The sequence below is a fragment of the Streptomyces sp. NBC_01716 genome, from assembly GCF_036248275.1.
In the GTDB taxonomy this organism is placed as follows: domain Bacteria; phylum Actinomycetota; class Actinomycetes; order Streptomycetales; family Streptomycetaceae; genus Streptomyces.
In genome coordinates, this window is record NZ_CP109181.1 from 3,103,084 (window position 1) to 3,331,265 (window position 228,182).

The following is a 228,182-nucleotide window of genomic DNA, read 5'->3' on the forward strand; positions in this document are numbered from 1 at the left end:
CCGGACTCCCCCCGGAGCCCTCGCTCTGCCCACCCGTCCCGCCCGTCCCCACGAGGGCACCGTCGGCACCACTCGGCTGCGGCTCTGGTCTCGCGCCCGATGCCCCCGTCGTCGCCATGCCCGTCCCCCTACCCGGTGAGTACGCCCAGTCCGACAAAACCGTGCCGTACAAGTACGCGCCCGCAGCCGCTGCTGGACGTGGTCATCCGACCGCGCTGCTGATCACCAACCGATCGACTGCCTGTCCGGCTCCACGTGGAGCGTCAATCGCCCTCCGGCCGGTTGGCCGGCATGTCGCCAACGGGTGACCAACTCCGCCACCGCGTCCCACAGTCGTACCGAACCCGGCCCGCCCTGCCGGACCACCCACCGCCCGTCCTTCTCGGACAGCACCGCCCATGTACCAGCTTCGACGTCGATGAGCACACGCTTGTCCCGGCCGTCGCGCGACAGCGTGAACCACTGCGCGCGCGGGGCCGCGAACTGTGCGACGAAGCGCGCTGTCCAGTCGTCCAGCGCATCACCACCGACATCGGTGACCTCCGCCTCCGCCGTATCGAAATCGGGCAACAACCCGAGTGGGGGAGGCTGTTGGGGCCGCGCGAGCATGAAGGAGACGTGCCCGCCAAGTACGGGGCCGCTCGCTGTGCCGTCCTCGGCCACGGTCAGCCGCACCAGTTCGGAGGCATTCATCCAGCCGCCGACGGTCGCCAGGATTTCCCCGCTGGGCCGGGTCTGCGCGATCCACTCGTACGGCACGGTGTGAACCCCACAGGTGGCGACGACCCTGTCGTACGGCGCACGGGCGCGATACCCGTCCAGCCCGTCGCCCACCACAAGGTGGGGCCGGTACCCGAGTCCCGCGAGCGCCGTCCCGGCCCGAGCCGAGACATCGGCGTCCACCTCGACGGATGTCACGCTGTCATCGCCGAGCGCGTGCGCGAGGAGGGCCGTGGAGTAGCCCGTGCCGGTACCGATCTCAAGCACCCGCATGCGGTCGGCCACCCGCAGTTCCTCCAGCATGCGGACGACGAGCCCGGGCATCGTGGACGAGGAGGAGGGCCGATGCGAGATACGCCCCTCGACCTGACGCGGGACGACGGACTCGGCGACCTGCGTAACGAGGGTGTCGTCCTCGTACACCCGCCCGAGCCGCTCCGGACTCCCGCCGAGAAAAACGGGCCGGTACCAGCCGCCGTCGTCGTACTCGAACCACCCGTCGGACAGGAACCGCTCGCGGGGCACGGCGGTCAGCGCGTCCCGCCACCGGGGGCTGAGCAGCGCCCCGCTCTCCGCGAGACGCCGCACCAGATCAGCACGCAGTTCTCGCGACGAGGCTCCGCTGTCAGCCACTTGTACGCTCTCCGATCTCCAGAAGGTCCGCGATCGCCGATGCGAGGGGGAGGCCGGACGCCTCTTCGAGCCAGGCCCATTGCCCGTTGGGATTGCATTCGAGGAACCACCATTCGTCGTCGGACGACACGGCGAAATCGAAGGCTCCGAAGTTGAGCCCGAATCCGGCGAGGAAACGAAGAAGCGGGAGCCGGATGGCGTCGGGGCAGTCGACCGCCTCGTACCTCAGATTCCGGTACTCGGCACGCCAGTCCACCACGCCTCGCGGAGCCGTGATCCGGCAACAGAACACTTCCTGGCCCACGACGACGGCACGCACGTCGGACGTCTTCGGAACCTGGACTTGGAAGAGATGCGCGCACCTGTTCACGGCGGTGTCGATGTCATTGCCCTCGACAAGGGCCGCCCAGATGCCGGCGGGCTCACCGTCGACGTGGTACGCACCGGCGTGCAACGGCTTGTAGACGGTGCGATGTTCCAGCGCGAAAGCGCGGGCCTCCGCGGGGTCGTTCGTAATCAGAGTGATCGGGACGTTGAATCCTTCCCGGATTGCTGCCCCCAGTTGAGCAGGCTTGTACTCGGCTCGGGCAATGGCCTGTGGATGGCTCAGATAGAGACATGGGGAGAGGGCGGCGAGCACTCCCCCGAGCCCACGCCGGTTCTCCCGCGCGATGAAGTCCGCTGTCTCGTCGTGGCCATTGGGCGCATAGGCGCTGGGGCGTCGATGGTAGAGAGCGCGGACATCTGCGAGGTCTGCCGTTCGTTCCCCAACGGTGAGACGTCCGCCCCAACCGGCCGCTCCCGTACGAGAAGCGAGGACGGCGGATTCCGGGAAGTCCCGACCGGGGTCGAACCGGAGCACGGGGAGCCGGCGCCGGTTCAGTTCCGCGACGACCATGTCAGCTGTCGCGTCCTCGTACTCGGTCGCGACCAGCACCGGGCGTCCCTTCACGCCGTCGCCCCTAATCCTGCGTCGCGTCATGGCCGCTGTCGGAGTCCATCTTGCCGTCTTTCCCGACTTGAGTCGGCGGGTACGTGTTCACGGAAGTGCCGTGCTTTCCCAGTTCGGCGGGCATCCCCACGCCGTCGTCGCCCACCCAACGACCGGTCTGGGTGCGGGGATCGAGACCCGCGTACCGCCAACGGGAGGGCTCGCCGTTTCGCAGCGGAACCAGGCGTCGCATTCCCCACGGCGTGACCGGGTCCGCTGCGGGGGAGCTGGTGAAGTTCGTCATTCTTCCTCCTCGTTCAGTTCGATCGATCCTTGTGCCTTGCGCCTGAGCCCGGCCTCCACCTCCCGCAGGACCGCGGGGCTCAGGGTGGTGTATCCGTCGCGTGGCACCCACTCGGGCACCAGACGCCAGAAGGCACCTGCCTCGGCGAGGGCTTCGACTTCGGCGGCAGTTCCGTCGTGTGGAACTCCCCCACGTGTACGCCGCGTCAAAGTCGCCGGAGCGATGAAGCGGAGCTGTGCGGGGTCTTCGGCGGTCCACTCTCCAGGGCCCTGTACGGGCCTCAGGACGTAGGCGCCCCTCCGTACATCGGTGATGACCGCCAGCCGGCCCGACACGTCGTCGCGTACGTGGTCGCCCACCCAGGGCTTCGCCTCGGTCACCGGTCGACCTCGCTGTCGATCTCGCTTCTGAGGTCACCCCAGACCCGTTTCCCCAAGGGGAGGCAGTCCGTGCCCCACCGCCAGGTCAGAGCCTCGATGATCGCGAGCCCTCGCCCGGCCTCGTCATGGCCGTCGGCCGACACGCGAAGTATCGGGACGGCCTTCGAGCTGTCCGCCACAGCGACGCGCACGAATGTCTCGCTCGGCCGGGAGACGGTCACACGGATCGAGTAAGTACGCGTGTGCGTGACGGAGTTGGACACCAGCTCCGTCACGACCAGAGCCCCGGTATCAGCGAGGTGTTCCAGGCCCCACGCCTCAAGCGCGGTACGGACGAGCGATCGGGCCAGGACAGCACTCCGTGCCGTGCACGGCATGGTCCGGGTGTAGCCGGGGTGTCGGGTGGGCGTGGGGCGAGCAGTGGTGGTCACAGTCATCAGGGCCTCGGGTCGGAGAGCGTGCGAGTACGGGCGGCCGTGTTTCAGTCAACGACCCTCGATCGCGAGGCGTGAGGAAAAGCCAGCACAGCGTGAACCGCTCGGAACCGGAAACTTTCGGGGCCGTCGGTTCTCCGGGAGTGAGTCGCATGGCTACGTTGATGGTGTGGAGGACAACCAGAGCCTCAAGCACCGCATGGCGGAGGCGGGGTTCACCCAGGCCGAGTTGGCCGAAGTGGTGAACGCGGATCTGCGGGCGGCAGGATATGAGGGCTCCGTCAGTGACCGCACGGTCCGCAACTGGCTGACCGGAAAAACCCGGTGGCCACATCGTCGGCAGCGGGCTGCGTTGGAGGCAGTATTCCAGTGCCCTGCCGTAGAGCTGGGTTTCGTCCCCCGGCGTACGGCGGCACACCCGATGTCACCGGAGGGCACCGTGATTCGACGCCAATTCATGAGCGCATCCCTCGCCACGGCCGTGGGCGCCGTCGGCACCAACGAGCCGGTACGGTTCCACGCCGCTCGAGCCAGGGTTGGGAGTGGTGACGTCCAGCGCCTGCTGAACAAGTTCGCCGCCCTGGTCTCGAACGACGTGCGGTACGGCGGCAAGCTCGCCGTCGAGACCCAGGCGTCCGCTCTCGCCGGGCAGGCCTTGGCCCTCCAGGCCCACGGCAGTGCCAGTCAGCGAGTGCGTGATGCCCTGTATGGCTGCGCCGCGTCGTTCACATCCAGCGCGATGTGGGCCGCCATCGACTGCCGTCGCTTCGACACCGCGCAGCGCCATTTCGACCGGGCGTCGAGCTTGGCCGCCATGTCCGGGGATCCGGCCATCCAGTTCCGTATCTGGTCCCACGCCGGGAGTCTCTACCGTCACATCGGACGACCGTCGGACGCCCTGGCGGCGAACGACGTAGCCCGCAACCTTCCTGTCGCACGCCGCGATCCGATGTTCGCGTCACTCGGACATGCCCGTCACGCCGCCATCTACGGCCTCGTCGGCGACTCACGAGCCGCGCGCCAAGCCCTGGGCCACGCCCGCGACGCGTACGAGCGGGCCGATCGCGACGTCCCTCGCCCCCTGTGGATGACCGCGGTGTGCGACCAAGCAGAACTCGAAGAACTCGCCCTTTCGACCCACCTCAGCCTCCGCCATTACGCGGACGCCGAGGCGCACGCCCACAAAAGCCTGGCCTTCCTCCGTCCGTACATGCGGCGCGATCGCGCGATCGTCACTGCCCGCCTCGCCCACGCGCAGCTCGGCCAGGGCGATGCGGAGGCCGCTGTGGCAACGGCACTGTCTGTTCCCGCCGACCTGACCACCCGGCATCCGCGCGTCAGCGACGTGCTGCTGGATTTCGGCAGAGCGCTACGAGCCACCGCTCCGACCAGTCCGTCCACTCGTACCTGGAACGAGCGCACTGATAGCTCCTGGCGCTCCGCAAGGTGACGACGGACCTCGTCTCTCATCGCATCCCAGTGCGGCAAGTGACCGACCAGGCACGGTTCCGAACCCGGCTGGGAAGCCCTCATCGGATTCGACGGGACGACTCCCGTGGGCTACGCCTACGTGAACACGCTTGCGGTGAACGACCGTTGGTGGCAGCCGATGACCACACCACTCCCCGAGAAACGCGCAAGCACCCCCACGGTCGCGCTGAAAGAGATCATGCTCCGCGTGCCGTGGCGCGGCACCGGCGCCTCCGTGCGTATCCACGACGAACTCCTCGCCGACCGGGAGGAAGAACAGGTCTCCCTCCTGGTGAACCCACTGGCGGGGAACGGGAAAGTCAAAGCTCTTTACGAGTCTTGGGGATACGTTCAGGTCAGCGAACAGCAACCGTCCCCGGACGGTCCGGTCCTCGCCGCGATGGTGCGGGCGGTACGGCCACCCGCGGAGAGCGGGACGTGAATCGGTTCTCCGGGTCCAGGACGTCAGCCACACACGAGGCGGAATCCCGCACAGGATACTGAGGTACATGCCGAACCCAGAGCTGGCCGCGGAGATCGAGCACTTCTACTCGCAGGTCATCGACGAGGGTGCCCGGCTGAGCGTGTCAGCGGACGGACGGCTCGAACTGCTACGAACGCGGGAACTCCTGCGGCGCTTCCTCCCCCCGGCGCCCGCCCGCGTGCTGGATGTAGGAGGTGGCACGGGCGTCCATGCCCGGTGGTTGGTCGATGACGGGTATCACGTCGACCTGATCGATCCGGTCGCCCGGCATGTCGAGCAAGCGGCCCAAGTCTGCCCCTCGTCGCTGGGGGACGCCCGCGCGCTGGAGGCCATGGATGCCAGCTACGACGTGGTGCAGATGCTGGGGCCCCTCTACCACCTTCCCGTCCGGGCAGACCGGCGGAAGGCACTCTCCGAAGCGCGGCGTGTGGTGCGGCCCGGCGGGCTCGTGGCTGCCGGGGCGATCAACAGGTATTCCTCGCTCTTCGAGCACACCGCCTACGCGCACCTGCATACCGAGCGGATGCAGAGGTCGATCTCCGCGATCCTCCGCACGGCTGTTCACGACGGCAGGCGCGGCTTCACCCTCGCCTACTTCCACCGCGCCGAGGAACTCGCCGAGGAATTGCGCGATGTCGGCCTCGTGGACGTGGCGGTGTTCGGGATCGAGGGACCGGCGTGGTCCATCCTCAAGGCTGTGGAGCAGCACGCGGGTCCAGACCCAAGTGAAGCTCTCTTCGAGTCCGTTCTGACGGCGGCGCGGATGGCCGAGCCCTACCCCGAACTCCTCGCGGCCAGCTCCCACTTGCTGGCCGTTGGGAGGGCGCCCGCGTAACCCGCGTCGCGTAGCGACTACCGCGTGCCGGGGAGGCGGACCGTCGCCGTCAGGCCGCCCGTCGGGCGGGGGGTGAGGGTGAGCGTGGCCGTGTGGGCGCGGGCGATGCTGTGGACTATCGCCAGGCCGAGGCCCACTCCCGCGTGCTCGTCCGTGCGGGCGCGTTCCGTGGCGCGTTGGAAGGGTTCCGTGAGGGTCGGGACCAGTTCCGGGGGGAGACGCGGGCCCGTGTTCTCGACCCGTACCACGCTCGCGCCGGGGTGATCCTCGGTGTGGACCGTCACCGTGCCTCCCGCGGGGAGGTTGTGGACGATGGCGTTCTGGACGAGGTTCGTCATCATCCGCAGCAGGAGCTCCGCGGAGCCGCTGGTCCGGGTCGGCGTGCCGGTGACGTCGAGGGTGATTCCGCGCCGTTCGGCGAGGGGGAGCAGCGTTTCGGCGGCCTCCTCGGCGACGAGGGAGAGGTCGACGCTCTCGCGGGTGAAGTTCCCGCGGTCGCTGCGGCTGAGCAGCAGCAGGGCCTCGGTGAGGCCGATCGCGCGGGTATTGACCACCCGCAGCCGTTCGAGGAGTTCGGCCCGGTCGCGCGTGGGGTCCCTGCGGGCGACATCGAGCAGTGTCTGTGAGATGGCCAGCGGAGTGCGCAGTTCGTGGGAGGCGTTCGCGGCGAACCGCCGCTGTTCGGCGACGTGCGACTCAAGTTGTTCGAGCATGGTGTCGAACGCGTCGGCGGATTCCCGGAATTCGTCCTGGCGGCCTTCCATGCGGATCCGGTGGGACAGCGATCCGGTCCCGGCCAGTCGTGCCGCCGCCGTGATCCGGGTGAGCGGTGCGAGCATCCGGCCGGCGATGAGCCATCCCCCGACGAGGCCGAACACGAGCAGGAAGGCCATCGCCACGGCCGCGGCGGGGGCGAAGGTGCGCACGAGGAGGTAGCGGTTGGGCGAGATCCCGAGGAGGCCCTGGGCGTTGTCGGGGACGTAGCGCAGCAGGAACATCCACACGACGGCCAGCAGGAGAGCGCCGGCGACGGCGAGGAACCCGGCATAGCTGAGGGTGAGTTTCAGTCGGACGCTGAGTCCTGGGCGTCTACGCACGCGTGCTTCCGATGCGGTAGCCGACACCCGGCACCGTGGTGATGATCCATGGTTCGCCGAGCCGTTTGCGCAAGGCGGAGACGGTGATGCGGACGGCGTTGGTGAAGGGGTCGGCGTTCTCGTCCCAGGCCCGTTCCAGCAGGTCTTCGGTGCTGACGACACCGCCTTCGGCGGCGACGAGGACTTCCAGTACGGCGAACTGCTTACGGGTGAGCGCGACGTAACGTCCGTCACGGAAGACCTCCCGGCGGAAGGGGTCGAGGCGCAGCCCCGCGATCTCGCGGACCGGGGGCCGGGCGTACGCGCGCCTGCGGTCGAGGGCGCGCAGCCGCATGACGAGCTCCCGCAACTCGAAGGGCTTGGTGAGGTAGTCGTCGGCGCCGAGCTCGAACCCGGACGCCTTGTCGTCGATCCGGTCGGCGGCGGTGAGCATGAGGATCGGGATGCCGCTGCCGGAGGCGACGATGTGCCGGGCGACCTCGTCGCCGGAGGGGCCGGGGATGTCACGGTCGAGGACCGCGAGGTCGTAGGAGTTGGCGCTGAGCAGTTCCAGGGCGGTGTCGCCGTCGCCCGCGATGTCGGCGGCTATCGCCTCCAGCCGGAGCCCGTCCCGGACGGCCTCCGCCAGGTAGGGCTCGTCCTCCACGATCAGTACGCGCATGTCTGAAGCCTAGGGTCTGTCGTTTGGATCAGGCCGGATCAGGGAGCGCCCGCCGCGGCAGCGGCTGATGTCCCGTTGGTGCGTGCGATCGCAAGGCGGAGGAGGGAGCCGGCGCGGAGGGGGCACCTCCCGTGCCCGAAGGGCTACGGGGGAGTCGGCGACTACGACAACGCGGCGAGCGTGCGTGCCAGGGACCGCGAGCCCGGCAAGATCCGAAAGACACCCCCTAGGCAGCGGAGACGCGGAGCGGGTCCGAGGACGTTTGCGCCGGGGTGTGCCACCAGGGGCGCGCCACCAGCGCGGCCAGTGCGGCGCCGGTGGCGTTGACCAGTACGTCGTCCACGGAGGACACCCGGTCCAGCCGCAGGACGTACTGCGCGGTCTCGACCAGGATCGAGCAGCCCGCACCCAGCGCCAGGATCCGCGGGACGGACGCCAGCGCCGCGAACCGTATCGGGGCGAAGGCCCCCAGCGCCGCGAAGATCAGCAGGTTGCCGATGATTCCGAGCGTCCCCATCGTGACCAGGTCCCGCAGGGGCACCAGGCTCACCCGGGCGGGGGCGGTCCCGGGCTCGGAGCCCGGCATCAGGGTCAGCCATACCAGCGGCACCGTCCCGTGGACCATGCCCACCTCCGCCAGCGACCTCCGCCACGCCCAGGAGGCACCGGCGGCCCGCCGACGGTGCGCCAGGGCCCACACCAGCAGCGCGGACAACGGCAGCGTGACCACCATGACGAGCGCCACACCGTTGAACGTACCGAAGCAGCGGTCCCACCGCCCGGCCATGCACATCGGGGCGGACATCATGAGCGGCCCCCGCAGAGCGAACAAGGCACTCGCCAGGCCGAGGATCAGCAGACCGAGGAGCACGGTCCGGCCCGTGCGGCGGGGCGGTGCGGACAGGGATGCGTGGTGGCTCATGCCTCCATTGGATTCGGCGGGCCGTTGCCGTGGCGTATGCGATTTTCGATACGCCCGCGATACGCGCGATACGCCACGCCGGCCCCGGAGTTCAGCGAATCTGCGCGGTCACGGCGCGGTGCAGTTCGTGGCCCGGCAGGGAGAGCCGCATCCGGCACTCGTCCTCCGCCTCGACCGTGACCGGGATGCCCCAGTGCGCGCTCAGCATGTGGCCGACGGCGACCAGGCGTTGGCGTTCCTGCGGCGTGTGGGCCGGGAAGCGGGTCCAGTTGTGGTCGGCGATGGCGTTGCCGAGTTCGGTGAACAGCGTTGCCCGCGTGCGGCGTTCCTCGTCCGGGGTCAGCGGAGTGCGGCCCGGCTCCGGTGCGAGCGGGCGGACGTTGTACAGGTCTCGAATCACAGCCGTGAGCGTAGCGGTCGCCCGCTCGCGCCGAGACCCCCGGAGCCGTGAGGGATGGGCTCCGGGGGCCGGTTTCGGAGGGTGGTCAGGGGCGCCCCGCCGACGGGGCGCGCGGGGATCAGGACAGGCGGTTCACCAGCGCGTGGTACTCGTCCCACAGCTCCGGCGGCGTGTGCGTGCCGAAGGTGTTCAGGTGGTCAGGGACCAGGGATGCCTCGTCGCGCCAGACCTCCTTGTCGACCGTGAGCAGGAAGTCCAGGTCCGCGTCCGAGAGGCCCAGGCCCTCGGTGTCCAGGGCTCCCTTCGCCGGGAGGACGCCGATCGGGGACTCGACGCCCTCGCCCTTGCCCTCCAGGCGCTCCACGATCCATTTCAGTACGCGGCTGTTCTCGCCGAAGCCGGGCCAGACGAACTTCCCCGCCTCGTTCTTGCGGAACCAGTTGACGTAGTAGATCTTCGGGAGCTTGGACTCGTCGCCCTTCTCCGTGGCCGTGGCGCCGATCTTGATCCAGTGGGCCATGTAGTCGCCCATGTTGTAGCCGCAGAACGGCAGCATCGCGAACGGGTCGCGGCGCAGCTCGCCCACCTTGCCCTCGGCGGCGGCGGTCTTCTCGGAGGCGACGTTCGCGCCGAGGAAGACGCCGTGCTGCCAGTTGAACGACTCCGTCACCAGCGGTACGGCGGAGGCGCGCCGCCCGCCGAAGAGGATCGCCGAGATCGGGACGCCCTTGGGGTCCTCCCACTCGGGCGCGATGATCGGGCACTGGCCGGCGGGCACGGTGAAGCGGGCGTTGGGGTGGGCGGCGGGGGTCCCGGACTCCGGGGTCCAGTCGTTGCCCTTCCAGTCCGTGAGATGCGCGGGCGGCTCCTCGGTCATGCCCTCCCACCACACGTCGCCGTCGTCGGTGAGCGCGACGTTCGTGAAGACGGAGTTGCCCCACATCGTCTTCATGGCATTGGCGTTGGTGTGTTCACCGGTGCCGGGCGCGACACCGAAGAAGCCGGCCTCCGGGTTGATCGCGTAGAGCCGGCCGTCCTCGCCGAACCGCATCCACGCGATGTCGTCGCCGATCGTCTCGACGGTCCAGCCGGAGATGGTGGGCTCCAGCATCGCGAGGTTGGTCTTGCCACAGGCCGAAGGAAAGGCGGCGGCAACGTACTTGGACTGCCCGCGCGGCGGCGTGAGCTTCAGGATCAGCATGTGCTCGGCGAGCCAGCCCTCGTCACGTGCCATGACGGAGGCGATGCGCAGCGCGTAACACTTCTTGCCCAGCAGCGCGTTGCCGCCGTATCCGGAGCCGTACGACCAGATCTCGCGGTCCTCGGGGAAGTGCGAGATGTACTTGGTGGTGTTGCAGGGCCACGGCACGTCGGCCTGGCCATCGGCGAGCGGCGCGCCGAGGCTGTGGACGGCCTTCACGAAGAAGCCGTCGTCGCCGAGTTCGTCGAGGACGGGCCGCCCCATGCGCGTCATGGTGCGCATGGAGACCGCGACATAGGCGGAGTCGGTGATCTCGACGCCGATCGCGGAGAGCGGTGAGCCGACCGGGCCCATGCAGAACGGGACGACGTACATGGTCCGGCCGCGCATCGAGCCGCGGAAGACGCCCTGCTCGCCGGTGAAGATGGAGCGCATCTCCGCCGGGGCCTTCCACTTGTTCGTGGGGCCCGCGTCCTCCTCGCGCTCCGAGCAGATGAAGGTGCGGTCCTCGACGCGCGCCACGTCGGTGGGGTCGGAGGCCGCGTAGTACGAGTTGGGGCGTTTGACCGGGTCGAGCTTCGTGAACGTGCCCTTCGCCACGAGCTCGTCGCAGAGGCGTTCGTACTCGGCTTCCGAGCCGTCGCACCAGACCACCTGGTCCGGCTGGGTCAGGGCCGCGATCTCGTCGACCCAGGAGATCAGCTCCTGGTGACGGGTCCGGCCGGCCGGCGGACCGGCCTGAGTCCCGGGATTGAGAGGGTCTCCGCTGGAAAGCTCTGCGTCGCGCGCCACGGTTGCTCCTTGATGAGGGTTTACAGGTATATGCCCCGTGGGGGCTGCGACCCGGACGCTTCGTTACCGCTCATCCGGTGCCGACCGCACTCATTTGATCATCCGACTCCCGCGCCCATCTGTCCAGAGGGCCGCACACGTGAGCATCACCACTCCGTTCACCCCTCCATCCACCCCTCTTGGTACGGCGTTACGGCCGGTACGGGGGGTGGGTAAGCGGCCATCCCCATCTGCTACCTACGGTTCCGTAGGTAGCATGAACACATGACTTCTCCCGCGTCCGACTCGCTCGCGAACCCCCCGCAACCCGAAGGGGGACCGACCGAGATCCAGCTGCCGACTCCGGTCAAGCCGATGATGCGCGGCTGGCTGCACATGGGAATGTTCCCGGCCGTACTGATCGCGGGAATCGCGCTGATCGCCATGGCCGACACCACAAGGGCCCGGTTCGCCTGCGCGATCTTCGCCGCCACGGCCTGCCTGCTGTTCGGCGTCAGCGGCGTCTACCACCGCGGCAATTGGGGCCCGCGGGGCGAGGCCATCCTCAGACGGCTGGATCACGCCAATATCTTTCTGATCATCGCGGGCACCTACACCCCGCTGACCATGCTGCTGCTGCCCGAATCGACCGGCCGCACGCTGCTCTGGGCGGTCTGGGTCGCCGCCGCGGGCGGCATCGCCTTCCGGGTCTTCTGGGTCGGCGCCCCGCGCTGGCTCTACACCCCCTGCTACATCGCCATGGGCTGGGCGGCCGTCTTCTTCCTGCCCGACTTCCTGCGTACCGGGGGGATCGTCGTCCTTATCCTGATCGTCACCGGCGGACTGCTCTACAGCGCGGGCGGCGTGATCTACGGGCTCAAGCGCCCCAACCCCTCCCCGCGCTGGTTCGGCTTCCACGAGGTCTTCCACTCGCTCACGCTCGCCGCGTTCGTCGTGCACTACGTCGGGATCTCGCTGGTGGCGTCCCAGCACTCCTGACGCGGGCACCCTTTTGAGAGTTACTGCCATTTAACGGAAACGTTCACGAGGGCGCATGGCACGACGCCGGTGGCCGCGATGCCCGACAATGATCCGCATGTCCGCCTCCGCGTCTCCCCCACCCGACGAGCAGCGGCCCCGACTGGGCCTGCGCGAACGCAAGAAGCTGAAGACCCGCGCCGCGATCCGCGAAGCGACGTACCGGCTCGTCGCCGAGCAGGGCTACGAGGCGACCACCGTCGAGCAGATCGCGGCGGCGGCCGAGGTCTCCCCCTCCACGGTCTTCCGCTACTTCCCGACGAAGGAAGACATCGTCCTCACCGACGAGTTCGACCCGGTCATGGAGGCGGCGATCCGCGCCCGGCCGGCCGGCGAGCCACCGCTGGAGTCACTGCGGGCCGTGCTGAAGCAGGCCGTCGAGACGATCCTCGCCGAGCAGCCCGACGAGATGCGCCGGCGCGGCAAGGTGATGCTGGAGATCCCCGCCGTACGGGCCAGGATGACCGAGACGATGGCGGAGACCTCGCTCCTGCTGAGCCGCGCGGTCGCGGACCGTACGGGGCGCGAGACCGGCGATCTGGAGGTGCGGATCTTCACCGCGTCCGTGATGGCGGTACTGCGCGAGGTGACGATCTACTGGGCCGAGCACGGCCAGAAGGACGATCTGGCCGCGCTCATCGACCGGGCACTCGACTCGCTCAAAGGCGGGCTCGCGCTGTAGGTCCGCTACACCCGTACGGTCAACTGCTCCTTCAGCACGTCGACTTCCGTCGTCGGGGCGGAGCACACGAAACCCCGGCAGACGTACGCCGCGGCCCGGCCGGCCACCAGCGGCCTGTCCGCCAGCAGCGGGAACTCCGCCTCTCCGTCCGCCTGTTGGTCGCCGGCCGGCTCCCCCACCGCGACGACCGCTCCCGGCGCCGTACCCAGCAGCGCCGTACGGTGCAGCTCGGCCCTCGCCGCGTCGCCGCGCGGACCCACCACCGCGACCTCGTGCGGCCCGTCGAGCAGCGCCTCGGCGACGGCCAGACCCCACCCGATGAAGCGCGGCGCACGCGGTCCGAGCGCCTTGACGACCCCGAGAGCCCCCTCGGCGGCCGTGCGGTGGGCCTCGGAGCCCGTGTGCGCGGCGTACGAGAGGAGGGCGCCGGCGGCCGAGGTCCAGCCGGACGGCGTGGCGTTGTCCGTCGGGTCCTGGGGCCTGCGGATCAGCGGCTCGGCGTCGTGCGCCGTGTCGTACAACGCCCCGTCCTCACCGACGAATTGGTCCAGGACGGTGTCGAGCAGGAACCCGGCGAAGTCCAGCCACACACCCTCGCCGGTCACCCCGGCCAGCGCCAGGAAGCCCTCGGCGACATCGCCGTAGTCCTCCAGCACCCCGGCGTTGGCACCGGCCTGACCGTCCTTGGAGGTACGGGAAAGGCGCCGCGTCTCGTCCATGTGCAGCCGCACGAGCAGATCGGCGGCCTCGGTGGCCCGTTCGACGAGATCCGGCCGCTCGAAGTACGCGCCGGTCTCGGCGAGCGCGGCGATCGCCAGCCCGTTCCAGGCGGCCACGACCTTGTCGTCCCGCTCCGGCCGGGGCCTGGTGTCCCGCGCCCCGACGAGCCGCCGCCGCACGGACTCGAACCGCGCCGCGTCCACCACCCCCTCACCCTGCGGGAGTTGGAGCACCGAGGCCCCTTCCTCGAAGGTTCCCGCCTCGGTCACACCGAAGTACCGCGCCGCGAACTCCGCGTCGGCCTCGCCGAGTACGTCCCTGAGCTGCGCGGGAGTCCACACGTAGTACGCGCCCTCGACATGCTTCCCCGTACCGTCGTCGCTGTCCGCGTCGAGCGCGGACGCGAACCCGCCCTCGGCGGTGCGCAGTTCACGCACCATGAAGTCGGCGGTCTCCACCGCCACCCGCCGCGCCAGATCGGACCCGGTGGCACGCCACAGCCGGGCGTAGGTGCGGCACAGGAGCGCGTTGTCGTAGAGCATCTTCTCGAAGTGCGGGACCACCCACTCGCGGTCCACCGAGTAGCGGGCGAACCCGCCGCCGAGCTGGTCGTAGATCCCGCCGCGCGCCATCGCCTCGCACGTGTCGGCCGCCATCTGGAGCGCGCCCTCGGCCCCCGTACGGGCGTGGTGGCGGAGCAGGAACTCCACGACCATGCTCGCCGGGAACTTGGGCGCGCCGCCGAACCCGCCGTGCTTCTCGTCGTAGTCCCGCGTCAGCGCGAGCAGCGCCCGGGCCGACTCCTCCTCGCCGGGAGTGCCCCCGCCGCCGTGGGCGAGGGAGCGCCCCGCGAGCTCTCCCACGATCCGTCCCGCGACCTCGCCGACCTCCTCACGCCGGTCGGTCCAGGCGGAGTTGACGCCTTCGAGCACCTGCCGGAAGGACGGCATGCCGTGCCGGGGCACGGGCGGGAAGTACGTACCGAAGTAGAAGGGCTGCCCCTCCGCGTCGAGGAAGACGGACATCGGCCACCCGCCCTGGCCGGTCGCCGCCTGCACCGCCTCCATGTAGACGGCGTCCACGTCGGGGCGCTCCTCGCGGTCCACCTTGATGTTGACGAAGTGCTCGTTCATGTACGCCGCCGTCGCCTCGTTCTCGAAGCTCTCGTGGGCGAGCACATGGCACCAGTGACAGGCGCTGTAGCCCACGCTCAGGAAGACGGGCACATCGCGCCGGCGGGCCTCCTCGAAGGCCCCGGGCTCCCAGGGCCACCAGTCGACGGGGTTGTCCGCGTGCTGGAGAAGGTACGGAGACGTGGCATGCGCGAGTCGGTTGGGCATGCCTCCATCCTTACCTACGCCGCAGGGCGTTCACTCAACGCCGCCGGGCGTCCGTGTCGGGCAGGTGGTCGGCCGGCTCGCCCGGCGCGTCCCCCGCCACCCGGGCACGGCACCAGAACAGCAGCGCGATGCCCAGCGCGCCGGCGACGAGGTCGAGCCCTTCGCGGAGGTTGTCACCGAAATCGCCGTCGCCGGAGAGCTGGTCGAGGGTGGTGAGGGCCGGGTGGGCGGTGCGGGCAGCCTGGGCGAAGGCGGTCAGGACGGACCGGGCGTCGGTGGTCATCGGGTCGACTCCGTCGCGGGAAAGGCAGAGGTGGGGGCGAGGGCGTGCCAGTCGTCGCGCAGCGCGGTGAGGGTGAGGAAGAAGCCGCTCATGTCCAGGGCCGGGACGAAGGTGCCGACGATGCGCCCGGCCACGTCCAGTCCTCGCCGCTCCAGCAGACCCGTCACCCGGGAGTGGATCGCGTGCAGCTCCAACTGGGTCGTCGCGCCGAGGCCGTTGACCAACAGCAGTACGGAGCCGGTGGCTCCCGGCAGAGCGCCATTCCCTCATCTGTCTCCTGCTGCCTACGGCCGGCGGCGGTGCAGCTCGGCGAGCATCAGGGTCGGATCGTTTCCGGCCAGATTGGCGCCGTTGGTCACATACACCCGATTTCCTCGAACGGTGACGGCCGTGGTCCCCTGCATGCCGTCCTCGGCGTCCAGCAGGGTCTCTTGGGCGCCGTCCGCGCCGACCCGCACGAGTTTGCTGCTCTGGTTGATCGCGGCGAGGATCTCGGTACCCCGACCGGTGAAGTCGAAGTCGTCGATTCCCTCCAGCCCCGTGGCCCGGATCTCGGCGCGGCCGGAGCTGCCGTCCTTGGTCACCGGGATTCGGATGATGGTGCCGTGGTCGGAGTTGCTCGCCCATACGGCGCCGTCGTGGATCTTCATGCCGTTGGCGCCGAAGAAGCCATTGGGCGCCAGGGCCGGGTCCGCCGACCACACGGAGGCTTCGCCGCCGCGCAGTGGGGCCTGCCAGATGCGTCCGCCGGTGGAGTCGGTGACCAGGAAGCGGTCCCGCTTGCCGTCGACGACCAGTCCGTTCGGGAAGGTGTCGGCAGGCAGCGGCACGACGAGCCGGGGCTCACCGGAAGGACGGAGCTGCCAGATTCCGGTCAGTCCGCCCTGCCCGGAGGAGTAGAGGAAGTACGCGGCGCCGCTGTCCGACCGGGCAACCCCGGTGACCACGGGGCTCCCGACGACGGGGGTGGTGCCGCCGCCGCCCGGCGGTAGCGGCATGGTGGCGAGTACCTGGACGGCCCCGTCCAACGCCACCCGCACCACCTGGCGGGCGGGGATCATGCCGATGATCACGCTGCCGCCGGGCTCCAGGGCGATGCTCTCGGCGACCTGGCCCGCAGCCCGGTCGAAGTGGGCGAGGACGCGCACGTCGCCCAGGCGGGTGCCGGCAGCGTGGTCGCGGTACGTCGGGGTGGTGGCCAGGACCGCGGTCGGGGCCGGGGCTGCGGGGGCCGCGGCGGCTGCGGCTGCGGCTGCGGCTGCGGCTGCGGCGAGCAGGGTGGCCAGGCCGAGCGTGGCGGCGCGCCGACGCAGCCTGGTGGGTCGGTGAGGGGACATGGTCTTCCTTTCGGTCGTGCGATGGAGAGGGTCCCGGGCAGGACGGGTCGCCCGGCGGCCCGCGCGGGGGCGTCGAGGGCGTCGGGGGCGTGCCGATTGGTGCCGGGCTAGCCCGGGGCTACCGGTCCGTCCGCGCTTCGCTGCGCGGGTCGGTCCCGGACGGGGTGGAACGTTCCTGGCCGAGCACGGTCGGCAGCTCAAGCTGCGAGACCGTGGCGCTGCCCGGCGTGGGTGAGTACACCGGCATGCCGGGCCGCCCGTTGTCGGTGCCCGCCGGCCGGGTGGCGAACTGGAAGGACGCGCTCTGCCCCGCCGGCTCGGCGAGGAGGTGCTCGGCCATCCAGTAACGGGCGTAGCCGAGGCGCTCGGCGTGCTGCGCGAGCGCGATCGTGTCGGCGAGCGCCGACTCGGCGGTGCGGCCGATGACCGTGGTGTCCAGCACGGAGAGCTGGACGGGTGGGATGACGGACACGATTCTCCTTCCACCTTGCCGGCGCGCGGACTGTATCGCTTAGTACAGAAGGTCTGCGGCAGACTGTATCAGCAAGTACAGAAACTCTGTACTGTGAGATACAGAAAACGGAGGAGGCTTCATGGGGCACATGCCGACCACCGCGCGGGGCCGCGCGACTCGAGCGCGCATCCTTGATTCGGCAGCAGACCTCGTCCGGCGTCGCGGCGTCGCGGCGGTGACGCTGGACGATGTCGAACGCGCCGCGGGGGTCGGCCGCAGCCAGCTCTACCACTACTTCGACGACCGGGACGACCTCATCCGCTCCGTGGTTCACTCCACCGTGGACACGGTGTTGGCCGCCCAGGAACCGCTGCTCCTGAAGGTCGACTCACTGGCCGGCATCGACCGCTGGTTCGACGCGATCGTGGCCAACGGGACTCGGCAGGACGCCGTGGGCGGCTGCGCGATCGGCTCGTTGGCCAGCCAACTCGGCGGCCGGGACGACCTCACCCGACAGGCATTCGTGGACGCCTTCGCACGCTGGGAGGCCCCTCTCATCGCGGGCCTGCACCGGATGCAGGAGTCCGGCGAACTGCGCCCGGACACGGACGTGACGGAGCTGGCCGACATCACCATGGCCGCAATCCAGGGCGGCCTCCTGCTGGCCCAAGTCCGCCGCACACCGGACCAGCTCCGTCTCGCCCTGCGCGGCGCGCGGGCAGCGCTGGAGGACGCGCTCACCCCCCTGCCCTGAACGCGGTCCACCTGCCCCTCGGCACGGGCGACCCACTACGACGTGGGACTCGGCCCGCAGGCTGCCTTCCCAGGTGTCGATCTGCGAGCCGTCGGTGCCCGCGGTCGACCCGTCGCCCCACATCGCGGCGACATCCAGCTTCGCGAAGGCGTCGACCACGTCCGCCGACGCCTTGTAGATCTTGTCCGGGGTGGCGTGCTTGTTCCCGGCCGTGCAGATCTCGTGGGCGCTGACCCCGCGCAGGTGCCGGGCGACCTCGGTCGGCCCGAACGCGGCGCGCACGACGGGGACGACACGGGCGACGCGGGCGACGCGGTCGGCCTGCGGATGCTCGATCTGCCGGCCCGCTACGCCGGACGCGTCATCTGGAACCAGTGGCCCACCGGGGTCACCGTCAGCGACGCCCAGCAGCACGGCGGCCCCTGGCCCGCGTCGACCGCGCCCACCACCACCTCGGTCGGCACGGCCGCGATCCGCCGCTTCCGCCGGCCCGTGGCCTTCCAGAACGTCCCGGGCGCCGCGCTGCCGCCGGAGCCGCGGGACGAGTGGAGCCGCCGTAGTGCTCCGGGGCAGGCGATCAGCGCATGCCCGTTTCCCCGTCCCGGGGGAACATCGTCATGGGGCAGCCGACGATCAGGAAGGCGGCCGGATGTTCGAGATCGAGAGCCTCGAAGAGGCCGCCGTCGGTGCTGCCCTGGTCACCGGCCCCCGGCATCGGCTGATGCAGCACAACCGGTCCTTCCGAGAGCTGTTCGATTTCTGGCGACCCGGTCAGGAGGCCGGCGTGGCCCTGAGCGGACCGGGGCTGCGCCCCGTGCTCCGCGCGCTGGATCTGGCCGGCTCCGACCCGTCGGCGGTCCTCATCGACGGCCCCGGGCCCGACGAGCCGTCCGCGCGGCGCTCCTGGGTAGTGAGCTGCCTGCCCGTGGACTCCCGGCACGGGGCATCCGTCCTGCTGCTCGCGACAAGGGTTCCGGACGGACCCGCGGATGCCACCACCGTCCGCCGGCACGACCCGGCGGACGGCGGCGGGGACCTCGCGCGCTACGAAGCCCTGCTCTCCGCCGTCCCGCAGGTCGTCTGGCTCATGACCCCGGACGGCGGGATCTCCGCCCTCGTCGGCCGCCTCGGCGACACCGGCGGCGGTCTGTGGCACCCCGGGGGGACGGACGTCTCGTGGCTGGACGCCGTCCATCCGAAAGACCGTGTCTGGTTCGGCGAGCGGTGGGAGGCCACAGCCCGCGGGGAGGCCCTTCTCGACGCCGTCGTACGGGTACGGCAGGAAGGGGACCCCGTACGCTACCGGCACATCAAGATCGTCGCCGTCCCCGTCCTGCGCGAGGGGAAGGTCCGCGAATGGATCGGCACCGCGACCGACGCCGAGGACCAGTGGCGCGTGCGGACCCGGGACCGGCTGCTGGAGCGCGCGTCGGCCGTGACCTCCGCGCACGACCTCTCCGAGGCCTTCGCCGCCACCGCCTCGGCCGTGGTGCCCGATCTCGCCGACGCCTTCGTCGTCTTCCAGCTGCGGCAGACCGACCCCACCCGATCGGCCCCCGGAGCCGGAACCGCGCACGCCACCAGGGCACGGAGCGTGCTCGCCCCCGGCCTCCCGCCACTTCCCGCGGCGACGGACGACTTCGTGCTCGGGACCGCGGCGAGGAAGGTGATCGGCAGCGGCCGGACGAAGCTGCTCACCTTCCCTCCGGGCGACCCGCCGCGGGACCTGATCTCCGGCAGGTCGGCCGAATGGCTGGCCCAGGCGGAGGCCACCAGCCTGGCGATCGTGCCCGTCGTCGTCGACGGCCGGACCGTGGCCCTGGCCTCGGCCGCCACCTGCCGCGGCAACCCGCCGCCCGGCGACGCGGAACTCGGTCTGCTCGAAGAAGTCCTCCACCGTGTCCAGGACCCGCTGCGGCGCACCCTGGAACTCCAGAGCGTCCGCGACACCGCACTGGTCCTTCAGCGGTCCTTCCTGATCACGCCGCCACGCGTGGACGGCGCCGAGCTGGCCGCCGTCTACCAGCCCGCCAGCACGACGGCGGAGATCGGAGGCGACTGGTACGACGCGATCGTCATGCCCGACGGCACCGTCACCCTCTCCATCGGCGATGTCGCCGGCCACGACCTCGACGCGGCCACGGAGATGACGAAAGCCAGCAGCATGCTGCGGGCGTTCGCCTACACCGACGGTCCGGGCAGCCCCGCGCGAACGCTCAGCCGGCTGGACCATGTGGCCCTCGGCGTCAGCACCGCCGCGCTCATCACCGCCCTGCACGCCGTGCTCCGGCCGGCCGGCGACCACCGCTGGAACGTCACCCTGTCCAACGCGGGCCACCCGCCGCCCCTGCTGATCCCCGCCGCCGGACCGGCCCACTACCTGAACGAGGCCGTATCCCCCGACCCGCCCCTGTGTGTGGCACCGGAGGTGCGGCGCCACGACCGGCAGCACACCCTCACGGACGGCGACACCCTGCTGTTCTACACGGACGGCCTGGTGGAGGCACCCGGCACCGACATCTCCGACGGCATGCGGCACCTCGCCGACCGCGCCACCGGCCTGCGCCACCCCGGCCTGTCCCTCACGGACATCGTCACCGCACTGCTCCCCCCGTCCGGCAGGGCCGACGACGACATCGCCGTCCTGGCGTTCCGCGTCGCGCCGGCCAGGCACTGACGGAATCCGCAGGACACGCCCTCACCCCCGTGTGCGAGGGTGCGCCCTGCGAGTTTCCGGTCAGCGAGTGGGCCCGGTCTGCGAGTTTCCGGTCAGCGAGTGGGGCCGGTCAGCAGCCGCCGCAGTTGTGGTAGGTCACGTCCCAGTGGTTGACCTCGTTGTAGTAGACGTTCCCGGAGGCCGACTGCCACTTGCTGCCGCCGATGGAGGTGAACGTGCCGGTGATGTAGTTGGTGAGGCAGCTCGACATGGCGAAGTCGAGCTTGTAGCCGTTCCAGTGGCTGTAGGTGCCCGACGCGTGGCCGGTCTCCGTGCCGCCGGTGACGGTCATGGCGCAGCCGGTGGCGCCCTTGAGGGTGATCGCGCCCTGGATGGTCGCGGAGTTGACCTGGTCGAGGGAGGTACAGGTCGGGTTGTTACGGTCCGAACAGCCGCCGCTGGACCGGATGCCGATGCCGGCGTTGCCGAGCTGCGCGGCGGCGGTGGCGTGGCTGAGCTTGGCGAGCGCGCCGGCGGGAGCCTTGGTGTCGGCGGGCGCGGCCTGCGCGAGTGCGGGGGACGAAAAGAAGGCCAGGGCGAGGGCGGAGGCGCCGATCGCGGTGCTTCTGAGGACCTTGTTCACTGTAATTTCCTCTTCGGTGGGGGGCGGGGAGGTCAACTACGCGCGTAGCATGGCCGGCCGCACCGTCCGGCGCGAACACCCAACTCGCCCTGATACGGCGTCAGTTGAGCCTCGCGCGTACGGCGCGGCCGGTCATGCAGACAAGATGGCACATCTACGCGCGATGCGTAAGGCGCCGCAGCGACAAGGCGCGGCAGCATGTTGCAGGCCCGCGCCGGGCTCCTCCCCCGGCCACGCGGCGGACCACCGGCCGGGCTCTTTCCGCCGCGCGCGTAAAGAGGCGGTGCGCGGGCAAGACGTACGGACACACATACGCAGGAGTTACGCGCGTTGGCACCCGGCGCGGAGCGACGGCACCGGCCGCCGCGGGCACGGCCCGCCGCCTCGCGCTCGCGCGCCCCGCGCAGGACACTGGGCCGGGGCACGCCGAAGTACCGGGATGCTCTCGGAGGGGGAGACATATGCGGGACAGCCATCGCGCCGAGGCCGAGAGGTTGTTGGTTCGCGCCGTCGAGGAGGAGGTGCGGCGCTCCGGCGGTCGGATCGACGGCAATGTTCTTCTGGCGCGCGGGCGGGGCGCGCTGGACTCGATCGCGGAGGCCGCGGCCGACGAATACGCGCTGTACGAGGCGGCGCTCGGCCGGGCCGACGCCGAACGGCGGACCATGTCCGACCGGCTGGGCGGGGGCGCGCTGCGAACGCCCCTGCTGGTGGCGGGCGTTGCCGCCGCCTCCGCCGCCGTCGCCGATGTCGGGCTCGGCACCGGTACCGGGACGGCGGTCGGGACGGGCGTGATCGTCGCGGTCGTCGGTACGGCCACCGCCGTCGCCAACGTGGCCTCCGCCGGCCGCTCTTCGGGCCGCGCCGGGGCCGCCGAACAGGCGGGGAACGTCGAGCAGTTGAGGCTTCAGTGGCTGACGGCGCTGGAGGTACGGGGCATCCGCCCGTATCTGGACCAGCAGCGGGTCCTGACCCAGGCGACCCGGCGGACCACCAAGAAACCCACCGTCGTACCGCAGTTGCGCGGCTCCGACCGCAGTGCCGCCGCCCGCCGGCGCAGCGTCCTGGAGCAGTCCTTCGGTCATCTCCCGGCGCCCGACGGCCCGTTCGCGGGCCGGCGCGAGGAGATCGGCCAGATCGCGCGCTGGGTGCACGCGGCCCGCGCGTCGACGGAGACCAGGCCGACCGTCGTCGTGCTGTACGGCGCGCCGGGCTCGGGCCGCACCACGCTCGCCGTGCGGGCGGCGCACCAGCTCAGGGACCAGTTCCGCGGTGCGTGCGTGGTGGACCTGCGGGGCGGCGGCGCGGGCCAGGCGCCGCTGTCGACCAGGGACGCGCTGCTGCATCTGCTGAACCGGCTCGGCGCGCCGCGTGAGCAACTGCTGTTCCGTGAGCGGTCGTCGCCCGAGCAGCAGGTACGGCGGCTGAGCGAGCTGTACCACCAGCATCTGACCGGGCTGCCGGTGACGATCGTGCTGGACGACGCCTCGGACGCGGAACAGATCCGCACGCTGCTGCCCGAACGGTCCGACAGTCTCCTGCTGGTGACGTCCCGTCAGCCGGTGGAGCTGCCGGCGGACACCCCGGCGTGGGTGCACCAGCTGCCGCTGGAGGCGCTGGACGGCGCGGGCTGCGAGGAGTTGCTGCGTGCCGTCGGCGAAGAGCCCCAGGGCGGCCCGTACGACGCGCAGAGCATCGACAGCGTCGGCGAGCTGTGCGGCGGGCTGCCGCTGGCGCTGCGTATCGCGGGCTCGTCGCTCGGCTCGCGTACGTCGCAGCAACTGGCCACGGATCTGGAGGCGTACGGCCCGGTCGACCCGGCCGAGCGCGCGATGTGGCTGCGCTACAGCGACCAGAGCGACCAGGCGCGCAGGCTGCTGCGGCGTCTCGCGCTGGCCGGGCGCGCCTCGCTCGGCGCGGCGGCCGCCGCCGCGCTGCTCGCCACGGACGAGCAGGAGGCGGAGCGGCTGCTGACCGTGCTGTCCCGCGCGGGCCTGATCGACCATGTGCGGGCCAGCCGCTACCGGCTCCACGACGTCGTACGGAACTTCGCGCTGGCCCGGCTGCTGGACGAGGAGGAGGCGGCCGACCGCACTGCCGCGCAGGAGCGCCTCATCCAGAACTACTCGGAGCTCGCCGACTCCGTGATCCGGCTGGTCGACGGCAAGACGTCGACGCGCGCCGACCAGTTCGGCGGCCACGGCTTCTCCTCGCTCGACGCCGCCCTGCGCTGGCTGGACGACGAGTCGAGCTTCATCACCGCGGCGCTGCGGCACGCGGAGGGTGTCGACCAGGCGGCCGTGCTGAGCCTGCTGGGCGCGCTCTGCGACTACTGCCTGCTGCGCGGTGACCTCTACCGGCTCGGTGAGATCAGCGAGTTGGCGCAGGCGGTCGACCAGGGGCTGCTGATCCGGTCGGTGCAGTGGCGTACGGGCATCGCGGCCCGCCAGCTCGGGGAGCTGGACAAGGCCCAGACGACCCTGACGTCGGTGGTCGACCTCTACCGCGAGGCGCACCACGACGCGGGCGCCGCCCGCGCGCTCTGCTCGCTGGGCATCACGCTGCATCATCAGGGCAATCTCACCGGTGCGTCGGCGAAGCTGCGCGAGGCGCTGGAACTCCAGGCCCCGGCGGAGCTCGGCGCCGACCGCGCCTGGACGCTGCACGCGCTGGCGGCCGTCGAGCGCGACCGGGCGAATCTCACGGAGGCGATCGCACTGCTGTCGACGGCGCTGGTCCTGCACCGCGAGGGCGAGTCGCTGCACGGCGAGGCGTGGACGCACTTCCAGCTCGGGCAGGTCTGTCTGCGGTTGGGCGATGTGCCGCGCGCCGAGCGGGAGTTGGGCCAGGCGATGGATCTGTACGGCCGCACCCGCGACGGCCGCGGCGAGGCCTGGGCGCTGACGCAGCTGGCCAGGGCGCGGCTGGTGGACGGTGAACCGGAGTCGGCGGCGGACCAGTTCCGCCAGGCGCTCTCGCGGCACCGGGACAACGAGGACGCGCGCGGCGAGGCGTGGACGCTGTACTACCTGGGCCAGGCGCTGGAGGAGTGCGGCGAGGCCGCGCAGGCGGTACGCGAACTGGAGCGAGCGCGCTCGATGTTCTCCCGGATGCGCGACGTGTACGGGCTGGCGTGCGCCCGCCACCACTCGGGCCGGGCGACCCGCGACCAGCGGGCCGCGCAGACCGGCAATCTCCGCAACTCCGGCTTCGCCAGGCAGCTCCTCGTCGACGCCCGCGCGGACTTCCGCCGGATCGGCGTCGCGCACGGCGAGGCGTGGACCTGTCTGGAACTGGCGATCATCGACGCGGGCAACAGCAAGGCGGCCCAGGCGCTGGCGCTGTGCGACGAGGCGGCGGCGCTGTTCACCTCGTACGGCGACGACCGCGGCGCCGACTGGGCCCGCTTCCTGCGCTGCACGCTGCTGCCGTACGGCTCGGCGGGCGGCGTCGAGGTCGGGTCCGTGGTGGCGGAGCAGGAGCTGACCGAGCTGGTGGCCGCGCGGCACCCCTCGCGCGACGGCAAGCTGGACGACTGCCTGGAGACGTTCACGGTGATGCTGGAGCGCGGCGTAGCGCTGGAGGACGGCTGGCAGGCCTGGCGGCTTGGCATGGTCCCGAGCCGCCACGCCCGCGAGGTCATGGGCGTCCCGGTGGAACCGGCCCAGGCCTGAGCCCGCGCCGGGCGGGCGCGACTGACAGGAGCCCGCCCGGGTGCGCCGCCCTCGCGACACGCACCGGGCCTCGGCTCACGCCTGGACGGGCCTGCCGCGAACACGCGGGCCCCAGGCGTGCTCCCGGCCTCGGTGACACGTCCCTCGTGGGCTCGTGCCCGACAACTCGTGTCCGGCGGCTCGTGCCGCAGTGTCCCGCGCACGCCGCGACGGCGCACGCGCACGCCTTACGTCGTCTGCCGGCTTCCCCCGGCCGCCGCCGACGCGGTCGGCTCCTCCGCGCCCGCCCCGTCCGCCGGCTTCTCCTCGAAGTCGACCTTGCCCATGTGGCGGTTCATCGACTTCATCAGGAGCCATACCCCGCCCGCCATCACGGCGAAGACGACGAAGCCGAGGACGCCGGGCGTCACCTTGTTCTCGTCCAGCTCCTTCGCGAGCGGAACGAGCTGAGTCACTGCCTGGGTCGCATACATATCAGGCATTGTCGCGGATGCCCGCGAAGAGGTCGCTCTCGGGGAGGGAGGTGTCGACGAGCGACTTCACGAGCTCGTACTCCTCGGTCGGCCAGATCTCCCGCTGGATGTCCATCGGGACGCGGAACCAGCCGCCGTCGGGGTCGATCTGCGTGGCGTGCGCGACCAGCGCCTTGTCCCGGATCTCGTAGAAGTCGTCGCACGGCACATGCGTGGTCAGCGTGCGCTCCGCGCGCCCGAACTCCGCCCAGCGCTCCAGCCACTCCGCGTACGGGGACTCCAGACCGCGCGCCAGCAACGCCTCGTGCAGCGCGACCGTACGGGGACGGTTGAAGCCCTGGTTGAAGTAGATCTTCTGCGGCTGCCACACCGGGCCGAACTCGGCCTCCGGGTACTTCTCGGCGTCCGCCGCCGACTCGAAGGCCACCATCGAGATCTTGTGGGTCATGATGTGGTCGGGGTGCGGATACCCGCCGTTCTCGTCGTACGTCGTGATCACCTGCGGCCGCTGCTCGCGGATCATCCGCACGAGCCGGCCGGCCGCCTCGTCGACGTCCTCCAGGGCGAAGCAGCCCTCGGGGAGCGGCGGCAGCGGGTCACCCTCGGGCAGACCCGAGTCCACGTAACCGAGCCACTGCTGTCTGATGCCGAGGATCTCGCGGGCCTCGTCCATCTCCTTCTTGCGGACCTCGTGGATGTGCTCCTCGATATAGGCGTCCCCCTGGAGCTTGGGGTTGAGGATGGAGCCGCGCTCGCCTCCGGTGCAGGTCACGACCAGCACGTCCACCCCCTCGGATACGTACTTGGCCATGGTTGCCGCGCCCTTGCTCGACTCGTCGTCGGGGTGGGCGTGCACGGCCATCAATCGCAGCTGGTCAGTCAAGACTCGGTCCTCAGTGATATGTCGCATCGGGCGGCTTCTATAGTGACGGAAACCAGGGACGGAAAATTCCGGAGAGGAACGTCCATGACCGCGGAACGCCCACCGGTTCTTCCCGATGACCGCTACGGCCGCTCGTCCGACGAGCGTGCGGACCGGGGGCTCAGGATCGTCGGCTCGGTGCTCGGCGTCGGCCTTCTCGCGCTCGTCGGCTGGTTCGGTTACGACTATGTGGCAGGCCAGAGTGTCTCGGGCGAGCTCATCAAATTCAAGCGGGTATCGGCCTCCGCGGTCGAGGTGCATCTGGAGGTCCGCAAGGACAAGGACGCGGCCGGCACGTGCACGCTGCGTTCGCGCGCGGAGGACGGCGCCGAGGTGGGCCGCAAGGACGTCCGCTTCGACGGTCCCGAGACGCGGATAGACCGGGTCGTCACCGTCCGTACGACCGGCAGCGCGACGAGCGCGGAGCTCGTCGGCTGTACGTCCGACGACAGCTGACAAGCGTGGTCCAGGTCACCGGGCGCCCGATTCTGTTCTGAACCTTCCCGGCGCCCCTCCAGGTTCACCCCGCTGACCTGCGGTGATGTGATTCTGATGCCTTTCGTCCTGCCCTTGCGCCGCGGAATTGTTAGGCTCGTGGTTTCGCCCACCCGAGAAGGCACAATCCTTCTGGGTAGGGCGTTGCTTTGTATTCCCAGCACCTACGAGGAGCACCTGTGACCCAGACCAGCGAGAACGTCACCTGGCTCACCCAGGCGGCGTACAACCAGCTCAAGGCCGAGCTGGATCACCTGTCTGGTCCCGCGCGCGTCGAGATCGCCCAGAAGATCGAGGCCGCCCGCGAGGAGGGGGACCTGAAGGAGAACGGCGGGTACCACGCGGCCAAGGAGGAGCAGGGCAAGCAGGAGCTGCGGGTACGCCAGCTGACCCAGCTCCTGCAGAACGCCAAGGTGGGCGAGGCACCGGCCGACGACGGGATCGTCGAGCCCGGCATGGTCGTCACGATCGCCTTCGACGGCGACGAGGACGACACGCTGACGTTCCTCATGGCCTCGCGCGAGTACGCGAGCTCCGACATCGAGACGTACTCACCGCAGTCGCCGCTCGGCACGGGTGTGAACGGCAAGAAGGTCGGCGACGAGGCGGAGTACGAGCTGCCGAACGGCAAGAAGGCCTCGGTGAAGATCCTGGCCGCGAAGCCGTACCAGGGCTAGGGGGTGTCTTGTCGATCAGGCCGGATCAGTGAGCGGGGTCTGGTGCGTGCGGTCGCAAGGCGGAGGAGGGAGACATGGCGGAGCCATGGCGACCGACGACAACGCGGCGAGCGTGCGTGCCAGGACCGCGAGCCCGGCAAGATCGGCAAGACACCCCCTAAACACCGATCCACCGGCCCCCCGGGGGCCGGTGGATCAGGACAGAGATGCCGAGCGTCAGGCGGTGGCCGAGCGGTAGCGCCGGACCGCCAGGGTGCGGAAGACCACGATGATCAGGACGGACCAGATCAGCGAGGCCCAGATCGGGTGCTCCATCGGCCAGGCGCCGGTCACCGAGGCCTCCCGGCCGGGGATCGTGTTGCCGAAGAGCTCGCGCGCCGCCTGCACGGTCGCGCTGAACGGATTCCACTCCGCGACATGCTGGAGGAACGCGGGCATGCCGTTGACCGGCACGAACGCGTTGGAGATGAACGTGAGCGGGAAGAGCCAGATCAGCCCGCCGGACGTGGCGGCCTCGGGCGTACGGACGATGAGCCCGATCAGCGCGCCGATCCACGAGAACGCGTAGCCGAGGAAGAGCAGCAGCGCGAAGCCGGCGAGCACACTCCCGATGTTCTCGTGGGTGCGCCAGCCGATGATCAGGGCGACGGCCGCGAGGACGACGAGCGTGAGGGCGGTCTGTACGAGGTCGGCGAGCGTACGTCCGGTGAGGACCGCGCCGCGGGCCATGGGCAGTGAGCGGAACCGGTCGATGAGCCCCTTGTGCATGTCGTCGGCGATGCCGGCGCCGGCGCCCGCCGTGGCGAAGGTCACGGTCTGCGCGAAGATGCCCGCCATCAGGAACTCGCGGTAGGCCTGGGCGCTGCCGGGAGCGGCGCCGGGGATGTTGATGGAGCCGCCGAAGACGTAGGTGAAGAGCACCACGAACATGATGGGCTGGATCAGCCCGAAGATGATCATCTCCGGGATGCGCACCATCCGGATCAGATTGCGCTTGGCCACGACCAGCGAGTCGCGGATCGACTGGACGATGCCGCCGCGCGGGGGCGGGGCGAGGGCCTTGGGCGAGGCCTCGGTTACGGCGCTCACTTGGCGCTCTCCTTCGGGTCCGTGACGGTGTCGTCCGTGATCGGGCCGGTGACGGTGTCGTCGGCGGGGTCGGGGGTGGGGCCGGGTGCCGTGGCGGTGGCCGAACCGGCGGGCCTGTCCGGGGACTTGCCCGATGCCGGGCCGCCGCCTTCGCCGTTCTCCCGGCCCTCCTCGGCGGCGTGGCCGGTGAGCGAGATGAAGACGTCGTCGAGGGTGGGGCGGCGCAGCCCGATGTCGTCGATCTCCACGCCCCGCGCGTCGAGTTCCCTGATGATCTCGGCGAGCAGTTTCGCGCCGCCGGTGACCGGGACGGTGAGCTTGCGGGTGTGCTCGGCGACCATCACCTCGCCCTTGCCGAAACCGGCCAGCACATCGCGGGTCGGGGTGATCTGGTCGCGCTCGTGGACGACGACCTCGACGCGCTCGCCGCCCGTGCGGGCCTTGAGTTCGTCGGCGGTGCCGCGCGCGATGACCTGGCCGTGGTCGATGACGCAGATGTCATGGGCCAGGTGGTCGGCCTCTTCCAGATACTGGGTGGTGAGCAGCAACGTCGTGCCGCCCGCGACCAGTTCCTCGATGATGCCCCACAACTGCTGGCGGTTGCGCGGGTCGAGGCCGGTCGTCGGCTCGTCCATGAACATCACCGGCGGGGAAACGACGAGCGCCGCGGCGAGGTCGAGTCGCCTGCGCATACCGCCGGAGTAGGTCTTGGTGGTGCGGTCGGCCGCGTCGCTGAGGTTGAAGCGGTCGAGGAGTTCGACGGCCCTGGCCTTCGCGGCGCGGGCGCTCTGCTGGTAGAGCTGGCCGACCATCTGGAGGTTCTCGCGGCCGGTCAGATACTCGTCGACGGCGGCGAACTGGCCGGAGAGGCCGATGTTCCTGCGGACCTCGTTGGGGTGCTTGAGCACGTCGATGCCCGCGACGACGGCCTTGCCGCTGTCGGGCTGGAGCAGGGTCGTCAGCACACGGACCGCGGTGGTCTTTCCCGCGCCGTTGGGGCCGAGCAGACCGAGGACCGTGCCTTCGGGGACATCGAGATCGACGCCGTCCAGTGCTCTTACGTCGCCGAACGTCTTGACCAGGCCTTCGGCATAGATGGCGCCTGGCATAGGGGTACTCCCGGAGTTGTGTCAGATGCGGTGAAATGGTGCAATCCGTGCTAACGGAGAGCTTAAGCCGACAGAGCAGGGGCTGACGCTAACGCGATACATCGCGACCTGCAAGCTATTTACGTAAGCTCCATGTAAAGGCGACTGGGAGGCGCGCCGGAGACCACCGGGAGACGGTTCAGGAACGCGCGGGAGTCACCCGGGAGTCGCCCGGGAGGCTTTCGGGAGGTGGGCCGGGGTCCTTCGGTCTGTCGTTCGGGATCAGGCCTCAGCCCAGGATCGTGTAGCCCGCCTCGCGCAGCGCCGACGCCACGTCCGCGCAGTGCTCGGGGCCCTTCGTCTCCAGATGCAGTTCCACATCCGCCTCGGTCAGCCCGAGCCGCGGATCTGTCCGTACGTGGCTCACGTCCAGTACGTTCGCGTCGGCCACCGACAGCACTCCCAGCAGTGTCGCGAGCGCCCCGGGCCGGTCCGTGATGCGCAGCCGCAGCCCCAGGTAGCGCCCGGACACCGCCATCCCGTGGCGCAGGATCCGCTGCATCAGCAGGGGGTCCACATTGCCGCCCGACAGCACGGCGACCACCGGCCCGGAGAACGCCCCCGGCGTGCTCAGCAGCGCCGCGACCGGGCTCGCCCCGGCCGGCTCCACGACCAGCTTCGCCCGCTCCAGACAGAGCAGGAGCGCGGCGGACAGCTCGTCCTCGGAGACCGTACGCACCTCGTCGACCAGGTCCCTGACCAGCGGGAACGTGATCTCGCCCGGTCGGCCCACCTTGATGCCGTCCGCCATCGTCTGCTGCTCGTCGATCGACATCGGCCGCCCGGCCCGCAGCGAGGGCGGGAACGCCGCCGCGCCCGCCGCCTGCACACCGATCACCTTGACGTCCGGCCGTACTCCCTTCACCGCGAGGGCGATACCCGCGGCCAGTCCGCCGCCGCCGAGACCGACGAGGATCGTCCGAACCTCGGGGCACTGCTCCAGGATCTCCAGGCCCACCGTGCCCTGTCCGGCGATGATGTCCGGGTGGTCGAAGGGGTGGATGAAGACCGCGCCGGTCTCGCGCGCGTACTCCTGCGCGGCGGCCAGGGTCTCGTCGACGACCTGGCCGTGCAGCCGCACCTCGGCGCCGTACTCACGGGTCGCCGCGACCTTGGGCAGCGGCGCCGCGAGCGGCATGAACACGGTGGAGCACACCCCGAGCAGCGTCGAGGCGAGCGCGACGCCCTGCGCGTGGTTGCCCGCGCTGGCGGCGACGACACCGGCCGCGCGCTCCTCGGGCGAGAGACCGGCGATCCGCACGTAAGCGCCGCGCAGCTTGAACGACCCCGTCCGCTGAAGGTTCTCGCACTTGAGGTGGACCGGGGAGCCGACCAGGCGCGTCAGATGCCGGCTGCCCTCCATCGCGGTCATCCTGGCCACACCGTTCAGCATCTTCTGCGCGCCGCGGATGTCGTCGAGGATCAGCGCCGGCGCGGAGGCGCGCGGTGCGGCGGAGCTGAACGATCCGGAGGGACGCGACGTACCGAAGGTCATGATGGCCAGTCTCGCAGCTCATCACCCGGCCGGCCGCCCGAAACCGGGGGGCGTCCACCGGTTTACCCGCAGCTGGTACGGGCGGCGGCGGGGCCGCGTACTCTGTCCCCCACCAACCGACCACCGCACGAGAGAGCCCCAGCCATGCCCCCTACTCAGGACATGACTTCCGCTGTGTCGGCCTCCCCGGGCTCCGGCTCCGAACCCGCAGGTTCCGACCCCTCCGGCTCCGCACCTTTAGAGACCGCACCGGCACCTACCGCCGGTACCGAACCCGTCGCCGTACCGGACGACGCCCCACTTCTCGACGCGCTCCAGCACCAGGTGGCCGTCTTCGCCCGACGGGCGGAACAGACCCGCCTCGGCGGCGTCGGCCAGGTGCGCAACTCCATGGACCGCGCCGCCTATCTGCTGCTCAACCGGCTTGATCTGGAAGGCCCGATGGGCGTCAAGGCGCTGGCCGCGGGGATGGGGATCGACTCCTCCACCGTCACCCGCCAGGTCGCGCCGCTCGTCGACACCGGCCTGGTCAAGCGCACGTCACACCCGGAGGACGGCCGCGCCGTCGTCCTCGAACTCTCGGCCCGCGGGCTGAGCCGCCTCGAAGAGGTCCGCTCCTCACGCCGCGAACTGATGTCGCAGGTCACGGACGGCTGGACGGAGGAGGAACGGGAATCGTTCTGCGCGCTCCTCACCCGGTTCAACTCCGCCCTGTCCGCACGGCAGTCGGGCCCCGCGTCGGCCGAACCGGTCGCGCACCGGGTCCCGGTGGACGAACCCGGCGGTACGGAGCCACCGCCGGCCTCTTGATTTCGGCCCGGGTCTGTCCTCATATGAGGTGTGCGAGAGCGATGGCAGCCGGCTGTGGACCGCCGTCGCGCCCAGGAGTTCGAGGCGTTCGCCGCGGGCGCGGCAGGCCGACTGCTGCATGCCGCCACGCTGTTGACGGGTGAGCCCGCCGACGCCAAACCCCGTGCGGAACGCCTGCTGACGGCCGCCCTGGCCCGTACATACGCGGACTGGGACCGGCTGCGCGCCGAGGATCCGTACGACCGCGCACGTCAGGAGATCGCCGTCCGGTACGCGCGGGGTGCCTGGCGGCAGCCGCGGACCGGTGCGGGTCTGCTCGGCCGGCTCACACCGCAGGAGCGGCTCATTCTGGTGCTGCGGCTGTACGAGGGGGTCGCCGAGGAGCAGACGGCGGCGCTGATCGGACTGCCGGTCGAGCGGGTGCGGGCGATCTGCGCGCGGGCGGTCAACGCGATGCGGCAGCCCGCGCCGCCGCCCCGCCCGGCCCCGCACTGGCCGCTGTCGCTGCTCTCCCGGCAGGCGGCGCGATGAGCGGCCACAGCCGTAAGGAGGACGAGGTCCGCCGGATGCTCGATCTGCCGCATCCGGCGGTCCCCGTCGATCTGACGGCCCGCGCGACCGCGCTCGGCACGCGTCTCCTGAACCGCAGACGCACCGCGCGCCTGGTGTTCTGGCTGCTGGTCACGGTGGCCGTGATCGTGTTCACGGTGTGGGCTTCGGTCGTGGAGCCGTGGTCGGTCCCGCCGTCCGAGAAGACCCCGCCGCTGGAGGGCTGGTGACAGCCGGGTCCCCAACTCCCGTCAGGCGAGCGCCTGTCGAAGGTCGGTCAGCAGATCGTCGGCGGACTCGATGCCGACCGACAGCCTGACCAGATCGTCCGGCACCTCCAGCGCGGAGCCGGCCACCGAGGCGTGCGTCATCCGGCCCGGGTGCTCGATCAGCGACTCGACACCGCCGAGGGACTCCCCCAGCGTGAAGACCTTCGCCCGGCCGCAGACCTCGATCGCCGCCTGCTCGCCGCCGGCGACCTGGAAGGACACCATGCCGCCGAAGGACTTCATCTGCTTGGCCGCGACCTCGTGGCCGGGGTGGTCGGGCAGGCCCGGGTAGTAGACCTTCGAGACCTTCGGGTGCCGGGCGAGCATCTCGGCGACGCGCGTCGCGTTCTCGCTGTGCCGGTCCATCCGGACGGCGAGCGTCTTCACGCCACGCAGCACGAGCCAGGCGTCGAAGGGGCCGGAGATCGCGCCCATCGCGTTCTGGTGGAAGGCGAGTTCGTCGCCGAGCGTGTCGTCGGCGGTGACCAGCGCGCCGCCCACGACGTCCGAGTGACCGCCCATGTACTTGGTGGTCGAGTGCACGACGACGTCCGCGCCGAGGGCGAGCGGCTGCTGGAGGTAGGGGCTCGCGAAGGTGTTGTCCACGACGAGCTTCGCGCCCGCGGTGCGGGCGACCTCGGCCAGAGCCACGATGTCGCTGATGCCGAGGAGCGGGTTGGACGGGGTCTCGACCCAGATCGCCTTCGTACGGGGGCGCAGCGCGGCCCGTACCGCCACGGGGTCCGAGGTGTCGGCCACCGACCACTCCACGCCCCAGCGTGAGACGACCTTCGCGAAGAGCCGGAAGGTGCCGCCGTACGCGTCGTCGGGGATCACCACATGGTCACCGGGCGACAGCAGCGTACGGAGCAGGCAGTCCTCGGCGGCCAGGCCGGACGCGAAGGCGAGCCCGCGACGGCCGCCCTCCAGTGCCGCCAGGTTCTCCTCCAGCGCGGAGCGCGTGGGGTTGGCGCTGCGGCTGTACTCGTAGCCGCCGCGCAGTCCGCCCACTCCGTCCTGCTTGTACGTGGACACCTGATAGATGGGGGGTACGACCGCGCCGGTGAGGGAATCAGGCGTGTTCCCCGCGTGGATGGCGATGGTCTCGAAGCTGTGCTCGTGGCTCATGAGCCCCGAGGGTAGCGGTCCGGGGCCTGTCTTTTGGATCAGGCCGGATCAGGGAGCGGGGTCTGGTGCGTACGGTCGCAAGGCGGAGGAGGGAGACAACGCGGCGGGCGTGCGTGCCAGGGGCCGCGAGCCCGGCAAGATCCGAACGACAGGCCCGAGGGCCGACGGAGAGCGCGCCCGGCGTCCGGGACAATGGGGTGCATGGAGATTCTCTGGTTCCTGATCGCGGTGGGCATGGTCGCGGCCGTCGTGGCGCCGGTCATGCGTCGCCGGGGCGGTGGCATCCGCCAGGTCGAGCCCGGTTCGCCCGACGCCGCCGACCCGGCCGACTACGAATTCGTCCGTCAGGAGGAGCTCGACGTCCGGCTCCCCGGGCCGGACCAGGACCTTCTGGAGGTGCTGGACATCGTGCAGCGCACCCAGGACTGGCGGGCGGCGGCGCAGCTGCTCGCCGGGACCGCCAAGGAGGGCGAGGTGCGCTGGCAGCGCGTGCAGGCCTTCGCGGGCGCCGCGTCGCTGGAGCTCCAGCGGAAGCCGGGCGTCGGCGGGGCGTGGCTACGGGCCTGGCGCGCGGAGTCGCCGAAGGACGCGGGCGGCGCGCAGGTGCACGCGGAGTTCCTGGTGCAGCAGGCGTGGCGTTCGTCGGCGGTGGGGACGGACGACTTCCGGATCATCCTGGAGGAGGCCCGCTCGGTCTGCGGCGACGCGGCGCTGCTGTCGCCCGGCGACCCCGTGCCGTACATAGTGGAGCTGGCCGTGGCCCGTGGGCTCGGCTATCCGCACGAGGTGTTCGACCAGCTGTGGGCGAAGGTCATCGACCGCGCGCCCGACCACATGGGCGCGCATCTCGCGGCCCTGCACTACTGGTGCGAGAAGTGGCACGGCTCACGCGAGGACGCCGACCGGTTCGCGACGGCGTCGGCGGCGCGGGCCCCGCAGGGCTCGCTGCTGGCCGCGCTGCCGCTGTTCGCGGTGTACGAGCATCTGCCGGAGGTCGCGCTGGTGCGGGACTTCTACCGCAGCGCGGTGGTGTCGACGGCGATGGAGGGTGCCCTGTTCGCGGTGCACGCGGCGCGCCCCGACGACCCAATGCTCGCGCACGTACGGCACCTGCTGATCGTTTTCCTGGTGCGGGCGGAGCGGTGGTCCGAGGCGATGAACCAGTTCGTCCAGGTGGACGGCCACGTCGGCGCGATGCCGTGGACCCACAGCGAGGACCCGGCGGGGATGTACACGCTGTACCGGGCGCTGGCGGTGGCGGGCTACGAGGCCAACGGCGGCAACCCGGCGACGCTGCCGCGGTGAGGGCCTCCGGGGCTGCCTGCCCCAGGCCCTGGGTTCGAGGCGCCATTGCCGCGCTGACCTGCGGTGGTGCATACTCCGCAGATCCCCCACATCATCTCTTCACCTGTTCTCCGTAACTCTGGGGGCCATCCGATGGCACGCGTCCTGCCCTTCGTCCTCTTCGCGTTCGGCGTCTGGTTCTGGCTGAAGGCCCGCCGGAGCGTGTCCTCTCTCGTCGGTACGGAAGCGGAGCTGGGGCTGCTGCCCAGGGACCGGCAGAACACCGAACTGGCGGGACCCGACGCCGCCCTGGAGCACGCCCTGACCGAGGCGCGGGCGGGGCGGTGGGAGGCGGTGGCCGGGCTGTTGGGCGACACGGGCAAGGACCGGGACTGGGAGCGGCGGGCGTTGTACGTCCGGGTGCTGGGTGAGGCGGCGGCGCGCGACGACTCGTGGCTGCGGGCCTGGCGCGCCGCGCGCTCCGACGGCTCCCCCGACGTGGACGCGGAGCTGGTTCAGGCGTCGGCGACAGTCTCGCGCGCGTGGCTGCTGCGGGGCTCGCCGTACGCCAGGCACACCACGCCCGAGCAGGCGGACGCCTTCCACGAACTGCTGCCGGACGCCCGCGCGGACACCACCCGCGCGGCGGCGCTGGGCCCGGAGGACCCGACGCCGTACATCATCGAGATCCGTACGGCGCTGGGCGTCGGCTACGGCCCCGAGCAGATGCGCGAGCTGTGGGCGGAGATCACGGCCCGCACCCCGCACCCCACGTCGGCGCCGCTGTACGGGGCGCACGAGGCGGCGATCCAGTACTGGAGCGAGCGGTGGCACGGCTCGGCGGAGCTGGCCGGGGAGTTCGCGGCCCAGGCGACGGCTGACGCGCCGCCGGGCGCGCTGATGACGGCCTTTCCGCTGATCGCCTGGTACGACCACCACGACGCGACGGCGACGCCCCGCGACTACGTGTCGCCGCGGCTGACGGCCCTGGTCGACGCGGCCCTGGCGGACGCGGCGGCGGCGCCCCCGGACCACCCCCGGCTCCCTGAGGTGCGGCACCTGCTGGCGTACTTCCTGACCCGGCAGTCCAGGCACGAGGAGGCCCTGGAGGCCTTCCGGCAGGTCGACGGCCAGGTGAACGCCCTTCCGTGGCACACCCGTCGGGACCCGGCCGCGTTCTTCACGACGACCCGCACGACGGCCCTGCGCGGCACGGAGGCACGCACCCGTATCAGCAAGGGCGTCTGACCGGTGCCCGCTGGTTCGTCTCCGTCCAGCGGGGCCTGGCATCGTGGGGGTATGGACGAGACTCCTCTGCCCGGTGGGTTCATCAATCAGGTCGTACGTGTCGGTGACACACAACATGCCGCGTACACACGTGAGTTGCTCGGGTTCTTCGAGCAGCGGGGCTGGGGCGGCGCGCCGCGGTTCCGGGGGCTGGACGAGCAGGGGCGCAAGGTGTTCGAGCACATCGAGGGGCAGGTGGATCTGCCCGTCTCCGACGCGCGGCTGGCGCGGGTCTCCGAGCTCGTGCGGGAGTTCCACGATCTGACGGCCGGATCGCCGCTCGCCGGCGGACGCGAGGTCGTGTGCCACAACGACCTGTCGCCCAGCAACACCGTCTACGCGGCCGCGGCGGAGGGCGCCGAGCCGCTGCCGGTGGCCCTCCTCCACTGGGACCTCGCCGCCCCCGGCGAACGTATCCACGACGTCGCCCAGCTCTGCTGGCGGTATCTCGACCTCGGCCCGCGCGTGCCGGACGTCGGCGACGCCGCGCGCCGGATCACCCTGGTCTGCGACGCGTACGGCCTGGACGACCGGGACGGCATCGTCCGCACGATCCTCTGGTGGCAGGACCTCGCCTGGCGCGGCATCGACGAGGCCGCGGACCGCGGCGATCCGGCGATGACGGCGCTGCGCGAGAGGGGCGTGGTGGACGACGTGCGGGCGGCGTACACGTGGGTGTCGGCGCACGCCTTCGAGCTGGCCGCGAAGCTCTAGGGCCTGTCGTTTGGATCAGGCCCTAGGTCCTCGTCCAGAAAAATCGGGGGGCGCCCTCCCACACCCTTCGGTACGGTGGCCCGCATGGGTTCGTACTCGTACTACTACTTCCGCTGATTCCGGGCGCGGACGTCCCGGCGTAGATCCTCCGGATCCGCCGGCGTCCCCAGCTGCCCGTACGACATCACCCCAGCCCCGTAGAGGGCATGTCACTTTCAGGGAAGAAGCATGCGCGAACGCGCCCAGTTGTCGATGAAGGACGTCTCCAAGTCGTACGGCGACCGGACCGTCCTCGATCAGGTGTCGCTCTCCGTACGGCCCGGCGAGAAGGCCGGTGTCATCGGGGAGAACGGCTCCGGGAAGTCCACCCTCCTCCGGCTGCTGGCCGGGGCCGAGGCGGTGGACGGCGGGGAGGTCACCGTCCTCTTCCCCGGCGGGGTCGGGTATCTCGCCCAGACCCTCGGGCTCGATCCCCGCAGTACCGTCCAGGCCGCCGTGGACGCCGCTCTCGCCGACCTGCGGGAGCTCGAACGCCGTATCCGCGCGGCGGAGACCGCGCTCGCCGCCGCGACGGAAGCCGAACTGACCGCGTACGGCGATCTGTTGACCACCTACGAGGAGCGCGGCGGCTACGAGGCCGACGCCCGCGTCGACGCCACCCTGCACGGACTCGGGCTCGCCCACATCGGCCGGGAGCGCCCGCTCGGGTCGCTCTCCGGCGGTGAGCAGTCCCGGGTGGCGCTGGCCTGCGTCCTCGCGGCGACCCCCGAACTGCTGCTGCTGGACGAGCCGACCAACCATCTCGATCTCCGGGCCACCACCTATCTGGAAGAGCGACTGCGGGCGCACCGCGGCACGGTGGTCGCCGTCACCCACGACCGCGCGTTCCTGGAGAGCATCGCGACGACGATCCTGGAGGTCGACCGGGACACCCGTGCCGTGACCCGGTACGGCGACGGCTGGACCGGCTACCGCACGGCCAAGGCCGCCGCCCGCCGCCGCTGGGAGCAGGACCATCAGGAGTGGCTGGAGGAGCTGGCCCGTACAAAGGAACTGGTCAGCGCCGCCGGACAGCGGCTCGCGTCGACCGGGAAGGACCCCAGGCAGGGCTTCGGCAAGCACCGCCGCTCGCACGAGGCGAAGCTGTCGGGGCAGGTCAGGGCGGCGCGGGTACGCCTTGAGCGGCTGGAGCGTGAGCCAGTGCCCGCCCCGCCGGAGCCGCTCACCTTCGCGGCCACCCCGGTCACCACCGGGGCCGGGGCGGCGTGTCTGGTGGAGCTGACCGGCATCGTGGTCGGGGACCGGCTGCGGCTGGACTCGCTCCAGGTGAAGGCGGGGGCCCGGCTGTTGGTCGACGGGCCCAACGGCGCGGGCAAGACCACGCTGCTGCGGGTGCTGGCCGGGGATCTCACGCCGGACGCGGGCACGGTGCGCCGTACGGCCGAAGTCGGCTATCTGGCACAGGAGTTGGCACCCGCCACCACGGGGTCGCGGCTCTCGCTGCTGGGGGCGTTCGCGGCGGGCAGGAGGGGCCTGCCCGAGGAGCACAGGGACGGGCTGCTGGCCCTCGGGCTCTTCCGCGAGGAGGACTTGTCCGTCCCCGTGGCCGGGCTCTCCGTGGGCCAGCGGCGCCGGCTCGAACTGGCGAGGCTGCTGACCCGGCCGGCCGACCTGCTGATCCTGGACGAGCCGACGAACCATGTGGCGCTGAGCCTCGTGGAGGAGCTGGAACAGGCGCTCGTCAGCTACGAGGGCGCGGTGGTCGTGGTCTCGCACGACCGCCGCTTCCGCGACGAATTCGCGGGCACACGCCTGAAGTTGGCAGCCGGGCAGGTGGTGCCCTAGCCAGGCCACGGGCCTAGGGCGTGTTTGAGAAGTCCCGTCTGGCCCACGACGCCCGGCACGCGCGCTCGCTGCGTTGTCGGAGTCATCCAAGTACGTCCAGTACGAGGCTGATCCTCCGCCTTGCGATCGCACGCACCAGACGCCGCAGGCCCCGCCCGATGGGCGGACGACGCTACTTCTAAAACACGCTTTAGAGCTTGGCCTGGAAGATCGCGGCCGGCCGCTCGCGCCGGTAACCGAGCGCCGCGTTCACCGCCAGCATCGGACCGTTGTCGTCGGCGACGGTGGTGCTGATCTCCCGTACGCCCGGGTGGCGTTCGGCGAGCGTGCCCAGCAGACGGCGTTTGACCGCCCGGCCCAGTCCGCGCCCGCGGTGCTCCGGGACGACCACCGTGTCGTACTGGAGCGCCCGGGTGTGCGACGGGTCGCGCAGGACGAGTCCGGAGTACGCGGCGACCCGGTCCACGCCGTCGCCCGCGCCGTCCGCCTCCGCGAGCACCACCGAGGTGAGGATGATGCCGCCCCGGTCGTCCACGAGCCGCGCGGCGCCCCGTACGCGCTCCACGTCCCATCGCGGCCGCTGCTCGTCCACGCCGCCGCCGGGCGCGCCCCGCATCACGTCGTGCGCCCGCGCGAACTCGTCGGCGAGCGCGTCCGGGACGATGCCGTCCCAGTCCTCGAAGCGGTAGCCGTCGGGGAGTTGGGCCTGCGGCAGCCGGGCGTCCGCCTCCCGGACCCGCTGCACGTACCAGGCCAGCGGCAGCGCCTTGCCGAAGCCGAGGCCGTCGACGAACGCCTCGCCGGCGCCGCCCAGTTCGAGCATGGTGGAGACCGAACTGCGCCTGTCGGCGGCCAGTTCGGCCCTTATGGCGCTCCACAGCTGTGCGCCGACACCCCGCCGCCGGGCCCGGGGACGGACCACCAGGGCGTCAAGGAAGGCCGTGTGCCGCTTGCTCTCCTCGGTGTAGAGGAGCAGCGCGGCCACGCCGTCGTAGGAACCGTCGGGAGCGGCCCACACCAGATGGAGCATGCGGGCGTTCGGCGGCCGCACACGCAGCCTTCCGGCGGTCTCGGTGCGGCTGGGCTCCGGTACGGACGCGGGCACGTCCTGGAGATGGGCAGCCGAGATCACGTCATGCCAGGCGTCTGTCTCCGCCTCCGAAGGCGGGGTCCCCAGAGTCATCAGCATGATCCGAACTTACGCGCACAACCCGGCCTGCGCCCCCGAGTTGTACGTGCTTTCCGGACAGTGAGACCCGTTTTCCGCGCCGTTGGTTGCCTCTGGGGTGCCACCAGTTCCCGTGAGCCCCGACAACGCGCCACGGCGGCGGCACCCGGTCGGGGTGCCGCCGCCGTGGCGACAGGTGACGAAGGGTCAGGCGGCGGCGCCGGCCTGCCAGTCCGCCCAGTTCAGGTTCCAGCCGTTGAGGCCGTTGTCGGGCTGGATGGTCTTGTCCGGGGAGTTCTTGACGACGACCACGTCACCGACGATCGAGTTGTCGTAGAACCAGGCAGCCGGCTGGTTGGGGTCGTTCGCGCCCTTGGCGTCGTTCAGACCGACACAGCCGTGGCTGGTGTTGGACGAGCCGAAGATCGAGTCGTCGCCCCAGTAGTTGCCGTGGATGAAGGTGCCCGATGTGGACAGCCGCATCGCGTGCGGCACGTCCTTGATGTCGTACTCGCCCTTGCCGTCGTCGTCGGTGAAGCCGACCGTCGCGCCGTTCATCCGGGTCTCCTTGAACTTCTCGGAGATCACCATCTGACCGTTGTACGTCGGGTTGTCCGGGGAGCCGGCGGAGATCGGGATCGTCTTGATCGTCTTGCCGTCCTGCTGAATGGTCATCGTCTTGGCCTTGGTGTCGACCGTGGAGACCTGGTTACGGCCGATCTTGAAGGTGACCGTCTTCTGCTGGACTCCGAAGACCCCGTCCGCGCCCTCGACGCCGTCGAGCGCCAGCTTCAGCGTGACAGTCGAGCCGCCCTGCCAGTACTGCTCGGGGCGGAAGTCCAGGCGCTGCGAGTTGAACCAGTGGCCGACGACCTCCTGGCCGCTGCTCGACGTGACGGTGATCCCGCCCTGGACGGCGGCCTTGTCGGTGATCCCCTTGTCGAAGTTGATCGAGACCGGCATGCCGACGCCGACGGTCGAGCCGTCTTCGGGCGTGAAGTTGCCGATGAAGCTGTTGTCCGGCGAAACAGTGGTGAAGGACGAGTTCTCGTGGGCCTCGCGGCCCTCGGAGTCCTTGGCCGTGGCGGTGATCTTGTACGAGGTGGAGCGCTCCAGCTGGCCGTCGGGCTTCCAGCTCTTCGCGTCGGCGGCCAGCGTGCCCTTCACGGCGGTCCCGTCGGCGGTGGTCATCTCGACCGTCGTGAGCGTGCCCTTGGTGACCGTGACCTTCGCGGCGTTGTTGATGCTCGCGTTGTCGGCACCGTTCTTGGGCGAGATGGCTATCTGGGCCTTGGACGTGTCCTTCGCCGCGGCCTCGTCCACCTGCGCCTGCGAATCCTTCGAACGCTCGGCTCCGGAGTCGTCCCCACCGTCGCCACCGCCGCAGGCCGAGAGCACCAGCACCCCGCCGAGCAGTGCGGACGCGGCCGCGAGGCCCTTGCGCCGCTTGCCGATCGTCATCACACGCTTCTCCATCGTCGCCGCTTCCCTGCCCTATGACCGTTAAGAACACCCATACCGGTTCGTCCGGTTCCACCGCGGACGAAGTTGTGTGCAACGCCACTCGGATTCCGGGATGTACACACGCGTCGCACTTGTAAGCCCCGGTCCGCGTGCGACGGCGTCCCGGGGCCAAGGGTGTCACGCGCGTGGGCTACAACCCGCCCGGGCGCCCGGTATTCCCGGTGTCCACGACCTCATTATCGCCTTCCGTGAGGTCCTCCTCGTCCATGTCCCATTCCACGGTCCCGGGGTCGTGGTCGATCTGCTCACTGCTCCACGAACCCTGGACCAGCTCCAGTCCGGGCACCTCGCCGACCAGTTCCGAGGGCTCCACCAGGTACGCGAGCGCCTCCGCCTCGTCTTCCCGCACCGCCAGGCGGGCATGCGTACGTTCTTCGTCCGGCATCGAATCGTCGGTCGCGATCCGGGTCAGTGCCGCTTCCGTCAGCTCCTGGGGATCAGTGATCTCCAGCACCAGTTCCACGTGCAGTCGGACATAACGGGATGTCTCAGGAGTGCTCATAACCGGAGAGTAGGCCTCGGGACCCGGGCGACTTTCCTGCGACCCGCTGCTTTCACTAGCATCGGCGCACCCGGTCAATTCGGCGTTTTCCCAAGGGAGATCGATTACGTGTACGTGTCTGTCGTACGCCGGCCGCTGCTGACGGCCATAGCCGCCGGAATCCTGCTCTGCGCCCTGTGGTTCGTCCCCTCGGCCAACGCCACGGACGAGCGGAATCCCCAGCAGCGATCAGCCCCCACCGCCCACGAGCACGCCGCGCTCTGACGCGACGGGAGGGGGCCGCCCGGCTGCCGGGCGGCCCCCTCCGTATCTCTGCCTAGGGCGTGTTTGAGAAGTAGCGTCGTCCGCCCATCGGGCGGGGCCCACGGCGTCTGGTGCGTGCGATCGCAAGGCGAAGGATCATCCTCGTACTGGACGTACTTGGATGACTCCGACAACGCAGCGAGCGCGCGTGCCAGGCGTCGTGGGCCAGACGGGACTTCTCAAACACGCCCTAGGCGAGCGGACCGGTCACCGGCTCAACCGCGGCCACCAGCCGGCCGTCCCGCAGGAACATGTCGGCCAGCGCGAGATCCGGCGACAGGAACCGGTCCGGCCCAGGACCCTCGATCCCCGCCGCCCGCACCGCCTCGACCGCGGCCTGCGACGCGGGCGCGGGCACCAGGCCCGTACGCAGCTCGATCGCGCGGGTCGCCGCGTACATCTCGACGGCGAGGATCCGCGTCAGATGATCGACGGCCGTGCGGAGCTTGCGGGCCGCCGACCAGCCCATCGACACATGGTCCTCCTGCATCGCCGACGACGGGATGGAGTCCACGGACGCCGGGACGGCCAGCCGCTTCATCTCGCTGACCAGCGCGGCCTGCGTGTACTGGGCGATCATCAGGCCCGAGTCGACACCGGGGTCGTCCGCGAGGAAGGCGGGCAGTCCGTGCGAACGGTTCTTGTCCAGCAGCCGGTCCGTGCGGCGCTCGGCGATGGAACCGAGATCGGCGGCGACGATCGCGAGGAAATCCAGGACGTACGCGACGGGGGCGCCGTGGAAGTTGCCGTTGGACTCGACGCGTCCGTCGGGCAGCACCACCGGGTTGTCGACGGCGGACGCCAGCTCACGTTCGGCCACGATCCGGGCGTACGCGAGGGTGTCCCGGCCCGCGCCGGCGACCTGCGGGGCGCAGCGCACCGAGTACGCGTCCTGCACCCGGGGCGCGGCGTCCTGCTGGAAGTGCCCGGTCAGCCCGGACCCGGCGAGCACCCGCAGCATGTTGTCGGCGCTGACGCCCTGGCCGGGGTGCGGGCGGATGGCGTGCAGCTCGGGGGCGAGGACCTTGTCCGTACCGAGCAGGGCCTCCAGGGTCAGCGCGGCGGTGATGTCGGCGGAGGTGTAGAGCCGCTGGAGGTCGGCGATGGCCATGACCAGCATCCCGAGCATGCCGTCGGTGCCGTTGAGGAGCGCGAGGCCCTCCTTCTCCCGCAGCTCAACGGGCACGATGCCGTGCTCGGCGAGCAACTCGGCGGCGGGCCGCACCACACCGTCCGGGCCCTCGGCGTCACCCTCGCCCATCAGCGTCAGCGCACAGTGGGAGAGAGGCGCGAGGTCGCCGGAGCAGCCGAGGGAGCCGTACTCGTGCACGACGGGGGTGATCCCCGCGTTCAGCACGTCCGCGATGGTCCGCGCGACCTCGGGGCGTACGCCGGTACGACCGGACGCGAGGGTCTTGAGCCGCAGGAACATCAGCGCCCGCACGACCTCCCGCTCGACCCGCGGGCCCATACCGGCGGCGTGCGACCGCACGATGTTCCGCTGCAACCGCCCGCGGAGCTCCGGGCCGATGTGCCGGGTGGCGAGGGCCCCGAACCCGGTGGAGACGCCGTACACGGGCTCGGGCTTCGCGGCGAGCGAGTCGACGATCTCGCGGGCGGCGGCGAGCGCGGCGATGGCGTCGGCGGAGAGCTCGACGGGGGCGTTGCCGCGGGCGACGGCGACGACGTCTTCGGCGGTGGTGCCGGAGGTCCCCACGACGACTGTGCGCATATTCATATTCAGGAGCGTACGTACTGAAACTCAACGTGTCACTAGCGGAGCGCGCTTCGCGGGAGCAGCAGCGGTAGCTGGGTTGCGGTCGGTGTCCGGGTGCCGCTCCGGGGTCATGCCCGGAGGCCCCGACCCCCGCCCGTCAGCCGACAACCGCAACCCCGTTCACCCACCCCCTCCGGGAGGAACCCGCGTCCCCCGGAACCTCCGGCGCTCCCCCACCACCGGAGGCCCCGGCGGCGGCTCGTCCGCCAGTCGCACCACTCCCCCGTCCCGCCCCGCCACCACCGGCCCCACCGACCGCGCCGCCTTCGCGCGGTACTGCGCCGCGTCCGCCAGCCGGAACAGCCGCCGCGCCGACCTCAGCGGCCCGATCGGATCCCCCGTCGACGCGATCCCGCACGCCACCCCCTCCCCCAGCGCCAACTCCGCGGCCCGGTGGCAGAGTTCATCGGCGACCTCGACCACGTCGTCCGCCGCCGGCCCCACCGTCAGCAGACAGAACTCGTCGCCCCCCAGCCGCGCCACCAGCGCTCCCGGCAGCCGCGCCCCGCAGAGGGAGAGCAGCGATCCGAACCGTTCCAGCAGCCGGTCACCGACCGCGTGCCCATGGGTGTCGTTGACCCGCTTGAGCCCGTTGAGGTCGCAGACGACCAGGCTGACGACCGACCCGTCCTCCCGGTGCAGCGCGACCGCCTCGTCCAGGCGCATGTCCACCGCGCGGCGGTTCGCGAGCCCGGTCAGCGGGTCCGTGAAGGCCAGCCGCCGGGCCTCTTCGAGCCGTTCCGTCTGCGCGATCCCCGACGCCACGACGGAGGCGATGACGGTCGCGAAGGCCGCGTCGGCGCGCTCGAAGACCGGCGCCCCGAGCGGCCTCGCCACGTACAGCTCGCCCCACGCCCGCCCGTGCAGCACGATCGGCGCGACGACGCAGCACCCCCGGCCGCGTCTACGGAGCGCGGCGACCCGTTGGTGGCAGTAGCCCGGCTCACCGCCGGCGACGGTGGCGGCCGGTCCTTCGACCGTCTCGACCCACGCGTTGGGCTCACCCCCGCCCGCCCAGCGCTCGTGCAGGAACTCCGCGATCTCGGGGAACCGGTGCACGGGATACGACTCGTCGTCGGGGAACTCCTCCTCCCCCTCGGCCAGGTCCCCCGCGTTCACGAGGACCTTGAGCTGCCCGAGGTCCCGCTCCCACACGGACAGCGCCGCGAAGCTGCCGGCCAGCGCGTCACGCGCGCCGAGCGCCGCGGCCCGCCAGGACTCGTGGGGGGTCTGCGCCGAAGCCATGGCCTGTGCGAGCTCCACCACGGCGCGAAGCCGTACGTCCTCTCCCATCACCCCACCTTAGGGCGCTTTGTGGTGATTTGATCACTCGGAGCGAGGCGTCGTCACTCTCCGTCCACAACCCGTCCACAGGGTCCACAAGGTCCGGGGAGCCAGGCAAGATCGACAAGACACCGCCTACTCGCCGGGCCACTCCGGCTTCCGCTTCTCGTTGAACGCGGCCACACCCTCCGTACGGTCCCCGGAGAAGGCCACCGACCGCCACGCCGCGTCCTCGACCTCCAGACCCGCCCGCAGGTCGAGCCCGTGCCCGAGCCGCAGGGCCCGCTTCGCCGCCCGGAGCCCGACCGGCGAGTTCGCGGCGATACGGGAGGCCAGCGCAAGCGCCTCGTCGCGGTCGGCCGCCTCCCCCGCCAGCTGGTCGACCAGGCCGAGCGCGTGCGCCTCCGGGGCCTCCAACCGCCGTGCGGTGAAGATCAGTTCGGCCGCGCGGGCGGCTCCCACGCGGCGCGGCAGCAGTTGCGTACCACCGCCGCCGGGGATGACGCCCACCGACACCTCGGGCAGCCCGACGACCGCCGTCGGGTCGGCGACGATCAGGTCGCAGGAGAGCGCCAGCTCGAACCCGCCGCCGAGGGCGAAGCCGTGGACGGCTGCGATGGCGGGCATCGGGAGTTCCAGGACGCCGGTGTACGCGGCGCGGGCGGTCGGCCGCTGCCGTACCAGCTCGGCGTCGCTCAGCGAGTTCCGTTCCTTGAGGTCCGCTCCGACGCAGAAGGCGCGTGGGTGGGTGGAGGTGAGGACGGTGACGCGTACGTCCCGGTCGGCGCCGAGCGCCGCGCAGGCCGCGCCGATGGAACGCGCCATCTCGGTGGAGACCGCGTTCATGGCCTTGGGCCGGTCGAGCACCAGCTCGGCCACATGACCGTGCCGGCGTACGGCGACGAACTCCCCGTACCGCCGCTCGTCCTCTGTGCCCACCGCGCCCACCCGCTTCCCGGTCAACGATCGTTGACCGGGATCATAGGCCGCGGCCCGTACGCCGGGGGGGGCAGGCCCAGGGTCTGTCTTTCGGATCAGGCCGGATCAGGGAGCGCCCGCTGCGGCAGCGGCTGATGTCCCGTTGGTGCGTGCGATCGCAAGGCGGAGGAGGGAGACGACGCGGAGCGTTGGCGACCGACGACAACGCGGCGAGCGTGCGTGCCAGGGACCGCGAGCCCGGCAAGATCCGAAAGACAGACCCTAGGGCTTGGGCCGCCGGGTCAGGAGCCACGGCTCCACGACGCCCAGGCCCCGCACCGGCCGCTGCCACATCGGCTGTATGGCGAAGCGGTACGAGGGCGGCTCCTCGCCCGCCTTCTCGGCCTCGGCGGCGTGCTCCGCCGCCTCGGCCTCGGACGCGGGGGTGTCGCCCGTCCGGATCAGCTCCTCCGCGAGCGCGCCGTCGACCAGGACGGCGTCCTTGGGAGCTATCGAGGTGAGCCGGCTCGCGAGGTTGACCGTATTGCCGAAGACGTCACCCATCCGGGTGGTGACGGTGCCGAACGCGATGCCCACGCGCAGCGCCGGCATCGAGTCGTCGTGCGTCATGGTCTCTATGAGCCGCAGCGCGATCTCCGTGGCCGTGCCCGCGTCGTCGGCGGCGTACAGGACCTCGTCGCCGAGCGTCTTGATGAGCCGGCCGCCGTGCGCGGCCACCAGGTCGGCGCAGGTCGTCTCGAACGCCTCGACCAGCTCGCCCAGCTCCTCCTCCTCAAGACGGCGGGTCAGCCGGGTGAACCCCACGAGGTCCGCGAAGCCGACGGCGAGACGGCGGTCGACCATCTCCTCGTCGTCGGCGGCCTGGACGACACGTCCGGTGGCGGCGGCGAGCTGACGCCGCCACACGTACACCAGGAACTCCTCCAGCTCCGGGAGCAACAGCTCGACCAGGGGGTACGTGACCTCGGTCCGGGTCATTCCGGGCTCGGGCGGTTCCGTGAGCCCCGCGAGGAAGGAGTCGATCTGCCACTCCGCCAGGCGGGCGGTGGTCTGCCCGGTCGACCGGGCGACCTGGATCGCCATCGGCTCGCTCAGCAGCCCGGCCTCGACCAGACCGGCGAGGCGGCGCAGCGCGAGGACGTCGGCCTCGGTGAGGGCCCGTGCCTGCCCGATGTCCGCGAAGCCCATGGCCCGCCAGAAGCGGGAGGCGAGGTCCATCGAGACACCGGCGGTGCGGGCGGCCTGGAAGGGGGTGTAGCGGCGCTCGGCGCCGATGATGAGCTGTTCGAGCCGGATGGCGAGGGGGTCGTCGGTGGGCTCGGCCGTGTGGTCGACGGCGTGGTGCGGGGTGGGGTGTGCGGAGGAGTCCGACGGCGGCTTTTCGTCCCCACCACCGGAGGTCGTGTCGTCGACCGTCACCAGCCGCCTCCTGCCCGTTCCCTGCGCACTGCCCTGCCGATCTGTCGTGGGTCGCCTCAACGATACGGCAGGTCGGGGCTGTCGGGGTCGCCGTTGCGGGTAGTCGTGACAGCCGGGCAGGCCGGCCCCGGAGCGCCTCCGTCCGCCACCGCGATCCCGGCGGCTACGAGGCGCGCAGATGCACCACGTCCCCGGCGCCCACGGTCTCCCGGCCGCCGCCCTCCGTCGCGATCACCAGCCGCCCGTCACCGTCGATCGCGACCGCGTCGCCCACCACCTGCCGCTCGCCCGGCAGCTCCGCCCGCACCGGCCGCCCGAGCGTCGCGCAGCCCGTCACGTACGCCTCCTGGAGACCCGATGCCGCCGGGTCCCCGCCGGCGTCCCGCCACTCGCCGTACCACCGCTCCAGGCCCCGCAGCACCGCCCGCAGCAGCGGATCGCGGTCGACCGAGACCGCGTTGGCGAGCGCGAGCGAACCGGCGCCGGGGACGGGCAGCTCCGACTCGGTGAGGGTGACGTTCAGGCCGACGCCGACGATCACGGCGTCGGCCCCCGCGCGCTCCGCGAGGATCCCGCCCGCCTTCCGCTCCTCCTTGGCACTCTCGTCGCCCTCCTTTCCGCCGACCGTCACCAGCAGGTCGTTGGGCCACTTCAGCGCCGTGTCCACGCCCGCCGTCCGCGCGACGGCCGTCGCGACCGCGACGCCGGTGAGCAGCGGCAGCCACCCCCAGCGCTCGACGGGTACGTCCGGTCCCGGCCGCAGTAGTACGGAGAGGAACAGTCCGGAGCGGGCGGGCGCCGACCAGCCGCGGTCCAGCCGCCCGCGCCCCCGGGTCTGTTCCTCGGCGACGAGCACCGCGCCTTCGGGGAGGCTGTCCGCGCGGGCGGCGAGGTCGGAGTTGGTGGATCCGATCGTGGTGACGACGTCGAGCGAGCTCCACAGACGGCCCGGCACGATCAGCCCCCGGCGCAGGGCGGTGGTGTTGAGGGGCGGGCGTTCGAGGTCGCTCCAGCGGCTGCCCGCGGCATTGTGCTCGGTCATGCGCGTCAGCCTAGGTCTTGTCCGGTGGGTCTTCGCGGGCCCGGCGCGGGGGCAACCGGGTGTGGCCAACGACGCACTGCCGAACGTCGGGGCCGCCGATACGCTACGGATCAGTAGCCACACCCCGAGCCGCAGGGAGCCGCATCCCCATGTCCGAGCCGGAAACCGCCCGCGGAACAGAGAACAGCCACACCACAGCGGGGAAGATCGCGGATCTCCAGCGCCGTATCGAGGAGGCCACGAACGCGGGCTCCGCGCGGGCGGTGGAGAAGCAGCACGCCAAGGGCAAGCTCACGGCCCGCGAACGGATCGACCTCCTTATGGATGAGGGGTCGTTCGTCGAGCTGGACGAGTTCGCCCGGCACCGCTCCACCAACTTCGGCATCGAGAAGAACCGTCCGTACGGAGACGGTGTCGTGACCGGTTACGGCACGGTCGACGGCCGCCCGGTCTGCGTCTACTCGCAGGACTTCACGATCTTCGGCGGTTCACTCGGCGAGGTCTACGGCGAGAAGATCGTCAAGGTCATGGACTTCGCGCTGAAGACCGGCTGCCCGATCATCGGCATCAACGACGGCGGCGGCGCCCGTATCCAGGAGGGCGTGGTCGCGCTCGGCCTGTTCGCCGAGATCTTCCGCCGCAACGTGCACGCGTCGGGCGTCGTCCCGCAGATCAGCCTCATCGTCGGGCCGTGCGCGGGCGGCGCCGTCTACTCCCCCGCGATCACCGACTTCACCGTGATGGTCGACCAGACCTCGCACATGTTCATCACAGGACCGGATGTGATCAAGACGGTCACCGGCGAGGACGTCGGCTTCGAGGAGCTGGGCGGAGCGCGTACGCACAACACGACGTCCGGCGTCGCGCACCATATGGCGGGTGACGAGAAGGACGCCGTCGAGTACGTGAAGTCACTCCTGTCGTACCTGCCGTCGAACAACCTCTCCGAGCCGCCCGCCTTCCCGGAGGTGGCCGAAGTGGCGCCCACCGCCGAGGATCTGGAGCTGGACGCGCTGATCCCGGACTCGGCGAACCAGCCGTACGACATGCACTCCGCCATCGAGCATGTGCTGGACGACTCCGAATTCCTGGAGACCCAGGCGCTGTTCGCGCCGAACATCATCACCGGGTACGGACGGGTCGAGGGCTATCCGGTCGGCATCGTCGCCAACCAGCCGATGCAGTTCGCGGGTTGTCTGGACATCAACGCCTCGGAGAAGGCGGCGCGGTTCGTGCGCACCTGCGACGCGTTCAACATCCCGGTCATCACGTTCGTGGATGTGCCGGGCTTCCTGCCGGGTGTCGACCAGGAGTACGGCGGCATCATCCGGCGCGGCGCCAAGCTGATCTACGCGTACGCCGAGGCGACCGTCCCGCTGATCACGGTGATCACCCGGAAGGCGTTCGGCGGCGCGTACGACGTCATGGGCTCCAAGCATCTGGGCGCCGACCTCAATCTGGCCTGGCCGACGGCGCAGATCGCGGTGATGGGGGCGCAGGGCGCGGTCAACATCCTGCACCGGCGTACGATCGCCGCCGCCGAGGACCAGGAGGCGACGCGGGCCGGTCTGATCGCGGAGTACGAGGACGCGCTGCTGAATCCGTACGTCGCGGCCGAGCGCGGCTATGTCGACGCGATCATCCTGCCGCACGAGACGCGGGCCCATCTGGTGAAGGGCCTGCGGCAGTTGCGTACGAAGCGGGAGAGCCTGCCCCCGAAGAAGCACGGCAACATCCCTCTGTAGGAGGCCGGAATGATCAAGGTCGTACGAGGCAACCCGACCCCCGAGGAACTGGCCGCCGCACTCGCGGTGGTCCGGGCACGCGCGGCGGCCGCGGAGGGGTCCGGGCCGGCCGGCCCGCCGCCCCCGCCGGGCTGGTCGGACCCGGCCCGCGTCGCACGCCGCGAGAGCCGCCGCCCGGGGCCCCGGGCGTGGGCACGCACGTACTGGCCGGGCTAGGCCTAGGGTCTGTCGTTTGGATCAGGCCGGATGAGGGAGCGGGGTCTGGTGCGGGCGGTCGCAAGGCGGAGGAGGGAGTCAACGCGGAGGGGGCACCTCCCGTGCCCCCTTGGGGGCTACGGGGGAGTTGGCGACCGACGACAACGCGGCGGGCGTGCGTGCCAGGGACCGCGAGCCCGGCAAGATCCAAACGACAGACCCTAGCCGCGGGCGGGGCCGCTTGAGTACGGGTACTCAGGCGTTCCCGCCGCCGCGCGCGCAGGATCGGGTGCATGCTCTGGTCGGACCCCGAGGACGAACCTCCCAAGGAAATGCGGGACATGCAGGCGATGATGCGCCGCGCCGGTGTCGTCCTCGCGCTGGCCATGGTCCTGGCGATGATCGTCTCCGGCGTCCGCTGACGCCCCGGGTGCGCCGGGACGGCCCCGGCCCCTTCCAGGAGACGGCCCCCGGGTGACTACCCTGCTGGTCATGACCGATCAGCGCCGCCGCCTCGTCCTCGCCTCCGCGTCTCCCGCCCGCCTCAGCCTGCTGAAGCAGGCCGGCCTCGCGCCCGACGTCATCGTCAGCGGGGTCGACGAGGACGCCCTGTCCGCGGCCACACCCGCCGCCCTGGCGCGGGTACTTGCCGAGGCCAAAGCCGCCGCCGTCGCCGCGCTGCCGGAGGCCGCGGGCGCACTGGTCGTCGGCTGCGACTCGGTGCTGGAGCTGGACGGCGAGGCGCACGGCAAGCCCGCCGACGCCGAGGAGGCCACGGCCCGTTGGAAGGCGATGCGCGGCCGGTCGGGCGTGCTGCGGACCGGGCACTGCGTCATCGACACGGTCACCGGTCGCAGCGTCTCGGAGACCGGCTCGACCACGGTGCGCTTCGGGGAGCCGACGGACGCGGAGATCGCGGCGTACGTCGCGTCGGGTGAACCCCTGTACGTGGCGGGGGCGTTCACGCTGGACGGCCGCTCGGCGCCGTTCGTCGACTCGATCGACGGCAACCACGGGAACGTGCTCGGGCTCTCGATGCCGCTGCTGCGCGCGCTGCTGGCCGAGCACGGCGTCACGATCACCGATCTCTGGGCGTGACCGCGCCGCCCGCGCCCGGTCCCGGGAGCGTTCAGACGGCCGACGGGCCGGGCTCGACCGGGGCGGCGTCGGCAGGCCCGGCAGGCCCGGCGGTTTTGGCGGCCGGTTCCTGCTGCTCGCCGTACGCGACGAGCGTCAGCACTATCAGCCCCAGCACGACCATCATGAACACGAACGCCGTCCAGCCCACCAGGCCCACCGCCAGCGCGCCGAGCGCCCCGTGCAGGACCGCGCAGCTGATCAGGACCGGCTTCGCGACCCGGCCGAAGCCCGTGTCCGTTATCGCCGCGTGCACCAGCAGGACCGCGCACCCGAGCAGATAGAGTCCGAGCGCGCCGCCCGCCGACCAGGCGCCGGTGGACATGGCGTCCGGGTCGAGTCCGGCGAGTGACATCTGCTGGTTGTCGACAACGGTGGCCATCAGACCGTTGACGAAAACGAAGCCGACAGCTTCCACGAGCAGCACGATCGCGGCCACCCAGGCCACCGGTCTGCGCACCATGGCGTCCACCTTTTCCCCTGTTACCCGAAGTACGTACGGCATCGGGAAGGCTACTCACCGGTAAACCTTCGGACAAGGGCCTGGGCAGAGGCAAAGAATCCGGTAGGCGTTAGTGGAAACTCCACAAAGAATAATGAGACGCGCCGGGGCGCTCTGACAGAGACCTTGGCCACTTACGGCGATTACTGTTCGGTTGAAAGTCCCGGCGTACCCTTGCGTCACAAGGGATTTCGCGACTTGAGCGGGCCTCGGATCACACTGCGTGTGGGCAAGCTCACCACTGGGGACGGGTCGATGAGTCGTGTCGGCAGTCCCTAAACTCAGCTTGTTTCCAGGAGGGAGCCATCGTGCGCAAGGTGCTCATCGCCAATCGTGGCGAAATCGCTGTCCGTGTTGCTCGTGCGTGCCGGGATGCCGGGATCGGCTCGGTGGCTGTGTATGCGGACCCGGACCGGGATGCGTCGCATGTGCGGGCGGCCGATGAGGCGTTCGCGCTGGGTGGGGACACCCCGGCGGCGAGTTATCTGGATGTGGGGAAGGTTCTTCAGGCGGCGAAGGACTCGGGTGCGGACGCGGTGCATCCTGGGTACGGGTTCCTGTCGGAGAACGCGGAGTTCGCGCAGGCGGTGCTGGACGCGGGGCTGACCTGGATCGGCCCGCCGCCGCAGGCGATCCGCGACCTGGGCGACAAGGTCGCCGCCCGGCACATCGCGCAGCGCGCCGGCGCCCCGCTGGTCGCGGGCACCCCCGACCCGGTGGCGGGTGCGGATGAGGTGGTGGCGTTCGCCAAGGAGCACGGGCTGCCGATCGCGATCAAGGCGGCGTTCGGCGGCGGCGGGCGCGGCCTGAAGGTCGCCCGCACCCTGGAGGAAGTACCGGAGCTGTACGACTCGGCGGTGCGCGAGGCGGTCGCGGCGTTCGGGCGCGGCGAGTGCTTCGTCGAGCGCTACCTCGACAAACCCCGGCACGTGGAAACGCAGTGCCTGGCCGACGCGCACGGCAACGTCGTCGTGGTCTCCACCCGCGACTGCTCGCTGCAGCGCCGCCACCAGAAGCTCGTCGAGGAGGCCCCCGCCCCGTTCCTGTCGAAGGAGCAGAACGAGCAGCTGTACACGGCGTCGAAGGCGATCCTGAAGGAAGCCGGCTACATCGGCGCGGGCACGGTGGAGTTCCTCGTCGGGACCGACGGCACGATCTCCTTCCTGGAGGTCAACACCCGTCTCCAGGTGGAACACCCGGTCACCGAAGAGGTCACCGGCATCGACCTCGTACGCGAGATGTTCCGCATCGCCGACGGCGAGAAGCTCGGCTACGACGACCCGCCGGTCCGCGGCCACTCGATCGAGTTCCGTATCAACGGCGAGGACCCGGGCCGCGGCTTCCTGCCCGCGCCCGGCACCGTCACCCTCTTCCGCCCCCCGACCGGCCCCGGCGTACGCCTGGACGCCGGAGTGGAGACGGGGAGCGTCATCGGCCCCGCCTGGGACTCCCTCCTCGCGAAGCTGGTCATCACCGGCGCCACCCGGGAGCAGGCCCTCCAGCGCGCCGCGCGTGCGCTGGGTGAGTTCCAGGTCGAGGGCATGGCCACCGCGATCCCCTTCCACCGCGCGGTCGTGGTCGACCCGGCGTTCACCGCCGACCCGTTCACGGTCCACACCCGCTGGATCGAGACCGAGTTCGTCAACACCATCCCCGCCTTCACCACCCCCGCCGACACCGACACCGACGACGAACCCGGCCGCGAGACGGTCGTCGTGGAGGTCGGGGGCAAGCGCCTGGAGGTCTCGCTGCCCTCCAGCCTCGGCATGAGCCTGGCCCGGACGGGCCTCGCCGCCGGCGCCCGCCCCAAGCGCCGCGCCACGAAGAAGGCCGGCTCCGCGGCGTCCGGCGACACCCTCGCCTCACCCATGCAGGGCACGATCGTCAAGGTCGCGGTCGAAGAGGGCCAGCAGGTCGAGGAGGGCGACCTCGTCGTCGTACTCGAAGCCATGAAGATGGAACAGCCCCTCAACGCCCACCGCTCCGGCACCATCAAGGGCCTCACCGCCGAGATCGGCGCCTCCCTCACCTCCGGCGCCACCATCTGCGAGATCAAGGACTGACCCTCGCTCGTCCCAACGGCCCCGCCGGGCACAACCGGCGGGGCCGTTGTGCGCCGCCCCGGGGAGTGACGGCTGAACCGGCGTTCAGCCCGAGAGACCCGGTCCGCAGTGGCATCCTGGAGACCACACAGACCGCAGGGAGCGCACAGGCCCCGGCGACCGCACGGGCCTCTCACCTCACACGGCCGCCCCGTGCCCCGTAGCGACAGGAAGGACCGCGATGGCGAGCACCAGTGACGCGCCGCCCCGGCCCATGCGCGCCGACGCGCGGCGGAATTACGAGCGGGTGCTCGGCGAGGCGCGTTCCGCGTTCGCCGAACACGGCACCGATGCCTCGCTGGAGGATGTCGCCCGCCGCGCCGGGGTCGGCATCGGCACGCTGTACCGGCACTTCCCGACCCGCCACGCCCTGATGAACGCGGTCTTCCAGGAAGCGCTCGCCGATCTGCTCGACCGCTCGCGCGAACTCGCCGACTCCGACCGGCCCTGCCATGCGCTGGTGGCCTGGCTGCGCGCGCTGATCACGCACGCGGGTGAGTACCGCGGCCTCTCCCGCGCGCTCATGTCGGCCTCGCACGACAGGAGTTCAGCCCTGACGCAGTGCAGCGCGGGGCTCCGTACGGCGGGCGAGCAGCTGCTCGTACGGGCGCAGGTGACCGGGGCCGTGCGGACGGACACGTCCATCGACGACCTGATGCAGCTGACGAACGCGATCGCGCTCGCCGCCGAACAGGCGCCGGACGACCCGGAGTTGGCCGACCGGCTGCTGACGCTGACGCTGACCGGCCTGAAGGGGCCCCACGAGAACGGCGCCGCCGGACACACCGCGTAAGCGGCCCCTCCGGCCCGCCGTCCCCTTCAGCGGCGGCGCAGGTCCGCCACTCGCGCCCGCGCTCCCGGCTGCTCCGCGAGCGCCCCCGCCGACGCCGCCCTGCGCGGCACCTGCGGTCCCGGCCCGGCGCCTCCGTGCGTACGGCGCTGGCCCGGCAGGGGGGTGTCCCGCCGGGGCTGGCGCCCCGGCGGGACCGCTTCGCCGTTCCCCGGACCGCCCGACCCCGATCCGGTGGCACCCGCCACCGTGATCTGTACGCCCTGGTCGGCGAGGGCCTGGAGTTCGGTCGCCGCGCGGTCGTCGTGCGCGGGCGGATCGTCGGTGACCAGCCGGGTGATCACGTCGCTGGGCACCGTCTGGAACATCGTGTCGGTGCCCAGCTTGGTGTGGTCGGCGAGCACCACGACCTCGGCCGCCGCCTGCACCAGCGCGCGATCGACGCTGGCCGACAGCATGTTGGAGGTCGACAGACCACGCTCGGCGGTGAGCCCGCTCCCGGACAGGAACGCCCGGGAGACCCGCAGCCCTTGGAGCGACTGTTCGGCACCGCTGCCGACCAGCGCGTAGTTGGAACCGCGCAACGTGCCGCCGGTCATGACGACTTCGACCCTGTTGGCATGGGCCAGCGCCTGTGCGACCAGCAGGGAGTTGGTGACGACGGTCAGTCCCGGGATCCGCGCGAGCCGGCGGGCCAGCTCCTGCGTGGTCGTACCGGCGCCGACCACCACGGCTTCGCCTTCTTCGACGAGGCTCGCGGCGAGATCGGCGATGGCCGTCTTCTCCGCCGTGGCGAGATGGGATTTTTGCGGAAAGCCGGATTCTCGCGTGAATCCACCCGGCAGTACCGCACCGCCGTGCCGGCGGTCGAGGAGTCCTTCGGCCTCCAGCGCCCGCACGTCCCGCCGTACGGTCACTTCGGAGGTCTGGACGACGCGGGCGAGCTCACGGAGCGACACGGCTCCGTTGGCGCGCACCATTTCAAGGATTAACTGGCGACGTTCTGCAGCGAACACGAAACTGACAGTAACCCCAACAACCGTCTGTATTCAGCGGTTCGCGCCGAAATACGGAAGGTCAACCTACGAGGCAGTGCCAAGTGGTATGGGAGCGCCGCCCCGATCGCCGGTGTACGCCCCTGACCTGGGTCAACCCTCGTCGTCCTGCTTGCGGCTGTGCAACTGGCGTGCGACTTCCGCGATCGAACCCGACAGAGAGGGGTACACAGTGAATGCGTTTGCGATCTGTTCGACGGTCATATTGTTGTCGACCGCGATCGAGATCGGGTGAATCAGCTCACTGGCGCGCGGCGCCACGACCACACCGCCGACGACGATCCCGGTGCCCGGCCGGCAGAAGATCTTGACGAATCCGTCCCTGATGCCCTGCATCTTGGCGCGCGGGTTGCGCAGCAGCGGCAGCTTCACGACCCGCGCGTCGATCCTCCCGCTGTCCACGTCCGCCTGGCTGTAGCCGACCGTCGCGATCTCCGGGTCGGTGAAGACGTTGGAGGAGACGGTCTTGAGGTCTAGCGGGGCGACCGCGTCGCCGAGGAAGTGGTACATCGCGATACGGCCCTGCATGGCGGCGACCGAGGCGAGCGCGAAGATGCCGGTGACGTCGCCCGCCGCGTAGACGCCGGGAGCGGTCGTGCGCGACACCCGGTCGGTCCAGATGTGGCCCGAGTCCTTGACCCGGACCCCGGCCTCCTCCAGGCCCATGCCCTCGGCGTTCGGGATCGCGCCGACCGCCATCAGGCAGTGCGTGCCGGAGATGACGCGGCCGTCGGCGAGCGTCACCTCTACGCGTTCGCCGACGCGCTTGGCGGAGGAGGCCCGGGAGCGCGACATCACGTTCATGCCGCGGCGCCGGAAGACGTCTTCCAGTACGGCGGCGGCGTCCGGGTCCTCGCCGGGCAGCACGCGGTCGCGGGAGGACACGAGCGTGACGCGCGAGCCGAGCGCCTGGTAGGCGCCGGCGAACTCGGCGCCGGTGACACCGGATCCGACCACGATCAGCTCTTCGGGGAGCTCCGTGAGGTCGTACACCTGCGTCCAGTTGAGGATGCGCTTGCCGTCGGGGAGCGCGTCGGGGATCTCGCGCGGGTGCGCGCCGGTCGCGATCAGCACGGCGTCGGCGGTCAGCGACTCCTCCGAGCCGTCGGCCGAGGTCACGATCACCTGGCGGGAGCCGTCGGTGGCCTGCCGTCCGTCGAGCCGGCCCCGGCCGCGCAGCACGCGGGCCCCGGCGCGGGTGACGGAGGCGGTGATGTCGTGCGACTGGGCGAGCGCGAGGCGCTTGACCCGTCGGTTGACCTTGCCGAGGTCCACGCCGACGACGCGGGCGGCCTGTTCGAGGGGCGGGGTGTCGTCGGCGACGATGATGCCCAGCTCCTCGTAGGAGGAGTCGAAGGTTGTCATCACCTCGGCCGTCGCGATGAGGGTCTTGGACGGTACGCAGTCGGTGAGCACCGAGGCTCCTCCGAGGCCGTCGCAGTCCACGACGCTCACCTCGGCGCCGAGCTGCGCGGCCACCAGGGCCGCCTCGTATCCGCCGGGTCCGCCGCCGATGATCACGATCCGGGTCACGAAAAAATCCGCCTCGCGTTGTCGACCCGACCCGTCTGCCGTCCCGGCCGGGAGTCCGGGGGGTCCCCGGAGGATGCAGTACGTATGCCATTGTCCCGCACTCTTCAAGTCGCTTCGCCCCGGGTCCCTCCCCGTGCGCCGTGAACGAGCCGCGCGCGCCCGGGCGAACCGCGAACGGTCACGCCCACGGGGTTCACCGGGCACGCGTGTCCCTCCCGTACCCTCGTCCCCATGTCGCTCTACGCCGCGTACGCCGGCAACCTCGACGCGCGGCTGATGTCCCGCCGCGCCCCGCACTCCCCGCTGCGCGGCACCGGCTGGCTCAACGGCTGGCGGCTCACCTTCGGCGGGGAGCAGATGGGCTGGGAGGGCGCGCTGGTCACTCTCGTGGAGGCGCCGCGTTCCCAGGTCTTCGTGGCGCTCTACGACATCGCGCCGATGGACGAGGACTCGATGGACCGCTGGGAGGGTGTCGGTCTCGACATATACCGGCGGATGCGGGTGGCCGTGGACACGCTGGACGGCAAGGAGCCGGCGTGGTTGTACGTCCTGAACGGGTACGAGGGCGGGCTGCCCTCCGCGCGCTATCTCGGCGAGCTGGCCGAGGCGGCGGAGTCGGCCGGGGCGCCGCACGACTATGTGATGGAACTGCGAAAGCGGGCGTGCTGAACCGGCACCCCACCCGCACGGAGGCGTCCCGCACCGCCGTGGCAGGCCGCTGACCCGCATGTTCGCGGGAAACGACAGCACAACGATCCGAGGACCGTACGCTCGATCATCTACGCGCGTAGGGCCGGAGCGGTTACGCTCTTCGGCGTGAACGCATCTGTTATCCCGGCCACGGCCGACGGATCCGCCGACCCGCACGCCGCCGCCTCCGCCGCCGCGGTGCGCCTGCGCGAACTCACCGGCGCCGAGACCCATGACGTCGCCCTGGTGATGGGCTCCGGCTGGGCACCCGCCGTCGCCGCCCTGGGAGCACCCGAGGCCGAGTTCCCGGTGACCGAGCTGCCGGGCTTCCCCCCGCCTGCCGTCGCCGGCCACGGCGGGTCGATCCGCTCCTACGTGATCGCCGAGAAGCGCGCGCTGGTCTTCCTGGGCCGTACGCACTACTACGAGGGCCGCGGCGTCGCGGCCGTCGCGCACGGCGTCCGTACGGCGGTCGCCGCCGGCTGCAAGACCGTCGTCCTGACGAACGGCTGCGGCGGGCTGCGCGAGGGGATGCGCCCCGGACAGCCGGTGCTGATCAGTGATCACATCAATCTGACGGCGGCGTCCCCGATCGTCGGCGCGAACTTCGTGGACCTCACGGACCTCTACTCGCCGCGGCTGCGCGCCCTGTGCAAGGAGGTGGACCCCGATCTCGAAGAGGGCGTGTACGTCCAGTTCCCCGGCCCGCACTACGAGACGCCCGCCGAGATCAACATGGTCCGGGTGATGGGCGGTGACCTGGTCGGCATGTCCACCGTGCTGGAGGCCATCGCCGCGCGCGAGGCCGGTGCGGAGGTGCTGGGCATCTCGCTGGTGACGAATCTGGCCGCGGGCCTGTCGGGTGAACCTCTGAACCACGAGGAAGTCCTCCAGGCGGGCCGGGATTCGGCCACGCAGATGGGTGCCCTGCTCGCGCGGGTGCTTGAACGCATCTGAGGCGGGGCAGGCGAGCCGGGCACCGGGGCCGGCTCCGGCTCCGGGTGTCGCGCGCCGACGTCGCGCCGTCCCCGGGCCCAGGGGGTGTCTTGTGGATCTTCAGGAAGGGATACGCACAGTGCAGCAGGACCTCATCGCGCGCGCCGAGACGTGGCTGGCCGAGGACCCGGACAGCGACACGCGGGACGAGCTGCGGGCGCTCCTCGACTCCGGTGATTCGGCCGCGCTGGCCGAACGGTTCGCCGGCACGCTCCAGTTCGGTACGGCCGGGCTCCGCGGCGAGCTGGGCGCCGGGCCGACGCGGATGAACCGGTCGGTGGTCATCCGCGCCGCCGCCGGGCTCGCGGCGTATCTCAAGGCCACCGGGCAGGGTGGCGGCCTCGTCGTCATCGGTTACGACGCCCGCCACAAGTCGGCCGACTTCGCGCGCGACACCGCCGCCGTGATGACCGGCGCGGGGCTGCGCGCCGCCGTGCTGCCGCGTCCGCTGCCGACCCCGCTGCTGGCCTTCGCCATACGGCATCTGGGCGCCGTGGCAGGCGTGGAGGTCACCGCCAGCCACAACCCGCCGCGCGACAACGGCTACAAGGTCTACCTCGGCGACGGCTCCCAGATCGTGCCTCCCATGGACGGCGAGATCGCGGCCGAGATCGCGGCCGTCGGACCGCTGAGCTCCGTGGCGCGCCCGGAGGACGGCTGGCAGATCCTCGGGGACGAGGTGCTGACGGCGTATCTGGAACGTACGGACGCCGTCCTGAGCCCCGGTTCGCCCCGTACCGCGCGCGTGGTCCACACGGCGCTGCACGGCGTCGGTACGGAGACGCTGAACGCCGCCTTCGCGCGGGCCGGCTTCCCCGCGCCCGTCCCGGTGGCCGAACAGGCCGAGCCCGACCCGGACTTCCCCACCGTCGCCTTCCCGAACCCGGAGGAGCCGGGCGCGATGGACCTGGCCTTCGCCACGGCCCGCCGCGCTGCCCCCGACATCGTCATCGCCAACGACCCGGACGCCGACCGCTGCGCGGTGGCCGTCCCGGACGCGGAAGCCGGCGGCGGCTGGCGGATGCTGCGCGGCGACGAGGTGGGCGCGCTGCTGGCCGCGCATCTGGTGAACAAGGGCGCGCGAGGGGTCTTCGCCGAGTCGATCGTGTCGTCGTCGCTGCTCGGCCGGATCGCGGAGGCGGCGGGCGTCGGTTACGAGGAGACGCTCACCGGCTTCAAGTGGATCGCCCGGGTCGACGGCCTGCGGTACGGCTACGAGGAAGCCCTCGGCTACTGCGCCGATCCCGACGGCGTACGCGACAAGGACGGCATCACGGCGGCGCTGCTGGTCGCCGAGCTGGCGTCCGAACTGAAGGAGCGCGGCAGGACCCTCTCCGACCTGCTGGACGATCTGGCGCTCGCGCACGGCCTGCACGCCACGGACCAGCTCTCGGCGCGGGTGGAGGACCTGTCCCTGATCGCGACGGCCATGGAGCGGCTGCGCGACCACCCGCCGACGACGCTGGCGGGCCTGACGGTCACCTCGGCCGAGGACCTCTCGACGGGCACGGCGGGGCTCCCCCCGACGGACGGCCTGCGCTACCACCTGGAGGGCGCGTACCGGGCCCGGGTGATCGTCCGCCCGAGCGGCACGGAACCGAAGCTCAAGTGCTACCTGGAGGTGGTGGTCCCGGTCGATGACACGCCGTCCCTGCCCTCGGCCCGCGCGACGGCCAGGGACGTACTGGCCTCCCTGAAGCGGGACATGGCGGCGGCCGCCGGAATCTGACCGCAGGAGTACGGGACGGCTCCCCGGAGCCGTCCCGTCGCTGATCCGGGCGCCCGCTCCGGGGCAGCGCGGCGGACGCATCGGAGGACGCAGGAGGGCTATGTGTCGAGCAGGAAGTCGAACTCGCCGTCCTTGGCCGCCAAGATGAACGCCCGCATCTCTTCGTCGGTGTAGCGCAGCGCGGGACGATGGGGGCTCTTGGAGTCATCGAGGGCGGCGAGATCCCCCTCGGTATCGATGTCACCCCGCCCACCACCCCGGACGACGCGGAACCCGAACCCGGAGCGACCGCGTACCGATGGGCGACGCTCGGGGAGACGGACATCCTCTGCCCCGGACCGGAACGCGACCGCGTCCACTCCGCCCACGAGGCATGGGCCACCGGGCGGACCGCCTACCTCATCTGCGGCGAACGCTTCACCGCGCGGCCGGCCTGAACGTTGCGTTCGCTGGACGCCATCCACCTGGCCACCGCGACGGTCCTGGGTCCGGACCTGACCGGTCTGGCCACGTACGACGACCGACTGGCCGACGCCGGCAACGACGCCGGATTCGAGATCGTCAGCCCGCGCGGACAACCGGCCCACCCGGACATGCTCGCCGTCCGCGCGGTCGCCGGGCCGACGCTCGTCGCCGACGAGCACCTCAGCCTGTAGCGAGCAGGACCACCAGTACCAGCAGGCCCGCCAGGGCCGGGGCCAGGATCTCGTACGCCCAGCGGGCCTGTGGGGGGCCCTGGGCCTCGGGGCGGGACGCGCAGCGCTCGGCCTGTTCGCGCAGGCCCGCGACCGTGTGGTCCGCGTCGGCCGTCCGCGCGCGTGAGTCCGTGACGTCCGCGCTCACCGACGTCCTGCTGTGCGGGTCGTCGTGGGCGCTCTGCGACTGCCGTCGCGCCGCGCGCTTGCGCTTGCGGAGCGAGACCGGCACCGCCCACAGCTGGTACTTCGCGCCCGCCTCCGTGAACACCTCGCTCGAATACCCGGCCCGCACATCGGCCACGGACGCCCACGGCACGACGATCGTGCGGAACGGGTTCCTGATCCGCAGCCGGTCGTCGTTGGCGAACACCGCCGGCCGGATCGTGAAGGCCACCACGAGCGGCACGGCGAGCAGCAGGCCCGCGAGCGCGAGCCACGGCGTCCTGCCGTGGCCACGGACCACCGCGTCGATCCCGATCCACGCGCCGAGCGCGAGCAGCAGCACACCGCCCGCGATGGCGGCGGGCGACCGGAAGACGCGCTCTGCGTAGGCCGGCTCGGAGGGCTCCTCGGGACTCGTCATGCTTTCGATTCTGCCGTACGCGGCCGACAGTCCCGGCACGCCTCCCGGCGCGCACCCCCACATACCCGCCGGGCAGTCCCGTGCCCCACCCCCTGTACATGCTGCTACGCGCGTAGATATGCTCAGGTGGTGACCATGCCCACGACCGCACCCTCGCCCACAGGCACCGCCGTGGGCGGTGCCCCCCTCGCTGACGTGACCTCGTCCGACAGCTCGCTGCGCCGGTTCCTCCACGGGCTGCCCGGCGTCGATGCCGTCGGCCTGGAGGCGCGCGCCGCCTCGCTCGGCACGCGCTCGATCAAGACGACGGCCAAGGCGTACGCCATCGACCTGGCCATCTCGATGATCGACCTGACGACCCTCGAAGGCTCCGACACGCCGGGCAAGGTCCGGTCGCTCGCCGCCAAGGCCCTGCATCCGGACCCGACCGACCGCACCGTCCCGACGACGGCCGCGCTCTGCGTCTATCCGGACATGGTGGCCACGGCCGTCGCCGCGCTCGCCGGGAGCGACGTGAAGGTCGCCTCCGTCGCCACCGCCTTCCCGGCCGGCCGCACCGCCCTGGCCGTGAAGCTCGCCGACGTACGGGACGCGGTCGCCGCCGGCGCCGACGAGGTCGACATGGTGATCGACCGCGGCGCGTTCCTCGCGGGCCACTATCTGAAGGTCTACGAGGAGATCGTGGCCGTGAAGGCGGAGTGCGGCGCGGCCCGTCTCAAGGTCATCTTCGAGACCGGTGAGCTGTCCACGTACGACAACATCCGCCGCGCCTCCTGGCTCGGCATGGCCGCCGGCGCGGACTTCATCAAGACGTCGACCGGCAAGGTGGCCGTCAACGCCACCCCCGCCAACACGCTGCTGATGCTGGAGGCCGTACGCGACTTCCGCGCCCAGACCGGCGTCCAGGTCGGGGTGAAGCCCGCCGGCGGGATCAGGACCAGCAAGGACGCGATCAAGTTCCTCGTACTGGTCAACGAGACCGTCGGCGAGGACTGGCTGGACAGCCACTGGTTCCGGTTCGGCGCCTCCAGTCTCCTCAACGACCTGCTGATGCAGCGCCAGAAGCTCTCCACCGGCCGCTACTCCGGCCCCGACTACGTCACAGTGGACTGATACACGATGGCTTTCGAATACGCACCGGCCCCCGAGTCACGCTCGGTCGTCGACATCGCGCCGAGCTACGGCCTGTTCATCGACGGCGAGTTCACCGACGCCGCCGACGGCAAGGTCTTCAAGACGGTCTCCCCGGCCACCGAGGAGGTGCTGTCCGAGGTCGCCCGCGCGGGCACCGAAGACGTCGACCGGGCCGTGAAGGCGGCCCGCAAGGCGTTCGCGAAGTGGTCTGCGCTGCCGGGCGCCGAGCGCGCCAAGTACCTCTTCCGGATCGCCCGGATCATCCAGGAGCGCTCACGCGAACTGGCCGTCCTGGAGACCCTCGACAACGGCAAGCCGATCCGCGAGACCCGCGACGCGGACCTCCCGTTGGTCGCCGCGCACTTCTTCTACTACGCGGGCTGGGCCGACAAGCTCGACCACGCCGGGTTCGGCCGGAGGACGACAGAAGGACACAGCGGAACGAACCCGCGCCCGCTCGGCGTCGCCGGCCAGGTCATCCCGTGGAACTTCCCGCTGCTGATGCTCGCGTGGAAGATCGCCCCGGCGCTCGCCACGGGCAACACAGTCGTACTGAAGCCCGCCGAGACCACCCCGCTGAGTGCTCTGTTCTTCGCGGACATCTGCCGCCAGGCGGGCCTGCCGCGCGGCGTCGTCAACATCCTTCCCGGGTACGGCGACACGGGTGCCGCCCTCGTCGGGCACGAGGACATCGACAAGATCGCCTTCACCGGTTCGACCGCCGTCGGCAAGGCCATCGCCCGGCAGATCGCGGGCACCGAGAAGAAGGTCACCCTCGAACTCGGCGGCAAGGGCGCCAACATCGTCTTCGACGACGCCCCGGTCGACCAGGCCGTCGAGGGCATCGTCACGGGCATCTTCTTCAACCAGGGCCAGGTCTGCTGCGCCGGATCGCGGCTGCTGGTCCAGGAGTCGGTCCACGAGGAGCTGCTGGACTCACTGAAGCGCCGGCTCACGACGCTGCGGGTCGGCGACCCGCTGGACAAGAACACGGACCTCGGCGCGATCAACTCCGCCGAACAGCTGGCCCGTATCAGGACGCTGGCCGACGCGGGCGAGGCGGAGGGCGCCGAGCGCTGGTCGCCGGAGTGCGAACTCCCCTCCTCCGGCTACTGGTTCGCGCCGACCCTCTTCACCAATGTCACGCAGGCGCACACCGTCGCGCGCGACGAGATCTTCGGCCCGGTGCTCTCCGTCCTGACGTTCCGCACGCCCGACGAGGCGGTCGCCAAGGCCAACAACACGCAGTACGGCCTCTCCGCCGGCATCTGGACGGAGAAGGGCTCCCGCATCCTCGCCGTCGCCAACAGGCTCCGCGCGGGCGTGGTGTGGGCCAACACGTTCAACAAGTTCGACCCGACCTCGCCCTTCGGCGGCTACAAGGAGTCGGGCTACGGCCGCGAGGGCGGTCGCCACGGCCTGGAGGCGTATCTCGATGTCTGAGTCCGAGCGACTGTCCGTCTTCAAGACCTACAAGCTGTACGTCGGGGGCAAGTTCCCCCGCTCCGAGAGCGGCCGGGTGTACGAGGTGACCGACTCAAAGGGCAGATGGCTCGCCAACGCGCCGCGGTCCTCCCGCAAGGACGCCCGTGACGCCGTCTCCGCAGCCCGCAAGGCGTTCGGCGGCTGGTCGGGCGCCACCGCGTACAACAGGGGCCAGGTGCTCTACCGCGTCGCCGAGATGCTGGAGGGCCGCCGCGACCAGTTCACGGCCGAGGTGGCCGCCGCCGACGGCATCTCCAAGTCCAAGGCCGCCGCGGTCGTGGACGCGACCGTCGACCGCTGGGTCTGGTACGCGGGCTGGACGGACAAGATCGGCCAGGTGACGGGCGGCGCGAACCCCGTGGCCGGCCCGTTCTTCAACCTGTCCACGCCCGAGCCCACGGGCGTCGTGACGGTCCTCGCCCCGCAGGACTCGTCGTTCCTCGGTCTGGTCTCGGTGCTCGCCCCGGTGATCGCCACCGGCAACACGGCGGTGGTCGTGGCGAGCGAGCGCTCCCCGCTGCCCGCCCTGTCGCTGGGCGAGGTGCTGGCAACCTCCGACGTGCCGGGCGGCGTCGTCAACGTCCTCTCGGGCCGTACGGCGGAGCTGGCCACGCCCCTCGCGTCGCACCAGGACGTCAACGGCATCGATCTGTACGGCGCCGACGAGGCGCTGGCCAAGGAGCTGGAGATCGCGGCGGCGGACAACCTGAAGCGGGTGGTGCGCCCGCACCCGGTGGACTTCACCGCCGACCCAGGCACCGGCAGGCTGACGGCCTTCCTGGAGACGAAGACCGTCTGGCACCCCACGGGCAGCCTGGGCGCGTCGGGCTCCGGCTACTGAGCCGCCCCCGCGTACGCCTACGTAAGGAGGCCCGGCCGTCGTCGTGACGGCCGGGCCTCCTTACGTAGGTACGACGCGCGGAGCGCCGACGCTCAGCCGGGCAGCAGCCCCGTCACCGGGCCGACGAGCGGCAGATCCTTGAGGCCGCCGCCCTTGGTGACGGAGTCCGTCAGCATGGCCGTGGACAGCGGCTTGAAGTCGGCGATCTGCGTGCCGACCGCGTTGTCCAGCGGGTCGACGCCCGTCTTGGCCAGCGGGTTGAGCTGGAGGTTCTTGACCGGGCCGAGGCCCCCGGCCAGGGAGTGCCCGAGGGCGCCCGCCAGGCCGTCGGTGGCGGCAGCCCCGGCCGCCGCGAGCTCGCTGTCGGGCCCCGACGCGGGCACGGGCGCGGCCGGCGCCGCCTGGGCCGCGGCGCCGCCGAGCCCGATCGCCGCGCCGGCCGCGGTGATCGTCAGCCCGGCGCGCAGCAGCGCGCGGCGCCGGGAGGTGGGAGCTGAATGACGTGCCATGGGATTCCTGACTGCGCGAAAGTGACGGGTAAGGGGAATGACACGCACAGTAGTTGAGAGGTGACGCTCGATACCACCGCCGTAGCCAGGGATCCCCTGTGCGGGTGTATGCCTCAGACTGGTGTCCCGTGAGTACCCAACGAACCGCCTCCGCGCGTGTCGTCCTGCTCGCGGGCCCCTCCGGCTCCGGCAAGTCGTCGCTCGCCGCCCGCGCGGGCCTGCCCGTGCTCCGTCTCGACGACTTCTACAAGGAGGGCGACGATCCGACGCTGCCACTGGTCTCCGGCAGCGCGGACATCGACTGGGACTCGGCGCTGTCCTGGGACGCGGACGCGGCGGTCGCCGCGATCCAGGAGCTGTGCCGTACGGGCCGTACGACCGTCCCGGTGTACTCGATCGCCACCAGCTCCCGCGTCGACACCGAGGAACTGGACACCGGCGGTGCGGGGCTGTTCGTCGCCGAGGGCATCTTCGCGGCCGATGTGGTGGCGCGCTGCCGGGAGTTGGGCGTCCTGGCCGACGCGCTGTGTCTGCGCGGGCGTCCCTCGACGACGTTCCGCCGCCGGCTGCTGCGGGATCTGCGCGAGGGCCGGAAGTCGGTGGCGTTCCTGCTGCGGCGGGGCTGGCGGCTGATGCGCGCGGAGCGCGGCATCGTCGCGCGCCAGACGGCGCTGGGGGCGTATCCCTGCGCGAAGGCGGAGGCGCTGACCCGGATCGCGGGCGCGGCGGCGGGCGGTGTCCGTCCCCGTACACCGAGGGACCACCCACCCACGCCCGCGCGCCCCGCGAACACCCGCCACTGGCCGTCCCGGCGCCGCGCACCTCCGCGCGGGCGGGTCCGAAGAACCCCTGAACACGGGAAGACCGCACAGGCCCCTGTCTGCCCGGCCGTGCTCGATCACCCCGTGCCCGCGCCTCGCCGCGCACACCCCGGCGCGGGCGCCGCAAAAAGCCCCCGGACGCGCGAAGACCGGACAGGCCCCCCAGCCCGTCCGGTCCTGCTCGGTGCACCCCCGTGCCCCCGTGCCCTGCACCCGCCGTCTCCCCCGAGACGGCAGTCCCTCCCCCGGTCCCCCGTTCCCCCCGGTCCCGCTCCCCCGGTGTTACATCCCCCGCCGCCTTCAGGCCACCAGCTCGCCGAAGGACTCTTCCTCGTCACGTCCGAAGCTGAGGACCTCGTCCTCGCGCAGCCGGCGGAGCGACCGCCAGATGCTCGACTTCACCGTGCCGACACTGATGTCGAGGATCTCCGCGATCTCGGGATCGGTGCGGCCCTCGTAGTAGCGCAGCACCAGCATCGTGCGCTGCGTCTCGGGAAGGCGCGAGAGCGCCTGCCAGAGCACCGTGCGCAGCTCCGTGCCGCGCATCGCGTCGGTGTCGCCGACCGTCTCCGGCAGCTCCTCCGTCGGGTACTCGTTGAGCTTGCGCCTGCGCCACGCGCTGATGTGCAGGTTGGTCATCGTCCGGCGGAGATAGCCGCCGACGGCCGCCTTGTCGCTGATCCGGTCCCAGGCGCGGTAGGTGGAGAAGAGCGCGCTCTGGAGCAGGTCCTCGGCCTCGAAGCGGTCGCCGGTCAGGTGGTAGGCGGTCGCGTACAGAGAGGCCCGGCGCTCCTGGACGTAGGCGGTGAACGCCGTCTCGGCGTCCATGGCCTCCGTTCCCGCGGTGCGCTCCCCCGTGGCCTCTCCGTACGCTTGGCCCTCGTTCCCCCGTCCCTCGGCGTCGTCCGCCGTGGACTTGTGCGCCGCGTCGACCACCGCGATGTACGGCGGCCGGTGCTGGCGCCCGGCGCCGCGAACGCACCCCCGCCCGTTCACGGCGCCGGACTTCTCGGTGCTCCGTGCGACGTCGTGGAGACGCGTGATAACTGCGCTTGAGGCCGTGCTGTGCAGTGAGTTCATCTCGCGCCCCCCGTCGGCTGGAGTCTGTTGCTTTCCGTCTGCCCAAGAGATTGCCGGGCCAGTTTCATGGGCCTGTCCGCCGACTGTCACAGGCCTGTCACAGGGGTTCTGGATCTTGGCGGGAGATGTGGCGGAACTGTGGGAGCGCTCCGACTGTCGAACTGTGGTCCCCCCATGGGCCAGAATGACCCCTGTGCCTTTCCTGTTGCTGATCGAGGACGACGACGCCATCCGCACGGCCCTCGAACTCTCGTTGTCACGCCAGGGCCACCGAGTGGCCACTGCGGCGACGGGAGAGGACGGCCTGAATCTGCTGCGAGAACAGCGGCCAGACCTGATCGTTCTGGATGTGATGCTGCCCGGTATCGACGGTTTCGAGGTGTGCCGTCGGATCAGGCGGACCGACCAGTTGCCGATCATCCTGCTGACAGCGCGCAGCGACGACATCGATGTGGTCGTCGGGCTCGAATCCGGCGCGGACGACTATGTGGTCAAGCCCGTGCAGGGCCGGGTGCTCGACGCCCGTATCCGTGCCGTACTGCGGCGCGGGGAACGGGAGTCGACCGATTCGGCGACCTTCGGGAGCCTGGTCATCGACCGTTCCGCGATGACCGTCACGAAGAACGGTGACGATCTCCAGCTCACGCCGACCGAGCTGCGGCTGCTTCTGGAGCTGAGCCGGCGACCCGGCCAGGCGCTGTCCCGGCAGCAGTTGCTGCGACTGGTGTGGGAGCACGACTATCTCGGCGACTCACGGCTGGTCGACGCCTGTGTGCAGCGGCTTCGCGCGAAGGTCGAGGACATCCCCTCGTCGCCGACGCTGATCCGTACGGTACGAGGCGTGGGCTACCGGCTGGACGCGCCTTCGTGAGCAGCCAGGAACCCACACCGGCCAGATCCACGAACAGCCCCGACGGACCGGACAGTCCAGACATAGCGGACGGATCCCAGGAGGATGCCGGGGACGCGGCGGCCGGGCGGCGTACGCGCAAGAGGGCGTTTCTCGCCGGGCTGCGCTGGACGAGTCTGCGGCTGAGGCTGGTCGTCGTCTTCGGGGCGGTCGCGCTGACCGCCGCCGTCTCGGCGTCCGGGATCGCGTACTGGCTCAACCGCGAGTCGGTGCTCTCCCGTACGCAGACGTCCGCGCTCAAGGACTTCAAGCAGGAGATGCGGGACAAGGCGGCGCAGCTGCCGCTGCGGCCGACCCAGCCCGAACTGGAATACACGGCGCAGCAGATGGCCAGGGGCAGCGCCGGGTTCAGTGTGCTGCTGATCGGTGAGCGCGCCGAGGGCAAGCCGGTCGTCGGGGTCTCCGACCAGGACGCGTTCACGCTGGACGACGTGCCGAAGTCGTTGCAGACCGCGGTCAACGACCGGCAGAAGGTGACATCGGGCAACACGTCGCCGTACCACATCTTCTGGCAGCGCACCCAGCGCGGACAGACGCCGTATCTGGTCGGCGGCACCCGGATCGTCGGGGGCGGGCCGACCGGTTACGTCTTCCTCTCCCTCGAACAGGAGCGGGAGGATCTCAACGCGCTTGCGTGGTCGCTGGCGATCGCGACGGGCCTGGCTCTCGTCGGGTCCGCGCTGCTCGCGCAGGCGGCGGCCACCACCGTACTGAAGCCGGTGCAGCGGCTCGGTCACGCCGCGCGGCAGCTCGGCGAGGGCAAGTTCGACACCCGGCTGCGGGTGTCGGGGACGGACGAACTGGCCGATCTGTCACGGACGTTCAACAACGCCGCCGCCTCCCTCCAGAAGAAGATCGACGACATGAGCGCGCGCGAGGAGTCGAGCCGGCGCTTCGTCGCCGACATGTCGCACGAGCTGCGCACCCCGCTGACCGCGCTGACGGCGGTGACCGAGGTGCTGGAGGACGAGGCGGACACGCTCGACCCGATGATCGCGCCCGCTGTGACGCTGGTGGTGAGCGAGACCCGCAGGCTCAACGACCTCGTGGAGAACCTGATGGAGGTGACCCGCTTCGACGCGGGCACCGCCCGGCTCGTCCTCGACGACGTCGACGTCGCCGACCAGGTCACCGCCTGTATCGACGCGCGGGCCTGGCTGGACGCGGTGGAGCTGGACGCCGAGCGCGGGATGATGGCCCGCCTCGATCCGCGCCGGCTCGATGTGATCCTGGCGAATCTGATCGGCAACGCGCTCAAGCACGGCGGTTCGCCGGTGCGGGTCTCGGTGCGCGCGGTCGGCCGGGAGCTGGTCATCGAGGTACGGGACAACGGCCCCGGCATTCCGGAGGACGTACTGCCGCACGTCTTCGACCGCTTCTACAAGGCGAGCGCGTCCCGGCCGAGGTCCGAGGGCAGCGGTCTGGGGCTGTCCATCGCGATGGAGAACGCGCACATCCACGGAGGCGACATCACCGCGGCCAACGCGCCCGACGGCGGGGCGGTGTTCGTCCTGCGGCTGCCGCTCGACGACTCGGAGGACGCCGGCGACGAGGACGAGCGCGGGCACGGGCACGGGAGCGCGCGGGGAGAGGGGGGCGAGGAGCAGTGAGGTCGAGAACACCGGCCGGCCGGCCGGTCGCCGTACTCGCGGGAGCGCTCGCGCTGGCGGGCGCCGTGGGCGGCTGCGGCATCAGGACGACCACGGTGCCGGTGGACGCGGGCGCCGCGCCCTCACGGGTGCCCTGCGAGGTCTCCGAGGGCAATCTGACCACCCAGGCGCAGCCGGGCGCCGCGGTCAGGGTCTATCTGGTGTGCGGGTCGGAGCTGGTGCCGGTGGAGCGCGCCGCGGCGATCCCGGCCGACAAGTCGCGCAGTGACCGTTTGCAGGTGGCCCAGGCGCTGGTGGACGAGTTGGAGGAGCGGCCGTCGTCCACGGAGCAGGAGGCGGGCTTCACGACGTACGTACGCGGGCCGCTGGCCGTCTCCGAGGCCCGCGCGGGCGATCCGCTCGGCACGCTGCGCCTCAGCCGTCAGCCGGAGGACCTGCCGACGGCCGCGCTGGCGCAGCTCGTGTGCACGCTCATCGAGGGCACGGCGACGGACGGCTCGGTGGTGCTGGGCGGGCCGGGGGCGTACGAGGCGCGCGGGTACCGGTGCGACGACGACACCAAGCGGCGGCCCGACGTGACCGTGCCGACGACGGGGCCGCTTCCGTCCGCTTCCTGAGGAGGCGGGCGCGGCGGGGGGTGCGGCTCCGGGCAGAGGGAGCAGGGCGGGGCCTTCCGGGTGACACCCGTCTCACGTGGCCCTCCTTTTGGAACTCGCCGGAACCGATTCCGGCGGTGGCCGCGTCTTGTGGTTCGTGCAGCGCCAAGGTCAGAGCGGCAGTGCCGCTTTCCGCTTCCGCGTGGCGGGGGTCATCCTCCTCCTCGCGCATCTGCTGCTCGTCGCGTGGCTGACGTTGCGCCCACTGGACGTGGTGTGGGTGACCGCGGCGAACCTGGAGCCGCTCGCGGGCATCAAAGCCGATCTCGCGCTCGGGGCGCCGCAGGCGGTCCGGCGGATCGGCGAGGGGCTTCTGCTGCTGGCCCCTCTCGGGGTTCTCCTCCCCATGGTGGACGGGAAGCTGTCCGTCTCGCCGCTGGCGTCGCTGGCCCGCACGGTGGCCGCCGGGGCGTTCGTCTCGCTGGGGATCGAACTGCTCCAGACCGGCATCCCCGGGCAGGTCGTCGACGTGGACTCGCTGCTGCTCAACACGGTCGGGGTGGGGCTCGCGCATCTGCTGGTCGTCCCCGCCGGACGGGCGAGGCTGCGGCGCGTACGGGGCCGTGGGCGCCGGCCGGCACCGGCCAGGGCTCCGAAGGAGGCGGCCCTACTACCCGAGGGTGACCCGGTGGATGGGGCTCCTCAGGGGACGCCCCCGACGATTACCAGGGTCGGCATCGCCCCGTAGAGCGACGCTTCGTCCGGTGCTCCCCGGCGACCATTGAGTCAGCGGGAGCACATCTGGAGGCTCCCCCACGGACTCGCGAAGGAGCCCATCATGTCTGCGATTGCCCGCCCCCGTGAGGGTCGCATGATCGGTGGAGTGTGCGCGGCGCTGGCACGGCGCTTCGGCACCTCCGCGAACACCATGCGTGTGATCTTCCTGGCCTCGTGTCTGCTGCCCGGCCCGCAGTTCCTGCTCTACCTGGCGCTGTGGGCGTTCCTGCCGAGCCAGAAGACCGCGGCGGACACCGCCTGGTAGATCCTTGGTTACGGATGTGAGGCGGGGCCCCACCCGGTGATCCGGGTGGGGCCCCGCACTCTCCGCGTACGGCCGGCTGTCCTAGCTGAGGGGCAGCGTGCCGAGCGGGAGACCGCCCAGCAGGCCCGTGAGGGGGTTGGCGGTGAGGGCGGAGAGCGCCATGGGGGCGGCCTGCTGGACCGTACCGAGGCCGCTGCCGACCCCGCTGCGGGCGGCTGTCAGGCCCTCGGTGGTGCCGTCGGGGAGACCGCTGGTGAGGGATTCCGTCGGCAGGTTCTTGGTGACGCTGTCCAGGGCGGACCCGGTGTCCGGGGCGGCGGGCGCGGCGGCGGATGCGTTACCGGCGGCGGTGGCGGCGAAGGCGGCACCGAGAGCGGCGACGCCGAGTGTCTTGGCAGCGGACTGCTTCATAGGAGATGTCGTCCCTTGGGGAATGGGGAATGTGAGCGGCTCCGCAAGTTAGCCATCGCCGCGCACCGCCCGCAAACACCTCGAAGCGGGCCGGACTCCGTGTCCCGGCCCGCTTCTTCACGGCTCTTTTCTCCCCGCTCAGCCGAGAGAATCGCTGGTCGTGGCGGTTTGCGTGAACAGCCATTCAGATTTCAACTCGGCGTATCCGGGCTTGATCACGTCGTTGATCATGGCCAGTCTTTCATCGAAAGGAATGAATGCTGATTTCATCGCATTGACCGAGAACCACTGCATGTCGTCGAGCGTGTAGTCGAACGCCTCGACCAGCAGCTCGAATTCACGGCTCATGCTCGTGCCGCTCATGAGGCGGTTGTCGGTGTTCACGGTCGCCCGGAAATGCAGTTCGCGCAGCAGGCCGATGGGGTGCTCCGCGATCGAAGCGGCGGCGCCGGTCTGGAGGTTGGAGCTCGGGCAGAGCTCCAGCGGGATGCGCTTGTCGCGTACGTAGGAGGCGAGCCGCCCGAGCGTCACCGAGCCGTCGTCGGCGACCTCGATGTCGTCGATGATGCGCACGCCGTGGCCGAGCCTGTCGGCGCCGCACCATTGCAGGGCCTGCCAGATCGACGGGAGGCCGAACGCCTCGCCCGCGTGGATGGTGAAGTGGTTGTTCTCGCGCTTCAGGAACTCGAACGCGTCGAGGTGACGGGTGGGCGGGAAGCCCGCCTCCGCGCCCGCGATGTCGAAGCCGACGACGCCCGAGTCCCGGTAGCGGTTGGCCAGTTCGGCGATCTCCAGGGCGCGGGCCGCGTGCCGCATCGCGGTCAGCAGGGCGCCGACGCGGATACGGCGGCCGGCCTGGCGGGCCCGGCGCTCGCCTTCCTTGAAGCCCTCGTTGACGGCCTCCACGACCTCTTCGAGGCTGAGGCCGCCCTCCAGGTGCTGCTCGGGGGCGTACCGCACCTCCGCGTAGACGACGCCGTCCGACGCCAGGTCCTCGGCGCACTCGGCGGCGACCCGGACGAGGGCGTCGCGGGTCTGCATGACGGCGCAGGTGTGCGCGAACGTCTCCAGATACCGCTCCAGCGAGCCGGAGTCGGCCGCTTCCCGGAACCAGAGACCGAGCTTGTCGGGCTCCGTCTCGGGAAGGCCCTCGTAGCCCGCCTCACGGGCGAGTTCGACGATCGTGCCCGGACGCAGACCCCCGTCGAGATGGTCGTGGAGGAGCACCTTGGGGGCGCGGCGGATCTGGTCGGCCGTAAGCGGTCGGTAGGTCTGGCTCGTCATCTTCGCAGCCTATCTCCTACGCGCGTAGAAGACCGGTTGCCGATACCCAACAGTGACCGTGCGTAGGGGCGACGTACACCTCACCTTCTGAGACTGTTCTGCTATGGGACAGCACGAGGTTCCCGGCCCCGGCGGGCGCGCGCCGGGCCGCGGCGCGCGGATGCGCGGGCGTCGTACGGAGTCACAGGCCCGGCTGGGGCGGGCGGTCTCCGCGCCGGCCTCGCCACGGGAGGTCGGCGGGGTGGTTCTCGTACTGCCGCCGGGCGAACTCATATCCGCACGTGGGCCGTCCGCCGTCGCCTACGCGTCGATGCTGCCGCTGGCGCGGAGGCTGGCCCGCGCGGGCGCGCGCGAGGGCCTGCGGGTGCACATGGTCCGCTACCGCTCGCGCGGCTGGAACGGCGCCGACGCGCAGCTCTCGGCGGACGCCGGGTGGGCCGCGGAGGAGGTCGTACGGCGCTACGGCGACGTACCGGTCTGTCTCGCCGGGCACGGCATGGGCGGCCGGGCCGCGCTGCGGGCCGCCGGGCACCCGGCCGTCAGCTCGGTGCTCGCGATGGCGCCCTGGCTGCCGGACGCGACGGCGGGCGACGAGCCGGAGCCGGTGACCCAACTCGCGGGCAGGCAGGTGCTGATCGTGCACGGCACCGACGACGAGCGCAGCGACCCCGAGCTGTCCTTCCGGCTGGCGGAGCGGGCCAGGAAGGCCAACCGGCACACCTGCCGCTTCGAGGTCCACTCGGACGGCCACGCGCTTCGCCAGCATCACGGTGAAGTCCTGGCGCTGGCGGCGGACTTCGTCGTGGGGGCGCTGCTCACGCGGACGTACTCGCGGCCGGTCGCGGACGCGCTGGCCGCGCCGCCGCCGCTGGGGCTGCGGATGCCGCTCGCGGCGGGCTTCGGGCGGTCGCTGCGTCCGTAAGGGCGTAAGGGCGTAAGGACCGTACTGGCCGAACTGGCGTCAGTCGGGGAGCAGATGGCCCCGGCGGGAGAGCAGGAAGCGCTTGAAGGCCGCCACCGGCGGGGTGTCGGGGTGGCCGTCGAGCCAGGCGACGCCGACCTCGCGTACGGCGCGGGGCGCGGTGACGGTCAGCTCCACGACGCCGGGGCGCGCCACCGCCGGGGGCGGCAGCAGCGCGACGCCGAGGCCCGCCGCGACCAGTCCGCGCAGGGTCTCGGCCTCCTCGCCCTCGAAGGCGACGCGGGGGCGGAACCCGGCCGCCTCGCAGAGGTCGTCGGTGATGCGGCGCAGCCCGTAACCCGGTTCGAGGGTCACGAACGTCTCGTCGGACGCCTCGGCGAGACGGATGCGTCTGCGGCCGGCCAGCCGGTGGTCGTCGGGGACGACGAGGCGCAGCCGCTGTTCGTCCAGGCGGCGGGCCACCAGGTCGGGGGCCTCGGGGATCGGGGAGGTGAGGCAGAGGTCCAGCTCGCCCGCGCGGAGGCGTTCGATCATCGCCTCGCCGTAGTTCTGGACGAGCTGGAAGCGGACGCGCGGATGGTCCGCGCGGAAGGCGCGGATCAGCTCGGGGACGGTTTCGGAGCCCATGGTGTGCAGAAAGCCGAAGGCGACCTTGCCCGACGCGGGGTCGGCGTCGGCGCGTACGGATTCGGCCGCCCGTTCCACCTCGGCGAGCGCGCCTTCTACGGAGGTGAGGAAGGCGCGGCCGGCGGGGGTGAGTGAGACGGTACGGCCCTTGCGGGCGAACAGGGCGACTCCCAGGTCCTGTTCGAGCCTGACCATCGCGCGCGAGAGCGTGGACTGCGGGACGTTCATCTCGTGCGCGGCGCGGGTGACGTGCTCGTGGCGTGCGACGCCCGCGAACTGGGCGAGCCGGGGCGCGAGCAGCGCGGACCAGGACTCGGGGTCGAGTTCGGCGGTGGGCGGGGCGGCCGGGTTCGACGGGGTGATGTCTTGCGCGTAACTGCTCGATGACAGCCGGGGTCCGGACCTGCGTTGATGCACCATGGGAACGATTATGGCGATTCCATGCATTGGACGCATCAGATCGGGGTCCGTACGTTCGTCGTATGCCCCACCTCAGTACAGAGGCGCCCGTCGCGACGGGCGCCCTCGCCTCCGAGTCCGTCACACCTTCGACCGCCGGTCCCCTGAGCCGCGATCCCCTGACTCCCGGCCGCCCCGGCTACCGCCGGATGAGCTTCGGCCTCTTCGCCGCCGGGGTCGCGGCCTTCGCGCTGCTCTACTCCACGCAGGCGCTGCTGCCCGCCATCTCCGCCGACCTCGGGGTGAGCGCGGGCCGGGCCAGTTGGACGGTGTCGGCCGCCACGGGCGCGCTCGCCCTCTTCGTACTGCCGCTCAGCGCGCTGTCCGAACGCTTCGGCCGGCGCACCCTGATGACCGTGTCGCTGACGGTCGCGGTGGCCGTCGGACTGCTCGTGCCGTTCGCGCCGAGCCTGGAGTGGCTGATCGCGCTGCGCGCGGTCCAGGGCGCGGCGCTGGCCGGGCTGCCCGCGTCCGCGATGGCGTATCTCGCCGAGGAGGTACGGCCCAGGGCACTGGTCGGCGCGATCGGGCTGTTCGTCGCGGGCAACAGCATCGGCGGCATGAGCGGCCGGATCGTGGCCGGCTGGATCAGCCAGGCGTGGGGCTGGCGCGCCGCGCTCGCGGTGGTCGGGCTGATCGCGCTGGTGTGCGTGGTGGTCTTCCGCGTACTGCTCCCCAGGGCCCGCAACTTCACGCCGGCGACGCTGAACCCGCTCGAACTGACGAGGACCGTCGGCCGTCATCTCGCCGATCCGCTGCTGCGCAGGCTGTACGCGATCGGCGCGCTGTTCATGACCGTGTTCGGCGCCGTCTACACGGCGATCGGATTCCGGCTCGTGGCCGAGCCGTTCAACCTCCCGCAGGGCGTGATCGGTTCGATCTTCCTCGTCTATCTCGTCGGTACGGTCTCGTCGGCCGCCGCCGGGAAGCTGGTGGGCCGGCTCGGCCGGCGCGGCGCCCTGTATCTGGCGGTCGGCACGACCGCGGCGGGTCTGCTGTTGTCGCTCGCCGACTCGCTCGGCGCCGTACTGCTCGGCCTGGTCCTGATCACGGCGGGCTTCTTCGCGGGCCACGCGGTCGCCTCGTCGGCCGTGAGCCGGACGGCGAAGACAGGCCGCGCGCAGGCGTCGGCGCTCTACCAGAGCGCGTACTACGTGGGCAGCAGCGCGGGCGGCACGCTGGGCGCCGTGGCGTTCCACGCGGGCGGCTGGGGGGCGACGGTGGCGCTCGGGCTGGCCGCGGTGCTCGGTGTGGTCTCGGTGACGCTGTACGGGACGCACGCGGCCCGTCAGGAGCGGCGGGCCCTCGCGGTGGCGCCGGGGCGCCGGTGACCTGAGGCGCCCGCGCCGGACCAGGCGGTTCTCGCCGTGGCGGGGCGATTGTCAGTGGGCTGCGGTAGCTTCCGGGGACTGGTTCCAAATGGGGCGACTGGGGTGACCCGATGAGTGATCTGGCAACACATGAGGATCTTGACGCACGGCTGGAGAAGCACCGGAGCGAGCTGACCGGGTACTGCTACCGGATGCTGGGCTCCGCCTTCGAGGCCGAGGACGCCGTGCAGGACACGATGGTGCGCGCCTGGCGCAGCTTCGAGAAGTTCGAGGGCCGGTCGTCGCTGCGCTCGTGGCTCTACCGCATCGCGACGAACGTGTGCCTGGACATGCTGAACGCGGGCAATCGACGAGCCAGGCCGATGGATCTCACGGAGGCGACCCCGGTGTCCCAGGCGAAGCTGAACTCACGTCCGGAGGTCACCTGGCTGGAGCCGGTCCCCGACGGCCGGGTGCTGCCCTCCGTGATCGACCCCGCCGAGACGGCGGTGGAGCGGGAGACGATCCGGCTCGCCTTCGTCGCCGCGCTCCAGCATCTGCCCCCGAAGCAGCGGGCCGTGCTGATCCTGCGCGAGGTGCTGGCGTGGAAGGCGAGCGAGGTCGCCGAGCTGCTGGAGACGACGGTCGCCTCGGTCAACAGCGCGCTCCAGCGGGCCCGCGCGACGATCGCCGAGTCGCAGCCGGCGTCGACCGACGCGTCGGACCCGCTGGACGAGGAGCAGAAGGCGCTCCTGGAGCGCTATGTGGCCGCGTTCGAGGGCTATGACATGAAGGCGCTGACCGCGCTCCTCCATGAGGACGCGACGCTCTCCATGCCCCCGTACGACCTGTGGCTGCGCGGGCACGAGAACATCGTGGGCTGGATGCTCGGTGTCGGCGAGGTCTGCCGCGGTTCCAAGCTGGTGCCCACCGTCGCCAACGGCACGCCCGCCTTCGCGCACTACCACCCGAGCGCGGACGGCGACGGGTACACACCGTGGGCGCTCATGGTCATCGAGATCAGGGACGGCAAGGTCACGGGGATCAACTCGTTCCTGGACACCGAGCGTTGGTTCCCGCTGTTCGACCTGCCGTCACGGCTGGAGAAGGACCACAACCAGCGCCTGTGAGGGGGGATCCGGGCCCGTCTCCACCGGGCCGCGGCGTGGCTCGCCGGGCCGGAGGACGTCCGTCAGGCCGACGAGTTCCAGCAGCAGGAGCAGCTCGGGCCCCGCGCCCCGCAGTCGGATGCGGCAGCCGTGGCCGCGGGCGACCAGTTGCAGCCGGGCGAGGGCGTTCACGGTGGCCACGGTCGGCCTGCCGAGCGCGCCGACGTCGCAGACCGCGTCGGTGGCGTCGCTGTCCTTGAGCCGCGCGGCCAACTGGTCGCAGAGCCCCGGGACATCGGCCGCGGTGATCGGTCCGCGCAGGGCGAGGAGGATCGTGCTGGTGGCTTCCACACCCGTTGAGACCGGCGCGGGGGCCCGAACTCATCGCATCGGCCCGGACACGGCCCGTGCGGATGCCGTCCCCTGGACGCGCGGCCCCTCAGGCGATCCGGTCCAGCACGATCGGGGGCGCGGTGAACGCGGTTCCCGCCGGGGCGATGTCGTACGCCGCCGTCAGCGCTTCGAGCGCGTAGTCGAACTTTTCCGCGGTGTCGGTGTGCAGCGTGAGCAGCGGCTGCCCCGCCGTCACCGGGTCACCCGGCTTGGCGTGCAGCTCCACGCCCGCCCCCGCCTGGACCGCGTCCTCCTTGCGGGCGCGGCCCGCGCCCAGGCGCCAGGCGGCGACGCCGACGTCGTACGCGTCGAGCCGGGTCAGCACACCGGAGGACGGTGCGGTGACCACCTGGTGCTCGCGCGCCACCGGGAGGGCCGCGTCCGGGTCACCGCCCTGGGCCGCGATCATCCGGCGCCAGACGTCCATGGCCGAGCCGTCGGCCAGCGCCTTGGCCGGGTCGGTGTCCGGCAGCCCGGCGGCGTCGAGCATCTCGCGCGCCAGGGCCAGCGTCAGCTCGACCACATCGGCCGGGCCGCCGCCCGCGAGGACCTCCACCGACTCGCGTACCTCCAGGGCGTTGCCCGCGGTCAGGCCGAGCGGGGTCGCCATGTCGGTGAGCAGCGCCACGGTCCGTACGCCGTGGTCGGTGCCGAGGCCGACCATCGTCGCGGCCAGCTCGCGCGCGTCCTCGACCGTCTTCATGAAGGCGCCGGAGCCGACCTTGACGTCCAGGACGAGTGAGCCGGTGCCCTCGGCGATCTTCTTCGACATGATCGAGGAGGCGATGAGCGGGATCGCCTCGACGGTGCCGGTGACATCGCGCAGCGCGTACAGCTTCTTGTCGGCGGGGGCCAGACCGTCACCGGCGGCGCAGATCACGGCGCCGACCGAGTCCAGCACCTTGAGCATCTCCGCGTTGGAGACGCCGGCGCGCCAGCCGGGGATGGACTCCAGCTTGTCGAGGGTGCCGCCGGTGTGGCCGAGGCCGCGTCCGCTCAGCTGCGGAACGGCCGCGCCGCAGGCGGCCACCAGCGGGGCGAGCGGCAGAGTGATCTTGTCGCCGACGCCGCCCGTGGAGTGCTTGTCGGCGGTGGGGCGGGAGAGCGAGGAGAAGTCCATGCGCTCGCCGGAGGCGATCATGGCGGCGGTCCAGTGGGCGATCTCCGTGCGGTTCATGCCGTTCAGCAGGATCGCCATCGCGAGGGCCGACATCTGCTCGTCGGCGACAGCGCCGCGCGTGTAGGCGTCGATGACCCAGTCGATCTGCTCGGGGCTCAGCTCGCCGCGGTCCCGCTTGGTGCGGATGACGGAGATGACGTCCATGGTTTTCCTCAGGGCGGGGGCGAGTGGGGGTTATCCGAGGTGCTGCCGGCCGAAGGCCTGGGGCAGCATCTCGGAGAGCGGGAGGATCCCGGCGGGGGTCTCCAGCAGCAGGCCGGGGCCGCCGGATTCGGAGAGCAGCTGACGGCAGCGGCCGCATGGCACGAGCACATCGCCCGCGCCGTCCACGCAGGTGAAGTGCGTGAGCCGGCCGCCGCCCGTCGCGTGGAGCTGGGAAACCAGCCCGCACTCGGCGCAGAGCCCGACGCCGTACGAGGCGTTCTCGACGTTGCAGCCGGTGACGGTCCTGCCGTCGTCCACGAGGGCGGCGGCGCCGACGGGATAGCCCGAATACGGCGCGTAGGCACGGGACATGGCGTCCCGGGCCGCCGCGCGCAGGGTCTCCCAGTCCATGCCCCCGCCGGCGTGGTCGTTCGTCATGTGCCTTGGCCTCTTCGATAGGTCATGCCGTTCGCCTTGGGCATCCGCAGCCGTTGCGCGGACAGGGCGAGGACGAGCAGCGTCGTGACATAGGGTGCGGCGTCGACGAACTGGCTCGGCACCTGGTCCGTCAGGGCGTACCAGACGAACAGCAGCGCCGCGACGGCCGCCGAGATCACGGCCGAGACGTAACGGCGCTTGTAGAGCTGCCAGCCCACGACGAGCACCAGCAGGATCGCCAGCAGGAGCAGCATCGCGTGTACGTTCTCGGCGCCGCCGCGCAGTTTGAGGCTGTCGGTGAAACCGAACAGTCCGGCGCCCAGCGCCATGCCGCCCGGCATCCAGTTGCCGAAGATCATCGCGGCGAGACCGATGTAACCGCGGCCGCCGGTCTGGTTCTCCTGGTAGATGCCGGTGGCGACGATCGCCAGGAACGCGCCGCCGAGGCCCGCGAGGCCGCCGGAGACGGTGACGGCGATGTACTTGTACTTGTAGACGTTCACGCCGAGCGTCTCGGCGGCTATCGGGTTCTCGCCGCAGGAGCGCAGCCGCAGCCCGAAGGACGTACGCCACAGGATCCACCAGGTGCCGGGGATCAGCAGCAGGGCGACGATCGTCAGCAGGGACAGGCCCGTCACCAGACCGCCGAGCACTCCGGCCAGGTCCGAGATCAGGAACCAGTGTTTCTGCTGGAGATCCACCAGCCCGTCGGAGAGTCCCGGAATGGTGATCTCGGTGATCGAGTCGATGCGCGGGGACTGCTTGGAGGAGCCGCCCGGCTCGTTGGCGAAGGTGAAGTTGGAGAGGTAGCGGGTCACGCCGACGGCGAGGATGTTGATGGCCACACCGGAGACGATGTGGTTCACGCCGAAGGTGACGGTGACGATCGCGTGCAGCAGACCGCCGAGCGCCCCGCCGAGGATGCCGAACAGCACACCGACCCAGGGGCCCCACTGGAAGCCGGCCCAGGCGCCGAACCAGGTGCCGAGGACCAGCATCCCTTCGAGGCCGATGTTGATGACGCCCGCGCGCTCGGCCCACAGGCCGCCGAGTCCGGCGAGGCCGATGGGTACGGCGAGTTCGAGCGCGCCGGCGACCTGTCCTACGGAGGTGATGTCCTCGGCGCCGCTGATGAGCCGGACCAGGGAGATCAGGGCAAGTCCGCCGGCGATGATCAGCAGGATCACGGGCAGGGTGAGCCTGCGCCGGCCGCCGCCCTTCTTGGGAGCCGCGCTCGCCGCGGTCACCGTGCTGGTGCTGGTGCTCACAGGACAGCCCCCTTGTCGTTCTTGTCATCGGAATCGGCGCCCGGCCCGGACCCAAGCCCGGACCCAAGCCCGGAGCCGGAGCCCGGCCCGGATCCGGCATCATCCGGCCCGGCACCCGGTCCCGGATCGGCCTCGGTCCGGATCGCGCCACCCGCCGCCAGTTCCTCGCCGACCTTCTGCTGCTGGCGGCGGAGCCCGTACCTGCGGACCAGTTCGTAGCTGACCACGACCGAGATCACGATCAGGCCCTGCATGATCGTCGCGATCTCCTTCTCGTACCCGAACTGGTCGAGAGAGGCGGACGACTTGTCGAGGAACGCGACCAGCAGCGCGCTGAACGCGATCCCCAGCGGGTGGTTACGGCCCAGCAGCGCGATGGTGATGCCGGTGAAGCCGATACCGGTGGGGAAGTCGAGGCTGTACGTGTGGGTGTCGCCGAGCAGCGTCGGCATACCGACCAGACCGGCGATCCCGCCGGAGATCAGCATCGACGTGAGGACCATCTTCTTGGCGTCGACGCCGGATGCCTGCGCGGCGCTCTCGCTGGCGCCGGTGGCGCGCAGGTCGAAGCCGAAGCGGGTGCGGCCGAGGACGAACCAGTAGATGACTCCGCAGAGCGCGGCGACGAAGGTGAAGCCGTAGATCTCGCCGGCCTCGGCGCCCATGGACAGTCCGGGGAACCAGCCGGACTCCGGGATCTCACCGGTGGTCAGGTTGTTGGAGCCGGGCGGCTGCTCGCCGAAGTTCTTCGGCAGGATCAGCCAGGCGACGAGGCTGGTCGCGATCGAGTTGAGCATGATCGTCGAGACGACCTCGCTCACCCCCCGCGTGGTCTTGAGGATGCCCGCGATCCCGGACCAGAAGGCGCCGACGAGCATCGCCGTGACGACGATGAGGGCGATCTGGAGCGGTCCCGGCAGGCTCACGCTGGCACCGACGAGCGCGGCCATCATCGCGGCGAGCCGGTACTGGCCGTCGACCCCGATGTTGAAGAGGTTCATCCGGAAGCCGACGGCGACGGCGAGCGCGGCGAGGTAGTACGTACCGGCCTGGTTGACGATCAGGACCTGTACGTCGACGTAGCTCGCCGACTCGAACATGATGCGGTACGGCTCCCACGGGTTGGTGCCCGAGACGAGCAGCACCACCGTGGTGAGGGCGATGGCGACGACCAGCGCGAGCACCGGGCCTGCCAGGCCCAGGATCAGCCGGTCCTTGTCGAACTTCTTCATCGGGCCTCGTCCTCCGGGGCTGCCTTCAGATGACCGCCGGCCGCGCCGGTCATGGCGGTGCCCAGCTCCTCCGGGGTGATGGTCGCGGGGTCCGCGTCGGCGACGAGCCTGCCGCGGTACATCACGCGCAGGGTGTCGGAGAGCCCGATCAGCTCGTCCAGGTCCGCGGAGATCAGCAGCACCGCGAGTCCGTCGCGGCGCGCGGCCTTGATCTGGTCCCAGATCTGGGCCTGCGCGCCGACGTCGACACCTCGCGTCGGATGGGCGGCGATCAGCAGCTTCGGGCTGTGGCTCATCTCGCGGCCGACGATCAGCTTCTGCTGGTTGCCGCCGGACAGGGACGCGGCCGTGACGTCGATGCCGGGGGTGCGGACGTCGTACTCGACCACGATGCGCCGGGTGTCGGTCCTGGCGGCCTTGGGGTCGAGGAGTCCGCGCCGGCTGTTGGGGCGCTCGGTGACATGGCCGAGGATGCGGTTCTCCCACAGGGGCGCCTCCAGCAGCAGCCCGTGCCGGTGCCGGTCCTCCGGGATGTAGCCGATGCCGCTCTCGCGGCGCTCGCGGGTGGGCGCGTGCGAGATGTCGGCGGTGCCGAGGGTGATCACACCGCCGTCGGGGTCGCGCAGGCCCATCAGCGTCTCGATCAGCTCGGTCTGCCCGTTGCCCTCGACGCCCGCGATGCCCAGGACCTCGCCGCGGTGGATGGTGAAGCCGATCTCGGCGAGCACCTCGCGTACGACCCCGTCGGAGTCGGTGGCGGTGAGCCGCAGGTCCGCGACGTCGAGCACCGGTATGCCGGTGACCGTCGACTCGCGGGTCTCGGGCGAGGGGAGTTCGGTGCCGACCATCAGCTCGGCGAGCTGCTTGGTGGTGGTGTTCGCGGGGTCGGCCGTGCCGACGGTCGTACCACGCCGGATGACGGTGATGTCGTCGGCGACGGAGAGCACCTCGCCCAGCTTGTGCGAGATGAAGATGACGGTGAGGCCCTCGGCCTTGAGCTCACGCAGGTTGTCGAAGAGCGCGTCGACCTCCTGCGGGACGAGCACCGCGGTGGGCTCGTCCAGGATGAGTATGCGGGCGCCCCGGTAGAGGACCTTGAGGATCTCCACGCGCTGGCGGTCGGCGACGCCGAGTTCCTCGACGAGGGCGTCGGGACGGACGCCGAGACCGTACGCGCCGGAGATCTCGTCGATCTTGTCCCGCGCCCCCTGGCCGATGCCGTGCAGCTTCTCGGCCCCCAGTACGACGTTCTCCAGGACCGTGAGGTTGTCGGCCAGCATGAAGTGCTGGTGCACCATGCCGATGCCGCGCGCGATGGCGTCGGCCGGGCTGTTGAAGGTGACCTGCGTGCCGTCGACGGTGATGGTCCCCTCGTCCGGCTTCTGCATGCCGTAGAGGATCTTCATCAGGGTCGACTTGCCGGCGCCGTTCTCACCGACGAGGGCGTGCACGGTGCCCTTGTCGACGGCGATGCCGATGTCGTGGTTGGCGACGACGCCGGGGAACCGCTTGGTGATGCCGTGCAGTTCTACGGCGGGGGGACTGCTGGACGCGTTGATGACGCACTCTCCTTGGCCGGAAAGGAGCTGGGGCTGGGCGGAGGGCAGGGCGGGGGTGAAGCTATCGCGCCGGAGGGGCGTCTACACGCGTAGCGCTGCCGAATCGTGAGGGTAGATCTTGCGGAGGAACCACTCCCGCTGTCGTGACCGGGGCCCGGAGCGGCGGCAGATACCGCCGTCGCTCCGGGCCCCGTGCACCACACTGGTTACGGAGCGGTCTTGACGGTGATCTTGCCGTCGATGATCTCCTGCTTGGCCTTGTCCACGGCGGCGGTCACCTCGGTCAGCTTGACGTAGGCCGGGTTGGTGTCGGTGAGGCCGACGCCGTCCTTGGCGAGGCCGTAGCGGATCTCACCGTTCTCCGGCTTGCCGTCCGCGACCGACTTGATCAGGTTGTAGACCGCGTCGGAGACGTCCTTGGTGGCGGAGGTCAGGATGCTGTCCTTGTACTGGGCGAGACCGGCCTGCTGGTACTGGTCGGAGTCGACGCCGATGCTCCACTTGCCCGCGGCCGAGACCGCCTCGATCGAGCCGGAGCCGGCCAGACCGGCCGCCGCGTAGATCACGTCGGCCTTCTTGTCGAGCTGGCCCTGGGCCGCGGCCTTGCCGAGGTCGGGCTTGGAGAAGCCGTCGAAGTTCGGCGGCTGGGTCAGGTACTGCGAGAGCACCTTCACCGAGGGGTCGGTGTCCTTGACACCCTGCGCGTAGCCCGCCTCGAACTTCTTTATCAGCGGGGTCTCGACACCGCCGATGAAGCCGACCGTCTTGGACTTGGTGGCCTTGGCCGCCGCGACACCGGCGAGGTAGGAACCCTGCTCCTCGTTGAAGACCATGTTGGCGATGTTGTCGCCGGTCACCGACGAGTCGTCGATTATGCCGAAGGTCGTCTTCGGGAACTTCGGGGCGACCTTCTTGATCGCCGGCGCGTACGCGAAACCAACACCGATCACCGGGTTGTTGCCGGAACGGGCCAGCTCGGTCAGACGCTGAATCTTGTCCGCGTCGGCCTCGCCGTCGGAGGGCTCGGCGTCGTTGCCCTTGACCTTGAGCTCCTTCTCGGCTTTCGCCAGACCCGCGTACGCGGCGTCGTTGAAGGACTGGTCACCTCGGCCACCGATGTCGTACGCGATGGCGACGCTTTTCTCCTTCGAGTCGGACGCGGCGTCCGACGAGGAGGTGTTGCCACACGCGGTGGCGGTGAGCGCGAGCGCCGCGGACGCGACGCCCACGGTTGCGATCCTGGTGATCCGGCGCAAGGGAGGCTCCTTCAAAGCGACCTAAGCGCCTCTTCACGGCGCTGGTTTCGCCGCGATCGTAACGCGCGTAGATGTCAGATAAAGCCCCGTACGGAAGCCGTTATCGGATCGTCGCGAACAGGAGGTGAGACGTCCGATTACGGGAAGGCGCACCCCCGGTTACGAACGGTCGCCATCGATCAGCGCGGCGGCGGTGAAAAGCTCCACGCCGACCTGAATCGCCCTTTCGTCCGCGTCGAAATCCCCCCGGTGCAGATCGCGCCGGGCGGTGTCGCCCGGTGTCCGTACGCCGAGGCGTGCCATCGCGCCGGGGACCTGCTCCAGATACCAGGAGAAGTCCTCGCCGCCGAGGCTCTGCTCGGTGTCCTCGATCGACTGCGCGCCGCGGCGCGCGGTCTGGGCGTCGCGCAGCAGCTCCGCCATCATCAGGTCGTTGACGACCGGCGGCACCCCGCGCACATAGTTGATCTGCGACTTGGCGTGGTAGAGCGCGGAGATCTCGTCGATCGCGGCGTGCACCAGGTCCGGCGCCTCGCGCCAGGACTTCAGGTCCAGGCAGCGGACCGTGCCGGAGAGTTCGGCGTGCTGCGGGATGACGTTGCAGGCGTGGCCGGCGGCGATACGGCCCCAGGTGAGCGCGAGCCCGGAGCGGGCGTCGACGCGGCGGGCCAGCAGCGCGGGCACCTCGGTCGCGACCTTCGCGGCGGCGGTGACCAGGTCGGTGGTCAGATGCGGGCGGGCGGTGTGGCCGCCGGGGCCGTCGAGGGCGACCTCAAGCCGGTCGCAGGCGGAGGTGATCGGGCCGGTGCGCAGGCCGATGGTGCCGACGTCCACGCGCGGGTCGCAGTGCACCGCGATGATCCTGCCGACGCCCTCCAGGACGCCGGACTCGATGGCGTCGAGCGCGCCGCCGGGCAGGACCTCCTCGGCGGGCTGGAAGATCAGCCGCACCGGCTGGGGCAGCAGGCCCTCTCGGTCGAGTTCGGCCAGGACCAGACCGGCGCCGAGGACGGCGGTGGTGTGGACGTCGTGGCCGCAGGCGTGCGCGCGGTCGGGCACGGTGGAGCGGTAGGCCACACCCGCCTTGGTGTCCGGGATGGGCAAGGCATCAATATCCGCGCGCAGGGCGAGCATGGGGCGTACGCCGGTGGCGCCTTCGCGGGTGCCGATGTCACAGAAGAGTCCGGTGCCGGTGGTCAGTACCCGCGGCGTGAGGCCGGCCCGCTCCAGGCGGTGCTTCAGCGCGGCGGTGGTACGGAACTCCTGGTTGCCGAGCTCCGGGTGCATGTGCATGTCGCGGCGGAAGGCGATCAGCTCGGTACGCAGGTTTTCGGACAGCGTGCCGGGCAGCGCGACGGCGCTGGGCTCACCGGAAAGGTCGGCTTGGGACTCACGGGACATCAACTGGTTCACCTGTTGAAGGGTAGGCCCCTTCGGGGGGCAACTGCCCGACGATCAACAAAACTTCAGCCCGAAAGGCGTAAGAAAAACGGGCGGCGAACGAATAGCCGCCTGTCCCGGTGGGTAAGCTCGGCCCTCCGTCGCGGAGCGATGACGGAAAGTAACGACCGTCGATTACCGGACGGCGAGATTCCGGGTACCCGGTCCGGATGCCGCGGCCACGACCTGGCTGCGGCTGCCCGCCACCTCACGCGGAGGCGGGCAGCCTCGGCAGCCTGTGTACGTCCCTCGCCGTGCCCGTGACACCGGACAGGAAGCCGTGCGCGCGCGGCGACGCGCTGTCCTTCAGCCACTCCGGTGCGATGTCCCACACGGCCACCCGCACGCCCGTACCGGCGAGCGCGAGCGGCAGCGTGTGCACGACCGTCGAGGGGAAGCTCAGCACGGTCGACCCGATCGGGCCGCGCCGTGCGATCAGCTCCAGCGGCAGATCGGGCCTGACGATCTCCAGACCCGTCTCCGTGGCGAGGCGGTGCAGCTTCTCCACGCTCTCCCTGCGGTGCGCGAAGTACCGCGTCGCGCCGTGCGTGCGGGCGAGCGAGCCGACCGCCGTCACGTAACTCTCCAGGTCGACCACGCCCGTCTCGACGAGCGAGGTGCCGACCATGTCGGCGCCCTTCGCGATCCGCGGCGGCCCGAAAGTCGCCTTGGTCCACTCGAAGGTGTTGGCCGTCACCGTGATGCCCGGCGGTGCCTCCACGGGCATCGAGGTGAAGACCTCGACGTTGCGGGTGCGCGACGGCGTGAGCCGGCGCCGCGCCACGGCGGAGACCGGCGCGAGCGCCAGCTCGCGCGGCCCGCGCCTGCCGCCCCGCCGGTGCCAGCGCACCAGCGGTTCGCCGTGGACGAGCTGCGCGATGAACTCCATCGTCGCCGTCCCGTCGTCCACGACGGTCAGCTCCTTGCTGCTGACGAGGGTCAGCATGAGCTGTACGTACCGGGAGAACGGGTCCCCGATGACGATCCGCTCCGCCTTGCGCAGCAGCGGAGCCAGCTCCCGTATCGTCCGCAGCGGCGCGCTCGCGCCGCCGCGGGCCTCCTGCCAGCGCACCGTGAAGCCCGCGTCACGGGCCAGCTCGGCCATCCGCCTGAGCTGGCCGCGCGACATGGGGTCGGTGGGCGACAGAACGATCACGGTGAGTTCCGCACCGATCGCGCTCGCGCGCGCCCACTCCAGCACGTTCAGGAGCTGGACCGGGCTCTCCACGAATGCGATGGCGCGAGGCGACGGGGCGCGCCCGGAGGGACGGCTCATGGCCCTCAGACCGCCACGGGCTTCGCGCCGTCCGCGGACTCGGCGATGACACCGGCGACCCGGCGGAGCTTCTTCATCGGGCCGAGCTCCGACTCGTAGACCTTCTTGACACCGTCACCGAGGGACGCCTCGATGGTGCGGATGTCGCGGACGAGGCGGGTGAGGCCCTGCGGCTCGACGGACGCGGCCTGGTCGGAGCCCCACATGGCGCGGTCCAGGGTGATGTGACGCTCGACGAACGCGGCACCGAGGGCGACGGCGGCGAGGGTCGTCTGGAGACCGGTCTCGTGGCCGCTGTAGCCGATCGGCACGTTCGGGAACTCGGACTGGAGGGTGTTGATGACCCGCAGGTTCAGCTCCTCGGCCTTGGCCGGGTACGTCGAAGTGGCGTGGCAGAGAAGGATGTTCTCGCTGCCGAGCACCTCGACCGCGTGCCGGATCTGCTTCGGTGTCGACATGCCCGTGGAGAGGATGACGGTACGGCCGGTGGCGCGCAGGGCGCGCAGCAGCTCGTCGTCGGTGAGCGACGCGGAGGCGACCTTGTGCGCCGGCACGTCGAACTTCTCCAGGAAGGCGACAGCCTCGGTGTCCCACGGCGAGGCGAACCAGTCGATGCCGCGCTTCTTGCAGTGCGCGTCGATCGTCGCGTACTCGTCCTCGCCGAACTCGACGCGGTGCCGGTAGTCGATGTACGTCATCCGGCCCCAGGGGGTGTCCCGCTCGATGTCCCACTGGTCGCGCGGGGTGCAGATCTCCGGGGTGCGCTTCTGGAACTTGACGGCGTCACAGCCGGCCTCGGCGGCGACGTCGATCAGCGCGAGCGCGTTGTCGATGTCACCGTTGTGGTTGATGCCGATCTCACCGGTCACGTAGACGGGGCGGCCGGGACCCGCGGTACGGGTTCCGAGGGTACGCAGGCGGGAGTTGGTGCTCATCGATGAGTTCCTTAACTGGTCGAGATGTCGGCGGTGGTGCCATGGGGGGCGGTGGGGGTGTTGACGTCCAGACCGGGTCCGAGGAGCCAGGTGGCGATCTCACGGATCGCGCCGGCGCCGCCGGGGGTCGTGGTGACGGCACGCGCCGCCGCGCGTACGGCGTCGTGTGCGCTCGCGACGGCCACCGGCCAGCCGGCGAGCGCGAAGCACGGAAGGTCGTTGACGTCGTTGCCGACGTACAGCACCCGCTCGGGTGTGACTCCGTGCTCGTCGCACCACTGCTTCAGTGCGAGGTCCTTGCGGTCGATGCCGTGGAGCACCGGCACGCGCAGCTTGCGGGCACGTGCGGCGACGACCGGGTTCTGCTCGGTGGAGAGGATGAGCAGTTCCAGGCCGGCGCGACGGAGGGCGGCGATGCCGAGGCCGTCACCGCGGTGTACGGCGACGGTCTCGCGGCCCTCCGAATCGACGAGCACCCGGTCGTCCGTCTGGGTGCCGTCGAAGTCCAGGACGACCGCGTCGATGTCGGCGCGGCCGGGGAGCGCGGGGGTGTCCAGGAGCGGCGACAGGGCGCGGGCGCGCTCCAGGTCGTGCGGGTCGTCGATCTCCAGCACCCGTTCGGGGTCGGTGCTCACCAGCTCGGTGCGCCCGAAGAAGCGGTGGCCTGCCTCGCGGAAACCCTCCGCGCGCATCGCGTAGGCGGCGCCCGTCTCCAGGAACTCCTGGGGGCGGTCCTGCCTGCGGGGACGGTTCGACTTGTCGTGGTTGACGCCGAAGCCGTCGCTCTCGGAGCGCCAGATGAAGCCATGGGTCGGGGCGACGGTCAGCGCGCTGTCCGCGCCCCTCTCCGTCACGGCGGACACGACGCCGTCGAGGTCGCCCGGCGTGATGAAGGGGCTGGTGCACTGCACGAGCAGGACCACCTCGGCCTGGTGCGCGGCGCCGCGCATCGCGCCGTACGCGTCCATGGCGTGCAGGACGGCGGCCTCGCTGGTGGCGGTGTCGCCCGCGATGGCGGCGGGCCGCAGCACGACCTCGGCCCCGGCGGCACGGGCGGCGTCGGCGATGGCCGCGTCGTCCGTGGAGACGACGACGTCGGTCACCAGACGGGCGGCGCGGCAGGCGCGCACGGCCCGTACGACGAGTGGTACGCCGCCGACCTGGGCGAGGTTCTTGGCGGGGACGCCCTTGGATCCACCGCGGGCGGGGATCACGGCGAGGACGGACATGGACGGTTCTCCTTGGTTCACTGCGTCCTGCTGGTTCTCCGCGTCGGTCCGGCCCGACGGGCGCTCCCCCGACGCGGCGTTCGGGGTCTCGGTGGTCCAGCCGGACCAGCCGTAACCGGCGAGTACGTCGGCCGGCAGAGGGCGTCGGCGTACGCGGGGCACGGGGACGCCGCGGGGGCCCGGCTGGTCCGCGCTCACAGCTCGCCCATCCGGCGGATCACCGGGGCCACGCGCTGGACCCCGTGGCGGTAGGCGCCGCGGGCGGCGGCGCGCACGGTGTCACGGACGACGCGGCGCACGCCGGTGGCACCGGCCGCCGCCGTACGGTTGGACGCCGACAGCGGGTTGCCGTCGGGCGCCAGGTGGTAGCGGGCGAGGAGGCCGGGCAGATAGCCGGGCGCGGTGGTCGCCGTGTAGTACGGGGTGATCGGCGGCAAATCGCTGTCGGCCAGCAGCTTCGCGACGCGCTCACGGGCCAGGTCGAACGCGGAGGCGTACGAACCGTCGGCGGCGACGCCCTGCCGGTCCGCCCAGACGGGGTCTGCCTTGGGCCGCTGCCCGCCGTCGAGCTGGTCCCAGGAGGCGAGGCAGCCGGAGCCGATGAAGTGGTGGTTGCCGAGCGGTTCGCGGATGCCGAGGTCGGTGAGGATCGCGGTGGGGATCCGGCGGTGCAGGGACTCCAGCGCCGCCGTGGAGGAGACGGTGACCAGCAGGTCGGTGCCGTCCAGGACCTCGCCCATGTTCCCGTACACCAGGCGGAAGTTGGGCGGCAGACCGCCGGGCAGCTTCTCGGCGAGGCGCTGGTACGGGTACTCCTCGACGTGCGTGGTCTGCTCCCCCACGCGGCTGCGCAGTTTGAGCAGGACCTCACGGCGCGGGTGGAGTCTCGCGTGCTCGACCAGGCGCCGCAGCAGATACATACGGTCGGACCGGGTCAGCGGGACGGACGGCTGGGCCGCGAAGACGACCGTGTCCCGGCCCTCTTCGGGGGTGTACCGGGCGCCGCCGAGGAAGGGCAGCGCGGCCTCGGTCACCGAGTCGGACCCGGCGCCCACGCCCTCGTAGACGGCGCGGAAACGCTGCGCGTCGTGGCGGGAGTTGGCGAGGACGATGTCCGCGCCGTGGCGCAGCAGGAGCCCGTCGGAAAGCTTCTCGTAGACGACGCCCACGTAGCCGGTGACCAGCGCCGGCCGCTGGGGCAGGCCGAGGGCGGATATCCCGTGCAGCATCGCCTGTACGGCACCGCCGACGAGGGCGAGGACGACGACGTCGTACGACTCCGCGCGCAGCAGGTCCAGGAAGTCCGTGCCGGTCATCTCGCGCAGCGCGTCGGCTTCGGCCCCCACCTCCTCCAGCTGGCGGGCGGTGGGGGTCGCTCGTCCGCGCAGCAGGAACCCGCTGAGCTCGATGTCGCGGCCTTCGGGCGTGATGCGGCGCGCGGTCAGCGCGCCCCACTTCCACCGTGTGTCGGAGTCGGCGAGCACAGCGACCCGGACCGCGTTGCTGGTACGTGATGGCACGTGTTGGACGTTAGGAAGGCATTCCGTTTGGCGGCCCAACGGAACAGCAATAAAGGGTTAACAGAGGGTCGACAGCGAGCGAAATGGCTCGGGAACGGCGCAGGTTAACCATCCCGCCATCCTTCGTTCACCCGGCGTACCCGCGGATGTCGGAACGAAAGACGTGCCGCCGCCTACCGTCACCCGGGTGGTCAAGCTCTCTGTCGTCGTGCCGTTCTACAACGTGCAGACATACGCCCCAGAAACCCTTCGAAGCCTCTCGGCGAACAAACGGGAAGATTTCGAGTTCCTCCTCGTCGACGACTGCTCGACCGACGGGACCCCTGAACTTCTGCGGCGGGCGGAGCGAGATCTCCCCGGCGCCGTCCTGCTGAGACACGAGAAGAACGGCGGACTGGCCACCGCGCGCAACACCGGTCTCGAAGCGGCGCGCGGGGAGTACATCACCTACCTCGACGGCGACGACTGGGTGGCGCCGGGCTACTTCGAGCGGCTGCTGGCCGCCATCGAGGACTTGGGCTGCGACTTCGTGCGCACCGACCATGTCCAGTTCACCGGCCGGGTCCGCACCGTGCACCGGGTGCCGGTCGGCCCCCGCGGCGAGGTCCTGAAGCCGCGCGAGACGATCCTGCCCGCCGACAAGACGACGTCCGTGGACTACGCGTACGCCTGGGCCGGCGTGTACCACCGCCGCCTCGCCGACCGGGGGCTGCTGCACTTCACCGACGGGCTGCGGACCGCCGAGGACCGGCCGTGGATCTGGCGGCTGCACCGGGAGGCCGATTCCTTCGCCGCCGTGGGGCTGCTGGGGCTCTTCTACCGGCGCGGCGTGGCCTCGTCGCTCACCCAGATCGGCGACGTACGGCAGCTGGACTTCATCCGCGCCTTCGACCAGGTCATCGAGGAGACGGCGGCCGATCCGGAGGGCGAGCGGTTCCTGCTGAAGGCCGTACGGACCTATCTGGCCATCATTTCCCACCACTTGGCGGCGAAGGACCGGTTCGAACCGGCCGTGGCACGGAAGTTGCGCACGATGAGCGCCGCCGCCATGAAACGGCTGCCGCAGGACGTACTGAAAGAAGCGCTGAACTCGATGGACCTGGACCGCTCGACCCAGTTGCGCAGGCTGCGCAGGCGCCAGGGCGCGAACGGGAAGGCCGCGGCCTGATGATGAGCTCCTTCTCCCGCACGACGCGGGTCTTCTACGCCTCCACCCTCTACGGCGCCGCCACGCTCACCGCCGCCATCGACGCCGGGCTCTTCCCGGCCGCCGACCGGACCGTCCTGGTCGTGAGCAACAACGCCGGTACGCCCGAACTGACCCCGGCGGTCCATGAGATGCCCGGTTTCGCGCGCCTGCGCCACCGCTTCGACGACATCCTGTCGTGGAACGAGACCATCGCGCCGTTCCACCCCGGCGGCTGGGTCCCCCGCGAGGACGACCTGCCGATCTGGGAGCGCCATCTGCGGCTCGCCTGGGGCCTTGGCGACGACACGGTGGAGCTGGTCCTCGAATCGATCCAGGTCAGCCCCGCGCTGACGCTCGCCGAGATCTTCACGGCCGCCCGGATCGAGGTGTACGCGGACGGGCTGATGAGCTACGGCCCCACCCGTAACCGGCTCGACCTCCAGGTCGGCGCGCGGATCCGCAGGCTGCTCCATCTCGATCTGGTGCCCGGCCTCAAACCGCTGCTGCTCACCGAGTTCGGCGTTCCCGCCGAGACGGTGCCCACGTCGGACTTCCTGCGGGTGCTGGACCAACTGGCGGATGCCGCACGGGACTTCGAGACTCCGGCCATGGCCCCCGCGCTGCTGCTCGGGCAGTACCTCTCCACGCTGGGCATCATCACCGAGCGCGAGGAGGAGGAACTGCATCTGGGGATGGTGCGGGGCGTCGTCGAACTCGGCCACAAGAACGTGGTGTTCAAGCCGCACCCCACCGCGCCGGCGATCTGGTCCCGGCGGCTGGAGGAGGAGGCGACGAGGCTCGGCGCCGAACTGACCGTGCTGGACAGCCCCGTGCTCGCCGAGGTGCTGTACCAGCGGCTCAAGCCGGCGCTGGTCGTGGGCTGTTTCTCCACGGCGCTGTTCACGGCGTCGGCGTTCTACGGCCTCCCGGTGGCCCGCACGGGCACGGACATGCTGCTCGACCGGCTCTCGCCGTACCAGAACAGCAACCGGGTGCCGGTGACGCTCGTGGACGCGCTCGTCCCGCCGCTGGACGACGACGGTACCTACAGCCCGGAGCCGGAGCCCGCCGAGCTGGTCGCGGCCGTCGGCTTCGTGATGCAGCCGCAGATGCACCCCGAACTGCGCCCGGCGGCCGAGAAGTTCCTGGCCGGCCGGCTGGACCCGCACACGCTGCGGTACTTCAAGCGGCGACGGCTCACCACGCTCGGCCTGCCGGGGGCGGTCGGCCCGCAGCTCGTGCGGATCCCGCAGAACGCGGCGGCGCAGCGGGTGGTGCGCCGGGCGAGGCGGCTGCGCAGGGCGGTCCTGAGACTGCGCGCCTGACGGGCGTTCCGGGCGGCTTCTGCCGTGCGTTCATCCGTTAACCGTTAATCTGCCATCCATTCGGACGATAGTGACGTTTTTGATCCATCTGGCGGTAATTGAAGGAAAGTCGCTTTCCTCACCGCCGTAGCGGCGTTGATAGCCACGTGGAACCACGTGAACTCTGGGATCGGAACAGCGTCCTCGCCGAGGCCTTCTGCGCCAGCGACGAACAGGTGAAGCAGGCCCAGGCCGTGCTGGACGAGGCACAGGCCGAGCGGAGCCGTACGCTCGCCGCGTTCGCCGTCACCGTCGGCAACGACGGGGCGGTCGCGGATCTGATGGGGCTGAACGAGCGCGAGGTACGGCTGGCGCGGCGCACGGTCGGCAAGACCAACGCGCGCAGCGTCGCCGAGGAGCTGCTCGACCGCTTCCCGCAGGCCAGCACACAGCCGATCCCGCAGGCGCAGGTCGCCCCCGCGGCGGCGCCGGCCCCCCAGCCGGCGCCCCAGCCGCCACCGCCCGCGCAGCCCGTGGAGGAACCTTTCACCACGCAGACACCACAGGTCTCCCCGCCGGCCCAGCCACCTCAGGCGACCGAGACATCACACGCATATCACCAGCACCAGGCGCCCCTGGGCGGTCCCGCGGAGGTCCACCTGCCGCATCCGCGCACCGAGACCTCGCCGCTCCACGAGATGCCTCACCACCAGGACGCCGACTCCTCCCTGTTCCATATGTCCGAGGCCGAGAGCAACCCGGTGGTCTGGTCGTCGAGCATGGACTCGGTGCTGCTCTGGAGCTGGCAGTCCGGGCTCGACCTCCAGACGGTGGCCGGTGAACTGGGCCTGGACGTACGGGCGTTGCTGATGCGCGTACAGGCCCTGGCCGACAACGGCATGCTGACCCCGGCGTCCCCCCAGACCGTCGACGCGAACCGGTCGGGCCGGCACCGCAGACACTACGAAGAGGGCTACGCGTCGCTCTTCACCCCCACGGCCACGTTCCCCACGCAGGTCCACTACTGACGGCGGGACGACAACGCGAAGGGGGCGGGCCGCCGAAAGCGGCCCGCCCCCTTCGCGTTGTGTACGTCCCCGAGGATCAGGCTCCCAGGATCGCCCGCAGGTCCCCCGCGTTCGACTGCGTCACCTTCCACAGCTCCTGCTGCCGGCCGTGCACATCGGCGACCGACGCGGCGTGGTCGCTCAGCAGCCCCAGCGCCCGCTCGGTCAGCACCGCGCCGAGGTTCTTGTCATGGACCGAGACGCCCCACTCCGGGCGGTCGATGTCGCTGAGGAAGTACGCCATCTTCGGGTGCGAGATCAGCGAGATGATCGGGGTGCCGCAGCCGAACGGGATCATCCCCGCGTGGCCGCGCATACCGATGACCAGCTTCGTACGGGCGTAGGTGTCCCTGATCGCGTCGTTGTCGAAGTCGTACATCGGGATGACCGGCAGCGACACGTCGTGCTCGCGCCGCAGGTCGAAGGCGATCTTCTCGTCGTCCAGCGAGTGCGCCACGCACTGGACCTCGGCATGCTTGTCCAGCGCCCGTACCGCCTTCGCCATCTCGGCGAGGAAGTGCGCGTAGTCGTGGCCGAAGCGCAGCCCCGCCCGGTCGTACGCGGCGTTGATCATGACGGTGTTCTCGCGCTGCCCGGGGGCCGGGTCCGACCAGCCGTCGACCAGCTGCCGGGTGACCGTGGTCGGGCACGGCTGGAAGCGCACCTTGTCCTGGAGCGAGGCCGGCAGCAGCGCGCGGACCTTCTCGATCGAGCCGTGGTTGCGGAGCGCGAAGAAGGCGCTGCGCTCGACCAGTTGGCGCAGCGAGGAGTTGAAGCGTCCGGCGCGGTAGGACTGGCCGTCGAAGGCGTTGAAGCCGACCGCGTACACCACGATCGGTACGTCGATGCCGTTCAGGTTCTCGTCGGGGACGTTCCACTGCCAGGCGCTGTTGCCGTTGGGCGCCGTGTCCGGGATGAAGAGTCCGCCGCCGCCGATGACCAGACCGCGACGGGCGTTGACGCGCTCCAGCGCCGCCTTGTCGAAGAGCCGGTGGGCATGGATCGAGTGCCAGCGGCGCGGGCCGGTCTCGGTGTCGGCGCCGCCGTTCGCACCGGTGCTGGTGCCGACCGCGAGCCGTACGGACTCCGGCAGGAGCTTGTCGCCCGCGTTGCCCTGCTGCGGCATGTAGAAGGCCACATGGGCGAGTTGGTCGTCGGGCATGCCCTCGCGCGGGGCCGGCAGATCGTGGCCCTGGGTGCGCAGCCGCATCAGCCGGTTGGGCCGGTGCGTGGGGTCGACGGCCAGACCCCGCATGGCGTACGCGTGCGCCGCCGAGTCGTCGCCGTGGATCCAGGCGATCTGCGCGAGCCGCCCGAAGGAGGTGGCGGCGCGGACGGGCGAGCCCGCCGCGAGGTGCAGCTGGACCTCGGCCTCCTCGTAGCGGGAGACGCTCATCAGGGCATGGCCAAGCACCTCGTGCGGCCAGGTGTCGTCGACCGGGATGTGCACGCTGCCGAGGATGTCGGCGGCTTCCTGGAACCCGCCGGCGTTGATGTGCGCGTGCGCGACCTTGCGGGCGCTCTCGACGTCACCGGTGCGCGCGACGTGCTCGGTGCCGTACTTGACGACCAGATCGTGGTGCATGGTGCCGGAGAGGGCCATGTACGCGGCGTAGAACTCCGCGTTCGTCAGCTCGGACTCCCGCCAGCGGTCCTCGGCCTGCGTGTAACCGGACTCGCCGCCCTGCCACGGCTTGTGGCGCCCGGTGAAGTGCAGGATCGCGGTGTCGTCGGGGACGGGCTTGTCGCCGGAGAGCCGCCGCTTGACGAAGTTGTAGCGCGAGTCGAGATGGACGAAGTCGCCGTCGAGCACCGAGTTGAGGATGCCCTGGTCGTGCTTGTCGAGCTCGTAGTCGCCGCTGCGTCCGGTGGCGTCGATCCGCGCGCAGAACTCGTCGCTCAGATACTCGCGCTGGATGACCAGCAGTCCGCTGTTGAGCTTGTGCTGCCCGTAGAAGAACTGCGGTACGGCGGCGAGACCCTCGCGCAGCTGGAGCAGTTCGGACAGATCGCCGAGGACCACCATGTCGGTGTCGAGGGTGATGATCGTGTCGTAGTCGCGGAGCCGGAAGACGTCGAGGATGAAGTACGCCTTGCGGACCAGGTAGTTGTCCTGGTCGCCCTTCTCGTAGCTGTCGTAGCGCGCGGCGTCGACACGGTGGAACCGGACCCGGGGGTGCAGTGCCCGGATCGAGGCGACCGACTGGGGCCGCAGATCGTCGTGGAGGACGATGAAGTCCTCGCACACACCGGGGTTGGACAGCGCGAGGCTGCGCAGCAGCGCCAGGAAACCGGGCAGATAGTTCTCGTCGACGAAGGACGCGAACGCCAGACGTCGTTTGCCGGTCAGGGCGTTGGCGGACAGCGGCGCGGCAGCGGCCGATGCCGCCCCGGCCGGGGCATGGGGGGTGGCGGTCATCGCAGGGAGATCCTCGTGTCGGTCACGCTCTGGGCGCGTTCCATGACCCACGCCTTTTCGCTGGTGTACTCGTGCACGGACGTGATGGGCATGCGCATCGCTTCCTTGATGCGGTACGCGCCGCTCTCGTAGAAGTCGAAGCCGAACAGGTCCAGCTTCGGGCTGGCGTCCAGGAAGTCCAGCAGCCAGAGCATGTTGAAGCCGCTGGTCGGGATCGCGGGCCACTCGTCGTTGCCGACGCGGCCGATGTTCCGCAGCGGCCAGCGCAGCGACTCGTCGTTGACGTAGTCCTGCGCGCCGGGGACGAGCCGGTTGCGCAGCGAGTTCTTCCAGTCGCCGCTGAGACCGCCGAAGATCAGCCGGGTGGTGACCTTCTTCTCCCAGTTGAAGCCGTGCTTGTGGATCGAGGCGTGGATGTCGGTGCGCCTGCCGGTGGCCGCCGCGTCGATCTTGTACGAGTTGAAGCGGACCACCAGGTCGTACGAGTCGATCTCGGCGCCGAGCGAACTGCGGCCGACGCTCTGCGAGTTGGCGATCAGGCAGATGGACTTGCCCGCGACCTGGTTGCGGAACTCGCCCAGGGTGAGCCACTGGACGTCGCCGAAGGTCGGGTCGGGGACCGGGCCGCGCTGGCGGTTGCGGCGCATCTCGCCGTAGAGCTCGGCCAGTTGGCGTACGTCGCCGTCGGTGGTGAGGGCGTCGGCACGGCTCAGGCGCAGGTCGAGGTACTGCCCGATGGACACCTGAAGGTCCGTCACCGGGCTGCCCTCGCCGCGCATCGCGAGCAGCGCGCCGATCAGCCGCGCCTCGGCGCCGGCGAGGTCGCCCGCGTCGTGCAGCGCGACACCGTCGGCCCAGACGTCGGTGGCGGGGCCGTCCGCGTACACCGAGGCTCCCGGGCAGCCGCGTTCGAGCAGCCGCAGGATGTCGTCCTGCTGCTCGCCGGCGGTGTGCAGGCCGGCGATCCGGGGGGCGACACCGAAGCCGTCCTCCTCGGTCAGGTCGAGATAGCGCTGGTACGCGGCGATGGTCGCGGGCTCGTCGCCCATGGCCTCCAGCGTGCGGGCGCGCAGACGCCAGCCGGCCCGCGAGTTCTTGCGCTGGGTCAGCACGGCGTCGGTGATGAGCAGCGCGAGCTTCAGCTCGTCGTCGTACCCGGTCTCCAGCGACTTGTTGCCGACGGCCAGCAGCGCGTCCAGCAGCTCACCGCTGAGCGAGCCGGTCGGCCCGGCGACGACCTTCTTGGCCGCCCGCCGGATCAGCGGCGTACCGGCGGGCGCGGCCTGGGCGCTCTCGCCGGAACCGGTGGCGTGGGCCGCGAGCACGAGGCGCAGCTTCTCGGCGAGCTCACCGCGCTTGCGGTCGAGGCTGCCGACCATCTTCCCGCTGTGCGCGGCGCAGGCCCGCAGGCACACGTCCAGCTCCGTCGGTGTGATCCGGTCCCCCCGGCCCGGGGCCTGCCCGGCCCCGTCGGGCGGCCCGGCCGGGCTGTCCCCGTCGCGCGGCCTGAGCCATCGGTTGCGGACCTTCGTCATGGTGCTCCCAGCGTCTGTCTGCCCGCCGTCAGGTTGCGGGTCGGCGACAGGCTAGGAAACCCGCGCGACGGGAAGGTGAACTCACTGCGAAGCCAGGAGGAACGAGTGGAGCCCGATCCATGGTCGCCGGGGGGATTACGGACCGGTGGAGAGGAGTGCGGCGGGCGGCTCCTCACCCGATCCCGGGCGTGGGGCGTGGCACGAGTCGCGCCTCCAGCACCAACGCACTCCAGGAGACACCCGCACGTCCCAACTGGTCAGGCTGCTCGCGCGCCATGAGCAGGTCGAGCCCGGCCTGCCGCCCCAGCCAGATCACTTCGGCGGCCGGAACGTCGAACATCCGCCGCGACGAAGGCGCCGGACCATGCCGAAGGGTGATGACGACACGCCCCTTGGGAACGAGAAGTGACCGGACACGGTCCATGGCTGTTCGTCGCTCCTTCTGTTCCAGATGCATCCAAACTCCAATGATCAGAATGAGGTCGAACGGCCCCCGTACTCCGCCAAGTTCGGGCAACGCGCTGTCGACCCACCGGACGGGTACGTCCGCGTGCAGGCGCTGGCCGATCTCGCGGAGCTCCGCTGTCGGTTCGACCGCCACCACGTCGTAGCCCAGGGCTGCCAGCGCGGCGGCGTCCCTGCCCGACCCCGCGCCCAGATCAGCGACTCTGCCGGGTGGCGGAGGGAACAGGGAGAGCGTCTCTCCATGAACTTCCCGAAAGGAGACACTTTCGTACTGACGTGCAAGATCTTCCGCGGCGGCCCCATATCCCGCCGTCCCTGCTACGAGAGGCATACGATTCTCCGCTTCGGGCTTCCCGGCCGAGCCTGAGCAGCCATTCCCGACGATGACTCCATGCCAAGCATCAGCGTCCATTCAGGCTTCCGCCTCTGCATTTTCGGCCAAGTTGGCTTCCAAGAGGCCCATCCGCTTGCATGGCTGCACAGATCTTTTTTAAACTGCGCTTGAAATTTATCCGCACCGGCACCCTTGATCATTCACTTGATAAGAGGTGGACCATGCACCATGGCCTCCAGTGCGCCGAATCCGACTTCTGTGACGAAATTACCGGCGCACCGGACACCACGTTCTCCCTGGTCTACGAAGGCGATCCGCCGAGCCGCGTGCTGCTGGAGACACCTCGGTTTCGCCTCATTGTCGACATGTCTCCACTGTGTGTCGGTCACCTTCTCCTGCTTCCGGTTGACCACTACCTCAGCTTCGCGGAACTCATCGGCGAGCACAGTGAGGAACTGACGGCGATACTCACTGAAATAAGTTCGCTTTATCGACACACGTTCGAGCAACTCACCGTACTTGAGCACGGTTCATCCGCCACCATGGGATCCAGCGCTTGCATTTCTCACGCGCACTTACATATGCTCCCCGTCGACGGACACGAAGTAAATTCACTTATCATGGCCGATAAAATTCCATCGACAGCTCTGAGCGAAATCGGCGAATTGACATCCTTCAGAGGGGAGCCTTATTTCCTCTGCGGCCACGAGGGCAAGTATCGAATTTTCGACGGTACGCGTCCAATACGAAGCCAGTATCTGCGTTCCATCGTTGGCCGCCTGCTCGGGATACCCGATCCGCTGTGGGACTACGCCCTGGTGGTCCGCAAGGACCTGCTTCGCGAAACCATGGCGCGCACCAGCAGCTGGAGGGCCACCTCGACTGATGACAAATAGGCAATTCACAGCACGTTCGGAGGGCGGCACGTGCCGCACATCACTATCTCCATCGACGGTCCCACCGCCAGCGGCAAGACCACGCTGGCAACAAGCCTGGCCAAGTACCTGGGACTGACTTTCCTCGATACCGGACTCACCTTCCGGAGCCTGGCTTACGCGATCGCCCATGAGCCCACCAAGGCCCGGCGTATTCAGTTGGGCGCCAATTTGAAACATCTCCCCGCCGTGTACGACGCGTCGGGAATGCTGACCCAGAGCCACGCCATCTTCCTCGACGAGAAGGAGATCACGGAGGACATCTGGGATCCCTCATTGGACGAAGATCTCAAAAGGATCTCCAAGGAACCAGCCTTGCGCCAAGAAATTCTGCGCATGCATCACAGCATCGTCGAAGAGTGCGGGAATGTGGTGGTCGTCGGCAGGGATGTGGGCGTGACACTCCTCCCCACAGCCAGTCTACAGATCTATCTGACAGCCAGCCTGGCGGTGCGCAGAGAACGCAGACGTGCACAATATCGCGAGAGAAGTGACCGCTCCACGGCGGTGGGTCCCCCAACGGAACGCGATGAGGAAAACCGCGTGGCCGTATGGGCGCTCCGCAACTCAATTGAAATTCAGTCGACCTATCTACCCGCCTCCGCGGTTTTCGCCTGCGCTCTGAACAGGCTGAATCAACATTCCGCACACATCACTGGAAGGCACGACGAGACGTGACTCTCCACGAACCGGTCTACTCGGATGAGCCGACACGGGTACAGCAACTCGTAAGTCAATTCTTCGACAACCAGTCCGGGGCCGACGTGGCACCGGACGGTCTGGACGTACTCCTGAGCGTGGGGGCCGACGCGAGGGACGACTGCGCGGTATATGACATCGGTTCACCGGTGACCCTTGTCGTGGGGTCGGACTACATCCGGGGTCCGAAATTCATCCTGCACGAGCTGGGCCTTCTGTCGGACTTCGACATCGGCTACTACCTGGCTGCGGCGAACATCAGTGACATAGCGGCCATGGGTGCCACTCCCATCGGTCTGCTCAGCGTCATCCGCTATCCGCACGAGATGGACGATGCGGGGTTCCGGCAAGTAGTGGCCGGCGTTCATCAGGCCTGCACGGATTTCGGGACACTCAATGTGGGCGGGGACATCGGGAATGCCGAACGTCTGATTCTCTCCGGAACGGCTCTGGGCGTCTGTCGGCCCGGAAAAGTGTTGAAGCGATCCGGTGCCTCGCCGGGGGATCTTCTCTGCGTCACCGGTACATGCGGTCTCCTCGGCGCGGCGGTCGCGTACTTCCCGCAGCGGGATACGTTCGTGCGAGCGCTGCCGGTGGAAATGGAACAGAAACTGCTGGACAGTTGGAAAAAGCCCCGCGCCCGGGTGGCCGAGGGACGCGTTCTGGCCCAGAAACCTTACGCCACGGCCTGCCAGGACACCTCGGACGGACTCAAAGCGACGATCGAGCAGCTGATGCGGGCCAGCGGGGTGGGGTTCCGTGTCAATGGGCTGGACGTTCCCGTGGACCCGTCGGTCCGCGAGGTCGCGGAACTCATGAAGGTCGACCCGCTGGCTTTGACGATGAGCGCGTCGTCCGACTTCCAGTTGGCCTTCACCATCGCCGCGGACGACGTACCGGCCTGCCGCACTGAATTCAGGGCCGTGGGGCTAGATTTCGTCGTGATTGGTGAGGCGACGGCGAACAGGGAGGCTGTAGTGATGGATAACAACGGTATCCGGCCCCTACCCGGTGTGGCTTGGAAGCATCAGAAGTCCGACGTCAGTCTGCTGGCTTCTGGCACACCGGACGCGTAAGCCAGCGAAAGACGCAGGCCGTCTCGGCGTCATGGGCATGGTGGGGCGTCGCACTTCCGGAATAAAATGGTCGGATGAAGACGATCACCGCCAAGATCGCCGACCGGTCAATCCTCCTTGGAGCGACCCTGGGCCTGGCGGCGCGTCAATACGACGTGCCCAACAAGCCGTTCTGGTCCGAGACGGCACAGGAGCGTCCCTACATTCTCCTCGCGCTCATATGCACGGTCGGACTTTTCGGCGCCTTCACTCCTTTCCAGGAGCACGCGAACAGGCAGAGAGCGGAGCGCCGGTCCGTTGTGCGCCAGCAAGTGCTGCAACACTTCGGAAAATTGCTTGTGATCGCGGGAACTGCCCGTCCGCCTGTAGAGACCGCTGATCTCGGCCTCCATATATGGTTGATTCGCCGGTCTCTTCGTCATCCCTGGCGCGGGTACCTCCGGCGCGTCGCTACGTACCGCTTGGGAAGCACTCCAACTACCAGATCCTTCGCACCCATTAGGGGAGTTGGCGTTGTCGGCCTCTGCTGGAAACGTAACGGGGAAGTCTCCTACGACGTACAGAAGATGGCTGGCCAGTTGACGAACCAACAGGAATTCGAAACCCGCCGGGATACAGCGGGCCCCGACGCCGTCATGGGTTTCTCCTGGGCAGGATTTCAGCGCGTTTCACATCGTGGAGCCGTCTTCGCAAGCCCGATCAGAAATCGAAACGGCGACTTCATAGGGTGCATCAGTGTCGATGCCCGGCACGGTCATGACGCCATGAACGTGGACGGCTTCTGGCACGAGGTGAACTCGCTCTGCTCCCGTCTCGACCACGAGGACTTCGAAGTCATTTGATGCTCTTCAAAGGTCAGCGGCGGCTGGACCGGACGTCGGTAAGTTCTCGCAGTCCGACCTCGCCGTCGCCGCTCTTCGTCCAGACGTCCGGGTCACAGTTGGGGACCGCGCGCCTGATTCCGCCGCGGGGATCTTCTACATCACCGAAGTGCCGGGGAATCAAGTGGATATGGAGGTGATCGACAGTCCTTCCGGCAGCCCGCCCCTCGTTGACCCCAATGGTGAATCCATCCGGGCGGGATTCCTCGGTGATTGCCTCCTGAGCGGCCAGGATGAGAGCGTAGGCATCCCTCAACTCGCCGGCCGTCAGGTCAAAGAAGGACTCCACGTGTCGTTTAGGAACCACTTCGACATGACCAGGAGTGGCGGGGAAATTGTCATAGCGAACGTAAAAAGTCTCATTTTCCTGCATAATCCGGTTCAGATCAGGCCGGTGCAGATTACAGAAGATGCATGAGGAATCGTCCGTGACCACCGATTGTTGATGACTCACCGTTCGCTCCGCTCTCGTTCCGTGGCTGTACCCGCTTCACTCGCATACAGGGCGGCGGTCGAAGTGTCGACGAGGTGGACCAGACCGATGATTAACATCCCAGAACCGTAGCGAAATCGCCCTGATTTCGCTACTTGGTCGTTGTCTCTCAAGGATGAAATTCCGGTCCGCGGTTCGATAAGCAATCATCCTTTCGCACATGATCATTTTGCTCGCGCAGCGGGCTGACCTGCTCCTATGAGCCGAGCGGGTCTTGGCAGCACACGGCTTCGATCAGGGCCAGATCGTACGCCGCCCGGCAGTTGCTCACCAGGGCCGCATCGTCCGTCCCGTGCCCACGCCCGCCCTGGCACCGGCCTAACTCACGGAGATCCTCGGGGGCGTGGAGTGTGGAGTGGGAAGGGGAGGGCCCCGGGAATAAACCCTGGCCCGGGGGCAGTTGGAGTTACATGAGATTCATCGATGTGCCGACCAGGGACGGGACCGTACTGCGCGGGATTCACCACCCTGCCGCCGAATCCGGTCCGGTGGTGCTCGTCATGACGCCGTACGGGGCCGATCGGTATCACCGGGACGGGCGGTTCTTCGCCGGGCGGGGCTTTCACTTCGTCAGCCTCGACTCGCGGGGGCGCGGGGACCCCGACGGGGTCTTCAAGCCCTTCCTCGACGACGGGGCCGACGGTCACGACGCGGTGGCCTGGCTCGCCGGCCGGCAGTGGAGCACCGGGGACGTCGTCACCTACGGCGGGTCGTACAGCGGATTCGCGCAGTGGGCCGTCGCCGCCACCCGGCCGCCCGCCCTGCGCGCCGTCGCGCCCGTGGCGTCGGTGTATCCGGGCGTCGACTTCCCCATGGTCGGTGACGTCCCGACCGCGTACGCCGTGCAGTGGCTCGCCTTCAACCGGGGGCGGCGGATGAACACCGGGCCGTGGAGCGACGACCGGTACTGGCGGGACATCCACCGCGATCTCGGTGACCGCCCCTTCCGGGATCTGGACGTCGCGTCCGTCGGAGAACGGCTGCCCGCGTTCCAGGAGTGGCTCGACCACCCCACGTACGACGCGTACTGGGCGTCGTACGTCCCGTCCGAGCCCGTCGGCGTCCCGGTGCTGGCGATCACCGGCCAGTACGACGACGACCAACTCGGCGCGCTCACCTACGAAGAGCGGCACCCGGCCACCCACCTGGTCATGGGCCCCTGGGACCACGCCGGTACGCGGTCGGCGGCGCGTACCTTCGGCGGGCTGACCTTCGCCGAGGACAGCGCGATCGATCTCCGTGCCCTGCACGCCGACTGGTACGACTGGGTCCTCGGCCGGGGCCCGTCCCCCGCCTTCCTCGCCGACCGGGTCGCGTACTTCCACATCGGCGAGGGATGGCGGCACGCCTCCTCGCTCCCCCAGGCCCCGTCGACCCCGTTGCGCCTCCCGGAGACCACGCTGACCCTGGACCCCGCGCTGGTCGGCGACGAACCTGACGGTTTCCGCGAGAAGTTGGACGAGGACGCGTATCTGCTCATCGCCCCGGCACACGACGTCTCGGGCCGCCCCCGCGCCGCCCTCACGCTCACGTCGGACCTGCCGGACTTCGACCTGCTGGTGGGCCTCTACCTGCTACGGGACGACGCGACGCTCCTGGGCGAGACGGTGTTCCGCGCCCACCACCGCGACCTGTCACGCCCCGTCGAGCTGACCTTCCCGTTCATCTCCCGCACGACGGACCCGGGCGACCGCTTCGCGCTCCGCGTCCGGGCCCCGCACAGGCGCTACGCCACCAACCACGAGGCACGCGGCGAGGTCCGGCTGGGGCGGGAGTCGTACCTCGCGATTCCGGGACTGCCGACGGTCTGACGCTCCCGCTCAGACAAGGGCGGAAGGGCCTCGTCAGCGCCGAGCGATGCCCGTGTCCGAGGAGCGGAGCGTCTCATCGAGGAGGCTCGCACCGGGGCCGGCCAGCCAGCCGTCGAAGCGCAGCAGGAAGGGGAACTCCGCGCGCAGCGCGTCGAGGTTCGCGTTTCCCGCCAGTCTGCCGTCGTCCACGAGTGCTGCCAGCTTGGCGAGGACCTCGTCCTGTGTCGGCAGGCGGCTGTAGCTGATCGGCCGGCAGGCGGCCCGGGTCAGATCCTCGGCCAGGGCCTCGCCGGTGAGAGCGTCACCGGCGATCTCCATCGTGCGGCCGGCGTAGCGATCGGGTGAGCCGAAGACCGCGGCGACGATGCGGCCGATGTCGCGTACCGCGATGAACTGCATGGCCCGGTCGGGGCGCATCAGGAAGGACAGGTGCCCCCTGTCGAGGCCCATTTCGGGGGTCACCAGGAGCTCCATGAACGTGGCCGGCCGAACGATGGTGCAGGGGATGTCCAGCTTCCGGACATGGGCCTCGATACGGCTCTTGGTGTCGAGATGGTCCACGCCCGTTGTCGAGCCCGCGGTGACCGCCGAGCTGTATACGAGGTGGGCGACGCCGCAGCGCTCGGCGATCTCGGCCACCGCCGCGCCGAAGCGGACCTCGTCCTCGTTGGTCACCTCGGCCCCGGCCTGGCCGGAGTTCGGCTGGACACTGAAGACTCCGTGGGCGCCGGAGAAAGCCGCGCGGAGCGACTCCGGATCGCCGAGGTCACCGCGGACGGTTTCGACGCCGACGGCGGCGAGGGCACGGGCCCGCTGGCCGGACGGGTCCCGCACAACCGCACGCACCCCCCAGCCATCCGCCCGCAGCGCCGCGGCGACCGCTCCTCCCTGCTGCCCCGTGGCGCCCAGGACGACGACGGTTTTGTTGACGCTGGTTGAGAGGTGCGTCGGAAACGTGCTGGTCATGGGCGTGCTCCAGAGTCCGGACGGGATGGTTCGAACGGGTCTCCGCTACGCTAAAACCTGACGCCGACGTCAGGTGCAAGCGGGACATGGAGCCGAGCCAGGAGGTCGGGATGCGGATCGGAGAGGTCGCCGCGAAGGCGGGCGTCAGCGTCAGGGCGCTGCGCTACTACGAGCAGCAGGACTTGCTGCACTCCTCCCGGAATCCGGGTGGCCAGCGCCAGTATCCGCCCGCTGCCGTCGAACGGGTCAGGCTGATCCAGCAGCTCTACTCCGTGGGCCTGCCCAGCAGAACCATTCGCGAGGTGCTGCCGTTCGCCGACTCCGGTGGGGCGTCACCGGAACTGCTGGAGCTGCTTGCGGCCGAACGCGACCGCCTCGACCGGCAGATGACGGACCTGCGGGCCGTGCGCAGCCGGCTGCACGACTGCATCACCGAGGCGCGCCATCAGGACGGAACGGGAAGTTCATCCTGAAGCAGGGACTCAGGCAAGGGCTCCCGTCTTGACGGCGGAGACGAACGAGGACCAGTCGGCAGCCGGGAAGACGAGAGCAGGACCCTGCGGGAACTTGGAGTCGCGGACGGGGACAACAGGGTGGCCGTCGGCGACCTCCAGGCACTCGCCGTTGCCGCCGCCGCTGTAGCTTGACTTACGCCACCCCGTGAAGCACTCACTGCTGATCATGTTCGTGTTCCTCCGCTGCGGCCCGGACCAGGGCCAGTGATTCTCCCTGCGACAACGCGTCGCCCAACGCCAGATCGTAGGCCGTTCGGCAGTTGCTCACCAGGGCGGGATCATCCATCAGGTTCCCGGTGTACAGACCCTCTACGTACGCGACCGGCGCAGCGTCGTTGAAGCTCATCAGGGTGAGCAAGCTTTCCATCAAGGAGTGCTCCCCGGCTCCGAACGGCAGCACATGCAGCCGCAAGCGTCCCGTCTCGGCCATGCTCGTGATCTTCCGCAGTTGCGTAGCCATGGCGAGCGCTCCCCCAACTCGGCGTCGGAGCACGGCTTCGTCCAGCAGCGTCCACAGTACGGGGCCTGACAGGCCCTCAAGGATCTGAGCCCGGTCCATACGGTTGACGACGCGCCGGTCAACATCGTCGGTGCGGTAGTTCGGGTTGTACGAGCGGAACAACGCCCGTGCGTACGCCTCGGTCTGGAGCAGGCCGGGCACGAGCGTGAGCCCGTACTGACGGATCTCGGTCGCCTGCTTCTCCAGCTCCGCAGCGGCGGCGAAGTGATCGGCGAACTTGGAGTCCAGGTCCTCCAACCACCGCTCAAAGAACCCGTCCGTCCCCAGCGCCTGGTCGATCCGCTTCGCGTCCGCCGGGCTCGGCAGCCGCCGCCCCGCCTCGAAGTGGCTGATCAGCGTCGGTGAGCACACCACCTGCTGCGCCAACGCCTCCTGCGTCATGCCCGCCGCGATACGTCGCAGCTTCAGCTCCTCCCCGTACTTCTCCCGAGGACTGCGCGGCACCCGTTGCTCCATCACGCGATCAACTCCTGGCCTTGAACTGTGCGTTGTCAAGATCGAACCCCTTCCACGGTAGCCCCCGGCACCCCACTCTGTAAGTGAAATGTCACAGAGTGCAACCTAGGAGGTGGCTTCCCCATGCTGATGAACCCCGGCCAAGGGGATTCGGTGGTGCTGCGTTGGAGCCGACACCCACGCTGTGTAGGGCTCGCGCGGTGGGAGTTGCGGAAGGCCCTCGCCGGGTGGGGGCTCGCTCCGCTCGAAGAGGCCGCCGTGCTCGTGCTGTCCGAGCTGCTGACCAACGCCGGGCGGCATGCCCGCGTTTCGCCGGGGCGGGAGATCGAGACCTGGTACCTGCGGTTGTCCGACACGCTCCGCATCGAGGTGCACGACGCGTCGTCCGACTGGCCCGAGGTCCGCGAACCGGACCTGGAGGCGCCCGGCGGCAGAGGGCTCACGCTCGTCGCCGCGCTCGCTGACAGCTGGGGGGTCAAGGACCGTAACGGGCCCGGAAAATCCGTCTGGGCCGAGCTCTCGCTTCCCGAACTCCGGTGACTTCGCTACACCCCGGTCAGCGACAGCTTCGCCGCGAAGCCCAGGAACAACGCGCCATGGAGCTTGATAGGCAAGTAACAACTTGCCTATGCTGTGGGCGTGGCCGACGACCTCTTCAAAGCGCTGGCCGACCCGACCCGCCGCATCATCCTTGACGAGCTCACGGACAAGTCCGGACAGACGCTCTTCGAGATCTGCTCGCGACTGAGCATGAAGCACCGCCTCGGCATGTCGCGCCAGGCGGTCTCCCAGCACCTCGCCGTACTGGAAGCCGCCGGGCTCGTCGAGACCAGGCGGGAAGGCCGCTACAAATTCCATGACCTGAACACGGCCCCGCTGCGGCAGATCGCCGAGCGATGGCCCGCGCCCAGCGCATCCACACCCCCCGCATCCGCACCGGAGGAGAACACCCCATGAAGATCCATCTGACCAGCGTCTTCGTAGACGACCAGGCCAAGGCCCTGCGCTTCTACACCGAGATCCTCGGCTTCGTGAAGAAGCACGACGTCCCCGTGGGCGAGACGGACCGCTGGCTGACCGTCGTCTCGCCGGACGAGCCCGGCGGCACCGAACTCCTCCTGGAGCCCTCCGGCCACCCGGCCGTCAAGCCGTACCGCGACTCGCTCATCTCGGACGGCATCCCGCTCGCCCAGTTCGCGGTGGACGACGTGACGGCGGAGTACGAGCGGCTGACGGGCCTCGGTGTGCGCTTCACCCAGGAGCCCCTGGAGATGGGACCCGTCACCACCGCGGTCTTCGACGACACCTGCGGCAATCTGATCCAGATCGCGTCGGTGCCCGCGTAGGAAGCCGGCCCCACGCGTCAGAGCGTCTCCGGCGGGACGTACGCGCCCCACACCTCCCGCAGCGCGTCGCACACCTCCCCCACCGTCGCCCGCGCCTTCAGCGCGCGCTTCATCGGGGGGAGCACATTGTCCGTACTCCCCTCCGCCGCCCGCCTCAGACCAGTCAGCGCCGCGGACACCTCGCCGCCGTCGCGCTCCGCGCGCAACGTGGCCAGGCGCGCCGCCTGTTGGGCCTCGATCGCCGGGTCGACGCGCAGCGGTTCGTACGGGTCCTCCTCGTCCAGCCGGTAGCGGTTGACCCCGACCACAACGCGTTCACCGCTGTCCTGCTCGCGCGCGACGGCGTACGCGCTCCGCTCGATCTCGCCCTTCTGGAAGCCGCGTTCAATGGCCTCGACCGCGCCGCCGAGGTCCTCGACGCGGGCCATCAGCGCCAGTGCCGCCTCCTCCAGGTCGTCCGTCATCCTCTCGACGGCGTACGAACCGGCGAACGGGTCGACGGTCGCGGTGACATCCGTCTCGTACGCGAGCACCTGCTGCGTACGCAGCGCGAGCCGCGCCGACTTGTCCGTCGGGAGCGCGATCGCCTCGTCGAAGGAGTTCGTGTGCAGGGACTGCGTACCGCCGAGGACGGCGGCCAGTCCCTGCACCGCCACCCGTACGAGGTTGACCTCGGGCTGCTGCGCGGTGAGTTGCACACCCGCCGTCTGGGTGTGGAAGCGGAGCATCAGGGACCTGGGATTGCGCGCACCGAATTCCTCGCGCATCACCCGCGCCCAAATACGCCGCGCGGCACGGAATTTGGCCACTTCTTCGAGAATCGTCGTACGCGCGACGAAGAAGAAGGAGAGCCGGGGCGCGAAGTCGTCCACGTCCATTCCGGCGGCCACGGCCGTACGCACGTATTCGATACCGTCCGCCAGCGTGAACGCGATCTCCTGCGCGGGCGTCGCCCCCGCCTCCGCCATGTGATAGCCGGAGATCGAGATCGTGTTCCAGCGGGGAATCTCCGTCCGGCAGTACTGGAAAATGTCCGCGATCAGCCGCAGTGAGGGTTTCGGCGGGAAGATGTACGTGCCGCGGGCGATGTACTCCTTGAGTACGTCGTTCTGCACGGTGCCCGTGAGCGCGGCGGCCGGTACGCCCTGCTCCTCCGCGACCAGCTGGTAGAGGAGGAGCAGAAGCGCGGCGGGCGCGTTGATCGTCATCGACGTGGAGACCCGGTCCAGCGGAATGCCGTCGAAGAGGATTCGCATGTCGTCGATGGAGTCGATCGCGACCCCGACCTTGCCGACCTCACCGCTCGCGATCGGCGCGTCGCTGTCGTGGCCCATCTGGGTGGGCAGGTCGAAGGCGACGGAGAGGCCGGTCGTGCCGTGTTCGATCAGCTGCCGGTAGCGGGCGTTGGACTCGACGGCGGTGCCGAAGCCCGCGTACTGGCGCATCGTCCACGGCCGGCCGGTGTACATCGACGGGTAGACACCCCGGGTGTACGGGTACGAGCCCGGCTCGCCGAGCCGCTCGGCCGGGTCCCAGCCGGCCAGTGCGCCGGGGCCGTAGACCGGCTCGACCGGCACACCGCTCTCCGTCCGCCGGATCGCGCCCTCGTCACCGCCGCTGCCGCCGTCGCTGCCGCCGTCGCCGGGCTCGGGTGCCATCGCTCCGCCTCCATCGCTCGCTCGCGCGCGGGGTGTCCGCCCCCGTACATCACATCTTGCGCGCGACCGACTCCCGCCGCCGTGCACGCGAGCGCATCACCGCGCGTGTCACCAGCGGCGGCAGGAGGTCGATGGCGACGCGGCGCGCCCGCGCCCGCGGCGACCGCCGGGCAGGCCGGGGGTCGGGCTCGGGCGCCGGAGGCTCCTCGTAGTACTTCGAGCGGGGGAACGGCGCCGCCTCCATGCCGCGCGACTTCAGCCGTACGAGCCGGTGGCCCGCGGCGTCCTGGACGCTGACGTCGCAGTCGGTGCGGCTGTCGGCCAGGGCGATCATGGCCTTGCGCAGCGGCTCGGGGTCGCCCCAGGTGGCGTACAGCTTCTGGGTGGTCAGACAGATCGGGCGCAGATCGCCGTCGAGCACCGCCTCCCAGGTGGCGAGGGCGACGCCCGGGGTGTGCTCGGAGCGGAAGTCGTCCAGGACGACGATGCCGCCGGGCAGCAGGATCTCGCGGGCCGCGACGATGTCGCCTCGGACGTGCTCGTACAGATGCGAGGCGTCGATGTGGACGAACCGGCACGAGCGCGGCTCGACCTCGCCGGGGACGATGGAACTGGGCCCGTGGAGCACGCGCGGGAGTGTGTCGTGGAAGGAGAGGTAGTTCCGTTCGAAGGCCTCGCGCGTCAGCGTCCGGTAGGACCGGGACGTCTCGGCGTTGTTCGCGGCGTCCGGGGCGTCGGACTCGAAGAGATCACAGACGGTGAAGCGGTCGCCGTCGCGCAGATGATGCCCGAGGAAGATCGCGCTCTTGCCCATGAAGACACCGAGTTCGAGCAGATCACCCGGCTCTCCGTGTTCCTCCTGGCGGTCGAGCAGTGTGCCGAAAATCAGCTGGTCGAGATTGGGGAACCAGCCTCGTACGTCGGCGAGTTCACCCGGACGCGGCTTGTCGTCGTGAACGGTCGTCATGGCGATATGAACCTTCGGTGGTCGGGGCGCGCTTCTCCTGGACTCCGGTTGGTCATTTCCGGTTTCGCATGGTTGCGCGCGACCGCGTCGGTCAGGAAGGCTCATCGGTCGAGACATGCTTTTCTTTCGCGGACCGGCAATGTGAAATTCACCTGCCGGTAAGTTTTCCGCGAGAGCGGGGTCATCAGGGCAACCGGAACGGGCTCTGAGTTGTCTCAGTAGATGCATGCCGGCACAGCCGGCTCGGAGATACTCGCCATCGGACAGCTCAGTGGCAGACAGGGGGACCACACGTGCCCAGACCATCAACGCGGCCCGGGACTCCGGCGCGGACAGGCCCGCGCCGGCCGCGCACGGCCGCGCTGCGCGCCGTGCTCGCCACCGGTGCCGTGCTCGCTGTCACCGTCGGCTGCTCGGCCCAGGCGGTGACCGATCCGGCTGGTGCCGCCGACGACAAGCCGGGCAGCGGCAGCGGCGTCACGATCGAGCCCGCGGGGCCAGCGTCGAGCAGTCCCTCGGCGAAGCCGGCCGCCGCGTCGAAACCGCCGGTCACCCCGTCCGCCGAGCCGTCGAAGAGCGCGAGCGAGAAGCCCGCGCCGCCGAAGCCCGAGCCGGCGAAGCCGAAGATCGTTCTGGCGAGCGGCGCCGAGGGCGACCAGGTACGTGAACTCCAGGCCAGGCTCCGGCAGATCGCCCACTTCAACCGCGCCCCCACCGGCTATTACGGCTCGGTCACCGCGTCCGCCGTGACGTCGTTCCAGGCCAAGCGCGGGCTGCCGCTCACCGGCACGACCGACACCGTCACCTGGGAGCGGCTGCTCGGGATGACGAGGAAGCCGACGGCGGCCGAGCTGCGCCCGCCGGCCGTGGAGAAGCCGGCACCCAAGCCGGACCCGAGGTGTATGACGGGCCGGGTGATGTGCATCAGCAAGACGAGCCGGTCGCTGTCCTGGATGATCGACGGCAAGGTGATGTCGACGATGGACGTCCGGTTCGGCTCGCAGTACACGCCGACCCGCGAGGGCACGTTCAAGGTGGGCTGGAAGTCCCGGCACCATGTCTCGACGATCTACGACACCCCGATGCCGTACGCGATGTTCTTCAGCGGCGGCCAGGCGGTGCACTACTCGGCGGACTTCGCGGCCAGGGGCTACAGCGGGGCCTCGCACGGATGCGTCAACGTACGGGACGAGAAGAAGCTCGCGTCACTCTTCGACCAGGTCCGGACCGGCGACAAGGTCGTCGTCTACTGGTGAGGGTGACGGCGGAGCTGAGGGATTGAGAGGCGCGGGCGGGACCGGGGGAACGTATCCCGCCCGCGCCAATTGTGCGTCGAGCCGAAGGTACGGGGGGAACCCCGGCTCAGACGCGGCCGATGACCAGTCGGCTCACTCTTTACTGCGCCACGGGGCAGAAAAACGTCACACCGGTGTCTCGGGGGCCGATCCTGGCCGAAAATCGAGGAAAGCGCGGGCGGTTCGGGTGGATGCGGGCGCGATGACCGGAATGGGTTTCGCGAGCGGATGACGGGAACCGGCCATGTGTAGGGGGCCTCCGGGCGTGCCTACGGGGTCGCTTGGTCCGTACCGGAGTTCGCGCCGTCGTCCGGCGTCACCGGGGGCTGGGACGGTGCGACGGTCTCGCCGGAGTCTCCGGAGTCGCCGCCGGGCCAGTCGGTCGGCGGCGGTCCGGAACCACCGTCGGTACCACCGCCATCGGTGCCACCACCGTCCGTACCACCGCTGTCCGTACCACCATCACTGCCGCCGCCGATACCGCCATCGGTACCGCCGCCGTCGGCGGGGCCGCCGTGCTGCGGCCCGTCACCACCACCGCCGCTGCCACCACCACCGTCGTCGTCACCGTCGTCGCCACCGGTGCCGCCGCCGTCGTCACCGCCATCGCCGTGACCGGGAGCGCCCCCGTAATGACCGTCGCCGCCCGAGCCGCCGCTCAGCAGCCCGTCACAGAAGCGCTTGACACCCGCCGGCCCTTTGGCCGCTTCCTCCAGCTGCTTCTTCTTTCCCACGGCGATCGTGCCGTTGCGGTACTCCTGGCAGGCCTGGACGAGCTGGGCGTACCACTTCTCGCCGTCTCCGCTCTTCCAGCCGTCGCCGGACGTCCGCCCCTTGCCGCTCTCGTCACTGTTCTTGTCCTGGCCGCCCTTCGGACCGCCGCCCGCACCCGCCGTCGAGTGGGAGCCCGTGGCTCCGGGCACGACCGAGCCCGCGTCGCTCTGCGACGACTCGCCCGGAAGGGGCGGCGGCCGGCTGACACCGGGGCTCGGGGATTCGGAGACCAGGGGTTCCGGAGTCACGGCTCCCGAGGCGGAGTTCGACGGCCGGGGGGAACTCTCACCGGCGGACGGCGCGTACAGGTATCCGGCTCCTGCGGCCACCCCGCTGAGCGCGCATCCGGCCATGGCCGCGGCCACACCCAGCCGGATCGGGCGTCCGAAGCTCGGCAGCCGTACCCGCCGCGGCTCGGGCCCGAGGCGTACGGTCCCGATCCCGTCGGCATCGGCGGTAGAGGCGGCGACGCCCTTGCTTCGCGAAACGGTACGTCCCGCCGTCCCGACGGCCTGCCGGAACGCGGCCAGCGCGGCGGCCTCACCGGGCAGTTCGCCCGAGCCCGCGGCTGCGCCCCCGTCCACGGCTTCCGCCAGCACCCCGGCCAGCCGGTCGGCCTGCGCCTGGGCGTGTTCGTCGGCGGTCTCGACCGGCCGCCCGCGCAGCAGAAGCTCCGCGACGCCGTGGTTGAGCCACGTCTCACGCTCGTGCGCCATCACATGTCCTTCTGCGTCCCCGGGGGCGAATGCGTCACACCGGCGGGCTCGGGAGCGTCCTGATGACGGCCGCGCTGCGGCGGTACGGATCCGAGCTCCAGACCGGTGACCTTACCGCCGTGCGGGGTGGCACGGTCGGGGCCGTCGGGGACCTCGGGGTCCTCCAGCGGTTCCGGGCTGTCGGCGCCCAGCAATTCGGCGAGCCGCTTGAGCCCGCGGTGCGCCGCCGTCCGTACGGCGCCGGGCCGCTTGCCGAGCGTCCGGGCGGCGCTCTTCGCGTCGAGCCCGACCACGACCCGCAGCACGACGGCTTCCGCCTGGTCCTGCGGCAGTTGGGCGATCAGCGCCATGGTCGTGCCGGTGGAGAGGGCCTCCATCGCCTCGTCGGCGGTGTCCGAATCGGCGGGCTTGCCGGTCAGCTCCGTCTCGTCACTGCCGGCCGCCGGGCGCCTGCCGCGCATCCGTATGTGGTCGAGGGCGCGGTTACGGGCTATGCGCGCGGTCCAGCCACGGAAGCGGTCGGCGTCGCCGCTGAAGCGTTCGAGGTCGCGGGCTATCTGGAGCCAGGCCTCAGAAGCCACGTCCTCGGCATCGAGCTCGCCGACGAGCGTCCGTATATACGCCAACAACCGCGGGTGCACCGCGCGGTACACAGTCCGGAACGCAGTCTCGTCCCCGTCCTGTGCCGCGAGCACCGCGGCGGTGAGCTCCGCGTCGTCCCCCAGCACTCCACACAACCTGTCTTGAATCGCGGCTGGTCACTGCCGCGCGCCCCCACGCGCTCCTGCACGCTACGGCCTCTCGGATGCCCAAGTCCATATTTTGTACAACCGGCAACGACTACCTGACAGACCCCGGTGTGACAGAAAACGCTCTCCCGACGCTGACATGAGTACGGGGCCGCAGAGCGTCCCCGCCGGAAGACGACCGGGGCCTCTCCTGTGGGGGGTGGCGGCCCCGGTCGTCCTCTCCAACCCTGGCGCTCTGATCAGGTAAGACGTGAGGTGCGGACGGTCTTCGTGGCCAACCGCGTGGCCAACGCGTTCTGGCGCTCATCCGATCCTCCCCAGGCCGATGCGCTGCGCCGTGCCCGACGCGAGTTTGCGTGCACCCTGCACGCGGCGCTTACCGTACTGGGCCATCGTGTAACCCGGCGAGTGGTGCCGCACGTTGGCGGAGACCTCGACGGGGTTCTCCCCGGCGTCCAGGTCGTTGGTGACCTTGCTGTGCCGCCAGTCGTGGAGGCGGAACCGCGGGGGAAGGTCCAACTTCTTTCTGGTGGTCCGCCACCGCGCGCTGACCTGGCCGGCGTCCTGCGGCCCGCCGGGTGTGATCCCGTCGTCGCGGAGCAGGTATCCGTCCCGCGCGAAAACGAGACCGTGCTCGACCCAGCGCGAGCCGAGCCGCTCCTTCCACAGCTCCTGGTGCTCCCGCTGCACCTTGAGCACGTTCATCACCGCGGGGTCGACGTAGATGATCGCGTTGTCGTCCCCGTCCTTGGTCAGACGCCGCAGGACGCTCTTGTTCCCGATCTCGACGACGACCCATTCCAGTTCGATGGCGCACTCGTCCCAGTGGGCGAGGTCCCACATCATCCCCAGAGCCTCGCTGCGCCGGACGGCCGTGGCGGTGTAGGTCGTCCACAGCGGTGCGTCACGGGTGCAGAAGTGCAGCGGGCCGCAGTCACGCTGCCCGCACGGTGTCCAGATGTCTTCAAGGAAGGCGGCCGAGTCGGCGTTGTCGAGCGTCACGAACTTGCGCTGCTGCGACTTGATCTGCCGGGTCGTCGGCGGGCTGGCCGTGGCCGCCGGATTCTTCGGGATCAGATTCTTCGTGACCGCAGCCTCCAGCGCCCCCGACAGGATGTTGTGGACGTGGCGAACCGACTTGGCGCCAAGGGGCTTCCCCCTGTTCGACGGGCACGGAACCGTCTCCACCATCCGGTACAGGGCGTCCAGGCCCGGGACGTGACCAAGGTCGACGCCCAGCCGGGCGGATACGAGGTCACCGGCGGACACGGAGGAGTGGTCGCCGACCTGGGCGGCTACGGACCTCCGCAGCTCACCTACCTCCCCGTCCGCAGGCACACCCATCGCTCGGAGCTGCGCCTCACCGTGCTCCCCGAGCGGGTGGTCGGCGTGACCGGGCGCCTGGGCTCCGGCGTGTCCCCGGTCGACGTCGGGACGAGGGACGCCGGCGGTCTCGTACCCGCCGCCATGCCGCACGTCTCGATCACCAAGTACAGCCGGTACGCCGCGACGGGAACCGGCACCGACAACCCGCCCGTCGCCGAGGAGGAGGTCGAGATCCTCGCCCGGATCGATGCCAACCTCGCCCACGCGCCCCTGTCCGGTTTCGTGTGCGAAGGCATGTCGCCGTTCGGAATGGCCGACCCGACGAGGAACGCGGCGCTGAGCGTCGCCCTCTTCACCGGCATGCCGGTGGTCCGCACGGGCCGCGGCAACACCGGGGGCATGGCATACCGCACCGACCCGACGTTCATCTCGGGCAACAACCTCACGGCCACCAAGGCGCGCATGCTCCTCATGGCCGCACTGCTCAAGTTCGGCGCCCTGCCCCCGACTGCGGATCCCTTCAACCCGACCCCCGACGAGCGTGCGGCCACCGAGAAGGCGGTCGCCCGTTACCAGGCCGTGTTCGACACCCACTGACCCCCGACACGACGACCCGCGACACGACGACCCGGCGGCGAGGACGGCACGACCCCCGCCCAAGCGTCCGCCGGACGATTCCCCGACAACCTCTTTCCAGAACGGATCCCATGGGCACTTACGAGTACGTGGTGGCCGATGTCTTCACCGACGTCCCGCTGGAAGGAAACCCGACCGCGGTCTTCCCGGACGCCTCCGACCTCTCCGCCGAACGCATGCAGCAGATCGCGCAGGAGACGCACTTGTCCGAGACCGTCTTCGTCCTCCCCGCGCAGGACGACGGCGATGTGCGGGTCCGCATCTTCACCCCGATCAACGAACTGCCCTTCGCCGGACATCCCACACTGGGCACGGCCGTGGTGCTCGGCGAGTCGCACGAGGCCAAGGAGCTCCGGATGGAGACCGCCAAGGGCACCGTGACGTTCGAACTGGAGCGTGACAACGACGGCCGGACCGTCGCGGCCGGCATGTGGCAACCCCTCCCCACGTGGGAACTCTACGACCGCGCGGACGAACTGCTCACCGGTCTCGACCTGGTGACCACCGGCAGCACTCTGCCGGTCGAGGTCTACGACAACGGGCCGCGGCATGTGTTCGTCGGTCTGGACAGTGTGGCTGCGCTCTCCGCCCCAGTTGGCGGGGTCCGCCGTGGTCGTCGCCCGGGGCACGCTGTACGCGTAGCCGCCGAAAACGTATGAGTGACCTGTCCACAGAGGAAGGGCCGCACGTGCCCAGCAGAGCATCATCCTTCGCCGAGAACGACGGGCTGTTCGCGTTATCGACGCCGGACCGCACTCCGCCCGCCGAGCCCCTGGGAGCCGACGCGCCGCTGGCAGCACGGATGCGGCCGCGCACGCTCGCCGAGGTCGTCGGCCAGGCGCACCTGCTGAGCCCCGGCGCGCCACTACGGCGGTTGGCGGAGGGCGGGGAGGTGGCGTCGGTGCTGCTCTACGGTCCGCCCGGCACCGGGAAGACGACCCTTGCGCGGCTGCTCGCCGATGTCGCCACCCGGCACTTCGTCGCCCTCTCGGCGCTGTCCAGCGGGGTCAAGGAACTGCGCGACGTGATGAACGACGCGCGCCGTCGCCGCGACCGCCAGACCGTGCTGTTCATCGACGAGGTGCACCGCTTCTCGAAGACCCAGCAGGACGCGCTCCTGGGCGCCGTCGAGGACAGGGTCGTGCTGCTCGTCGCCGCTACCACCGAGAACCCGTCGTTCTCGGTGGTGTCCCCGCTGCTCTCACGCCTGCTGGTGCTGCAACTCCAGTCCCTGACCGAGGACGAGGTCCGCGAGCTGCTGCGCCGGGCCGTGAAGGACGAGCGTGGCCTCAGCGGTGCGGTCACCCTGTCCTCCGAGGCCGAGGACGCCCTCGTGCGCCTCGCCGCCGGCGACGCCCGGAGCGCGCTGACCGCTCTGGAGGCGAGCGCCGACGGGGTGACCTACACCGGCGGCACGGTGGTCGACGTACCCGCGGTGGAGCGGGCCGTCGCCGAGACGGCCGTCCGTTACGACCGGCAGGGCGACCAGCACCACGACGTCGTCAGCGCGTTCATCAAGTCGATCCGCGGCTCGGACCCCGACGCCGCGCTGCACTACCTGGCACGCATGCTCGTGGCCGGTGAGGACCCGCGGTTCATCGCCCGGCGGCTGGTGGTGCACGCCAGCGAGGACGTCGGACTGGCCGACCACACGGCACTGCAGGCCGCCGTCGCCGCGGCGCAGACGGTCCAGCTCATCGGCATGCCCGAGGCACGCCTCGCCCTGGCCCAGGCCACCGTGCACCTGGCCATGGCGCCGAAGTCGAACACGGTGATCGTCGGGATCGACGAGGCCATGGCTGACGTCCGGGCGGGCGCCGTCGGAGAGATCCCCGCCCACCTGCGCAAAGGCCGCTACAAGGGCGCCAGGGAACTGGGCAACGCGATCGGCTACCAGTACCCCCACAGGACCTCCGAGGGAGTCCTGGAGCAGCAGTACCCGCCGGACGGCCTGGTGGGGAAGGACTATTACCGCCCCACGCAGCACGGCGGGGAGCGCGTCCTGCACGAGCGCCTCTCCAAGCTCCGCCGTGCCGTCCGCGGCGAGGAGCGGTAGCGTCGGCGCGCCTGGCCCACGGCCTGCACGCCGAAGCGCCGACATCACAGGTGTGAGGTCGGCGCTTACACGCGTCGAGCGGCGGGCGGTCGTCCGCCTGCCGCAGTCGTCGCAGGCGGGAACCGTCGTCGAAGCCCGAGGTGTGAAGGTCACCACCATGAGCCTCGGAGATGGCCACCTGCCCGCGGCTCGTGCCGGTTCGACGGCACGAGCAGCGGAGGAAACGGTCACATCACGCGACGGCGGTGCCCTCGAGCTCGACCATCTGGCCGGGGATCGCCAGACGCGTCACGCCGAGCATGGTGGTAGTCGGTGCGACCCTGGCGGCGCCCAGACGGCCCGCCAGCACACCGTAGTACTGGAAGAGCAGGTCGACGTCGGTCGTGTAGACGTTCAGCCGGACGAGGTTCGAAAGAGACATGCCGGCCTCGGCGAGCACCGCCTCGATGTTGTCGATGCTCAGCGCCAGCTGCGCCGCCATGTCACCGTCGTGCTCGGGCTTGCCTTCCTTGCTCATCGCCGTCTGTCCCGAGGTGTACAGGGTGCGAGAGTGCCCGGAGACGACCTCACCCTGGTTGAAGCCCATCTCGACCGACCACGACACCGGGTTGACCGCATTACGTTCCATTGCCGTATCTGCTCCATTCGGTTCACTGACACCACATACGTTCATCGACTCGGCAGCCGCCGAGCTTTGACGTCGCGTGAAGGAGCCTTCCAGCAATACATGACACTCTTAGTCATGTATTTCGCTAAGATTTTCACATGCGCGCCGACCGGTTGGTTTCCTTGGTGCTCCTGCTGCGTCAGCGCGGCCGGATGACCGCGGAAACACTGGCCCGTGAGCTGGAGGTATCCACCCGGACGGTGCTACGCGACATAGAGGCGCTGTCCGCGGCCAGCGTCCCTGTCTACGCCGAACGCGGCCGACACGGCGGCTTCGCGTTGTTGCCCGATTTCCAGACAGCGCTCACCGGACTGAATCACGACGAGGCACTCGCCCTGGTGGTCGCCGGATCACGGCGCGGCGCACAAATGTTCGGCCTTGGTTCGGCGCTCGCCTCGGCCATACTCAAAGTGGTCGACGCACTGCCCGAGGGCCTTCGGGGCACCGCGGCCGGAGCGGCGCAGCGATTACTCATCGACCCGGAGACCGACCTCCTCTCGCGCCGCGTGGCCGCCGAGGAAGTATCCGATGCCATCGTGGCCGAGGTCCGGCGCGCGGTGTTCGCCGGACACAAATTGCGCATCCATTACGCGGCGGTGGACCAGACCCCGAAGTGGCGCACGGTGGACCCGATCGGCCTGGTCACCGTACGCGAACAGGGCTACCTGCTGGCCAAGAGAGCCGGCGAGGACCGCACCTACCGGCTGTCCCGGGTGCTGGCCGCCGAGGAACGCGACGAACCCGCGCAACGGCCGGACACCGTCGACCTGGACCGGGCCTGGCAGGAACGCAACGCGCAGTTCCGGACCGGTGGCGACAAGGTCGCCGTGCTGGTACGGGTGGACCCGGTACGGCGGGAGCACTTGGTGAGCACCGTCCTGGCCGTCTGCGCCGAAGAGGCCGACACGGACGGCTGGCTGCGGCTGAACGTGATCTTCCAGGATTCACGACACGCCGAATGGGCACTGTGGCAGCACGCCATGTACGCGGAAGTCCTGGCCCCGCAGTGGATGCGTACCTCCCTGCACAACCGCGCCGCCGCGATCGCTGCCCGCTATGGTCCGACATCCTGAGTGGCCCGATGTCCGGTTCCGGATTGACCACGCTGTTCCACCAGTCGGTCACACGGCCGTTGTCGACGGTGACGACCGCGAGGGAGACGATGCGGTCCCCCTGCGCGGGGCTGAGCGCGGTGGTCTCCACATCCACGACAGCAAGTCGGTGATCCGCGAAAAGCTGGTGCGGGTACCGGCGGCTCAGGCGAGGACGCGGCGGGGGTCGGGGAAGCGGGACCGGACGACCTTCCGGAGGTCAGGATCTGCCCGAGACACTGGTGCCGCAGCCCGGCATCACCGCTCGCCCAGGCCGTGAACTCCACAGGCACTTCGCCCTGCAGTGTGTGGACGAACACTGGCGGGCCGCCATCGGCCATGGTGACCTGGCGTATGTCCTGCAGAGGGATGGCTGTCACCGGACCGGAGCCGCACAGGAATCGGCGCAGGCCCCCCGGTACATGATCGGATCCTTGTGACGGGCCCCGGAAACTGGACGGGCCTGCCCCGGGACCTGGCCGACACCCGGCGCCCCAGCCTGTGGATCTTCCAGCCGCTGATCGAAACGACCGCCGGGAGCAACGACGCCTACTGGGGCCCCACCGATCCCACGACCGTCGTCGGCGGCTCAACCCTCCCGGTCCGCACCAAGCTGTTCGTGGCCGGGCGACGGATGCAGACCGCCATCCCCAACGGCCACCTCACTCTCACCCTGCCCGCCGGCCAACTCGCCGCGGCCGGTCTCACAGCACGTCAACTCGCCGCCACCGCGCACTTCACCCTCGACACCAGTACCACCGCGCTCCCATGGACCGTCGAGGCCGACGGCTCACTCAGCGTCCACTGCCCCGGCTTCGGCCTCCCCGCCCCCAGCAACAGCAACCTCGACTCCATCTGGCGGGGCATCTTCGACCTGGCCGCCGCGCTGGACGTGACCCCCGGTACCCTCGTCGGCAACCTACGGCTGGACGACTCCGCTGGGCGGCTGTTCACCACCAGACAGGTGGCGATCCGATTCGCCGAGCCCGCCCCTCACCCTCGGCGGCAAGCCCGACCTGTTCGCCCGCGACAGCTACGGCGCCCTCTGGCTCTACCCCAGCACCAGTCACAGCGCCCGCCCCTGCACCGCACGGATCAAGATCGGCACCGGGTGGAGCACCTACAGCACCATCCTCTGATGGCGTCGGCCGCATCCCAGTGGCGTCCAGCCGACCGGACGGCCCCTCGCAGCCGACGGCGACGTGACATTGTGAAACGTCGGCCTGCCCGCGCCCAAAGTGGGTGTGTCAAACGAACGGCTCTGTCCCGTAATCGGTGGTAGCGCCGTGTAGTGATCACTGGAGGAGGATGCGGTGGCGGAGCAGGGGGAACCCGGCTCGGCCGTGCATCTGTCTCATGATCCGTTTGGTTCAGGTGTTGACGCCCTCGGTGCGGCCGTTGTGGTAGGGGCGGGTGAGGCCGGCGTCGACGGCGGCGCGGTCGAGTTCGAGGCCGTTCGCGAAGGAGTGCAGGTGGGGCAGGTCGACGGCGCGAACCGTGGTGATCCAGTCGGTGAGTTTGGCGTCGTTGCCCTTCGCTGGGGTCAGTAGCTGAGCGAACTCGCCGGTGAGGCGGGTGAGTTCGCTCAGTTCGGGGCAGACCTTGACGAGTTCCCGCAGTAGTGCGGTGTCCTTGTCGCGCAGGTTCTCGGGGCGGGTGAGCAGGAGGCGGGCGAAACGCTGCGGGGTGGTGACTGGCTTGTCGCCCTCGGCGCGGCCTTGGGTGATGTAACGGACCAGGAGGTTGGCGCTGCCGGTGTAGCCCAGCTCCTTGATCTCGCGCAGGAGGTGAGTGACGGGCACAGCGGGGTCTTCGTTTCGGCGTCGGCGCAGGTGGTCGCGGTAGGGATCGACGAGTGTGGGCTTGTAGCGGGGTGCGCGGCGGTCGCCTGTGGGCTCCTTCATGCGGGCGTACCGCTTGACGGTGTTCAGGGCGACATCGAGGCGGCGGGCGCATTCGAGGAGGCCGAGGCCATGGTCGAGCAGATGGTGGACCCGCTGCCAGCGCTCGCGGGTGGTCTGCTCGCGCACGCCCCCAGGTCGGGTGGGGTTCACAGTGGTGGCCCAGCAGGCGGCGTGGGAGCGGACTTCGGCCAGGACCTTGCCGCACAGGTTGGACCAGAGGTGCCACCTGTCGCTGACCTGTACCGCTTCGGGGAGGGCTTGGCGGATCGCTTCGGCGTAGGTGGCGGAGCCGTCGCGGCAGACATACTGGGCCCCGGGGTGCTCGCGCAGCCACGTGGTCAGGGTCTGGGCGGTGCGGTCGGGCAGGACGTCGATCCGCTCGCCGGTCTCGGCGTCGATGATCACGGTGGCGTAGCGGTGCCGGCGTTTGAGTGCGAAGTCGTCGACGCCGAGCACGCGCGGGACGCGCAGCGGCGTCACCACCTGGCGTATGAGCATGCGCAGGGCGGTCGAGCGGGAGATCGCGCAGGCCAGAACGCGGCAGAGACGGGCGCCCGGCCGGCCCGCTAACTCCTTTACCACGGAGTTCAGTTGGTTGGTCAGGCGGTTGGTGCGTCGCTGGTAGCGCTCCACGACGCCGGGAACCTGCTCGCGGAACGTCTGCCGCGGGCAGTCGAGAACCGGGCACACCAGGCGGCGGACCCGCACCGATACAACGATCCGCCGGCCGTCCACCGGCACGTCCGCGAGCACCCGCCCATGAAACCCGTGCACCCGCGCTGTTCGCGTCCCGCACGCGGGGCACGGCGCCGGATCGTCCCGGGTCCGCGCCGACACCCGGATGAGCTCACCCTCGCCCGTCACCCCCTCGATGACCAGGGCCGACAATCCTGAAAACACCACCGCCACAAGCTCATTGACATCGCGCACACCATGCCAACGACAACCGTCACCCTTCGTTACCACCGATTACGGGACAGAGCCGTTCGTTTGACACACCCCTGTTCACGGCACGGCTGGCGCCAGGCGTTTGACCTCGCGCAGGGTGGGGGTCGTTTCGAGGTTCTGAATGCCGGACAGCGGGCCGATGTGCTGGTCGATGTAGTCGTACAGGTCGGCGGGAGTACGGAAGACGCCGCTGGCGACGAGATTGGAGCTGCCGGTCGTGGCGGCCGCGAAGGCGATGGCGGGGTGGGTCGCCAGTGTCTCCCCGACGGCGCGCAGATGGGCGGGGGCCACCTGGAGCCAGAGCCGGGTGGTCATGTGGTAGCCGAGGCGTTGCGGGTCGAAGTCGACCGACAGGTCCAGGGCGCCCTCCGTACGGAGGCGTTCGAGGTGGCGCTGGACGCTGGAGGGTGAGCGGCCTGTGGCCCGGCTCAGCTCGGGCAGGGTGGCGCGCCCGTCGCGGGCGAGTTCGGTGAACAGCGTTCGGTCGGTGGCGTCCAGGGGCAGCGGGGCGGGGTCGGCCGCTCTGCCGGAGTCCACCGCGACGGCGCGGGCGGGGGTCCGGAAACGGGTGGCGTGCCAGGTGCTGGTGTCGCCGATGAAGATCCGCATCATGCAGTGCGCGCTGATGGAGAGCACCTGCGGGGTACGGGGCAGCTTCTGCAGGAACAAGGCGTTGCGTTCGTCGGCCGTGCGCGTGTCCAGCGCGCAGTACAGCTCTGTGCCGTCGGAGGCGAGGGTGACCCAACTGGTGTCGGGGCGGCGGGCCAGTGCGTCGGCGACGATGCCCGCGGCGTCCGGGGTACAGGTGAGGCGTAGCAGCCAGCGCACCATCCCCAGGCGCGCGGCGACGGGCTGGCCGACGATACGCAGGCCGAGACCCCGCAGCCGCCGGTAGCGGCGGGCGACCGTGCGTTCGGAGACGTTCAACTGGCGTGCCAGATCGCTGAAATGGGCGCGGCCGTCGAGCTGGAGGCCCTGAAGCAGGCGCTGGTCGAGCTCGTCCGGCGAGTCGGAATCCACCGCAGTACCTCAATCTTGTGCCGGAACCTGCCGCGAACGAGGATATGGCTTGGGGCCAGGGTGTCGTGGCCCGGAAGGTGGGCGGACCAACACGCACCCGAGGAGCCACGTTGCCCACGAATCCCGAGAACCGGCGTCCGATTACTGTCCTGGACGGATACGTTCCCGTTATCGACCTGTCCGCGTCGGACACCGGGCGCGGTCGGGCGGCGATTGCCCGCGCGATCGGCCAGGCGTGCGAGAATTCCGGGTTCTTCACCGTTGTCGGGCACGGGGTGGCGCAGGATCTCATCGACCGCATGTACGCGGTCACGAAGGAATTCTTCGAACTCCCGCGAGAGAAGAAGGAGAAGGCCGTCGGCGGGCCGAGCACGGGCGGGCTTCGTTATTCCGCCGGCAGTGCGGCCAAAAGCATGGGGCTGGACGCACCTCCCGACCTGTGCGAGATTTTCACCTCCAACGTGCTGGGTGACCACAGCGCGGAGCACCGCGCGAAGTTCGGTGACGACTCCGCGCCCTGGACGCGGGCCAATGTCTGGCCCGAGGAGCCGGCGGGGTTCAGGGAGACATGGCTCGCCTACACGCGGGAGATGGCGGGTCTGGCGCACGAATTGATGCGACTCTTCGCTCTCGCCCTCGGTCTGGCCGAGGACTTCTTCGACGACAAGGTCGACCGTGACATCTCGACCATTGTCGCCAATTTCTATTACCCGCAGGTCGTGCCGCCGTTGCCGGGGCAGATGCGTAAGGGGCCGCACAGCGACTGGGGGAACCTGACCATTCTCTATCAGGACGGTGTCGGCGGACTCCAAGTCCGGCAGAAGGACGGCGACTGGCGTGATGTTCCGTTCGTGCCCGGCAGTTTCGTCATCAATATCGGCGACATGATGGCGTTCTGGACGGGCGGTCGCTGGGTATCGACCGTGCACCGGGTGCTGAATCCGGTGGAAGGGCACGCCGATTCACGGCTGTCCCTCCCGTTCTTCCATCTGCCCAATCACGACGCGCTGATCGAACCGCTGCCCCAGTTCGGCGGCACCGGTACGCCGGAGGAATTCACCGGCGCGACGACACCGGGGCGCTGGTACCAGGAGAAGATGGCCGCCACCTACTCCTGAACTCCGGCCCCCGCTGTCGGACCCGACTGTCGGACTCCGCTGTTGGGGTCCGGCCATGACGGCAAGAGGCTGTGGACAGCCCGCAGACGTACTCACCGGCCGTTCTCGTCTGGAGCAGATCCATGCGTAGTCTCAGCTAAGACGTCGTTTCATTTGGTGAGTCAGCGGTGGCAGATCAGTGTGGCTGCTATGCCGACGAAGGCGAGGAAGTGCTCGGGCTTGCGTTCTTAGCGGCGGTGGAGGCGACGGCAGCCAGCCACGAGACAGTTCGTTCGACGACCCATCGGTGGCGGCCCAGTCGTTGCGAGGATTCGACGCCCTTGCGGGCGATACGGTGGGTGATACCGCGCTGGCGGAGTCATCGGCGCAGGTGGTCGTAGTCATAGCCCTTGTCGCCGTGCAGCTTGGCCGGCCGCCGTCGGCGGGGGCCACGGCGGGAGCGGATGGGCGCGATACCGCGCATGAGCGGCTCCAGGCCCTGGCTGTCGTGCATGTTGGCGCCGGAGATGCCCAATGACAGCGGCAGTCCGTTCCTGTCGGTGATCAGGTGGATTTTCGATCCCAACTTGCCGCGGTCGGTCGGATTCGGTCCCGTCAGTCCCCCCCCTTTTGCCGCCCGCACGCTGACGGAGTCGATCGCGCACCGCGACCAGTCCAGCTCGCCCCGAGCGCCGAGTTCGTCGAGGACGACGCGGTGGAGCCGGGCCCACACCCGGGCCCGGCTCCATTGCGCGAACCGCCGGTAGACCGTGGGCCAGGCCGGCCCGAACACCGGCGGCAACTGCCGCCACGTGCAGCCCGAAGTCGCCACGAACAAGATCGCCGCCAACACCTCACGATCACCCGCCCGAGCCCGGCCACCACCCTGCGGACGTATCACCTCCGTCCGCGGCACCACCCGACGGAACAACACCCACAACTCATCCGGCACCAACCGCTCAACAAGACTCGTCATACACGGCACAACGACCCACCGAGCCAAACGAAACGACCTCTAAGCATGAGTGCGAGGTGGCCGTGCCCGTTTCGCGGATCGCGAACGACAACGGCCTCTCGCGCGCCGCTCGCTGCCTCAGCGCTTCTCGGCCGCCGCGATCCCGTCCAGCACGTACCCCAGGCCCGTCACGAACGTGCCGTCCCAGTCGTCCTCCAGCATGTACTCGTTCGCGCTGAGCGTCGGGTACGCGTCGCTCCGGTCCCGCAGCCGCTGCTGAGCCGTCTCGCGGTCCTCCGCGGACATCTGGAAGCTGGCCCGCGCGACCGTCGCGCCCATCAGGTAGTCGTAGAGCGTCCACGTCGCGGCGTGCAGGTGCGTGCCGGTGAAGCCGGGCCGTACGAGGGTGGCCTGGAGGAACTCCATCCGGGAGAGCAGGTTCGGGCCCAGGGTCGGGCGCTGGAGCAGTGCCGCCGACCACGGGTGGCGGAGCATCGTCGTACGCCAGTCGACCAGCAGCGCGACGATGGCGGCGCGCCACTCGGTGCCACCGGTATCACCCGGGCGCGCGGGCGGCAGTTCGCCGAGGATCGCGTCGAGCGCGAGGTCCACGACGTCGTCCTTGGTGTCGACGTGCCAGTACAGCGTGGTGACGCCCGAGCCGATCCGCTCGGCCAGCCGGCGCATGGTCAGACCGTCGATGCCCTCCTCGTCCAGCAGGGCCACCGCCTCCTCCACGATGCGCGTCCGGGTCAGTGGGGGCTGCTCGCGCGCGGCCCGCGACTCCCGCAGCCAGACACTTTTCGCGCCGCCCGCACGGCCCGTGACCTGGCGTTTCTGGCCGCTCTGCTTGCCCTTGATGGCCCGTACCTCCGCTTCACCGGTGTCGCCGTGAGCCTAGTATGGCGTTCGACCGGAACGACGTACCGGTACTAGAACAACGTACTAGAGGGGTGGCGGACGCATGCGTCAGCAAGATCAGAAACAGGGGCTCGTGGGAGAGACGGCGGGAGCTACGGCGGGTGAGCCGCCGGATCAGAAGCGCTGGTTGACGCTCATGGTGATCGCCCTCGCCCAGCTCATGATCGTTCTGGACGGCACGATCGTGAACATCGCGCTGCCCTCGATGCAGGGCGACCTGGGCATCTCCGACGGTGACCGGCAGTGGGCGGTCATCGCCTACGTGCTGCCGTTCGGCGGCCTGCTCCTGCTCGGCGGCCGGATCAGCGGGCTCGTCGGCCACCGCCGTACGTTCCTGATCAGTCTGATCGGCTTCGCCGCCGCGTCCGCGCTCGGCGGCGCCGCGAACGGCACCGGCGTGCTGTTCGGCGCCCGCGCGCTGCAAGGCGTCTTCGCCGCGGCCATGGCCCCGGCGGCGCTGTCGCTGCTGACGCTGACGTTCACCGATCCGAAGGAGCGGGGGAAGGCGTTCGGGGTGTACGGCGCGATGGGCGCGGCCGGTTCGGGGGTCGGGCTGCTGGCCGGCGGGGTGCTCACGGAGTTTCTGGACTGGCGGTGGTGCCTGTGGGTCAACGTGCCCATCGCGGCGATCGCGCTGCTCGGCCTGCCGTACGTACGCCGTGACGAGGGAACCGGAAGCCGTACGGGGTCCGGCACCGGGTTCGACATCCCCGGACTCGACATCCCCGGGGTACTGCTCAGCGTGAGCGGCCTCACCGCACTCGTCTACGGCCTGAGCCAGGCCGAATCACGCGGCTGGACCGACCCGTTGGTACTCGTCCTGCTCTTCGCGAGCGTGGTGCTCCTCGTCGCGTTCGTCGCGGTCGAGGCGCGCGTACGCCAACCCCTGCTTCCCCTGCGGGTGTTGCGGCACCGGGAGCGCGGCGCCGCGTTCCTCGTCTCCGCGCTGATGCTCGCCGCGCTCTTCGGCTGCTTCCTGTTCCTGAGCTACTACGCCCAGACGGTCCTCGGCTACTCACCCGTCGAGGCCGGTCTCACCATCATGATCCTGGTCGTCGGATCCCTGATCGGCTCGATGCTGATCGCGGGCCGCCTGCTGTCCCGCGTGAGCATCCGGACCCTCATGATCCCCGGTCTGCTCGCCATGGCCGCCGGGCTGCTGATCCTCTCCTTCCTTGCGGCGGACAGCGAGAACGTGCTCGCCCTGTATCTGGTGCCGGCGCAGCTCCTGATCGGCCTGGGCCTCGGAGTCGTACTCACGGCGGCGACGAGTCTGGCGACGGCGGAGGTGAGCTACGAGGACATGGGGACGGCGTCCGCCGCGTTCAACGCCGGCCAGCAGGTGGGCGGCGCGGTCGGTACGGCGCTGTTCAACACGGTCGCGACGACCGCCACGGCGGCGTATCTGCGCACGCACGAGGCCGGTTCGGACGCCGAACTGGCGGGCACGGTCGACGGGTTCGGCGTCGGGCTGCTGGTGGCGATGGGCATCATGCTCCTCGCCGCCGTGGTGGCGACGGTGCTGCTGCGCCCGCGCCGCACGACGGAGGTGGCGGCGGCCGGCTGACCATCCGGTCGTACGGCCGTACGGAGCGAGCGAGCGGGTGGCCGGCTCGCTCGCTCCGTACGGCCCGTACGCGGGTGCTGCGGGGCCCTCAGCCCTGGATCCGGCCCTACGGCTTGACCGCCACGAACCCCCACTGGACGCAGTCGGCGGCCCCGTCCGGGAAGGAGGCCGGACTCGTGCGCTCGCGCACGAGTCCGGCCTCCTTCAGGCGGGCGAGTGCCAGATCGAGAAGACGGTCTGCGCGACCATCGTGGGTGAGGCGCTCCGCGGAAGTCGGCCAGCACGCTGTGGTGGAAGCCTGGATCGTCCAGTTCCATGGCCAGGGCGTACTTGAAATCGATGCGGCAGCGGACCGCCTCGGCCGCCTGACGGTCCGACAGACCGAGCAGGAACTGCAGCACACACACGGTGGCCAACTGGGCGGGCGAAATGCCGGGCGCCCGTCGCGCGGGTACCAGCCGGCGAAGTCCTCGTCGCACCACAGCCCGTCGAGGCGGTCTCTCACCCACATCGCCGTCGTACCGCCCGGGTTGCTCGCCCGCGCGATCTGCGCGGTCAGAGACGGGACTTGCTCACCGGAACGGGGACGAAGGGACAACAGACACCTCGACGGCTGCATCGGTCAACGGAACGACCCGAGCTTGCCCCTGATCACGCTGTCACGCCGGGAAACTCCAAGATCCCCGACAGAGTCAGCCCTTAGGCGTCAAGCATGTCCGTGAAGTAGGTGTCGTGTCGCACCTGGAAGGCCTTGGCTTCTTCGCGGCCGCGTTCCGCGTACTCTGCGGCCTTCTCGAAGTACTCCTCGCGCGGCGCACCCGGCGAGAAGATCATCATCATGGACAGCGGCTCATCGGAGTCGTTCTGGAAGGCATGCAGGCCACCGGCGGGCACGTAGAGGAAGTCTCCCTCCCCGCCCATGATCCAGCGTTCGCCGTTGTAGAACTGGACCTCGCCGGAGAGCACGTAGAACGACTCCGAGATCGCCCGGTGGAAGTGCTCTTTGGCGCCAATGGTCTTCGGTCCCATGTCGACCTTGTACAGGCCGTACTCGCCCCCGGTCGTCTCCTCGGTGGCCACGTAGCTGATGTTGGTGGCGCCGATGAAGCCGGTGTCGGGCTCCTCGGCGGAGGGTTGGTACTTCGCGCTGATCTCGCCCTTGTCTTTGAGGTAGCGAGGGTCGGGGTACGACACGATGGTTCCTTTCGTGAGGGTGGCTTGACGCCGCGACGGGATTCTTCAGACAAAGCGGCTGAGTAAGAGCGGTGACACGCCTATCTGCGGCGTTGTCGCACGTGGGGGGGGCTGGGCCGAATGGGCGTGGTGACTCGCCCGGTCCGTGGTGCGGCCGGTCACTCAGCTGAGGATGAGCATGGTTGCCAGGGCCGGGCCGAGGGCTCCGCCCATGAGGTAGGCGAGTTGGAACAGGCCGATGGCGGTGGGACGCTGGCGTTCGGGGACGGCGGAGGCGGCGGCCATGGACTGGGTGGCGTTGGCGCCGGTCGCGGTGAAGACGGCCAGGCCGATCGCGAGGAATAGGACGATCGCGCTGTGGGCGAAGACGGCCGCCGCGGCGGCGAGCGCTCCGACCGTGAGCAGGAGTGCTCGTACCGTGCTCTGGCCCAGGCGCGCGGAGACGGCGGCGAAGGCGAGGGTGAGCACGGACCCGGCGATCATGGCGGTCATCTGGCCGACCGCGACCGATCCGGTCGACCAGTCGGCCCGGTCGGTGATCAGCTGGGGGATCCCGAACAGCAACGTGAAGTAGAGAACGGACAGGGCGACGGCGATCAGCACCGAGCCGCGGAAGAGCCGGGACCGCAGTGCGGCCTGGGGGACGTAGCCGTGCGGGCGGCGCCGTATGTGCAGGGCCAGGAGGGCGGCGGTGACGGCCGCCACGGCCAGGGCGGGCAGCGGGTTCGACGGCAGCAGGACGATGCCGCTGGACAGGATCGCGAGCAACACGGCGCCGCGGGCATCGAAGTGGCCCTCGGTCGTGGGGGGCGCCTTGGTGGTGTGTCGGCTGACGGCGGGGACGGCCAGGAGGGTGATGATCAGGATGGACAGGGCCGCCCGCCAGGAGACCGCGTCGGTGAGGCGTTCGCCGAGCAGCGGGCCGACGCCTCCGAGGATCCCGGAGCCGGCGCTTATGACGCCCATGCGGCGGGCGGTGCCGGCGAGATTCATGGCAATGGCCATCATGCCCGCGCCGCCCGCGGCCTGTCCGGCCCGGCCGACGAGGGTGAGCGGCAGCCACGGCGAGACGGCCACGAGCGCGGTGCCGGCGACGACGAAGGCCGCGCTGGTCCACAGCGCCGCGCGTGTGCCACGCCGGCGCACCAAAGTCGCGATCAGCGGGGTCGCGACGGCCAGCGTCAGCGCGAATACGGTGACCAGCCACGACGCGGTGGCCTTGGTGATGCCGAGGGAGCGGCTCATGTCGCCGAGGATCAGGACGGCGGCGTTGTTGGCGGCGGCGACCGGAGTGGCGAGCAACGCCAGCCAGAGGACGGGGACGCGGCGGGTGGGTTCGTTCACGGAGGCGGGGGTGCGCGCGGTGGCCGGTCCGGTCGTGATGGACATGACTCTTCCTGTGCCGGTGGACAGTGGGATGGAAGGGAGGAGGGATGGGGCGGGACTACCCGGTCTGTCCGGTGGTGACGGCCTGGAGTTCCAGAGGGAGCGTGAGGCGAACGGCCGGCAGGGCGCGTAGGGCCGTGGCCGGCCTGTTCACCTCGTAGGCGGTCAGCTCGCGGTCACGTCGTCCAGCATCCGAGGCGCGTCGCCGTCGAAGTCGATCCACGGGTTGGTGCCCAGCGCGTCTGCGCCCTCGGCGCTCGGGGCCTCGTAGCGCATGACGAACTTCTCGGGGCCGTGGGCGTACGCCACGATCAGGCCGTGCTCGGCGTCCAGGAACGCGCCGTGGGGACGCTTGCCGGGGTAGCTGATGCGCCAGGCCAAGTCGCCGGTCTCCACGGCGGGCACGGAGAGCTTGACGACAACGCCGTCGGGGAGCCGGTAGAACCACGTCATCGGACCGCCGGACACCACGGTCATGACCTCGTCGATGCCGACGCCGCCGTCGGTGGTGTTGACGTGGAGGCGGCCGAAGCGCGCCTGCACAAAGTGCTTGGCGTCGTCGTCCATGGCCTGCATGTCGTAGACCTTCGGGTACGGAGCGACCCCGTGCTCGGACGTGTTCAGATGACCGCCGTCAGGGGCCTCGGGCGTGCGGCCGGCGAGCTGGATGTGCGCCAGCAGGTCGCTGCGGTGCTGGCTGAACATCGAGATCAGCTCGGCCTGCTCGTCCTCCGAAAGCGCCCGGGTCTTGGACACCTCCAGGATCGGGAGAGCCCGATCGGGAACGGGAGTCTGGCCGGCGTGGACGCCCACGGTGCGCAGCACCTCGTTGACGGCCTCGATGCCGATCGTGGACGGCCGTCCGTCGATGTAGGAGAGCGTGAGATCTGCCTTGGTCATATCCAGTCCTGAGGTGAGTAGCGGTTGAACGGCCGCGGGAACCGCCGCCCTGCCCTCTTACGGTCAGGAGCGACTGGAACCCGCCGTCATCGACGCCTCTCCTGAGAGGTCAGCGCCACGACACTTCGACCATCCGCCATCAGACTCGTTTATGGAAATACTTCCTGTGCATCTCTAATATTCGCACCATGGATGAACTGCAGCGGATCGACCTCAACCAGCTCCTGACGCTGCACGCCCTGCTGACCGAGAAACACGTCACCCGCGCGGCAGTGCGGCTGCACAAGAGCCAGCCGGCCGTCAGCCACACCCTGGGGCAGCTGCGGACACACTTCGGCGACCCCCTGCTCGTGCGGCACGGCAGCCGCATGACCCTCACGGCACGCGCCCAGGCGCTGGCACAGCCACTCGAAGACGCCCTGACCAGCTTGAACGACCTACTCAGCGCCCCCGACTTCGAACCGGCGCGCACCCGCAGGCGCTTCAGGATCTCGATGTCGGACTACGCGGCACACATCCTGCTGCCCCCGCTGGTGCGCCATGTCCGCCACCAGGCACCCGGCCTCGACCTTGCGATCAGCCAGGCCAGCCGGGAAGCGATGCTCGCACAACTCCAGGACGGCGAACTCGATCTCGCGCTGGGAATCTTTCCCCACCTGCCCGACGACATCGAGATCCAGGACCTCTTCCAGGAGGAATTCGTATGCCTGGCGGACAAGGCGGTCCTCCCCGCAAAAGGAGGGCTGCCGTTCGAGGAGTGGCTGGAGCGTCCGCACATCTCGCTAACCCTGCGACCCGATGCGAACGATGAGATCGAGAAAGCGCTGGCGGCACGCGGACTACGGCGGCACCTGGCCGTGACACTGCCCCACTGGAGCGCGGCAGCCGACCTGCTTCCAGGCACCGACCTCCTGCTGACCATTGCCAGCCGGGCGGTGGGGCCAATGCGCCTGTACAAGACACTGCGGAAGTTCACTCCGCCCCTGGAACTTCCCCGGCCCGCCTACCAGCAGGCATGGCACATCCGGCGGGCAGGCGATCCGGCGCACCGCTGGCTGCGCCGGGCCGTGATGACGTGCAGCCAACCCAGCGGCCCGAACGCCGCCACCACGGAAGATGTGCCGGCCGCCGGGGTGGTGGTGTCCGGGTTCTCCTCTGCGAGGTGACCCCGGCCCGTGCTCGCGGAGTTCGCCGATCAGCGGCACCCCTATGACGCGACAAGGAGCGCCTCCGCGCCGACTGGCCGGAATCCGGCGGCCTGGAAGGCGCGTACGCTGCGCGCGTTGCCCGCAGCCTGCTGTGACCAGACCGGCTCCCCGGCGGGCACGAGATGCCGCGCAGCCGTCGCCAGTGCCCGGTCCAGGCCCCGGTGGCGTACCTCCTCGTCCACCTCGATCGCCGTCTCCCAGCGGCCCGCCACGCCCCGGCCGAGAATGACCACCCCGCTGCCGGCCGCCCAGACGCGCACGTCCGCTCCACCATCCGTCACGCCTGCGCGCGTCTTCGTCATGTCTACGGCCCGGACCGCACCATGGAAGGACACACCGATGACCCCGCCCATTAGGGAACTGCGCTCCCGGGCCCGGCTCGTGTTCGAGCCGCACAGGCTCACCCGGCCCACGTCAGCACCCTTTCGGGTCAGGGCAGTTCACCCGTATCCGGACGGTTATGCGGGGCGACCGGCGGAGAGTCCGATCGTCTGCCCCGGGTTCCCGATTCCTTTCGGCTTCCGGCATTGGCTTCTTGGGCCGTCCTGTTCCCGCTGGGGAGTTGAGCCTTCCTTACGGTCGGCTGACCGAGCCAAAGCGGTCCGGACCCCAACGGGGTTTCCACGTTCCACACGAATGAGATACGACCGGGGTGGGTGCTCACTTTACCCCGAGGCGGCGGTGTCCACCTGACCGGAGTGACCTCTACCGGCCAGCGCCTGCCGCTTCTCAACGGCTAGCCATACACCCCACTAACGCATTCCATCGGCGGGGCTTGGGATCACGAGGCATCATCGGGAGTTCATGTACTTCACCCGTCCTGTCTTCCCCTTTCCGGTAACTCCCAGATGGAACGGGAGTCCTTGGGCTTTCCCCTGAGCTTCGCACCACGCCGTTACCGGCATCGCACGTCAAGGGCGGGGACGGGTCATACGGACACAGACCCGTGACTGCACCTACCGCTTCATCAACTGCCTCTCCAATCGGTCAGTCCACTCAAATTCGTGCAACTTCGTGTCGCACGGTCCCCCTCCCAGTGGCCGGGGACGGCCCGGTCGAGGACATCCACGGGGCGCTCGCTGATGAGGACCATGTCCCGGATAGCGCGTGGCCGGCGCCTGTAGGAGTCGCGGCGAGGGCGGCGGTAGACCCGGCCTGTGCGCAACGAACGAGCGAGTTCACGGTGCAAGTCGCCGCGGCCTTGGTTGTAGAGCGCCTGGTAGATCGTCTCGTGGGTCACGTGCATCTCAGGTCGGCCGGGGAACTGCCTGCGCAGCGCATGACTGATCTGCTCAGGGCTCCATCGCAGACTCAGGTGGGTCTGTATGAAGTCACGCAGTTCAGAACTCTCGCCGATCTTCCCGGCCTTGGGGCGGGGCCGCCGATGCTCGGCGCGGCGTTGCGCGGCGTGCGGCCGGTAGGCCCAGCGAGACCGGTGCCCGCGCAGAGCTATGCCGTTGCGGCGCACCTCGCGGCGGATCGTGGACGGGCTGCGGCCGAGCTCGCGGGCGATCTCCCGCAACGATGTCTTCTCCCGCAGCCGGTCGGCTATGTGGATGCGGTCGGCCTCGGAAAGGTACCGAGACGGGCCGGAAGGCGCCTCCACCGTGCCGAGCGGTAGAAGCGCCTTCCTCTGCTTACCGGAGGGCTTGCGGCCGTAGAGCTATTTTCTGCCCGTGCGGGCAGAAACTCCCACAATTGCGCATGCTTCCTGGTTACTCAGACCTTGATCCACAAGTCGGGAGTATGCCTCCCTCTCGCGGACCAATTTCCTGGGCCCCTGGGGGGTCCGAACCTTCCGGATCTCGAAGTCCGTTGCATCCCCTGAGCTGGGGTGTTGCAACGACCACTAGAACCGAAGAAAGGGTCAGGCCCCTAATGCCCTTCAAGTGTCCTAAATCGGCGATGTGGCGACACTGCGTCCGCAAGCATTTGGACCGGAACTCCAACACACGCCCTTGCCCGGCGACGTACCCAGCCGCCTCACCAGCGAGATGCTCGCTCCTGGCGCGACAGCACCCACGGCCGTACCGAGGCTGGTCGTGTGGCCAACGCGTGACCAACAGCGGTCAGGAACAGGCAGAAACACCCTGATGGAGTCCGGTCCAGACGGAAGGCGAGAACCTCCGCGCAGGCCACAAAGTGCCTGGTCAGAGGCCCTTGGTGCATCAGTCAGGCCAGGGGTGGCGGCCCCGGTCGTCCTCTCCACCTCTCGCGCGCTCCGAACAGGCAAGAACGCAAAGCCCCTGGCGGAGACCGGGTGATCTTGGTCGAGAACCCGTCCACCAGGAGCTTTCTTGTTCCGTACACCCCTACTCGTCAACACTGCTCGCTGTTGCCAGGTTGAAAGAAGCTCGCAACTTGCACGTGCTGGGATGAGGCCCAAGGAGCCTGGCCGTTCGCTCATCTTTCGCAGCAGCCACTAGAGGGGTTCCAGAAGCCCTCTCGACTCGACGGCACGCTGCCCCGCGTAGGTGATCTGCGCGGTCTCGTCTTTCACATGGACAAGTGCTTTTATGTCGAGTGTGCGCACGGTGCGCCTGAGGTTCGAGCGCATGCTGTTCGGCATCCACTGGAGCAACTCGGAGTAGCGAGCCCCCTGCGCTCCCCGGCGGTACAGCAGGACGAGCACCCGGTCACTCGCCCCGCCGGGCTGCATAAAGCTGGGAGGACGGAATTTTTCCCTCGATCTTGCGCGCCTGCAAGCCGCTGAATAAGCCATTCGTTGAGGTACGCCGGCCGACGCCGGAGGATGTTACCGAAGGCGCATGGGCCGGGATGCGTTTGCAGCCGTGCGCGAGCGCAGCCCTGTCGCGGACGACGGCGCGTTGCAGAATCGTCACCGAACGGGTGGCCAGGCAAACGCACAGCCGGGTAATCGCAGCGCTGGGCACGGGATATTACATCGTCAGTGAACCTCTTCCTCGTGTCTGGCAGGAGTGAAAGAGGTTCAGTCGGTCCCGATCGTGGCTTCTCGTGCGGCGCGGGACCAGATGGACTGCTGGCGGAGGGTGAAGCCCATCCGGTTCCAGTGGAAGATGACGTGGCGTGCGAGGATGGCGCGCTTGCCGAGGCTGAGTTTTCCGTCCGCTGCAACGTCGTCCAGGGATCGTCCGCCGCGTTCCAGGCCCTCGATCCAGGGCCAGAGGGGCGCCAGGGCCTGCGAGTCGAGAAGGGGTTGGGCGTCGCTCAGGAGGAGGCGCCTCATGGTTTCGGTCATGGTGCTGACTTGCTCGGGGGAAACGTCGTCGGTAAGCGGACGGTGTTCCTCGATCCGTCCCCATACATCGCCTTGCTCGCCGTATTCCAGGTGTGCGGCTCGCATCAGCAGCGTCATGGCCAGGAGAGAGGTTACCTTGGCGTCCAGCCCGCCCGGGTGGCTGTTCGCTGGGGTGTGAAGGTAGTTGAGCACGCCGACGCTGTCGGTGTGGAACAGCTCGTGTGCGAGCGACATCCCGATCGGGCCGCCGAAGGCGGTGCTCTCCGGTTCGTAGGGAGCGGACTTCCAGTCGGTGGTCACGCCCCGGGAGACGGACTTGTCGAGGGCTTCGGTGACATGGCGGAAGGCTTCGCCGGGTGTGGAGTTCGGGGCGGGGTGGAAGCGCAGGCGCCAGTTGGGGTGTTTGCGTACGAACCACCAGGTGCCGACCGGCCCGGTACGCAGGGCGGGAACGAGGTAGGCGCGAAAGGCTCGTGCTGCGGTGAGGTAGTCCGTGAACTGGATGTTGACCTGATACCAGCCGGAGGGCTGGGCGTCTAGTGCGGCTCGGCCGGCGGCCCGGTATCTCTCGATCGCTTCGGATAGGTGGGCGATTGGGGTGCTAGCCGCGCGGGCGGCCTCTTCGACAGGTGAACCGCCGAGGACGGCCAGGACGGCGTCCTCGATGGTCTCGATGCGGCTCGCGTCGTGCACTGCGGGTGTTCCTCTCTCATGTCAGCAGGAGGCAGGTGTCCCACTGCCCCTGAGGTGCCGCGCCCGGCTCAGCGTCCTGGAAGGCCAGGGAGGCGCCTGACTTTCCGACGAGGAACCCTGTTTCCTCCGGAACTTCCGCGGTGAGGAACCGGCCAGCGATGAGGCCGAGTCGGTTGGTGAATACCTTCGGTGTCTCCGCGTCTTCGGCGACGCGCTGCACGGTCCGCAGGAGGCCACCGAATCCGTGGCACAGGCCTCGGTCGGCGACCGTGTCGAGTTGGTTGGGGTCGCTGAGGCAGTGCAGCAGAGCGCGCTCTGCCAAGCGTTTGCGGTCACCGTCTTCGAGGACGATGCCGGCGAGTTGCTGGGCGCGGGCCAGGCCGGGGGTGCCGTAGCACCACGAGAGGGTGGCTGGTTGTGCGGGCGCGGGACCGCGGTGGCTGACCCAGCGCGGCCAGTGGGTTCCGCGGTAGTCGTCCTGTCGTATCTGGTCGAGCCAGCGGCAGATGCGGAGCATGGCCTCCCGGTGCCCGTCGACGCTGATGTCCGCGCGCAGTGCGAGGGCGAGGAGCGCGAGGGAGCCGGTGATGCCGTGTGCCATGCCCGCGTTCGCGTGGCCCCCGGGGGTGGCCGTCTTGTCGCTGGCCGGTGCGTGTCCGACCCACCAGCCGGGAAGCGCCTGGCCCGAAGTGTCGGTGAGAGGTTGGGTCAGGCGCACCAGGTATTCCAGGACGCCCTTGAGCTCGGGGCCGTGAGGCTGACGGCGCAGCAGCAACGCGCCAATCCCGGTCAGTCCGCAGAACAGGTCGTACTCGGCGAAAGCGGTGCGTCGGCCGGAGTCGATCCTGGCGTGTGCGGCGGTCAGGCGATTCCTGGTGTGCTCGGCGACGATGCCGTCGAGGGTGTGCAGTGCGTCGGCATAGTGGTCGGTGCCGTCGGCGGCCTGGTGCAGGACGAAGGTCATCGCAGGAGCGCCGAGGAAGAGGTTGGCGTCCGGGCCGTCGATCAGCGGGCCAATCCCTGCAAGTTCACGGTGTACGGCACGGAAGTCGCCGGTCCCGCGTCGGGCCCGTTCGATGTGAAGCATGGCGGTGCCGAGCGGCCCGTGCGCGAGGGACTGGCGGGTCGCTGGCTGAGCGGTGGTCACGCGTCTCCTTCAGGGATGAGTGTCCGGGACAGGGCGGCGGCACGGGCTATACGGCGGCAGGTCGCCTCGGCAGTGCGGTCAATGCCCGCCACGCGGTTGTGGTGCATGTGCAGAAGGGAGAGCAACACGGCATCCGCGTCGTCGGTCAGTACCCGGCGATAGCTGTTGAGCGTGCGCTTGCGCGCGTGCCAGGCTTCGGCCACGGCGTCGCCACCGGGAAAGCCGGTCAGGGCGTTGTGGATCTCCGGTTCCGAGAGGCGAAGCGCGAGCGCCTGCACGTTGCGGGGGACGGGGGCGCCGTCTCCGCGTGGGAGGTGCTGGGTCAGCCAGGTGCAGGCGGCCTTGCGGGAGCCGAGGAACCCGGTGGCGATGTCGACGAAGGAGGCGGCGGTGACGGCGGGGCGGAGCTCAGGCGTCATGGTCAGGCTCAACTGTCTGAGTGCGGCCGTGGAGTCGGCCACGAAGTACTCCTCGGCAGCCTCCAGCGCATCGCCGGTACCGTAGCGGCCGGTCTCCGGGTGATCGGTGTCCCACTGCACCCGCTGGATCAGGCCCTCGTGCCGCAGTTCTGACGCCCACCGGGCAACGGCTTGTGCGAGGGAGCCGAACGCGCCCGGCCCGGGGAGGCGCAGGCGCAGCCGGAGATGGGCGTCGGGGTCGGCGTACCGGATGAACCAGGCGGGAAGAGTGCCCCAGTCCTGGCGCAGGAGGCGAGGCAACGCGGTCAGCACCTCGGGAACACGTGCGGCGCTGCCGTACAGCTTTACGTACATCCAGGGCGAGGCCCCCGGCAGCCTGCCCGAGTCCCTGCGGGCGGAGGCCCGGACCGCCGGAGCCAGGGCGGGCTTCTGGTCGGAGGCGAACGTCATGGCTACCTCATGGGCGCGGTTGATCCAGCCGTAGGCGCTCTCCTCGGGGGCCTCGTGGAGGACGGCCGCGCTGTGCCGCCGCAACTCGGCGCGAAGCAGCTCCTGGTGGACCGGCACATCGAGGTCGAGGCGAAGACGCTGATCAGTGGCTCCGAGGTAGACGGTGCGCGGGACGGTGTACTTGCTGCGCCAGGTGCTGAACCGCTCCGGCCAGTCGTCTCCGTCGCCGAGGTCGCGCATGCGCCACAGGGCCGGGGAGAGCACGGTGCGGCCGACACGGACCTCGGGGAGGAACGGCAGCCGGCTTGCGGCGCCCCAGAAGAAGGGCAGCAGGACGGCGGTGTGGGAGCGGTGGAGTTCGCACACGAAACGGATCAGCGGGTGGGTGCTGCTCGACAGCTCAACGGCGTTCATGACCTTCGGCTCGATGATCCGGCCGGTGGACAGCGACACGAGGTAGAAGCGGGCTGCGTCCGCGAGGACGCCGAGGTCGTCCAGGTCCAGGGTGGCGTCGGGGTTGTGTTCGCCGACGGACAGCAGTTCGGGGGCGACCAGCGGGGAGCGGCTGACGTTGGTGATCGGTATTTTCAGCGGCGGACCGGAGACCTGCGCGCGAATCGCGCTCTCGGTGAGGGTGGGCAGGGCGGTGTGGACGGTGGTGACCTGGTCGAGGTCTGCCGGTTCGAGGGTGGGCAGGAAGCGTCCGGTCGTTATGCCGGCTGCCAGCGACAGTCCAACGGTGGAGAGGGTGAAGTGGCCTTCGTCCAAGGCGCGCTGGGACTGCGCGAGCACGGTGAAGGTGAAGTCGATGTGCGCCGGTACCTGAGTGGGCGTGCCCGTAGAGAGGGCGTTGATTTCGTCTTCGGTGAGCACGATCTCGCGCCGGCCGGTCAGGGCGGCTTCCTGGGTGAGCGCGAGGAGGTGCTCGTCGCGCGGTGTTGTCGCCAGGACGGGCCGGGGGAACACGGTGTTGCGGTAGCCGACGGGGAAGCCGAGGCCGGTGTCCGGATCGGTGAGTTCTCGCACCGGTACGACGGTGCCCATGCTGTAGCGCTCCAGGAATCGGGTGAGGTAGTCGCGCCAGGCTGGGGAGCCGTTCGGGTACGGCGTGATGCGCGCGATCACCTCCAGCGCTTGGCTCGCCTCGTCGGCGACCTCTTGAGGCAGGACGATGCTGCAGTCCGGGCGCAGGTTCACCGCGAGGCTGCGGTCGGCGGTCTGGGTGAGGCGGTTCATCGCGGCCGTAGCCTGTGCCCGGAGGGCTCGCTGCTCGTCCGGGAGGGCGCGGTCGTGCTGGTGCAGGAGCTGCTGAACATGGCGTAGCTTCTCCGCCTTCGCCTGCACCGCTGAACCCGGGGCTCCGGTGCGGAGCGTCCGGTCGAGCTGACCGACCAGGTGACCAAGGGCGTCGTCGCAGGTCATCGGAGCATGAAGGTTGGTGAGCAGTACGCGGTGGGCCACCAGGGTGCGCACCATGTCCTCGATCGTCTGGACCGGGGTATCGGGGTAGTCGCCCTGGAGCTTGACCGTGAGATCGCTGACGGTGGTGGGCGACTGCGCTAGGGACAGGGCCAACTCCGAAGCGCGGGTGCGGCGGAGGGTCGTCTCGGTGGGGCCAGTGGCACCAGGCTGATGGGCGACCGTGATCCGTGCGCTGCGGACGGTGCACGTGCGGTCAGCGACAACGCGTAGATGGCGCAAAACGTCAGGGTCCTGCTCCAGGGCAGTGATGATGTCGTGCAGCCACGAGGCGTCGGCCCTGGCGAATGCCGTGTGCCGCGTCCCGAAGTACACGCTGCTGCTTGGGCCGAGGTGCACCGGGGCCGGCCCGGCGAACGTCCCGAAGGGGGTCGCGCGGAACTGCATGCGCAGGAGGTACCGGGTCAGGGAGAGCGCGATCCGCCGCATGCGGGAGCGGCGCCCCTCGCCGATGAGGGCTTTGCGGATACTGGCGGCCAGAACCGGAGCGGCGAGTTCGATGGCGCCGGCGCGGGCCTCGTCGCTCCAGACCTGCCCGATCCACCGAAGGCAGCTCTCCGCGTCGGCAGTCCGGTCGGACACGGGAGCGGGGCAGGAAGGCAGCGTGGCTGTCAGCGGAAACACCGACGCCCTGATCATGGCCGCATCAACTGCCTGGTACATGGCTGTGCCTCCTTCGCTGCTGCGGTGCCCAGGGTGGGCAGACCGGTCTCCCGGCCCGCCCACCCCGGAGGGGGATTCCTGGTCAGCCGCAGGTGCTGTTCGAGCAGGCGGAGGCGCAGGTGGACGTGCAGCCGTCGCCCGTGTCGTTGAGTAGGGCTCCGACCACGGGCAGAGCCGAGACCGTCTCGATGTTCAGGTCGAAGTCCGACCCGGCGTCGCCGGTGAACGTCGTTCCCGTCTGCGGGGTGGTGCTGATCTGCGGTGCCATCGCGTATCTCCTCGGTGAGGGATCAGTGGACTGTGCGGATCGTGCTGGTGGTGCCACCTGCCTGCGACGCCGGAGACGTCACGGCCAGGAGATGATGACCCGCGTGTGCGGCCGGTCGATGACCCGGCCCGCGGGAAGCCGGTCGTCGGGCGTACCCGCCGGGTAGACGTGAATGTGCGCGCGGTCGCTGCGGTGGCCGTCGTTCCACGCCTGGATCTCCTCGACCAGGCGCTCGGCGACCTTCCGACCCTCTGGACCGTGACCGATCGCGCCAAGCTCGTAGCGGTCCTCCTCTCCGGTGGGCCGGGAACGGCGGTAGGCGAAGCTGTCACCGTCCACGAGAGCCGGGATGCCGATCGGGGACGCCGCCGCCACGACACCGCGCTGCCGAGCGGCGGGCTTGGCCGCCAGGAGGGGGAGGTTGTCCAGCGCGGTCGTCAGCCACAGGTCCAGGTGCTCCATGGACTCCTCCCCGCCGATGGCCACCCCGGACCACGCCTCCGTGCGCGGAGAGCGCAAAGCGGCCCGCAGTGCTTCGGTGCCCGGCTCGGAATGCCCGTCCAGGCGGAGAGCAACCTCGGCGCCTTCCTCGTCGTGGAGGACTGCCAGGCGCATCCGGTTCTCGCCGACGCCGCGAATCGGCACGAAGCCGCACTGCTCGAACCCGTCACTGACCAGCCGGTCCCCGTCGCGGACGAACGCCACGGTCCGGGTCATGCTGCGCATCCGCAGCGGCACGACCAGCCGTCCGCCGTCCCTGAGCTGCTGGACCCAGGCGAGCGGAATGTCCACGACCTGCACGGTGACGACGATGCGGTCGTACGGCGCGTGCGCGGGGACGCCGTGTTCGGCGTCGCCCGTCACCACGGTGATGTTCCGGTAGCCGGTGGCTTCCACGAACCGCTCGGCCCGAGCGGTGACATCCGGGTCGATGTCCACGGTGACGACCCGGCCCTCTTCGCCGACCATCTCCGCGAGGTACGCAGCGTTCGGGCCACCGGAGCCGACTTCCAGGACAGTCATCCCGGGCTTGATGTTGGCCTGCTCGATCTGCATGGCCTGAACTCGGGGGGCCGACACGGAGCTGATGTCCACGCCGTTCTCGTCGGTCTTGGTGATGGTGGCGGTCTCGACTCGGTAGGTCTTGGCCGACTCCACCTCGGGGGTGGCCAGGTGCCGGGGCACAGCACGGAAGGCGGCCACGACGCGGGGATCGCTGGCGGCCCCGACCTTGATGAGCTTCTGCACCATGGTGTCACGCAACTGCCGCTCGCCAGCGGGGTCTTGATCGGTGTTGGCCGTCATGCCGGGGACGTTATTCACGCGGGTCTCCTCCTCGGCGAGTTCGCGCCGAGCCTGGTAGTGCGGATGTACGGACCGGCACGGGGCCCCGAGTGCACGCGCGACAGGAACGAGGCGGTAGCCCAGCGCCGGGGTGGTTAACCGCCGACGGCTCAGCCCGTCACATCCGGGCCGACGGCGGTCGTCTACGCGGGGGGCACGAGATCCTCGATCCTGCACCAGGTCCTGCGCCCCGCATCGCTCACGCCGTAGGTGCCGCCGAGCTTGGTGACAAGGCCTTGCACAAGGAGCAGCCCTCTGCCGCTTTCGGCGTCCGGCTCGGTCTCCTGCATGCAGGGCAGATCGGTCGAGCCGTCCCAGACCTCGATGAGAAGCTGGCTGTGCCCGCCAAGGCGCAGCCGGCTCATCCGAACCGCGAAGTACCCCTCGTCGTACCGGATGGCATTGGTGAGCAGCTCAAGCAGCACCACGCTCACGTCGTCCACCAGTCGGAGCGCCCCGTTCGCAGTTTTCTGTGAGCTACCGCGGCAAACACGGCAAGCGCTGTCGCGTCGTGAGAACTCCCTCGCGGGCTCGTGGTGGAAGCCCGTATCGTTCCCACGCCCCCGACGTGGGGCCCCACCTGAGGAAAGAGAGCGTTGCCCTCGCGGGGTGGGTCACAGCCGAAGCCAATGATCATCATGGTCTCCTTTGTGATCGTGGGCTAGGGCCAGCCACATGAGCTACGGAGCTCAAAGCCAACCGCGTACGGAGTGAAGCTGAGTAGCTACCTAACGCCATCCTCAAGCGGACTGGTTAGGGCGATCCGCCACGGTCACCAACGCACCGCCTAGGGGGATTTGACCATCCCTTTACTTCGCTTGGAGGGCGTCCTTCTACGGTGGTGTGGTGTCGAGTACACCGAACGAAGCCCTCATCACCTGGATGCGTGAGCATGAGATGAGCTCCAACGCGCTTGCGGAAGCGGTCAATCAGGTGATGGGCGAGCTGACCGGCAAGGTGGGCGGGTTGGAGGGTTCCCAGGTCCGTAACTGGAAATCCGGTCGTGTGAAGTGGCCCAAGTCCGCAAGTCGCACCGCCTTGGAGATGATCACGGGGTTGTCAGCGACGGACCTAGGGTTCGTACCCCGGGGCAAGTCCCCGGCGCTGAAAGCGCGACCGTCGGAGGACCCCGTGCATCGCCGTGCGTTCATTGCCGCAACCACCGGTACAGCCTTGTCCGCAGCCCCTTCCGCCCGCCTGACCGTCGGCCGTGCCGACGTGCAGCGGCTCAGCGCCCGACTGGACGAATTGTGGCTGCTTGACGATCAGAACGGCGGCGGCCCCGAACTTGAAGAACGGGCCGTGGCGCTCAGCTCATACGCCACAGAGCTTCAACGAACCGGTACCGCCACCGGTCGCGTTCGAAGCCGCATCCACGCCCTGGCGGCAACGTTCACGGCAACCGCGATGTGGGCGGCTACCGACTCGCGCCACCTCGACAGGGCACAGCAGCACATGGAAAAGGCAATCACCCTCGCCGGCCTCTCCCATGACGGTCAAGTGCAGCACCAAATCTGGCGTTACGCTTCCACGCTCGCCGGTCAACGGGGGCACTGGGCGGACGCAACTGCCGCAGCCGAAGCCGCCATGGATACCTCCGCGCACCGCACGGATCCGCTGTACGCCTCCCTCACCCACGCTCGTCTGGCTCTTGCCCTACCCGCTTTGAATGAGCCCACCCGCGCCCGACGCGCCATAGCTGACGCGAACGAGGCTTTCGCCCGTGCCGATCCTGACGCTGCGCGACCGACATCGATGGATTTCTATACCCGAGGCGAACTCGATGGTCTGGTCGGCGTGACATTTTTGCGGCTCGGCGACTCGGCGCGAGCCGAGTTCCATTTCCACCGTTGCCTGGCGGCCCTGCGGCCGGACCAGCACCGCAACCGGGCCTACTACCTTCTGCACGTCGCTTTCGCACAACTCGGCCAAAAAGATCTCGACCAGGCATGCTCAACCGCCGCCAAGGTGATCCCGCCGCCCGGCTACACCCCCACCGGCCGAATCCCTCACCTACTCAATACATTCACCCACCACCTGAACAAAGCAGCTCCCGACGCGAGCGCCACCCGCGCCTGGAACGAACGCAATCACACCAACCAAGGAGACCTCCATGACCGCAGCGCCCGACGCCCTCACCCTGCGTCGGTACGGCAGGGATGATCTCGATAACGTACGGCCGACGCTGACCGACCTCTACGCCGAGGTCTATGCCGACCGGCTGTCCGATCCCTTCTTCTCCGTGGAACGCTTCCAGGAACGTCTTGACGGTCACGTATCACGCCCCGGATGGGAAGCCGTCGTCGGTTGGGATGGTGACCAAGCTGTCGGATACGCATACGGCTCCCCCCTGCCGGAGCGCGCGCGATGGTGGGCCGGAATGCTCACGCCGCTGCCAGAGGAATTGACCCACGAGACAGGACAACGCACCCTCGCTCTGTTCGAACTGCTGGTACGAGCACCATGGCGCAAGACCGGAAGTGCTCACCGAATCCACGAGGAACTGCTCACCAGCCGCCCCGAGGAACGGGTGACGCTACTGGTAGAACCGACCCACCCAAAAGTGAAGGCACTGTACGAGCGCTGGGGCTACGACAACGTCGGTGATCAGCAACCATTCCCTGACGCTCCGGTCTACACCACAATGCTCCGTCAACTGGGATAGACGCCACCCGGATCGATCCTGCCAGACATGTCCAACATGGCGATGTATCACCCGACTTCGCCTACCAGCTCGCCAGGGGGCCGATGCTGTCGCCCGCCCTCGGGTCCACTCTCACCCTGACACTGCCAGTGATCGCCGACGCGTCGATCCGGAGGACGTATGGGAGACCCACGAGCTGGCCATCAACGGCGACAGCCTCGCTGGCCGCCTGCTCAACACCGGCACCCCCACGAAGGAGTGGCTCGGTGCGGCCCCGACCGGCAGGTCGATCGAGATTGTCGAGTACGGCATCTACCGCGTCCGCGACGGCAAGTTCCTCCACATGTCGGCGCTCCACGACACGGAAGCCCTCCAGAAGCAACTCGCAGGCTGACCCCGCCTACCGGCGTCAGCCCTGCGCCCTCGCCCGGCGTGAGACGACCGCCCTCAGCACCCGCTGGCCCTCGGTGGAAAGGTCGAGCGCCTGGCGCAAGCCCGCCGCGCCGGCTGTTTCGGACAGGATCTCCAGGATCTGGATCTGCCGGCGCAGTTCGCCGGTGACCAGTGGCCCGGCGGTGAACGGACCGATGCCGGGCGTGCCTTCGCCGCCTTCGGCCACTCCCGTACGGCAGTGCTCGACCCAGTCGCTGTACGCGCCGTCCGCGGCGGTGCCGGGCGCACCGATGACCCGGTCGCCCACCACGTCGAACTGCTGGTGGATCTCCAGGGCCACCACCGAGCAGCTGTCGGACCAGGCGCGCAGCGGTTCGGCCGCCCACTCGGAGGGCGCGGCGGCGAGCATCTTCCGTACGAGGAGGGCCGTTTCGTCGTTGATGACGGCCGACTCCATGGCTTCCCTGGCCGCCGCGAGGCGCGGGGCCCAGGTATCGGCGCCGTCGGCGATGCCCGCCCAGAGCGGGCGCAGTACCTCGCCTTCGTCGGCGAGCAGCGGCAGGCAGCGGTCGAGGCAGGCGACCCCGCTCGCGGCGAGCCCTCGCTCATCCGCCTGAACGATCAGTTCCACCAGGCTCATTCACGTCTCCCGTCGCGGGCAGAATACTGCTCATTAAAGCGCCCGGCGGCTGAAAAACGTCACTGATGGCTCAGAAAAATAGGTTCGGTTCGTGAGGAAGACCCGCCCAGCGACCGCTACGTCCTCAATCGGGCTACTCGGTCACCTTGTTCGCCAGCGCCCTGAACTGGGGCCAGGTGAGCGACGGTTCGACCGGGTTCCACACCTTCTGCGACATCGCCGCCAGTGGCAGCCGGATCCCGGCCGCCACCTGGTCCTGGGTCTGCGCGCTCGCGATGTCGCCCCAGACCGCGAACCGCGCGCCGAGGATCTGCTTCGAGTACTTCCGGGGCACCGGGGTCGTGCCGCGCAGGACGAACGGGGTCCACTGCTCGTAGATCCGCTGCCCGGTCGGGTACACGAAGTTGTTCGGCTGGCCGAGCACGTAGTAGAGGAACTCGTCGTTGAGGTTCACCACCGGCCGGCCCTCGCGCAGATAGTCCAGCGGGGGCCGCGCACCGATCTCCCTGCCCGTCCAGTAGTTGACCTGGAGGTCCTGGTCGGCCTTGACGACACCGCCGGCGAAGAAGCCGTCGTTCCAGGCCTGGACGTCCCGCTTCTTCGGCCGGACCACGGCCGCGCGGTCGTTCATCCAACCGGTCGCCAGGTCCTGCACCGTGGCGTCGGCGCCGTACTTCTTCCGTGCGGCGGCGGCCAGTTGGGGGAAGGACGCCTCGGGGTTCCGGACCACGAGCGCCTGGTATTCGTCGGCGCCGATGTGCCAGAACGGCCCGGGGAACAACGTGTCGTACTCACGCAGGAGTTCGTCCACGATCTTCGCCGCGGCGGGCTTCGAGATGTCGATGGCACCGCGGGTGATCTGCCCGTTCGCGTTCCGGAGCTGGAGCTCGGGATGGGGTGCCATGACGGCGCCCAGATGCCCCGGTGAGTCGATCTCCGGGATGATGGTGATGTGCAGCCGGCTCGCGAGGGCGATGATCCCGCGGACCTGGGCCTTGGTGAGGTGCTGCGCCGAGACGATCTCGGGGTGGGTGTCCGAGGCGATACGGAAGCCCTGGTCGTCGGAGAAGTGCAGGCCCAGCTGGTTGAGTTTGAGGTCGGCCATCTCGCGCAGCCGGTCCTCGATCCAGCCGGGTGTGTAGTACTTGCGCGCGATGTCCAGGTTGAGTCCGCGCTGCGGGCGGTCGGGCCGGTCCCGTACGACGCCCTCCGGTATCGCGCCGTCCGCGAGTACGGACTGCTTGAGCGTGCGCGTCCCGTAGAAGACCCCGGCCTCGTCGGGTCCGGCGATCCGGACGCGTCCGTCGCGTGCGGTGAGGGTGTACGACTCGGGGCCCGCCTGCTTGCCCGACTCCAGGGCCAGTTCGACGTCACCGGCCTTGGCCGCGACCGCGCCCCGGTAGTCGATCTTCAGCTCCGACGCGAGGAGCTTGCCCTCGTCGGCCAGCTTCCCGCTGTTCTTCGCGATGACGACGCCGCTGTCACCGCCGGGCCGCCAGCCGGGGCCGCGGGCCGCTTCGTGCTCCCGTACGGAGGGCACGGTGCGCGGCGCCTTCGAGAGCGCGAAGCTGCCCGAGGGGGTGGGTGCGGCCGGGCGGGTGTCGGACCGGGCCGACGACGCGTCGGCGGCGGTACCCGTCGGCGCGCCGCGGTCGGAGGGGGTGGTGTCGGGCCAGGCCACCACCGTGAGGGTGACGGCGGCCGCCACGACAGCGGCGCCGCCCACCAGAGTCCCCGGGGAGTTCCACCTCATGCCTGACCGTCCCTGGTAGGAGAAATAGGAAGGAAGTAGGGCGAACGTCCCATGTCCCCGCCCATCGCGCGAGCCGAAGACGTCACGTCCGGGTGAAATTCGCGCATCTGTCGGGCGCCCGCCACCGGCCCTCGATAGCGTGACGAAACATTCGTCTCGCCCTTATCTGCCTTCACTTCCGTCACCACGCCTGTCACCTCCTGTCACCCGTTCGGCCGCCCGTCCGGAGTCGCCGGCTGAGCCTCCGGTCCTGGGCCGCCCGAGCCGTGACGCCGCGTCCGAGGAGCCCCACGCTGTCCAGCGATTCCCACGCCGGTCTGGCACGCTTCAACGCCGCCCCGGCAGACACCGTCGAGAACGCGCTGCTGGCCTGCTGCGGAAACCGCCGCTGGGCCCGCCGGCTCGCCGACCACCGTCCGTACCCGACCGTCGACGCGCTCCTCGCCGCCGCCGACGAGGCGAGCTACGACCTGTCCAGGGCCGACCTCGCCGGCGCCCTGGCCCACGAGACGTCCGCCGGCCCGCACCACGGGGCGCCGCTCGCGGCCCGCACCGCGCTGCGGGCGGCACACGCGGCGTACGAGAGCGGTTTCGGCCACGCGTTCGTCATCAGTCTCGACCACTACCGCCCCGAGGAACGTCTGAACCAGATGCTGACCAGGATCCGCGAGAGGCTGGCCCACGACCCCGACGAGGAACGCGCCGTCGCCGCCGACGAACTGCGCCGGCTCGCGCGATCAAGGGTCGCACGCCTGGTGAATAACGCCGGACACGAGCCCGGCGGCCACCCCGGCCTCCCCCCGGCGCCCCGCAGAGCGGAGGCGCCCGCTCCCCGCGTTTCGCAGGAATCGAACGACTACGGCCGTCCGGATAGCCCGTCCGTGGCTGTTTGACCACCTGTTTGATCACACGAGCGGGCCCCCGGGCAATCGAGCCGACAAAGCGTCGCTACGATGGCCAGGGCCGGTGGACCGTACCCGGCCGGGCGCGACCGACACCACTGTGCTTCATCGAGTAGAAGATGGCGGCCGGCCCCGATCCCCGCTCCCGGAGGGCTTTTCCGTGCCGGCTGGAACGCTGTACCGCGGCCGGGAAGGAATGTGGTCATGGGTGGCTCATCGAGTCACCGGCGTCGCCATCTTCTTCTTCCTGTTCGTCCATGTGCTGGACACCGCACTCGTCCGCGTCTCCCCCGAGGCCTACGACGATGTCGTAGCGACCTACAAGACGCCCATCGTCGGCGTACTGGAATACGGCCTCGTGGCCGCCGTCCTCTTCCACGCGCTCAACGGCCTGCGCGTCATCGCCGTGGACTTCTGGTCCCAGGGCGCGCGCTACCAGAAGCAGATGCTCTGGAGCGTCCTGGGTGTCTGGCTCGTCCTCATGCTGGGCGCCATCTACCCCGTACTCGGCCATGCCGCACGCGAACTCTGGGGGAGCTGACCCGATGTCCGCAGACACCAACGCGACCGGCTCCACGGCCGCGATCAGTCCCGTCGAGAGCGTGAACGTCTTCGACGCCGACCACCCGGCTCCGCTCATCGAGCCGCCGCGCAAACGCACCGCGAAGACCCCCAAGGCGACGCGCGGCAACTTCGAGATGGCCGCCTGGCTGTTCATGCGCCTGTCCGGCGTCGTCCTCGTCGTCCTGGTCGTCGGCCATCTCCTCATCCAACTGGTGCTGGACGGCGGCGTGGCCAAGATCGGCTTCGCCTTCGTGGCCGGCCGCTGGGCGTCCCCGTGGTGGCAGACCTGGGATCTGCTGATGCTGTGGCTGGCGATGCTGCACGGCGGCAACGGCATGCGCACGATCATCAACGACTACGCGGAGCGTGCCAACACCCGCCTGTGGCTCAAGGGCCTGCTGTACACCGCGACGGTGTTCACCATCCTTCTGGGCACGCTGGTGATTTTCACCTTCGACCCGAACATCCGCTAAGGCCCGGGGCTGACGAGAGCAATGAAGATCCATAAGTACGACACCGTCATCGTCGGCGCCGGCGGCGCCGGAATGCGCGCGGCCATCGAGTCGACCAAGCGCAGCCGTACCGCCGTGCTGACGAAGCTGTATCCCACCAGGTCCCACACGGGCGCCGCGCAGGGCGGCATGGCCGCCGCGCTCGCCAACGTGGAGGAGGACAACTGGGAGTGGCACACCTTCGACACGATCAAGGGCGGCGACTACCTGGTCGACCAGGACGCCGCCGAGATCCTGGCGAAGGAGGCCATCGACGCGGTCCTGGACCTGGAGAAGATGGGTCTGCCGTTCAACAGGACGCCGGACGGCACCATCGACCAGCGCCGCTTCGGCGGCCACTCCCGTAACCACGGCGAGGCCCCGGTCCGCAGGTCCTGCTACGCGGCGGACCGCACCGGCCACATGATCCTCCAGACGCTCTACCAGAACTGCGTCAAGGAAGGCGTGGAGTTCTTCAACGAGTTCTACGTCCTCGACCAGTTGCTCGTGGAGATCGGCGGCGTCAAGACGTCGGCGGGCGTGGTCGCGTACGAGCTGGCCACCGGCGAGATCCATGTCTTCCAGGCGAAGTCGGTCATCTACGCGTCCGGCGGCACCGGCAAGTTCTTCAAGGTGACCTCCAACGCGCACACGCTCACCGGTGACGGCCAGGCGGCCTGCTACCGGCGCGGACTGCCGCTGGAGGACATGGAGTTCTTCCAGTTCCACCCCACGGGCATCTGGCGCATGGGCATCCTCCTTACGGAGGGCGCCCGCGGTGAGGGCGGCATCCTCCGCAACAAGGACGGCGAGCGCTTCATGGAGAAGTACGCGCCCGTCATGAAGGACCTCGCCTCGCGTGACGTGGTTTCGCGGTCGATCTACACCGAGATCCGCGAGGGCCGCGGCTGCGGTCCCGAGGGCGACCATGTCTACCTCGACCTGACGCACCTGCCGCCGGAGCAGCTGGACGCCAAGCTCCCCGACATCACCGAGTTCGCGCGTACGTACCTGGGCATCGAGCCGTACACGGACCCGATCCCGATCCAGCCCACCGCGCACTACGCGATGGGCGGCATCCCGACCAACGTCCAGGGCGAGGTCCTGCGCGACAACACGACGGTCGTGCCCGGTCTGTACGCGGCCGGCGAGGTCGCGTGCGTGTCGGTGCACGGCGCCAACCGCCTGGGCACCAACTCGCTGCTCGACATCAACGTCTTCGGCAGGCGCTCGGGAATCGCCGCCGCCGAGTACGCGGCCAAGCACGACCACGTCGAACTCCCCGAGAACCCGGCCGAGCTGGTCGAGGCGCAGGTCGAGCGGCTGCGCGAATCGACGGGCACCGAGCGGGTGGCGGACATCCGCCGCGAGCTCCAGGAGACGATGGACGCGAACGTCATGGTCTTCCGCACCGAGCAGACGATCAAGACGGCCGTCGAGAAGATCGGCGAGCTGCGCGACCGCTATCTGCGCGTGTCCATCCAGGACAAGGGCCGGCGCTTCAACACGGATCTGCTGGAGGCCGTCGAGCTGGGCAACCTGCTCGATCTGGCCGAGGTGATGGCCGTGTCGGCGCTCGCCCGCCAGGAGTCGCGCGGCGGTCACTACCGCGAGGACTTCCCCAACCGGGACGACGTGAACTTCATGCGCCACACCATGGCGTACCGCGAGGTCGGCGACGACGGCACGGAGTCCATCCGTCTCGACTACAAGCCGGTCGTCCAGACCCGCTACCAGCCGATGGAGCGTAAGTACTGATGGCAACACCCCTGCTGGACAAGGTCGAGGACGACACCGAGGCCTCGCCGTACATCACGGTCACACTGCGGATCCGCCGCTTCAACCCCGAGATCTCCGACGAGTCCCGCTGGGAGGACTTCTCGATAGAGATCGACCCCAAGGAGCGTGTGCTCGACGCGCTCCACAAGATCAAGTGGGACGTCGACGGTTCGCTGACCTTCCGGCGCTCCTGCGCGCACGGGATCTGCGGCTCGGACGCGATGCGGATCAACGGCAGGAACCGGCTCGCGTGCAAGACGCTGATCAAGGACATCACGTCGTTCGACAAGAAGACCGGGGCCACGAAGCCGATCACGGTCGAGGCCATAAAGGGCCTCACGGTCCTCAAGGACCTGGTCGTGGACATGGAGCCGTTCTTCCAGGCGTACCGCGACGTGATGCCGTTCCTGGTCACCACCGGGAACGAGCCGACGCGCGAGCGGCTCCAGTCGGCGGAGGACCGCGAGCGGTTCGACGACACCACGAAGTGCATCCTCTGCGCGGCGTGCACGTCGTCGTGTCCGGTGTTCTGGAACGACGGGCAGTACTTCGGCCCGGCGGCCATCGTGAACGCGCACCGGTTCATCTTCGACTCGCGTGACGAGGCGGGCGAGCAGCGTCTTGAGATCCTCAACGACAAGGACGGTGTGTGGCGTTGCCGCACGACGTTCAACTGCACCGACGCCTGCCCGCGCGGTATCGAGGTCACCAAGGCGATCCAGGAAGTGAAGCGCGCGCTGATCACACGGCGCTTCTGAGCGCTCGGCATCGGCGGCGGGCGCCCGACGCCAACGCCCGGCGCCCGCCCGCGCGGTGAGGGCCCGTTTCCGTACAAAGCCGTAACGGCCCGTACGGTACGGGCCCTTTCTGTGCCAGGATTCAGCCAGGGATGCCCCGAACGGGGGCCCTGGACCAAGCAGCAGCAGGGGAAGCGGGGAGACATGAGCCAGCCGAATCCGAACCCGAATCCGGACGGGGACGGGGCCTATGGATGGGGCCCCACCCAGCCCGGCTACGGCTATCCCAACCCGGCGCCGGGGTACGGCTATCCCGGTCAGGGCAGCCCGGCGTACGACCCGACGCTGGCCGGCGGACAGCTCGTTCCCGCGTCCGGGGGCGGCCAGCCGCTGGTGTCGATCGGGGACATCACCGTCATGAACGACGGCATCGTCACGCCGTCCGGCACGCTGCCGCTGCGCGGCGCGGTGTGGAACGCGACCGACATGTCGCGGACGGAGGAGAAGATCCCGACGCACGCCATCATCCTGGCGGTCATCTTCTTCCTCTTCTGTCTGCTCGGTCTGCTCTTCCTCCTGATGAAGGAGAAGAAGACCACCGGGTTCATCCAGGTCACGGTGACCAGCGGCGGCAAGCACCACTCGACGATGCTGCCCGCGACCGGTCCGGACAGCTTCCAGATCGTCATGGGGCAGATCAGCTACGCCCGTTCGCTCAGCACGATGTGACGGTGGAGGGCGCGGCGCCGCCGGGTGCCGTGCCTTCGGGGGCCGTGCCTTCCGGCCAGACCGTGACCGCGCGCCGGCGGTAGCCGTCCCGCTCCGACTCCTCCACGGAGAAGGTGACGGCCTGACCCACCGCCGGCTCGGCGTAGTCCTCACCGGCGACGGCGGAGAAGTGCGCCCACACGTCCTCGCGGAGGTTGGCGGCGTCCAGCACGCCCCACCCCTCCGCCTCGTGCCACGCACGCACCCGCCCGGCCAGCGGTACGCCGAAGCGGTGGTGCAGGGCCAGGACGTCACGTTCGTCGTCCTCTCCGATCGCGTACCCGGTGTGCGAGACGATCTGGTACTCCGCCGTGCCGCAGCCGACCCGGCGGCCCCGGACCCGGCCGCTGCCCGTCAGCGAGCCCACCGGAAAGGGCAGCCCGCCTGCCCCGTGCACCAGTGCGCCGTGCTCGTCCTTCCGGGTGGCGCCCAGGTCCACCGCGCGGACGTCGACCGTTCGGCCGGTGTCGTCCACCAGCACCTGGCTGTACGGCCCGTCCTCGCGCAGCAGTCTGAAGCCGTGGTCGCGCATGGTCCGTTCGTGGTGGGCCAGGCTCTCCGCGCGTACGACGACGTCCAGGTCCTCGTGGGGACGGGTCTGCTCGCACAGGAGGGCGTCGACGCCCCAGCCGCCGTCGAGCCAGACCTCGACGCCGGCCCGGTCGAGCAGATCCAGGACGGCCAGCACATCCTCCGCGCGCATCATGGGCCCGACTCTTCCCGAAGAGACGGCGGACGGCATCATGTTCCGACGGGTGGTGCGGCGTGGCTCCACCGTTCAGGCCCGCCCGGCGCGAGGGCGGCGAAGGGCCCCGACGGACCGAAGGACAGAGACGACATCAAGGCCTCCCGGAGCGAGCAGACCCGCACACTCATCCTCGAAACCGCGCTGCGCCTCTTCGAGGAGAAGGGCTACGACCGGACGACCATGCGGTCCATCGCCCAGGAGGCCGGCGTCTCCGTCGGGAACGCGTACTACTACTTCTCCTCCAAAGAACATCTCGTCCAGGGCTTCTACGACCGAATAGCCGCCGAGCACGAGGCAGCCGTCAGGCCGGTGCTCGCGGACGAGACGGATCTGGCCGTCCGCCTGACGCGCGTCCTGCTGACCTGGCTGGACATCGCGGAGCCGTACCACCGCTTCGCCGCGCAGTTCTTCAAGAACGCCGCCGACCCCGACAGCCCGCTCAGCCCCTTCTCGCCGGATTCGGCCCCGGCCCGTGAGGCCGCCGTGGCCATCCACGAGCGGGTGCTCGCCGGCTCGTCGGCCCGGATCGACCCCCAGTTGGCGGAGCAGCTGCCGCATCTGCTGTGGCTGACGCAGATGGGTCTGGTCCTGTACTGGGTGTACGACCGTACGGAGGGCACCGGGCGCAGCCGCCGTCTGGTCGTGCGTGCCACGCCGGTCGTCGCCCGCGTGATAGCGCTCTCCCGGTACCGGCTGCTGCGTCCCGTCGTACGTCAACTCCACGAACTGCTGTTGGAGTTCATGCCGGGTGCGATGGTGACGCGGCCGGCGAAGGACTGAGCGTCAGATCGTGGATCAGCGGCTCGCCGCCGACCAGGATGTGCCGGGTCCACGGTTCGTGCAGGTCGGAGGTCACGGCGAGCAGGTACGAGCCGCCGGCCGGGACGCTGAGGATGTACCCGCCGTCGGCGAGGGTCGCCACGCGGTCGAGCTGCCTGCCCGCGGGCGAGAGAAGGGTCAGTACGGCGTCGGCGACGGGCATGCCCTCGTCGTCGAGGACGAAGCCGTGTACGACGGTGGTGCCGCCGGAGACCATTGTCTTCTCCGTGCCGATGCCGGGGTCCTCGGCCGTCGTCCGCCGGGCCGCCTCGGGGGCTTCCGGGGCCTCCACCGCCAGGTGCGGCAACCGCTCCTCCAGCCAGCCCGGCAGCCACCAGTTGGCCTTTCCGAGCAGGTGCATCGACGCCGGGACCAGCGCCGTACGCAGGACGAACGCGTCCAGCGCGACGGCGGCGGCCAGCCCGACCCCGGCCACGGCCCCCTCGGTGTCGCCGCTCAGCACGAACGCGCCGAAGACGCAGATCATGATGAGCGCGGCCGAGATGATGACACTGCTGGTCTCGGCGAGCCCGACCCGCACCGCGCGGGCGTTGTCCTTCGTGTGCACCCACTCCTCGTGCATACGGCTGACGAGGAAGACCTGGTAGTCCATCGAGAGCCCGAAGAGCATCGACAGCATGATCACCGGCAGGAACGCGGTGATCGGGCCCTCCCTGCCGAAGCCGAGCAGCTCGGCCCCCCAGCCCCACTGGAAGATCGCGACCAGCACCCCGAAGGACGCGGCGGCGGCGACCAGGTTCATGACGGCGGCCGTCAGCGGCACCACCACGGAGCGGAAGGCGAGGAGCAGCAGGAGAAAGCCGAGGCCGATGATCGTGGCGATGAACAGGGGCATCCGGTCGGCGGTGACCGAGGAGAAGTCCTTGAACACGGCGGTCACTCCCCCGACATGGACCTCCATGCCGGAGCCGGGGATGACGTCGTCGCGCAGCCGGTCGATCAACTGGTCCGTCCGCACGTCCTGCGGCGAGGTGGTGGGGACGACCTGGACGACCGTCACGGGGACCTCGGAGCCGGCCGGGAGAGGCATGGCGGCGGCCATCGCCACGCCGTCGTCGGCGCCGACCCGTTCGACCAGCGCGTCCACGGCGGCTTTCACGTCCGGGTCACCGGGGGCGCCGAGTGCGCCTGTCTCCGCGACGAGTTGGAGCGGTCCGTTGAAGCCGGGGCCGAAGCCGTCGGCGAGCAGGTCGTACGCCTGCCGGGTGGTGCGGTCCTCGGGATGGTTGCCCTGGTCGGTCGCGCCGAGCCGCAGGGACAGGACCGGGATCGCCAGCGCGGCCATCAGGACGACCGCGACCGCCGCGACGGCCCTGGGGCGTTCCTGTACGGCGGCCGACCAGCGGGCCGCCGCGCCCTTCGCCTCGGCGGGCGCCGGTCCCTCGTCGGCGAGCCTGCGCCGCTGACGGGGGCTCAGCACCCGCTCGCCCAGGAGTGAGAGGAGCGCGGGCAGCAGGGTGATCGCGGCCAGCACGCTGAGGACGACGGTCAACGACGTGGCGATGACGACGCCTTCGAGGAAGCTCATCCGCGTCACGAGCATGCCGGCGAGTGCGACGCAGACGGTGCCGCCCGCGAAAAGCACCGCGCGGCCCGCCGTGTTGAGCGCCTGGACGGCCGATTCCTCGGGTGTTCTGCCGCCGAGCAGGGCTCTGCGGTGCCGGGTGACGATGAACAGCGCGTAGTCGATGCCGACCCCGAGGCCGATCAACGAACCGAGCAGCGAGGCGACTTCGGGCACGTCGACGGCATGGCTCAGCAGCAGCGTCGACATGAGGCCGGTACCGACGCCGAAGATCGCGACGGTGATCGGCAGCAGCATCGAGAAGAGCGAGCCGAAGGCCAGGAAGAGGACGACGCCCGCGGCGAGGATGCCGACCACCTCGGCGATACCGGTGGGCGGTGCGGAGATACGGGTGATGGCCTGCCCGCCGAGTTCGACCTGGAGCCCGGCGCGCTCGGCGCCCCGCGCGGTGTCCACGACGTCCTGGACGAGCTCTTGCGGTACGGCGTCGGCCTGTTGGGCGAAGGTCACCTGCGCGTACGCGGTCCGACCGTCCTCGCTGATCCGCGCGGCGCCGCCGGGGCCGGGACCGTACGGCCCCGCGACGTCGCCGACGCCGGGCAGGGAGGCGATGCGGTCGAGTGCGGGTTCGAGCCGGTCCTGTACGGAACTGTCGCCGACGGCCCCCGAGTCGACGCGCCACACGACGTTGACCGTGTCACCCGCGCTCTCCGGGAAGACCTCGGCCATCCGGTCGTACGCGCGGGACGAGTCGGTGCCGGGGATGCCGAACATGTTGGCGTAGTCGCCGCCCGCGGCGGTCCCGGCCACGCCGAGACCGGCCAGGGCCGACACCCACAGCGCCAGGACCAGCAGCTTGCGCCGGTAGCACCACCGTGCCCATGCCTCCACGATCTGTTCCTTCCGCTCATGGCCGGCCGCTTCGGACAGCTCCAGAATCGGGGGGCGGCACGGGCGGGGGCCGGGTCGGCGGCCCGACTCTCAAGGAACTCCAAGACGGCGCCCGGCGATCGGAACGGGCGGCGTACGGATACTGGTGCCATGACGGATCCAGCCCAGACGGATGCCGGCGCGGCGGACGGTGGCACAAGAGACGGCGGCTCGCCGGACGGCGGCTCGCCGGACCCGGCGGCCACCGTGCTGCTCGTCGAGGACGAGCCGAGCATCGCCGACGTCCTGACCATCGCGCTGCGCTACCACCGGTTCGAGGTGGTGGTGGCGGGCTCGGTACGGGAGGCGGCCGAGGCCGTACGTCGCACGCGCCCCGACGTGGCGCTGCTCGACGTGATGCTCCCGGACGGCGACGGCCGCGACATCGCCCGCCAACTGCGGCTCTCCCGCCCGGAGATGGCGGTCGTCTTCCTCACGGCGCGGGACGCGCCCGCGGAGATCGTCGGCGGGCTGTCGCTCGGCGACGACTACATCACCAAGCCGTTCAACGTGGACGAGGTGGTCGCCCGGGTCCGCGCGGTGCTGCGCAGGACCCTGCCCGGCGACCGGATCGCGGTACGGCCGCCGCTGCGGTACGGCGATCTGGAGCTGGACGAGGCGACGTACACGGTGCGCAGGGCGGGGCGCGCGGTGGATCTGACCCCGACCGAGTACGCGCTGCTGAGGTTCCTGGTGCGCAACGCGGGTGCGGTGGTGACCAAGGAGCAGTTGCTGCGGCATGTGTGGCGGTACGAGCACGCGGCGGAGTCCACGGTGGTGGAGACCTACATCAGCTATCTGCGGCGCAAACTCGACCGGTACGGGCCGCCGTTGATCATGACGAGACGCGGGGTGGGCTACGGTCTCGCGAGCCCGGGTGCGTCGTGACGGGGCTTGGGGGGACTGCCCGGACCGGCCGTACGCATTCGCTGCGTACGAAGCTGACGCTGATCAATGTGGTGCTGCTCGCTCTGGGGATCACGATAGCGACGGCGGTCAGCCTCTTCGGTCTGCGGCACTATCTGCTCCAGGCCATCGACTCCGAACTGACCATGTCCCGCGACGGGCTGGAGCGTACGGAGTTGACGGTCAGTCAGATCGAGTCGCTGAGCTCGCTCGCGACGATAGTGGAGAACATATCCCCGCGCCGGTCGGGCACGGGCATGCTGCCGGCCCCCGACTCGCTCTTCGTCCTCATCGACGCGGAGCGCCGGCCGATCAACTTCGCCGGGATCGAGGTGACCGAGCGGCAGCGCCAACTGGCGTGGGCGGTCACCGATCCGACGGCACTGAGCCGGGAGGCCGGCGTCCGCGACGTGATGGTGGACGGCGAGCCGTACCGGGTGGTGGGGGCCCATCTCAGCGACGGTTCGACCGTACTGATGTCGACGTCCACGAAGGCGGTGCGGGAGAGCCTCTTTCTGGCGCTGAAGTTCGACACCGCGATCGGCGGTCTGCTGCTGGTGCTGCTCGCCCTGATCACGTTGATGGGCGCGAACCGTACGCTGCGGCCGCTCGGGGACATGGTCGAGACGGCGACGGCCATCGCCGAGGGCGACCTGACCCGCCGGGTCCCGGGCCGGCGCGACCCGGTCACCGAGATCGAGCAGCTGCGGCTCGCCCTCAACTCCATGCTCCAGCAGGTCGAGTCGGCGTACGTGACGCGCGAGCGCAGCGAGACGCAGCTGCGGCGGTTCGTCGCGGACGCGTCGCACGAGCTGCGTACGCCGCTGTCCGCGATCCGCGGCTACCTCCAGCTGTACGAGAAGGGCATGCTCGCCGAACCGGCGGAACGCACCCGCGCGCTCGCCAGGATGACCGGCGAGGCGGACCGGATGGGCCGGCTCGTCGACGAACTGCTCACCCTGGCAAGGCTGGACCAGCGGCCGGTGCTGCGGCTGCGCCCGGTGGACCTGAGCCGGCTGGTCCGCGACGCGGCGGACGACCTGCGTGCGCAGCAGCCCGACCGGCCGCTCGACGTGGCGGCGGCGGGCTCGGTGCTGGTCCAGGCGGACGAGTCAGGGCTGCGGCAGGTCATCGGCAACCTGCTGGCGAACATCCGCACCCACACACCGCCCGAAGCCCCCGTCCGGGTGGAACTGGGCCGCTCGGACGAGGGCGTGGTCCGGCTGTGCGTCTCCGACGACGGCCCGGGGATGGCCCACGAGGACGCGGACCGGATATTCGACCGCTTCTTCCGGGCGGGCGGTGGCGGCGCGGGCAGCGGCCTCGGCATGTCGATCGTCCACGCGGTGGTGCGCTCCCACGGCGGCGAGGTCTCGATCCGAACGTCCCCGGGAACGGGCCTGGCGGTGACGGTGACACTGCCGAGATGACGTGCGGGGCCCGCCGCCCTTCCCCGTACGCCGTCCCGGTCTCCGTGTCCCGCCGGCTGTTCAGGCCTGGCGGGAGGCGAGTTGGACGACCGTGACGTCCGAGGGGGCGCCGACCCGTACCGGCGGGCCCCACGCGCCCGCCCCGCGTGTCACGTAGAGCGACGTGTCGCCGTACTGCTCAAGGCCCGCCAGGGTCGGGTTGGCGGCCTGGGCGATGTAGGTCGCCGGCCACATCTGGCCGCCGTGCGTGTGACCCGACAGTTGCAGGTCGACGCCGTGCTTCACCGCGTCGTGGATGACGACGGGCTGGTGCGCGAGCAGCACCGACGCGCGCGCCGGGTCGCGTCCGCCGAGCGCCTTCTTGAAGTCCGGGCCCTCGCCCTCCTCCTCGCCCGCGATGTCGTTGACGCCCGCCAGATCGAATCCGGCGATCTCCACGCGGGCGTTCTCCAGCGGGTGCACGCCCAACTCGCGTACGTGGTCGACCCATTCGCCCGCGTCACCGAAGTACTCGTGGTTACCGGTGACGAAGTACGACCCGTGCCGCGCCGTCAGCTGGGCCAGCGGCTCGGCCGCCGAGCCCAGGTCGGCGACGGTCCCGTCGACCAGGTCGCCGACGATCGTGATGAGGTCGGGGTTGGTGGAGTTGATGGTGTCCACGACACGCTGCGCGTGGGCCCGGCCCAGCAGCGGGCTGAGGTGGATGTCGCTGACGACGGCGATCCGGTAGCCGTGCGCGGCGCGCGGCAGCTTCGCGAGCGGGACCGTGACGCGCTTGACGGTGGGGCCGCGCAGTACGTTCGCCGTGCCATACCCGACGGTGGCGAGCGCGGCGGCGGCAGCGGCGCCGCCGACGACGCGGGAGACGAAGAGCCGCCGGGAGGGATCGGCGGCCTGGGCGGCCGGAGCGGTGTCGGTACCCGGGCCGGCCGGGGTGCCCGCCCCGGCGCCCGCGCCCACGGTCACCGGCTCCTCGGCGGGCGCGGGCTCGGTGGCCGTCGCCGTACCCCCCGCGGCTGCGGCCCGACGGTCGAGCACCCGGCTCAGCAGCGGCCGTACGGCTTCGCCCACCAGCAGCGCCAGCAGCAGATACATCAGCATCGCCAGCCACATGTACGCGGGCCAGCCGAGGATCTGCTTCAGGGAGAACGGCAACGCCTCGCCCCGGCCCAACCCCACACCGGCGACGGTCAGGACCGGCAGCAGGACCAGCACGGCGGTGCCGACCTTGCGGGCCGTACCCCCCGCGGCCGTCGTGTCGCGGACCAGGCGCCGCCATATGTAGTAATGCGCGCCCGCCACCAATGTGACAGCGACAAGCGCCATCAGGACTACCACCACGATCACGAGCCGATTCCCCTTTTTATCCCTGTCGCTGTCTCTGTACTACGTGCTCGTCACCGCGTTCGTTCCTCAACTCGCCGCGCCAGGCGCGGACTCCACGGAACCCCACCGCCCCCACCCCCGTCCCCAGAAGAAAGGACGTGATGGCGAGCAGCAGATGCACCCAGAAGTAACCCGTGGGGTCACCGGCGTCGTCGAAGGCGAGTCCGCTGCCGTCCTGCCACAGATTTTTGACGAAAGTGATCCAGATGAACCAGCTCCACACCCCGAAGGCGAGCAGGAACCAGGACACGGGGCGGCTGAGCTTCATGAATCCAGTATCGCCGGAGCCCTCCCCACCGCTTCGCCGGGGGCGGCCCGGCCGGGAGGGCGGCGAGGCCGCCGGAACGGTGCCACGCGGGTGGCCGGAAAGTGCTCTGTCCCAGCGGTGGAGGCGGCCGGTCCGCCCGCCGGTGTTCGGATCACCCGTCAGGCCATGTACGTTTTCGACCGTGTCCGCACTGAGAAAGACCGCCTTGACGGTCCTTGCCGCCGCGTTGCTGCCCGTTCTGACCGCCGCGCCCGTTCTGGCGGACGACGCGAACGACGCGAACACGGAGAAGTCCGAGGACAAGCAGCCGAAGCCGCCGGCGGCGATGTCGACGGTCGGCGGCACTCTCCTCGGCAAACCCGGCACCCAGGTGAATCTCGCCCCCGGCGTGCCCGTGCTGCCGAAGAAGCTGACCGGCAGGTCCTGGATCGTCGCGGACGCCGAGAGCGGCGATGTCCTCGCCTCGCACAACGCGCACTGGCGGCTGCCGCCCGCTTCGACGCTCAAGATGCTGTTCGCGGACACGGTCCTGCCCGTGCTGCCGAAGACCGAGTCCCACAAAGTGACGCCCGAGGACCTGGCCGGCATCGGCGAGGGCAGCAGTCTGGTCGGCGTGAAGGAGAACAGCACGTACACCGTCCACGACCTGTGGATGGGTGTCTTCCTGCGCTCGGGCAACGACGCGGTGCATGTGCTGTCCCAGATGAACGGCGGCGTCGGCAAGACGGTCGCCGACATGAACAAGCACGCGGCCGAACTGAAGGCGCTCGACACGAATGTCGTCTCGCCGGACGGTTACGACGAGAAGGGGCAGGTCTCCAGCGCGTACGACCTCACCCTGATCGCCCGCTCCGGGCTGCAGAAGAAGGACTTCCGGGAGTACTCGTCGACGGTCCGGGTGCAGTTCCCCGGCGAGGAGAAGAAGCCGAAGAAGGGCAAGAAGGCCCCGAAGCGGGAGACGTTCGAGATCCAGAACACCAACCGGCTGCTGACCGGGGACTCCGGCCTCGACCCGTACAAAGGGATCGCCGGGGTCAAGAACGGCAACACCACCAACGCGGGGTCGACCTTCACCGGTGTCGCCGAGCGCGACGGCAGGGTCCTGCTGGTGACGGTCATGAACCCGTCCGAGGAGGAGGGTCTTGCGGTCTACCAGGAGACGGCCAGGCTGCTGGACTGGGGCTTCACCGCCGCCGGAAAGGTCGAACCGATCGGCGAGCTGGTGAAGCCCGGAACGGCCGACGGCGGCTCCGACAAGGAGGCTGTCGGGGACGACTCGGGCGACAAGAGCGAGGCCGGGGGCAGCGGCGGTACGGACCAGGCCGGGCTCGGCGACAAGGCTTCCGCGTCGGGGTCCAGCGGCATGGGAATCGCGGTGGCCATCGCGGGCGGCGCGCTGCTGCTGCTGGCGGCGGCCGTGTTCCTGGTCAACCGCCGCTGGCCACTGCCGGACCTGGTCAAGCGCCTGCCGGGCCGCTAGGGCGTATACGCGTCGCGCCGGGCGGCGGGAAGCCTCCCGCACTCGGCGCGTCCGCCGCTCCGTCCGGCGGTCCCGTCGGCTGCTCGTCCCCGCTCGGGTGGCTCGGTGTCGCCGTCCAGGCCGCGCAGAACAGCGTCAGCTTCGCCGTGAAGTTGATCCACAGCAGCAGCGCGACGGGCACCCCGAACGCGCCGTACATGCTCTTGCCCGCGACGTCCCGCACATAGCCGCCCAGCAGCAGCTTGAGCGCTTCGAAGCCGAGCGCGCCGATGACGGCCGCGACGATCAGCCGGCGCCGCGGCGGCCGTACGCCGGGCATCAGCGTCAGTACGTACAGCAGGATCAGGAAGGCCGCCGCGGCGGCGAGCGCGATCGCCGCGATCTGGAGGAGGACATCGCCCACGCCGTCCTCCTTGATACCGAGCTGACGGGCGGTCCAGCTGACGGCCGTGGAGCCGAGGGCCGACGCGCCGATCGAGACGAGACCGGTGACGCCCAGGCCGACGAGGATGATCGTGTCCTTGCCCTTCTGCAGGAAGGGGTTGCCCTCGTTCACGTCGTCCAGCTCCCAGACGGCGCGCAGACACCCCCGCACCTGGCCGACCCAGCTGACGCCGGTGAACAGCAGCAGGGCACCGGCCACCAGCCCCACCGTTCCCGCGTTCTGGACCAGTGAGTTGATGTCCAGCTGGTCGGAGATACCGGGTACCTGCTCGGTGATGTTGTGCTTGAGACGGTCGAGCTCGTCCGTGCTCAGCAGCGCGGCCCCGATCGCCGCGCCGACGGTGATCAGCGGGAAGAGCGCCAGGAAGCTGATGAAGGTGATCGCCGCCGCGAGCCTGGTCCAGTGGGTGCGTTCGAGGGTCTCGAAGGAACGCCAGGCGTGGGTCAGCATCAGCCCGGCCACGAGGGGGCCGACGACGGGGAGTTTTTTCAGCCAGTCCATGACGGAGACCTGCCCTCGGATCGGAGAACCAACGGTCAGGTACCCCGAAAGCCGGTCCTCACGTCATCGTTCACCGACACCCACCCAACCACCCATTCATACGAGTACAGCGGCAAATACGGCTTACAACGCAAAGAATGACGTTTAGGGCGATACCGTCTCGACCATGCCTGCCGAGATCGCCGACCCTGTCACCGGCTGGGGCCGCACCGCCCCCACGGCCGCCGCCCGTCTCGTACGGCCGCGTTCTTATGAGGAGGCGGCCCGCGCCGTACGCGACTGCGGTACGCGCGGCGGCATCCCGCGCGGTCTCGGCCGCGCGTACGGCGACGCGGCGCAGAACGCGGGCGGCTCCCTCATCGACATGACCGCCCTGGACCGCGTCCTGTCCGTCGACGCCGAGGCCGGGATCGTCGAGTGCGAGGCGGGGATCAGCCTGCACCGGCTGATGGAAGTGCTGCTGCCGCTGGGCTGGTTCGTGCCGGTGACGCCCGGGACCCGTCATGTCACGGTCGGCGGGGCGATCGGCTCCGACGTCCACGGCAGGAACCACCAGGTGTCGGGCGCGTTCTCCCGCCACGTGCTCTCCCTGGACCTGCTCACCGCCGACGGCGACGTGACGACGGTCGTCCCCGGCACGCCCCTGTTCGACGCGACGGCGGGCGGCATGGGGCTGACGGGAGTGATCCTCAGCGCGACGTTCCGGCTGCACCCCGTCGAGACCTCCCTGATGTCCGTCGACACCGAACGCGCCACGGACCTCGACGATCTGATGGACCGTCTCACCACGTCCGGCCGGCACCACCGCTACTCGGTCGCCTGGATCGATCTGCTCGCCGGCGGCTCCTCCTTGGGACGCTCGGTCCTCACGCACGGCGAACACACGACACTTGACGCGCTGTCCGCGCATGCCGCGCGGGGACGCGGCGGCCTGGGCGGCTGGGGCGAGTGGGGCAGCCGCGGGGCGGCGGCCCGCGCCCGCAGACAGCCGCTCGCCTTCCGGCCCGGACAGCTGCCCGGCGCGCCCTCCTACGTAGCCCAGGGGCTGCTGGGGCGGACGGCGGCCGGGCTCTTCAACGAGCTCTGGTACCGCGGGGCGGGGCGCGCACGGACCGGTGAACTCCAGCGCATCTCGGCCTTCTTCCACCCGCTGGACGGAGTGCCGCACTGGAACCGTCTGTACGGACGCGGCGGCTTCGTCCGGTACCAGTTCGTCGTCGGACACGGCCAGGAGGAGGCGCTGATCCGGATCGTGCGGCGCATCGTCCGGCGCGGCTGTCCCGCCCCGCTCGCCGTACTCAAGCGGTTCGGCGCGGGCGATCCCGGCTGGCTCTCCTTCCCCATGGCCGGCTGGACCCTCTCCCTGGACGTCCCCGCCGACCGGACCGGTCTTGGGCCCTTCCTCGACGAGCTGGACGAGGACGTCGCCGCCGCCGGGGGCCGGGTCTGTCTCGCGAAGGACTCGCGGCTGCGGCCCGAACTGCTGGCCGCGATGTATCCGCGGCTGGACGAGTTCCGGGCGCTGCGGGCCGAACTCGACCCGCGCGCGGTCTTCGTCTCCGATCTCTCCCGCCGGCTCTCGATCTGACGCCCCGGGCCCCCGAATCCAGCCGGCCCTCCGACCCCACTGATCCGTCCGTGGCCCTCGCCCCGCACCCTCGCTGCAAGGAGCACCGCACCATGAAGGACGCCTTCGGCATTCCGCAGTCCCTGCTCGTCCTCGGCGGGACGTCCGAGATCGCGCTGGCCACGGCACGTCGGCTGATCGCGCGCCGTACGCGTACGGTCTGGCTGGCCGGCCGCGCCTCGGCCGCGCTCGACGCCGCCGCCGACCATCTCCGCGCCCAGGGCGCTGACGTCCGCACGGTCGACTTCGACGCGCTCGACCCGGCCTCGCACGCCGAGGTGCTGGGCAAGGTCTTCGCGGAGGGCGACATCGACATGACGCTGCTCGCCTTCGGCGTACTCGGCGACCAGGCGCACGACGAGGCGGATCCGGCCTCCGCCGTCAGGGTCGCGCAGACCAACTACACGGGGGCGGTCTCGGCCGGTCTGGTGTGCGCGGCGGCGATGCAGACGCAGGGGCACGGATCGCTGGTGGTGCTGTCGTCGGTGGCCGGTGAGCGGGCGCGGCGCGCCAATTTCATCTACGGGTCGAGCAAGGCGGGCCTGGACGCGTTCGCGCAGGGGCTCGGGGACGCGATGTACGGCACCGGGGTGCATGTGATGGTCGTGCGGCCCGGCTTCGTACGGACGAGGACGACGGCGGGGCGGGAGGAGACACCGCTGGCCACGACCCCGGAGGCGGTCGCTGTGGCCGTGGAGCTGGGGCTGCGGCGGCGCTCGGAGACGGTGTGGGTGCCGGGGGCGCTGCGGGTGGCGATGTCGCTGGTGAGGCATCTGCCGAGGTCGCTCTTCCGGCGGCTGCCGGTCTGACGGCCTTCTTCAGGAGGGCGCCGGCTACTGCCGCAGGGACGAGGTCGCGGGCAGATCGACGGGGGTGCTCTGCGAGGGCACTCCCGAGATCTCCGTACCGCCCCCGAAGGCGTACTCGTGCAGCATCCGCCACACGCCGTCGGCGCCCTGCTCGTAGAGCCCGAAGGACGCGCAGCTCCAGCGGGCGGTGTAATCGCCCAGCTCCTCGTACGCCCGGTCCATCGCCTCCTCGGAGATGCCGTGCGCCACGGTCACATGGGGGTGGTACGGGAACTGGAGCTCCCGCACCAGCGGCCCCGACGCGTCCCTGACCCGCTTCTGGAGCCAGGTGCACGCCGCGGCACCCTCGACGACCTGGACGAATACCACCGGCGACAGCGGGCGGAAGGTGCCCGTGCCGTAGAGCCGCATCGGGAAGGGGCGGCCCGCCGTGGCGACCGAGGCGAGGTGGGCCTCGATGGTGGGCAGCGTCGCGGCGTCGACCTCGGTCGGCGGCAGGAGCGTGACGTGGGTGGGAATGCCGTGCGCGGCGGGATCGCCGAAGCCCGCGCGGCGCTCCTGGAGCAGGCTGCCGTACGGCTCCGGGACCGCGATCGAAACGCCGAGCGTTACGGTCCCCACGTCGTTCTCCTCAGTCCTTGTGTGTGCGAGTGGTGCGTGCTGCGTGTGTCCTGCCCGGTGAGGCGGTGCCGCGTGGCCGATTCCGTCCCTGCGTCAGTGTGACGCTCGTACCGCCCGGCTGGCCAGGGTCCTTGGTCAGCAGTACGCGGGCGGCCCGGATGCGGTAAGGGGCCGGGCGTCCGACCGGGGCGGGCGGACCGGTCCCGGCCCGCCCGCCCCGGAGGGGTTCAGTGCTTGGCGGGCAGGAAGCCGATCCGGTCGTACGCCTGGGCGAGGGTCTCCGCGGCGACCGCGCGGGCCTTCTCCGCGCCGGCGGCCAGGATCGAGTCCAGCGTCTCGGGATCGTCCAGATATTCCTGGGTACGGCTCCGGAACGGTGTGACGAAGTCGACCATGACGTCGGCCAGGTCCACCTTCAGGGCGCCGTATCCCTTGCCCTCGTACCGCTGCTCAAGATCCGCGATGCCCGCGCCCGTGAGGGTGGAGTAGATCGTGAGGAGGTTGCTGATGCCCGGCTTGGCCTGCGCGTCGAAACGGATCTCGGTGCCCGTGTCGGTGACGGCGCTCTTGATCTTCTTCGCCGTGGCCTTGGGGTCGTCGAGCAGGTTGACCAGGCCCTTCGGCGTGGACGCGGACTTGCTCATCTTGATCGACGGGTCCTGGAGGTCGTAGATCTTCGCGACCTCCTTGACGATGTGCGGCTTCGGGATCGTGAACGTACTCCCGAAGCGGGTGTTGAACCGCTCGGCGAGGTCACGTGTCAGCTCGACGTGCTGGCGCTGGTCCTCGCCGACGGGGACCGAGTCCGCCTGGTAGAGCAGGATGTCGGCGACCTGGAGGATCGGATAGGTGAAGAGTCCGACGGTCGCGCGGTCGGCGCCCTGCTTCGCCGACTTGTCCTTGAACTGCGTCATCCGGGAGGCCTCGCCGAAGCCCGTCAGACAGTTCATCACCCAGCCGAGCTGGGCGTGTTCGGGTACATGACTCTGGATGAACAGAGTGCAGCGCTGGGGGTCGAGGCCGGCGGCGAGGAGCTGCGCGGCGGCGAGCCTGGTGTTGGCGCGCAGGTCGGCGGGTTCCTGCGGCATGGTGATCGCGTGCAGGTCCACGACCATGTAGAACGCGTCGTGGGTTTCTTGCAGCGCCACATACTGCCTGATCGCACCGAGGTAGTTCCCGAGATGGAACGAGCCTGCGGTGGGCTGGATACCGGAGAGCGCGCGAGGACGAGTGGCCATGCTGAACATTCTCTCAGGTGACGCCCTCAGGTCGGGAACGGATCTCCGGTGAGCGGTGTGTCAAAGGCGTGATCACACGGGAGGTGGCGTGGCCGCCGGACGCGTGATCCGACCGGCCCCGCTCCTGGGGTTGTCTCCCAGGCCACGCCGGGGGCAAGGTTTCTTCGTCCACACTGGCGAGTGACCATAGAAACAGGGGCATCACCCCGCCCCGACCGGATGGCTTGTCCCGACCGAACGGAGAACCCGTGGCGACAACGGAGAGTGCCATCGCCTCTGCGGAGGCGCACAGCGCGCACAACTACCACCCGCTGCCCGTCGTCGTCGCCTCGGCGGACGGCGCATGGATGACCGACGTCGAGGGACGCCGCTTCCTCGACATGCTCGCCGGCTACTCGGCGCTCAACTTCGGCCATGGCAACCGACGCCTGATCGACGCCGCCAAGGCCCAGCTGGAGCGGGTGACGCTCACCTCACGGGCGTTCCACCACGACCGGTTCGCCGACTTCTGCACTCAGCTCGCCGAGCTGTGCGGCATGGAGATGGTGCTGCCGATGAACACGGGCGCGGAGGCGGTGGAGACCGCCGTGAAGACGGCCCGCAAGTGGGGCTACCGGAGGAAGGGGGTGCCCGGCGGAACGGCCAAGATCATCGTCGCGGCGGACAACTTCCACGGGCGTACGACCACGATCATCAGCTTCTCCACCGACGAGGAGGCCCGCGCGGACTACGGGCCCTACACGCCGGGCTTCGAGATCGTTCCCTACGGGGATCTCGCCGCGCTCGACGCCGCCATGACGGACAACACCGTCGCCGTCCTGCTGGAGCCGATCCAGGGCGAGGCGGGGGTGCTGGTGCCGCCGCCGGGCTATCTCGCGGGTGTACGTGAGCTGACCCGGGCACGGAATGTGCTGTTCATCGCCGACGAGATCCAGTCCGGTCTGGGCCGGACCGGAAAGACCTTCGCCTCCGAGCACGAGGGCGTGGTGCCCGACATGTATGTGCTGGGCAAGGCGCTCGGCGGCGGGGTCGTGCCGGTGTCGGCCGTGGTGTCGTCGGCCGAGATCCTCGGGGTGTTCCGGCCCGGGGAGCACGGCTCGACGTTCGGCGGGAATCCGCTGGCGTGTGCGGTGGCCCTTGAGGTGATCGCGATGCTCCGCTCCGGTGAGTACCAGCAGCGGGCGGCGGAGCTTGGTGATCATCTCCACCATGAGCTGGGGCTGATGACGACCGGCGGCGCGGTGGAGCAGGTGCGCGGCCGGGGGCTCTGGGCGGGCGTGGACATCGCTCCGTCGTACGGCACGGGCCGGGAGATCTCCGAGAAGCTGATGGACCGGGGGGTGCTGGTGAAGGACACCCACGGGTCGACGATCCGGATCGCCCCGCCGCTGGTGATCAGCAAGGAGGACCTGGACTGGGGCCTGGACCAGCTGCGGGCGGTCCTGACCCGTTAGGGCATGTTTGAGAAGTCCCGTCCGGGCGATCTTCGCAGGGCTCGGAGAGAGATCGCCCGGACACGCCTCAGAGGATGACGTGCGGGAGGAAGCGGGCGTACTCGTCCGTGATCAGGCCCGACGATTCGCGGATCCCCAGGCCCGCCGCCTCGTTCTCGACGACCCAGGCGCCGAGTACGACGCGGTTGCCGTCGAAGTCGGGCAGTGGCGCCAACGCCTGGTAGCAGCAGGCCTCTTGGCGTACGACCGGGGCGTGGCCCGGCTCGTGGACGGTGACTCCGGCACCCTCGCGGCCGAGCAGGGGCTTGGAGACATAGCCCCCGTCGAGGGCGAGTTCACGCGGTCCGTCGAGGTAGGCGGGCAGCAGGTTCGGGTGGTCCGGGTAGAGCTCCCAGAGGATCGCCAGCAGCGCCTTGTTGGAGAGGAGCATCTTCCAGGCGGGCTCTATCCAGCAGGTGCTGCCGGTGCCGCCGCCGTTGTCGAGCGTGTCGATGACCTGGGGGCCGAAACGGTCCGTGGTCAGCCACTCCCACGGATACAGCTTGAAGCAGCTGCGGATGAAACGCAGCCGCTCGTCGACGAAACGGCCGGTCAGCTTGTCCCAGCCGATCTGTTCGACGGACAGCGCCTCGGTGTCGAGGCCTGCCTGCTGGGCCGTCTCGCGGAGATAGGCGACGGTCATCAGGTCCTCGCCCAGCTCGTCGCCGTCGGAGTGGGCGAAGTGCAGGGGGCCAGGGGGAAGGAGATGGGCCTGGCGGCGCCAGGCCTCGACGAGCCGTTCGTGGAGGGAGTTCCACTGGTCGGCGCCGGGGAAGCGTTCCTCCATCCAGAACCACTGGGGGCTGGCGGCCTCGACCAGGGAAGTGGGGGTGTCGGCGTTGTACTCCAGCATCTTGGCCGGGCCGGTGCCGTCGTAGCGGAGGTCGAACCGGCCGTAGATGGAGGGCAGTTCGTCCCTGCGGTGCCAGGACTCGGCGACCAGCGCGGCCACTCGGGGGTCGGTGATCCCGAGATCGGCGAAGCGGTGGTGTTCGACGATGTGCCCGGCGGCGGCGAGGCACATCGCGTGCAACTCCTCGACCACGACTTCGAGGGCCTCGACCTCGGGGAGGGAGAAGACGTAGTAGGCGCTCTCGTCCCAGTACGGACGCAGGGAGTCGTCCGGGTAGCGGGTGAGCGGATAGACGAGACCCTGCTCCTCGACGGTCTGCTGCCAGCCGGGGCGCGGCTCCATGGTCCGGCGTTCCATCATGGCGCGGCCGACGCCCGCTCAGCCGCCGCCGGTGCCCGAGCAGCCGAAGCCGCCCCGGTCGACCGCCGACTTGTCGAAACTGCCGTCGTGGACACGGCCCTTGGTGCTCTTGCCGCCGTAGTAGTACGCGCCGGTGCCGGTGCTGTCGCAGTCGGACTTGGACAGTTCCTCATAGGTGTTCCGGTCGGCGCAGCGCCGGTCCGGTTCCGAACCACAGGAAGTTATCGTCAGTGCGAGTATCCCCATGCCGCCGAGCACCACCGTGCTCGACCGCAGCCTGCGTTGTTTAGTTGCCGCCATGGCGCGCTGTCCTCCCCCGTCTGCGGGCCGATCCTTCGACCCGTCAGTCCCGTGCTCGCCGCACACCTTAGATGGCTGGCATCCGCACGGAACAGGGCGGTCCCTGAACTCTCCTCAACTACATTCCTTTCATGCCATCCGCACCCGGCCGCCCCGCCGATCCGACCGTGCTCCACCCGATGCCCGGACAGTCGCGGGTGGTGCTGCTGAAACCGCTGATCACCTCCGAGTTGATCGAGGTCGGGGACTTCTCGTACTACGACGACCCGGACGAGCCGACGGCGTTCGAGACGCGGAACGTGCTGTACCACTACGGGCCGGAGAAGCTGGTCATCGGGAAGTACTGCGCGCTGGGCGAGGGGGTGCGGTTCATCATGAACGGCGCCAACCACCGTATGGACGGCCCGTCGACGTTCCCCTTCCCGATCATGGGCGGTTCGTGGAGCGAGCACTTCGATCTCATCACCGGACTGCCCGGCCGGGGTGACACGGTGGTGGGCAACGACGTCTGGTTCGGCTACCGCGGCATGGTGATGCCGGGTGTCCGGATCGGCCATGGAGCGGTGATCGCCTCGGGCGCGGTCGTCGTGGACGACGTACCGGACTACGGCATCGTCGGCGGCAATCCGGCCAGGCTCATCCGCCGCCGTTACGACGACGCGGACGTCCACCGGCTGCTGACGATCGCCTGGTGGGACTGGCCTCTCGACCACATCACCGCCCACCTGCGCACGATCATGTCGGGCAGCGTGGACGCGCTTGAGGCAGCCGCCCCGTAAGCCGGTCCGTAAGTCGGTCCGGCGCGTCCGGCAGCGGCCCATATCCCCCATTTCGGGCGGGCCGCACAAGAGAGCGCTCTCCAACTTCGATCACCACCAACTCCCTTTGGTTTGGCGCTACTTGACCGGCCCTGCCGCATCTATTGACACCCCTGCGGCCCGCTCTTACCTTCACGGCCAGAGAGCGCTCTCTGACACATCCAAGGAACTCCCCAATTCCTCCGATTGGAGTGCCGTGCTCCACAGACCCTCCCGCATCTCCTCCCGCGTCTCCTCCCCCACCCGTACCGGACGGCTGGCGTCCTGGCGCCGACGCGTCGTCGCCCTGGCCCTCGTCGCGCTCACCGCGTCGTTGCTCCAGGCCAACATGAGCAGCGCGAGCACCGGGTCCGACACCAAGGGCGCCGCCGTCGTCCGGGTGTCGGAATTCCTCGCCGAGTGCCCGTACAGCCACCGCCTCCCGGACGACCCGATCGTGTTCCCCGGGCTGCCCGGCGCCTCGCACATGCACAGCTTCTTCGGCAACGACACGACCAACGGCCGTTCCGACGTCAACAGTCTGGCGAACGGGCGCACCACCTGCTCGCCGCAGGAGGACCTCTCGTCGTACTGGGTACCGACCCTGTACGACGGCACGAAGGAGGTGGAGCCGACCGGCACCACCTTCTACTACCTGGGTGAAGGCGTACGCGACGACATCATCGCCCAGACGCAGCCGCTGCCGTACGGACTGCGGATCGTGGCGGGCAACGCCAAGGCGACCGGCCCCAACGACGACACGCGGGCGCGCTGGTCGTGTCTGCACCACGGCGAGGTCAACCCGTCGACCGACTTCGTCAACTGCCCCGCCGGCGCGATGCTGGAGTCGTATCTGGACTTCCCGCAGTGCTGGAACGGCCGTGACCTCGATTCGGCGGACCACAAGAGCCATATGTCGTACCCGGTGGCGGGCGCCTGCCCGTCGACCCACCCGGTGCCGGTGCCGAAGCTGCGGCAGGTGCTCAGGTATCCGGTCAACGGCGATCCGGCCCGCTTCTCGCTCGCGTCGGGCCGCGGCTACACGATGCACGGCGACTTCTTCAACGTCTGGCCCGTGGCGGAGATGGAGCGGCGCGTACGTGACTGCATCCGCCCGATCATCAAGTGCGGCGCCAACGGTCAGCCTTCCTGACCGGACAGACCTGAACGGACAGACCGGACCGATCAGTTCGGTGTCCGGCCGGGGCCGCACCGCGCCCCGGCCGGACACCGGCGCCCCTCTCCCCCACCCGAGGACTCTCCATGAAGGCGGTACGCGGTACGGCGGCGGCACTCCTCGCCCTTCTCGCGGTGACGGGCTGCTCGTCGTCCACCCCCACAGCGGCCCGGCAGGACCCGCCACCGGCCCCAACTCCCGTCGGCACACGCTCCGGTGCCACCGACGCCGCGTGGGTCCAGCTCATGACCCCCATGAACGAGGGCGCGGTCGAGCTTCTGACGATGGCCGCCGACCGCTCCACCGACCCCCGTCTGCGGAGCTGGGCGAAGGACCTGGCCGCCGCGCACCGCGCCGAACTCGGCCGTATGCGACCGCTGTTGAAGCAGCTGGGCCTCCCGGCCACGAACGTCCACGAGGGCCATGAGATGCCCGGCATGGTGACGCCCGGCGATCTCGCGCAGGCGCGGGCCGCCGAAGGCGCGGCCTTCGAGAAGGTTTTCGTGCTCCAGATCCGCGAACATCTGGAGCACTCCGCGCTCGTGTCCCGTTCCGAGGTCGACGCGGGCAGCGAAGCCGCGGCGAAGAAGCTCGCCGCCGCGCTCGTGGAGGCGAGGGAGGGCGAACTCGACGGTCTGAACCGCATCGCCGCGTAGTACGCCGCGCGGTACGGAATCCGGCCACCGAGGGCCCGCTCCGGGCGTCGAGTACCAACCGGTATAAAGACTGCATGACTGCCGACGCCTCCCCGCCCGCGCGCCCGACCCTGGAGGACGTGGCCGCCGTCGCAGGCGTCTCACGTGCCACGGTGTCCCGCGTGATCAACGGAGCGACGACGGTGGATCCCGCGCTGCGCACCGTGGTCGAGGAGGCCATCGCCACGACGCACTACGTCCCGAACCGCGCCGCGCGGTCGCTGGTGACCCGACGCACCGACTCGATCGCGCTGGTGGTCTCCGAGCAGGAACGGCGGCCGGTGGCCGAGCCGTTCGTGGGCCGGATGTTCTCGGACCCGTACTTCGGCCGGGTCGTGGGCGGGCTGCTGGACGTGCTGCGGCCGGCCGGTGTGCAGATGGTGCTGATGCTGGCGGACGACGCGGCCTCGCGCGACCAGTTGCTCTCGTATCTGCGCCAGGGCCATGTGGACGGCATCGTCCTGATCTCCTCGCACGCCGGTGATCCGCTGCCCCGGCTGGTCCACGAGACCCGGCTGCCCGCCGTCCTGGCGGGCCGGCCCGGACAGCCGTCACCGCTCACCTACGTCGAGGCCGACCAGGCGGCGGGCGCGCGGCTGGCCGCCGGGCATCTGGCGGGGCTCGGGCGGCGCAGGATCGGTACGGTCGCGGGGCCGCAGGACATGCCAGCGGGGCAGGAGCGGCTCGAAGGGTTCCGGGCGGCGATGGCCACGTACGGGATCGAGGACGTCGCGGTCGCGGAGGGCGACTTCACACACACGGGCGGCGCGGCGGCGATGCGGCGCCTGCTGGCCGAACACCCGGACCTGGACGGGGTGTTCATCGCCTCCGACCTGATGGCGCTGGGCGCGCTGCCGGTACTGCTCAGGGCGGGCAGACAGGTGCCCGACGAGGTGGCCGTGGTGGGCTTCGACGACAGCAACGCGGCGCTGACCTGCGATCCGGCGCTGACGACGGTACGTCAGCCGGTCGAGGAGATGTCCTCGGAGATGGCCAGGCTGCTGCTGAAGCAGATCGCCGCACCGGGCGGCCCGCTGCCGTCGATGATCTTCACGCCGACGCTGGTGGTGCGGGAGTCGGCGTAACGCTCCCCGCTCAGACGGTACGGCCCCGGCCCTCTTCGTCCTCCAGTGCGGCGGCCTCCTGCGACAGCCGTACGGCCTGAAGGAGGCTGAGCCCCGGCTGCGCGTCGCGCAGGGCCTTCACCGCCTTGACCGAGTCGGGGCGCCCCTCCACACCTGCGTCGGCTATCTGCCGGCGCGCCCAACTCCCGCGTATCTCACTGTCGGTGACCTCCTTGGCCGCGGCGAGCAGTGCGGCGGCCCGCTCCAGCCCCGGCCGCTCCTCCGGGTCCGCGGTCTTCAGCGCCCGGTCCACGGCTTCGGCGACCTCGTCGGCGTCGCGGACGACGAGTACGGAGAACTCCTGCTGCTTCTGTCCGAATAGCGTCATTCCCGGATACTCGCCGTCTCCGGCCGCCCGCCTCAAGGGAGTTGAGCCACTTCTGAGGTACGCGAGCACAGCCGGACGGCCCGGAGCCGGTGAGGGCTCCGGGCCGTCCGGAAGCGGCACGGGCAGGGGTTACTTCTTCGGGAGCCAGGCCTCCCACGTCGACTTGTTCTCCTTGACCCACTTCTCGGCCGCGTCCGGGCCGCTCAGCTTGTCCTTCGCGATCGCCTTGGCGACCTCGTTCTGCGCCTCGGTGCTCCACTTGAAGTTCTTGATGAACTCGGCGGCGTCACCGCCGTCCTTCGCGAAGTCCGCGTTGAGGTACTTCTGGAGCGGGGTGTTGGCGTACGCGCAGTCCGTCGCCGTCTCGGGGACGTTGCAGCCCTCCTCGTACGCGGGCAGCTTCACCTCGACCAGGTCGATGTCCGCGTTGAGCCACTGCGGGTCCCACCAGTAGGTGATGAAGGGCTCCTTGTCGCGGTACTTCTGCTGGATCTCCTTGATCTGGGCGGCCTCGTTGCCGGTCTCCTTGATCTTGAGGTTCAGCTTCAGGTTCTTGACCAGGTGCTCGTCGTACGTCGTGTACGAGGGCGCCGCGCCCAGGAACTCGCCCAGGTCGCCGCTGTTCGCGGACTTGAAGTCCTTGGCGAACTTGTTGAGGTTCTTGGCGTCCGTGACCTCGGGGTTCGCGTCCGCGTAGTACTTCGGGACGAACCAGCCGATGTGGCCGACGACGCCGAGGTCGCCGCCCTTGACGATGGTCTTCTTGTCCTCGATGTAGAGCTTCTCCTTCTTCGGCGAGCCGCCCCAGTCCTCCAGGATCGCGTCGGCCTTGCCGTTGTTGAGCGCGTCGAAGGCGACCGGCTCGTCGAGCTGCTGGAGCTCGACCTTGACGTCCAGCTCCTGCTCCATGATCACCTTGGCGACCTCGGCGTTGGCACGCGCGCCGACCCAGGAGGGCACGGTCAGGGTGACCTCGTCGGACGCGGAGGCCGAATCGGTCTCGGCCGCGCACGCGCTGAGCGCGAGCATGCCGAGCGCGCCGGCTCCGGCGACCAGGGTGGTGCGTATCCGCTTGGTGTGGGTCACGTCGTGTTTCTTTCTGTCGCGGTTTCGGTTGTCTTCGGTTGTGTTGAGCTCACACCAGGGCGCGTTCCTTCGCCGCCGCGCTCGGCTGCGAGATCCGGTCCAGCAGCAGGCCCAGGCACACGATCGCGATGCCGGCCGTCATACCGAGCCCCAGATCGCCCTTGGCCAGGCCCTTCACGACATCGACGCCGAGCGCGCCGCCGCCGATCATGCCGCCGATGACGACGATGGCCAGGACCAGCACCACGCCCTGGTTGACGGCGAGTTGGAGGGCGGGCCGGGCCAACGGCAGCTGGACCTGGCGCAGTTGCTGCCCGGTACCGGCGCCGAGGGAGCGCGCCGCCTCCAGCGCGGAGGGGTCGATCTGCCGGATTCCCTGGGTGGTGATGCGTACGACGGCGGGCAGGGCGTAGACGACGGCCGCGGCGACAGCCGCCGTACGGCCGCCGCTGAACAGCGCGATCACCGGGATCAGATAGATGAACTGCGGCATCGTCTGCATGATGTCGAGAACCGGCCTGATCACCCGCTCGATCCTCTCGACGCGCGCCGCGAGGATGCCGATGGCGAAGCCGAGCAGCAGGGTCACCACCAGGGCGGCGAGGACCTGCGAGAGCGTGTCGAGCGAGCGGTCCCAGAGACCCATCGCGCCGATCGCGGCCAGGGACAGCACCACCGTGACGACGGCCTGCCAGCCGGTCCGCAGTGCCAGCACGGCGGCGACGAGCAGCAGCGCCCACCAGGGTGTGGCCAGCAGCGCGTCACGCACCGGGTTGATCACCCAGTTCGCGAACCCTTCGGACCAGGTGAGGGTGCCGCCCAACACCGGTACGCCGGAGCCGAGTTCGCGCTCGATCCAGTCGACGGCCGTGTTGACCGGCTCGCTGATCGAGACGGTCCAGGCCTCGGGCCACTCCTTGCGGCCGAGTACGGCTCCGAGCACCGCGCCGCCGGCGACGCCCGCGACGATGCCGGGCCAGAGCTTCCACCACGTGGCGCGCCGCCCGGCGTCGGGGTCTTCGAGCTGTTCGCCGGCCGCGGCCGTCGTACGGTCCAGCCAGATCGCCAGCAGTACGACGGCGATCCCGGCGGGCAGCGCGAGGCCCACGTCGACGGTGGAGAGCGCCGTGAAGATCTCGTCGCCGAGTCCGCCCGCGCCGATCATCGAGGCGAGGACGACCATCGACAGACACATCATGATCGTCTGGTTGAGGCCGAGGAGCATCTGCTTGCGGGCGAGCGGCAGCCGCGCCGTCAACAGCCGCTGCCAGGAACTCGCGCCGAGCGAGGCGGACGCCTCAAGTGCCGCCGCGTCGGCGCCGCGCAGCCCGAGCGCGGTCAGCCGGGCCATCGGCGGGGCCGCGTAGATGACGGTCGCGACGAAGACGGACGGGATGCCGATGTCGAAGAGCAGCACGAACGGCAGCAGGTACGAGAAGGCGGGCAGCACCTGCATGGTGTCGAAGACCGGCCGCAGCACGCGCTGGCAGCGGTCGGAGAGCCCGGCCGCGAGCCCGAGCAGCGCGCCGACGACGGCCGAGACGGTGACGGCGACGACCATCAGGGACAGCGTCTCCATCGCCGGTTCCCACATGCCGAGCAGCCCGATCACGGCGAAGGTGGCGAGCGCGGTCGCGGCGGTGCGCAGGGCGCGGCGGCGCAGGCCGGCGCCGCCCGCGTACCAGGCGATCAGTACGGCCGCCACCGTCACGCCGATGAAGCCGAGGCTCTCCAGCACGCTGAGCACACCGTCGACCGAGCTCTCGGCGGAGTTGCTGATGTGCAGGAGGAAGTAGAGGAACAGGGGGTGGGTGGTGCGGTTGTCGACGAGCCAGCGGTTGAGGTCGTCGAGCGGCGAGCGCACGTCGACGGTCAGAGCGTCGGGCCAGGCTCCGGTTCCGCCGACGGCCGCGCTGACGATCGCGACGAGGACGGCGGCGACGAGCAGCATCGCGCGGGGGTTGCCCGCCAGGCGGGACCAGGGTCCGGGGACGCCGTCGCCGGACGGGCCGGTCTTGCTCGTACGTACGCCGCCAGGACCGGCGCCCGCGTCGTGCCGCGCCGCATCGGTCATCTCGGACACCGGGCCCGGAGCGGCGCTCATACCGCCGCCACCTCCTTGGGTTCCGCGTCGTCGTCCAGCCCCGCGACGACGGCCAGCAGTTCCTCGTAACCGACGACGCCGAGGGTCCGGCCGTCGTCCACGACCCGGCAGTAGTCGCCGCTGCGTGCGACGGCCTCGATCGCGTCGGAGACCAGCGTGTCCGGCCCCAGCGCGACGCCCGACTCGCTCTCGCCGTCCCGCGCGGGGCGCATGGCGCGGCGTACGGAGATGACCTGCTCACGCGGGACGTCGCGGACGAAGTCGCGTACGTAGTCGTCGGCCGGGTTGGCGACGATCTCCTCGGGCGTGCCGAGCTGCACGATCCCGCCGTCGCGCATCAGCGCGATGCGGTCGCCGAGGCGCAGGGCCTCGTTGAGGTCGTGGGTGATGAAGACCATGGTGCGGCCCTCCTCACGGTGCAGGCGGATGACCTCTTCCTGCATGTCGCGGCGGATCAGTGGGTCGAGTGCGCTGAACGGCTCGTCGAACAGCAGGACTTGAGGGTCCACGGCGAGCGCGCGGGCGAGACCGACGCGCTGCTGCTGGCCGCCGGAGAGCTGGCCGGGGCGCCGTTCCTCCAGTCCTTCGAGGCCGACCAGGGCGGCGACCTCGGCGGCCTTGGCCCGGCGCTCGGCGCGGGGCATGCCCTGGATCTCCAGGCCGTAGGCGACATTGTCGAGCACGGAGCGGTGCGGCAGCAGACCGAAGTGCTGGAAGACCATCGCGGCGCGGTGCCTGCGCAGTTCGCGCAGCCGGTTCTTGTCCATGGCGATGATGTCCTCGCCGTCCATGGCCAGCTGTCCGCTGGTCGGCTCGATGAGCCGGGTCAGACAGCGTACGAGGGTCGACTTGCCCGAGCCGGAGAGGCCCATGACGACGAAGACCTCGCCCTTGCGCACATCGAAGGAGACGTCCCGGACGGCGGCCGTGCAGCCGGTGCGGGTCCTCAACTCCTCGGCGGACAGCGCCGCGTACTCCGCGTTGCCCGGTATTCGGTCGGCCTTCGGTCCGAAGACCTTCCACAGATCGCGTACGGAGAAGACCGGTTCGGTGGCGGTCATCACGCATCACCTCCCGGTGCGGTTGTCTTGGTTGCCGAGGTGAGCAGTTCGGCGCATTTCTCGCCGACCATCAGGACCCCGATCATCGGATTCACGGCCGGCATGGTGGGGAAGACGGAAGCATCGGCGATTCGGATGCCTCTCAGCCCACGGATCGTCAGATCCGGTCCGACCACGGCCTGTTCGTCGTCGGGAGCGCCCATCCGGCAGGTGCCGGCCGGGTGGTAGACCGTATGGGCGCATTTACGGGCGTACTCGCTCAGCTCGTCGTCGGAGGTGATGTCCGGCCCCGGACAGACCTCGCGGGTCAGCCACGCGGCGAGCGGTTCGGCGGCGGCGATCCGCCGGGCGATCCTGATGCCGTCCACGAGGGTGCGGCCGTCGTAGTCGTCCTCGTCGGTGAAGTACCGGAAATCCAGTGCCGGTTTGACCTCGGGATCCGCGCTGGTGAGAAAGAGGCGGCCCCGGCTGCGGGGCTTGGGGATGTTCGGTGTCATCGAGACGCCGTGCGGCGGGCGTTCGTAGCCGAGGCGCTCGGGATTGTCCGTGAACGGGATCTGGTAGAAGTGGAACATCAGGTCCGGGCCCGGCCAGTCCGGGTCGCGCCGGACGAAGAGGCCCGCGTCGGAGTCCATCGCCGAGTTCTCGGGGATCGGCCCGTCGGTCTCCCAGACGATGACCGACTCGGGGTGGTCGAGCAGGTTCTCCCCGACACCGGGCAGATCGTGCGTGACGGGGATACCCAGCGCCTCCAGGTCGGCGCGGGGCCCGATGCCGGAGTGCAGGAGCAGCCGGGGCGTGTCGACGGCGCCGGCGCAGACGAGGACTTCGCGCCGGGCGCGTACGTACGACTCCGTACCGTCCGCGGCCCGTACGCGCACGCCGGTCGCGCGGGTGCCGTCGAACTCCAGCCGGTACGCCCAGGTCTCCAGCAGCAGTGTGAGGTTGGGGCGGTCCAGGAACGGGTGCAGATACGCCACGGAGGCGGACGACCGCTTGTTGTTCTCCGGGTGGTAGGCGAGGTCGAAGAAGCCTGCGCCTTCGTGGAAGGGCTTCCTGTTGAAGCCCTCGACGCGGGGGACGCCGAGCGCCGCCTGAGCGGCGTCCACGAAGTCACGGGCGATGGGATTACGGTCCTGCTCGTCCACCGGCACGATGTTGTTGCGCAGCCGCCCGAAGTAGGGCTCCATGGACGCCGCGTCCCAGCCGTCGGCCCCCGCCGCCGCCCATTCGTCCCAGTCGGACGGCAGGGGCTTGAAGGCGATCAGGGTGTTGTGCGAGGAGCAGCCGCCGAGCACCCGGGCACGGCTGTGCCGGATGTGGGAGTTGCCGCGCGGCTGCTCGGTCGTCGGGTAGTCGTAGTCCAGCTCACCGCCCAGCAGCCCCATCCAGCGCCGGAGAGTCAGCACGTCGGGCCGGTCGATGTCGGAGGGCCCGCCCTCGATGACGGCGACGGTGACGTCCGGGTCCTCGGTGAGCCGGGAGGCGATCACCGATCCCGCGGTGCCGCCTCCGACGACGACGTAGTCGTATGCGGCGTCGTGTTCGGCCATGGGTGTCGTCTACTCCACTTCGCTGGGGTGATTCAAGGTTCTTGCGCGTAATGAGCCGTAATGTGACTGAGCCGTAAGGCAGTTGGCGAGGGCGAACGGCTTTGGTCGCCGGTGGTGGCCGACGGCCGGCCGGTTCAGCCGGCGAACCAGCGGACGGGCCGCGGGGCGAGGTTCTGGTAGATGTGCTTGGCCTCGCGGTACTCGGCGAGCCCGGCGGGCCCCAGCTCACGCCCGATGCCGGACTTGCCGAAGCCGCCCCACTCGGCCTGCGGCAGGTAGGGGTGGAAGTCGTTGATCCAGACCGTGCCGTGCCGAAGCCGTCCGGCGACGCGCCGCGCACGCCCGGGGTCCGCCGTCCAGACGCCGCCGGCCAGCCCGTACTCGGTGTCGTTGGCGAGGGCGACGGCCTCGTCCTCCGTACGGAAGGTCTCGACGGTCAGTACGGGGCCGAAGACCTCCTCGCGGACGACCCGCATCTCGCGGTGGCACTGGTCGAGGACGGTCGGCTCGTAGAAGTACCCGGCGGCGGGGCGCAGTTCACCCGGTCCGGGTCGTTTGCCGCCGGCCCGCAGCACGGCGCCGTCGGCCAGCGCGGACGCGACGTACTCCTCGGTCTTCGCCAACTGCCCCTCCGACACGAGTGGTCCGCACTCGACGCCGGCACCGGTGCCCCGGCCGAGGCGGATCCGTGCGGCGCGGCGGGCGAGTTCGGCGACGAAGCGCTCGCGCAGCGACTCCTCGACGATGAGGCGCGAACCGGCGGAGCAGACCTGGCCGCTGTGGATGAACGCCGCGTTCAGGGCCTGGTCGACGGCGGTGTCGAAGTCCTCGTCGGTGGCGCAGGAGTCGGCGAAGACGACGTTCGGGTTCTTCCCGCCGAGTTCGAGCGCGACCTTCTTCACGCCGGGCGCGGCGGCGGCCATCACCTTCGTACCGCTGGCCAGTCCGCCGGTGAACGACACGAGGTCCACGTCGGGGTGTTCGGCCATCCGGGCGCCGACGGGGTCACCGGCGCCGGTCACCAGGTTGGCGACACCGGCGGGCAGCCCGGCCTCGGTGAGCAGGTCGATCAGGGCGACGGTGCTGAGAGGGGTGAGCTCGCTCGGCTTGACCACAAAGGTGTTGCCTGCGGCGAGCGCCGGGGCGATCTTCCAACTCGCCTGGAGAAGCGGATAGTTCCAGGGGGTGATGAGCGCGCAGACGCCGACGGGTTCGTGCACGACGACGCTGTGCACGTCGGCGGACCCGGCGTCCACGACGCGCCCGCCGCCCTCGTTGCTCACGAGATCGGCGAAGTAGGCGAAGGCGTCGGCGACACAGTCGACGTCGACGCGCCCTTCCTCGACGGTCTTGCCCGCGTCGCGGCTCTCCAGCTCCCCGAGCTCTTCCCGGTCCCGCCGCAACAGCCCGGCGACGCGCCGCAACAGCGCGGCCCGCTCGGCGACGGGGGTCCGGGGCCAGGGCCCCGCGCCCCCGTCGAAAGCCCTGCGCGCGGAGTCGACTGCGGCATCGACGTCCTCGGCCCCGCCCTCGGACACCACCGCGAACGGCGTCGCGTCGGCGGGGTCGATGATGTCGCGTGTGGCGCCGGAGGCGGCTTTACGCCACTCCCCGTCCACAAAGATGGTCTGTTGTGCCGACACGTCGCGTTTGGCCTTCCGTTCCCGATACCTGCCACCAGCGGCAACGACTGGCGATCTGGGCGCCTGCCCCGAGACCGGAGAAGCATGCGTAATCGATGACGGAAAGTGTTCAGGGTCACTCACGACCCGCCGACGACCCGCCGACGCCCCCGCCGACGACAGACAGCACGAAGGCCCCTCGCTGGCGGGCGAGGGGCCTTCGAGTATCGGGCCGGCGGTGGATCACACCGGCGGACACACCGGTCAGACGACCGACTTGGTGCCGTCGACGGCGGCGGAGCGGCCGAAGATGCTGACGGCCTGGTAGTACGTCCACGCCGTGGCGTTGCACGAGGCCTTCGTGGCGCCCGAGTAGCCGTTGCACACCCGCTTCAGGTCCTCGTAGAACGCACTGTCCAGCCGCGCCTTGTTCGCGTCGAAGGAACCGGCCGCCTTGTAATTGCGGTAGCCGAAGTCGTGACGCGCGCAGGACGTCTGGAACGGGAAGCCGAAGGGGTTGTCGGGCGAGGAGGAGCAGTAGTCCGTGGACCAGTCGAAGCCGTACGCGGACCAGGCGCCCTGGTTGTTGCGGGCGGAGAGCCACGAGTTGTAGCTGGCGGCGCTGGTCTGCGTCCAACTGCTCAGGACCTGCGGCTTGTCGGCCGGCGCGGCGGCGGCCGAGCTCGCCGACATGAGCGTGGCGGGGATGGCGAGGGCAAGGGCGGCGAGCGGCATGGCCAGACGACGGCGCATTTCGGAAACCTCCGGTGGGGAGACAGGTTGACGCTCCGTGCCCGGTGACACGGAGTCTTACCTCAGAGCGTGCGGGGCGGGCGCCGCACGGGTCTACGCGCGATGACCGCCGCGGGAATGGTCCCCCGGAAACGCCGAGATGTAACCATGCCCATGACGAAACAAGAGGAAAACAGGGGCCCAACTCGCCGACATACGTCGCAACTTGGCGTTCGGCGGACGCGCACCCGGGGCGAAGCCCCTGTCGGGAGACGCAGAACCAGGCGCGTTCTTGAACGTTCCGTCCGGCCCGTGACGCATGGGCATGCCCGCTCGCCGCGTTGGCGGAGTCGCCCAAGTACTCCCTGTACGAGGGCGATTCCCCGCCTTGCGATCGCGCGCACCTACGAGTCGTCAGCCGCTCCGCGGCGGGCGCGAGCCCCGCCCTGCGGGCGGACGACGCCATTTCCGGACAGCGCCTAGGGCGTGTTTGAGAAGTCCCGTCTGGCCCACGACGCCTGGCACGCGCGCTCGCCGCGTTGTCGGAGTCATCCAAGTACGTCCGGCCCATCTACGGGGATGATCCTCCGCCTTGCGATCGCACGCACCAGACGCCGTGGGCCCCGCCCAGTGGGCGGACGACGCTACTTCTCAAACACGCCCTAGCCGGCGTCCGCGCCCGGTTGGCGTCCCCTCGTCTTCTTCCGCTGCTTCCACGCGGCGCGCCGCGCCTCCTCCTTGTCCAGCAGCCGCTTCATGTCCCGCATGTCGGCGGCCAGTTCGGCGGACGACTCGTCGTCGCCGTCGTCCGCCACTCCCTCCTCGCCCTGTTCCCTCGTCTGCACCTCGATCGGCGGATCCGGGTCGAAGTCCGAAGGCCTGGGCCCCTCCGGGCCGTCGGGCCCGATCCGTACCAACTGCTCCACCCGCGCCACCCGGTACCGCAGCCCGCCCACCGAGACCCCCGCCCCGCGCTTCTCGTCGAGCCGGTCCGCCGCCTTCGCGTACTCCGCGCGCTCCGCCTCGCTCAGCCTCCGCAGAACGGGCTTCATGACCCGGAAGTCGATCGCCAGCCTGTCCCGAGCCGCCTGCGGAGTCGGCGCCGAACCCGAATGCGGCTTCCACTGCCCGTCCTTGCCGCACTCGGCGATCGCGAACTCCGCGGGCAGCAGCACTCCGCCCGGATGCGTCTCGACCGCCCGCAGCGAATCCCCGCGCATCTCGGGCGGCGCGGTGCCCGCCTTCAGCACGAACTGCATCAGGTCGAACTTGAGCAGCCCCTCCGCCATCCCCGTGCCGGTGTACGGGTCGATGACGAATCCCTCGACGCGGCTGGGCAGCCGGTGCGCCTCCCCCACCTCACCCGGGTCCGGGTCCGACGGCCGCGGCGGCTCGGGCCCGTCGGGCCCCAGCCGGATGAACTGCTCGACGCGCACCACGCGGTAGCGCGTACCGAGCACCCTCAACTCGTCCACGGCGACCCGGTCGAGCTTCTCGTACGCCGCGCGGTACTTCTCGCGGTCCGCCGCGCGCCCGGCGGCCGACGCCTCCTTGGCGAGCCCCCGGAAGTACGAGCCCAGGGAGTCGCGGACGCTCTGCGGTGTGTCCCCGGCGGAGCGGAGGATCTCCCAGCCGCCCTGCTCCGACTCCTTCGCCCCGACGAAGGCCGGCAGCCCCATGCCCACGATCGTGGGGTAGCGCTCCCGCGCCCGCCACGCCTCCTCGTCGGCGAATGCCGCGATGGGACCGTCCTGCACCGTCATCCGGATGGTCCGGTACGCCGGCAGGCCCTCTCCGTATGCGTTCATGCACTCAGTGTGCGCGAACGGTCGCCGTCGGTGGCACCGAACGCGGAATCAACACCCCACGGGTGTACGGGGGTTGATGCCGGGGTCCCGGCCGCCCGCACACGACGAAGCTCCCGGCGGCCGGGGTGGGCGCTGCCGGGAGCTTCGGTCACAGGACGGTCAGAGCAGGCCGAGCTCGCGGACGGCGTCGCGCTCCTCGGTGAGCTCCTTCACCGACGCATCGATGCGCGCACGGGAGAAGTCGTTGATGTCCAGGCCCTGGACGATCTCGTAAGAGCCGTTCTTCGTGGTGACGGGGAACGACGAGATGATGCCCTCCGGGACGCCGTACGAGCCGTCCGACGGAATGCCCATGGAGGTCCAGTCGCCCTCGGGGGTGCCGTTGACCCACGTGTGGACGTGGTCGATGGCGGCGTTGGCGGCCGAGGCCGCCGAGGACGCGCCGCGGGCCTCGATGATCGCCGCGCCGCGCTTGGCGACGGTCGGGATGAAGGTGTCGGCGAGCCACTGCTCGTCGTTGACCGTCTCGGCGGCGTTCTTGCCCGCGATCTCCGCGTGGAAGATGTCCGGGTACTGCGTGGCCGAGTGGTTGCCCCAGATCGTCAGCCGCTTGATGTCCGTGACCTGCGCGCCGGTCTTGGCGGCGAGCTGCGAGATCGCGCGGTTGTGGTCGAGACGGGTCATCGCGGTGAAGCGCTCGGCCGGTACGTCGGGGGCGGCGGCCTGCGCGATGAGCGCGTTGGTGTTGGCCGGGTTGCCGACGACGAGGACCTTGATGTCGTCGGCGGCGTTGTCGTTGATGGCCTTGCCCTGCGGCTTGAAGATGCCGCCGTTGGCGGAGAGCAGATCGCCGCGCTCCATGCCCTTGGTGCGGGGGCGCGCGCCGACGAGCAGCGCGACGTTGGCGCCGGAGAAGGCGGCGTTGGCGTCGTCGGTGATCTCGATGCCGCGCAGCAGCGGGAAGGCGCAGTCGTCGAGCTCCATGGCGGTGCCCTCGGCGGCCTTCAGGCCCTGCGGGATCTCCAGCAGACGCAGGCTGACCGGCACATCCGCGCCGAGCAGTTGACCGGAGGCGATGCGGAAGAGCAGCGCGTAGCCGATCTGGCCGGCTGCGCCGGTGACGGTGACATTCACGGGAGTGCGGGTCATGGCGGTCTCCGTTAGACAGCGGTGGAACGGCGGGCGGCGGGGGCCCTGCCCCTGGTGCGGGCCATCTCTCCGACGGCGGGGTGAATCATGTCTTGACGTGAAGAGACAACCGCTCGCCAGGCTATCCGACGGGTCGCCTCCGGCGCGGTTCGGGTTGCGGTCCGTTGCCGGGGGCGGGGGGGCGGGGGATCCGCACAAGCACCCCCGTCGATCCAGCCCGCGGGATGGAAGGGGGACGCGCAGGGGTCGTGTCCGGACACTCAGGCTGATTTGTGCCGCGTGGACAACCCGGCTCCCCATACACCAACGAGCGTTGCACGCGGCGTAAATCACGCCGTCCGGGCATGACCCCGGAGCGGCACCCGGACACCGACCGCAACCCACCCGGCGCCGCAGGCGCACCCCGCACCACGAACCCCCGCCGGAGGCGACCCCGCGGGTCAGCCGTTCGCCGTCGTGCAGCCCTCCACGCCCGTCGTCAGCGTCGCGCACGCCTTTGCCTCGTCCGCTGTCGCCACCGCGACCATCGGGGTGTACGCGTCCTTGTCGGCGTTCACCGTGCCGGTCTGGGGCTTGCCCTCGCCCTGGTCCGCCGCGATTTCCACCGTGTCGCCCGGCGCCGCCTCGGTGATGCGCGCCCAGGCAACCCCGCACGTCTCGCTGTAGCGGACCTCGACCACCGCCGTACCGACCGTCGCGGTCGTCGCGGTCTCGGCGAACTCGCCGCCGCAGCCCATGAGTTCGGGGTCCTCGCCCGTGCAGTCGTCGCCCGAGCACTTCACGCCGACAGGCAGTTCGGACGCGCTGGCGGTCGGCTTCGGCGAGGGGGACTCGGCGACCTTCTGCTTGCCGTCGTCGCCACCGCCGCCCAGGTCGGTCAGCAGAACGGCCCCGGCTATCAGCACCAGCGCGCCGACGAGGGCCGCCACGAATATCGCCGGCCGACGCCGGCCAGGGGGCGGCGGCACGGGCGCCGACGGCGGAAAGCCGGGCGGAGGTCCCGCGGGGGCGCCCGCCGGGGGGCGGTTCGCGGAGTGGGCTCCCCTGCCCGCGCCGGGCGGTGTCGCCGTACGTCCCCCGGGACGGCTGCTCCCCGCGCCGCCGGGGCCGCCGACCGGGTCGCCGCCGAACTCGCCGAGCGCGTCCCGCGCCTGGGAGATCCGGATCGCTTCCATGGTCATGTCGTGGCGCATCTCGGAACGGCTCCACGCCCGCTCCGACAGCTCCCACATCGTCGTCAGGTGCAGCGGATTCGTACCGGTCACCTCGGCGAGCGCCATGATCGCGCCCCTGGGCGGGAGCAGCCGGCCGTTGAGATACCGCTCCCACGACGTCTTGCTGTAGCCGGTGCGGTCAGAAACGGCGGCGATGCTCAGGCCGCTCTTGTCCACGAGCCCCCGCAGCTGCGTCGCGAACTCTCTGACCTGTGGGTCGAGCTCCTCCGGTAGTGCCTTCCAACGAGGCATTGCCTCCCCCTTGTCCCCCCGCACGTTCCTGATGTGCTCCGCCCTGCCACGCCCCCACGACGGCCGACGGCTACCCCAACTGATGCGCGGAGCCAGGGTGTCAGTTCCAGAAATGGGAGTGCGCCGGAGCATTCGGGACAGTCCCCGCGCCCCCTCGCGCGCCGCCGCCGATTCCGTCCCACAGTCTCGCACCCGTTGCCCGACGATCACACCATGGCGGAATGGTCACTTCCGTGCCACAGGCATCTGTCTGACCTTGATCCCGTTTGGCGCGTCCATGACGCTAGCAACATGCCGACGGCGCCCGTCCTGACTCGGGGGAGGGGATGGGCGCCGTCTTGTTTCTTACGTGGCACGCCTACGGGACCGTGGAGTGGACGACATCCTCCAGGAACGGGATCTCCAGCCACGGCTGCGGCTGCGTCATCAGCGACAGCAGCACGATCGCGACACCGAGCAGTCCGTACGTCACCATGTCGGTGAAGCGCGACCGTACGGCCAGCATGCCGACCGACGGCATGACCCGCCGCAGGACCGCGCCGGTGATCAACGCCACACCGATCAGGATCGTGCCGTAACGGAACGACTCGTCGAACGGCGCGACGCCCACGATCAGCAGCCCGAGACCGCTCGCGCCCAGCACCGTGAGCAGCGGCCACTGACGGGCGGGCGCGGGCGCGTCGCCGGGAGCCGCCCGGCCGCCGCCCTCGGGGCGCGCGGTGTCCTGCGTCACGGTCGGAAAGCGCCGCGAGGCAGCGGGCCCGGGGGCCGCCGCCTCCCCGTCCGTCTCGTTCTCCCCCACGTACGCGGCCGTACCCGGCCCGCCGTCCGCTGCCACGGGATCGTTCACCGCGCCCGCGCCCGCGCCGAGCCCGACGCCGTCACCGCCTCCGGGCTCGGCGGCCGCTGCCGCACCGGCACCCGCACTCGTACCAGCACCCATGGGTGCCCCTTTCACGTTCCGCTCACGCTTCCGGCGCGCTCCGCCGCCTCGACCACGTTGACCAGCAGCTGCGCGCGGGTCATCGGGCCGACTCCGCCGGGGTTCGGTGAGATCCACCCTGCCACTCCCGCGACGTCCGGGTGGACGTCCCCCGCGATCTTGCCGTGCTCGTCGCGGCTGACGCCGACGTCCAGCACCGCCGCGCCCGGCTTCACGTCCTCCGCCTTGATGATGTGGCGCACGCCGGCCGCCGACACGATGATGTCGGCCTGCCGCAGATGCGAGGAGAGATCACGGGTGCCGGTGTGGCACTGCGTCACCGTCGCGTTCTCGGACTTACGCGTGAGCAGCAGCGGGATCGAGCGGCCCACGGTGATCCCGCGCCCCACGACCACGACATGCGCGCCCTTGATCTCGACACCGTGCGCGCGCAGCAGCTGGATGATGCCGTACGGGGTGCACGGCAGCGGCCCGGTCTCGTTGAGCACCAGCCGGCCGAGACTCATCGGGTGCAGCCCGTCGGCGTCCTTCTCCGGGTCCATCAGCTCCAGGACGCGATTGGTGTCGATGCCCTTGGGGAGCGGGAGTTGGACGATGTAGCCCGTGCACTCGGGGTTCGCGTTCAGTTCGCGTACGACTGCCTCGATCTCCCCCTGCGTCGCGGTGTCGGGCAGCTCGCGCTGGATGGAGGCGATACCGACCTCGGCGCAGTCGCGGTGCTTGCCGTTCACGTACCAACGGCTGCCCGGGTCGTCCCCGACGAGCAGGGTCCCGAGTCCGGGGGTGATGCCCTGCGCCTTGAGGGCCGCCACGCGGGCGGTCAGGTCGGACTTGATCGCGGCTGCGGTGGCCTTGCCATCGAGAATTTGGGCGGTCATGCGCCCATCTTCGCGGATGACCCCACCGCTGTTCCAATCCGCCGGTACGGAACCAAGATCAACGGAGCGTGCCCAGGTTGCACTTGCACAACGCATACGAATACCGACTGGACAAAAAGTCGGCAAAACCCGCACGATGAGCCGCGCAGTGCGCGGTCAGTGTTGGGGGGCAAACCGCTCGGTTGTGTGATGTTTCCTCCTTCGGATCCGCGATGTCCCCGCGTCACCAACGGAGGAAACCCGCCATGAGCTTTGGCGACCCGAACAACCCATACGGACAGCAGGGCCAGCCCCAGGGCGGCCAGCCCGGATACGGCTACCCGCAGCAGGGCCAGCAGCCCCAGCAGCCCAACTACGGCTACCCGCAGGCTCCCCCGGTCCAGCCCTACGGCGGCTACCCCGGCGGTCCCATGGGCGGCGGCCCGCAGACGATGCCGGGCGGTGTGTCGGCGTCCCGGGTGTTCCTCTGGATTCTCTCCGGGCTCAGCCTGATCGGCGGCGTGATCTTCCTGCTCGCCGCGATCGCGCTCAACGCGGCGAAGGACAGCGACGAACTCGCCGACGACTCGCAGTTCCAGAGCCTGGTCGACCAGTCGAGCGGTGTGCTCTGGTTCATGACCTTCATCGCGGTCGTGTGGACCGTCGCGTCGATCATCCTGGCAATCAAGATCAACACCGGTGGCGCCGGCCTGCGCACCGCGCTGATCGTCTACGGCGCGCTGACCATAGTCCTGGGCATCTACCCCTTCGGCGGGGTCGTGGGCATCGTCCACATCGTTCTCAGCATTCTGCTGATCGTCTTCGTGTCGAAGTCGGACGGCGCGGCGTGGTTCAAGCGCCCCCGTTACTGACCCCGCGTCACCGCCCCTGATTGCTTCGGCGAACAGGGCGTATGCCAGAAGGCCGTAACACCCGTCCTGGCGACGGGGTTTACGGCCTTCTGGCGTTGGGGCGTGTTCTGGAAGTCCCGTGGCGGCAGCTCAGTGGAAGAAGTGCCGCGTCCCCGTGAAGTACATCGTCGCGCCCGCCTTCTTCGCCGCCTCGACCGTCAGCTCGTCACGTACCGAACCACCCGGCTGCACCACGGCCTTGACGCCCGCCTCCAGCAGGATCTCCAGACCGTCGGGGAACGGGAAGAACGCGTCCGACGCCGCGTACGACCCACGGGCCCGCTCCTCGCCCGCGCGCTCCACGGCGAGCTTCGCCGAGTCCACGCGGTTGACCTGCCCCATGCCGACGCCGACGCTCGCGCCGTCCTTGGCGAGCAGGATCGCGTTGGACTTGACCGCGCGGCACGCCTTCCACGCGAAGGACAGCTCGCGCAGCTCGGCGTCCGACAGGGCCTCGCCGGTGGCGAGCGTCCAGGTCGACGGGTCGTCGCCGTCGGCCTGGAGACGGTCGGTGACCTGGAGCAGCGCACCGCCGTCGATGGGCTTCACCTCGACGGGAGCCGAAGGCCCGCCCTCGCAGCGCAGCACGCGGATGTTCTTCTTGCGGGCCAGCACCTCGACGGCGCCGTCCTCGTAGCCCGGCGCGACGATGACCTCGGTGAAGATCTCGGCGACCTGCTCGGCCATCGCGACCGAGACCGGCCGGTTGACGGCGATCACACCGCCGAACGCGGACAGCGGGTCGCACGCGTGGGCCTTGCGGTGCGCCTCGGCGACGTCGCCGGCGATCGCGATGCCGCACGGGTTGGCGTGCTTGATGATCGCGACGCACGGCTCGGAGTGGTCGTAGGCGGCGCGGCGCGCGGCGTCGGTGTCCGTGTAGTTGTTGTAGCTCATCTCCTTGCCGTGCAGCTGCTCCGCGCCGGCGAGGCCGCCGCCCGAGCCCGCGGTGTAGAGCGCGGCGGGCTGGTGCGGGTTCTCGCCGTAGCGCAGGACGTTCGTACGCTCGTACGTCGCGCCCAGGAAGTCGGGGAGACCCGAGTCGTCCGCGGCGGCGTAGTCGGCCGAGAACCAGGAGGCCACGGCCACGTCGTACGCGGCGGTGTGCTGGAACGCCTCGGCTGCGAGCCGCTTGCGGGTCGGCAGGTCGAACCCGCCGTCCTGTACGGCCGCGAGGACGTCGCCGTACCGCGCGGGGCTGGTGACGATGGCGACCGACGGGTGGTTCTTGGCGGCGGCGCGGACCATGGACGGACCGCCGATGTCGATCTGCTCGACGCACTCGTCGGGGGTGGCCCCGGACTCGACGGTCTCGCGGAAGGGGTAGAGGTTCGAGACGACCAGCTCGAAGGGCTCGATGCCGAGTTCGGCGAGCTGTTCGCGGTGGGAGGCGAGCCGCTGGTCGGCCAGGATGCCGGCGTGGACGCGCGGGTGCAGCGTCTTGACGCGGCCGTCGAGCGTCTCGGGGAAGCCCGTCAGCTCCTCGACCTTGGTGACGGGCACCCCGGCGGCGGCGATCCTCGCGGCGGTGGAGCCGGTCGACACGAGCGTGACACCGGCCGCGTGCAGTCCACGGGCCAGCTCTTCCAGGCCCGTCTTGTCGTAGACGCTGACCAGCGCGCGGCGGACGGGCCGCTTCGTACCCTCGGCGGCGGCTGCTTCGGCTGTCTTCTCGACGCTCACTGGATTGTTACCTTTCGTCCCTCAATGCGGTAGCCGTGCCGGGCGAGACGCCCCACGACATCGACGAGCAGCCGTCGCTCGACGTCCTTGATGCGCTCATGGAGAGCGACGCCACCGTCCTCGTGATCCTCGTCCCGCACCTCGACCACGCCTTGCGCGATGACCGGGCCGGTGTCGACGCCGTCGTCGACGAAGTGGACGGTGCAACCGGTGACCTTCGCCCCGTACGCGAGCGCGTCACGCACCCCGTGGGCACCGGGAAAACTGGGCAGCAGGGCGGGGTGGGTGTTGATGAACCGGCCGCCGAAGCGCGCGAGGAACCGCTTCCCGACGATCTTCATGAAACCGGCCGAGACGACGAGATCGGGCTCGTACGCGGCGGTCGCCCCGGTCAGCGCGGCATCCCACTCCTCGCGCGTCGCGTGGTCCTTGACGCGGCAGACGAAGGTCGGCAGCCCGGCCCGCTCGGCACGCTCCAGCCCGGCGATGGAGCCGCGGTCGGCGCCGACGGCGACGATACGGGCGCCGTACCCCTCCGGGTCGGCGGCGACGGCGTCGAGCAGGGCCTGGAGATTCGTACCGGAGCCGGAGACGAGGACCACGAGCCGGGCCGGGGAGCCGAATTCGACAGGAGAGCCCGGTTCCGTCGGGGTGACCGGGTCGTCGGGGGCGGGCGGGGACGGCGGGGAGGCCACGGCGGAACGCCTTTCTGGAAGCGAGCACAGCCTCGCGGGTCGTGCGGGTCGTACGGCGTTGTGTGGTCGTACGAACGAATCGTGTCTCCCGGTTCGGGGAACTCTATGAAGGAGCCGACCGTCAGCAACGATACCGGCACACCGAACGGCCCCCGGGGGACGGGGGCTCGGCCGGGAGGTAGCGTCTGGGGACACGGACCTGTCTCCAGGATGGGCCATACGACACAAGACCCCTTACGCCAAGGGGTCTGAGGGGAAGACGTTCACCAGATGCCGGACCGACGACACCGCACGGCACTTCATGTCCCGCAGCCCACCGGGCCGGTGCTTCTGATGCGGGAACGCCAGTCCTCGTCCGCCGGGTCCTCGGGGCCGGAGGGCTCTTCGGGGTCTTCGGGCCCGGAGTCGACCGGCTCGGGATCCCCCGACTCTTCCGGGAGTTCGGGGTCGTCCGGGTCCTCGGGGTCGTCCGGATCCTCGGGGGCCTCCGGGTCCTCCGACGACAACCCCTTCGCGCCGCCGCCGGAGGACAGGCCCGACCAGCCGTGGCAGCCGCGTCATCCCCAGAACGGGGGCGGGACGCCGGACGACCGGTCGGGCGGTGACCGCTCGTCCTGGGGCAGCCAGTGGAGCAGCCGGCAGCCGGGGCGCTCGTCGGGCGGATTCGGCGGCAGGCCCGGTGGACAGGGTGGCCAGAGCGGACCGGGCGGCGAGCGGAACGGCCCCGGCGACCGCCAGGACGGTCCGGAGGGCAGTCCCGGCGGCAGGGGCGGCCTGCGCTGGGACCCGACCGACCCGTTCCAGCGCCGCGCCAGGTACTCGCTGCTCTCCGGCATGTGGGCCTTCTTCTTCGCCCTGTTCGACTTCCCGGAGATCGCGCTGCTCCTCGGCGCGCTCGCCCTGTACTGGGGCGTCAGCTCGCTCCGGGCCAAGGCGCCGCTGCCCCGTCCGGCGGGCGAGGGTCAGGGCCAGGGCCAGGCGGCGGCACGCGCTTCGGACGTCGGTACGACCACGGCCTCCGGCTCGGGTTCGGCCTCCGACTCCCGTACGGCGTCTCCCGCGGCGACCACCACGGCTCCGCCGGCCCCGGGTGTGCCGGGTGCCCCGGCGCAGGGCGCGGCGGCGCACAAGCCGCAGACGACCGCCGCCGTGAGCGGAATCGTCACGGCGGCCATCGCGCTGCTGGTCGTGGCGGCGACGTTCACCGTGCAGCTGGTCTACCGCGACTACTACACCTGCGTGAACGACGCGCTGACGAAGACGGGCCAACTGTCCTGCAACGACAAGCTTCCCGACTCGCTGGTCCCCGTCTTCGGCGTCCAGAAGTAGCCGGGGAGCACGCGGAACATCTGACGGCGGCCCCGTCCCTCCCGGATCCGGGAAGGGCGGGGCCGCCGCTCGTTCGAGTGGTGCGGATCAGTCGGCGGCCTTCGCTTCCGGCTCCGGCGCGGGCCCGCTCTTGGATGCCGGCTTCGGACCGCCGGACGCCTCCTGGGAATCCCCCTTGTCCCGGTCGTGCAAGGCGTCCATCGGCAGGAAGTCGTACGGATCGTCCACCGGTCCGGCGCCGTCCAGGGTGGGCAGACGGTCCTCCGCGCCCCCGGCCGCACCGTCACCGTTCCCGTTACCGTCCCCGTTCCCGGGCTCCACCGGCCCGTCGTCCGGGGCCTCTCCGCGCTGCCACGGGATCCGTCGCCACCAGGAGCCCTTCGACGAGGCGGCAGCGTCCGGCGCGTCCGGCGGCTCCTCCTCCGACGCGGCGCTCCTGTCCGCCGTCTCCGGCCCGCTCACCACGTCCGTCTCCCCCTCGTCTTCGGCCTCGGCGTCGAGCGCGGCGAACTCATCGGCATCGTCCGTCCCACGCCGCTCGCGCAGCCGCCAGACCCGTACCAACAGCGCCGCCGGTACGCCGATCCCCACCGTCCAGACCAGCGCCGCCGCCCCGGTCAGCCACCACACAGGCCCGAACTCCACCAGCCGCCCCGTCCCCAGCGGCCCGCCCGCGACGGCGGCAAGAGCCGCCATCAGCACCGCGCACCCGGCCCCGGCGAGCGCCGCCGCGAGCGCGGTGTCGCGTGCACTCCAGGCCTCGTCCCGTTCGGCGTAGGGCGGGGCTGCGACCCGTACGGTGAACCGGGCGATCATCAGCCCGGCCGCGAAAGGCACGACTCCCGCCGCCCAGGTCACGGCCATGCCGGGCCCCTCGGCGGGCACGGCGGCCAGCAGCGGGAAGGGCGGCAGCGCGGGGCTGCCCGTGACGGCGAGCGGGGTGACCGTCGCCGACGTACCGAGCGCGAAGCCGGGGCCGAGGGCGTACGACGCGCCCCAGACCGCCGCGTTCGGGAGCAGCGCGACGGACAGCAGCAGGACGGCGATCCGTCCGGACCAGGCCGCCGCCAGGTTCAGGAACGATTCCTGTGCCGCGCCCGCGTGCCATGTCAGTGAACAGACGACCAGGAGAAACCCTCCGCCCAGCAGGACCGCCGCCCCGGCGGTCGCCGACCGCAGCACGACGACGGCCCGGCGGCGCCGCCCGGCAGCGCTCACCGCGGCGGCCCTGACCTCCGTGTCCGACGCGTCCGCTCCGAGGCCCTCCCTCTTGAGGCCAGGCAGCCGGTCGAGCAGCCTGTGGAGCGGCTTGCCGCTCCCCACCCACACTCCGGCCGCGGACGCCAGCACCGGCACCAGAGGCAGCCGGAGCGCCGTGGCGAACGAGTCCGTGGCGAGCGGTCCGCCCCGGGCGTAGACCACGACGGCGGCGCCGACCAGCAGATATCCGCCCGCGACCGTGCACACCCCGCCGAGGGCCGTGAGCTGCGGCCGGCCCTCTTCCGGTTCCAGCGCGTCGCGCGAGGACCGGTAGACCAGCCACACCGGCAGCGCCACGACCAGCAGGGGTACGAGTCCGACGGGGGCGGGCACCCCTGACAGCGTGTCGGGCCGTACGAGCTCCGCGCCGTGGGCGAGCAGCCAGAGCGCCGCCGCGATGTGGAGGGCTCCCCCGGCGCCGCTGTCGGGGTACGGGGAGCTGATCCACGCCGCGATCACCAGCACGGCCAGACCGCCGAGACCGAGGCCCGCGGCGAGCCCGCCCCGGAGGAACGCGGCGGTCAGCGCAGCGGCCCGGCCCCGTTCGGTCGCCGAGGCCGAGGACAACGTGGTGTTGCGCCCGCTCACTTGAGTCACGGCGCCATGCTGCCAACGACACGCGCTTAAACCGCGTAACGGGCGGATAACCGCTGTGTCGCTCAATATACGTTTATGTACTTTTTCGGCCCGTACAGTGCCGCGGGGAGTTCTCCATGACGCAGAGCACCACTCGTACCTCTTCGGTGCCTCCCCTTCCCTCCCCCAAGGAGCGGCGCAGGCTGCGTGAGGCGAAGGCCGTGACCGAGAAGGACATGGCGGTCGCGCTGGGAGTCACCCGGGCGACGATCAGATCCTGGGAGACCGGGCGTACGACACCGCAGGGGCGCAGACGGGAGGCGTACGCCCGGCTGCTGGCGGCGTTCGCGGCGGAGATCGACACGAAGAAGCCGGCGAAGCGGAAGCGGCGGCCGAAGGGGGCGGGGAACGCCGGTGCCGAGCAGGGGCCCGCGAAGCAGCCGGCACCGGTCGCGGCGGAGCCGGCGCAGGAGACCCCGCCGGCAACCCCAAGTCCCGCCCCCGCTCCGGCTCCCGCCGCCGCCCGGAAGGCTCCCGTCGCCGCCCCCTCCCCCTCCCTCAAGAAGCCGCTCAACCGCCGCCCGGTCCGTACGGTCAAGGCCGACAGCCGGTCCCAGCAGAACGCCCAGCGCCGCAAGGAGAAAGCCGAGGCCCTGGCGGGAGCGGCGGCGGCCGAGGCCGCCAAACTCACCCCCGCCCAGGCCTTCGACGAGCTGTACGCGCACTCCTCCCCCGCCCTCGCACGCCAGACGTATCTGCTCACCGGGCGCCGCACCCTCGCGCAGGAGTCCGTCGAGCGTGCCTTCCAACTCGCCTGGCAGCGATGGCCCGAGGTCGCCGTCGACCGCGACCCCGCGGGCTGGGTACGGGCCGCGGCGCACGACTACGCGACCTCGCCCTGGCACCGGTTCCGCCGCGCCCACCGGCACCCGGACCCGGCCAACGGCGACCGCGACGGCCGCCCGCTGCGCCGGGCGCTGCTCGACCTGCCGCCGGTGTACCGGCGCACGCTGCTGCTCTACGACGGCCTGGGCATCGACCTGCCCGAGGCCGCCGCCGAGACCGAGGCCACCTCCCCGGCCACGGCGAACCGGCTGCTGCACGCGCGCGAGGCCGTCGCCGAGCGGCTGCCCGACCTTGAGGACCCGGCCGTCCTGCACGAGAGTCTGCGCGAACTGGCGGAGACCGTGTCGGCTCCCGCCGTCGCGCCCGCGTCGACCGTGCGGATCGGCAGCGAGCGCCGCGCCACGTTCTGGACGCGGGTCGCGATCGCGGTGACCGTGCTGATCATCGGGGCGACGGCCTTCACGGTGGTCACGGCCCCGACGCGGTACGAGCCGACGCCCGCGCCGGGTCAGCGGGTCGGCGGCATCCCGCCACCGCACGGGCCGCAGAAGCTCAGCAAGCAGGACCTGAAGCTGCGCGCCAAGCTCCGCGCCGTACCGCTGAACGGGCCGGGGCGGCTGGTGCCCCGTATCCCCTGACACCGCGCCCCGCCGGGGAACGAGAACGCGCGTGGGCCCGCACCACCTGAAAGGTGCGGGCCCACGCGCGTTGTTCAGCAGGACAACTGCTGTACTCCGTAAGACCGTACAGGCAGCAATCAGCCGGCGAGAATGGCCCGGGCGAGACCGGCCGTCTCGGTCGGCGTCTTGCCGACCTTGACGCCCGCGGCCTCAAGGGCCTCCTTCTTGGCGGCGGCGGTACCCGACGAGCCGGAGACGATGGCGCCGGCGTGGCCCATCGTCTTGCCCTCGGGCGCGGTGAAGCCCGCGACATAGCCGACGACCGGCTTGGTCACGTGCTGCGAGATGAAGTCGGCCGCGCGCTCCTCGGCGTCGCCGCCGATCTCGCCGATCATCACGATGAGGTCGGTGTCGGGGTCGGCCTCGAACGCCTTGAGGGCGTCGATGTGCGTCGTACCGATGACCGGGTCGCCGCCGATGCCGATGGCGGACGAGAAGCCGATGTCACGCAGCTCGTACATCATCTGGTAGGTCAGCGTGCCGGACTTGGACACGAGACCGATCCGGCCGGGCTTGGTGATGTCGCCCGGGATGATGCCGGCGTTGGACTGGCCGGGGGTGATGAGACCGGGGCAGTTCGGGCCGATGATCCGGGTCTTGTTGCCCTTGCTCGACGCGTACGCCCAGAAGGCGGCGGAGTCGTGCACCGCGATGCCCTCGGTGATGACGACGGCGAGACCGATCCCGGCGTCGATGGCCTCGACGACGGCGGCCTTGGCGAAGGCCGGGGGCACGAAGAGGACGGAGACGTCGGCGCCGGTCTTCTCGATCGCCTCCTTGACGGAGCCGAAGACGGGGACGTCCACGCCGTCGAAGTCGACGGACGTACCGGCCTTGCGCGGGTTGACTCCGCCGACGATGTTGGTGCCGTCAGCGAGCATGAGCCTGGTGTGCTTCATGCCGGTGGCACCGGTCATCCCCTGGACGATGACCTTGCTTTCCTTGGTCAGGAAAATAGCCATGGTGTTGGTGACCTTTACCTTTACTTCGCAGCCGCGAGCTCGGCGGCCTTGTCGGCCGCGCCGTCCATGGTGTCCACGCGCTGTACGAGCGGGTGGTTGGCGTCGGACAGGATCTTGCGACCCAGCTCCGCGTTGTTGCCGTCGAGGCGAACGACCAGGGGCTTGCTGACGGTCTCGCCCTTGGACTTGAGCAGCTCCAGGGCCTGCACGATGCCGTTGGCGACCTCGTCGCACGCGGTGATGCCGCCGAAGACGTTGACGAAGACGGACTTGACGTCCGGGTCGCCGAGGATGATCTCCAGGCCGTTGGCCATGACCTCGGCCGAAGCGCCGCCGCCGATGTCGAGGAAGTTGGCGGGCTTCACGCCGCCGTGGGCCTCGCCCGCGTACGCGACGACGTCGAGGGTGCTCATGACGAGCCCGGCGCCGTTGCCGATGATGCCGACCTCGCCGTCGAGCTTGACGTAGTTGAGGTTCTTGGCCTTGGCGGCGGCTTCGAGGGGGTTGGCCGCGGCCTTGTCCTCAAGGGCCTCGTGGTCGGGCTGGCGGAAATCGGCGTTCTCGTCGAGCGAGACCTTGCCGTCCAGCGCGATGATCTTGCCGTCACCGGACTTGATCAGCGGGTTGACCTCGACCAGAAGGGCGTCTTCCTTGATGAAGACGGTCCACAGCTGCTGGAGGACATCGGCGACCTGACCGGCGATGTCGGCCGGGAACTTGGCGGCGGCGACGATCTCGGCGGCCTTCTCGGGGGTGCAGCCCTCGTTGGCGTCGACGGGGATCCTGGCGAGCGCGTCGGGGTTCTCCTCGGCGACGACCTCGATCTCCACGCCGCCCTCGACGGAGGCCATGGCCAGGAAGGTGCGGTTGGTGCGGTCGAGGAGGAAGGAGACGTAGTACTCCTCCGCGATGTCGGCCGTCTCGGCCAGCATCACCTTGTGGACCGTGTGGCCCTTGATGTCCATGCCCAGAATGGCGTCGGCCTTGGCAACCGCGTCGGCCGGGTCGGAGGCCAGCTTCACACCGCCGGCCTTGCCCCGGCCGCCGACCTTGACCTGCGCCTTGACGACAGCCTTGCCGCCGAGACGCTCGGTCACCTCGCGCGCCGCCTCAGGCGTGTCGATGACTTCACCGGCCAGCACCGGTACACCGTGCTTGGCGAAGAGATCCCTCGCCTGGTACTCGAACAGGTCCACGCGCGTCCGTCCCTTGTCTGTCTTCCAAAATTCGCAGTATCGCGGTTCGTAATCCGCGTGGGCGTGCCGCTGTGGGCAACGTGACTGCACTTGTCACAAGGAAGGCGCAGACGGAGTCCCGGAGCGCGGCATGTCCGTCTCGCAGGTTATCCCCGTGGGCCGTGGACCCCTAAATCACAGATCACCCCTGAGCGGTGATACCTGTCACAGACACCGAGTCCACGCGATACGGACCGCCCCCGGATCCGGTTTTAGGGGTTGGCCGTCGTGTCCGGTATCGGCAGGGGGCGTTTCTCGATCGCCGCCGCCATCACCTCCGGAAAAAGGTCGGGGGTGCAGGCGAACGCGGGGGCGCCGAGGGCGGCGAGGGCCGCCGCGTGGTCGCGGTCGTAGGCGGGCGCGCCCTCGTCGGACAGCGCGAGGAGCGCCACGAACTGCACGCCCGACGCCTTCATCGCGGCGACGCGCTTCAGCATCTCGTCGCGGATTCCGCCCTCGTAGAGATCACTGATCAGCACGACGACGGTGTCCGCGGGCCTGGTGATCCGCGACTGGCAGTAGGCGAGCGCGCGGTTGATGTCCGTGCCGCCGCCGAGCTGGGTACCGAACAGGACGTCGACCGGGTCGTCCAACTGGTCGGTGAGGTCGACGACCGCGGTGTCGAAGACGACGAGCCGGGTGGAGAGGGAGCGCATCGAGGCGAGGACGGCGCCGAACACGGAGGCGTAGACGACGGACGCGGCCATCGATCCGGACTGGTCGATGCAGAGGACGACCTCCTTCTTCACGGACTGCGAGGCGCGGCCGTATCCGATGAGGCGTTCGGGGACGACCGTCCCGTACTCCGGCAGGTAGTTCTTGAGGTTCGCGCGGATGGTGCGGTCCCAGTCGATGTCCCGGTGGCGCGGCCGGCTGACCCGCGCGGAACGGTCGAGGGCGCCGGTGAGCGTGGCTCTGGTACGGGTCGCGAGCCGCTTCTCGATGTCGGCGACGACTTTCCGTACGACGGCGCGCGCCGTCTCCTTGGTCGTCTCGGGCATGGCCTTGTTGAGGGAGAGGAGCGTGCCCACGAGATGGACGTCCGCCTCGACGGCCTCCAGCATCTCCGGTTCGAGCAGGAGCGCGGAGAGCCCGAGCCGCTGGATCGCGTCACGCTGCATGACCTGGACGACGGAGGTGGGGAAGTACGTCCGGATGTCGCCGAGCCAGCGGGCGACCGAGGGGGCGGAGGCGCCGAGCCCCGCGGAGCGGTTGCCGCCGCTCCGCCGGGACGTGCCGCTGTCCCCTCCTCCGTACAGAGCGGTCAGCGCACCGTCCATCGCGGCGTCCTGGCCGGTGAGCGCGCGGCCGGTGCCGTCGGCGGAGTCACCGCCGAGCACCAGCCGCCAGCGCCGCAGCCGCTCGTCGGCGGCGTCGCCCGTCACGCTGCCCATCGCGTCGTCCGTCACGTCGCCGGTCACGTGGCTGGTCACGTGGCTGGTCACGTGGCTGGTCACGTCGTCCGTCTGTCCGGCCGTGGTCATCGGGCCACCCCCGCGAGGTCGTTGTCGTTGTCGTGCCCAACTGGCGCGGGGCCGGCGAGAAGCAGGCGCAGCACCGGGAGAACGGCGTCCGCGCGGGTCTCGTCGATGCCGGCTCCGAAGCCGGGGATCCCCGCGTCGGAACGGTCGGGCCGCGCCCCGCCGCCGGCCGGTCCTCGCCGGACCAACTCGCCGAGCGTGCGGCGCACTCCGGGCTCGTACGCGGAGAACGTACGGCGCAGGAGGGGCAGCACGTCCGTGAACGACCCGGCGGGCACCCCGGTCAGCCAGGTGTCCACCAGGGCGAGCAGCCGTTCGTCGTGGACCAGGAGCATTCCGCCGCCGGAGGCTCCTCCGACGAACCCCTCGATCCAGGCCGCCGCGTCGGCCGGCGGGGTGCCGGGCGACAGGGCGAGGCCCATGAGGCGTGCGGCCTCGTCCTCCGGGAGGCGCCCTTCGTCCAGGAGCAGCCGGGCGGACCGGCCCCGGACGACACCGGGCACGCTGTCCCGCGCGGCCAGTTTCCGCAGCACCGCGTCCCAGCGCCCGGCCAGGTCCCCGGCAGGCCGGCCGGGGGTGTCGGGCAGAAGGCCGATCGCGGTGTGGACGCTGTCGAGGTGGCCTCTCATCTCGGCCGCGCCGTCCGCGTCCAGCGCGGCGCAGGCGGGCGGCAGTCCGACGCAGATCCGCTCCGCGAGCCCGGCGGCGACCTCGCCGAGCGCCGCCGTGTCGGTGGACCGGACGTCTCCGTAGCGCAGTGAGCGGGCGAGCGCGGGCAGGGCCCGGGCGAGATGGGCGACGTCCGCGTCGAGCGCGGCGCGGTCCGCCAGGGCCTTCATCACCACGGGCAGGGCGTCGGTCAGTTCGGCCAGGAGGCACTGCTCGGCCAGGGCCGTGACGTCGGAGAGCGCGGTCGCCGACACCGCCCCGGACTCGGCCTTGGCGGTGGCCGCCGAGAGGACCGTGGTGCCCCAGACCCCGGCCTCGGCGACCCGTACGTAGAGCTCGGGCTCCCAGCGCAGGCGCCAGCTCTCGCGGAACGTGCCCGTGCTGCCGCGGCCCGCCGACGGTTCGCCCCAGCCGATGCCGAGGAGTCGCAGCCGGTGCAGCATCCTGCTGCGTCCCGCGTCGATCTCCTTGCGGAGGTCGAGCTCCAGCTCACGCTCCAGCGCTTCCGGCTTCAGGCGCAGCGACCGCTGCGACCGGGTCAGATCACGCTGGAGCGGCACGGCGGGCGCGGAGTCGGGGACCTCGCCCAGGACGTCGCCGACGATGAGCCGGTCCCTGATGAGCCCGAGCGGCACATCCGACCCGTCGCACATGACGGCACGGATCGCGTCGGTCGTCTCCGTCAGTCCCGCCAGCGGCCGGCCGCGCATGGTCGCCAGGGTCTCGGCGAGCCGGACGGCCTCGATGACATGGGCGGAGGAGATGGGCCGGTCCTCCTCGCGGAGCAGACCGGCGACCTTGGTCATCCAGCGCTCCACGGGGCGGTCGGGGGAGGCGAAGAGGTGTCCGTACCAGCCGGGGGAGTCGATGCCCGCGCCGTAACCGCTGCGTCTGGCCAGCCGGTGGTGCGTCCACGGCACCCAGGTCATCTCGGACTTGACCTTGGGCAGTCCCTTGAGAAGCGCGCGGTCGGCGGTGGCCGTGGTGCGCGCGCCGAGCGCGGGCACATGCCAGGCTCCGCAGACGACGGCGACCCGGTCGTCCCCGAACTCCTTGCGCGCGGCCCGGAGTTGGAGCCGCATGTATGCCTCGCGGACCAGGTCACGGCGGTGGCCGCCGTCCCCGTACTCCTCGCGCAGGGCTCCCATCGCCTCGCCGACGGCGGCGAACGGCGCGAACGGGTCGTCGGCGGCGGCGCGGTGCTCCACGACGTCCTCCCACCACCGCTCGGCGTCGTCGTATCCGGCGGCTTCGGCGAGAACGGCGAGCGGGTCGATCCGCAGGGCTTCGGCCCGGTCGTCGGGACCGGGTGCGCTCTCGCCGTCCGGCGCCCCGTCCGCTTCCGCCTCCGCTTCCGTGATGGCCAGGGAGTGCGTCGCGGGAAGGTCGATGAAGCGGACCGGGACATCGTGCGCCAGCGCCCAGCGGATCGCGACCCACTCCGGGGAGAAGTCTGCAAGCGGCCAGAAGGCCGCGCGCCCCGGATCGTCCACGGCATGGGCGAGCAGCGCGACGGGCGGGCGCATCTGAGGATCGCTCGCGAGGGACACCAACGCGTCGCCCTCGGGCGGGCCTTCGATCAGGACGGCGAGCGGCGACGCGGCGTCGAGGGCGGCCCCGACGGCACGGGCGGAACCGGGCCCGTGGTGCCGGACGCCGAGGAACAGCGGCCCGCTCCCGGCGGGCCGCGCCGGGACGGCGGACCCGTCCTGGGCGGGGGACGCGTCCCTCGCGGGGGTCGTCATGCGCTGACCTCTCGGCAGGCGCGGTAGAAGTCCTTCCACCCGTCCCGCTCACGCACGACCGTCTCCACATACTCCTGCCAGATCACCCGGTCGGCCGCCGGGTCGCGCACGACGGCGCCGAGGATGCCGGAGGCGACGTCGCCGGGCCGCAGCACACCGTCGCCGAAGTGCGCGGCGAGCGCGAGGCCGTTGGTGACGACGGAGATCGCCTCGGCCGTGGAGAGCGTCCCGGACGGGGACTTGAGTTTCGTACGGCCGTCTGCCGTGACGCCGTCGCGCAACTCGCGGAAGACCGTGACGACCCGGCGGATCTCGGCGATGCCTTCGAGGCCGCCGGGCAGGTCGAGCGAGCGCCCGATCTGGTCGACGCGCCGCGAGACGATGTCGACCTCCGCGTCGGCGGTGGCCGGCAGTGGCAGGACGACTGTGTTGAACCGGCGGCGCAGCGCGCTCGACAGGTCGTTGATCCCCCGGTCGCGGTCGTTGGCGGTGGCGATCACGTTGAAGCCGCGGACGGCCTGGATCTCCTGCCCCAGCTCCGGGACCGGCAGGGTCTTCTCGGACAGGATCGTGATGAGCGAGTCCTGCACGTCGGCCGGGATACGGGTGAGCTCCTCGACCCGGGCGGTCATGCCCTCGGCCATGGCCCGCATGACGGGGCTGGACACGAGCGCGTCCCGGCTCGGGCCGTGGGCGAGCAGCTGCGCGTAGTTCCACCCGTACCGGATTGCCTCCTCGGGCGTCCCCGCCGTCCCCTGTACGAGCAGTGTCGAATCACCGCTGACGGCGGCGGCCAGATGCTCCGACACCCAGGTCTTCGCGGTGCCGGGAACGCCGAGGAGCAGCAGCGCGCGGTCGGTGGCGAGGGTGGTGACGGCGACCTCGATGATCCTGCGCGGGCCCACGTACTTCGGCGTGACGACCGTGCCGTCCGGGAGCGTGCCGCCGAGGAGATAGGTCGCGACCGCCCACGGCGACAGCCGCCACCTGGGCGGCCGGGGACGGTCGTCGGCGGCGGCGAGCGCCGCCAGTTCACCGGCGAAGGCGTCCTCGGCGTGCGGTCGCAGGACCTCGGCACCGGCCGCCCCGCCGACGGTCCCGCCAACCGTCCCCGCGGTCGTCGCACTCGTTTCGGGCATGGTCATGGCTCCCCCTCCAGATCGTTCGACCGGGTATGGGTTCCACCGTGCACCATGCCACTGACAATCGGCCGTTTCCGCAGGTCGGAGCCGATTGTCAGTGGGGCGGCCTAACGTCTTGGACATGGATATCGCGGGGGTGCGCTGGACGACGGAGCAGGTGCTGGCCCTGGCGCCTGACGATGCGTCACGCAGGGCGGGGGCCAGGCTGAGCGCGGCCGGGCCCTGGTCGGACGCGGGCAGCAGCGGCGAGGGGGCCGTGTGGGGGCTGTGCAAGGGGAGCGGCAAGAAGCCGTATCAGACGGTGATAGACACGAAAGGCCCCGCGTACAAGTGCAGTTGCCCGAGCCGGAAGTTTCCGTGCAAGCACGCGCTGGGGCTGCTGCTGCTCTGGGCGGCCGAGGGGACGGCCGCCGTCAGGACCGTCGTGGATGTGGGGGACGGGCCCGCGCCCGACTGGGCGGAGGAGTGGCTGAGGGGCCGCAGGAAGCGGAGCGAGGAGCAGGAGGAGAGAGCGAAGGCCGAGGCCGAAGGGACGGCCGGGCATGCCGATCCGGAGGCGGCCAGGCGCCGGGCGGAGCGCAGGGCGGCACGGATCACCGGCGGGGCGCAGGAGCTTGAGCAGCGGCTGACCGATCTGCTGCGCGGCGGTCTCGCGGCGGCCGAGCAGTCCGGTTACGGGCTCTGGGAGGAGACGGCCGCGCGCATGGTGGACGCGCAGGCGCCCGGACTGGCGGCGCGGGTGAGGGAGTTGGGCTCGATCCCGGGCTCGGGGGCGGGCTGGCCGGTGCGGCTGCTCGAAGAGTCGGCGCTCCTGCATCTGCTGGATCAGGGCTGGCTGGGGATCGAGCGGCTGCCCGCGCCGCTGGCGACGACGGTCCGTACGCGGGTCGGTCTTCCCTCGCCCGCCGACGGACCGCCGGTCAAGGACCACTGGCTGGTGCTCGCTCAGTACGACACGTCTGACGGCAAGATCACCACGCGCCGGATCTGGCTGTACGGGCGGGAGTCGGGGCATACGGCTCTGGTGCTGGGGTTCGGCGCGGCGGGACGTTCGCCGCAACCGGCGCTGCCGGTCGGCCTGGTGATCGAGGCGGAGCTGACGCCGCACGCCGGGGCGGGGCAGTTGCGGGCGGATCTCGGGGAGGAGGTGGGCGTTCCCGAGGCGACCGGGACGGCCCCGCCAGGCGGGACGACCACGGCGGCGGTGGAGGCGTACGGCTCGGCGCTGCGGGAGGATCCGTGGCTGGAGTCCTGGCCCGTGACGCTGACCGACGTCATACCCGTCCCCGACGGAGGGGACGGGGACGGGTGGCAACTGGCGGACGCCGACGGGGAGTCGGCCCTGCCGATCGCGCCGGCCGCGCTCGGCAGGCCGGGTCTGTGGAAGCTCGTGGCGCTGTCGGGCGGCGGCCCGGTCACGGTCTTCGGCGAGTGCGGGCACCGCGGCTTCACCCCGCTGGCGGTCTGGTCGGCGGGCTCGTCGGAGACGGTCCAGCTGACGTGATCCGAATCCGGCCGGTCGCCCCGTGCCGGATGCCCGTCCTCTATCTATACGTCTCTCTCCATACGTACGGAGGCACCCGATGACCGGCACCACTTCCTGGGAAGAGCTCGTCACCTCGGCCCTGCTCGGCACGGACCGCCGCACACCACCCGCGGACGTCATGGCCCCCGGCCAGGACGCGCCCGTCGCGCTGCTGGACGCCGCCGCGCTCCACACGCTCCGGCGCCGCGCGGGCCTGCTCCCGGCGCGTGCCGCCGCCCGGCCGGAGCCGGCACCCGAGGACGACCGCCGCGAACTTCCGGAGCCGGCGCGCCGGCGCCTGGCGCAGTTGCTGGCCGACCGCTCGGCCCCGGCCGGTACGGGAGGCAGGCGCGGTACGGCCCCCGATCTCACCGAACTGCTCCCCCAGTGGCTCACCGCAGCCAACGACCACGGCTACCGCGCCCCCGCCGCCGCCCTGCCCGCGCTGCTGGACGCCGCGCGCGGGCGCAACGACCTGCGGCCGCACGCTCTCGCGTTCGCCGGGCCGCGCGGGCTCTGGCTCGCGCGCTTCAACCCGGACTGGAAGTTCGCCCTGCGCGGTGCCTCCGGCGGCGCCGTCCTGCCGGGCGTCCAGGACTCCGAAGCGGTACGGCAGTTGTGGGAGCAGGGGCTGTTCGCGGAGCGGGTCGCGCTGCTCGCCGCCGTACGCGCGCAGGACGCGAACGCGGCGCGGGCGCTGCTGGCCACGAGCTGGTCGACGGAGCGCGCCGAGGACCGGCTGATGTTCCTCGACTCGCTGCGCGCCGGGCTCTCCGACCTCGACGAGCCCTTCCTTGAGGAGGCGCTCTCCGACCGCAGCCGCAATGTCCGGGCGACCGCCGCCGAGTTGCTGTCCGCGCTGCCGAACTCCGCGCTGGCCGCGCGGATGGCGGCGCGGGCGGCGACATGCGTGAGCCTGGACCGCACCGGCGGTCCCACGGGCCCCACCGTCATCGTTGAGGCGCCGCACGAGTGCGACGCGGACATGCAGCGCGACGGGGTGAGCCCGACACCGCCGAGCGGCCGGGGCGAACGGTCCTGGTGGCTGGGCCAGCTGGTGGAGGCGTCACCGCTGTCGATCTGGCCGGAGCGGCTCGGGGGCCGTACGCCCGAGGACATCGTGACGCTGCCCGTCCTGGACGACTGGACGGACGAACTGCACGCCGCGTGGTGCCGGGCCGCCGTCCGTCAGCGCGACGCCCGCTGGGCCCGTGCCCTGCTGGGCCCGCCGGCCGTGTCCCCGGTCGCCGGCCCGGGAGCCTCGTCCCTCGCCGAGCGGGCGAAGCTGCTCGGCACCCTGCCGGTGGCTGAACGGGCATCCTGGGTGGCCGAGTTCATAGCGGCGCACGGTCTCTCGGAGGCGTTCCAGCTGCTCGGTGTCTGTGCGGTGCCCTGGTCCGGGCCGCTGGGCCGGGCGGTCGTCGACGCGCTCGACATCGCGCGGGACGGCGGGAGTTACCCCTGGAGCTTCAGCGGTGTGATGGGCCTCGCCGAGCGCTGCCTGGACCCGGCGGAGGCCTCTCACCTGGAAATACTCACCGCCACCCCGGACGAGGCCGAAGGCGCGTCACCGGGGGCGGGCGGCTACTGGTCGGAGGCGTTCCAGCGGCTCGTCTCCACGCTGCGTCTGCGCGCCGCGATGATGTCGGAACTGACGGGCGACCCGGAACGCCCGGAACGCCCGGACATAACTTAGGCTCCGGCCGGCTGGGACACGTTCGCGTTCACCCATTCCACGATCGACGTCGTCGTCGCGCCGGGCGTGAAGATCTCCGCCACGCCCAGCTGCTTCAGCGGCGCGATGTCCGCCTCCGGGATGATGCCGCCGCCGAAGACCTTGATGTCCAGCGCGTCGTGCTGCGCCAGCAGATCGATGACCTTCGCGAAGAGCGTGTTGTGCGCACCGGAGAGGATCGAGAGACCGATCGCGTCGGCGTCCTCCTGGATCGCGGTGTCCACGATCTGCTCGGGCGTCTGGTGCAGCCCGGTGTAGATGACCTCCATACCAGCATCCCGCAACGCTCGCGCGATGACCTTGGCCCCGCGATCGTGGCCGTCGAGACCCGGCTTCGCCACCACCACACGGATCGGACCGGTCACACCCATCACTGCCTCCACATACCGACTTCGTCGTCATTGGCACGGGTCCCCGTACCGGCGAGGGACGGAGAGTGAACGAACGTTATCTCCAGCATCTCGCACGCTGCTGTTTCGCGACGGCCGGGGAGGGGGAAATCACACATGGGGATATGTTCACTCTGCTTCGTGTCGGCCCCACCCGGCACGGGAGCCACAAGGGAATCGCTCCCTGTGTGGTGTAGGGAGGTAGGTCAATGAAGATCCCGCCTTTCTCCGAGCTCTTCTCGCCCTTCCCGTCTGTCGTCCGGCGGCCCGCGGCCTGGGAACTGCCCGTCACGCTCCTGCGGGCATCGATCCTGGAGATGGCGATCCTCGCGGGACACCTGGTCCTCTATCCCGTTGGTATCGCCAACGAACGCCCGGCACCCGACCTGCCGCCCGAGGCCGCCGCACTGCCCACGGAGGGCCGCTCCAAGCGCCCGGTCCTGCTTCTGCACGGTTTCGTGGACAATCGCTCCGTCTTCGTCCTGCTGCGCCGCTCCCTGGCCCGGCACGGCTGGCGCCACCTCGAATCGCTCAATTTCTCGCCGCTGACCAGCGACATCCGGCTGGCCGCCGAAGTGCTCGGCCGGCGTATCGAAGAGGTCTGCGCCCGTACGGGGCACCGCGAGGTCGACATCGTCGGCCACAGCCTCGGTGGCCTGATCGCCCGGTACTACGTACAGCGACTGGGCGGGGACGTACGGGTACGGACCCTGGTCACCATGGGCACACCCCACGCGGGTACCGGCGCCATCCCGTTCGCCAGCGCGCACCCCGTCGTCCGGCAGATGCGGCCCGGCTCGGACCTCATCGAGGAGCTGCGGGAGCCGGCGCCCGGCTGCCGGACCCGGTTCGTCAGCTTCTGGAGCGATCTCGACCAGGTCATGTCACCGGTGGAGGGTGCCCGCATCGAGCACCCGGATCTCGACACGCAGAACGTGGGCGTGACCGGTATCGGCCACCTCGCCCTGCCGGTGCACCCGGCCGTCGCCGCCGGCATCCGCTATGTCCTGGAGCACGACGACAGCGACGGGCTGGCAGAGCTCATCGAATGGGCCGAATGGGCGGGAAGCGCGGCGGAGAGCGCCGGGGACCAGGCCGACGGCGCGATATCGGTGGCCTGAGGCCCCGAAGGCACCTCGGCGTTCCAAACGCCGGCCACCGGAAGTGGTTGCGGCCAGAGCCGATTCGATGTCGCTTCGACACCTCGCCGAGACCCTTTGAAATCGAACGCTCATCGAACGTACGGCCAAAGGTGTGCCCGCAGTCCGCCGAAAGACGGCCGAATGCCCGTTTCCAGAGCGCCCGGAAGCCGCCGAAGATTGTCGCCGTCGCATACCGCCGGGTACAGTCGCGGCCACTGCTTTCCCTTCTGGGTCCCCCCGTTCGTCAAGGCGGCCCCAGAAGCCTGGTTCTGCTGCCGAGGCGAGAGAGAAGTTGGTGAACGACCAGCACCCCCACGCCGGATACGCCGCCCACGACGGCTACTCCTCAGGCAGTTTCGACAGCGACCCGCTCTTCGGCGCGCTTCCGGGCACGAGCCCGACGGGCACGGTCACTTACGACGCGGACCAGAGCGGTCAGTACGACTCGGCGCAGTGGAACGCGGGTTACGACCCCTACGCGACGCAGGCACCGCAGGCACCCCAGGTTCAGTACGAGGCGTACGACGCGTACGCGGCACAGCCCCAGCAGCCCCAGCCGTCGTACGACACGACGGGTCAGTGGGACGCGAACGCCTGGAACGAGGCGAACCAGGCGGCCAGTTACGGCTACGACGCGACCGGCCAGGGCGTCCAGGCCGACCAGTGGGCGGCGCCCGTCGCCGACACCGGCGCGTACGACGCCACCGCCTGGAACTCGGGCGCACCGGCCGCGCAGCCGGACGTACCGTTCCAGGCCGAGACTCCGTACTACGGCGACAACGCGGCGTACGAGTCCTACGAGTCGGCCCCGTACGAGCCCGCCGCCTACGAACCGGCCGCGTACGAGCCCGAGATCGAGCACCGGCAGGAAACCGAGTACACGCAGGCGGAATTCACGCAGTCCGAGTACGAGACGCCGGAGTACGAGCAGCCCGCATACGAGGCGCCCGCCCACGGCGACGAGCACGAGTACGACACGCCCGGTCCGGAGCCTGAACAGGCGTCGGAATCCGAGGCGGAGTTCGATCCGGACTACTCCGAACATTCCGAGCACGCGGACCGACTTGTCGGGGCCGCCGCCGCGACCATCACCCCGCGCCCCGTCCGCCGGGCGGCCGGAGGCAGCCGCAGCAGGCGCCGTTCACCGGCGAAGCGTTCGGCTCTGCTGACCGTCGCGGTCCCCTCCGCCTGTGTGATGGGTGTCGCCGGTATCGCCGCCGCCTCGGTCGGCGGACTCGGCGCCGCCGACGAGACCAAGGACGACTCGACCACCGCCCTCACCGCGTCGGACGCGGCGGCGATCAAACCGGCCGCGGTCAACAACAAGCTCGACACCCAACTCGCCGCTCTCGACGCCGACGCACGTGACTTCGGGGACCGCGCCAGCCGCACCCAGGAGCGCATCGACCTCAAGGAGCGTCAGGCGGCCGAGAAGAAGAAGCGCGAGGAACTGGCCGCGGCCCGCGAGGCCGCCCGCCCCAAGTTCGCCATTCCCGTGGCGAATCACGCCCTCAGCGCGTACTACGGCCAGGCCGGCGTCAACTGGATGTCGATGCACACGGGCATCGACTTCCCCGTCGCGTACGGCACGCCGGTGATGGCGGCGACGGACGGCACCGTCCGTACGCAGTGGAACAGCGCCTACGGCAACATGGCGATCGTCACGGCCCCCGACGGCACCGAGACCTGGTACTGCCACCTCAGCAGCACGAAGATCCGCTCCGGCTCGGTCAAGGCCGGTGACGAGATCGCGTACTCCGGGAACTCGGGCAACTCCACCGGTCCGCACCTGCACTTCGAGGTACGGCCCGGCGGCGGCGCGGCGATCGACCCGCTCCCCTGGCTCCGGGGCCACGGCCTCAGCATCTGACATCCGACGCCACGACCGACCGGGCGCGGGCGCGTCTCCGCGCCCGCGAACGACCGCGCATTGCGCGTTACAGCTTGTCGACCGGCGCGTACCGCAGCAGCAGCCGCTTCGGCTTGGAGTCCCCGAAGTCGATCGTCGCCTGCGCGTCGGCGCCCGACCCCGTCACCGTGACGACCGTCCCGAGGCCGAACTGGTCGTGCGTGACCCGGTCCCCCACCGCGAGCGAGATGACCGGCTTCTCGGTCGCGCGCCGTGTGGCGAAGCCCGCCGGGCCCGACCGGGTGCGGGAAGTGGACAGCGAGGACGTGATTCCCGACGTCGGTCCCGCCGGGGCGGCCATCGGCCCGGTGCGCTTCCACTCCAGATGCTCGCCGGGGATCTCCTCCAGGAAGCGGGACGGCGGATTGTACGAAGGCTGGCCCCACGCGCTGCGCATCGACGACCGGGTCAGATAGAGCCGCTCGCGGGCGCGCGTGATGCCGACGTACGCCAGTCTGCGCTCCTCCTCCAGCTCCTTCGCCTGGCCGAGCGCGCGCATGTGCGGGAAGACGCCGTCCTCCAGGCCCGTCAGGAAGACGACCGGGAATTCGAGCCCCTTCGCCGTGTGCAGCGTCATCAGCGTGATGACACCGGAGCCTTCCTCGTCCTCGTCGGGGATCTGGTCGGAGTCGGCGACGAGCGCGACCCGCTCCAGGAACTCGGCGAGCGTGCCGGGCGTCGCCGCGGCGGGCGCGTCCGGGGCCGGGGCATCCGGGGCGGGTTCGTCTGCCGCCGTCGCGTCCGTCCCCGCCGCCTGGGCCCTCTCCTGCTCGAACTCCAGTGCCACGGCGGCCAGTTCCTGCAAGTTCTCGATCCGCGTCTCGTCCTGCGGGTCGGTCGACGCCTGCAACTCCGCCAGATAGCCGGTCCGTTCGAGCACGGCCTCCAGGACCGTCGCAGGACCGGCGCCCGACTCGACGACCGTACGCAACTCCTCCATCAGCGTGTTGAAGCGCTTCACGGCGTTCGACGAACGGGCCGCCATGCCGTACGCCTCGTCGACCCGGCGCAGCGCCTGCGCGAAGGAGATCTTCTCCCGCGCCGAGAGCGCGTCGATCATCGCCTCGGCGCGGTCGCCGATGCCGCGCTTGGGCACGTTCAGGATCCGGCGCAGCGGGACGCTGTCCTCGGGGTTGGCGAGCACGCGCAGATAGGCCAGCACATCGCGGACCTCCTTGCGCTCGTAGAAGCGCACGCCGCCGACGACCTTGTACGGGAGGCCGACGCGGATGAAGATCTCTTCGAAGACACGTGACTGCGCGTTCGTCCGGTAGAAGACGGCGACGTCGCCCGCCTTGGCCTCCGACGCGTCCGTCATACGGTCGATCTCGTCGGCGACGAACTGCGCCTCGTCGTGCTCGGTGTCCGCCACGTACCCCGTGATCAGGGCACCAGCTCCCGCGTTCGTCCAGAGATTCTTGGGCCGCCGGCTCTCGTTGCGCTCGATGACGGCGTTGGCCGCGCTGAGGATCGTCTGCGTGGAGCGGTAGTTCTGCTCCAGCAGGATCGTCGTGGCGTCCGGGTAGTCCTCCTCGAACTGGAGGATGTTACGGATCGTGGCGCCCCGGAACGCGTAGATGGACTGGTCCGCGTCACCGACCACGCACAGCTCCGCCGGGTCGTGTCCCTCGCCCGAGGGGCCGACCAGCTCACGCACGAGGGTGTACTGCGCGTGGTTGGTGTCCTGGTACTCGTCCACCAGGACATGGCGGAAGCGGCGGCGGTAGTGCTCCGCGACGTCCGGGAACGCCTGGAGCAGATGGACCGTCGTCATGATGATGTCGTCGAAGTCCAGGGCGTTGGCCTCGCGCAGCCGCCCCTGGTACATCCGGTACGCCTCGGCCAGCGTCTTCTCGAAGGGGTCACTCGCCTGACCGGCGAAGGTCTCCTCGTCGATCAGCTCGTTCTTCAGGTTCGAGATCTTGGCGCTGAAGGACTTCGGGGGGTGCCGCTTGGGGTCGAGGTCCAGATCGCGGCAGACCAGGGCCATGAGCCGCTTGGAGTCGGCCGCGTCGTAGATCGAGAACGACGACGTGAAGCCGAGCCGCTTCGACTCGCGGCGCAGGATCCGCACGCAGGCACTGTGGAACGTCATCACCCACATGGCGGCGGCACGCGGGCCGACGAGCTGCTCGACACGCTCCTTCATCTCGCCGGCGGCCTTGTTGGTGAACGTGATCGCCAGTATTTCGCCCGGATGCACCCGGCGGGTCCCCAGCAGATGCGCGATCCGGTGGGTCAGCACCCGGGTCTTGCCCGAGCCCGCGCCGGCCACGATGAGCAGCGGCGATCCGGTGTGCACGACGGCGGCGCGCTGCTCCTCGTTCAGCCCTTCGAGCAGCGCCGCCGGGTCCACGACGGTGCGCGGGGCGCCGTCGCGGTGGTGCGGATCCCGGGGCGGGGGCACGTCGAACTTCCCTCCGAAGAGATCGTCGGGCACCTGTTCCGGAGCGGTGTCCTCGGGTGGCGGCGGGGGCTCCTCGGCCGAGGGCTGGAGGTCCGCCAGGAAGCTGTCGTCAAAGAGGCTGCTCATCGCTTCCTGAGTCTAGGGTGCCGCACTGACAGCGGACTGCCACATGACTTGGCGGGGTCGCCGGGATGGCCTCAGAGGGGTCCCCGAGGGTGTTTATGCGAAAGGTCACGAAAATGTATCGGGCATATCGGCCATCAACCTTCACAGCGGCACCACGCATTGGCTAGCGTGCACGCCGAGGTGGTCCGTACTCCATCGGTGATCAGCGCCGAGCGGACGGCCTCCGCCGAATCCGGGCTTCCCGCAAGGGAGTTCGGAACCGGGGACCCACCACGTTCCACCGGGGTGAATCGGGCCGCTCCCCAGGCCCGTAGGGCAGCCTTCCGTTCCGCCCGAACCCGACAGCTAACCCGGTAGGCGGTCCACGGAAGGAGATGCCGGCCTTGGCATCGCATCGCAAGACGCGCGCTCGCACCGGAATACGGGCGAACACCCCCGCCGTCGGTTTCACGACGGCCGCCCTCGCCTCGGTGACGCTGCTCTCGACGCAGAGCGCCACCGCCGCGCCGGCCGAGCCCAAGCCCTCGATCGAAGAAGTACAGAAGAAGGTCGATGACCTGTACCGGCAGGCCGGTACGGCGACGCAGCAGTACAACAAGGCGAAGGAAGCGACCGACACCCAGCGCAAGTCGGTCGACCGGGTCCTGGACGACGTCGCCAAGAGCGCCGACAAGGTGAACGAGGCGCGGCGCGCCCTCGGTACGTATGCCGCGGCGCAGTACCGCGCGGGCGCAGTCGGTCCGACGGCCGCCCTGATGTTCGCCGACAGCCCCGAGTCGTACTTCGAGCAGACCCAGCTGATGGACCGGCTGACCGAGCGCCAGCAGGGGGCGGTCGAGGACTTCCAGAAGGAGCAGCGGTCCGCGGCCAAGCAGCGCGCCAAGGCGACGAAGAGCCTGGAGACGCTGACGGAGTCGCAGGCCTCCCTCAAGGAGGGCAAGCAGAAGGTCCAGAACAAGCTCGCTGCGGCGCGGTCTCTGCTCTCCGAGCTGACGGCCGAGGAGAAGGCGCGGCTCGCTGCCCTGGAGCGGGAGAAGGAGCAGGAGGCGCGCCGCAAGGCCGAGGCGAAGGCCAAGGAGGAGGCCGCGGAGCGCAAGGGCCAGGAGGAGGCGCGGCAGGAGGAGGCGCCCGCGACCGGCGGCGACACGGGCACGGGCACCGGTACGGGGACCGGCACCGGCTCGGGCGCCACGGACGGTACGTACGCGGCCAAGGCCGAGAAGGTCCTCGCCTTCGCCCGCGCCCAGATCGGCAAGCCGTACGTGTGGGGCGCCACCGGCCCCAGCTCGTACGACTGCTCGGGGCTGACGGCCGCCGCCTGGAAGGAGGCGGGCGTGCAGCTGCCGCGTACGACCTGGGACCAGGTGAATGTCGGCAAGCGCGTCGCCACGGCGGACCTGCTCCCCGGCGACCTGGTGTTCTTCTACGACGACATCAGCCACGTCGGCATCTACAAGGGCGACGGCAAGATGATCCACGCGCCGAAGCCGGGCGCGAACGTCCGCGAGGAGTCGATCTACTACATGCCGATCTACGGCAGCGTGCGCCCGGCCTGACCGGCTTCACCGGTCCGGCCGTTCCCGCCGGCGGCCCCTGCCGCCGGGTCCATGGCGTCGAGGAACCAGACGTCGATCGGGTCCATCTCGTCCTGGTCCGCGCACCCGACGGTGATCAGGGCCCGGCCGTCGGGGGTGAAGGCGGCGACGCTCGCCCCCGCCGACACCCGCAGCACCCGGCCGTCGGCGCCGAAGAGGACGTCCCCGACGTCGGACGACATGAAGGCGAGCGGTCCGTTGGCGGTCCAGACCGCCCGCGCGGTGACCACCGACAGCGGGTCGGTGGCGACCATGCCGTCGGGCGCCCGCTCGGCCCGTACCGGCTCAGCCGCGGTGAGGATCGCCGCCCCCGCCGCCGTACGTGAGGGAGACAGGGCCAGGGCCAGGGAGCACACCGTCGGGTTGTCCTTGCCGTCAGCCCCTGCGGCGAAGAGCCCGCTGCCGTCCGGTGCCATCGCCAGCGCGTGGATCGTGACCAGCCCGGTGTCCGCGTCGGCGAGCACCGCGCCGCCGCCCACGTCCCGTACGACCACCCGGCTGCCGCGGGCGTGTGCCAGCAGCCGCCCGGCCGCGTCCAGGGCGACGGGCCCTTCGCCGTCCCACGGCCCCCCGTCCGGGCCGGGTGCCAGGACGTGCCCGGTCCGCGCGTCCAGGACGGTCACGGGGCCGCCCCGCAGCCGCCCGACGGCCAGGCGCCGCCCGTCCGCGTCGAACGAGAACCGCACCGGGACGTCGATGCCCACGAGGTCGTCCCCGCCCTCGTCGCCGTCGTCGTCAGCCACCGCCTCCGGCCAGAGGTCCGCCGGGTCGAGCGACCACAGCTCCTCGCCATCGGACGACCAGGCGTGCCAGCGGCACTCCACCGACGCCGCGACAATCCCGCCGTCCGGCGACATCTGGATGTCGAGCGGATTGTCGTGGTAGTCGGCGCCGCCGAGATACATGGTCGGCGGGGCGCTCGCGACCGTGCTCCAGCCGACGATGTCCCCTCCGTTGTGATGCCACTCGGCCACCGCACCGAACACCGGCCGCCGCAGATCGGAAGGGACCGCCACCGCTGACGCGCCGTACGGGAAGGCCACGGGTTCCTCCGGCTCGTACGGCTCGTCGGCAGCGCCGTTCGCCTCCTCGTACTCGTCCCGGTCCGCGTCCGGCTCCGCCGGCACCCGGGCCGCCTCCACGTCGACCAGCCGGCCGAGCCTGCGCGTCCCCGCCGACGCGTGATACGGCCGCCTCCCGCCCGCCAGCAGCTCGCTCCACCAGCTGTCCGGCATCGGCCGCCGCTCGGGCGGCCAGCTCCGCAGAATCGTGGCGGCGGCGGCCAGCTCCGTCTCGTCCAGCGCTTCGAGCAGCGGGCAGAGCCGCTCCCAAAGCGACCTGGAAGAGGGCCCCTTCAGCATTTCCCCGAGAGCGGTCATGAGAAAAAAGCTACGCGCCACCACTGACAATCCGGCTGCCGATCGGGCCGACGATCGGGCCGGTCCGGCGGCCCCTACCACCGCTCCCCGTCTCATGTGCGGATGTCCTCAGATCGGTCAACTTCCGCCCGGAATCGTCGAATTCACCATATCCCCGACGGCCACAATCCGCCGCAGACCTGCCGTCTGCGGGCAATAGCGGGCATGCCGCCGCGCTCCCGTGACCGCCACGCCTAGCGTCCTCCCGACAACAGCCGCACCGAACAGAGCCGGAACGAAGGATGTGGACGCCCCCGTGGCAGCGCACCGCCGACCCCGATTCAACTCCAGACCGTTCAGCGGGCCTTACGGCCGTACGGCGGCCACTCTCGCCCTCGCGGGGGCCGCGACGGCGACCGGGCTCGAAGGGGCCGCACAGGCCGAACCACAGCTCACCCCGGCCCAGGTGAAGGCGAAGGTCGACAAGCTCTACCACGAGGCCGAGACCGCCACCGAGAAGTACAACGGCGCCAAGGAGAAGGCCGCCGAGGCGAGCGCCTCGCTGGAGAAACTGAGCGACGAGGCCGCCCGGCGTACGGCCCGCCTCAACGTCTCGCGCAACGCGCTCGGCTCGATCGCCACCGCGCAGTACCGCGCGGGCGGCCTCGACCCCGCCGTACAGCTCGCCCTCAGCTCCGACCCCGACGAATACCTGCGCGGGGCCGCGCTCGCCGAACGCTCCGGCTTCCAGCAGGCCCAGGCCGTCAACAGAATGCGCGCCCAGCTCGGTGAACTCGGCCGCTTACGTAAGAAGGCCGACACGAAGGCCGACGAACTCAAGAGCCGCCAAGCCGCCCTGGCCACAAACAAGTCGACGGTCAGGAAGAAGCTCGCGGACGCCGAGAAGCTGCTCGCCCGGCTCACCGCCGCCGAACGCGCGCGGTACGCCGGCGACACCGGGCCGGCCGATCCACGCGCCGACCGCGCCCAGAGCCGCGCCGGGGCCGTACCGGCGCCCAACGGCCGCGCCGCCGCCGCGATCGCCTACGCGCGCGGAGCGCTCGGCAAGCCGTACGTGTGGGGCGCGACCGGGCCCGACGGGTTCGACTGCTCCGGTCTGACGCAGGCCGCCTGGCGCGCCGCCGGGGTCGCCCTCCCGCGCACCACCTACACCCAGATCAACGCGGGCCGACGGGTCGCCCGCTCCCAGCTCGCCCCCGGTGACCTGGTCTTCTTCTACTCCGGGATCTCCCACGTCGGGCTCTATGTCGGCGGCGGGCAGATGATCCACGCCCCCCGGCCGGGCACCGGGGTGCGGCTGGCCCCGATCGACCAGATGCCGTTCGCGGGCGCCACCCGCCCCGCGTAACGGGCCCCCAGGGGGCTGCCGTTGAGGCCGGAGCCGACCGTTTCCTTCGTCCACTAGGATCCACGTCCCATGAGCACACGACGACCAATGACCACCCGCGAGCGGGTGTTGGTCCGCATAGGCATCGCCTTCGCCCTCTTCATCTCCCTCGGCGGCGGGCTGAGCCTGGCGGCCGAGGGACGCGAAGGCCGCACCGCCCTGCGGGACGGCCCCGTCGGCACCCTGACCCCTACCGACCGTAAGTGCGGCAAAGACCAATGCGGCTGGATCGGCACGTTCACCAGCGCCGACAGCACCGTCACCGAGCGGGACGTCAGGCTGGAGGACGCCGTCCGGGTCCGCCGCGGCGACGCCATGCCGGGCGCGATCGCCGGCGTGCGGCTCGCGGAGAACGGACAGACCGCCTACACCGCCGACTACCAGTGGCACGGACCGGTCCTGAAGGGCATTGCCCTCGCCGCCGTGGGTCTGGCGATAGCGACCGGCCTGGTCCTGATGCTGCGCCGCCACCGGGCCGCCGTCTCGCCCTGAACCCCCAGGCTGTGTCCGGAAAGTCCCGTCTGGCTCGCGACGCCTGACACGCCCCGGGGCCCCACCCGGCCCAGGTCCGGGTGCCGTGCCGGACCCGGCCTACGACGATGGCGCCATGAGACACCGACAGGCCCTCGCGACCGTGCTCACCCTCGGCTCGCTGCTCGTCCTCGCCCCGGTCGGCGTCACCCCCGCGGGCTGCGGCGATCTCACCGGCGGCCGGCTCTGCGTGGCGGGCCCGGTGGGCGGCAAGGGCGCGTTCACGACGCGTTACGTACGGCACGGCACCGGCGCGAACACCGGCCCCGCGCCCACCGTCCGGCTCGGCTACCAGCGCAGGGACGCCCGGATCACCGCGTTCCCCGGCTGGTTCGGCACCCTCCGTACGGAGGACGGCTCGGCCGCGCTGTCAGGCATGCTCGACACGGCCCCCGGCGAGTGCGTCCGCGGCCTGCTCCGGCACGCGGGCCGGGACTACGTCACCGAGTGGCTCTGCTCGCGCGCATGACCGACACCGGCTCACACCAGCCTGCGCGCCGTCGCCCACCGCGTGAGTTCGTGCCGGTTGGAGAGCTGGAGCTTGCGCAGCACCGCCGAGACGTGCGACTCGACCGTCTTCACCGAGATGAAGAGCTGCTTCGCGATCTCCTTGTACGCGTAACCGCGCGCGATCAGCCGCAGCACCTCGCGCTCGCGCTGCGTGAGACGGTCCATGTCCTCGTCCACCGGCGGCGCGTCCGTCGACGCGAAGGCGTCCAGCACGAAGCCCGCCAGCCGCGGCGAGAAGACCGCGTCGCCGTCCTGGACGCGGAAGATCGAGTCCACCAGGTCCGTGCCGGTGATCGTCTTGGTGACATAGCCGCGCGCGCCGCCGCGGATCACGCCGATGACGTCCTCCGCCGCGTCGGACACCGAGAGCGCCAGGAAGCGCACCGGGTCATCGGCCGCCGTCATCAGCGGGGCGCAGCGGCGCAGGACCTCCACGCCGCCGCCGCCGGGCAGGTGGACGTCGAGCAGGACGACCTCGGGGCGGGTCGCCGTGATGACCGTGACGGCCTGGTCGACGTCGGCGGCCTCGCCGACGACCTCCACGCCCGTCGTCGCGGTCTGCCCGATCTCGGCCTGTACGCCGGTGCGGAACATCCGGTGGTCGTCGACCAGCACCACGCGCACCCGCCTGGTCCCGGCCTCTTCCCCGCCGCCGTCGCCGCCCGTCCCGCTGGTGCCGGTCATTCGTCCGCCGCCCTCTCCATCTCAAGCTCCACTTCCGTGCCCCCGTCGGGCGCCGAACGCACCCGCGCCGTACCGCCGTTGCGTTCCATCCGGCCGAAGATCGATTCCCGTACGCCCATCCGGTCGTCGGGCACCGAGTCCAGATCGAACCCGGGCCCGCGGTCCCGTACGGAGATGAAGACCGTCCGGCCATCGACCTCCGCGTAGACCTGCACGGCGCCTCCCTCGCCACCGTACTTGGCGGCGTTGACCATCGCCTCGCGTGCTGCCTGCGTCTGTGCCGTCAGTTTCTCGTCGAGCGGGCAGTCGCCGACCACGACGACCTCGATCGGTACGCCGTGGTAGTCCTCCACCTCGGCGGCGGTCGCCTTGACGGCCTCGGCGAGGGTGTCGGGTTCGTTCTCCTCGTCCTTGCCGGTGCCCTCCGGCTTGTAGAGCCAGGCCCGCAGCTCGCGCTCCTGCGCGCGGGCCAGCCGGCGGACCTCGCCGCCGTCGTCGGCGTTGCGCTGGATCAGTGTGAGCGTGTGCAGGACGGAGTCGTGGACGTGCGCGGCGACCTCGGCGCGTTCCTGGGCGCGGATACGCATCAGCCGCTCGTCGGACAGGTCCTGCGTCATCCGTACGAGCCAGGGTCCGGCGAGCAGGGCGACTCCGGCCACGACGGCGATGGCCGCCGTCAGGACGTTGCCGAGCTGGGCGGCCGAACCGCGTACGACCATGAAGACGGTCAGGCCCAGGCCGACCAGGGCCACGCCCGTGAGCCCGCGCGCCAGTTGGAAGACCCTGCGGCGCCTGCTGTCCGTGGAGAGCGACGCCCACTGCGCGCGGCGCGCGTTGTCGGCCTGGCGCCAGACCAGGACGACGCCGGCGCCGATGAGCAGCGTCGGCCAGATGTAGTGGCCCGCGCCGCCGCGGCCGAGGTCGGCGCTGCCGATGAAGACGGACCCGACGACGAACAGCGCGATGATCGCGAAGGTCTGCCCCCTGTCGGGTTTACGGAGCTTTCGCCGTCCGTCGCCCGTCGTCTCGAAGAGCGGGCGCGCCGCGGTGGGCATGCCGCCGAAACCGAGCGGGACGACGATCCAGAAGATGGCGTACAGCAGCGCGCCGAGCCCCTGGGCCAGGAACAGACCGAGGAAGACCAGCCGCACCCAGCCGACCGGCAGCCCCAGATGGCCCGCGAGGCCGCGTGCGACGCCGCCCAGCAGCCTGCCGTCGGCGCTCCGGTAGAGCTTGCGCAACGGCGGCTCGTCGGCCCCCGGGGCCGTCCCCGACGCCCGGCTGCGGCTCCGGGACGCGCCCGACGGTCCCGAAGGCGACCCCGCGGCGGCCGGCCCCGAGGCCGATGACGACGAGGAGGACGACGGGGGCGGGGTAGGCGTGGCGACCGGCATGCCATTGATGGTCACACGGCCGGGTGCGCCGTGGCATCAGGGCTGCGCCCTGAGAGCTGCCCCGAGAACGACCCTGACACCGCCCGGCTGGCCGCCGCGGAATATCAGGGACCGGCCAGGGTCGGGACGGGTGGAGACCGGGCGGGCGGGGCGGGCACCATGGTCGTATGACGCAGTCCGTGCCGTACACCCCGACGCAGCCGCCGCAGCCGCAGCCCCCACAGCTGGTGCGCGCGCCTCGGCAGAAGCTCGTCGCGGGCGTCTGCGGCGGGCTGGGGCGGTACTGCGACCTCGACCCGGTCATCTTCCGGATCGTCGTCGTCGTGCTCACGCTGACCGGTGGTATCGGCCTGATCTTCTACGGCCTCGCCTGGCTGCTCGTGCCGGTCGACGGCGAGGACGAGAACGAGCTGCGCCGCCTGCTGTCGGGTCGCGTGGACGGCGCGTCCCTGATCGCCGTGCTCCTCACGCTCGTGGGCTGCGGTCTGTTCCTGTCGATGCTCAACAACGGCGGCACCCTCGGCTTCGCCACGATGCTGTCCATCGCCACGATCGGCGCGGCGGTCTGGTCGCAGCGGCGCAGCGCCACCCTGCAGGAGGGCGGCCCGCTCGACCCGGGTACGGCGGCGGCCGTGGCGGAGGCTCCCCCGGAGACGAAGGCACCGCCGACCCCCGGCAGTCCGTCGTGGTGGCGTGACCCGATCGTCAAGGACGGTACGACGGGTCCGGCGTCGCCGCCCGACTATCTGTGGGGCCCTGACGACGAGGCGGAGGCCGATCCGTCGGGCCGGGGGAAGGGGAAGCGGAAGGGGTCCGGAGCGTGCGGACGCCAGGGCCGCCCGCGCGGGATCGGCGGCCTCCTCTTCCTGCTGGCGCTGGCCGCGGGCGGTCTCGGCCTGGGGCTGTCGTGGGACGCCCAGCCGCTCGGTACGAGCCTTCAGATCGCCTTCGCCGCCGCACTCGGGGTCTTCGGTCTCGGCCTCGCCGTGAGCGCCTTCACAGGACGTACGGGCTTCGGCACGCTTTCCCTTTCGGTCCTGACCGCCGGGCTGCTCGCGGGCTCGGCGACCATCCCGAAGGACATCGGCACGGACTGGGTCCGTACGACCTGGCGCCCGGCGACCGTCGCTTCGGTGGCGCCCAAGTACGAGCTCGGCACCGGCGTCGGGACGCTCGACCTGACCAAGGTCGATGTCGCCGCGGGCGAGACCCTCCGTACGGAGGCGGAGGTCGGCGCGGGGCAGCTGAAGGTCGTCGTACCGCGCGACGTGACCTTGAAGGTGCGCGCGGAAGTGGGGCTCGGCGACCTCCGGCTCCCCGGCGAGCTCCCGAACGACATCGACCTCTCGCCGGCCCAGAAACGGACGCGTACGGTGGCCCCGCCCAAGGGCGTGAAGCCGGCGGGCACACTGGATCTCCGGCTCGAAGTCGGTGTCGGACAGGTGGAGGTGACCCGTGCTGCGGCATGAGTTCAAGCCGGGCAAGCTGGTGGCCGGCCTTGCCGTGCTGAGCGCGGCCACCGTGTTCGCCGGAGACGCGGGGGGCTGGTGGGACTCCCCCTGGTTCGTGATGGTCCCGATCGTCTGCGGTGGCCTCTTCCTGGCCTCCGCCGTGTCGATGGCCGACTACAGCATTCGGCGCCGCCTGTCGGCCAGGGCGGCGTCCAGGGAGAAGACGGAGGCGCCGGCGAGCACGAGCGGCAGCCAGGCCATGAGGTAGGCGAGGTCGTTGCCGTAGTAGTACGGGTCGGACTGCCAGCTCATCGTCAGCCACAGGCTCAGGGAAATCAGCGCGCCACCGAAAGCGGCGAGGCGGGCCAGCAGTCCGACGAGGGTGCCGAGGCCGACGGCGATCTCGCCGATGGCTATCGCGTAGCCGAAGCCCTCGGGGTTCTTGAGGGAGAGGTCGACGAGCGCGGGGATGGCGGAGCTGTCCCGCACGCTCCGCATCAGGTCGCCGACGGAACCGGGCCCGTCAGCCGACATGAAGGCGCTGTCGGTGAGTTTGTCGAGTCCGGCGTAGATGAAGGTCACTCCGAGGAAGATCCGCAGCGGCAGCAGCGCGTACTTCGTCGCCGAGTCCTTCCAGCCCCGCGGTTCACCGCCGATCGTCCCGTAGGTGTCTGTCCGGTATCCGTGCGCCATAGCGCGTCCTGCCTTTCCGCTGCCCACGTCGCTCGCAGGGCTCGATTGTCCCCGCGTGCCTCGTGCATGCATACGGATGTGACGGACCCCGCACTCAGCGGCCCGCCCGCTTTGTCGCCGTCCGCCCGCGGTGTACCGCTCCGGGCCTGTCCCTGAATTAGTCCACGACGTCGATCGGCACCCGGTTCGTCTCGACCCCGGCCGCGGTCACCACCTGTACGTCGAGGCGCCCGGGTTCCACGTCGACCGGTACGGGCACGACGAGCACGGTGTCCGACGGGTTCTGGAAGCCGCCGGGAACCGGGACCAGCGGTACATGGATATGGACCGGCCCGATCCGTACGACCATGCCGGCCAGCCGGTCCGGCGTGCCCGCGCCCGGCGGCACGAAACCCGTCCCCCGGATCTCCACGTCGTCACCGGTGCGGATCGGCGCGTCCAGATCCCCGGCCTCCCTGGCCCTGACGACGGACAGCACCACCGGGCGACCGCCCTCGGCCCACTTCGCGGCGAAGTACGTCGCGGCGGAGACGATCACCAGCAGGGCGAGCGCCCAGGGCAGATCGGGCAGTTGCTCGGGGCGGCGTGCGAGCCGTACCGCCGAGAAGATCACGGCGACGGCCGTCAGCAGTGCGTACTGCACATCGGCGAAGCTGCCGCGCCCGCCGTCGTCGCAGAGCAGGTCCGCGAGGCGCGGACGCTCGGCCCGTACCTTCTGGAGCCGCCGGTCCCCGACGCGTACGCCCACCACGCGGCGTACGACGACGGCGGTCGCGCACACCACGGTCAGTACGGTCAGCAGGCCCACGCCACGGGCGAGTTCGAGCCCCTCGATCAGCGCGTCGCGCGCGCGGTTGTCGGATGCACCGGCGAGTTGGAGCGCGAGCACCAGCACGGCGAAGACGGCGAGCAGCACCCACGCGGAGGCGACGGTGCGGGAGGTCGACAGCCGATTGTCCTCGCCGATGAGCGGGGCGAGGAGGCCGCCACGCGCACGGTGCAGCGTGGCGGCGCAGGTGAGCAGCGCGGCCACGACGAGGGAGGCGATCAGCCCCGCCGTACGGGCGCCGGTCCAGCCCGCCCCGATCGCGGTGATGGCCAGCCCCAGTACGAAGACCACGACGGCGCCCCACACCAGGAGCAGTGTGTGCCGCCAGACGGAGTGCAGCCAGGCGTCGCCCGCCTCGCGGCTGCGGTCGGCGACGGCGCGTGCGGACTGGGTGAGTTCGTCGGACACCCACTGCCTGGAGGCGCTCGGCGAGTGCGCGAGCGCGGCCGGCAGACCCTGGCCGGCGGCGAACTCCTCACGTTTCGCGATGAACGCCGCGACCGCTCGCCGGTGCCCCTCATGAGCCCCGTTCGGGCAGTTCCCGCAGGTACAGCCCCCGCCGTGCGTGCCCTGCCCCGCCACTTGCACCGCCACGCCGAATGCCGCCTTCCCCGCCCCGCACCCGTCACTGTCTCTCCGGGTGGATTCCTTGCTGTGACTGGGAATTGTGCCGTATCCGGGAGGGGGTCAGACGCCCAGGACCAGATAGGCGAAGCCGAGATACCCCCGGTAGCCGCCGAGATAGCCCGCACGGTGGCGGGCGGCGGTGGCGCGGGCGTCGTCGCGCAGGGGGTGATCGGGGTGGTCGAGGGCCCAGCGTTCGCCCCAGCCGGCCCGGCCGTTCGACTCGAAGACGTCCCATTCGCGCTGGTCGGCGA

At 70.4% G+C, this 228,182-nt stretch carries 210 protein-coding genes, 7 pseudogenes and 1 riboswitch (2 of these 218 only partly in view); of the genes and pseudogenes, 94 read left to right on the top strand and 123 right to left on the bottom strand.

Translation table 11 applies throughout. The features are described from left to right. The 6 genes from OIE74_RS13315 to OIE74_RS13340 all read right to left on the bottom strand — a co-directional run. Positions 1–118, bottom strand: partial view of a hypothetical protein gene (locus OIE74_RS13315; protein WP_329382408.1) — the 5' end (the start) only. Its footprint begins 992 nt before the window's first position; 118 of the gene's 1,110 nt are visible here — the first part of the coding sequence; its start codon is at positions 116–118; its stop codon lies beyond the left edge, outside the window. Positions 119–222: 104 nt separating this feature from the next. Beyond that, positions 223–1,353, bottom strand: coding sequence for an ATP-grasp peptide maturase system methyltransferase (tgmC, locus tag OIE74_RS13320; protein ID WP_329382411.1), 1,131 nt, complete (start codon positions 1,351–1,353; stop codon positions 223–225). Then, positions 1,346–2,335 carry an ATP-grasp ribosomal peptide maturase gene (tgmB, locus tag OIE74_RS13325; protein WP_329382414.1) on the bottom strand — a complete coding sequence of 330 codons (990 nt, stop codon included), beginning with the start codon at positions 2,333–2,335 and terminating at the stop codon, positions 1,346–1,348. The genes tgmC and tgmB overlap by 8 nt, the downstream gene beginning before the upstream one ends. After that, positions 2,316–2,588 (bottom strand): putative ATP-grasp-modified RiPP, encoded by a 273-nt coding sequence (gene tgmA / locus OIE74_RS13330; RefSeq protein ID WP_329382417.1) that lies wholly within the window; start codon positions 2,586–2,588, stop codon positions 2,316–2,318. Before tgmA ends, tgmB begins: the two co-directional genes overlap by 20 nt. Beyond that, positions 2,585–2,968, bottom strand: a complete 384-nt coding sequence (locus OIE74_RS13335; RefSeq protein WP_329382420.1) for a hypothetical protein — start codon at positions 2,966–2,968, stop codon at positions 2,585–2,587. Before OIE74_RS13335 ends, tgmA begins: the two co-directional genes overlap by 4 nt. Then, complete coding sequence (locus OIE74_RS13340) at positions 2,965–3,345, bottom strand: ATP-binding protein (RefSeq protein ID WP_329382422.1); 381 nt, start codon at positions 3,343–3,345, stop codon at positions 2,965–2,967. Before OIE74_RS13340 ends, OIE74_RS13335 begins: the two co-directional genes overlap by 4 nt. A 226-nt stretch (positions 3,346–3,571) precedes the next feature. On the opposite strand from OIE74_RS13340, the gene OIE74_RS13345 reads away from it, so the two are divergent. The 3 genes from OIE74_RS13345 (at position 3,572) to OIE74_RS13355 (ending at position 6,191) form a co-directional block, all read left to right on the top strand. After that, positions 3,572–4,852, top strand: a complete 1,281-nt coding sequence (locus OIE74_RS13345; protein WP_329382425.1) for a helix-turn-helix transcriptional regulator — start codon at positions 3,572–3,574, stop codon at positions 4,850–4,852. Positions 4,853–5,011: 159 nt separating this feature from the next. Beyond that, positions 5,012–5,314, top strand: a complete 303-nt coding sequence (locus tag OIE74_RS13350) for a hypothetical protein (protein ID WP_329382428.1) — start codon at positions 5,012–5,014, stop codon at positions 5,312–5,314. Positions 5,315–5,381: 67 nt separating this feature from the next. Then, positions 5,382–6,191 (top strand): class I SAM-dependent methyltransferase, encoded by an 810-nt coding sequence (locus OIE74_RS13355; RefSeq protein WP_329382430.1) that lies wholly within the window; start codon positions 5,382–5,384, stop codon positions 6,189–6,191. Between the two features lie 17 nt (positions 6,192–6,208). Here the strand turns inward: OIE74_RS13355 and OIE74_RS13360 are convergent, their stop codons facing one another. The 5 genes from OIE74_RS13360 to OIE74_RS13380 all read right to left on the bottom strand — a co-directional run bounded on the left by OIE74_RS13360 (position 6,209) and on the right by OIE74_RS13380 (position 11,264). After that, complete coding sequence (locus OIE74_RS13360) at positions 6,209–7,288, bottom strand: sensor histidine kinase (protein ID WP_329382433.1); 1,080 nt, start codon at positions 7,286–7,288, stop codon at positions 6,209–6,211. Beyond that, positions 7,281–7,949 carry a response regulator transcription factor gene (locus tag OIE74_RS13365; RefSeq protein ID WP_329382436.1) on the bottom strand — a complete coding sequence of 223 codons (669 nt, stop codon included), beginning with the start codon at positions 7,947–7,949 and terminating at the stop codon, positions 7,281–7,283. Before OIE74_RS13365 ends, OIE74_RS13360 begins: the two co-directional genes overlap by 8 nt. Positions 7,950–8,175: 226 nt before the next feature. Continuing rightward, positions 8,176–8,871 (bottom strand): VanZ family protein, encoded by a 696-nt coding sequence (locus OIE74_RS13370; protein ID WP_329382440.1) that lies wholly within the window; start codon positions 8,869–8,871, stop codon positions 8,176–8,178. A gap of 91 nt (positions 8,872–8,962) precedes the next feature. Then, the gene (locus OIE74_RS13375; protein ID WP_329382443.1) at positions 8,963–9,271 is read right to left on the bottom strand and encodes a hypothetical protein; all 309 of its coding nucleotides are present in this window, start codon (positions 9,269–9,271) and stop codon (positions 8,963–8,965) included. A gap of 118 nt (positions 9,272–9,389) precedes the next feature. Next, the gene (locus OIE74_RS13380) at positions 9,390–11,264 is read right to left on the bottom strand and encodes a phosphoenolpyruvate carboxykinase (GTP) (RefSeq protein ID WP_329382446.1); all 1,875 of its coding nucleotides are present in this window, start codon (positions 11,262–11,264) and stop codon (positions 9,390–9,392) included. Between the two features lie 354 nt (positions 11,265–11,618). On the opposite strand from OIE74_RS13380, the gene trhA reads away from it, so the two are divergent. Continuing rightward, a complete protein-coding gene (gene trhA / locus OIE74_RS13385) occupies positions 11,619–12,242 on the top strand; it encodes a PAQR family membrane homeostasis protein TrhA (RefSeq protein ID WP_329392275.1) in 624 nt (207 codons plus the stop codon). 97 nt (positions 12,243–12,339) lie between these two features. Then, a complete protein-coding gene (locus OIE74_RS13390; RefSeq protein WP_329382449.1) occupies positions 12,340–12,963 on the top strand; it encodes a TetR/AcrR family transcriptional regulator in 624 nt (207 codons plus the stop codon). A gap of 5 nt (positions 12,964–12,968) precedes the next feature. Here the strand turns inward: OIE74_RS13390 and OIE74_RS13395 are convergent, their stop codons facing one another. The 5 genes from OIE74_RS13395 to OIE74_RS13415 all read right to left on the bottom strand — a co-directional run bounded on the left by OIE74_RS13395 (position 12,969) and on the right by OIE74_RS13415 (position 17,115). Continuing rightward, on the bottom strand, positions 12,969–15,023 hold the full coding sequence (locus tag OIE74_RS13395; RefSeq protein WP_329382452.1) for a thioredoxin domain-containing protein: 2,055 nt from the start codon (positions 15,021–15,023) through the stop codon (positions 12,969–12,971). A gap of 34 nt (positions 15,024–15,057) precedes the next feature. Then, positions 15,058–15,306: a hypothetical protein gene (locus OIE74_RS13400; protein WP_329382455.1), complete on the bottom strand. Its 249-nt coding sequence runs from the start codon at positions 15,304–15,306 to the stop codon at positions 15,058–15,060. Then, entirely contained in the window at positions 15,303–15,560 is a 258-nt protein-coding gene (locus tag OIE74_RS13405) for a dihydroxyacetone kinase subunit DhaK (RefSeq protein ID WP_329392276.1), read from the bottom strand. The genes OIE74_RS13400 and OIE74_RS13405 overlap by 4 nt, the downstream gene beginning before the upstream one ends. Positions 15,561–15,590: 30 nt before the next feature. Further along, the gene (locus tag OIE74_RS13410; RefSeq protein ID WP_329382458.1) at positions 15,591–16,643 is read right to left on the bottom strand and encodes a hypothetical protein; all 1,053 of its coding nucleotides are present in this window, start codon (positions 16,641–16,643) and stop codon (positions 15,591–15,593) included. A 118-nt stretch (positions 16,644–16,761) separates the two neighbouring features. After that, positions 16,762–17,115 (bottom strand): hypothetical protein, encoded by a 354-nt coding sequence (locus tag OIE74_RS13415; protein ID WP_329382461.1) that lies wholly within the window; start codon positions 17,113–17,115, stop codon positions 16,762–16,764. Positions 17,116–17,236: 121 nt separating this feature from the next. Here OIE74_RS13415 and OIE74_RS13420 point away from each other — a divergent pair, with 121 nt between their 5' ends. Next, entirely contained in the window at positions 17,237–17,851 is a 615-nt protein-coding gene (locus OIE74_RS13420; RefSeq protein ID WP_329382464.1) for a TetR/AcrR family transcriptional regulator, read from the top strand. Between the two features lie 51 nt (positions 17,852–17,902). Here the strand turns inward: OIE74_RS13420 and OIE74_RS38615 are convergent. Continuing rightward, a pseudogene (locus OIE74_RS38615) lies at positions 17,903–18,133 on the bottom strand (Tn3 family transposase); the annotation flags it as partial. A 295-nt stretch (positions 18,134–18,428) separates the two neighbouring features. Continuing rightward, entirely contained in the window at positions 18,429–18,581 is a 153-nt protein-coding gene (locus OIE74_RS13430) for a hypothetical protein (RefSeq protein ID WP_329382466.1), read from the bottom strand. A gap of 54 nt (positions 18,582–18,635) precedes the next feature. On the opposite strand from OIE74_RS13430, the gene OIE74_RS13435 reads away from it, so the two are divergent. After that, entirely contained in the window at positions 18,636–20,528 is a 1,893-nt protein-coding gene (locus OIE74_RS13435) for a SpoIIE family protein phosphatase (RefSeq protein WP_329382469.1), read from the top strand. Positions 20,529–20,637: 109 nt separating this feature from the next. On the opposite strand, the gene OIE74_RS13440 is transcribed toward OIE74_RS13435, so the two are convergent. Further along, on the bottom strand, positions 20,638–21,156 hold the full coding sequence (locus tag OIE74_RS13440; RefSeq protein WP_443076349.1) for a hypothetical protein: 519 nt from the start codon (positions 21,154–21,156) through the stop codon (positions 20,638–20,640). A 455-nt stretch (positions 21,157–21,611) separates the two neighbouring features. Here OIE74_RS13440 and OIE74_RS13445 point away from each other — a divergent pair, with 455 nt between their 5' ends. Continuing rightward, positions 21,612–24,824: a tetratricopeptide repeat protein gene (locus OIE74_RS13445; protein WP_329382471.1), complete on the top strand. Its 3,213-nt coding sequence runs from the start codon at positions 21,612–21,614 to the stop codon at positions 24,822–24,824. Positions 24,825–25,051: 227 nt separating this feature from the next. Here OIE74_RS13445 and OIE74_RS13450 read toward each other — a convergent pair whose 3' ends face one another. Next, a complete protein-coding gene (locus OIE74_RS13450) occupies positions 25,052–25,297 on the bottom strand; it encodes a hypothetical protein (RefSeq protein ID WP_443076100.1) in 246 nt (81 codons plus the stop codon). Position 25,298: 1 nt separating this feature from the next. Then, complete coding sequence (mca, locus tag OIE74_RS13455) at positions 25,299–26,180, bottom strand: mycothiol conjugate amidase Mca (RefSeq protein ID WP_329382476.1); 882 nt, start codon at positions 26,178–26,180, stop codon at positions 25,299–25,301. A gap of 84 nt (positions 26,181–26,264) precedes the next feature. On the opposite strand from mca, the gene OIE74_RS13460 reads away from it, so the two are divergent. Together OIE74_RS13460 and greA are read left to right on the top strand one after the other, a co-directional pair. Next, positions 26,265–26,675 (top strand): DUF4307 domain-containing protein, encoded by a 411-nt coding sequence (locus OIE74_RS13460; RefSeq protein ID WP_329382479.1) that lies wholly within the window; start codon positions 26,265–26,267, stop codon positions 26,673–26,675. Between the two features lie 218 nt (positions 26,676–26,893). Then, the gene (greA, locus tag OIE74_RS13465) at positions 26,894–27,391 is read left to right on the top strand and encodes a transcription elongation factor GreA (protein WP_329382482.1); all 498 of its coding nucleotides are present in this window, start codon (positions 26,894–26,896) and stop codon (positions 27,389–27,391) included. Between the two features lie 216 nt (positions 27,392–27,607). Here greA and OIE74_RS13470 read toward each other — a convergent pair whose 3' ends face one another. The 3 genes from OIE74_RS13470 to ilvA form a co-directional block, all read right to left on the bottom strand. Then, positions 27,608–28,480 carry an ABC transporter permease gene (locus tag OIE74_RS13470; protein WP_329382485.1) on the bottom strand — a complete coding sequence of 291 codons (873 nt, stop codon included), beginning with the start codon at positions 28,478–28,480 and terminating at the stop codon, positions 27,608–27,610. Beyond that, positions 28,477–29,589, bottom strand: coding sequence for an ATP-binding cassette domain-containing protein (locus tag OIE74_RS13475; protein WP_329382487.1), 1,113 nt, complete (start codon positions 29,587–29,589; stop codon positions 28,477–28,479). Before OIE74_RS13475 ends, OIE74_RS13470 begins: the two co-directional genes overlap by 4 nt. Before the next feature lie 268 nt (positions 29,590–29,857). Then, on the bottom strand, positions 29,858–31,021 hold the full coding sequence (gene ilvA / locus OIE74_RS13480) for a threonine ammonia-lyase (RefSeq protein WP_329392278.1): 1,164 nt from the start codon (positions 31,019–31,021) through the stop codon (positions 29,858–29,860). 426 nt (positions 31,022–31,447) lie between these two features. On the opposite strand from ilvA, the gene OIE74_RS13485 reads away from it, so the two are divergent. Genes OIE74_RS13485 through OIE74_RS13495 form a run of 3 tightly spaced genes read left to right on the top strand, consistent with a single transcriptional unit; the run spans position 31,448 to position 32,712 of the window. Continuing rightward, a complete protein-coding gene (locus OIE74_RS13485) occupies positions 31,448–31,933 on the top strand; it encodes a MarR family winged helix-turn-helix transcriptional regulator (RefSeq protein WP_443076102.1) in 486 nt (161 codons plus the stop codon). Positions 31,934–31,963: 30 nt separating this feature from the next. Beyond that, complete coding sequence (locus tag OIE74_RS13490; protein ID WP_329382494.1) at positions 31,964–32,464, top strand: sigma factor-like helix-turn-helix DNA-binding protein; 501 nt, start codon at positions 31,964–31,966, stop codon at positions 32,462–32,464. Next, positions 32,461–32,712 carry a hypothetical protein gene (locus tag OIE74_RS13495; protein WP_329382496.1) on the top strand — a complete coding sequence of 84 codons (252 nt, stop codon included), beginning with the start codon at positions 32,461–32,463 and terminating at the stop codon, positions 32,710–32,712. Before OIE74_RS13490 ends, OIE74_RS13495 begins: the two co-directional genes overlap by 4 nt. 21 nt (positions 32,713–32,733) lie before the next feature. Here the strand turns inward: OIE74_RS13495 and OIE74_RS13500 are convergent, their stop codons facing one another. Next, a complete protein-coding gene (locus OIE74_RS13500) occupies positions 32,734–33,879 on the bottom strand; it encodes a cystathionine gamma-synthase (protein ID WP_329382497.1) in 1,146 nt (381 codons plus the stop codon). Between the two features lie 201 nt (positions 33,880–34,080). Here OIE74_RS13500 and OIE74_RS13505 point away from each other — a divergent pair, with 201 nt between their 5' ends. The 4 genes from OIE74_RS13505 to abc-f all read left to right on the top strand — a co-directional run bounded on the left by OIE74_RS13505 (position 34,081) and on the right by abc-f (position 39,009). Further along, positions 34,081–35,184 carry a hypothetical protein gene (locus OIE74_RS13505; RefSeq protein ID WP_329382500.1) on the top strand — a complete coding sequence of 368 codons (1,104 nt, stop codon included), beginning with the start codon at positions 34,081–34,083 and terminating at the stop codon, positions 35,182–35,184. A gap of 132 nt (positions 35,185–35,316) precedes the next feature. Then, a complete protein-coding gene (locus OIE74_RS13510; protein ID WP_329382502.1) occupies positions 35,317–36,411 on the top strand; it encodes a hypothetical protein in 1,095 nt (364 codons plus the stop codon). Between the two features lie 51 nt (positions 36,412–36,462). Then, positions 36,463–37,164: a phosphotransferase gene (locus OIE74_RS13515; RefSeq protein ID WP_329382505.1), complete on the top strand. Its 702-nt coding sequence runs from the start codon at positions 36,463–36,465 to the stop codon at positions 37,162–37,164. Positions 37,165–37,392: 228 nt separating this feature from the next. Beyond that, positions 37,393–39,009, top strand: coding sequence for a ribosomal protection-like ABC-F family protein (gene abc-f, locus OIE74_RS13520; RefSeq protein ID WP_329382508.1), 1,617 nt, complete (start codon positions 37,393–37,395; stop codon positions 39,007–39,009). A gap of 190 nt (positions 39,010–39,199) precedes the next feature. On the opposite strand, the gene OIE74_RS13525 is transcribed toward abc-f, so the two are convergent. The 3 genes from OIE74_RS13525 to OIE74_RS13535 form a co-directional block, all read right to left on the bottom strand. After that, positions 39,200–40,198, bottom strand: a complete 999-nt coding sequence (locus OIE74_RS13525) for a GNAT family N-acetyltransferase (protein ID WP_329382511.1) — start codon at positions 40,196–40,198, stop codon at positions 39,200–39,202. A 186-nt stretch (positions 40,199–40,384) separates the two neighbouring features. Next, a complete protein-coding gene (locus OIE74_RS13530) occupies positions 40,385–41,653 on the bottom strand; it encodes a L,D-transpeptidase (RefSeq protein ID WP_329382514.1) in 1,269 nt (422 codons plus the stop codon). 178 nt (positions 41,654–41,831) lie between these two features. Beyond that, positions 41,832–42,203 (bottom strand): hypothetical protein, encoded by a 372-nt coding sequence (locus tag OIE74_RS13535; protein ID WP_329382517.1) that lies wholly within the window; start codon positions 42,201–42,203, stop codon positions 41,832–41,834. Between the two features lie 108 nt (positions 42,204–42,311). Between OIE74_RS13535 and OIE74_RS13540 the strand changes: the two genes are divergently transcribed. Beyond that, positions 42,312–42,467 carry a hypothetical protein gene (locus OIE74_RS13540; protein WP_329392591.1) on the top strand — a complete coding sequence of 52 codons (156 nt, stop codon included), beginning with the start codon at positions 42,312–42,314 and terminating at the stop codon, positions 42,465–42,467. Between the two features lie 229 nt (positions 42,468–42,696). Here the strand turns inward: OIE74_RS13540 and hutH are convergent, their stop codons facing one another. The 5 genes from hutH to OIE74_RS13565 form a co-directional block, all read right to left on the bottom strand. Beyond that, positions 42,697–44,238 carry a histidine ammonia-lyase gene (hutH, locus tag OIE74_RS13545; RefSeq protein ID WP_329392279.1) on the bottom strand — a complete coding sequence of 514 codons (1,542 nt, stop codon included), beginning with the start codon at positions 44,236–44,238 and terminating at the stop codon, positions 42,697–42,699. Positions 44,239–44,403: 165 nt separating this feature from the next. Continuing rightward, positions 44,404–45,576 (bottom strand): GGDEF domain-containing protein, encoded by a 1,173-nt coding sequence (locus OIE74_RS13550; RefSeq protein WP_329382520.1) that lies wholly within the window; start codon positions 45,574–45,576, stop codon positions 44,404–44,406. Between the two features lie 126 nt (positions 45,577–45,702). Next, the gene (locus tag OIE74_RS13555) at positions 45,703–46,506 is read right to left on the bottom strand and encodes an enoyl-CoA hydratase/isomerase family protein (protein ID WP_329382523.1); all 804 of its coding nucleotides are present in this window, start codon (positions 46,504–46,506) and stop codon (positions 45,703–45,705) included. A 261-nt stretch (positions 46,507–46,767) separates the two neighbouring features. Further along, complete coding sequence (locus tag OIE74_RS13560) at positions 46,768–47,925, bottom strand: adenylate/guanylate cyclase domain-containing protein (RefSeq protein ID WP_329382526.1); 1,158 nt, start codon at positions 47,923–47,925, stop codon at positions 46,768–46,770. A gap of 163 nt (positions 47,926–48,088) precedes the next feature. Next, positions 48,089–48,967: a biotin--[acetyl-CoA-carboxylase] ligase gene (locus OIE74_RS13565; RefSeq protein ID WP_329382529.1), complete on the bottom strand. Its 879-nt coding sequence runs from the start codon at positions 48,965–48,967 to the stop codon at positions 48,089–48,091. Between the two features lie 149 nt (positions 48,968–49,116). On the opposite strand from OIE74_RS13565, the gene OIE74_RS13570 reads away from it, so the two are divergent. From OIE74_RS13570 to OIE74_RS13585, 4 genes are all read left to right on the top strand, one after another. Next, positions 49,117–50,712, top strand: coding sequence for an acyl-CoA carboxylase subunit beta (locus OIE74_RS13570; RefSeq protein ID WP_329382531.1), 1,596 nt, complete (start codon positions 49,117–49,119; stop codon positions 50,710–50,712). A 9-nt stretch (positions 50,713–50,721) separates the two neighbouring features. Further along, positions 50,722–50,928 carry an acyl-CoA carboxylase epsilon subunit gene (locus OIE74_RS13575; protein ID WP_329382533.1) on the top strand — a complete coding sequence of 69 codons (207 nt, stop codon included), beginning with the start codon at positions 50,722–50,724 and terminating at the stop codon, positions 50,926–50,928. Between the two features lie 272 nt (positions 50,929–51,200). Beyond that, positions 51,201–51,329 (top strand): morphogenic membrane protein MmpB, encoded by a 129-nt coding sequence (gene mmpB / locus OIE74_RS13580; protein ID WP_329382535.1) that lies wholly within the window; start codon positions 51,201–51,203, stop codon positions 51,327–51,329. Positions 51,330–51,399: 70 nt separating this feature from the next. After that, positions 51,400–52,005, top strand: coding sequence for a Maf family protein (locus tag OIE74_RS13585; protein ID WP_329382538.1), 606 nt, complete (start codon positions 51,400–51,402; stop codon positions 52,003–52,005). 31 nt (positions 52,006–52,036) lie between these two features. On the opposite strand, the gene OIE74_RS13590 is transcribed toward OIE74_RS13585, so the two are convergent. Then, positions 52,037–52,507, bottom strand: coding sequence for a hypothetical protein (locus OIE74_RS13590; protein ID WP_329382541.1), 471 nt, complete (start codon positions 52,505–52,507; stop codon positions 52,037–52,039). Between the two features lie 347 nt (positions 52,508–52,854). On the opposite strand from OIE74_RS13590, the gene OIE74_RS13595 reads away from it, so the two are divergent. Continuing rightward, entirely contained in the window at positions 52,855–54,609 is a 1,755-nt protein-coding gene (locus tag OIE74_RS13595) for an acetyl/propionyl/methylcrotonyl-CoA carboxylase subunit alpha (protein ID WP_329382544.1), read from the top strand. 220 nt (positions 54,610–54,829) lie between these two features. Continuing rightward, the gene (locus OIE74_RS13600; protein WP_329382547.1) at positions 54,830–55,441 is read left to right on the top strand and encodes a TetR/AcrR family transcriptional regulator; all 612 of its coding nucleotides are present in this window, start codon (positions 54,830–54,832) and stop codon (positions 55,439–55,441) included. A gap of 26 nt (positions 55,442–55,467) precedes the next feature. Here the strand turns inward: OIE74_RS13600 and OIE74_RS13605 are convergent, their stop codons facing one another. Together OIE74_RS13605 and OIE74_RS13610 are read right to left on the bottom strand one after the other, a co-directional pair. Continuing rightward, on the bottom strand, positions 55,468–56,418 hold the full coding sequence (locus OIE74_RS13605; protein ID WP_443076104.1) for a DeoR/GlpR family DNA-binding transcription regulator: 951 nt from the start codon (positions 56,416–56,418) through the stop codon (positions 55,468–55,470). Positions 56,419–56,586: 168 nt separating this feature from the next. After that, on the bottom strand, positions 56,587–58,026 hold the full coding sequence (locus tag OIE74_RS13610; RefSeq protein ID WP_329382553.1) for an NAD(P)H-quinone dehydrogenase: 1,440 nt from the start codon (positions 58,024–58,026) through the stop codon (positions 56,587–56,589). Positions 58,027–58,257: 231 nt separating this feature from the next. Between OIE74_RS13610 and OIE74_RS13615 the strand changes: the two genes are divergently transcribed. The 5 genes from OIE74_RS13615 (at position 58,258) to OIE74_RS13635 (ending at position 62,097) form a co-directional block, all read left to right on the top strand. After that, a complete protein-coding gene (locus tag OIE74_RS13615) occupies positions 58,258–58,695 on the top strand; it encodes a gamma-glutamylcyclotransferase (protein WP_329382556.1) in 438 nt (145 codons plus the stop codon). A 147-nt stretch (positions 58,696–58,842) separates the two neighbouring features. Further along, positions 58,843–59,673, top strand: coding sequence for a purine-nucleoside phosphorylase (locus OIE74_RS13620; RefSeq protein WP_329382559.1), 831 nt, complete (start codon positions 58,843–58,845; stop codon positions 59,671–59,673). 118 nt (positions 59,674–59,791) lie between these two features. Further along, positions 59,792–61,441, top strand: coding sequence for a phospho-sugar mutase (locus OIE74_RS13625; protein ID WP_329382561.1), 1,650 nt, complete (start codon positions 59,792–59,794; stop codon positions 61,439–61,441). 188 nt (positions 61,442–61,629) lie between these two features. Next, positions 61,630–61,878, top strand: a complete 249-nt coding sequence (locus tag OIE74_RS13630) for a hypothetical protein (RefSeq protein ID WP_329382565.1) — start codon at positions 61,630–61,632, stop codon at positions 61,876–61,878. Positions 61,879–61,881: 3 nt separating this feature from the next. Then, a complete protein-coding gene (locus tag OIE74_RS13635; protein WP_329382568.1) occupies positions 61,882–62,097 on the top strand; it encodes a hypothetical protein in 216 nt (71 codons plus the stop codon). Here the strand turns inward: OIE74_RS13635 and OIE74_RS13640 are convergent. Then, positions 62,087–62,722 carry a PH domain-containing protein gene (locus tag OIE74_RS13640; RefSeq protein WP_329382571.1) on the bottom strand — a complete coding sequence of 212 codons (636 nt, stop codon included), beginning with the start codon at positions 62,720–62,722 and terminating at the stop codon, positions 62,087–62,089. The genes OIE74_RS13635 and OIE74_RS13640 overlap by 11 nt on opposite strands. A gap of 135 nt (positions 62,723–62,857) precedes the next feature. On the opposite strand from OIE74_RS13640, the gene deoC reads away from it, so the two are divergent. From deoC to OIE74_RS13655, 3 genes are read left to right on the top strand one after another with little or no spacing between them, the layout of a single operon-like run. Further along, positions 62,858–63,835 (top strand): deoxyribose-phosphate aldolase, encoded by a 978-nt coding sequence (deoC, locus tag OIE74_RS13645; protein ID WP_329382574.1) that lies wholly within the window; start codon positions 62,858–62,860, stop codon positions 63,833–63,835. Between the two features lie 6 nt (positions 63,836–63,841). Further along, positions 63,842–65,299, top strand: coding sequence for an aldehyde dehydrogenase family protein (locus OIE74_RS13650; protein WP_329382577.1), 1,458 nt, complete (start codon positions 63,842–63,844; stop codon positions 65,297–65,299). Next, positions 65,292–66,182, top strand: a complete 891-nt coding sequence (locus OIE74_RS13655; RefSeq protein WP_329382578.1) for an aldehyde dehydrogenase family protein — start codon at positions 65,292–65,294, stop codon at positions 66,180–66,182. Before OIE74_RS13650 ends, OIE74_RS13655 begins: the two co-directional genes overlap by 8 nt. 92 nt (positions 66,183–66,274) lie before the next feature. Here the strand turns inward: OIE74_RS13655 and OIE74_RS13660 are convergent, their stop codons facing one another. Next, entirely contained in the window at positions 66,275–66,691 is a 417-nt protein-coding gene (locus OIE74_RS13660; RefSeq protein WP_329382581.1) for a hypothetical protein, read from the bottom strand. 104 nt (positions 66,692–66,795) lie between these two features. Between OIE74_RS13660 and OIE74_RS13665 the strand changes: the two are divergent. Continuing rightward, positions 66,796–67,443 (top strand): annotated as a pseudogene (locus OIE74_RS13665) (uridine kinase); the annotation flags it as partial. 369 nt (positions 67,444–67,812) lie between these two features. Here the strand turns inward: OIE74_RS13665 and OIE74_RS13670 are convergent. Beyond that, the gene (locus OIE74_RS13670) at positions 67,813–68,592 is read right to left on the bottom strand and encodes a SigE family RNA polymerase sigma factor (RefSeq protein WP_329382583.1); all 780 of its coding nucleotides are present in this window, start codon (positions 68,590–68,592) and stop codon (positions 67,813–67,815) included. A 193-nt stretch (positions 68,593–68,785) separates the two neighbouring features. Here OIE74_RS13670 and afsQ1 point away from each other — a divergent pair, with 193 nt between their 5' ends. From afsQ1 to OIE74_RS13695, 5 genes are all read left to right on the top strand, one after another. Next, positions 68,786–69,463, top strand: a complete 678-nt coding sequence (afsQ1, locus tag OIE74_RS13675) for a two-component system response regulator AfsQ1 (protein WP_187280095.1) — start codon at positions 68,786–68,788, stop codon at positions 69,461–69,463. Between the two features lie 62 nt (positions 69,464–69,525). Then, positions 69,526–71,112, top strand: coding sequence for an ATP-binding protein (locus OIE74_RS13680; protein WP_443076350.1), 1,587 nt, complete (start codon positions 69,526–69,528; stop codon positions 71,110–71,112). Then, entirely contained in the window at positions 71,109–71,729 is a 621-nt protein-coding gene (locus tag OIE74_RS13685; protein WP_329382586.1) for a hypothetical protein, read from the top strand. The genes OIE74_RS13680 and OIE74_RS13685 overlap by 4 nt, the downstream gene beginning before the upstream one ends. Positions 71,730–71,865: 136 nt before the next feature. Beyond that, complete coding sequence (locus tag OIE74_RS13690; RefSeq protein WP_329382589.1) at positions 71,866–72,456, top strand: VanZ family protein; 591 nt, start codon at positions 71,866–71,868, stop codon at positions 72,454–72,456. 90 nt (positions 72,457–72,546) lie between these two features. Then, entirely contained in the window at positions 72,547–72,750 is a 204-nt protein-coding gene (locus tag OIE74_RS13695) for a PspC domain-containing protein (RefSeq protein WP_329382592.1), read from the top strand. Between the two features lie 81 nt (positions 72,751–72,831). Here OIE74_RS13695 and OIE74_RS13700 read toward each other — a convergent pair whose 3' ends face one another. Both OIE74_RS13700 and OIE74_RS13705 read right to left on the bottom strand, forming a co-directional pair. Beyond that, positions 72,832–73,161, bottom strand: a complete 330-nt coding sequence (locus OIE74_RS13700) for an ATP-binding protein (RefSeq protein WP_329382595.1) — start codon at positions 73,159–73,161, stop codon at positions 72,832–72,834. A gap of 138 nt (positions 73,162–73,299) precedes the next feature. Beyond that, on the bottom strand, positions 73,300–74,445 hold the full coding sequence (locus OIE74_RS13705) for an adenosine deaminase (protein ID WP_329382597.1): 1,146 nt from the start codon (positions 74,443–74,445) through the stop codon (positions 73,300–73,302). Between the two features lie 241 nt (positions 74,446–74,686). On the opposite strand from OIE74_RS13705, the gene OIE74_RS13710 reads away from it, so the two are divergent. Further along, positions 74,687–75,367 (top strand): alpha/beta hydrolase, encoded by a 681-nt coding sequence (locus OIE74_RS13710; protein WP_329392281.1) that lies wholly within the window; start codon positions 74,687–74,689, stop codon positions 75,365–75,367. 39 nt (positions 75,368–75,406) lie between these two features. On the opposite strand, the gene OIE74_RS13715 is transcribed toward OIE74_RS13710, so the two are convergent. After that, complete coding sequence (locus OIE74_RS13715; RefSeq protein ID WP_329382599.1) at positions 75,407–76,414, bottom strand: LysR family transcriptional regulator; 1,008 nt, start codon at positions 76,412–76,414, stop codon at positions 75,407–75,409. Between the two features lie 62 nt (positions 76,415–76,476). Here OIE74_RS13715 and OIE74_RS13720 point away from each other — a divergent pair, with 62 nt between their 5' ends. Continuing rightward, the gene (locus OIE74_RS13720) at positions 76,477–77,784 is read left to right on the top strand and encodes an MFS transporter (protein WP_329382602.1); all 1,308 of its coding nucleotides are present in this window, start codon (positions 76,477–76,479) and stop codon (positions 77,782–77,784) included. Between the two features lie 110 nt (positions 77,785–77,894). Further along, a complete protein-coding gene (locus tag OIE74_RS13725) occupies positions 77,895–78,893 on the top strand; it encodes a sigma-70 family RNA polymerase sigma factor (protein WP_329382606.1) in 999 nt (332 codons plus the stop codon). Here OIE74_RS13725 and OIE74_RS13730 read toward each other — a convergent pair. From OIE74_RS13730 to OIE74_RS13785, 12 genes are all read right to left on the bottom strand, one after another. Next, entirely contained in the window at positions 78,858–79,223 is a 366-nt protein-coding gene (locus OIE74_RS13730; RefSeq protein ID WP_329382610.1) for an STAS domain-containing protein, read from the bottom strand. The genes OIE74_RS13725 and OIE74_RS13730 overlap by 36 nt on opposite strands. Before the next feature lie 88 nt (positions 79,224–79,311). Next, positions 79,312–80,589 (bottom strand): thymidine phosphorylase, encoded by a 1,278-nt coding sequence (locus OIE74_RS13735; RefSeq protein ID WP_329382612.1) that lies wholly within the window; start codon positions 80,587–80,589, stop codon positions 79,312–79,314. Positions 80,590–80,619: 30 nt separating this feature from the next. After that, positions 80,620–81,027, bottom strand: coding sequence for a cytidine deaminase (locus OIE74_RS13740; RefSeq protein ID WP_329382616.1), 408 nt, complete (start codon positions 81,025–81,027; stop codon positions 80,620–80,622). Further along, on the bottom strand, positions 81,024–82,295 hold the full coding sequence (locus tag OIE74_RS13745) for an ABC transporter permease (RefSeq protein WP_329382619.1): 1,272 nt from the start codon (positions 82,293–82,295) through the stop codon (positions 81,024–81,026). The genes OIE74_RS13740 and OIE74_RS13745 overlap by 4 nt, the downstream gene beginning before the upstream one ends. Next, positions 82,292–83,527 carry an ABC transporter permease gene (locus tag OIE74_RS13750; protein WP_443076105.1) on the bottom strand — a complete coding sequence of 412 codons (1,236 nt, stop codon included), beginning with the start codon at positions 83,525–83,527 and terminating at the stop codon, positions 82,292–82,294. Before OIE74_RS13750 ends, OIE74_RS13745 begins: the two co-directional genes overlap by 4 nt. Continuing rightward, positions 83,524–85,053 carry an ABC transporter ATP-binding protein gene (locus tag OIE74_RS13755; protein ID WP_329392282.1) on the bottom strand — a complete coding sequence of 510 codons (1,530 nt, stop codon included), beginning with the start codon at positions 85,051–85,053 and terminating at the stop codon, positions 83,524–83,526. The genes OIE74_RS13750 and OIE74_RS13755 overlap by 4 nt, the downstream gene beginning before the upstream one ends. 239 nt (positions 85,054–85,292) lie before the next feature. Further along, entirely contained in the window at positions 85,293–86,342 is a 1,050-nt protein-coding gene (locus OIE74_RS13760; RefSeq protein WP_329382622.1) for a BMP family lipoprotein, read from the bottom strand. Positions 86,343–86,501: 159 nt separating this feature from the next. After that, positions 86,502–87,743, bottom strand: a complete 1,242-nt coding sequence (locus OIE74_RS13765) for an amidohydrolase (protein WP_329392283.1) — start codon at positions 87,741–87,743, stop codon at positions 86,502–86,504. Positions 87,744–87,990: 247 nt separating this feature from the next. Beyond that, positions 87,991–89,058, bottom strand: a complete 1,068-nt coding sequence (locus tag OIE74_RS13770) for a hypothetical protein (protein WP_329382624.1) — start codon at positions 89,056–89,058, stop codon at positions 87,991–87,993. A 5-nt stretch (positions 89,059–89,063) separates the two neighbouring features. After that, positions 89,064–89,993: an N-acetylneuraminate synthase family protein gene (locus OIE74_RS13775; protein ID WP_329382627.1), complete on the bottom strand. Its 930-nt coding sequence runs from the start codon at positions 89,991–89,993 to the stop codon at positions 89,064–89,066. Between the two features lie 11 nt (positions 89,994–90,004). After that, positions 90,005–91,222 (bottom strand): acylneuraminate cytidylyltransferase, encoded by a 1,218-nt coding sequence (locus tag OIE74_RS13780; protein ID WP_329392284.1) that lies wholly within the window; start codon positions 91,220–91,222, stop codon positions 90,005–90,007. A gap of 194 nt (positions 91,223–91,416) precedes the next feature. Next, a complete protein-coding gene (locus tag OIE74_RS13785) occupies positions 91,417–92,742 on the bottom strand; it encodes a DUF6716 putative glycosyltransferase (RefSeq protein WP_329382630.1) in 1,326 nt (441 codons plus the stop codon). A gap of 187 nt (positions 92,743–92,929) precedes the next feature. Between OIE74_RS13785 and OIE74_RS13790 the strand changes: the two genes are divergently transcribed. From OIE74_RS13790 to OIE74_RS13800, 3 genes are all read left to right on the top strand, one after another. After that, on the top strand, positions 92,930–93,910 hold the full coding sequence (locus tag OIE74_RS13790) for a glycosyltransferase family 2 protein (protein WP_329382633.1): 981 nt from the start codon (positions 92,930–92,932) through the stop codon (positions 93,908–93,910). Further along, positions 93,910–95,256, top strand: coding sequence for a polysialyltransferase family glycosyltransferase (locus OIE74_RS13795; protein ID WP_443076106.1), 1,347 nt, complete (start codon positions 93,910–93,912; stop codon positions 95,254–95,256). Before OIE74_RS13790 ends, OIE74_RS13795 begins: the two co-directional genes overlap by 1 nt. A gap of 146 nt (positions 95,257–95,402) precedes the next feature. Continuing rightward, a complete protein-coding gene (locus OIE74_RS13800; protein WP_329382637.1) occupies positions 95,403–96,263 on the top strand; it encodes a hypothetical protein in 861 nt (286 codons plus the stop codon). Positions 96,264–96,339: 76 nt separating this feature from the next. Here the strand turns inward: OIE74_RS13800 and OIE74_RS13805 are convergent, their stop codons facing one another. The 3 genes from OIE74_RS13805 to OIE74_RS13815 form a co-directional block, all read right to left on the bottom strand. Next, complete coding sequence (locus tag OIE74_RS13805) at positions 96,340–98,721, bottom strand: glycosyltransferase (RefSeq protein WP_329382639.1); 2,382 nt, start codon at positions 98,719–98,721, stop codon at positions 96,340–96,342. Then, complete coding sequence (locus OIE74_RS13810) at positions 98,718–100,256, bottom strand: hypothetical protein (RefSeq protein ID WP_329382642.1); 1,539 nt, start codon at positions 100,254–100,256, stop codon at positions 98,718–98,720. The genes OIE74_RS13805 and OIE74_RS13810 overlap by 4 nt, the downstream gene beginning before the upstream one ends. 172 nt (positions 100,257–100,428) lie before the next feature. Then, the gene (locus OIE74_RS13815) at positions 100,429–101,133 is read right to left on the bottom strand and encodes a class I SAM-dependent methyltransferase (protein ID WP_329382644.1); all 705 of its coding nucleotides are present in this window, start codon (positions 101,131–101,133) and stop codon (positions 100,429–100,431) included. Between the two features lie 59 nt (positions 101,134–101,192). Between OIE74_RS13815 and OIE74_RS13820 the strand changes: the two genes are divergently transcribed. From OIE74_RS13820 to OIE74_RS13835, 4 genes are all read left to right on the top strand, one after another. After that, the gene (locus tag OIE74_RS13820) at positions 101,193–101,951 is read left to right on the top strand and encodes an HIT family protein (protein ID WP_329382646.1); all 759 of its coding nucleotides are present in this window, start codon (positions 101,193–101,195) and stop codon (positions 101,949–101,951) included. 30 nt (positions 101,952–101,981) lie between these two features. Beyond that, positions 101,982–102,668, top strand: a complete 687-nt coding sequence (locus OIE74_RS13825; protein WP_329382648.1) for a (d)CMP kinase — start codon at positions 101,982–101,984, stop codon at positions 102,666–102,668. Further along, positions 102,665–103,765 carry a thiamine-phosphate kinase gene (gene thiL, locus OIE74_RS13830; protein ID WP_329382650.1) on the top strand — a complete coding sequence of 367 codons (1,101 nt, stop codon included), beginning with the start codon at positions 102,665–102,667 and terminating at the stop codon, positions 103,763–103,765. Before OIE74_RS13825 ends, thiL begins: the two co-directional genes overlap by 4 nt. Positions 103,766–103,839: 74 nt before the next feature. Beyond that, positions 103,840–104,607, top strand: a complete 768-nt coding sequence (locus OIE74_RS13835) for a hypothetical protein (RefSeq protein WP_329382653.1) — start codon at positions 103,840–103,842, stop codon at positions 104,605–104,607. A 13-nt stretch (positions 104,608–104,620) separates the two neighbouring features. Here OIE74_RS13835 and OIE74_RS13840 read toward each other — a convergent pair whose 3' ends face one another. Further along, on the bottom strand, positions 104,621–105,100 hold the full coding sequence (locus tag OIE74_RS13840) for an HIT family protein (RefSeq protein WP_329382656.1): 480 nt from the start codon (positions 105,098–105,100) through the stop codon (positions 104,621–104,623). Positions 105,101–105,549: 449 nt separating this feature from the next. On the opposite strand from OIE74_RS13840, the gene OIE74_RS13845 reads away from it, so the two are divergent. Beyond that, complete coding sequence (locus OIE74_RS13845) at positions 105,550–106,950, top strand: CocE/NonD family hydrolase (RefSeq protein WP_329382659.1); 1,401 nt, start codon at positions 105,550–105,552, stop codon at positions 106,948–106,950. Positions 106,951–106,983: 33 nt separating this feature from the next. Here OIE74_RS13845 and OIE74_RS13850 read toward each other — a convergent pair whose 3' ends face one another. Then, positions 106,984–107,916: an NmrA/HSCARG family protein gene (locus OIE74_RS13850; RefSeq protein ID WP_329382661.1), complete on the bottom strand. Its 933-nt coding sequence runs from the start codon at positions 107,914–107,916 to the stop codon at positions 106,984–106,986. An 86-nt stretch (positions 107,917–108,002) separates the two neighbouring features. On the opposite strand from OIE74_RS13850, the gene OIE74_RS13855 reads away from it, so the two are divergent. Beyond that, positions 108,003–108,389, top strand: a complete 387-nt coding sequence (locus tag OIE74_RS13855) for a MerR family transcriptional regulator (RefSeq protein ID WP_443076107.1) — start codon at positions 108,003–108,005, stop codon at positions 108,387–108,389. Between the two features lie 9 nt (positions 108,390–108,398). Here OIE74_RS13855 and OIE74_RS13860 read toward each other — a convergent pair whose 3' ends face one another. After that, positions 108,399–108,599, bottom strand: a complete 201-nt coding sequence (locus OIE74_RS13860; RefSeq protein WP_329382664.1) for a DUF397 domain-containing protein — start codon at positions 108,597–108,599, stop codon at positions 108,399–108,401. Then, a complete protein-coding gene (locus OIE74_RS13865; protein WP_329392286.1) occupies positions 108,586–109,407 on the bottom strand; it encodes a helix-turn-helix domain-containing protein in 822 nt (273 codons plus the stop codon). The genes OIE74_RS13860 and OIE74_RS13865 overlap by 14 nt, the downstream gene beginning before the upstream one ends. A 123-nt stretch (positions 109,408–109,530) precedes the next feature. Here OIE74_RS13865 and OIE74_RS13870 point away from each other — a divergent pair, with 123 nt between their 5' ends. From OIE74_RS13870 to OIE74_RS13880, 3 genes are all read left to right on the top strand, one after another. Beyond that, positions 109,531–109,947 carry an ATP-binding protein gene (locus OIE74_RS13870; RefSeq protein ID WP_329382667.1) on the top strand — a complete coding sequence of 139 codons (417 nt, stop codon included), beginning with the start codon at positions 109,531–109,533 and terminating at the stop codon, positions 109,945–109,947. A 99-nt stretch (positions 109,948–110,046) separates the two neighbouring features. Continuing rightward, a complete protein-coding gene (locus OIE74_RS13875; RefSeq protein ID WP_329382670.1) occupies positions 110,047–110,364 on the top strand; it encodes an ArsR/SmtB family transcription factor in 318 nt (105 codons plus the stop codon). Continuing rightward, positions 110,361–110,753 (top strand): VOC family protein, encoded by a 393-nt coding sequence (locus OIE74_RS13880; RefSeq protein ID WP_329382673.1) that lies wholly within the window; start codon positions 110,361–110,363, stop codon positions 110,751–110,753. The genes OIE74_RS13875 and OIE74_RS13880 overlap by 4 nt, the downstream gene beginning before the upstream one ends. Positions 110,754–110,770: 17 nt before the next feature. On the opposite strand, the gene OIE74_RS13885 is transcribed toward OIE74_RS13880, so the two are convergent. Further along, positions 110,771–112,411 (bottom strand): acyl-CoA mutase large subunit family protein, encoded by a 1,641-nt coding sequence (locus OIE74_RS13885; protein WP_329382675.1) that lies wholly within the window; start codon positions 112,409–112,411, stop codon positions 110,771–110,773. 49 nt (positions 112,412–112,460) lie between these two features. Beyond that, positions 112,461–113,378, bottom strand: a complete 918-nt coding sequence (locus tag OIE74_RS13890; RefSeq protein WP_329382678.1) for a class I SAM-dependent methyltransferase — start codon at positions 113,376–113,378, stop codon at positions 112,461–112,463. 293 nt (positions 113,379–113,671) lie between these two features. Between OIE74_RS13890 and OIE74_RS13895 the strand changes: the two genes are divergently transcribed. Then, the gene (locus OIE74_RS13895; protein ID WP_329382681.1) at positions 113,672–114,634 is read left to right on the top strand and encodes a L,D-transpeptidase family protein; all 963 of its coding nucleotides are present in this window, start codon (positions 113,672–113,674) and stop codon (positions 114,632–114,634) included. A gap of 308 nt (positions 114,635–114,942) precedes the next feature. Here OIE74_RS13895 and OIE74_RS13900 read toward each other — a convergent pair whose 3' ends face one another. From OIE74_RS13900 to OIE74_RS13910, 3 genes are all read right to left on the bottom strand, one after another. Then, positions 114,943–116,163, bottom strand: coding sequence for a hypothetical protein (locus tag OIE74_RS13900; protein WP_329382684.1), 1,221 nt, complete (start codon positions 116,161–116,163; stop codon positions 114,943–114,945). After that, positions 116,163–116,891 carry an RNA polymerase sigma factor gene (locus OIE74_RS13905; RefSeq protein WP_329382687.1) on the bottom strand — a complete coding sequence of 243 codons (729 nt, stop codon included), beginning with the start codon at positions 116,889–116,891 and terminating at the stop codon, positions 116,163–116,165. Before OIE74_RS13905 ends, OIE74_RS13900 begins: the two co-directional genes overlap by 1 nt. A gap of 324 nt (positions 116,892–117,215) precedes the next feature. Then, on the bottom strand, positions 117,216–118,181 hold the full coding sequence (locus OIE74_RS13910) for a tyrosine-type recombinase/integrase (protein ID WP_329382690.1): 966 nt from the start codon (positions 118,179–118,181) through the stop codon (positions 117,216–117,218). Here OIE74_RS13910 and OIE74_RS13915 point away from each other — a divergent pair. From OIE74_RS13915 to OIE74_RS13925, 3 genes are all read left to right on the top strand, one after another. After that, on the top strand, positions 118,131–118,835 hold the full coding sequence (locus OIE74_RS13915) for a hypothetical protein (RefSeq protein WP_329382693.1): 705 nt from the start codon (positions 118,131–118,133) through the stop codon (positions 118,833–118,835). The two genes, OIE74_RS13910 and OIE74_RS13915, sit on opposite strands and share 51 nt — an antisense overlap. Before the next feature lie 110 nt (positions 118,836–118,945). Then, positions 118,946–119,533: a PhzF family phenazine biosynthesis protein gene (locus OIE74_RS13920; protein ID WP_329382696.1), complete on the top strand. Its 588-nt coding sequence runs from the start codon at positions 118,946–118,948 to the stop codon at positions 119,531–119,533. 68 nt (positions 119,534–119,601) lie between these two features. Continuing rightward, positions 119,602–120,930 (top strand): replication-associated recombination protein A, encoded by a 1,329-nt coding sequence (locus OIE74_RS13925; RefSeq protein ID WP_329392287.1) that lies wholly within the window; start codon positions 119,602–119,604, stop codon positions 120,928–120,930. Between the two features lie 232 nt (positions 120,931–121,162). On the opposite strand, the gene OIE74_RS13930 is transcribed toward OIE74_RS13925, so the two are convergent. Next, entirely contained in the window at positions 121,163–121,558 is a 396-nt protein-coding gene (locus OIE74_RS13930) for a RidA family protein (RefSeq protein WP_329382699.1), read from the bottom strand. A gap of 137 nt (positions 121,559–121,695) precedes the next feature. Here OIE74_RS13930 and OIE74_RS13935 point away from each other — a divergent pair, with 137 nt between their 5' ends. Together OIE74_RS13935 and OIE74_RS13940 are read left to right on the top strand one after the other, a co-directional pair. Further along, positions 121,696–122,670 carry a helix-turn-helix transcriptional regulator gene (locus OIE74_RS13935; RefSeq protein WP_329382702.1) on the top strand — a complete coding sequence of 325 codons (975 nt, stop codon included), beginning with the start codon at positions 121,696–121,698 and terminating at the stop codon, positions 122,668–122,670. Between the two features lie 454 nt (positions 122,671–123,124). Further along, a complete protein-coding gene (locus OIE74_RS13940; protein ID WP_329382704.1) occupies positions 123,125–123,970 on the top strand; it encodes a hypothetical protein in 846 nt (281 codons plus the stop codon). 13 nt (positions 123,971–123,983) lie between these two features. On the opposite strand, the pseudogene OIE74_RS13945 reads toward OIE74_RS13940, so the two are convergent. Together OIE74_RS13945 and OIE74_RS13950 are read right to left on the bottom strand one after the other, a co-directional pair. Next, positions 123,984–125,522 (bottom strand): annotated as a pseudogene (locus OIE74_RS13945) (ISL3 family transposase). A gap of 75 nt (positions 125,523–125,597) precedes the next feature. Further along, the gene (locus tag OIE74_RS13950; RefSeq protein WP_329382707.1) at positions 125,598–126,560 is read right to left on the bottom strand and encodes an Lrp/AsnC family transcriptional regulator; all 963 of its coding nucleotides are present in this window, start codon (positions 126,558–126,560) and stop codon (positions 125,598–125,600) included. A 110-nt stretch (positions 126,561–126,670) separates the two neighbouring features. Here OIE74_RS13950 and OIE74_RS13955 point away from each other — a divergent pair, with 110 nt between their 5' ends. Then, complete coding sequence (locus tag OIE74_RS13955; RefSeq protein WP_329382710.1) at positions 126,671–127,678, top strand: isopenicillin N synthase family dioxygenase; 1,008 nt, start codon at positions 126,671–126,673, stop codon at positions 127,676–127,678. Positions 127,679–127,839: 161 nt separating this feature from the next. Here the strand turns inward: OIE74_RS13955 and OIE74_RS13960 are convergent. Together OIE74_RS13960 and OIE74_RS13965 are read right to left on the bottom strand one after the other, a co-directional pair. Beyond that, a pseudogene (locus tag OIE74_RS13960) lies at positions 127,840–128,633 on the bottom strand (IS5 family transposase). A 117-nt stretch (positions 128,634–128,750) separates the two neighbouring features. Continuing rightward, on the bottom strand, positions 128,751–129,350 hold the full coding sequence (locus OIE74_RS13965) for a TetR/AcrR family transcriptional regulator C-terminal domain-containing protein (RefSeq protein ID WP_329382713.1): 600 nt from the start codon (positions 129,348–129,350) through the stop codon (positions 128,751–128,753). A gap of 226 nt (positions 129,351–129,576) precedes the next feature. Here OIE74_RS13965 and OIE74_RS13970 point away from each other — a divergent pair, with 226 nt between their 5' ends. After that, positions 129,577–131,100 (top strand): MFS transporter, encoded by a 1,524-nt coding sequence (locus tag OIE74_RS13970; protein WP_329382716.1) that lies wholly within the window; start codon positions 129,577–129,579, stop codon positions 131,098–131,100. A gap of 326 nt (positions 131,101–131,426) precedes the next feature. On the opposite strand, the pseudogene OIE74_RS13975 reads toward OIE74_RS13970, so the two are convergent. The 4 genes and pseudogenes from OIE74_RS13975 to OIE74_RS13990 all read right to left on the bottom strand — a co-directional run. Beyond that, positions 131,427–131,609: pseudogene (locus OIE74_RS13975) on the bottom strand (transposase); the annotation flags it as partial. A gap of 190 nt (positions 131,610–131,799) precedes the next feature. Then, positions 131,800–132,294, bottom strand: a complete 495-nt coding sequence (locus OIE74_RS13980; RefSeq protein WP_329382720.1) for a cupin domain-containing protein — start codon at positions 132,292–132,294, stop codon at positions 131,800–131,802. A 162-nt stretch (positions 132,295–132,456) separates the two neighbouring features. Next, positions 132,457–133,683, bottom strand: coding sequence for an MFS transporter (locus tag OIE74_RS13985; protein ID WP_329382724.1), 1,227 nt, complete (start codon positions 133,681–133,683; stop codon positions 132,457–132,459). A gap of 162 nt (positions 133,684–133,845) precedes the next feature. Then, positions 133,846–134,580, bottom strand: coding sequence for a hypothetical protein (locus OIE74_RS13990; protein WP_329382727.1), 735 nt, complete (start codon positions 134,578–134,580; stop codon positions 133,846–133,848). Positions 134,581–134,768: 188 nt separating this feature from the next. Here OIE74_RS13990 and OIE74_RS13995 point away from each other — a divergent pair, with 188 nt between their 5' ends. Then, positions 134,769–135,746 (top strand): LysR family transcriptional regulator, encoded by a 978-nt coding sequence (locus OIE74_RS13995; RefSeq protein ID WP_329382730.1) that lies wholly within the window; start codon positions 134,769–134,771, stop codon positions 135,744–135,746. Positions 135,747–135,787: 41 nt separating this feature from the next. Here the strand turns inward: OIE74_RS13995 and OIE74_RS14000 are convergent. From OIE74_RS14000 to OIE74_RS14040, 9 genes and pseudogenes are all read right to left on the bottom strand, one after another. Next, positions 135,788–136,048 (bottom strand): annotated as a pseudogene (locus tag OIE74_RS14000) (GNAT family N-acetyltransferase); the annotation flags it as partial. A gap of 764 nt (positions 136,049–136,812) precedes the next feature. Next, a pseudogene (locus OIE74_RS14005) lies at positions 136,813–137,631 on the bottom strand (IS30 family transposase); the annotation flags it as partial. A 579-nt stretch (positions 137,632–138,210) separates the two neighbouring features. Further along, entirely contained in the window at positions 138,211–138,447 is a 237-nt protein-coding gene (locus tag OIE74_RS14010) for a hypothetical protein (protein ID WP_329382733.1), read from the bottom strand. Between the two features lie 291 nt (positions 138,448–138,738). Next, entirely contained in the window at positions 138,739–139,701 is a 963-nt protein-coding gene (locus OIE74_RS14015; RefSeq protein ID WP_329382735.1) for a thiopeptide-type bacteriocin biosynthesis protein, read from the bottom strand. A gap of 16 nt (positions 139,702–139,717) precedes the next feature. Then, entirely contained in the window at positions 139,718–140,848 is a 1,131-nt protein-coding gene (locus OIE74_RS14020) for a lanthionine synthetase C family protein (RefSeq protein WP_329382738.1), read from the bottom strand. Beyond that, positions 140,845–143,859 (bottom strand): lantibiotic dehydratase, encoded by a 3,015-nt coding sequence (locus OIE74_RS14025; RefSeq protein WP_329382742.1) that lies wholly within the window; start codon positions 143,857–143,859, stop codon positions 140,845–140,847. The genes OIE74_RS14020 and OIE74_RS14025 overlap by 4 nt, the downstream gene beginning before the upstream one ends. 82 nt (positions 143,860–143,941) lie before the next feature. Continuing rightward, positions 143,942–144,127: an FxLD family lanthipeptide gene (locus OIE74_RS14030; protein WP_329382745.1), complete on the bottom strand. Its 186-nt coding sequence runs from the start codon at positions 144,125–144,127 to the stop codon at positions 143,942–143,944. Between the two features lie 78 nt (positions 144,128–144,205). Beyond that, positions 144,206–145,450, bottom strand: coding sequence for a methyltransferase, FxLD system (fxlM, locus tag OIE74_RS14035; RefSeq protein ID WP_329382747.1), 1,245 nt, complete (start codon positions 145,448–145,450; stop codon positions 144,206–144,208). Positions 145,451–145,614: 164 nt separating this feature from the next. Continuing rightward, a complete protein-coding gene (locus OIE74_RS14040; protein WP_329382751.1) occupies positions 145,615–145,914 on the bottom strand; it encodes an ATP-binding protein in 300 nt (99 codons plus the stop codon). 403 nt (positions 145,915–146,317) lie between these two features. Between OIE74_RS14040 and OIE74_RS14045 the strand changes: the two genes are divergently transcribed. From OIE74_RS14045 to OIE74_RS14055, 3 genes are read left to right on the top strand one after another with little or no spacing between them, the layout of a single operon-like run. Further along, positions 146,318–147,634, top strand: a complete 1,317-nt coding sequence (locus OIE74_RS14045) for a hypothetical protein (RefSeq protein WP_329382753.1) — start codon at positions 146,318–146,320, stop codon at positions 147,632–147,634. Continuing rightward, positions 147,585–148,136, top strand: coding sequence for a GNAT family N-acetyltransferase (locus tag OIE74_RS14050; RefSeq protein ID WP_329382756.1), 552 nt, complete (start codon positions 147,585–147,587; stop codon positions 148,134–148,136). Before OIE74_RS14045 ends, OIE74_RS14050 begins: the two co-directional genes overlap by 50 nt. Next, on the top strand, positions 148,075–148,509 hold the full coding sequence (locus OIE74_RS14055) for an ester cyclase (RefSeq protein ID WP_329382759.1): 435 nt from the start codon (positions 148,075–148,077) through the stop codon (positions 148,507–148,509). Before OIE74_RS14050 ends, OIE74_RS14055 begins: the two co-directional genes overlap by 62 nt. A 15-nt stretch (positions 148,510–148,524) precedes the next feature. On the opposite strand, the gene OIE74_RS14060 is transcribed toward OIE74_RS14055, so the two are convergent. Next, positions 148,525–149,148 (bottom strand): hypothetical protein, encoded by a 624-nt coding sequence (locus OIE74_RS14060; protein ID WP_329382762.1) that lies wholly within the window; start codon positions 149,146–149,148, stop codon positions 148,525–148,527. A gap of 133 nt (positions 149,149–149,281) precedes the next feature. Beyond that, the gene (locus OIE74_RS14065; protein WP_329382765.1) at positions 149,282–150,901 is read right to left on the bottom strand and encodes a beta-N-acetylhexosaminidase; all 1,620 of its coding nucleotides are present in this window, start codon (positions 150,899–150,901) and stop codon (positions 149,282–149,284) included. 266 nt (positions 150,902–151,167) lie between these two features. Here OIE74_RS14065 and OIE74_RS14070 point away from each other — a divergent pair, with 266 nt between their 5' ends. The 6 genes from OIE74_RS14070 to OIE74_RS14095 all read left to right on the top strand — a co-directional run bounded on the left by OIE74_RS14070 (position 151,168) and on the right by OIE74_RS14095 (position 156,103). Further along, positions 151,168–151,794 (top strand): 2-oxo-4-hydroxy-4-carboxy-5-ureidoimidazoline decarboxylase, encoded by a 627-nt coding sequence (locus tag OIE74_RS14070; RefSeq protein ID WP_443076109.1) that lies wholly within the window; start codon positions 151,168–151,170, stop codon positions 151,792–151,794. Between the two features lie 169 nt (positions 151,795–151,963). Further along, positions 151,964–152,344, top strand: a complete 381-nt coding sequence (gene sdhC, locus OIE74_RS14075) for a succinate dehydrogenase, cytochrome b556 subunit (RefSeq protein ID WP_329382768.1) — start codon at positions 151,964–151,966, stop codon at positions 152,342–152,344. Positions 152,345–152,348: 4 nt separating this feature from the next. Then, entirely contained in the window at positions 152,349–152,840 is a 492-nt protein-coding gene (locus tag OIE74_RS14080; protein WP_329382772.1) for a succinate dehydrogenase hydrophobic membrane anchor subunit, read from the top strand. 21 nt (positions 152,841–152,861) lie between these two features. Continuing rightward, positions 152,862–154,616: a succinate dehydrogenase flavoprotein subunit gene (gene sdhA / locus OIE74_RS14085; RefSeq protein WP_329382774.1), complete on the top strand. Its 1,755-nt coding sequence runs from the start codon at positions 152,862–152,864 to the stop codon at positions 154,614–154,616. Further along, positions 154,616–155,395: a succinate dehydrogenase iron-sulfur subunit gene (locus OIE74_RS14090; protein WP_329382776.1), complete on the top strand. Its 780-nt coding sequence runs from the start codon at positions 154,616–154,618 to the stop codon at positions 155,393–155,395. The genes sdhA and OIE74_RS14090 overlap by 1 nt, the downstream gene beginning before the upstream one ends. Positions 155,396–155,578: 183 nt before the next feature. Next, positions 155,579–156,103 (top strand): hypothetical protein, encoded by a 525-nt coding sequence (locus OIE74_RS14095; RefSeq protein ID WP_329382779.1) that lies wholly within the window; start codon positions 155,579–155,581, stop codon positions 156,101–156,103. Here OIE74_RS14095 and OIE74_RS14100 read toward each other — a convergent pair. Then, positions 156,090–156,848: a cold-shock protein gene (locus OIE74_RS14100; RefSeq protein WP_329382782.1), complete on the bottom strand. Its 759-nt coding sequence runs from the start codon at positions 156,846–156,848 to the stop codon at positions 156,090–156,092. The two genes, OIE74_RS14095 and OIE74_RS14100, sit on opposite strands and share 14 nt — an antisense overlap. A gap of 132 nt (positions 156,849–156,980) precedes the next feature. Between OIE74_RS14100 and OIE74_RS14105 the strand changes: the two genes are divergently transcribed. After that, on the top strand, positions 156,981–157,670 hold the full coding sequence (locus tag OIE74_RS14105) for a TetR/AcrR family transcriptional regulator (RefSeq protein WP_329392289.1): 690 nt from the start codon (positions 156,981–156,983) through the stop codon (positions 157,668–157,670). On the opposite strand, the gene OIE74_RS14110 is transcribed toward OIE74_RS14105, so the two are convergent. Then, a complete protein-coding gene (locus OIE74_RS14110) occupies positions 157,630–160,146 on the bottom strand; it encodes an MMPL family transporter (RefSeq protein ID WP_329382785.1) in 2,517 nt (838 codons plus the stop codon). The two genes, OIE74_RS14105 and OIE74_RS14110, sit on opposite strands and share 41 nt — an antisense overlap. Positions 160,147–160,392: 246 nt before the next feature. Here OIE74_RS14110 and OIE74_RS14115 point away from each other — a divergent pair, with 246 nt between their 5' ends. Together OIE74_RS14115 and OIE74_RS14120 are read left to right on the top strand one after the other, a co-directional pair. Beyond that, positions 160,393–161,073 carry a response regulator transcription factor gene (locus OIE74_RS14115; RefSeq protein WP_329392290.1) on the top strand — a complete coding sequence of 227 codons (681 nt, stop codon included), beginning with the start codon at positions 160,393–160,395 and terminating at the stop codon, positions 161,071–161,073. Next, the gene (locus OIE74_RS14120; RefSeq protein WP_329382788.1) at positions 161,070–162,521 is read left to right on the top strand and encodes a sensor histidine kinase; all 1,452 of its coding nucleotides are present in this window, start codon (positions 161,070–161,072) and stop codon (positions 162,519–162,521) included. Before OIE74_RS14115 ends, OIE74_RS14120 begins: the two co-directional genes overlap by 4 nt. A gap of 60 nt (positions 162,522–162,581) precedes the next feature. On the opposite strand, the gene OIE74_RS14125 is transcribed toward OIE74_RS14120, so the two are convergent. Together OIE74_RS14125 and OIE74_RS14130 are read right to left on the bottom strand one after the other, a co-directional pair. Continuing rightward, the gene (locus OIE74_RS14125) at positions 162,582–163,862 is read right to left on the bottom strand and encodes a metallophosphoesterase (protein WP_329392291.1); all 1,281 of its coding nucleotides are present in this window, start codon (positions 163,860–163,862) and stop codon (positions 162,582–162,584) included. 22 nt (positions 163,863–163,884) lie between these two features. After that, positions 163,885–164,175 (bottom strand): SCO4848 family membrane protein, encoded by a 291-nt coding sequence (locus tag OIE74_RS14130; RefSeq protein ID WP_189107532.1) that lies wholly within the window; start codon positions 164,173–164,175, stop codon positions 163,885–163,887. 181 nt (positions 164,176–164,356) lie between these two features. Between OIE74_RS14130 and OIE74_RS14135 the strand changes: the two genes are divergently transcribed. After that, entirely contained in the window at positions 164,357–165,655 is a 1,299-nt protein-coding gene (locus OIE74_RS14135; protein WP_329382793.1) for a D-alanyl-D-alanine carboxypeptidase family protein, read from the top strand. Here OIE74_RS14135 and OIE74_RS14140 read toward each other — a convergent pair. Further along, a complete protein-coding gene (locus tag OIE74_RS14140; RefSeq protein ID WP_329382796.1) occupies positions 165,633–166,601 on the bottom strand; it encodes a YihY/virulence factor BrkB family protein in 969 nt (322 codons plus the stop codon). The two genes, OIE74_RS14135 and OIE74_RS14140, sit on opposite strands and share 23 nt — an antisense overlap. Positions 166,602–166,767: 166 nt before the next feature. Between OIE74_RS14140 and OIE74_RS14145 the strand changes: the two genes are divergently transcribed. Together OIE74_RS14145 and OIE74_RS14150 are read left to right on the top strand one after the other, a co-directional pair. Further along, complete coding sequence (locus OIE74_RS14145; protein ID WP_329382799.1) at positions 166,768–168,189, top strand: FAD-binding oxidoreductase; 1,422 nt, start codon at positions 166,768–166,770, stop codon at positions 168,187–168,189. 92 nt (positions 168,190–168,281) lie between these two features. Then, positions 168,282–169,037 carry a decaprenylphospho-beta-D-erythro-pentofuranosid-2-ulose 2-reductase gene (locus OIE74_RS14150; RefSeq protein WP_329382802.1) on the top strand — a complete coding sequence of 252 codons (756 nt, stop codon included), beginning with the start codon at positions 168,282–168,284 and terminating at the stop codon, positions 169,035–169,037. 24 nt (positions 169,038–169,061) lie between these two features. Here OIE74_RS14150 and OIE74_RS14155 read toward each other — a convergent pair whose 3' ends face one another. Both OIE74_RS14155 and trpS read right to left on the bottom strand, forming a co-directional pair. Continuing rightward, on the bottom strand, positions 169,062–169,658 hold the full coding sequence (locus OIE74_RS14155) for a 2'-5' RNA ligase family protein (protein WP_329382805.1): 597 nt from the start codon (positions 169,656–169,658) through the stop codon (positions 169,062–169,064). 227 nt (positions 169,659–169,885) lie between these two features. Then, complete coding sequence (gene trpS, locus OIE74_RS14160) at positions 169,886–170,905, bottom strand: tryptophan--tRNA ligase (protein ID WP_443076110.1); 1,020 nt, start codon at positions 170,903–170,905, stop codon at positions 169,886–169,888. Positions 170,906–171,144: 239 nt separating this feature from the next. Between trpS and rocD the strand changes: the two genes are divergently transcribed. Beyond that, positions 171,145–172,350: an ornithine--oxo-acid transaminase gene (gene rocD, locus OIE74_RS14165; RefSeq protein WP_329382809.1), complete on the top strand. Its 1,206-nt coding sequence runs from the start codon at positions 171,145–171,147 to the stop codon at positions 172,348–172,350. A gap of 67 nt (positions 172,351–172,417) precedes the next feature. On the opposite strand, the gene OIE74_RS14170 is transcribed toward rocD, so the two are convergent. Beyond that, positions 172,418–173,599 (bottom strand): glutathionylspermidine synthase family protein, encoded by a 1,182-nt coding sequence (locus tag OIE74_RS14170; RefSeq protein ID WP_329392292.1) that lies wholly within the window; start codon positions 173,597–173,599, stop codon positions 172,418–172,420. 21 nt (positions 173,600–173,620) lie between these two features. After that, on the bottom strand, positions 173,621–173,902 hold the full coding sequence (locus OIE74_RS14175) for a hypothetical protein (protein WP_329382812.1): 282 nt from the start codon (positions 173,900–173,902) through the stop codon (positions 173,621–173,623). Between the two features lie 131 nt (positions 173,903–174,033). Here OIE74_RS14175 and OIE74_RS14180 point away from each other — a divergent pair, with 131 nt between their 5' ends. From OIE74_RS14180 to OIE74_RS14195, 4 genes are all read left to right on the top strand, one after another. Continuing rightward, positions 174,034–174,681, top strand: a complete 648-nt coding sequence (locus OIE74_RS14180; RefSeq protein ID WP_329382814.1) for a CatB-related O-acetyltransferase — start codon at positions 174,034–174,036, stop codon at positions 174,679–174,681. Positions 174,682–175,048: 367 nt separating this feature from the next. Beyond that, entirely contained in the window at positions 175,049–175,852 is an 804-nt protein-coding gene (locus OIE74_RS14185) for a DUF1996 domain-containing protein (RefSeq protein ID WP_329392293.1), read from the top strand. A 110-nt stretch (positions 175,853–175,962) separates the two neighbouring features. Further along, positions 175,963–176,532: a DUF305 domain-containing protein gene (locus tag OIE74_RS14190; protein ID WP_329382816.1), complete on the top strand. Its 570-nt coding sequence runs from the start codon at positions 175,963–175,965 to the stop codon at positions 176,530–176,532. A gap of 74 nt (positions 176,533–176,606) precedes the next feature. Beyond that, entirely contained in the window at positions 176,607–177,656 is a 1,050-nt protein-coding gene (locus tag OIE74_RS14195) for a LacI family DNA-binding transcriptional regulator (RefSeq protein WP_329382819.1), read from the top strand. A 10-nt stretch (positions 177,657–177,666) separates the two neighbouring features. On the opposite strand, the gene OIE74_RS14200 is transcribed toward OIE74_RS14195, so the two are convergent. The 12 genes from OIE74_RS14200 to OIE74_RS14255 form a co-directional block, all read right to left on the bottom strand. Beyond that, the gene (locus tag OIE74_RS14200; protein WP_329382822.1) at positions 177,667–178,023 is read right to left on the bottom strand and encodes a hypothetical protein; all 357 of its coding nucleotides are present in this window, start codon (positions 178,021–178,023) and stop codon (positions 177,667–177,669) included. A gap of 129 nt (positions 178,024–178,152) precedes the next feature. Continuing rightward, positions 178,153–179,109, bottom strand: a complete 957-nt coding sequence (locus tag OIE74_RS14205) for a glycine betaine ABC transporter substrate-binding protein (RefSeq protein ID WP_384202747.1) — start codon at positions 179,107–179,109, stop codon at positions 178,153–178,155. 49 nt (positions 179,110–179,158) lie between these two features. Beyond that, a complete protein-coding gene (locus tag OIE74_RS14210; RefSeq protein WP_329382825.1) occupies positions 179,159–181,213 on the bottom strand; it encodes an ABC transporter permease in 2,055 nt (684 codons plus the stop codon). Next, a complete protein-coding gene (locus OIE74_RS14215) occupies positions 181,210–182,274 on the bottom strand; it encodes a quaternary amine ABC transporter ATP-binding protein (RefSeq protein ID WP_329382828.1) in 1,065 nt (354 codons plus the stop codon). The genes OIE74_RS14210 and OIE74_RS14215 overlap by 4 nt, the downstream gene beginning before the upstream one ends. After that, positions 182,274–183,827 (bottom strand): GMC family oxidoreductase, encoded by a 1,554-nt coding sequence (locus OIE74_RS14220; RefSeq protein ID WP_329382830.1) that lies wholly within the window; start codon positions 183,825–183,827, stop codon positions 182,274–182,276. The genes OIE74_RS14215 and OIE74_RS14220 overlap by 1 nt, the downstream gene beginning before the upstream one ends. Positions 183,828–183,961: 134 nt before the next feature. Further along, positions 183,962–185,470: an aldehyde dehydrogenase family protein gene (locus OIE74_RS14225; protein ID WP_329382833.1), complete on the bottom strand. Its 1,509-nt coding sequence runs from the start codon at positions 185,468–185,470 to the stop codon at positions 183,962–183,964. A 243-nt stretch (positions 185,471–185,713) separates the two neighbouring features. After that, complete coding sequence (locus OIE74_RS14230) at positions 185,714–186,202, bottom strand: phospholipase (RefSeq protein ID WP_329382836.1); 489 nt, start codon at positions 186,200–186,202, stop codon at positions 185,714–185,716. Between the two features lie 641 nt (positions 186,203–186,843). Continuing rightward, positions 186,844–187,989, bottom strand: coding sequence for a DUF5954 family protein (locus OIE74_RS14235; RefSeq protein ID WP_329382839.1), 1,146 nt, complete (start codon positions 187,987–187,989; stop codon positions 186,844–186,846). Positions 187,990–188,148: 159 nt separating this feature from the next. Next, entirely contained in the window at positions 188,149–189,138 is a 990-nt protein-coding gene (locus tag OIE74_RS14240; RefSeq protein WP_329382842.1) for a malate dehydrogenase, read from the bottom strand. Between the two features lie 440 nt (positions 189,139–189,578). Beyond that, a complete protein-coding gene (locus OIE74_RS14245; RefSeq protein WP_329382845.1) occupies positions 189,579–190,604 on the bottom strand; it encodes an XRE family transcriptional regulator in 1,026 nt (341 codons plus the stop codon). Between the two features lie 358 nt (positions 190,605–190,962). After that, the gene (locus tag OIE74_RS14250) at positions 190,963–191,547 is read right to left on the bottom strand and encodes a DUF3017 domain-containing protein (RefSeq protein WP_329382847.1); all 585 of its coding nucleotides are present in this window, start codon (positions 191,545–191,547) and stop codon (positions 190,963–190,965) included. Positions 191,548–191,558: 11 nt separating this feature from the next. Next, positions 191,559–192,425: a bifunctional methylenetetrahydrofolate dehydrogenase/methenyltetrahydrofolate cyclohydrolase gene (locus OIE74_RS14255; protein WP_329382850.1), complete on the bottom strand. Its 867-nt coding sequence runs from the start codon at positions 192,423–192,425 to the stop codon at positions 191,559–191,561. Positions 192,426–192,670: 245 nt separating this feature from the next. Here OIE74_RS14255 and OIE74_RS14260 point away from each other — a divergent pair, with 245 nt between their 5' ends. Next, the gene (locus OIE74_RS14260; RefSeq protein WP_329382853.1) at positions 192,671–193,276 is read left to right on the top strand and encodes a hypothetical protein; all 606 of its coding nucleotides are present in this window, start codon (positions 192,671–192,673) and stop codon (positions 193,274–193,276) included. A 129-nt stretch (positions 193,277–193,405) separates the two neighbouring features. Here the strand turns inward: OIE74_RS14260 and purH are convergent, their stop codons facing one another. Both purH and purN read right to left on the bottom strand, forming a co-directional pair. Continuing rightward, on the bottom strand, positions 193,406–194,998 hold the full coding sequence (gene purH / locus OIE74_RS14265; protein ID WP_329382856.1) for a bifunctional phosphoribosylaminoimidazolecarboxamide formyltransferase/IMP cyclohydrolase: 1,593 nt from the start codon (positions 194,996–194,998) through the stop codon (positions 193,406–193,408). Then, entirely contained in the window at positions 194,995–195,600 is a 606-nt protein-coding gene (gene purN, locus OIE74_RS14270) for a phosphoribosylglycinamide formyltransferase (protein ID WP_329392295.1), read from the bottom strand. Before purN ends, purH begins: the two co-directional genes overlap by 4 nt. A gap of 363 nt (positions 195,601–195,963) precedes the next feature. Here purN and OIE74_RS14275 point away from each other — a divergent pair, with 363 nt between their 5' ends. Next, positions 195,964–197,022: a hypothetical protein gene (locus OIE74_RS14275; RefSeq protein WP_329382860.1), complete on the top strand. Its 1,059-nt coding sequence runs from the start codon at positions 195,964–195,966 to the stop codon at positions 197,020–197,022. Positions 197,023–197,109: 87 nt separating this feature from the next. Here the strand turns inward: OIE74_RS14275 and OIE74_RS14280 are convergent, their stop codons facing one another. Further along, a complete protein-coding gene (locus OIE74_RS14280) occupies positions 197,110–198,879 on the bottom strand; it encodes a cell division protein PerM (protein WP_329382863.1) in 1,770 nt (589 codons plus the stop codon). 116 nt (positions 198,880–198,995) lie between these two features. On the opposite strand from OIE74_RS14280, the gene OIE74_RS14285 reads away from it, so the two are divergent. Further along, positions 198,996–200,342, top strand: a complete 1,347-nt coding sequence (locus OIE74_RS14285) for a helix-turn-helix domain-containing protein (RefSeq protein WP_329382865.1) — start codon at positions 198,996–198,998, stop codon at positions 200,340–200,342. 119 nt (positions 200,343–200,461) lie between these two features. Here OIE74_RS14285 and sucD read toward each other — a convergent pair whose 3' ends face one another. From sucD to OIE74_RS14310, 5 genes are all read right to left on the bottom strand, one after another. After that, the gene (sucD, locus tag OIE74_RS14290) at positions 200,462–201,346 is read right to left on the bottom strand and encodes a succinate--CoA ligase subunit alpha (protein WP_329382868.1); all 885 of its coding nucleotides are present in this window, start codon (positions 201,344–201,346) and stop codon (positions 200,462–200,464) included. 20 nt (positions 201,347–201,366) lie between these two features. Beyond that, positions 201,367–202,542, bottom strand: a complete 1,176-nt coding sequence (sucC, locus tag OIE74_RS14295) for an ADP-forming succinate--CoA ligase subunit beta (protein WP_329382871.1) — start codon at positions 202,540–202,542, stop codon at positions 201,367–201,369. Positions 202,543–202,793: 251 nt separating this feature from the next. Then, positions 202,794–203,975: a VWA domain-containing protein gene (locus OIE74_RS14300; RefSeq protein WP_329392296.1), complete on the bottom strand. Its 1,182-nt coding sequence runs from the start codon at positions 203,973–203,975 to the stop codon at positions 202,794–202,796. A gap of 86 nt (positions 203,976–204,061) precedes the next feature. Next, entirely contained in the window at positions 204,062–206,476 is a 2,415-nt protein-coding gene (locus OIE74_RS14305) for a DUF5682 family protein (protein WP_329382873.1), read from the bottom strand. Then, positions 206,473–207,621 (bottom strand): ATP-binding protein, encoded by a 1,149-nt coding sequence (locus OIE74_RS14310; RefSeq protein ID WP_329382876.1) that lies wholly within the window; start codon positions 207,619–207,621, stop codon positions 206,473–206,475. Before OIE74_RS14310 ends, OIE74_RS14305 begins: the two co-directional genes overlap by 4 nt. Before the next feature lie 118 nt (positions 207,622–207,739). On the opposite strand from OIE74_RS14310, the gene OIE74_RS14315 reads away from it, so the two are divergent. Then, positions 207,740–209,122: an SWIM zinc finger family protein gene (locus OIE74_RS14315; protein ID WP_329382879.1), complete on the top strand. Its 1,383-nt coding sequence runs from the start codon at positions 207,740–207,742 to the stop codon at positions 209,120–209,122. Positions 209,123–209,201: 79 nt separating this feature from the next. Beyond that, on the top strand, positions 209,202–210,839 hold the full coding sequence (locus OIE74_RS14320; protein ID WP_329382882.1) for a DUF5691 domain-containing protein: 1,638 nt from the start codon (positions 209,202–209,204) through the stop codon (positions 210,837–210,839). On the opposite strand, the gene OIE74_RS14325 is transcribed toward OIE74_RS14320, so the two are convergent. Beyond that, positions 210,836–211,249, bottom strand: coding sequence for a cobalamin B12-binding domain-containing protein (locus OIE74_RS14325; RefSeq protein WP_329382885.1), 414 nt, complete (start codon positions 211,247–211,249; stop codon positions 210,836–210,838). The genes OIE74_RS14320 and OIE74_RS14325 overlap by 4 nt on opposite strands. Positions 211,250–211,476: 227 nt before the next feature. Between OIE74_RS14325 and OIE74_RS14330 the strand changes: the two genes are divergently transcribed. Together OIE74_RS14330 and OIE74_RS14335 are read left to right on the top strand one after the other, a co-directional pair. Next, positions 211,477–212,388: an esterase/lipase family protein gene (locus OIE74_RS14330; RefSeq protein ID WP_443076111.1), complete on the top strand. Its 912-nt coding sequence runs from the start codon at positions 211,477–211,479 to the stop codon at positions 212,386–212,388. 316 nt (positions 212,389–212,704) lie between these two features. After that, positions 212,705–214,279 carry a peptidoglycan DD-metalloendopeptidase family protein gene (locus OIE74_RS14335; protein ID WP_329382888.1) on the top strand — a complete coding sequence of 525 codons (1,575 nt, stop codon included), beginning with the start codon at positions 212,705–212,707 and terminating at the stop codon, positions 214,277–214,279. 67 nt (positions 214,280–214,346) lie between these two features. Here the strand turns inward: OIE74_RS14335 and pcrA are convergent, their stop codons facing one another. Beyond that, positions 214,347–216,851, bottom strand: a complete 2,505-nt coding sequence (gene pcrA, locus OIE74_RS14340; protein ID WP_329382890.1) for a DNA helicase PcrA — start codon at positions 216,849–216,851, stop codon at positions 214,347–214,349. A 214-nt stretch (positions 216,852–217,065) separates the two neighbouring features. Continuing rightward, positions 217,066–217,227, top strand: a riboswitch (cyclic di-AMP (ydaO/yuaA leader). Between pcrA and OIE74_RS14345 the strand changes: the two genes are divergently transcribed. Then, positions 217,226–218,407, top strand: coding sequence for a C40 family peptidase (locus OIE74_RS14345; protein WP_329382893.1), 1,182 nt, complete (start codon positions 217,226–217,228; stop codon positions 218,405–218,407). (Overlaps the previous riboswitch by 2 nt.) Here the strand turns inward: OIE74_RS14345 and OIE74_RS14350 are convergent. Further along, the gene (locus OIE74_RS14350; protein ID WP_329382896.1) at positions 218,383–219,825 is read right to left on the bottom strand and encodes a WD40 repeat domain-containing protein; all 1,443 of its coding nucleotides are present in this window, start codon (positions 219,823–219,825) and stop codon (positions 218,383–218,385) included. The two genes, OIE74_RS14345 and OIE74_RS14350, sit on opposite strands and share 25 nt — an antisense overlap. A gap of 295 nt (positions 219,826–220,120) precedes the next feature. On the opposite strand from OIE74_RS14350, the gene OIE74_RS14355 reads away from it, so the two are divergent. From OIE74_RS14355 to OIE74_RS14365, 3 genes are all read left to right on the top strand, one after another. After that, the gene (locus OIE74_RS14355) at positions 220,121–221,173 is read left to right on the top strand and encodes a C40 family peptidase (protein ID WP_329382899.1); all 1,053 of its coding nucleotides are present in this window, start codon (positions 220,121–220,123) and stop codon (positions 221,171–221,173) included. Positions 221,174–221,242: 69 nt separating this feature from the next. After that, positions 221,243–221,704 carry a hypothetical protein gene (locus OIE74_RS14360; protein WP_329382901.1) on the top strand — a complete coding sequence of 154 codons (462 nt, stop codon included), beginning with the start codon at positions 221,243–221,245 and terminating at the stop codon, positions 221,702–221,704. A gap of 115 nt (positions 221,705–221,819) precedes the next feature. Continuing rightward, positions 221,820–222,212: a hypothetical protein gene (locus tag OIE74_RS14365; protein ID WP_329382904.1), complete on the top strand. Its 393-nt coding sequence runs from the start codon at positions 221,820–221,822 to the stop codon at positions 222,210–222,212. Between the two features lie 11 nt (positions 222,213–222,223). On the opposite strand, the gene OIE74_RS14370 is transcribed toward OIE74_RS14365, so the two are convergent. Both OIE74_RS14370 and OIE74_RS14375 read right to left on the bottom strand, forming a co-directional pair. Beyond that, complete coding sequence (locus OIE74_RS14370; RefSeq protein WP_329382907.1) at positions 222,224–222,937, bottom strand: response regulator transcription factor; 714 nt, start codon at positions 222,935–222,937, stop codon at positions 222,224–222,226. After that, complete coding sequence (locus tag OIE74_RS14375; RefSeq protein ID WP_329382910.1) at positions 222,934–224,331, bottom strand: PspC domain-containing protein; 1,398 nt, start codon at positions 224,329–224,331, stop codon at positions 222,934–222,936. The genes OIE74_RS14370 and OIE74_RS14375 overlap by 4 nt, the downstream gene beginning before the upstream one ends. 167 nt (positions 224,332–224,498) lie before the next feature. Here OIE74_RS14375 and OIE74_RS14380 point away from each other — a divergent pair, with 167 nt between their 5' ends. After that, positions 224,499–225,800, top strand: coding sequence for a PspC domain-containing protein (locus OIE74_RS14380; protein ID WP_329382914.1), 1,302 nt, complete (start codon positions 224,499–224,501; stop codon positions 225,798–225,800). A 156-nt stretch (positions 225,801–225,956) separates the two neighbouring features. Here the strand turns inward: OIE74_RS14380 and OIE74_RS14385 are convergent, their stop codons facing one another. From OIE74_RS14385 to OIE74_RS14395, 3 genes are all read right to left on the bottom strand, one after another. After that, on the bottom strand, positions 225,957–226,475 hold the full coding sequence (locus OIE74_RS14385) for a DoxX family protein (protein ID WP_329382917.1): 519 nt from the start codon (positions 226,473–226,475) through the stop codon (positions 225,957–225,959). 157 nt (positions 226,476–226,632) lie between these two features. Further along, positions 226,633–227,898: a hypothetical protein gene (locus tag OIE74_RS14390; RefSeq protein ID WP_329382918.1), complete on the bottom strand. Its 1,266-nt coding sequence runs from the start codon at positions 227,896–227,898 to the stop codon at positions 226,633–226,635. Between the two features lie 93 nt (positions 227,899–227,991). Beyond that, positions 227,992–228,182 carry the 3' portion of an SAM-dependent methyltransferase gene (locus tag OIE74_RS14395; RefSeq protein ID WP_329382920.1) on the bottom strand. The gene runs 568 nt beyond the window's last position, so 191 of the gene's 759 nt are visible here — the last part of the coding sequence; its start codon lies off the right edge, out of view — the gene reads right to left on this strand; its stop codon occupies positions 227,992–227,994.

Excerpts from the sequence above, each read along its gene's own strand:
- tgmB (WP_329382414.1), bottom strand. The coding sequence starts at position 2,335 with ATGACGCGACGCAGGATTAGGGGCGACGGCGTGAAGGGACGCCCGGTG.
- tgmA (WP_329382417.1), bottom strand. The coding sequence starts at position 2,588 with ATGACGAACTTCACCAGCTCCCCCGCAGCGGACCCGGTCACGCCGTGG.
- OIE74_RS13340 (WP_329382422.1), bottom strand. The coding sequence starts at position 3,345 with ATGCCGTGCACGGCACGGAGTGCTGTCCTGGCCCGATCGCTCGTCCGT.
- OIE74_RS13350 (WP_329382428.1), top strand. The coding sequence starts at position 5,012 with ATGACCACACCACTCCCCGAGAAACGCGCAAGCACCCCCACGGTCGCG.
- OIE74_RS13355 (WP_329382430.1), top strand. The coding sequence starts at position 5,382 with ATGCCGAACCCAGAGCTGGCCGCGGAGATCGAGCACTTCTACTCGCAG.
- OIE74_RS13365 (WP_329382436.1), bottom strand. The coding sequence starts at position 7,949 with ATGCGCGTACTGATCGTGGAGGACGAGCCCTACCTGGCGGAGGCCGTC.
- OIE74_RS13370 (WP_329382440.1), bottom strand. The coding sequence starts at position 8,871 with ATGAGCCACCACGCATCCCTGTCCGCACCGCCCCGCCGCACGGGCCGG.
- trhA (WP_329392275.1), top strand. The coding sequence starts at position 11,619 with ATGATGCGCGGCTGGCTGCACATGGGAATGTTCCCGGCCGTACTGATC.
- OIE74_RS13390 (WP_329382449.1), top strand. The coding sequence starts at position 12,340 with ATGTCCGCCTCCGCGTCTCCCCCACCCGACGAGCAGCGGCCCCGACTG.
- OIE74_RS13395 (WP_329382452.1), bottom strand. The coding sequence starts at position 15,023 with ATGCCCAACCGACTCGCGCATGCCACGTCTCCGTACCTTCTCCAGCAC.
- OIE74_RS13400 (WP_329382455.1), bottom strand. The coding sequence starts at position 15,306 with ATGACCACCGACGCCCGGTCCGTCCTGACCGCCTTCGCCCAGGCTGCC.
- OIE74_RS13410 (WP_329382458.1), bottom strand. The coding sequence starts at position 16,643 with ATGTCCCCTCACCGACCCACCAGGCTGCGTCGGCGCGCCGCCACGCTC.
- OIE74_RS13420 (WP_329382464.1), top strand. The coding sequence starts at position 17,237 with ATGGGGCACATGCCGACCACCGCGCGGGGCCGCGCGACTCGAGCGCGC.
- OIE74_RS13445 (WP_329382471.1), top strand. The coding sequence starts at position 21,612 with ATGCGGGACAGCCATCGCGCCGAGGCCGAGAGGTTGTTGGTTCGCGCC.
- OIE74_RS13450 (WP_443076100.1), bottom strand. The coding sequence starts at position 25,297 with ATGTATGCGACCCAGGCAGTGACTCAGCTCGTTCCGCTCGCGAAGGAG.
- OIE74_RS13460 (WP_329382479.1), top strand. The coding sequence starts at position 26,265 with ATGACCGCGGAACGCCCACCGGTTCTTCCCGATGACCGCTACGGCCGC.
- OIE74_RS13475 (WP_329382487.1), bottom strand. The coding sequence starts at position 29,589 with ATGCCAGGCGCCATCTATGCCGAAGGCCTGGTCAAGACGTTCGGCGAC.
- ilvA (WP_329392278.1), bottom strand. The coding sequence starts at position 31,021 with ATGCTGAACGGTGTGGCCAGGATGACCGCGATGGAGGGCAGCCGGCAT.
- OIE74_RS13495 (WP_329382496.1), top strand. The coding sequence starts at position 32,461 with ATGAGCGGCCACAGCCGTAAGGAGGACGAGGTCCGCCGGATGCTCGAT.
- OIE74_RS13500 (WP_329382497.1), bottom strand. The coding sequence starts at position 33,879 with ATGAGCCACGAGCACAGCTTCGAGACCATCGCCATCCACGCGGGGAAC.
- OIE74_RS13505 (WP_329382500.1), top strand. The coding sequence starts at position 34,081 with ATGGAGATTCTCTGGTTCCTGATCGCGGTGGGCATGGTCGCGGCCGTC.
- OIE74_RS13510 (WP_329382502.1), top strand. The coding sequence starts at position 35,317 with ATGGCACGCGTCCTGCCCTTCGTCCTCTTCGCGTTCGGCGTCTGGTTC.
- OIE74_RS13515 (WP_329382505.1), top strand. The coding sequence starts at position 36,463 with ATGGACGAGACTCCTCTGCCCGGTGGGTTCATCAATCAGGTCGTACGT.
- abc-f (WP_329382508.1), top strand. The coding sequence starts at position 37,393 with ATGCGCGAACGCGCCCAGTTGTCGATGAAGGACGTCTCCAAGTCGTAC.
- OIE74_RS13525 (WP_329382511.1), bottom strand. The coding sequence starts at position 40,198 with ATGCTGATGACTCTGGGGACCCCGCCTTCGGAGGCGGAGACAGACGCC.
- OIE74_RS13530 (WP_329382514.1), bottom strand. The coding sequence starts at position 41,653 with ATGGAGAAGCGTGTGATGACGATCGGCAAGCGGCGCAAGGGCCTCGCG.
- OIE74_RS13535 (WP_329382517.1), bottom strand. The coding sequence starts at position 42,203 with ATGAGCACTCCTGAGACATCCCGTTATGTCCGACTGCACGTGGAACTG.
- hutH (WP_329392279.1), bottom strand. The coding sequence starts at position 44,238 with ATGCGCACAGTCGTCGTGGGGACCTCCGGCACCACCGCCGAAGACGTC.
- OIE74_RS13550 (WP_329382520.1), bottom strand. The coding sequence starts at position 45,576 with ATGGGAGAGGACGTACGGCTTCGCGCCGTGGTGGAGCTCGCACAGGCC.
- OIE74_RS13565 (WP_329382529.1), bottom strand. The coding sequence starts at position 48,967 with ATGACCGAGCACAATGCCGCGGGCAGCCGCTGGAGCGACCTCGAACGC.
- OIE74_RS13570 (WP_329382531.1), top strand. The coding sequence starts at position 49,117 with ATGTCCGAGCCGGAAACCGCCCGCGGAACAGAGAACAGCCACACCACA.
- OIE74_RS13575 (WP_329382533.1), top strand. The coding sequence starts at position 50,722 with ATGATCAAGGTCGTACGAGGCAACCCGACCCCCGAGGAACTGGCCGCC.
- mmpB (WP_329382535.1), top strand. The coding sequence starts at position 51,201 with ATGCTCTGGTCGGACCCCGAGGACGAACCTCCCAAGGAAATGCGGGAC.
- OIE74_RS13585 (WP_329382538.1), top strand. The coding sequence starts at position 51,400 with ATGACCGATCAGCGCCGCCGCCTCGTCCTCGCCTCCGCGTCTCCCGCC.
- OIE74_RS13590 (WP_329382541.1), bottom strand. The coding sequence starts at position 52,507 with ATGGTGCGCAGACCGGTGGCCTGGGTGGCCGCGATCGTGCTGCTCGTG.
- OIE74_RS13600 (WP_329382547.1), top strand. The coding sequence starts at position 54,830 with ATGGCGAGCACCAGTGACGCGCCGCCCCGGCCCATGCGCGCCGACGCG.
- OIE74_RS13605 (WP_443076104.1), bottom strand. The coding sequence starts at position 56,418 with ATGGTGCGCGCCAACGGAGCCGTGTCGCTCCGTGAGCTCGCCCGCGTC.
- OIE74_RS13615 (WP_329382556.1), top strand. The coding sequence starts at position 58,258 with ATGTCGCTCTACGCCGCGTACGCCGGCAACCTCGACGCGCGGCTGATG.
- OIE74_RS13630 (WP_329382565.1), top strand. The coding sequence starts at position 61,630 with ATGGGGGCTCTTGGAGTCATCGAGGGCGGCGAGATCCCCCTCGGTATC.
- OIE74_RS13640 (WP_329382571.1), bottom strand. The coding sequence starts at position 62,722 with ATGACGAGTCCCGAGGAGCCCTCCGAGCCGGCCTACGCAGAGCGCGTC.
- deoC (WP_329382574.1), top strand. The coding sequence starts at position 62,858 with ATGCCCACGACCGCACCCTCGCCCACAGGCACCGCCGTGGGCGGTGCC.
- OIE74_RS13650 (WP_329382577.1), top strand. The coding sequence starts at position 63,842 with ATGGCTTTCGAATACGCACCGGCCCCCGAGTCACGCTCGGTCGTCGAC.
- OIE74_RS13655 (WP_329382578.1), top strand. The coding sequence starts at position 65,292 with ATGTCTGAGTCCGAGCGACTGTCCGTCTTCAAGACCTACAAGCTGTAC.
- OIE74_RS13660 (WP_329382581.1), bottom strand. The coding sequence starts at position 66,691 with ATGGCACGTCATTCAGCTCCCACCTCCCGGCGCCGCGCGCTGCTGCGC.
- OIE74_RS13670 (WP_329382583.1), bottom strand. The coding sequence starts at position 68,592 with ATGAACTCACTGCACAGCACGGCCTCAAGCGCAGTTATCACGCGTCTC.
- OIE74_RS13695 (WP_329382592.1), top strand. The coding sequence starts at position 72,547 with ATGTCTGCGATTGCCCGCCCCCGTGAGGGTCGCATGATCGGTGGAGTG.
- OIE74_RS13700 (WP_329382595.1), bottom strand. The coding sequence starts at position 73,161 with ATGAAGCAGTCCGCTGCCAAGACACTCGGCGTCGCCGCTCTCGGTGCC.
- OIE74_RS13705 (WP_329382597.1), bottom strand. The coding sequence starts at position 74,445 with ATGACGAGCCAGACCTACCGACCGCTTACGGCCGACCAGATCCGCCGC.
- OIE74_RS13715 (WP_329382599.1), bottom strand. The coding sequence starts at position 76,414 with ATGGTGCATCAACGCAGGTCCGGACCCCGGCTGTCATCGAGCAGTTAC.
- OIE74_RS13720 (WP_329382602.1), top strand. The coding sequence starts at position 76,477 with ATGCCCCACCTCAGTACAGAGGCGCCCGTCGCGACGGGCGCCCTCGCC.
- OIE74_RS13725 (WP_329382606.1), top strand. The coding sequence starts at position 77,895 with ATGAGTGATCTGGCAACACATGAGGATCTTGACGCACGGCTGGAGAAG.
- OIE74_RS13735 (WP_329382612.1), bottom strand. The coding sequence starts at position 80,589 with ATGGACGTCATCTCCGTCATCCGCACCAAGCGGGACCGCGGCGAGCTG.
- OIE74_RS13740 (WP_329382616.1), bottom strand. The coding sequence starts at position 81,027 with ATGACGAACGACCACGCCGGCGGGGGCATGGACTGGGAGACCCTGCGC.
- OIE74_RS13750 (WP_443076105.1), bottom strand. The coding sequence starts at position 83,527 with ATGAAGAAGTTCGACAAGGACCGGCTGATCCTGGGCCTGGCAGGCCCG.
- OIE74_RS13765 (WP_329392283.1), bottom strand. The coding sequence starts at position 87,743 with ATGTCCCGTGAGTCCCAAGCCGACCTTTCCGGTGAGCCCAGCGCCGTC.
- OIE74_RS13770 (WP_329382624.1), bottom strand. The coding sequence starts at position 89,058 with ATGAGCCGTCCCTCCGGGCGCGCCCCGTCGCCTCGCGCCATCGCATTC.
- OIE74_RS13775 (WP_329382627.1), bottom strand. The coding sequence starts at position 89,993 with ATGAGCACCAACTCCCGCCTGCGTACCCTCGGAACCCGTACCGCGGGT.
- OIE74_RS13780 (WP_329392284.1), bottom strand. The coding sequence starts at position 91,222 with ATGTCCGTCCTCGCCGTGATCCCCGCCCGCGGTGGATCCAAGGGCGTC.
- OIE74_RS13795 (WP_443076106.1), top strand. The coding sequence starts at position 93,910 with ATGATGAGCTCCTTCTCCCGCACGACGCGGGTCTTCTACGCCTCCACC.
- OIE74_RS13805 (WP_329382639.1), bottom strand. The coding sequence starts at position 98,721 with ATGACCGCCACCCCCCATGCCCCGGCCGGGGCGGCATCGGCCGCTGCC.
- OIE74_RS13810 (WP_329382642.1), bottom strand. The coding sequence starts at position 100,256 with ATGACGAAGGTCCGCAACCGATGGCTCAGGCCGCGCGACGGGGACAGC.
- OIE74_RS13815 (WP_329382644.1), bottom strand. The coding sequence starts at position 101,133 with ATGGACGCTGATGCTTGGCATGGAGTCATCGTCGGGAATGGCTGCTCA.
- OIE74_RS13820 (WP_329382646.1), top strand. The coding sequence starts at position 101,193 with ATGGCTGCACAGATCTTTTTTAAACTGCGCTTGAAATTTATCCGCACC.
- OIE74_RS13835 (WP_329382653.1), top strand. The coding sequence starts at position 103,840 with ATGAAGACGATCACCGCCAAGATCGCCGACCGGTCAATCCTCCTTGGA.
- OIE74_RS13845 (WP_329382659.1), top strand. The coding sequence starts at position 105,550 with ATGAGATTCATCGATGTGCCGACCAGGGACGGGACCGTACTGCGCGGG.
- OIE74_RS13850 (WP_329382661.1), bottom strand. The coding sequence starts at position 107,916 with ATGACCAGCACGTTTCCGACGCACCTCTCAACCAGCGTCAACAAAACC.
- OIE74_RS13855 (WP_443076107.1), top strand. The coding sequence starts at position 108,003 with ATGGAGCCGAGCCAGGAGGTCGGGATGCGGATCGGAGAGGTCGCCGCG.
- OIE74_RS13860 (WP_329382664.1), bottom strand. The coding sequence starts at position 108,599 with ATGATCAGCAGTGAGTGCTTCACGGGGTGGCGTAAGTCAAGCTACAGC.
- OIE74_RS13865 (WP_329392286.1), bottom strand. The coding sequence starts at position 109,407 with ATGGAGCAACGGGTGCCGCGCAGTCCTCGGGAGAAGTACGGGGAGGAG.
- OIE74_RS13870 (WP_329382667.1), top strand. The coding sequence starts at position 109,531 with ATGCTGATGAACCCCGGCCAAGGGGATTCGGTGGTGCTGCGTTGGAGC.
- OIE74_RS13880 (WP_329382673.1), top strand. The coding sequence starts at position 110,361 with ATGAAGATCCATCTGACCAGCGTCTTCGTAGACGACCAGGCCAAGGCC.
- OIE74_RS13885 (WP_329382675.1), bottom strand. The coding sequence starts at position 112,411 with ATGGCACCCGAGCCCGGCGACGGCGGCAGCGACGGCGGCAGCGGCGGT.
- OIE74_RS13890 (WP_329382678.1), bottom strand. The coding sequence starts at position 113,378 with ATGACGACCGTTCACGACGACAAGCCGCGTCCGGGTGAACTCGCCGAC.
- OIE74_RS13900 (WP_329382684.1), bottom strand. The coding sequence starts at position 116,163 with ATGGCGCACGAGCGTGAGACGTGGCTCAACCACGGCGTCGCGGAGCTT.
- OIE74_RS13920 (WP_329382696.1), top strand. The coding sequence starts at position 118,946 with ATGGGCACTTACGAGTACGTGGTGGCCGATGTCTTCACCGACGTCCCG.
- OIE74_RS13930 (WP_329382699.1), bottom strand. The coding sequence starts at position 121,558 with ATGGAACGTAATGCGGTCAACCCGGTGTCGTGGTCGGTCGAGATGGGC.
- OIE74_RS13935 (WP_329382702.1), top strand. The coding sequence starts at position 121,696 with ATGCGCGCCGACCGGTTGGTTTCCTTGGTGCTCCTGCTGCGTCAGCGC.
- OIE74_RS13970 (WP_329382716.1), top strand. The coding sequence starts at position 129,577 with ATGCGTCAGCAAGATCAGAAACAGGGGCTCGTGGGAGAGACGGCGGGA.
- OIE74_RS13985 (WP_329382724.1), bottom strand. The coding sequence starts at position 133,683 with ATGTCCATCACGACCGGACCGGCCACCGCGCGCACCCCCGCCTCCGTG.
- OIE74_RS13990 (WP_329382727.1), bottom strand. The coding sequence starts at position 134,580 with ATGACCAAGGCAGATCTCACGCTCTCCTACATCGACGGACGGCCGTCC.
- OIE74_RS13995 (WP_329382730.1), top strand. The coding sequence starts at position 134,769 with ATGGATGAACTGCAGCGGATCGACCTCAACCAGCTCCTGACGCTGCAC.
- OIE74_RS14010 (WP_329382733.1), bottom strand. The coding sequence starts at position 138,447 with ATGCAGCCCGGCGGGGCGAGTGACCGGGTGCTCGTCCTGCTGTACCGC.
- OIE74_RS14025 (WP_329382742.1), bottom strand. The coding sequence starts at position 143,859 with ATGTACCAGGCAGTTGATGCGGCCATGATCAGGGCGTCGGTGTTTCCG.
- OIE74_RS14030 (WP_329382745.1), bottom strand. The coding sequence starts at position 144,127 with ATGGCACCGCAGATCAGCACCACCCCGCAGACGGGAACGACGTTCACC.
- OIE74_RS14050 (WP_329382756.1), top strand. The coding sequence starts at position 147,585 with ATGACCGCAGCGCCCGACGCCCTCACCCTGCGTCGGTACGGCAGGGAT.
- OIE74_RS14060 (WP_329382762.1), bottom strand. The coding sequence starts at position 149,148 with ATGAGCCTGGTGGAACTGATCGTTCAGGCGGATGAGCGAGGGCTCGCC.
- OIE74_RS14065 (WP_329382765.1), bottom strand. The coding sequence starts at position 150,901 with ATGAGGTGGAACTCCCCGGGGACTCTGGTGGGCGGCGCCGCTGTCGTG.
- OIE74_RS14080 (WP_329382772.1), top strand. The coding sequence starts at position 152,349 with ATGTCCGCAGACACCAACGCGACCGGCTCCACGGCCGCGATCAGTCCC.
- sdhA (WP_329382774.1), top strand. The coding sequence starts at position 152,862 with ATGAAGATCCATAAGTACGACACCGTCATCGTCGGCGCCGGCGGCGCC.
- OIE74_RS14090 (WP_329382776.1), top strand. The coding sequence starts at position 154,616 with ATGGCAACACCCCTGCTGGACAAGGTCGAGGACGACACCGAGGCCTCG.
- OIE74_RS14095 (WP_329382779.1), top strand. The coding sequence starts at position 155,579 with ATGAGCCAGCCGAATCCGAACCCGAATCCGGACGGGGACGGGGCCTAT.
- OIE74_RS14100 (WP_329382782.1), bottom strand. The coding sequence starts at position 156,848 with ATGATGCGCGCGGAGGATGTGCTGGCCGTCCTGGATCTGCTCGACCGG.
- OIE74_RS14130 (WP_189107532.1), bottom strand. The coding sequence starts at position 164,175 with ATGAAGCTCAGCCGCCCCGTGTCCTGGTTCCTGCTCGCCTTCGGGGTG.
- OIE74_RS14140 (WP_329382796.1), bottom strand. The coding sequence starts at position 166,601 with ATGGACTGGCTGAAAAAACTCCCCGTCGTCGGCCCCCTCGTGGCCGGG.
- OIE74_RS14145 (WP_329382799.1), top strand. The coding sequence starts at position 166,768 with ATGCCTGCCGAGATCGCCGACCCTGTCACCGGCTGGGGCCGCACCGCC.
- OIE74_RS14150 (WP_329382802.1), top strand. The coding sequence starts at position 168,282 with ATGAAGGACGCCTTCGGCATTCCGCAGTCCCTGCTCGTCCTCGGCGGG.
- trpS (WP_443076110.1), bottom strand. The coding sequence starts at position 170,905 with ATGTTCAGCATGGCCACTCGTCCTCGCGCGCTCTCCGGTATCCAGCCC.
- OIE74_RS14170 (WP_329392292.1), bottom strand. The coding sequence starts at position 173,599 with ATGGAACGCCGGACCATGGAGCCGCGCCCCGGCTGGCAGCAGACCGTC.
- OIE74_RS14175 (WP_329382812.1), bottom strand. The coding sequence starts at position 173,902 with ATGGCGGCAACTAAACAACGCAGGCTGCGGTCGAGCACGGTGGTGCTC.
- OIE74_RS14180 (WP_329382814.1), top strand. The coding sequence starts at position 174,034 with ATGCCATCCGCACCCGGCCGCCCCGCCGATCCGACCGTGCTCCACCCG.
- OIE74_RS14185 (WP_329392293.1), top strand. The coding sequence starts at position 175,049 with ATGAGCAGCGCGAGCACCGGGTCCGACACCAAGGGCGCCGCCGTCGTC.
- OIE74_RS14190 (WP_329382816.1), top strand. The coding sequence starts at position 175,963 with ATGAAGGCGGTACGCGGTACGGCGGCGGCACTCCTCGCCCTTCTCGCG.
- OIE74_RS14195 (WP_329382819.1), top strand. The coding sequence starts at position 176,607 with ATGACTGCCGACGCCTCCCCGCCCGCGCGCCCGACCCTGGAGGACGTG.
- OIE74_RS14200 (WP_329382822.1), bottom strand. The coding sequence starts at position 178,023 with ATGACGCTATTCGGACAGAAGCAGCAGGAGTTCTCCGTACTCGTCGTC.
- OIE74_RS14210 (WP_329382825.1), bottom strand. The coding sequence starts at position 181,213 with ATGAGCGCCGCTCCGGGCCCGGTGTCCGAGATGACCGATGCGGCGCGG.
- OIE74_RS14215 (WP_329382828.1), bottom strand. The coding sequence starts at position 182,274 with ATGACCGCCACCGAACCGGTCTTCTCCGTACGCGATCTGTGGAAGGTC.
- OIE74_RS14220 (WP_329382830.1), bottom strand. The coding sequence starts at position 183,827 with ATGGCCGAACACGACGCCGCATACGACTACGTCGTCGTCGGAGGCGGC.
- OIE74_RS14230 (WP_329382836.1), bottom strand. The coding sequence starts at position 186,202 with ATGCGCCGTCGTCTGGCCATGCCGCTCGCCGCCCTTGCCCTCGCCATC.
- OIE74_RS14235 (WP_329382839.1), bottom strand. The coding sequence starts at position 187,989 with ATGAACGCATACGGAGAGGGCCTGCCGGCGTACCGGACCATCCGGATG.
- OIE74_RS14240 (WP_329382842.1), bottom strand. The coding sequence starts at position 189,138 with ATGACCCGCACTCCCGTGAATGTCACCGTCACCGGCGCAGCCGGCCAG.
- OIE74_RS14245 (WP_329382845.1), bottom strand. The coding sequence starts at position 190,604 with ATGCCTCGTTGGAAGGCACTACCGGAGGAGCTCGACCCACAGGTCAGA.
- OIE74_RS14250 (WP_329382847.1), bottom strand. The coding sequence starts at position 191,547 with ATGGGTGCTGGTACGAGTGCGGGTGCCGGTGCGGCAGCGGCCGCCGAG.
- OIE74_RS14255 (WP_329382850.1), bottom strand. The coding sequence starts at position 192,425 with ATGACCGCCCAAATTCTCGATGGCAAGGCCACCGCAGCCGCGATCAAG.
- OIE74_RS14260 (WP_329382853.1), top strand. The coding sequence starts at position 192,671 with ATGAGCTTTGGCGACCCGAACAACCCATACGGACAGCAGGGCCAGCCC.
- OIE74_RS14275 (WP_329382860.1), top strand. The coding sequence starts at position 195,964 with ATGCCGGACCGACGACACCGCACGGCACTTCATGTCCCGCAGCCCACC.
- OIE74_RS14285 (WP_329382865.1), top strand. The coding sequence starts at position 198,996 with ATGACGCAGAGCACCACTCGTACCTCTTCGGTGCCTCCCCTTCCCTCC.
- sucD (WP_329382868.1), bottom strand. The coding sequence starts at position 201,346 with ATGGCTATTTTCCTGACCAAGGAAAGCAAGGTCATCGTCCAGGGGATG.
- OIE74_RS14300 (WP_329392296.1), bottom strand. The coding sequence starts at position 203,975 with ATGGGCAGCGTGACGGGCGACGCCGCCGACGAGCGGCTGCGGCGCTGG.
- OIE74_RS14305 (WP_329382873.1), bottom strand. The coding sequence starts at position 206,476 with ATGACGACCCCCGCGAGGGACGCGTCCCCCGCCCAGGACGGGTCCGCC.
- OIE74_RS14310 (WP_329382876.1), bottom strand. The coding sequence starts at position 207,621 with ATGACCATGCCCGAAACGAGTGCGACGACCGCGGGGACGGTTGGCGGG.
- OIE74_RS14315 (WP_329382879.1), top strand. The coding sequence starts at position 207,740 with ATGGATATCGCGGGGGTGCGCTGGACGACGGAGCAGGTGCTGGCCCTG.
- OIE74_RS14320 (WP_329382882.1), top strand. The coding sequence starts at position 209,202 with ATGACCGGCACCACTTCCTGGGAAGAGCTCGTCACCTCGGCCCTGCTC.
- OIE74_RS14325 (WP_329382885.1), bottom strand. The coding sequence starts at position 211,249 with ATGGGTGTGACCGGTCCGATCCGTGTGGTGGTGGCGAAGCCGGGTCTC.
- OIE74_RS14330 (WP_443076111.1), top strand. The coding sequence starts at position 211,477 with ATGAAGATCCCGCCTTTCTCCGAGCTCTTCTCGCCCTTCCCGTCTGTC.
- pcrA (WP_329382890.1), bottom strand. The coding sequence starts at position 216,851 with ATGAGCAGCCTCTTTGACGACAGCTTCCTGGCGGACCTCCAGCCCTCG.
- OIE74_RS14345 (WP_329382893.1), top strand. The coding sequence starts at position 217,226 with ATGCCGGCCTTGGCATCGCATCGCAAGACGCGCGCTCGCACCGGAATA.
- OIE74_RS14350 (WP_329382896.1), bottom strand. The coding sequence starts at position 219,825 with ATGACCGCTCTCGGGGAAATGCTGAAGGGGCCCTCTTCCAGGTCGCTT.
- OIE74_RS14360 (WP_329382901.1), top strand. The coding sequence starts at position 221,243 with ATGAGCACACGACGACCAATGACCACCCGCGAGCGGGTGTTGGTCCGC.
- OIE74_RS14365 (WP_329382904.1), top strand. The coding sequence starts at position 221,820 with ATGAGACACCGACAGGCCCTCGCGACCGTGCTCACCCTCGGCTCGCTG.
- OIE74_RS14370 (WP_329382907.1), bottom strand. The coding sequence starts at position 222,937 with ATGACCGGCACCAGCGGGACGGGCGGCGACGGCGGCGGGGAAGAGGCC.
- OIE74_RS14375 (WP_329382910.1), bottom strand. The coding sequence starts at position 224,331 with ATGCCGGTCGCCACGCCTACCCCGCCCCCGTCGTCCTCCTCGTCGTCA.
- OIE74_RS14380 (WP_329382914.1), top strand. The coding sequence starts at position 224,499 with ATGACGCAGTCCGTGCCGTACACCCCGACGCAGCCGCCGCAGCCGCAG.
- OIE74_RS14385 (WP_329382917.1), bottom strand. The coding sequence starts at position 226,475 with ATGGCGCACGGATACCGGACAGACACCTACGGGACGATCGGCGGTGAA.